This is a genomic window from Pseudomonas sp. NMS19W, from assembly GCF_051554255.1.
GTDB lineage: Bacteria > Pseudomonadota > Gammaproteobacteria > Pseudomonadales > Pseudomonadaceae > Aquipseudomonas > Aquipseudomonas kribbensis.
Genome location: NZ_CP136718.1, coordinates 1,896,402 through 2,127,087, shown reverse-complemented (window position 1 = coordinate 2,127,087; position 230,686 = coordinate 1,896,402). Strand labels below are relative to the sequence as shown.

The 230,686-nt window shown below is 61.2% G+C and carries 170 protein-coding genes, 10 tRNA genes, 1 other RNA gene and 12 pseudogenes (2 of these 193 only partly in view); 70 read left to right on the top strand and 123 right to left on the bottom strand.

What is annotated here, in order from left to right:
* From R1A29_RS09620 to R1A29_RS09525, 20 genes are all read right to left on the bottom strand, one after another.
* A protein-coding gene (locus R1A29_RS09620) for a CsgG/HfaB family protein (RefSeq protein ID WP_192553222.1) crosses the window boundary here: on the bottom strand, positions 1-663 show its 5' portion. 198 nt of this gene lie to the left of the window's left edge; the window shows 663 of its 861 coding nt (coding positions 1-663); the start codon lies at positions 661-663; the stop codon falls past the left edge of the window.
* 29 nt (positions 664-692) lie between these two features.
* Positions 693-1,124: a curli assembly protein CsgF gene (locus R1A29_RS09615; protein WP_438301274.1), complete on the bottom strand. Its 432-nt coding sequence runs from the start codon at positions 1,122-1,124 to the stop codon at positions 693-695.
* Entirely contained in the window at positions 1,121-1,513 is a 393-nt protein-coding gene (gene csgE, locus R1A29_RS09610; RefSeq protein WP_438301273.1) for a curli production assembly/transport protein CsgE, read from the bottom strand. Before csgE ends, R1A29_RS09615 begins: the two co-directional genes overlap by 4 nt.
* Positions 1,510-2,061, bottom strand: a complete 552-nt coding sequence (locus tag R1A29_RS09605) for a type II secretion system protein (RefSeq protein ID WP_438301272.1) — start codon at positions 2,059-2,061, stop codon at positions 1,510-1,512. The genes csgE and R1A29_RS09605 overlap by 4 nt, the downstream gene beginning before the upstream one ends.
* Positions 2,036-2,410: a type II secretion system protein gene (locus R1A29_RS09600; protein ID WP_085712077.1), complete on the bottom strand. Its 375-nt coding sequence runs from the start codon at positions 2,408-2,410 to the stop codon at positions 2,036-2,038. The genes R1A29_RS09605 and R1A29_RS09600 overlap by 26 nt, the downstream gene beginning before the upstream one ends.
* Positions 2,411-2,415: 5 nt before the next feature.
* Positions 2,416-2,889, bottom strand: coding sequence for a type II secretion system protein (locus tag R1A29_RS09595; RefSeq protein ID WP_119427956.1), 474 nt, complete (start codon positions 2,887-2,889; stop codon positions 2,416-2,418).
* Between the two features lie 2 nt (positions 2,890-2,891).
* Complete coding sequence (locus tag R1A29_RS09590) at positions 2,892-4,739, bottom strand: secretin N-terminal domain-containing protein (protein ID WP_438301270.1); 1,848 nt, start codon at positions 4,737-4,739, stop codon at positions 2,892-2,894.
* Positions 4,736-5,254, bottom strand: a complete 519-nt coding sequence (locus R1A29_RS09585) for a hypothetical protein (RefSeq protein ID WP_438301269.1) — start codon at positions 5,252-5,254, stop codon at positions 4,736-4,738. The genes R1A29_RS09590 and R1A29_RS09585 overlap by 4 nt, the downstream gene beginning before the upstream one ends.
* Positions 5,254-5,793, bottom strand: coding sequence for a GspMb/PilO family protein (locus R1A29_RS09580; protein WP_438302023.1), 540 nt, complete (start codon positions 5,791-5,793; stop codon positions 5,254-5,256). The genes R1A29_RS09585 and R1A29_RS09580 overlap by 1 nt, the downstream gene beginning before the upstream one ends.
* On the bottom strand, positions 5,790-6,335 hold the full coding sequence (locus R1A29_RS09575; RefSeq protein WP_085712072.1) for a PilN domain-containing protein: 546 nt from the start codon (positions 6,333-6,335) through the stop codon (positions 5,790-5,792). The genes R1A29_RS09580 and R1A29_RS09575 overlap by 4 nt, the downstream gene beginning before the upstream one ends.
* A gap of 1 nt (position 6,336) precedes the next feature.
* Positions 6,337-7,140, bottom strand: coding sequence for a hypothetical protein (locus tag R1A29_RS09570; RefSeq protein WP_438301268.1), 804 nt, complete (start codon positions 7,138-7,140; stop codon positions 6,337-6,339).
* Positions 7,121-8,827, bottom strand: coding sequence for a GspE/PulE family protein (locus R1A29_RS09565; RefSeq protein ID WP_438301267.1), 1,707 nt, complete (start codon positions 8,825-8,827; stop codon positions 7,121-7,123). Before R1A29_RS09565 ends, R1A29_RS09570 begins: the two co-directional genes overlap by 20 nt.
* Before the next feature lie 83 nt (positions 8,828-8,910).
* Complete coding sequence (locus R1A29_RS09560; RefSeq protein WP_248744534.1) at positions 8,911-9,444, bottom strand: response regulator; 534 nt, start codon at positions 9,442-9,444, stop codon at positions 8,911-8,913.
* A gap of 232 nt (positions 9,445-9,676) precedes the next feature.
* Positions 9,677-10,438 carry a SurA N-terminal domain-containing protein gene (locus tag R1A29_RS09555; RefSeq protein WP_438301266.1) on the bottom strand — a complete coding sequence of 254 codons (762 nt, stop codon included), beginning with the start codon at positions 10,436-10,438 and terminating at the stop codon, positions 9,677-9,679.
* A gap of 15 nt (positions 10,439-10,453) precedes the next feature.
* Entirely contained in the window at positions 10,454-12,004 is a 1,551-nt protein-coding gene (locus tag R1A29_RS09550) for a cytochrome c/ABC transporter substrate-binding protein (RefSeq protein WP_438301265.1), read from the bottom strand.
* Between the two features lie 9 nt (positions 12,005-12,013).
* Positions 12,014-12,634, bottom strand: a complete 621-nt coding sequence (locus R1A29_RS09545) for an SCO family protein (RefSeq protein WP_438301264.1) — start codon at positions 12,632-12,634, stop codon at positions 12,014-12,016.
* A complete protein-coding gene (locus R1A29_RS09540) occupies positions 12,631-13,281 on the bottom strand; it encodes an SCO family protein (protein WP_438301263.1) in 651 nt (216 codons plus the stop codon). The genes R1A29_RS09545 and R1A29_RS09540 overlap by 4 nt, the downstream gene beginning before the upstream one ends.
* A gap of 13 nt (positions 13,282-13,294) precedes the next feature.
* Entirely contained in the window at positions 13,295-15,202 is a 1,908-nt protein-coding gene (locus R1A29_RS09535; RefSeq protein ID WP_438301262.1) for a cytochrome D1 domain-containing protein, read from the bottom strand.
* A gap of 33 nt (positions 15,203-15,235) precedes the next feature.
* Complete coding sequence (gene mnxG / locus R1A29_RS09530; protein WP_438301261.1) at positions 15,236-21,046, bottom strand: manganese-oxidizing multicopper oxidase MnxG; 5,811 nt, start codon at positions 21,044-21,046, stop codon at positions 15,236-15,238.
* A gap of 202 nt (positions 21,047-21,248) precedes the next feature.
* A complete protein-coding gene (locus R1A29_RS09525) occupies positions 21,249-21,860 on the bottom strand; it encodes a lytic transglycosylase domain-containing protein (protein ID WP_438301259.1) in 612 nt (203 codons plus the stop codon).
* A gap of 201 nt (positions 21,861-22,061) precedes the next feature.
* Between R1A29_RS09525 and gspG the strand changes: the two genes are divergently transcribed.
* From gspG to R1A29_RS09510, 3 genes and pseudogenes are all read left to right on the top strand, one after another.
* Positions 22,062-22,490 (top strand): type II secretion system major pseudopilin GspG, encoded by a 429-nt coding sequence (gspG, locus tag R1A29_RS09520; protein WP_085712061.1) that lies wholly within the window; start codon positions 22,062-22,064, stop codon positions 22,488-22,490.
* 14 nt (positions 22,491-22,504) lie between these two features.
* Complete coding sequence (locus tag R1A29_RS09515; RefSeq protein WP_438301258.1) at positions 22,505-23,692, top strand: type II secretion system F family protein; 1,188 nt, start codon at positions 22,505-22,507, stop codon at positions 23,690-23,692.
* A gap of 77 nt (positions 23,693-23,769) precedes the next feature.
* Positions 23,770-24,295: pseudogene (locus R1A29_RS09510) on the top strand (hypothetical protein).
* Positions 24,296-24,420: 125 nt separating this feature from the next.
* Here R1A29_RS09510 and R1A29_RS09505 read toward each other — a convergent pair.
* Positions 24,421-25,320 (bottom strand): LysR family transcriptional regulator, encoded by a 900-nt coding sequence (locus R1A29_RS09505; RefSeq protein ID WP_438301257.1) that lies wholly within the window; start codon positions 25,318-25,320, stop codon positions 24,421-24,423.
* Positions 25,321-25,482: 162 nt separating this feature from the next.
* Between R1A29_RS09505 and R1A29_RS09500 the strand changes: the two genes are divergently transcribed.
* Both R1A29_RS09500 and R1A29_RS09495 read left to right on the top strand, forming a co-directional pair.
* Positions 25,483-26,499, top strand: coding sequence for an alpha/beta hydrolase (locus tag R1A29_RS09500; RefSeq protein WP_438301256.1), 1,017 nt, complete (start codon positions 25,483-25,485; stop codon positions 26,497-26,499).
* Between the two features lie 101 nt (positions 26,500-26,600).
* Positions 26,601-27,989 carry a mechanosensitive ion channel domain-containing protein gene (locus R1A29_RS09495; protein ID WP_438302022.1) on the top strand — a complete coding sequence of 463 codons (1,389 nt, stop codon included), beginning with the start codon at positions 26,601-26,603 and terminating at the stop codon, positions 27,987-27,989.
* A 58-nt stretch (positions 27,990-28,047) separates the two neighbouring features.
* Here the strand turns inward: R1A29_RS09495 and ycaC are convergent, their stop codons facing one another.
* From ycaC to R1A29_RS09470, 5 genes and pseudogenes are all read right to left on the bottom strand, one after another.
* Entirely contained in the window at positions 28,048-28,674 is a 627-nt protein-coding gene (gene ycaC, locus R1A29_RS09490; RefSeq protein WP_085712055.1) for an isochorismate family cysteine hydrolase YcaC, read from the bottom strand.
* Between the two features lie 66 nt (positions 28,675-28,740).
* Positions 28,741-30,578: pseudogene (locus R1A29_RS09485) on the bottom strand (amidohydrolase).
* Positions 30,579-30,623: 45 nt separating this feature from the next.
* The gene (locus R1A29_RS09480; RefSeq protein WP_438301255.1) at positions 30,624-31,250 is read right to left on the bottom strand and encodes an antibiotic biosynthesis monooxygenase; all 627 of its coding nucleotides are present in this window, start codon (positions 31,248-31,250) and stop codon (positions 30,624-30,626) included.
* Positions 31,243-31,659 carry a DoxX family protein gene (locus R1A29_RS09475; RefSeq protein ID WP_432219165.1) on the bottom strand — a complete coding sequence of 139 codons (417 nt, stop codon included), beginning with the start codon at positions 31,657-31,659 and terminating at the stop codon, positions 31,243-31,245. The genes R1A29_RS09480 and R1A29_RS09475 overlap by 8 nt, the downstream gene beginning before the upstream one ends.
* Positions 31,660-31,841: 182 nt before the next feature.
* A complete protein-coding gene (locus R1A29_RS09470; RefSeq protein ID WP_085712051.1) occupies positions 31,842-32,762 on the bottom strand; it encodes a LysR family transcriptional regulator in 921 nt (306 codons plus the stop codon).
* Positions 32,763-32,971: 209 nt separating this feature from the next.
* Here R1A29_RS09470 and R1A29_RS09465 point away from each other — a divergent pair, with 209 nt between their 5' ends.
* The gene (locus tag R1A29_RS09465; protein ID WP_438301254.1) at positions 32,972-33,373 is read left to right on the top strand and encodes a helix-turn-helix domain-containing protein; all 402 of its coding nucleotides are present in this window, start codon (positions 32,972-32,974) and stop codon (positions 33,371-33,373) included.
* A 7-nt stretch (positions 33,374-33,380) separates the two neighbouring features.
* On the opposite strand, the gene R1A29_RS09460 is transcribed toward R1A29_RS09465, so the two are convergent.
* Positions 33,381-33,950, bottom strand: coding sequence for a flavodoxin family protein (locus R1A29_RS09460; RefSeq protein WP_438301253.1), 570 nt, complete (start codon positions 33,948-33,950; stop codon positions 33,381-33,383).
* Positions 33,951-34,282: 332 nt separating this feature from the next.
* Between R1A29_RS09460 and R1A29_RS09455 the strand changes: the two genes are divergently transcribed.
* On the top strand, positions 34,283-37,069 hold the full coding sequence (locus R1A29_RS09455) for an ATP-binding protein (RefSeq protein ID WP_438301252.1): 2,787 nt from the start codon (positions 34,283-34,285) through the stop codon (positions 37,067-37,069).
* Here R1A29_RS09455 and R1A29_RS09450 read toward each other — a convergent pair.
* Both R1A29_RS09450 and R1A29_RS09445 read right to left on the bottom strand, forming a co-directional pair.
* Positions 37,031-38,503 carry an ATP-binding protein gene (locus tag R1A29_RS09450; RefSeq protein WP_438301251.1) on the bottom strand — a complete coding sequence of 491 codons (1,473 nt, stop codon included), beginning with the start codon at positions 38,501-38,503 and terminating at the stop codon, positions 37,031-37,033. The two genes, R1A29_RS09455 and R1A29_RS09450, sit on opposite strands and share 39 nt — an antisense overlap.
* Before the next feature lie 90 nt (positions 38,504-38,593).
* Positions 38,594-39,544 (bottom strand): GlxA family transcriptional regulator, encoded by a 951-nt coding sequence (locus tag R1A29_RS09445; protein ID WP_438301250.1) that lies wholly within the window; start codon positions 39,542-39,544, stop codon positions 38,594-38,596.
* Between the two features lie 213 nt (positions 39,545-39,757).
* On the opposite strand from R1A29_RS09445, the gene R1A29_RS09440 reads away from it, so the two are divergent.
* Positions 39,758-40,480, top strand: a complete 723-nt coding sequence (locus tag R1A29_RS09440) for a pirin family protein (RefSeq protein WP_438301249.1) — start codon at positions 39,758-39,760, stop codon at positions 40,478-40,480.
* A 53-nt stretch (positions 40,481-40,533) separates the two neighbouring features.
* Here the strand turns inward: R1A29_RS09440 and R1A29_RS09435 are convergent, their stop codons facing one another.
* Both R1A29_RS09435 and R1A29_RS09430 read right to left on the bottom strand, forming a co-directional pair.
* Positions 40,534-41,394 carry a hypothetical protein gene (locus R1A29_RS09435; protein WP_438301248.1) on the bottom strand — a complete coding sequence of 287 codons (861 nt, stop codon included), beginning with the start codon at positions 41,392-41,394 and terminating at the stop codon, positions 40,534-40,536.
* Between the two features lie 174 nt (positions 41,395-41,568).
* Positions 41,569-42,444: a LysR family transcriptional regulator gene (locus R1A29_RS09430; RefSeq protein ID WP_438301247.1), complete on the bottom strand. Its 876-nt coding sequence runs from the start codon at positions 42,442-42,444 to the stop codon at positions 41,569-41,571.
* 134 nt (positions 42,445-42,578) lie between these two features.
* Between R1A29_RS09430 and R1A29_RS09425 the strand changes: the two genes are divergently transcribed.
* From R1A29_RS09425 to R1A29_RS09415, 3 genes are all read left to right on the top strand, one after another.
* Entirely contained in the window at positions 42,579-43,577 is a 999-nt protein-coding gene (locus R1A29_RS09425) for an NAD(P)H-quinone oxidoreductase (protein ID WP_438301246.1), read from the top strand.
* Positions 43,578-43,689: 112 nt separating this feature from the next.
* Positions 43,690-44,634, top strand: coding sequence for an alpha/beta hydrolase (locus R1A29_RS09420; RefSeq protein WP_438301245.1), 945 nt, complete (start codon positions 43,690-43,692; stop codon positions 44,632-44,634).
* A gap of 151 nt (positions 44,635-44,785) precedes the next feature.
* The gene (locus R1A29_RS09415; protein WP_438301244.1) at positions 44,786-45,199 is read left to right on the top strand and encodes a VOC family protein; all 414 of its coding nucleotides are present in this window, start codon (positions 44,786-44,788) and stop codon (positions 45,197-45,199) included.
* Between the two features lie 57 nt (positions 45,200-45,256).
* On the opposite strand, the gene R1A29_RS09410 is transcribed toward R1A29_RS09415, so the two are convergent.
* From R1A29_RS09410 to R1A29_RS09390, 5 genes and pseudogenes are all read right to left on the bottom strand, one after another.
* A complete protein-coding gene (locus tag R1A29_RS09410) occupies positions 45,257-45,586 on the bottom strand; it encodes a hypothetical protein (protein WP_265811760.1) in 330 nt (109 codons plus the stop codon).
* Between the two features lie 74 nt (positions 45,587-45,660).
* Complete coding sequence (rtcA, locus tag R1A29_RS09405; RefSeq protein WP_438301243.1) at positions 45,661-46,692, bottom strand: RNA 3'-terminal phosphate cyclase; 1,032 nt, start codon at positions 46,690-46,692, stop codon at positions 45,661-45,663.
* Positions 46,693-46,700: 8 nt separating this feature from the next.
* Positions 46,701-47,489 (bottom strand): nucleotidyltransferase domain-containing protein, encoded by a 789-nt coding sequence (locus R1A29_RS09400; RefSeq protein WP_438301242.1) that lies wholly within the window; start codon positions 47,487-47,489, stop codon positions 46,701-46,703.
* Positions 47,490-47,526: 37 nt separating this feature from the next.
* Positions 47,527-48,752, bottom strand: a pseudogene (locus tag R1A29_RS09395) (RtcB family protein).
* Positions 48,753-48,979: 227 nt separating this feature from the next.
* A complete protein-coding gene (locus R1A29_RS09390; protein WP_438301241.1) occupies positions 48,980-50,527 on the bottom strand; it encodes an RNA-binding protein in 1,548 nt (515 codons plus the stop codon).
* Positions 50,528-50,732: 205 nt separating this feature from the next.
* Between R1A29_RS09390 and rtcR the strand changes: the two genes are divergently transcribed.
* A complete protein-coding gene (gene rtcR / locus R1A29_RS09385) occupies positions 50,733-52,352 on the top strand; it encodes an RNA repair transcriptional activator RtcR (RefSeq protein ID WP_438301240.1) in 1,620 nt (539 codons plus the stop codon).
* Positions 52,327-52,536, top strand: coding sequence for a hypothetical protein (locus R1A29_RS09380; protein WP_438301239.1), 210 nt, complete (start codon positions 52,327-52,329; stop codon positions 52,534-52,536). Before rtcR ends, R1A29_RS09380 begins: the two co-directional genes overlap by 26 nt.
* Before the next feature lie 111 nt (positions 52,537-52,647).
* Here the strand turns inward: R1A29_RS09380 and R1A29_RS09375 are convergent.
* The 9 genes from R1A29_RS09375 to thrS all read right to left on the bottom strand — a co-directional run bounded on the left by R1A29_RS09375 (position 52,648) and on the right by thrS (position 60,103).
* Positions 52,648-52,724, bottom strand: a tRNA-Pro gene (locus R1A29_RS09375).
* A gap of 89 nt (positions 52,725-52,813) precedes the next feature.
* Entirely contained in the window at positions 52,814-53,170 is a 357-nt protein-coding gene (locus R1A29_RS09370; RefSeq protein WP_003179985.1) for a MerR family transcriptional regulator, read from the bottom strand.
* Positions 53,151-53,453, bottom strand: coding sequence for an integration host factor subunit alpha (gene ihfA, locus R1A29_RS09365; RefSeq protein WP_002553164.1), 303 nt, complete (start codon positions 53,451-53,453; stop codon positions 53,151-53,153). The genes R1A29_RS09370 and ihfA overlap by 20 nt, the downstream gene beginning before the upstream one ends.
* Before the next feature lie 3 nt (positions 53,454-53,456).
* A complete protein-coding gene (gene pheT, locus R1A29_RS09360) occupies positions 53,457-55,835 on the bottom strand; it encodes a phenylalanine--tRNA ligase subunit beta (protein ID WP_438301237.1) in 2,379 nt (792 codons plus the stop codon).
* Positions 55,836-55,861: 26 nt separating this feature from the next.
* On the bottom strand, positions 55,862-56,878 hold the full coding sequence (gene pheS, locus R1A29_RS09355) for a phenylalanine--tRNA ligase subunit alpha (protein ID WP_438301236.1): 1,017 nt from the start codon (positions 56,876-56,878) through the stop codon (positions 55,862-55,864).
* A 109-nt stretch (positions 56,879-56,987) separates the two neighbouring features.
* Positions 56,988-57,344 carry a 50S ribosomal protein L20 gene (rplT, locus tag R1A29_RS09350; protein WP_007913489.1) on the bottom strand — a complete coding sequence of 119 codons (357 nt, stop codon included), beginning with the start codon at positions 57,342-57,344 and terminating at the stop codon, positions 56,988-56,990.
* Between the two features lie 30 nt (positions 57,345-57,374).
* Positions 57,375-57,569 (bottom strand): 50S ribosomal protein L35, encoded by a 195-nt coding sequence (rpmI, locus tag R1A29_RS09345; protein WP_002553160.1) that lies wholly within the window; start codon positions 57,567-57,569, stop codon positions 57,375-57,377.
* 60 nt (positions 57,570-57,629) lie between these two features.
* Positions 57,630-58,181, bottom strand: coding sequence for a translation initiation factor IF-3 (gene infC, locus R1A29_RS09340; protein ID WP_170929631.1), 552 nt, complete (start codon positions 58,179-58,181; stop codon positions 57,630-57,632).
* Positions 58,181-60,103: a threonine--tRNA ligase gene (gene thrS, locus R1A29_RS09335; protein WP_065261420.1), complete on the bottom strand. Its 1,923-nt coding sequence runs from the start codon at positions 60,101-60,103 to the stop codon at positions 58,181-58,183. The genes infC and thrS overlap by 1 nt, the downstream gene beginning before the upstream one ends.
* A 371-nt stretch (positions 60,104-60,474) precedes the next feature.
* On the opposite strand from thrS, the gene R1A29_RS09330 reads away from it, so the two are divergent.
* Together R1A29_RS09330 and R1A29_RS09325 are read left to right on the top strand one after the other, a co-directional pair.
* On the top strand, positions 60,475-60,774 hold the full coding sequence (locus tag R1A29_RS09330; protein ID WP_085712030.1) for a hypothetical protein: 300 nt from the start codon (positions 60,475-60,477) through the stop codon (positions 60,772-60,774).
* Between the two features lie 292 nt (positions 60,775-61,066).
* On the top strand, positions 61,067-61,279 hold the full coding sequence (locus tag R1A29_RS09325) for a cold-shock protein (protein ID WP_003179963.1): 213 nt from the start codon (positions 61,067-61,069) through the stop codon (positions 61,277-61,279).
* 72 nt (positions 61,280-61,351) lie between these two features.
* Here R1A29_RS09325 and R1A29_RS09320 read toward each other — a convergent pair whose 3' ends face one another.
* Positions 61,352-61,669 carry an I78 family peptidase inhibitor gene (locus tag R1A29_RS09320; protein ID WP_114882129.1) on the bottom strand — a complete coding sequence of 106 codons (318 nt, stop codon included), beginning with the start codon at positions 61,667-61,669 and terminating at the stop codon, positions 61,352-61,354.
* A gap of 166 nt (positions 61,670-61,835) precedes the next feature.
* Positions 61,836-62,141 carry a hypothetical protein gene (locus R1A29_RS09315; protein WP_085712028.1) on the bottom strand — a complete coding sequence of 102 codons (306 nt, stop codon included), beginning with the start codon at positions 62,139-62,141 and terminating at the stop codon, positions 61,836-61,838.
* A gap of 132 nt (positions 62,142-62,273) precedes the next feature.
* Here R1A29_RS09315 and R1A29_RS09310 point away from each other — a divergent pair, with 132 nt between their 5' ends.
* A complete protein-coding gene (locus tag R1A29_RS09310) occupies positions 62,274-62,486 on the top strand; it encodes a hypothetical protein (RefSeq protein ID WP_085712027.1) in 213 nt (70 codons plus the stop codon).
* Positions 62,487-62,522: 36 nt separating this feature from the next.
* On the opposite strand, the gene R1A29_RS09305 is transcribed toward R1A29_RS09310, so the two are convergent.
* From R1A29_RS09305 to R1A29_RS09270, 8 genes and pseudogenes are all read right to left on the bottom strand, one after another.
* Entirely contained in the window at positions 62,523-63,551 is a 1,029-nt protein-coding gene (locus tag R1A29_RS09305; protein ID WP_438301235.1) for a nucleoside hydrolase, read from the bottom strand.
* A gap of 46 nt (positions 63,552-63,597) precedes the next feature.
* The gene (rbsD, locus tag R1A29_RS09300) at positions 63,598-64,002 is read right to left on the bottom strand and encodes a D-ribose pyranase (RefSeq protein ID WP_408987043.1); all 405 of its coding nucleotides are present in this window, start codon (positions 64,000-64,002) and stop codon (positions 63,598-63,600) included.
* A complete protein-coding gene (rbsK, locus tag R1A29_RS09295) occupies positions 63,999-64,916 on the bottom strand; it encodes a ribokinase (protein ID WP_438301234.1) in 918 nt (305 codons plus the stop codon). The genes rbsD and rbsK overlap by 4 nt, the downstream gene beginning before the upstream one ends.
* A 24-nt stretch (positions 64,917-64,940) precedes the next feature.
* Positions 64,941-65,960, bottom strand: coding sequence for a LacI family DNA-binding transcriptional regulator (locus R1A29_RS09290; protein WP_438301233.1), 1,020 nt, complete (start codon positions 65,958-65,960; stop codon positions 64,941-64,943).
* A 3-nt stretch (positions 65,961-65,963) separates the two neighbouring features.
* Positions 65,964-66,941 (bottom strand): ABC transporter permease, encoded by a 978-nt coding sequence (locus R1A29_RS09285; RefSeq protein ID WP_438301232.1) that lies wholly within the window; start codon positions 66,939-66,941, stop codon positions 65,964-65,966.
* Positions 66,938-68,491 (bottom strand): sugar ABC transporter ATP-binding protein, encoded by a 1,554-nt coding sequence (locus tag R1A29_RS09280; protein WP_438301231.1) that lies wholly within the window; start codon positions 68,489-68,491, stop codon positions 66,938-66,940. Before R1A29_RS09280 ends, R1A29_RS09285 begins: the two co-directional genes overlap by 4 nt.
* A 56-nt stretch (positions 68,492-68,547) precedes the next feature.
* Positions 68,548-69,507, bottom strand: a complete 960-nt coding sequence (locus R1A29_RS09275) for a sugar ABC transporter substrate-binding protein (protein ID WP_085712021.1) — start codon at positions 69,505-69,507, stop codon at positions 68,548-68,550.
* 201 nt (positions 69,508-69,708) lie between these two features.
* Positions 69,709-70,157 (bottom strand): annotated as a pseudogene (locus R1A29_RS09270) (hypothetical protein).
* A 338-nt stretch (positions 70,158-70,495) separates the two neighbouring features.
* Between R1A29_RS09270 and R1A29_RS09265 the strand changes: the two are divergent.
* The 3 genes and pseudogenes from R1A29_RS09265 (at position 70,496) to R1A29_RS09255 (ending at position 72,746) form a co-directional block, all read left to right on the top strand.
* Positions 70,496-71,584: an asparaginase gene (locus tag R1A29_RS09265; protein ID WP_248744613.1), complete on the top strand. Its 1,089-nt coding sequence runs from the start codon at positions 70,496-70,498 to the stop codon at positions 71,582-71,584.
* 176 nt (positions 71,585-71,760) lie between these two features.
* Complete coding sequence (locus R1A29_RS09260; protein WP_119427440.1) at positions 71,761-72,051, top strand: DUF1654 domain-containing protein; 291 nt, start codon at positions 71,761-71,763, stop codon at positions 72,049-72,051.
* 4 nt (positions 72,052-72,055) lie between these two features.
* Positions 72,056-72,746 (top strand): annotated as a pseudogene (locus R1A29_RS09255) (endonuclease).
* Between the two features lie 54 nt (positions 72,747-72,800).
* Here the strand turns inward: R1A29_RS09255 and R1A29_RS09250 are convergent.
* Together R1A29_RS09250 and R1A29_RS09245 are read right to left on the bottom strand one after the other, a co-directional pair.
* Complete coding sequence (locus R1A29_RS09250; protein WP_438301230.1) at positions 72,801-73,712, bottom strand: siderophore-interacting protein; 912 nt, start codon at positions 73,710-73,712, stop codon at positions 72,801-72,803.
* A gap of 87 nt (positions 73,713-73,799) precedes the next feature.
* Positions 73,800-74,167 (bottom strand): annotated as a pseudogene (locus tag R1A29_RS09245) (SPOR domain-containing protein).
* A 250-nt stretch (positions 74,168-74,417) separates the two neighbouring features.
* Between R1A29_RS09245 and csrA the strand changes: the two are divergent.
* Positions 74,418-74,612: a carbon storage regulator CsrA gene (gene csrA, locus R1A29_RS09240; RefSeq protein ID WP_438301229.1), complete on the top strand. Its 195-nt coding sequence runs from the start codon at positions 74,418-74,420 to the stop codon at positions 74,610-74,612.
* A gap of 218 nt (positions 74,613-74,830) precedes the next feature.
* Here the strand turns inward: csrA and R1A29_RS09235 are convergent, their stop codons facing one another.
* Both R1A29_RS09235 and R1A29_RS09230 read right to left on the bottom strand, forming a co-directional pair.
* Positions 74,831-75,286, bottom strand: coding sequence for a DUF2214 family protein (locus tag R1A29_RS09235; protein WP_438301228.1), 456 nt, complete (start codon positions 75,284-75,286; stop codon positions 74,831-74,833).
* 935 nt (positions 75,287-76,221) lie between these two features.
* A tRNA-Val gene (locus tag R1A29_RS09230) sits at positions 76,222-76,298 on the bottom strand.
* A 183-nt stretch (positions 76,299-76,481) separates the two neighbouring features.
* Here R1A29_RS09230 and R1A29_RS09225 point away from each other — a divergent pair.
* Positions 76,482-77,765 (top strand): NAD(P)/FAD-dependent oxidoreductase, encoded by a 1,284-nt coding sequence (locus tag R1A29_RS09225; RefSeq protein WP_438301226.1) that lies wholly within the window; start codon positions 76,482-76,484, stop codon positions 77,763-77,765.
* A 49-nt stretch (positions 77,766-77,814) separates the two neighbouring features.
* Here R1A29_RS09225 and R1A29_RS09220 read toward each other — a convergent pair whose 3' ends face one another.
* The 23 genes from R1A29_RS09220 to leuC all read right to left on the bottom strand — a co-directional run bounded on the left by R1A29_RS09220 (position 77,815) and on the right by leuC (position 102,539).
* Positions 77,815-78,786, bottom strand: coding sequence for an XdhC family protein (locus tag R1A29_RS09220; protein WP_438301225.1), 972 nt, complete (start codon positions 78,784-78,786; stop codon positions 77,815-77,817).
* A gap of 2 nt (positions 78,787-78,788) precedes the next feature.
* Positions 78,789-80,024, bottom strand: coding sequence for a c-type cytochrome (locus tag R1A29_RS09215; protein ID WP_438301224.1), 1,236 nt, complete (start codon positions 80,022-80,024; stop codon positions 78,789-78,791).
* Between the two features lie 2 nt (positions 80,025-80,026).
* Positions 80,027-80,566 (bottom strand): (2Fe-2S)-binding protein, encoded by a 540-nt coding sequence (locus R1A29_RS09210; RefSeq protein WP_039771584.1) that lies wholly within the window; start codon positions 80,564-80,566, stop codon positions 80,027-80,029.
* Complete coding sequence (locus tag R1A29_RS09205) at positions 80,559-83,390, bottom strand: xanthine dehydrogenase family protein molybdopterin-binding subunit (RefSeq protein WP_119427449.1); 2,832 nt, start codon at positions 83,388-83,390, stop codon at positions 80,559-80,561. Before R1A29_RS09205 ends, R1A29_RS09210 begins: the two co-directional genes overlap by 8 nt.
* Before the next feature lie 410 nt (positions 83,391-83,800).
* A tRNA-Asp gene (locus R1A29_RS09200) sits at positions 83,801-83,877 on the bottom strand.
* A gap of 94 nt (positions 83,878-83,971) precedes the next feature.
* Positions 83,972-84,048: transfer RNA gene (locus R1A29_RS09195), tRNA-Asp, on the bottom strand.
* 54 nt (positions 84,049-84,102) lie between these two features.
* Positions 84,103-84,178 (bottom strand) — tRNA-Val (locus R1A29_RS09190).
* Positions 84,179-84,361: 183 nt separating this feature from the next.
* A complete protein-coding gene (locus R1A29_RS09185) occupies positions 84,362-85,138 on the bottom strand; it encodes an SDR family oxidoreductase (protein WP_438301223.1) in 777 nt (258 codons plus the stop codon).
* Entirely contained in the window at positions 85,135-86,346 is a 1,212-nt protein-coding gene (locus R1A29_RS09180) for an O-succinylhomoserine sulfhydrylase (RefSeq protein WP_085712007.1), read from the bottom strand. Before R1A29_RS09180 ends, R1A29_RS09185 begins: the two co-directional genes overlap by 4 nt.
* 80 nt (positions 86,347-86,426) lie before the next feature.
* A complete protein-coding gene (gene purF, locus R1A29_RS09175) occupies positions 86,427-87,932 on the bottom strand; it encodes an amidophosphoribosyltransferase (protein WP_007956466.1) in 1,506 nt (501 codons plus the stop codon).
* 41 nt (positions 87,933-87,973) lie between these two features.
* Positions 87,974-88,534 (bottom strand): CvpA family protein, encoded by a 561-nt coding sequence (locus R1A29_RS09170; protein ID WP_007956464.1) that lies wholly within the window; start codon positions 88,532-88,534, stop codon positions 87,974-87,976.
* Between the two features lie 98 nt (positions 88,535-88,632).
* Entirely contained in the window at positions 88,633-89,295 is a 663-nt protein-coding gene (locus R1A29_RS09165) for an SPOR domain-containing protein (RefSeq protein WP_432219136.1), read from the bottom strand.
* Entirely contained in the window at positions 89,279-90,586 is a 1,308-nt protein-coding gene (gene folC, locus R1A29_RS09160) for a bifunctional tetrahydrofolate synthase/dihydrofolate synthase (protein ID WP_438301222.1), read from the bottom strand. Before folC ends, R1A29_RS09165 begins: the two co-directional genes overlap by 17 nt.
* Positions 90,583-91,503, bottom strand: coding sequence for an acetyl-CoA carboxylase, carboxyltransferase subunit beta (gene accD, locus R1A29_RS09155; protein WP_085712004.1), 921 nt, complete (start codon positions 91,501-91,503; stop codon positions 90,583-90,585). The genes folC and accD overlap by 4 nt, the downstream gene beginning before the upstream one ends.
* Before the next feature lie 191 nt (positions 91,504-91,694).
* Positions 91,695-92,309: a phosphoribosylanthranilate isomerase gene (locus R1A29_RS09150; protein ID WP_438301221.1), complete on the bottom strand. Its 615-nt coding sequence runs from the start codon at positions 92,307-92,309 to the stop codon at positions 91,695-91,697.
* A gap of 64 nt (positions 92,310-92,373) precedes the next feature.
* Positions 92,374-93,198 (bottom strand): tRNA pseudouridine(38-40) synthase TruA, encoded by an 825-nt coding sequence (gene truA, locus R1A29_RS09145; RefSeq protein WP_085712002.1) that lies wholly within the window; start codon positions 93,196-93,198, stop codon positions 92,374-92,376.
* Positions 93,199-93,348: 150 nt separating this feature from the next.
* Positions 93,349-96,000 (bottom strand): FimV/HubP family polar landmark protein, encoded by a 2,652-nt coding sequence (locus R1A29_RS09140; protein WP_438301220.1) that lies wholly within the window; start codon positions 95,998-96,000, stop codon positions 93,349-93,351.
* A gap of 209 nt (positions 96,001-96,209) precedes the next feature.
* Complete coding sequence (locus tag R1A29_RS09135; protein ID WP_438301219.1) at positions 96,210-97,220, bottom strand: aspartate-semialdehyde dehydrogenase; 1,011 nt, start codon at positions 97,218-97,220, stop codon at positions 96,210-96,212.
* Between the two features lie 111 nt (positions 97,221-97,331).
* Positions 97,332-98,444 carry an aspartate-semialdehyde dehydrogenase gene (asd, locus tag R1A29_RS09130; RefSeq protein WP_011333354.1) on the bottom strand — a complete coding sequence of 371 codons (1,113 nt, stop codon included), beginning with the start codon at positions 98,442-98,444 and terminating at the stop codon, positions 97,332-97,334.
* A 66-nt stretch (positions 98,445-98,510) separates the two neighbouring features.
* Entirely contained in the window at positions 98,511-99,593 is a 1,083-nt protein-coding gene (gene leuB, locus R1A29_RS09125; protein ID WP_438301218.1) for a 3-isopropylmalate dehydrogenase, read from the bottom strand.
* Between the two features lie 69 nt (positions 99,594-99,662).
* Positions 99,663-100,430, bottom strand: coding sequence for a class I SAM-dependent methyltransferase (locus tag R1A29_RS09120; protein WP_134826072.1), 768 nt, complete (start codon positions 100,428-100,430; stop codon positions 99,663-99,665).
* A 35-nt stretch (positions 100,431-100,465) separates the two neighbouring features.
* Entirely contained in the window at positions 100,466-101,110 is a 645-nt protein-coding gene (gene leuD, locus R1A29_RS09115; protein ID WP_007956446.1) for a 3-isopropylmalate dehydratase small subunit, read from the bottom strand.
* Positions 101,111-101,120: 10 nt separating this feature from the next.
* Positions 101,121-102,539: a 3-isopropylmalate dehydratase large subunit gene (leuC, locus tag R1A29_RS09110; protein WP_085711997.1), complete on the bottom strand. Its 1,419-nt coding sequence runs from the start codon at positions 102,537-102,539 to the stop codon at positions 101,121-101,123.
* 140 nt (positions 102,540-102,679) lie between these two features.
* Here leuC and R1A29_RS09105 point away from each other — a divergent pair, with 140 nt between their 5' ends.
* The 3 genes from R1A29_RS09105 to R1A29_RS09095 all read left to right on the top strand — a co-directional run bounded on the left by R1A29_RS09105 (position 102,680) and on the right by R1A29_RS09095 (position 108,718).
* Positions 102,680-103,570, top strand: coding sequence for a LysR family transcriptional regulator (locus R1A29_RS09105; protein WP_438301217.1), 891 nt, complete (start codon positions 102,680-102,682; stop codon positions 103,568-103,570).
* 69 nt (positions 103,571-103,639) lie between these two features.
* On the top strand, positions 103,640-106,918 hold the full coding sequence (locus R1A29_RS09100) for a PAS domain S-box protein (RefSeq protein WP_438301216.1): 3,279 nt from the start codon (positions 103,640-103,642) through the stop codon (positions 106,916-106,918).
* Positions 106,919-107,026: 108 nt separating this feature from the next.
* Positions 107,027-108,718: an Hsp70 family protein gene (locus R1A29_RS09095; protein ID WP_438301214.1), complete on the top strand. Its 1,692-nt coding sequence runs from the start codon at positions 107,027-107,029 to the stop codon at positions 108,716-108,718.
* Here R1A29_RS09095 and R1A29_RS09090 read toward each other — a convergent pair.
* The 12 genes from R1A29_RS09090 to gltX all read right to left on the bottom strand — a co-directional run bounded on the left by R1A29_RS09090 (position 108,715) and on the right by gltX (position 118,143).
* Complete coding sequence (locus tag R1A29_RS09090) at positions 108,715-111,411, bottom strand: DUF805 domain-containing protein (protein WP_438301213.1); 2,697 nt, start codon at positions 111,409-111,411, stop codon at positions 108,715-108,717. The genes R1A29_RS09095 and R1A29_RS09090 overlap by 4 nt on opposite strands.
* On the bottom strand, positions 111,408-112,103 hold the full coding sequence (locus R1A29_RS09085; RefSeq protein WP_438301212.1) for a DUF1266 domain-containing protein: 696 nt from the start codon (positions 112,101-112,103) through the stop codon (positions 111,408-111,410). The genes R1A29_RS09090 and R1A29_RS09085 overlap by 4 nt, the downstream gene beginning before the upstream one ends.
* A gap of 186 nt (positions 112,104-112,289) precedes the next feature.
* Positions 112,290-112,736, bottom strand: coding sequence for an Hsp20 family protein (locus R1A29_RS09080; RefSeq protein WP_102621524.1), 447 nt, complete (start codon positions 112,734-112,736; stop codon positions 112,290-112,292).
* 120 nt (positions 112,737-112,856) lie between these two features.
* Positions 112,857-113,816 (bottom strand): tRNA dihydrouridine synthase, encoded by a 960-nt coding sequence (locus tag R1A29_RS09075; protein WP_085711993.1) that lies wholly within the window; start codon positions 113,814-113,816, stop codon positions 112,857-112,859.
* A gap of 35 nt (positions 113,817-113,851) precedes the next feature.
* Positions 113,852-114,313: an acyl-CoA thioesterase gene (locus R1A29_RS09070; protein ID WP_134826065.1), complete on the bottom strand. Its 462-nt coding sequence runs from the start codon at positions 114,311-114,313 to the stop codon at positions 113,852-113,854.
* Between the two features lie 47 nt (positions 114,314-114,360).
* Positions 114,361-115,194, bottom strand: a complete 834-nt coding sequence (locus R1A29_RS09065) for an alpha/beta fold hydrolase (protein WP_438301210.1) — start codon at positions 115,192-115,194, stop codon at positions 114,361-114,363.
* Between the two features lie 30 nt (positions 115,195-115,224).
* Entirely contained in the window at positions 115,225-115,764 is a 540-nt protein-coding gene (locus R1A29_RS09060) for a TetR/AcrR family transcriptional regulator (RefSeq protein WP_007956432.1), read from the bottom strand.
* Positions 115,765-115,945: 181 nt separating this feature from the next.
* Positions 115,946-116,021 (bottom strand) — tRNA-Glu (locus R1A29_RS09055).
* 78 nt (positions 116,022-116,099) lie between these two features.
* Positions 116,100-116,175 (bottom strand) — tRNA-Ala (locus R1A29_RS09050).
* A gap of 53 nt (positions 116,176-116,228) precedes the next feature.
* A tRNA-Glu gene (locus R1A29_RS09045) sits at positions 116,229-116,304 on the bottom strand.
* Between the two features lie 79 nt (positions 116,305-116,383).
* Positions 116,384-116,459, bottom strand: a tRNA-Ala gene (locus tag R1A29_RS09040).
* A 202-nt stretch (positions 116,460-116,661) separates the two neighbouring features.
* Positions 116,662-118,143, bottom strand: coding sequence for a glutamate--tRNA ligase (gene gltX, locus R1A29_RS09035; RefSeq protein WP_438301209.1), 1,482 nt, complete (start codon positions 118,141-118,143; stop codon positions 116,662-116,664).
* A 230-nt stretch (positions 118,144-118,373) separates the two neighbouring features.
* On the opposite strand from gltX, the gene R1A29_RS09030 reads away from it, so the two are divergent.
* Both R1A29_RS09030 and R1A29_RS09025 read left to right on the top strand, forming a co-directional pair.
* A complete protein-coding gene (locus R1A29_RS09030; protein WP_119427460.1) occupies positions 118,374-119,423 on the top strand; it encodes an HlyD family secretion protein in 1,050 nt (349 codons plus the stop codon).
* A 61-nt stretch (positions 119,424-119,484) separates the two neighbouring features.
* Positions 119,485-120,964, top strand: a pseudogene (locus R1A29_RS09025) (MDR family MFS transporter).
* A gap of 6 nt (positions 120,965-120,970) precedes the next feature.
* Here R1A29_RS09025 and uvrB read toward each other — a convergent pair.
* On the bottom strand, positions 120,971-122,986 hold the full coding sequence (gene uvrB, locus R1A29_RS09020; RefSeq protein WP_085711986.1) for an excinuclease ABC subunit UvrB: 2,016 nt from the start codon (positions 122,984-122,986) through the stop codon (positions 120,971-120,973).
* A gap of 336 nt (positions 122,987-123,322) precedes the next feature.
* Here uvrB and R1A29_RS09015 point away from each other — a divergent pair, with 336 nt between their 5' ends.
* The 3 genes from R1A29_RS09015 (at position 123,323) to R1A29_RS09005 (ending at position 124,979) form a co-directional block, all read left to right on the top strand.
* A complete protein-coding gene (locus R1A29_RS09015) occupies positions 123,323-124,519 on the top strand; it encodes an amino acid aminotransferase (RefSeq protein WP_085711985.1) in 1,197 nt (398 codons plus the stop codon).
* A gap of 113 nt (positions 124,520-124,632) precedes the next feature.
* Complete coding sequence (locus R1A29_RS09010) at positions 124,633-124,833, top strand: hypothetical protein (RefSeq protein WP_065257405.1); 201 nt, start codon at positions 124,633-124,635, stop codon at positions 124,831-124,833.
* A 70-nt stretch (positions 124,834-124,903) separates the two neighbouring features.
* Positions 124,904-124,979 (top strand) — tRNA-Asn (locus R1A29_RS09005).
* A 123-nt stretch (positions 124,980-125,102) separates the two neighbouring features.
* Here R1A29_RS09005 and R1A29_RS09000 read toward each other — a convergent pair.
* Positions 125,103-126,622 (bottom strand): annotated as a pseudogene (locus R1A29_RS09000) (nucleobase:cation symporter-2 family protein).
* Positions 126,623-126,876: 254 nt separating this feature from the next.
* Here R1A29_RS09000 and R1A29_RS08995 point away from each other — a divergent pair.
* Both R1A29_RS08995 and R1A29_RS08990 read left to right on the top strand, forming a co-directional pair.
* Positions 126,877-127,137: pseudogene (locus R1A29_RS08995) on the top strand (BrnT family toxin).
* Positions 127,138-127,164: 27 nt separating this feature from the next.
* Positions 127,165-127,494: a BrnA antitoxin family protein gene (locus R1A29_RS08990; RefSeq protein WP_438301208.1), complete on the top strand. Its 330-nt coding sequence runs from the start codon at positions 127,165-127,167 to the stop codon at positions 127,492-127,494.
* A gap of 3 nt (positions 127,495-127,497) precedes the next feature.
* Here the strand turns inward: R1A29_RS08990 and R1A29_RS08985 are convergent, their stop codons facing one another.
* Complete coding sequence (locus tag R1A29_RS08985) at positions 127,498-128,325, bottom strand: arylamine N-acetyltransferase family protein (protein ID WP_438301207.1); 828 nt, start codon at positions 128,323-128,325, stop codon at positions 127,498-127,500.
* A 183-nt stretch (positions 128,326-128,508) separates the two neighbouring features.
* Between R1A29_RS08985 and R1A29_RS08980 the strand changes: the two genes are divergently transcribed.
* A complete protein-coding gene (locus R1A29_RS08980) occupies positions 128,509-129,096 on the top strand; it encodes a GNAT family N-acetyltransferase (protein WP_438301206.1) in 588 nt (195 codons plus the stop codon).
* 6 nt (positions 129,097-129,102) lie between these two features.
* On the opposite strand, the gene R1A29_RS08975 is transcribed toward R1A29_RS08980, so the two are convergent.
* Both R1A29_RS08975 and R1A29_RS08970 read right to left on the bottom strand, forming a co-directional pair.
* The gene (locus R1A29_RS08975; RefSeq protein WP_119427468.1) at positions 129,103-130,545 is read right to left on the bottom strand and encodes a mechanosensitive ion channel family protein; all 1,443 of its coding nucleotides are present in this window, start codon (positions 130,543-130,545) and stop codon (positions 129,103-129,105) included.
* A gap of 147 nt (positions 130,546-130,692) precedes the next feature.
* Complete coding sequence (locus tag R1A29_RS08970; RefSeq protein ID WP_438301205.1) at positions 130,693-131,559, bottom strand: pirin family protein; 867 nt, start codon at positions 131,557-131,559, stop codon at positions 130,693-130,695.
* Between the two features lie 219 nt (positions 131,560-131,778).
* On the opposite strand from R1A29_RS08970, the gene dkgB reads away from it, so the two are divergent.
* A complete protein-coding gene (gene dkgB / locus R1A29_RS08965; protein WP_438301204.1) occupies positions 131,779-132,582 on the top strand; it encodes a 2,5-didehydrogluconate reductase DkgB in 804 nt (267 codons plus the stop codon).
* A 4-nt stretch (positions 132,583-132,586) separates the two neighbouring features.
* Here dkgB and R1A29_RS08960 read toward each other — a convergent pair whose 3' ends face one another.
* From R1A29_RS08960 to R1A29_RS08930, 7 genes are all read right to left on the bottom strand, one after another.
* Positions 132,587-135,808: an ATP-binding protein gene (locus R1A29_RS08960; RefSeq protein WP_438301203.1), complete on the bottom strand. Its 3,222-nt coding sequence runs from the start codon at positions 135,806-135,808 to the stop codon at positions 132,587-132,589.
* 11 nt (positions 135,809-135,819) lie between these two features.
* Complete coding sequence (locus tag R1A29_RS08955; RefSeq protein WP_438301202.1) at positions 135,820-136,446, bottom strand: response regulator; 627 nt, start codon at positions 136,444-136,446, stop codon at positions 135,820-135,822.
* A gap of 155 nt (positions 136,447-136,601) precedes the next feature.
* The gene (locus R1A29_RS08950) at positions 136,602-137,021 is read right to left on the bottom strand and encodes a chemotaxis protein CheY (protein WP_438301201.1); all 420 of its coding nucleotides are present in this window, start codon (positions 137,019-137,021) and stop codon (positions 136,602-136,604) included.
* Positions 137,022-137,166: 145 nt separating this feature from the next.
* Positions 137,167-137,883, bottom strand: a complete 717-nt coding sequence (locus R1A29_RS08945) for an MgtC/SapB family protein (RefSeq protein WP_438301200.1) — start codon at positions 137,881-137,883, stop codon at positions 137,167-137,169.
* A gap of 53 nt (positions 137,884-137,936) precedes the next feature.
* On the bottom strand, positions 137,937-140,636 hold the full coding sequence (gene mgtA / locus R1A29_RS08940; RefSeq protein ID WP_438301199.1) for a magnesium-translocating P-type ATPase: 2,700 nt from the start codon (positions 140,634-140,636) through the stop codon (positions 137,937-137,939).
* Positions 140,637-141,150: 514 nt separating this feature from the next.
* On the bottom strand, positions 141,151-142,488 hold the full coding sequence (locus R1A29_RS08935; RefSeq protein ID WP_248744214.1) for a lysine N(6)-hydroxylase/L-ornithine N(5)-oxygenase family protein: 1,338 nt from the start codon (positions 142,486-142,488) through the stop codon (positions 141,151-141,153).
* A 133-nt stretch (positions 142,489-142,621) separates the two neighbouring features.
* Positions 142,622-143,104, bottom strand: a complete 483-nt coding sequence (locus R1A29_RS08930) for a sigma-70 family RNA polymerase sigma factor (RefSeq protein ID WP_438301198.1) — start codon at positions 143,102-143,104, stop codon at positions 142,622-142,624.
* Positions 143,105-143,438: 334 nt separating this feature from the next.
* Between R1A29_RS08930 and R1A29_RS08925 the strand changes: the two are divergent.
* From R1A29_RS08925 to R1A29_RS08915, 3 genes and pseudogenes are all read left to right on the top strand, one after another.
* Positions 143,439-144,610 (top strand): annotated as a pseudogene (locus R1A29_RS08925) (efflux RND transporter periplasmic adaptor subunit).
* On the top strand, positions 144,611-146,584 hold the full coding sequence (locus R1A29_RS08920) for a MacB family efflux pump subunit (protein WP_438301197.1): 1,974 nt from the start codon (positions 144,611-144,613) through the stop codon (positions 146,582-146,584).
* 7 nt (positions 146,585-146,591) lie between these two features.
* Complete coding sequence (locus R1A29_RS08915) at positions 146,592-147,986, top strand: efflux transporter outer membrane subunit (RefSeq protein WP_438301196.1); 1,395 nt, start codon at positions 146,592-146,594, stop codon at positions 147,984-147,986.
* A gap of 60 nt (positions 147,987-148,046) precedes the next feature.
* Here the strand turns inward: R1A29_RS08915 and pvdP are convergent, their stop codons facing one another.
* The gene (pvdP, locus tag R1A29_RS08910) at positions 148,047-149,666 is read right to left on the bottom strand and encodes a pyoverdine maturation tyrosinase PvdP (protein WP_438301195.1); all 1,620 of its coding nucleotides are present in this window, start codon (positions 149,664-149,666) and stop codon (positions 148,047-148,049) included.
* A gap of 174 nt (positions 149,667-149,840) precedes the next feature.
* On the opposite strand from pvdP, the gene pvdM reads away from it, so the two are divergent.
* The 5 genes from pvdM to R1A29_RS08885 all read left to right on the top strand — a co-directional run bounded on the left by pvdM (position 149,841) and on the right by R1A29_RS08885 (position 157,806).
* Positions 149,841-151,211, top strand: a complete 1,371-nt coding sequence (gene pvdM, locus R1A29_RS08905) for a pyoverdine-tailoring dipeptidase-like protein PvdM (RefSeq protein WP_438301194.1) — start codon at positions 149,841-149,843, stop codon at positions 151,209-151,211.
* On the top strand, positions 151,208-152,488 hold the full coding sequence (gene pvdN, locus R1A29_RS08900) for a pyoverdine-tailoring periplasmic protein PvdN (protein WP_438301193.1): 1,281 nt from the start codon (positions 151,208-151,210) through the stop codon (positions 152,486-152,488). The genes pvdM and pvdN overlap by 4 nt, the downstream gene beginning before the upstream one ends.
* A gap of 35 nt (positions 152,489-152,523) precedes the next feature.
* Positions 152,524-153,432, top strand: coding sequence for a dihydropyoverdine dehydrogenase (gene pvdO / locus R1A29_RS08895; RefSeq protein WP_438301192.1), 909 nt, complete (start codon positions 152,524-152,526; stop codon positions 153,430-153,432).
* A gap of 147 nt (positions 153,433-153,579) precedes the next feature.
* Complete coding sequence (locus R1A29_RS08890; RefSeq protein ID WP_438301191.1) at positions 153,580-155,229, top strand: cyclic peptide export ABC transporter; 1,650 nt, start codon at positions 153,580-153,582, stop codon at positions 155,227-155,229.
* A 117-nt stretch (positions 155,230-155,346) separates the two neighbouring features.
* A complete protein-coding gene (locus R1A29_RS08885; protein WP_438301190.1) occupies positions 155,347-157,806 on the top strand; it encodes a TonB-dependent siderophore receptor in 2,460 nt (819 codons plus the stop codon).
* Between the two features lie 122 nt (positions 157,807-157,928).
* Here the strand turns inward: R1A29_RS08885 and R1A29_RS08880 are convergent, their stop codons facing one another.
* The 5 genes and pseudogenes from R1A29_RS08880 to R1A29_RS08860 form a co-directional block, all read right to left on the bottom strand.
* Positions 157,929-158,888, bottom strand: coding sequence for an alpha/beta hydrolase (locus R1A29_RS08880; RefSeq protein WP_438301189.1), 960 nt, complete (start codon positions 158,886-158,888; stop codon positions 157,929-157,931).
* Positions 158,889-158,954: 66 nt separating this feature from the next.
* A complete protein-coding gene (locus tag R1A29_RS08875; protein ID WP_438301188.1) occupies positions 158,955-174,014 on the bottom strand; it encodes a non-ribosomal peptide synthase/polyketide synthase in 15,060 nt (5,019 codons plus the stop codon).
* Positions 174,014-186,424, bottom strand: coding sequence for a non-ribosomal peptide synthase/polyketide synthase (locus R1A29_RS08870; RefSeq protein WP_438301187.1), 12,411 nt, complete (start codon positions 186,422-186,424; stop codon positions 174,014-174,016). Before R1A29_RS08870 ends, R1A29_RS08875 begins: the two co-directional genes overlap by 1 nt.
* 181 nt (positions 186,425-186,605) lie before the next feature.
* Positions 186,606-187,339, bottom strand: a pseudogene (locus R1A29_RS08865) (thioesterase II family protein).
* Between the two features lie 107 nt (positions 187,340-187,446).
* The gene (locus tag R1A29_RS08860) at positions 187,447-188,619 is read right to left on the bottom strand and encodes an MFS transporter (protein ID WP_438301186.1); all 1,173 of its coding nucleotides are present in this window, start codon (positions 188,617-188,619) and stop codon (positions 187,447-187,449) included.
* Positions 188,620-188,950: 331 nt separating this feature from the next.
* Here R1A29_RS08860 and idi point away from each other — a divergent pair, with 331 nt between their 5' ends.
* The 8 genes from idi to R1A29_RS08820 all read left to right on the top strand — a co-directional run bounded on the left by idi (position 188,951) and on the right by R1A29_RS08820 (position 198,167).
* Positions 188,951-189,520, top strand: a complete 570-nt coding sequence (gene idi / locus R1A29_RS08855; protein ID WP_438301185.1) for an isopentenyl-diphosphate Delta-isomerase — start codon at positions 188,951-188,953, stop codon at positions 189,518-189,520.
* A gap of 25 nt (positions 189,521-189,545) precedes the next feature.
* A complete protein-coding gene (locus R1A29_RS08850) occupies positions 189,546-190,001 on the top strand; it encodes a hypothetical protein (protein WP_438301184.1) in 456 nt (151 codons plus the stop codon).
* Positions 189,950-190,552, top strand: a complete 603-nt coding sequence (locus R1A29_RS08845; RefSeq protein WP_438301183.1) for a terpene synthase family protein — start codon at positions 189,950-189,952, stop codon at positions 190,550-190,552. Before R1A29_RS08850 ends, R1A29_RS08845 begins: the two co-directional genes overlap by 52 nt.
* Before the next feature lie 115 nt (positions 190,553-190,667).
* The gene (locus R1A29_RS08840) at positions 190,668-191,468 is read left to right on the top strand and encodes a glucose 1-dehydrogenase (protein ID WP_438302021.1); all 801 of its coding nucleotides are present in this window, start codon (positions 190,668-190,670) and stop codon (positions 191,466-191,468) included.
* Positions 191,461-193,287 (top strand): glycoside hydrolase family 15 protein, encoded by a 1,827-nt coding sequence (locus R1A29_RS08835; protein ID WP_438301182.1) that lies wholly within the window; start codon positions 191,461-191,463, stop codon positions 193,285-193,287. Before R1A29_RS08840 ends, R1A29_RS08835 begins: the two co-directional genes overlap by 8 nt.
* A 163-nt stretch (positions 193,288-193,450) precedes the next feature.
* Positions 193,451-196,426, top strand: coding sequence for an amino acid adenylation domain-containing protein (locus R1A29_RS08830; RefSeq protein ID WP_438301181.1), 2,976 nt, complete (start codon positions 193,451-193,453; stop codon positions 196,424-196,426).
* A gap of 441 nt (positions 196,427-196,867) precedes the next feature.
* A complete protein-coding gene (locus R1A29_RS08825) occupies positions 196,868-197,257 on the top strand; it encodes a hypothetical protein (RefSeq protein ID WP_085703523.1) in 390 nt (129 codons plus the stop codon).
* Between the two features lie 10 nt (positions 197,258-197,267).
* Positions 197,268-198,167 (top strand): alpha/beta fold hydrolase, encoded by a 900-nt coding sequence (locus R1A29_RS08820; RefSeq protein ID WP_438301180.1) that lies wholly within the window; start codon positions 197,268-197,270, stop codon positions 198,165-198,167.
* On the opposite strand, the gene R1A29_RS08815 is transcribed toward R1A29_RS08820, so the two are convergent.
* On the bottom strand, positions 198,136-199,119 hold the full coding sequence (locus R1A29_RS08815) for a GlxA family transcriptional regulator (RefSeq protein ID WP_438301179.1): 984 nt from the start codon (positions 199,117-199,119) through the stop codon (positions 198,136-198,138). The genes R1A29_RS08820 and R1A29_RS08815 overlap by 32 nt on opposite strands.
* Positions 199,120-199,208: 89 nt before the next feature.
* On the opposite strand from R1A29_RS08815, the gene inhA reads away from it, so the two are divergent.
* The 3 genes from inhA to R1A29_RS08800 all read left to right on the top strand — a co-directional run bounded on the left by inhA (position 199,209) and on the right by R1A29_RS08800 (position 202,488).
* Complete coding sequence (gene inhA / locus R1A29_RS08810) at positions 199,209-199,895, top strand: isonitrile hydratase (protein ID WP_438301178.1); 687 nt, start codon at positions 199,209-199,211, stop codon at positions 199,893-199,895.
* A gap of 133 nt (positions 199,896-200,028) precedes the next feature.
* Complete coding sequence (locus tag R1A29_RS08805; protein WP_438301177.1) at positions 200,029-200,820, top strand: CPBP family glutamic-type intramembrane protease; 792 nt, start codon at positions 200,029-200,031, stop codon at positions 200,818-200,820.
* Between the two features lie 102 nt (positions 200,821-200,922).
* A complete protein-coding gene (locus R1A29_RS08800; RefSeq protein WP_085711948.1) occupies positions 200,923-202,488 on the top strand; it encodes a methyl-accepting chemotaxis protein in 1,566 nt (521 codons plus the stop codon).
* A 561-nt stretch (positions 202,489-203,049) separates the two neighbouring features.
* Here the strand turns inward: R1A29_RS08800 and R1A29_RS08795 are convergent.
* Together R1A29_RS08795 and R1A29_RS08790 are read right to left on the bottom strand one after the other, a co-directional pair.
* Positions 203,050-203,409: a DUF6124 family protein gene (locus R1A29_RS08795; RefSeq protein ID WP_400758580.1), complete on the bottom strand. Its 360-nt coding sequence runs from the start codon at positions 203,407-203,409 to the stop codon at positions 203,050-203,052.
* Between the two features lie 1,084 nt (positions 203,410-204,493).
* A pseudogene (locus tag R1A29_RS08790) lies at positions 204,494-205,173 on the bottom strand (alpha/beta family hydrolase).
* A gap of 95 nt (positions 205,174-205,268) precedes the next feature.
* Between R1A29_RS08790 and ccoN (R1A29_RS08785) the strand changes: the two are divergent.
* The 15 genes from ccoN (R1A29_RS08785) (at position 205,269) to hemN (ending at position 219,924) form a co-directional block, all read left to right on the top strand.
* On the top strand, positions 205,269-206,693 hold the full coding sequence (ccoN, locus tag R1A29_RS08785; protein ID WP_011333291.1) for a cytochrome-c oxidase, cbb3-type subunit I: 1,425 nt from the start codon (positions 205,269-205,271) through the stop codon (positions 206,691-206,693).
* 10 nt (positions 206,694-206,703) lie between these two features.
* Entirely contained in the window at positions 206,704-207,312 is a 609-nt protein-coding gene (ccoO, locus tag R1A29_RS08780) for a cytochrome-c oxidase, cbb3-type subunit II (protein WP_085700207.1), read from the top strand.
* Positions 207,313-207,317: 5 nt separating this feature from the next.
* Positions 207,318-207,515, top strand: a complete 198-nt coding sequence (locus tag R1A29_RS08775) for a cbb3-type cytochrome oxidase subunit 3 (protein ID WP_248741074.1) — start codon at positions 207,318-207,320, stop codon at positions 207,513-207,515.
* On the top strand, positions 207,512-208,468 hold the full coding sequence (gene ccoP / locus R1A29_RS08770; RefSeq protein WP_438301176.1) for a cytochrome-c oxidase, cbb3-type subunit III: 957 nt from the start codon (positions 207,512-207,514) through the stop codon (positions 208,466-208,468). The genes R1A29_RS08775 and ccoP (R1A29_RS08770) overlap by 4 nt, the downstream gene beginning before the upstream one ends.
* A 500-nt stretch (positions 208,469-208,968) precedes the next feature.
* Complete coding sequence (ccoN, locus tag R1A29_RS08765) at positions 208,969-210,411, top strand: cytochrome-c oxidase, cbb3-type subunit I (protein WP_085711942.1); 1,443 nt, start codon at positions 208,969-208,971, stop codon at positions 210,409-210,411.
* Positions 210,411-211,019, top strand: coding sequence for a cytochrome-c oxidase, cbb3-type subunit II (gene ccoO / locus R1A29_RS08760; RefSeq protein ID WP_007905434.1), 609 nt, complete (start codon positions 210,411-210,413; stop codon positions 211,017-211,019). Before ccoN (R1A29_RS08765) ends, ccoO (R1A29_RS08760) begins: the two co-directional genes overlap by 1 nt.
* Positions 211,020-211,024: 5 nt before the next feature.
* On the top strand, positions 211,025-211,210 hold the full coding sequence (locus R1A29_RS08755) for a CcoQ/FixQ family Cbb3-type cytochrome c oxidase assembly chaperone (protein ID WP_003175465.1): 186 nt from the start codon (positions 211,025-211,027) through the stop codon (positions 211,208-211,210).
* Positions 211,207-212,190, top strand: a complete 984-nt coding sequence (gene ccoP, locus R1A29_RS08750) for a cytochrome-c oxidase, cbb3-type subunit III (RefSeq protein ID WP_085711941.1) — start codon at positions 211,207-211,209, stop codon at positions 212,188-212,190. Before R1A29_RS08755 ends, ccoP (R1A29_RS08750) begins: the two co-directional genes overlap by 4 nt.
* A 188-nt stretch (positions 212,191-212,378) precedes the next feature.
* A complete protein-coding gene (locus R1A29_RS08745) occupies positions 212,379-212,801 on the top strand; it encodes a hypothetical protein (protein WP_438301175.1) in 423 nt (140 codons plus the stop codon).
* Positions 212,794-214,209 carry a cytochrome c oxidase accessory protein CcoG gene (gene ccoG / locus R1A29_RS08740; RefSeq protein ID WP_438301174.1) on the top strand — a complete coding sequence of 472 codons (1,416 nt, stop codon included), beginning with the start codon at positions 212,794-212,796 and terminating at the stop codon, positions 214,207-214,209. The genes R1A29_RS08745 and ccoG overlap by 8 nt, the downstream gene beginning before the upstream one ends.
* Positions 214,210-214,220: 11 nt before the next feature.
* The gene (locus tag R1A29_RS08735) at positions 214,221-214,760 is read left to right on the top strand and encodes a FixH family protein (protein WP_438301172.1); all 540 of its coding nucleotides are present in this window, start codon (positions 214,221-214,223) and stop codon (positions 214,758-214,760) included.
* A gap of 335 nt (positions 214,761-215,095) precedes the next feature.
* Positions 215,096-217,546 carry a heavy metal translocating P-type ATPase gene (locus R1A29_RS08730; protein WP_438301171.1) on the top strand — a complete coding sequence of 817 codons (2,451 nt, stop codon included), beginning with the start codon at positions 215,096-215,098 and terminating at the stop codon, positions 217,544-217,546.
* 22 nt (positions 217,547-217,568) lie between these two features.
* Positions 217,569-217,781, top strand: a complete 213-nt coding sequence (gene ccoS, locus R1A29_RS08725) for a cbb3-type cytochrome oxidase assembly protein CcoS (RefSeq protein ID WP_114882055.1) — start codon at positions 217,569-217,571, stop codon at positions 217,779-217,781.
* On the top strand, positions 217,774-218,457 hold the full coding sequence (locus R1A29_RS08720) for a sulfite exporter TauE/SafE family protein (protein ID WP_039770036.1): 684 nt from the start codon (positions 217,774-217,776) through the stop codon (positions 218,455-218,457). The genes ccoS and R1A29_RS08720 overlap by 8 nt, the downstream gene beginning before the upstream one ends.
* A gap of 84 nt (positions 218,458-218,541) precedes the next feature.
* Positions 218,542-219,924: an oxygen-independent coproporphyrinogen III oxidase gene (hemN, locus tag R1A29_RS08715; RefSeq protein ID WP_085711935.1), complete on the top strand. Its 1,383-nt coding sequence runs from the start codon at positions 218,542-218,544 to the stop codon at positions 219,922-219,924.
* Here the strand turns inward: hemN and R1A29_RS08710 are convergent.
* The gene (locus R1A29_RS08710) at positions 219,921-220,403 is read right to left on the bottom strand and encodes a hypothetical protein (RefSeq protein WP_119426416.1); all 483 of its coding nucleotides are present in this window, start codon (positions 220,401-220,403) and stop codon (positions 219,921-219,923) included. The two genes, hemN and R1A29_RS08710, sit on opposite strands and share 4 nt — an antisense overlap.
* A gap of 155 nt (positions 220,404-220,558) precedes the next feature.
* On the opposite strand from R1A29_RS08710, the gene fnr reads away from it, so the two are divergent.
* Complete coding sequence (gene fnr / locus R1A29_RS08705) at positions 220,559-221,293, top strand: fumarate/nitrate reduction transcriptional regulator Fnr (protein WP_085711933.1); 735 nt, start codon at positions 220,559-220,561, stop codon at positions 221,291-221,293.
* A gap of 78 nt (positions 221,294-221,371) precedes the next feature.
* Complete coding sequence (locus tag R1A29_RS08700) at positions 221,372-221,920, top strand: adenine phosphoribosyltransferase (RefSeq protein WP_438301170.1); 549 nt, start codon at positions 221,372-221,374, stop codon at positions 221,918-221,920.
* A gap of 46 nt (positions 221,921-221,966) precedes the next feature.
* Here the strand turns inward: R1A29_RS08700 and R1A29_RS08695 are convergent, their stop codons facing one another.
* From R1A29_RS08695 to dnaX, 5 genes are all read right to left on the bottom strand, one after another.
* Positions 221,967-223,115, bottom strand: a complete 1,149-nt coding sequence (locus tag R1A29_RS08695; RefSeq protein ID WP_438301169.1) for an acyl-CoA dehydrogenase family protein — start codon at positions 223,113-223,115, stop codon at positions 221,967-221,969.
* A 71-nt stretch (positions 223,116-223,186) separates the two neighbouring features.
* Positions 223,187-223,789: a recombination mediator RecR gene (gene recR, locus R1A29_RS08690; RefSeq protein ID WP_064378769.1), complete on the bottom strand. Its 603-nt coding sequence runs from the start codon at positions 223,787-223,789 to the stop codon at positions 223,187-223,189.
* Positions 223,790-223,855: 66 nt separating this feature from the next.
* Positions 223,856-224,890: an NADP-dependent oxidoreductase gene (locus tag R1A29_RS08685; protein ID WP_408986973.1), complete on the bottom strand. Its 1,035-nt coding sequence runs from the start codon at positions 224,888-224,890 to the stop codon at positions 223,856-223,858.
* A 148-nt stretch (positions 224,891-225,038) separates the two neighbouring features.
* A complete protein-coding gene (locus R1A29_RS08680) occupies positions 225,039-225,377 on the bottom strand; it encodes a YbaB/EbfC family nucleoid-associated protein (protein ID WP_007951650.1) in 339 nt (112 codons plus the stop codon).
* A gap of 67 nt (positions 225,378-225,444) precedes the next feature.
* Positions 225,445-227,517, bottom strand: coding sequence for a DNA polymerase III subunit gamma/tau (gene dnaX / locus R1A29_RS08675; RefSeq protein WP_438301168.1), 2,073 nt, complete (start codon positions 227,515-227,517; stop codon positions 225,445-225,447).
* Between the two features lie 145 nt (positions 227,518-227,662).
* On the opposite strand from dnaX, the gene R1A29_RS08670 reads away from it, so the two are divergent.
* Complete coding sequence (locus R1A29_RS08670; protein ID WP_438301167.1) at positions 227,663-228,412, top strand: substrate-binding periplasmic protein; 750 nt, start codon at positions 227,663-227,665, stop codon at positions 228,410-228,412.
* Positions 228,413-228,429: 17 nt separating this feature from the next.
* Here the strand turns inward: R1A29_RS08670 and R1A29_RS08665 are convergent, their stop codons facing one another.
* Positions 228,430-230,388: a hypothetical protein gene (locus R1A29_RS08665; RefSeq protein WP_438301166.1), complete on the bottom strand. Its 1,959-nt coding sequence runs from the start codon at positions 230,386-230,388 to the stop codon at positions 228,430-228,432.
* 232 nt (positions 230,389-230,620) lie between these two features.
* Positions 230,621-230,686, bottom strand: an RNA gene (ffs, locus tag R1A29_RS08660) — signal recognition particle sRNA small type (it continues 31 nt past the right edge of the window).

Here is a 230,686-nt window from a genome sequence, read left to right as displayed (position 1 = left end):
CTCGAGCAACTTCTTGAACTCGATAAACTTGAACACCCCGGCACTGCGCGCCACCGAATAAATCGTCTTGCTGGTCATCACATTCGCCAGCACCTGCCCGCTACGAACATCCACCGCGCGCAAGTTCACGGTCACCTGATCCACCCGGTACTCCCGGGACAGATCGATCCCCAGATACCGCGCTCCTTCCCCGCCGCTGCGCACGTTGGTGTCGTACGCAATGATCCCGCCCTCGAGCATCATGTTCGCCGCCTGCAACGGCGGCAGCTCGGCCTGAATATTCACCGGCGTATTCGGCTTTTTCTGCGACGCACGAATGATCTTGCGTTCGGTCAGCAGGTTCTGCAGCCCTTCCCGTTCCAGCACCACAAACCAGCCGCTGGCCTGCAGGGCGTCCATCAACATCGACGCCGCGCCCTGGGTGACGCTGGTGGAAAACGAACTCGCCGGCGTCGGTTTGTACTGCCCGGTCTGGTCACGGAAGCCGTACACCACCGCCATCAGCCGGCCCTTGGGTCGCGGCATTTTCAGCAAGTCGTAGTAGGTCGAGGCCCTGGGGGTCAGGGTCGGAGTGTCGGTGTCCTGCTCGGCCGGCATCGGCTCGCGCAGACCACACCCTTGCAATGCCGCCAACATCAGCCCTAGCGCTATTATTTTTTTCATGTCCTGCACTCCCCGGAACCGTCATCCCGTCATGGGTTGAGGCCGTTCACCTGAATTTCCGAAACCTGCCCGCTCGCTCGGTCGGTCACTTCAATGGTCAGTGCCCCCGAATCGTCGACCACGTTGACGATGAAGGCATCGGTGGACAGGCTCCCCGTGTTGCCGGTGGAGATGTTGTCCAGCAACTGCCCCAGCAGCCGTGACTGCAACTGACTGGTGAAGCGTTCGAGCGCCGAAGTGCCGGCCACAGTCGAACGCTTCTTCAAATCGGGATCGTCGAAATCGTTTTGCGCCTGGGCGTTGTTGAGCAGCCAGGTGCCGTTGAGCGGGTTGCCGCCGAACGACGGGTTGACCGGCGTGTAGATCAGTTCGGTGGCCTGGACGGCGGCAGCGCCGGCGAGCCCGATCAACAACCCCGGGATCCACAATCCGCGGTGCCGTGAGAACGTTGTCGTGTTCATAGTTCGTCCTTCTCAAGGTCGGTGGTGTCCTGCAACAAGGCTTCCAGCTTGCGCCGGACGACCTCCAGTCGAACCGAGTCGGCGGCCTCGTAGGCCTCGTCCTTCAGTTCTACGGTGTTCGGCGGCAGGAAGCGCCGATACACCAGGCGTTGCTGATATTCCACAGTCACCAGGCTGCCCCAGCGCGCGTCGGGGCGCTCGCGCACCACCAGGTTGAAATCCATCGGGCTGGTGTCGCGCAGGCGTTCGCTGAACGAGTAGTAAAAGTCGTGGCCGATGTGCGAGATCGTGTCGTCGACGATGAAGCCCATCATTTCGTCTTCCTCGCCAGCGCTGGCGACAGAAGCCACGGCAGAGAGGATCAGCGCGCACCACCACTGGCGGCTCATGGCTGCAACGCCTGCGGCAGGGCCGACTGGCCTTTGACCGGGGTTCCGTTGCCAGGGCCGGTGCCATCGAGAAAGGCTTTTTCGGCGACGAACTGCCAGTCCGAATAACGCTGCATGCCTTCGAAATCCGACCATTGCGATGGGAAGTCCGCCTGCTTCAACGGCACCTCGGTGGACGGGCTGTTGATCCCGGTGATGCGCCCGTCGAAGCCCCGTTGCAGCGCCCATTCGCCGCCGCCAATCGGGTCCGGGTAGAGCTGGCGCAAGTGATGCCGGGGCTCCGGAAAACGTTCGTCCTGCAGCAGGTCGGCCAGGTCTTTCGGGTACTGCGCCAACCCCGGCGAACTGCGGTAGTAGCTGCGCAGCGCCTGGGCGTACTGGGTGCCGACCCACAGCAGTTGCTTCTCGCGGTCACGGCGCGCGACGGTCGCCCACAACTCGCCCGCACTGGCCAGCCCCATGCCCATGATCACGATCAGGAACAGCACGCCCAGGTAGGTGAACCCGCCCTGCTCCGCGCGCTTACCACTCGGAATACTGGCTGCCATCACGCGCCCTCCCGGTAGCTCCGCTCTTGATGTCGGCCACGCCACCCGCCACGCCGTCCGGCGGCGCGATCAGCACCCACTGGTCTTTGCGCTCGGTGATCGGGTCCAGCGGCGCGTTGCGCAGGTAGCGCAGCTCCACCAGTTGTTCGATGGAATCGGGATAGCGTCCGGTGTCGCCGTAGTAGTGATCCAGCGCCTCGCGCATGGCCGACAGGCTCTGGCGCAGGGTGGTTTCCTTCGACGCTTCCAGGCTGTTGAAGTAGCGCGGCAGTGCGATGGTCATCAGGGTCGCGATGATCGCCATCACCACCATCAGTTCGAGCAAGGTAAAACCCTTTTGCCGGCCCATGAGAGTCACCACTCGCGGTAAGCGATGCCGTTGAGGCCACGGCCCCTGGCGTGGGAGTAGACGTCGAACACGTCCTCGCCATCGCGCGGGTTCTGGGCCGAACTGTCGTAGGCCCGCAGGCCCCAACCGCCGTTGTCGTCACGTTTGGCCGGCACCAGCGGGTCGTGGGGTATCCGGCGCAGAAAGTAGAACTTGGCACCCTTGGCACTGCGCACGTCGCGCACGCCTTCGACCAGCACCTTGAGGTTCGGCGGGTAGCCGCTGCTGTTCAGGGATTTCTCGATGTAGCCGGCATCGAAGGCACGCTTGTAGGCATCGATGCCATCGCGAATCTGATACAGCGCGGTGCGCAGTTCCTGCTCCTTGCCACGCCGTACCAGGGTCTCGGTCAGCGGCGCGGCCATGCCGGCCAGGAGGCCGATCAGGGCCAGCGTCACCACGACTTCGATCAAGGTAAAACCGCGCTGGGAGGCGTTCATGATCAAGGCTTCTCGACAGTAACGTGAGTCGTTGCCACAGCGGCCTCACCGATGGCGCGAGGCTGCGCGGCCGGGGTTGGCATCACGTAGTTCTGCGAGCGATCCGGCGCCTGGATGTGCATGCTGGTTTCGGTGCCGGTGGGGAACTCCATGTCCGACGGGCTCTGGTACGGCAGGTTGCGCACGATCCGTGGGGTGATCGACAGCACCAGTTCCGACTTGCTGACGTCGTCGCGGTTGCTGCCGAACAAGCGGCCCAGACCGGGAATGTCACCCAGGCCAGGAATCTTGTTGCCGGTGCTGCCATGGTCGTTGCGCACCAGCCCGGCGAGGATCTGGGTTTCACCATCGTGCAGGCGCAACGTGGTCTGGGCGTTGCGGGTGTCGACCTGAACCGGAATGGTGCCCTGGCGGGTCGGTTCCAGCGATGTGGCGTTGCTGACCTCCAGCGCGACCTTGATCGCCACTTCGTTGTTCAGATGCACGGTCGGCTGCACTTCCAGCTTCAGACCGACATCGAGATAGGTCACGCTTTCAGTGATCACCGGGCCCTGGGTCGACGGCACCGAAGTGGCACTGATGATCGGCACGCGCTGACCAATGTGGATGCGCGCCTGTTCACGGTTGCTGACGCGGATCACCGGACTGGCCAGGGTATTGATGTCCTTGTCGGCAGCGTTGATCTTGGCCTGGGGTGCCGGCGAAATGGAGATACGGCTGGAGTTGATGCCCTTCAGTTGATCGAGCACTGACGCCGGCTGACCGTTGCTGTTGAGCACGCCGAAAGTGTTCGGCCACTGTAGCCCGAGGTCGAGAATGCGCTGGCGGGCGACCTCCATCACTTCCACTTCCAGCACCACTTCGGGGTTGGACTGGTCCTGGGATTGCAGGAGTTTTTCCGCCATGCGAATCGCGTCTTCGGTGTCGCGCATGGTCAGGGTGTTCAGGCGTTCGTCGACGAACACGTCGCGAGTCTTGAGCATGGTCTTGATCATGTTCAGCGCGGTGTTGGCGTCGATGCTGGTCAGGTAGAAGGTGCGCATCACCAGCTCTTGATAATCCTTGAGCTTCTGCGGCGAGTCCGGGTAGATCAGCAAGGTGTTTTCGTTCACCACTTTCTGGTGCAACTGGTTCTGTTGCAGCAGCAAGGCCACTGCGTCCTCGATACGCACGTCACGCACGAAAATCGTGGCTTTCATGTCCGGGCGCAGGTCTTTGTCGAAGATGAAATTCAGCCCGGCCACCTGGGACAGCACTTCGAAAATGGTCTTGAGGTTGGCGTCGCGAAACTCCAGGGTCACCGGACGATCGAGCCGGGTGCGCAGTTGCGGGTACTGGACCACGTTGCGGCTCTGCACCAGGCGAATGTTGCCTTGCAGCTCGGCGGCGCCTTCGTTGGTCGGGTCGAGTTCGAGGATCTGCTTGACCTGACGGTCGGCACCGTAAATGTCGCCCCGGCGCAAATCGCCTCGGGCCAGTTCCAGCTTCTCGTCCATGCTGCGCAGATACTCGAGCTGCTTGAGCGCTTCCTGGGCGCGGCGGTTGTTCGGTTCGATGGTCAGCACCCGGCTGTAGGCCAAACGTGCGTTGGCGAAATCGCGGCGAGCGCGGTCGGTGTCACCCGATGTCAGCAACGCCGTGATGGCCTTGGCCCGGCCGCTGTTGAGCAGCAGGTGCAGCTCGGTGTCCCGTGGATTTTCCCGCAGGCCTTCTTCGATCCGGGCCAGGCCCGCCTCGTACTGCCCCTGCTCGATCAAGTCGGAAGCTTCCTTGTTGGCAACCTGCGCGGAGCTGCACGCGGCCAGCCCGGCGCACAGGCCGAGGCTCATCAGCAAACGGGAACGGTTCATTGCGTACTCCCCACAGACAAGGTCTGCGACAAATGCAGAGGCAGGTAGACCAGGCTCAGTTCCGCGTCGGAAATCGCCGCGATCTTCCAGGTGTCGTCGATCACATCCCCGTTGCGCACGACGTAGATTTTTTCGCCGTCCTGCAAAAACACTTGCAGGTCGCTGCGGTCATGCAGGCGGCCGACGAACTGGAACGGCACCGGTGGCAGGCTCGGGGCTTGTACCACCGGGGTCGGGTTGACGGGTTGTTCGGTGACGCTGGCCAAGGTCGGCGCGGCCTTCCAGGATTTGGCGGCGAACAGGTCACCGGCCGGGCTCAGGTCCTTGATCGGCGCTGCACTCGCCTTGGCACTGCTGGCCGGCAAGGCGCCACGGGCGGTGGCTTTGGCCGGGGTCGAGACGGCGACGTCAGTGGCGTCCGCGTCATCGCTCGGCGAAAAATACTCCGGCAACCAGGCCAACGCCGCCGCCACACCGAAGAACGCCACCCACCCCGTTACGCGCTTGGTGTTCATCACGACCTCGACAGGTAAAGGGTCATACGGATCCGGCCGTTGAGGTCGGTGTCGGCGATCTTCTTGCGTTGAAACTCGACGTCTTCCACCACCACCGCCGGCAACTGGCCGAGCAAGGCGTGCAGGAAGCGCCGCAGTTGCGGGTAGCTACCACGCACTGGCAACAGGATCTGGTAGCGCGCCAGATGTGTCTTGGGATCGACGCCGAGGGCGTATTCGCCGCGCGCCAGGGTGATGTGTTCCTGCGCGGCCAGGGCGTAGATGCGGTCGATAGCGACGGTGGCTTGCGGCTGGGCCGGCAGCTTGTTGCGAAAGTCATCGAGTTGACGTTGCGGCACCACTGGCGGCGCGATGCTGCCATCCTCGACCTTGGCCAGGTATTCGGTGGCTTCCTGGGTCTGCTGGCTGAGCTGTTGCAGCGACTGCCAGCCCGGCAGCAAACCACCAAGCGCCCAGGCGACACTGATCAGCAGCAGCGCCGACCCGGCCAGGCCTGGAACGCCGAGGCCTTGCAGGTATTCGTGGACGATCAGTCTCAGGGATTCGCATCGCCCATCTCCCAGGTTGCCGACAGGTTGAATTGCACCGGTTGTTCCGGCGATTTGACGACGATTTCGTGGCTCAGCAGCGACACGTCCGACAGCTCGTCGCTGGCCTCCAGGCGCTTGTGGAAATCCAGCATCGCTTGCAGATCCCGCGCTTCGGCGCTGATCCGCACCTGGCCCTTGCGGGCATCCGGGGTCAGGGTCAGCAGGGCGATGTCATCGCGCGGCATGCTTTCGAGCATGGCGAACAGGCGCTCCCAGGGGCGGCGCAGTTGCTGCGAGACCTTGCGCATTTCGGCGAGGTTCTGCGCCTGCTCACGGGTTTCCGCCGGGCTCAGGCTGGTCTTGGCACCGCTGTCGCCGGTGAGCTGGCGCTGGGTGTGCTGCAAGTGACCTTGCTGCTGTTGGGCCTGATCGCCGAGGTGCTGCTGCACGCCGAAGCACACCAGCGCGAGGAATACACCGCCGCCGAGCAGGCTCCAGCCCAGCGGGCCGGAACGCGGACGGGGCTGGAAGTCGAGATTCAGGGCGCGCATCTCAGGCCACCGCCCGGGACATGACGTACAAGGCGTCACGCACGGTCATCGAGTCGTCTTCGAGAGTGCGCAGGTGCACCCCCGCTACATCCGGCTGTGCATCGAGGCGCGCCGGGGCGTGCAGATAAACGTTGAACGCGCGTTCACTGGTGGAGGCTTGCAGTTGCCGTTCGCGACCGATCAGCGCGGCCAACGCCAAATCGCTGTCGCTGCCGCCCACCGAGCGCACCGATGCCCAGCGCCCTTCCCTGGCCAGCAGCAACACGCTGCGTTGCGGCTCGGCGACCACGAACAGAAAGTCGCCGGCGTCGAGGCTTTTGTCGAAACGGTTGAAGGCGCTCATCAAGTAAGGCTGCACTGAGCGCAGACGCAGGCCGCGACCAGTGACCTGCGTGCGCAGGCGCTCCAGCAAATCCTGCGGCAAGGCACTGGCGATCCGGTCGTGACCGGACGGCTCGGCGGACAACACCAGGCTCCAGGGCTGGGTCGGTGCGCCGAACAGGTCTTCGAAACACAGTTGGGCGAAACCGCGCAGTTCCTCGGGCGTGCTGATCTGCTCGCTCCACGGCACCAGGCAGAAACGGCTGAAATGCCCGGAGATCACCACGCTCAACTCCGAACCTGCACGAGCGTGCTCGCCGAGCAGACGGTCGAGGGTGTCCAGCGCCACCGCGTAACTGTGAAAGCCTTCGTCGATGTAGCCGACGCTGCCCAGCCACAAGGTTTCGCTGCCCCGGCGCTGGCCGAGGCCGACACCGCTGGCGCCGAGCACGGCAACAAATTGATCACGCGATAAAAGTGACACGATTGATCTCCTCCAGCGTGGTCCGACCGTGCTCCACCAGTTCCAGCGCCGATTCGCGCAACAGACGCAAACCACGGGAACAGGCCAGGGCTTTGATCCGGGTGATGGGTTGGCGCTCGACGATCATCTGCCGCAGCTCGTCGTCCAGGTGCAGCAGCTCGGCAATCGCGGTGCGCCCGCGATAGCCGCTGCCCCGGCAGTGGCCGCAGCCCTTGCCGTGGACGAAGTGGTAATGGCCGACCTTTAGCGGGTCGAGGCCGGAAGCACGCAGTTCCTCGTCGCTCGGAGTGGCCGGTGCGCTGCAGTGGCTGCACACCAGACGGATCAGGCGCTGGGCGAGAATCGCGTTGAGCGCCGAGACCAGGCTGTAGGGGTCGATTTCCATTTGGGTGAAGCGGCCAATCACGTCGAACACATTGTTGGCGTGGATGGTGGTGAACACGAGGTGCCCGGTGAGCGCCGATTGCACGGCGATCTGTGCGGTGTCCGGGTCGCGGATCTCGCCGACCATGATCTTGTCCGGGTCGTGACGCAGGATCGAGCGCAGGCCACGGGCGAAGGTCAGGCCCTTTTTCTCGTTGACCGGAATTTGCAGCACGCCCGGCAACTGATATTCCACCGGGTCTTCGATGGTGATGATCTTGTCCACGCCGTGGTTGATCTCGGTGATCATCGCGTACAGCGTGGTGGTCTTGCCGCTGCCGGTGGGGCCGGTCACCAGCACCATGCCGTAGGGTTCGGCGGCCAGACGCCGCAGTTGGCGCAGGGTTTCGTCTTCAAAGCCCAGCGCCTGCAACTGCACGCCGCAGACCTTGTCGGCCAGGTCCTGTTTGTCGAGCACCCGCAGTACCGCGTCTTCGCCGAAGATGCTCGGCATGATCGACACCCGGAAGTCGATCTGCCGGCCGCTGATGCCGATCTTGAAGCGACCGTCCTGGGGCACGCGTTTTTCGCCGATGTCCAGCTCAGCCATGACCTTGACCCGGGAAATCACCTGCTCGGCGAACTCGCTGCCCTGGATCTTGCTGATGTTGTTGAGCACGCCATCGATCCGGTACTTGATCACCAGACCGTTGCCGGTGGTGCCGAGGTGGATATCGCTGGCGTGCATCTTCAACGCGTCGTAGAGGGTCGAGTTGACCAGTTTCACCACCACGCTGGAGTCTTCGCTGATGCTGGTCAGCGACAGGCTTTGCAGGGTGTCGACCTCGCTGCCGGCGTCGGCCTGGGCGTTGAGCGATTCGACGGCGTGGAAACTTTCTTCGTGGCGGGCCAGATAGGCCTTGAGATCGTCGGCATGCACCAGATACAGCGGCGCGCCGTGCAGGCATTCGTCGATCCAGGCCAGGCGTGCGGTATCGAAGGGATCGGCGAACACGCCGATGACTTCATCGTTATGCCGCAGCAGGATGAATTCACGTTTGAGGCATTGCGCGAGGGTGACCCGGTCGAATACCGGCGTCGCCTGAAACAGCGTGTCGGTGTCGAGCACCGGGTAATGCAGGGTGGCGCCGAGGCTGGCAATGAACGGCATCGGCGCCAGTTCGCAAAGGACGTTGAGTGCATTGAGCACCCGTTCCCCGCAAGTGCCGGCCCGCGCCCGGGCCTGGGCCAGTTGTTCACTGGAGAAGCGTGTCGGGGCACACGCAGGCTGCAACGCATCGACGACAACGGACAGACGTTCCATGGCTTGCTCTCCAACACCCGGGGCGTGAGGCCCTGACGGCGCGGGAGGCGGGTTCGGCGAGTGCCGGAACGTCTATCGCGCCATTACTCCCCGGTGAGCATTTGATCGTCGTCCGGTGCCATGACCTCCGACCGGTTTCGTCGGCGGTCCGCCAGCACCCAACTGCCATCGTACAACTGCAACGGGAAGCTCTCGGTCCTGCTCTGGCGTCGTTCGACGAAGCCTTCGGATGGGCTCGCACCGGGTTTCGCTTCGCGCTGGATTCCCAGAAGGTCGCAGACAGCTCGGGCCAGTTCCGCCAAGGGAAACGGTTTGAACAGGATGTGACTGACCCCCAGTTGCCGCGCCCGCTCACAGACTTCAGCGGTCGGGTGACCCGTTATCAGCACGAAATGACACGTCCTGTTCTGGCGGACCGCGTCGAGCACCTCGAACCCTTCCATATCGGGCAAGCGGTAATCGAACACCAGCACGTCGGGAGCGAAGGTCTCGGCCTGGCCGATTCCGTCTGCGCCGTCATGTGCAATCCGGACGTCCAGCCCTTGCGCCGACAGATAATCCTGAAGGTTCTGTGCAAGCAGCAGTTCGTCTTCGACAACCAGTACTTTGTTAACCAAGGTGAACTCCTTGCAGCTACAAATCCGGCCTTCACATCTACTGCCCGAACCTGCTGGAGTGCGCCTCACAAGAGGTAACGCACACTTCATGCCAGGCCGAGTGCCGGTCAATTTATGTCTTCATGTCCTTGAATTTGATGACAATGCCCGCTCGTCCCGGTACCCCGTTCCCCAGAAACGGGGAAGCACCTGAATGGGCATCGAAGCCATTCCCCACTATTGGGGGGAACCTTCAATCGTCGTCAATTCGTTCGATCCTGTTCTGCACCCGCAATTGCGCGAGCACCTGGCGACGAGCCAGGGCCTGTTGCTGTCGGGCACGCTGTACCCGGACTGTTGCAAGCCCCTGCACCTCTGGGACATCGGCTGCCTCCAAGTGGTTCGGCAAATAAATCAAATGCCAGCCGAATGGCGAGCGCACGGCATCGCTGGCGAACGTGGCGCCCTCGACCACGGAGGCGCGCATCTGCATCAAGCGTAGACGCGCCGCCGCGTCTGTGGCGGCATCGGCGTCCGGCGCCACCCGAACCAGCAGATGCCGGGCCTGCAAGGTGTTGGCGCGGATCAACGTGGCGAACATCTGCTGGGCTGCCAGTTCGCGACGGGTGTACTTGGTGAACGAGGCCTCGTCGAACCCCGCATCCTGCAAGCGCCGCAGGAAATTGTCGCGACCACCGATAGCCACGCGAATCTGCTCGACCTGTTGCTGCACCGCTTGATCGTCAATCTTCAGGCCACGTTTTTGCGCCTCCTGCCACAGCAGCTCCTTGTCGATCAGCGTGTCCAGCGCGGCCTGACGCAGCTGTTTATAGGCCTTGGGACTGCGGATGCTCGCGACGGCGCGACCCCGGTCTTCCAGGTATTCGGCGAAAAACCGTTCCAGACGAAACTCGGATATCACCTCGCCGTTGACCCGCGCCGCCACCGGTTCCGGATTGGCGAACGCCATCGGTAACAAGCACGCCAGCAGCCACAACACGCTTATGAGCTTCATGATCAAGACCTCCGTTCAGGGGCTCGCGAGAATCGGTTTGTAGGGCGCGACCAGATAGAAACGCTGATCGGGCAAATCCACGGTGACCACGTGCGCCCCGCTCAGGCCCGCTCGTCGTCCGGGGCCGAAGCTGAGGCGCGGGGTCAGGCCGGTGTCGAAGTCGTGCAGGCTTTCGAGGGCCGTCACCATTTTTTCGCGGCTGGCGTCGCGCCCGGCCTGCTTCATGGCTTCGCTGAACAACAGCATCGAGGCGTAGGCGCCGACTTGCAGCACCGCATGCTGCGCACCGAGACCCTGATGTTCGCGCAGCAGGGTCAGGGCCATGCGCCCGGCCTGGGTCCAGTCGCTGGGCACAAAGGGATAGGCCAGGAAGACGCGCCGGGAAAAGCCTTCGGGCACTTGCATCAAATCACCCGCCACCTGCCCAGACGTCGCGAACAGGTACGGCACCTGCCCCGCATGCTGCAGCCCCGCCGCGAGTTGACTGAAACCGCTGCCGCTGCCCAGGTAAAACACTGAGCGTGAGCCCAGCGGCAAGGCATCCGCCGCCGGGTCGTAGGCCTGCATTCGGACATTTTTCCAGCCGTGACCCTGCAAGTATTGCCCCAGCGCCTGTGCGGCCTGCACCTGATTCGGGTCGTCGGGATAGGCGATCAGCGTCGGTCCTTGCAGCACTTTCAGGCTGGCGGCGGCGTAATCGGCCAGGGCGATCAACTGCTCACGCAATCCCGGCAGCGGTTCGAAAATCTGCGCACTGGCCTGCACCGAACCCATCAAGGACAACGGCCCGATCAGGGGCAGACCGGCCTGTTCCAGGCGCGGCGCCAGTTCGTTGTCCAGCGCCGGGGCCAGCGGAGCAATCAGCGCAAAGACCTTTTCCTCGTCGATCAGCCGTTGCAGGGCCTGCTCGGCGCTGACGCGGTCCGGGCCGGGATCGACCACGGTCAGACGCAGTTGTCGGCCATGAATGCCGCCCGCCTGATTGATCCGCGCCACGCTGCCGTTGAGCACCGCCGCCACCGTGGCGCCCTCCTCGGCCAGCGGCCCCTGGCTCGGCAGCAAGGTGCCCAGGTGCAAGGTCTGGTCATCGAGCCCCGGATCGCGATCGTCGGCCAGGCGTTTGAGATACGCGGTGAGGTTGCGCTGATCCTTCATCGACAGCAGAAAGCGCGGCATGCTCGGGTCGAGCCGATTGTTGCCGGGGTCACGCCCCTCCTGAATTACCCGCGCCAGGCTGTTTTCGGTGTAGGCCGGGTAGCTACGGCCATTGACCTGTTGCTGACCGTGGATGCTGGTCAGCCGTGACCAGTTCAGCTCCGGCGGCCGCACTCCGCCCTCGGGCCGGCCAAGGCCGTCGGCGCCGTGGCAGTTGGCGCACGGCAGACTCGTGGCCGGCAGCAACACATCCGCCGCGCCGACCCGCGCCATGATCGCCTCGCCGCCGGCCGACAGGCCTTCGCGATAGAGGCGCTTGCCAGCACTTTCTTCATCGGTCAGCGGCAACGCAGCCGCGCCGAGGCTGACGCCAGCAAGCAGGATCAGGGCGAGGACGCGGCGCAGGTTCATGGCGCGGACTCAGCGGCCGGCCACGGGCATTGTCAGCAACTGCAAGCGCTGGGCAATGGCGGCGGCCGGGGCGTCGGGGCGGATCTTGCTCCAGCGTTTGTTGGCGACGTCGCCGACGATCAACTGGGTCGAGTGCTGCTCCGGCGTCGGCACGATCTGGCCGATGCGACCGAGCACCAGGTCCATCTGCGCCTTGTCGCCGGTAAGGAAAAGCCAGTGAGGGTCATCGGCGCCCTGCTTCAAGGTGTAAGCCTTGAGCACCGCCGGCGTGTCGCGCAGCGGATCACTGGTAAGGGAAATGAAGGTGACGCCTTCGGCCTTGTCGCCCAGCAGCTCGCGGACTTCCTTGAGCTTGCGGGTGATCAGCGGACAGGCGTCGTTGCAACTGGTGAACATGACGTTGAGCAGCACCACACGGTTTTGCAGGGCGTCACTGTAGAAGCGCTGAGTGTTGCCATGCTGATCAAGCAGGGGCGTGTCGGTGAACCAGGTCTTTGCGTCGTGGGTGCCTTTGGCTGGCGCGGCGGCAACCGTTGCCGGAGCCTCGGGCGCATGGCCTTCGTGGGCAAACGCCACGTTGCCGAGAATCAGGAAACAGATCGTCAGGGAGATCCAGTCGAGCATTCTCATGGCTGTTGCTCCATGGCAATCGCGGTGTGTCTGGCGTGGGTGCGCAGGCCGCTGAGTTTTTCCACTTCCTTGGCCAGCAGCGCCGGGTCGGTGAAACCGTAGTAGCGCATCCAGTGGCGGCTGTTGCCGTCACCGACGAGGATCAACGGCTGGTGGTTCTTGAAGTCACCGCTGAAACTGCCGAGTCCCTTGAGCGTGGCGTTGATCGACTGCGGCGAACCGGTCAGCCAGCTCCAGCCCGGCCCGCGCTGGAAAGAGCGGGCGTAATCCTGCAGGCGTTTCGGGTCGTCGCGCTGCGGATCGATGCTGATCGACACCAGTTGCACTTCGCCGCCGACCCGCGAACCCAGCTGTTTCTGCACCTTGCCCATGATCGACGAGACCACCGGGCAGACCGTGGTGCAACTGGTGTAGATGAAACTCATGACGACGATTTTGTTGTGCACCAGATCCTGTTCCAGGCGCACGGTCTTGCCGTTCTGGTCGAGCAGCGGCACGTCGACGAATTTGACCTGGGTATGTTCCTGAGTGCTGGTGGCCGGCGCCTTGTGCCCCGCGTGTTCATCCGCCGAATGTGCCCGGGCCTGATGAATGCCGGCGGCCAAAAGGCACAGGGTCAGCAGGCCGGATGATGCGAATCGGTTCATGGTGTTGTCCTCGTCACTGAGTCTGGCCGGGCAACACCCGGACACTGGCAAAGGTCTTGTCGTCGAAACCGGCGCCCAGCGATGCCGCGCGCACATGCAGGTACCAGGCGCCGCTGCGGTCGAGGGTCAGCGGGGCTTCGTACACACCGTCGGCGACTTCCAGCGCCGCCACTTCACGGGGCCGCGATGTCGGCGCGAGGAAGTAGCGCAACTGCACGTCTTTCACGCCGGTGCGCTGCGCCTTCTGTTTGCCCTCGAAGATGCGGAACCGCACCACATACGGGGCGTTGAGCGCCACGGCGGTCTTGCCCGGCAGGAACTCGACTTGCGGCGGGCCGACGTATTTTTCAGCCGCGCCGTCGGATTCCACCTGGGCGCTGAAGCAATGAATGATGTTCGGCTGATTGAGCAGGAACGCCACGTCGAAACGCCCCGCCGCCGGCAGTTTCACCCGGGCGCTGTACAGCCCCGGCGACACTTCGCGCAGGCTGCGATCGACGACCAGGGCCGCACGCGCCACCTGTCCCCGATTGAGGTAACCGGACATCGGCGCGTTCATGCCTTCGGCGTAGAAATAGGTGGTGTTGTCCACCGGGTTGACCACGAACACCGCGTTGTCGTCCCGCGAAACGGCGAGGCTCGACGCCAGCGGCAGATCCCCGGCCAGCCGTGGCGGCTGCGGCCCGGCTTCGAAGCCTTGAGTAATCGGCTGACGCCCTTCGCCGAGCGACGCCAGATTGATCATCGTGACCTTCGGCGACGCCAGCCCGCGCACGTAGGCGTAGGCCTTGGTGAACACCACTTGCCAGGGTTCGGCCGAGACGTCCAGATCATGGATCGCTGAATCGTTGGCCGCATCGATGACCGTGGCGCGATTCTCCATCGTGTTCAACACCACACCGAAGCGACCATCGGCGCTGAATCCCATCGGGCCGAGACCCTGTTGCAGCCTGATCACCCGCCGTACGTCGCGACTGTTGGCGTCGATCACCGTGACGGTGCCGTCCTTGCCATCGGCTACATACACCGCACCGGACAGCGGCGAGTACGCCACCGACAACGGGCTGGAACCGGTTTTGATCTGTTGCAGGAGGCTCAGGCTGGCGATGTCGATGACGCTCAACGTGCCGTCGTCGCGGTTGCTGACGAAGGCGGAGCGGCTGTCCTTGCTGAAGGCGATTTCGTGGTGGCCACGCCCGGTCGCCAGATGCTTCAGTGGCTTGAGGCTTTGGGCATCGATCACCGTGACACCGGACTCTCCAGCCTTCGCCGCGTTGTTGCCAACCCACAGCAGACGCTCGTCCGGTTGCAGCGCGACCCGCACCGGTTGGCTGCCGGCGGCCACCGAATCAATCACTTTGAATTGCTCACTGTCGATCACCGCCACTTCCCCTGCCGCCGGCATCGACACGAACACCCGTTTGTTGTCCCTGGGCGTGACCCAGTCCATCGGCGGTTGCTTGAGTTCGATCCGCGCCAAGGTACTGGTGATGCCGCCGACCGACACCGACGGATCGATCACCGAAACGCTGGCATCGCGGTTCATCACCAGCAGGAAATAGCTGTTGAGATCGAGCAACGGCCGCGCGCCAATATTGGATTTGAGGAACGTCCCGACCCTGGATTTGCAACTCTTGTCGCGGCCCTGGGCTTGATCGGCGGCAACGGTTTCCGGATCGATCCACGCCCCCGGCGCCACCCCGGACAGCGGCTGGCCGGAGGCGCCATCGGTGACCCGGAACTGCACGTCGGCGAACTCGCCTTCACGCAATTTGCCGTCGTGGGCCAGCGGTTGCAGGTTAAACGTGATGGACACGCCATCGCGGGTCAACGTCTGCGCCAGGGCAAGCTCGCCGAGCGTGAGCAGCGCACCTGCGATGGTCAGCAGACACACGCCAATGATGTTGATGATCCTGTTCATGTCGCTCTCCCCTGCCAATACTTCCCCGTCCGGTTACTGAGCGGGCGGTGCCGGCTCGGCCTCATTGGTCACCCGCAACAATCCCCACAACCCCGCCGTGTTGCCGAACGACGCGTTGTCGCGGAACAGGTAGTCCCCCGCTATCGCGTTGGCACCGCCGGCGCTCGGCAGCATGAAGCTGAAGTGCGCCGCCGGCAGCACGCTCTCCCGGGCGCCGATGTACATCGACATCGGGTTGTAGCCGAACTTCACCGAACCCACGCCGGGGGTGTTCATCGGGTAGCCGCCGACATCGCTCTTCTCCGACTGGAACGGGTTGACCGACCACAGATGCCCGTCGAGCTGGAAGGTCGAGCCACGGCTGCCACCGGTCGGCATCAGGATGTGGGTGCGGAACGGCTGACCCGGTCTGGCGTAGAACACCGGGGTCTGCGGATCGCCGCCGACCAGCGCGTTGCTGTAGGCCATGTGCGCGTTCGGCACGTCGCCGTAGCCGTGGCCGTCGGCGCGACCGAACGGTGCGTCCGGCGCGAGGCCGAAGCGGTACCACATCGGTTCGGCCTTGTAGTTGATGGCCATGCCGGCGTTGTCCTTCGGATCGTTCGGCACGCCCATGCCTTCGGAGGCGATGCCTTCTACTGGCCGGCCGTTGGCCCAACGCAGGTTCAGGGCGCGCTGCCAGACCATCGCAAAGTCGCGATAGGCCGTCTGCCCCGCCGCCGTCACCGTGGCGCTGACTTTGCGCACGTCATCCACCCAGGTCGCGCCGACCGGCAGGATGCTCATCGCCCCGCCCAAGCCTTTTTGCGGTTGTTTGATCACGTCCGCCGGGGTGAAGTTGAGGCCGCCGAACTCCACCGCCGTGGCGTTGATGTTGTCGACGCTGCGCCCCAGTTGGGTGACCGGTTTGCCTTCGCGCTCCAGATGCCCGGCGTAGTACTGATAGGTACGGGTCGGGTAGGCACCGGTGCTGCCGGCGCGCGGTGGCACGGTCTGGATCGGGTTGGCGCCGACGTTCACGCCATCGGACTTGGTGATGTCGTAGGCCAGCAGTTGCGCGTGCAGTCCGACATGGCTGGACGGCCGCAGCAGGTTGTTGTTGAAGGTGGTCGAGCCGTCGCCACCGTTGCGGTCACGTTTGACCAGACCTTGCAGGATTGCGGTCTGCGCGAGGTCCGGCATCACGCTCGGCAGGCGGTTTTCCAGGGTGATGTTGATGCAGTCGCCGGCAGCGGCGCGCAGCACCAGCGGCTCTACCGGAATGCCGGGTTTGAGTTTGCCGGTGGCCGGATCGAGATCCGCCTTGCGCACATACAGGATCGCGGTCGGGTCATGGATCGGCCCGCTCTGGCCGCCGATGGTGATGGTTTCGCCATCCTCGGGATCGGTCACCGTCACCTGCGGAATGCTCACCGGCCGCGAGTTGAACACCAGCGTGCCGCCGGCCGGATTCAACGGCCCGCCAACGTGCTGGCCGAGCCCGGCCGAGTCACCGATGGTCAGCCCCAGCGGGTTGCGCAGGATGTCGTTGGCCAGCGCCGCGACGATTTCATAATTGCGCTGCACGGTGGGCCGGGTGCCAATGCCGTTGGGGTTGGCGCTGATCCGTGGGCAACTGCCTTCGAACGCCACGGTGTTGCGCATGCCCGTGGGTTTCGGGTTGTTCGGCAGCGCGAACAGGTCGTTGCGTTGCGCGGTGTAGTTGCGCATCACGCCCCAGATGCCGTTCCAGTAGCCTTCGATCGAGGCGTCCATCGAGTACAGATAATCCCCGGTGGTCGCAGCCGAACTCGACAGCATCGACACCGGCGCAATGAAGCCCATCTGCTCGGAGATCCCGACCATCTGCGAAGCGCGCCAGCCGGAGTTGGAGCTGTTGCCGAACCCGGAACCGCTCTGCAGCCACTTCACGCCGTGCAGGGTGACGTTGTGCTCTTCCTCGTGGCCGCCGGCATGCACCCGCAACCGTACGTTGTCGCCGGTGTAGGTGCGAAGCATCGGCGTGAACGGATCACCCGGTTCGGCGCCGCCCTTGTTGATGTGCGGCGGGAACAGTGTGGTGCCGCCGGTAGGCCCGGTGGCCGAGCTGATCTGGTTCGGCGCCAGGTTCAGTGCCGGGATGGCGCGGTCGGTGCGGCTCTGCATGGCGTACGCCAGGTCACCGCCGAGGCCGTCGGCCTGCATGCCGCGCTTGCCGTCCGGGCCGACTTTGTTCGGGTCGAACACCCGCAGGCCCAGCGGCTCGTTGCGATAGTTGACGACGAACATGCCCGGGTCATCCACGGAAATCGCCTGCGGACATGGCCGGCTCGGGCAGCCGGGTTTGATCCCGCCGCGCGCCTCGATTACTGCTTCGAGCAGGTTGCCGGCGTTGTTGCGCACCGGCGGGTTGATCGCAAAGCGGAAGCTGTCGGCCGTGGCCGGGAACGCTTGGGCATTGGGGATGCCATTCGGGCCGGCGCCCACATACACCCCGGCTTCATAGGCGTGCTGGAAGTCGCTGTATTCGAGGAAGAACTCGCGGAAGCTGTCATTCAAACCGTCGCCGTCGAGGTCGCCGGTGTTGATCACCGCTTGCCACGACGTCGGCCCGCCGTCCTGCCGGGCGCCGCTGTACAGAGGCTCGCCGGTTTCGGCGTGGAACCAGGTGGACCCGGCCGGTTCAGCCAACACGGTGGCGTAGAGGCCGATCTGTTGGTGTGTCGATGGGCCGAGGTGGTCGTGGGTGAAGATCGTGCCCAGGCCGCGATCCACGCCTTTGCTGTTGATCACCGGGTCGACGAACCAGCGCTGCATCGCCGTGCGTGCGCCCATCCAGTCACTTCGCCCGTACTGGCCGAAGAACGGATGCGCCTTGGCTTTCGGGCAGGCCGGAGTGCCGTCGCGCGGATCGGTGCCGGCGCACTGGTTGAACTCGCGGATCGCGTGCACGCGCTCCTGCACGGCGCCGGGGGAAAGCACACCGTCCTCGTAGTTCCAGCCGTTGGAGGAACCGTCGGCCGCCGTCAGGTCCCACTTCGGCAAATGAATGTGCTGGCCGATCACGTCGGTCGGGGTGCGCACCTGATAGTCGTCCATCTCGTAGACGGCCGGCACCAGGTTGGTTTGCTGGTATTGCACGCAGTCGAAGGTGTTCATGCGCATCACCAGCGGCTCCGGCGGACGCTGCTTGGTGATCACCGGCCAGGCGTCTTCCCACAGCGCGAGGATGCGCGCTTGAGGGAAGTGATAACCGACCTTGTTGTACACCGCGTCGAACTGGATGTTGGCGGCTTTGTAGACCCGTGGCCGGTCGGCGGTGAAGGCCGAGGCGCCGACAAACGACATGCCGTCGATACGCTCGCCGCTGTTGAATTCACCGCTGCCGGCGCTGCTGGTCAGGCGTTTTTGCCGGTCGTCCATGCACGGTTCGTAGTACGGCGCGCCGGCAATCGGCAGAGCGCCGTTGGTACGGAAGGCCTTGGCCACGATTTGATTACCGGGCAACAAGGCAAAACTTGGATGATCTTTCTTCGCGTGGAAGGCCATGGCGGCCTGTTCGACTTCGGTGCCTTCCTCGGGCAGATAGATCGGTTTGGCGCGGGTGACTGCCTTGGAGAAATCCAGCGACGTGGTCACGGTGAGCGCTTCGCCGCCGGCGGATTTGCCGTCCAGTGCATGGCGTGGCAAACCACCGTCCCAGCCGCCGGATTGCAACGGATCAAGGTTGGCCCACAGTGCCTTGCCGCTGGCTTTGAGGGATTGCGCGGTGGCGGCGTCGAGCATGTCCAGCGGTGGGGTCGGCGGACGTTGTCCGACCGAACTTTCCATGCCGCCGATCCAGAACGGATAGCCGGGATTTTTCAGGCTGCCGTCGGCGTTGCGGTTGGCTTCACTGCGATCCACCAGGGCCAGCGATCCCACGGCTTGCCCGCCTGCATTGCTACCGTGGTGATCATCGTCACCCTCTTCTTCGTCATCGTAGCCGGCGACCAGGGTTTCACCGATTTTCGGCACCACGACGACTTTGCCGGGCATCGGCGCCATGGCTTTGCCCGGCAGCGGCACCACCGCCGGAATGGGCGTACCGGCGATGATTTCGCCATCGGGCAAGGCGCGGGCACCAGCGGCCGGTTTGCCGCTGCGCAGGGCATAAGGCTCGCTGTGGAAACCGTCGGCACCTTGCTCGGAAACCTCAAGTCGGGTGCCTTCTTCAAACACATCGTGCACCCGCCACATGGCCCACATGCCCTGGGCGAAGTGCGGATAAAAGTGGCAGTGGTAGATCGCATCGCCGGCCACTCGGTTGCGGTTGCCCGAGCCGCCGTTGGCGATTTCATAGGTGTAGCCGGCGCCCGGGCCGATGCCCTGGGCGTCGACATAATCGGAGTTGTCATCGTTGGGGTTGAACAGCCACTGGTGGCCGTGCAAGTGGAAGATATGGTGTTCGTACCCGTTGTGGGTGTTGCGGAATTTGACGAAGTCACCGATGTAGCTGTGGGCGACGTTCGACGGCTCCGACGGATACAGCGCCATCGTCGCTTTGACGCCGACCTGATCGGCGCGCGGGGTCTGGCCCGGGGCGATGTTCTCAAGCCCGGTGTTGGCCGGCACGTCTACCAGCATCGCCACGTCGCCGACGGTGTGCGAGCTGAGGAAGAATTCTTCGTAGGCGCAGGACAGGCAATCGTGCATCGGCCCCACGCCCAGACGGTTGGCAATCACTTCGGCGCCCATGCCGCCAGCACCGTAGTTGATCATGAAGGAATCGCGGGTCGGCTCCAGCACATGGCCCATCACCGGGTCGGCGAAGTACGCCGGGAACGCCTGGGTGACGGCAGTTTCATCCTGGAACTGCGCGGCGAAATCGCGGAACGGCTCGAGCCGGTTGGGCAGCGCCGGGTTGCGTTTGCCCACTGACTCCAGCGGATAGGTGATCGGCGGAAAGCTACCGTCGGGGTTGCTGCCCATGACGATGGCGTCGCTTTCGCTGGAGATGATTTCACTGCCGTCGACCATGCTGATGATCGGCGAGCCGGCCTTGCCTTCGCGCAGCCACGGCTCGCGCTGCGGATAGCGGGCCTGGTAATCGACGATGGGGTGTCCGGCGGGAGTACGGCCAGTGCTGGCCAGGCGCATTTCTTCTTCGGTGAGGGTGTTGCGGTAAGTGCGGCCGCCCTTGGGCACGACCACCACCTGGGCAAACAGACCGTTGGCATTGTTGCCGGCCGCGCCCTCCCCGCCGAACGTCGCGCCCCGACTGCTGACATCGAACGCCCCTTCTCGCTCGGCGTACAACAAGTAGGAACGGCTGGCACCGGGGGCGACCAGACTGTTGGCATTGCGCCCGGTAAACGAGGCGATGTCGTCGATGCTGTTCACCGCTTGCAGGCCGTTGACCTGGAAACCGACATGCCGGTCGGCAACTTGTTCGTCGGCCTTGAAGGCTTCGCCGATGTTGGCGTTTTCCGCTTCGCCCTCGGGCTCGGCGTGATGATTGGGGTTGGCCTGATACGTCAGAAGATTCTGCAGGTTGATGGTCAGGCAATCCCCCGCGGCCACGCGCAGCACCAGTGGCCGTGGACGCTTGTCCGGGCGCAGCGACACTTTGCCCGGCACCGCCGAACCGCCCAGGGCCAGTGACCGGTCATGGTCATCGACCACGTCGCGACGCAAGGCGAACATCATGCCGTTGACGTTCTGCGCGCCGAGGCGGTTGAACATCAGCGGCTGATCGAAGGCCACGACGTTGGCCACCAGATTACGTTCGCAGCGCACGGCGGCGCTGGCCAGTTCGACGCTGAGCATCGAGGCCAGCAACAGCAGCCAGTTCAACAGGGACGGTGCGTGGTGAATGCCAACCATGATCGGAAACCTCGTAGTGGGTGCTCACAGGGAATGATTCTCGACAAACCCGCTGGAGCAATCCGCATGCCACAAAAAATTTCATTACCGCTCAGTCAGTTACACAAGCCACTTGAGAATCCGGGGAAAATTCCCCACCCGATTCCCCGATTTTCCGACCCGGCGAATTTGCCCCGAAAGTGGGGAAAACCGGGTTGAAGGTTTACAACGGCGCATCCGCCGCCAGCCCCTGCAAACGCCGGTACTGACGCAGGACGCTGGGCACATAACGCTGGGTTTCGGCGAACGGCGGGATCACCCGGCCACGGCTGAGCACCGCGTCGGGGCCGGCGTTGTAGGCCGCCACGGCGAGGGCGATGTCGTTATCGAACAGGGTCATCAGGCGCTTCAGATACCGGGCCCCGCCCTGGATGTTGGCGCGGGGGTCATAGACGTCGGTCACGCCCAGTTCGCGGGCGGTGTCGGGCATCAGTTGCATCAGCCCACCGGCGCCTTTGGCCGATGTCGCGCCGGGGTTGTAGTTCGACTCGGCGTTGATCACCGCGTGCAACAGCGCTTCGGGCAAGTGATTGGCTGCAGCGGCAGCCGACACCAGCTCGGCGTAAGGCTGATTGGCGATCAACTGCGGTTGTTGATCGAGGCTGACCACGGGCATTTGCGCCTCGTGAATGACCCGTTCGTAGGTGCGTCCGGGGCGGTGAACGTTGGACAGCACGTAGCTGCCCTTGGCGTCCACGGAGACAAACACATCGGCTTCGGCGATGCCGATCAGCAGCATGCAGCCAAGCAGTCCTGCGCAGATTGGATTGAGCATTGGGCCTCCCCTGACAGGCCCGGAAAATTGGGGGAAATGCCCCACTGACCTGTCGTGAATCAGCCGTACGCAAGCACTGTGCCGACTCTCGAAAGCCCCGTACTTCAAGGGCTTCAGCCCGGGCGCAGGAATTATCGGGGGCTGAGCATGGCAATTGCATAGCCCCTTGGGCGACTCGGCTGCCACTCACCGGAGGTCATCATGAAGCTGCATGTTCGTCCGCGCGCCCAACGGGGATTCACCCTGCTCGAATTGCTCGTGGTGCTGGTGGTGCTCGGCCTGCTGGCCGGGATCGTCGCGCCGAAATATTTCGCACAGCTGGGGCGCTCCGAAGTGAAAGTCGCCAAGGCGCAGATCGAAGGCCTGAGCAAGGCGCTGGACTTGTATCGGCTGGAAGTCGGCCACTACCCGTCCACCGAACAAGGCCTGCAGGCGTTGGTGACCGCGCCGAGCGACGAGGCGAAATGGACCGGCCCGTACTTACAGAAAAAACTGCCGCAGGACCCGTGGGGCCGCAACTACACCTACCGCTACCCCGGCGAAAACGCCGAGTACGACCTGCTGTCGATGGGCAAGGACGGCCAGCCCGGCGGCGAAGGCGAAAACGCCGAAATCACCAACTGGCAATGAGCGGAGCACACGGCATGCGTTTTCATCTGAAGGCAGTGGGCAAGGCCGGCGTGGTGTCGCTGAACATCGAGGCACCCGGACACAGCGAAGCGCGACGCATCGCCGAGGATCAGGGCCTGCGCGTGGTCAGCCTGCACGCCGAGCGGCACTGGCGTTCGTTGCGCCTGAGCCAGCGTGAGACCTTCAACCTGGTGCTGTTCAGCCAGGAACTGACAACGTTGCTCAATGCAGGTCTGCCGTTGATCGATGCACTGGAAAGCCTGGCGGAAAAGGAAACCGCTCCCGCTGCCCGCAAAACCCTGAGCGAGCTGGTGCGGCTGCTGTACGAGGGCAAGTCGTTCTCCCAGGCACTGGCCCAGTTGTCGGCGGTCTTCCCGCCGCTGTACGTGGCGCTGGTACAGTCCAGCGAGAAAACCGGCGCGGTCGGCGATGCGCTGGGGCGTTATGTCAGCTATCGCCAGCGCATGGACGAGGTGCGGCAGAAGATCGTCAGCGCCTCGATCTACCCGTTGCTGTTGCTGGTGGTCGGTGGCGGCGTGGTGCTGTTTCTGATGGGCTACGTGGTGCCGCGCTTCAGTCTGGTGTTCGAAGGACTGGGCTCGAACCTGCCATGGCTGTCGCAGATGCTGATGAGCAGCGGCATGTTCCTGCACGCCCATCAGGGTGAATTTTTCGGCATTCTGGCGGCGATCATCACCGTTCTCGCCGTGTTGCAGAAACAACCGGCGTTTCGCCGTGGGCTGGATCGGCTGGTGGAGAAACTCCCCGCCGTGCACCAGCGGATCTTCATGTATGAGCTGGCGCGGTTTTACCGATCACTGGGGATTCTGCTGCAAGGCGGGATTCCGCTGGTGACCGCCATGGGCATGGTGCGCGGCCTGCTCACCGTGGCGTCCCGGGCCCGGCTCGACCAGGCCTGCGAGCGAGTGCGCGAGGGGCAATCGCTGTCCACCGCGCTGGAGCTCAATCGACTGGTGACGCCCGTGTCCCTGCGCCTGCTGCGCGCCGGCGAGCAGTCCGGCAACCTCGGGCAAATGATGGAACGCAGCGCCGACTTCTACGACGAGGAAATCAGCCGCTGGATCGAGTGGTTCGTGCGGCTGTTCGAACCGCTGCTCATGACCTTCATCGGCCTGTTGATCGGGGTCATCGTGATCCTGATGTACATCCCGATCTTCGAACTCGCATCGAGTATCCACTGACCTCGGGAACGGGTCGGATCACACGCAAACAAGGCACATCCACGTTCCCAATCAAGACAACAAAGACGGAGAACGATATGCACATTCAAAAGCTCATGCTCGCAATGGCCATCGGCGCAGTCCTGTCGGCGTCCACCGTATTGATCCCGGACAACCTGTCCGGGGTGTCCAGCGTTCAGGCCAAGGAAGGTGGAAGTGGGGGGAGGAAACGGTGGAGGCAGCGGAGGTAGTGGCGGTGGTGGAGGCGGCGGCAGCGGTGGCAATGGCGGAGGCGGCAATGGCGGTAGCCACGGTGGCAGCGGCAGTGGTGGCAACAGTGGCCACAGCGGCAGCGACCATGGTTCGGGCCACTCCGGCGACAGCGCCTCTTCGGGACGCAATGGTACCCACGCCGAAGCTGGCGACGATCATGGCGTTCATCGTGCTGGGGAGGTCGGGGACGACCATGGCGTACACCGCGCAGGTGAAGTCGGTGACGACCATGGCGTACACCGCGCAGGTGAAGTCGGTGACGACCATGGCGTACACCGCGCTGGCGAAATCGGTGATAACCGTGGCGTAAACGTTGGCGGCGAGCCAGGCGATGACAAGCGCGCCAACTAAATCACCTTGAAACGCAACACCTGTGGGAGCGAGCTTGCTCGCGAAGGCGCCAGTACGCACAACCTCTTCGCTGGCAGACAGAAAGCTTTCGCGAGCAAGCTCGCTCCCACACTGTTTTTCAGCGACTACAAAATCGCTTGTGTCTGATCCAGCCGCTCACGCAAAAACTCGATCAACGCCTGCACCGGCCGCGACGCCTGACGATGCTGCGGGTACACCGCCGACAGAATCAACGGCTCCGGGCGCAAATCATCCAGCACCGGCACCAGCCGCCCGTCCTTCAATGCCGCGCCGACAATGAATGTCGGCAGGTAAGTAATCCCCATCCCCGCCACCGCCGCATCCCGCAGCAACTCGCCGTTGTTGACCCGCATCCGCCCGGTGACATTCACCAGTTGCGGCTTGCCCTGCCCTGCATTGAACCGCCATTGAACCGAACGCCCGTGACCGTAAGGCAGGCAGTCATGGCTGAGCAGATCTTCCGGTTTGACCGGAATGCCACGCTCGGCGAGATAGGCGGGACTGGCGCAGTACACCCGCTCGATGGCCGCGATGCGTCGGGCAATCAGGGTCGAGTCTTCCAGCACACCGATGCGCAGCGCCAGGTCATAGCCTTCGCCGAGCAAGTCCACCGGACGGTCACTCAGATCGACCTCCACCGTCACCTCGCGATAACGCTGCAGGAACAGCGGCAGCAGACACCCCAAATGCGCCACCGCGAACGACAGCGGCGCGCTCACGCGAATCGTTCCGCGCGGCTCGGCGGTCTGCCCGGCGATGCCCTGCTCCACCTGTTCGACTTCGCTTAGCAGCCGCAGCGCCGATTCGTAATAGCTCTGGCCCAGCGGTGTCACGTCCAGACGCCGGGTCGAGCGGTTGAGCAAGCGCACGCCGAGGCGCTCCTCCAGTTGCATCAACCGACGGCTGACGAACTGCTTGGACAGGCCCAACTGATCGGCCGCCGCCGTGAAGCTGCCGGAGTCCATCACCTGGCAAAAAATACGCATGTCTTCGAACGGGTTCATTGTCACTCTCTGGTTGACAGTTAAACGCTTTATAGCCGCTTTTTCACTTTCCGGCACCTCATTAATCTGTGCTCACGGTGTTGCTGAGGCCTGAAGCCCAGCGCCACAGCAGCCCGATCCCAAGGCATACAAAAACTCAAACGACTAAAAAAGGAATTGCACATGAACATCAAGAAAACCCTCGCCGCTTCCCTCCTCGCCCTGTCCATCGGCAACGCATTCGCCGCCGAAGGCACTGGCGTCGAACACAACACCCAGGCCTTCCTCGATGCCCTCGCCGCCGGCGGTGGCAAACCGCTGGAGCAACTGAGCCCGAAAGACGCCCGTGCGGTGCTGACCGGCGCCCAGGCTTCGGTGAAGGTGGACCTGTCCGGCGTTGACGTCAGCGACAAGGCGATCAAGGTCGATGGCCAGACGATCAACCTGAAAGTGGTGCGCCCGGCCAAGGTCAAGGGCGAGCTGCCGGTGTTCATGTTCTTCCACGGTGGCGGCTGGGTACTGGGTGACTTCCCGACACACCAACGCCTGATTCGTGATCTGGTGGTGGGTTCTGGCGCGGTCGCGGTGTACGTCGATTACACGCCATCGCCGGAAGCGCAGTATCCGACCGCGATCAATCAGGCTTACGCTGCGACGAAGTGGGTGGCGGAGCACGGCAAGGACATCGGCGTCGACGGCAAGCGTCTGGCGGTGGCCGGCAACAGCGTCGGCGGCAACATGGCGGCGGTCGTGGCGCTGATGGCCAAGGAACAGAAAACCCCGGCCCTGCGCTTCCAGTTGCTGATGTGGCCGGTGACCAATGCCGGGTTCGATAACGGCTCGTACCAGCAGTTCGCCGAGGGCCATTTCCTGACCAAGGGCATGATGCAGTGGTTCTGGGACAACTACACCACCAATCCGGCCGAGCGTGCGCAGATCCATGCCTCGCCGCTCAACGCCAGTGCCGAACAGCTCAAGGGCCTGCCCGCCGCGCTGGTGCAGACCGCCGAGTTCGACGTGCTGCGCGACGAAGGCGAAGGCTACGCCCGCCACCTCGACGCCGCCGGTGTACCGGTGACCTCGGTGCGCTACAACGGGATGATTCACGACTTCGGACTGCTCAACCCGCTCAACGGGATTCCAGAAGTGAAAGCCGCCGTGCGCCAGGCTGCGGCGGAACTCAAGACCCATCTGAACTGAGTGCAACCCCTCGCCACACCTTCGGGTGTGGCGTTTTCTTTTGTGCCCGCCGGAGTTCATCCCATGAGCCTTTTTCTGCCCACCTGCTGTCCTGGAGTGCCCTGCTGCTGGTGCTCGACGCCCTGCTCTGGCATCTCGTGCCGTTCAAGCATCGCGCACAACGAGTCGGTGTGCGGCTGGCGCTGTTCCTGGCCTTCAGCGCGCTGATCATCAATGCCGGCGTCAGCCCGTTGCAGGCGCCAGTCTTTGCCGATGATCAGGTGGCGCAACTGGGTGCGACGGCCTTGGGGATTCTCTGGTGGCTGTACGCCGCACGGGCATTGACCGAAGTGATCGGTCTGATCCTGATGCGTCGCATCGGCCACAGCGGCCGTTTGTTGCAGGACGTGATCGGTGCGCTGGTGTTTCTGGCGGCCATCGTCGCAGCGGCCGGTTACGTGCTGGAGCTGCCGGTCAAAGGCCTGCTCGCCACCTCCGGGGTATTCGCCATCGTGGTCGGTCTGGCGCTGCAAAGCACCTTGGCCGACGTGTTCTCGGGCATCGTGCTCAACACCACCAAGCCGTATCAGGTGGACGATTTCGTGGTGATCGACGGCGTCGAAGGCAAGGTGCTCGACATCGACTGGCGCGCCACGCACCTGCTGACCAGCGCCGGCACCCTGGCCGTAGTGCCGAACTCGGTGGCGGCCAAGGCCAAGATCGTCAACCTCAGCCGCCCGAACAACCTCCATGGCGTGTCGATCAGCATCAAGGTGCCGAACCACATCCGCCCGCGCCGGGTACTCGACGCCCTCGACCGCACGCTGCAAGGCAGCAGCAGTCTGTTGCTGTCGCCTGCGCCGAAAGCGCTGCTGAAAGAGGCCGGCGAAGACATGTCGGAATACGTGGCCAGCGGATTCATCGCTGAACTGGGCAAGAAAGGCGAAGTGCGCAATCAACTGTTCGACCTCGCCCACCGCCATCTCGAAGCGGCCGGTATTTCGCGCCATCCGGACGGCGTGATCGAACCCTCGACCCGCGCTCGCGCCTTGCTCGATGAAGTGAAAATCTTCCGCTCGCTCAGCCATGAAGAACGCGATCGTCTCGCCGAATCGATGGTCGCGCAGCAGTACAGCGCCGGGCAGGTGGTGCTCGGTCTGGAGGAAGTCCCCGACAGCCTGTTCGTGATCGCCACCGGCGTGGTTAGCGCCAGCGTGCCGGACGGCAATGGTTTCACCGAGGCCGGGCGCATGGGACCGAGTGAAGTCATGGGTGAACAGAGCATTCTGGCGGATACACCGTCGCAGGCGACGTTCACGGCGCTGACGTCTTCGATCATTTATCGCCTCGACAAGAACCTGACCCGCCAGTGCATGGAACAGCGCAGTGAAGTCGGCCAGGCATTGAACAAATTGCAGGCGGTACGGCAGCAGAACAGTCGGCTGGCGTTGATGTCCAAGCCTGTGCCGGTTCGCAAGGGCGGGTTTCTGGGGTGGTTGCAAAAGCGTTGAGCCCTTTTCGGCAGACAAAAAAATGCCCGCTCCTCAGCGGGCATTTTTCTTCAACCAGTTACTTGGCAGTGAACTTGGTGTAGCTGTTGATCAGGTTGCGATAGTTAGGCAGGCGTTCCGACAGCAGATTCGCCAGGCCTTCCATATCGTTGCGCCAGTCAACCTGCAGCTCGCACGCCACAGCGAACCAGTTCAGCAGGTGTGCACCGGCGGCCGACATACGCGCCCACGCTGCCTGTTGCACGGTGGTGTTGAAAGTACCGGAAGCGTCGGTCACCACAAACACTTCAAAACCTTCAGCGATGGCCGACAGGGTCGGGAACGCCACGCAAACGTCGGTCACCACACCGGCGATGATCAGTTGCTTGCGGCCGGTGGCCTTGATCGCCTTGACGAAGTCTTCGTTGTCCCAGGCATTGATCTGGCCAGGGCGAGCAATGAACGGCGCGTCCGGGAATTGTGCTTTCAGCTCAGGCACGATCGGGCCGTTCGGGCCGCTGTCGAAGCTGGTAGTGAGGATGGTTGGCAGTTTGAAGAACTTGGCGATGTCGCCCAGGGCCAGCACGTTGTTCTTGAACTCGTTCGGCGAGAAATCCTGTACCAGCGAGATCAGACCGGTCTGGTGGTCGACCAGCAGCACCACGGCGTCGTCTTTGTTCAGGCGTTTGTAAGGAACGTTGCTCATGTGAAACTCCTCGGGGATGGGTGATGCGGCAAGCGCCGGCCACGAAGACCGGCGCCGTTTACGGGATCAGAAAGCGAAACAGGAACAACCGAACGCACCCCAGAAACCGGCGAAATCGCTGACCGGGGCATTCGACATCCGGGCTTTTTCATGGCTGTGGGTATGCACCGCGCACGGGCCGCTGCACTGGTGCACCTGGGCCTGCAATGGCGAATTCGGGCGCCAGTGGCCAGGGACCTTGACCACCGGCGACCAGTCCGGCAGTACCGGTAAGGCGCGCGGGCCGAGGTCTTCGAAGTCGCCGGCGGAGTAAACGATCTTGCCGCCGACCACGGTCAGTACCGACTCGATCCACTTGATCGCTTCTTCTTCGACATGGAAGAAGTCCGCACTCAGTGCCGCCAGATCCGCCAGTTGCCCGACCTTGATCTGGCCCTTCTTGCCCTGCTCGGACGAGAACCAGGCGCTGCCGTGGGTGAACAGCTCAAGCGCGGTGGTGCGAGGCAAGCCCTCTTCGTACAGCGCCAGACCGCCGACGGTGCGACCGCTGACCATCCAGTACAGCGAAGTCCACGGGTTGTAGCTCGATACCCGGGTGGCATCGGTGCCCGCGCCGACCGGCACGCCTTCGGCGAGCATGCGTTTGATCGGTGGCGTGGCTTCGGCGGCTTGCTTGCCGTAGCGATCGACGAAGTATTCGCCCTGGAACGCCATGCGATCCTGAATCGCGATGCCACCACCCAGCGCCCTCACCCGCTCGATGTTCTGCGGGGTGATGGTTTCAGCGTGGTCGAAGAACCATGGCAAGCCGTTGAACGGGATGTCGCGGTTGACCTTCTCGAACACATCCAGCATGCGGCTGATGGATTCGTTATAGGTAGCGTGCAGACGGAACGGCCAGCGCTGCTCGACCAGGTGGCGCACCACCGGCTCCAGTTCCTGTTCCATGGTCTGCGGCAGGTCCGGGCGCGGTTCGAGGAAGTCTTCGAAGTCCGCTGCCGAGAACACCAGCATCTCACCCGCGCCGTTGTGACGCAGGAAGTCATCGCCCTGATGCAGCTTCACGCTGCCGGTCCAGTTCTGGAAATCGGTCAGCTCTTCTTTGGGCTTCTGGGTGAACAGGTTGTAGGCGATGCGCACGGTCAACTGGTCGTCTTTGGCCAGTTGTTCGATCACCTGATAATCGTCCGGGTAGTTCTGGAAACCGCCGCCGGCATCGATGGCGCTGGTCAGGCCGAGGCGATTGAGTTCGCGCATGAACTGACGGGTCGAGTTGACCTGATATTCCAGCGGCAGCTTCGGCCCCTTGGCCAGGGTCGAGTACAGAATCATCGCATTCGGCCGCGCCACCAGCATGCCGGTCGGGTTGCCGTTGGCATCGCGCACGATCTCGCCGCCCGGCGGGTTCGGCGTGTCGCGGGTGTAACCGGCGACGCGCAATGCGGCGCGGTTGAGCAAGGCGCGGTCATACAGGTGCAGGATGAACACCGGGGTGTCTGGTGCGGCCTGGTTGATTTCTTCGAGGGTCGGCATGCGTTTTTCGGCGAACTGGAATTCGTTCCAGCCCCCACCACGCGCACCCATTGCGGGGTCGGCGTGCGGTCAGCCTGATCTTTGAGCATGCGCAGCGCATCGGCCAGGGATGGCACGCCTTCCCAACGCAGTTCGAGGTTGTAGTTCAGACCGCCACGGATCAGGTGCAGGTGCGAGTCGTTGAGGCCGGGGATCACGCAGCGGCCCTTGAGATCGACCACCTGAGTGCCGGCACCGCGCAGGGCCATGGCCTGCGTATCGTTGCCGACGACGACAAAGCGTCCGTCCTTGATCGCCACGGCGCTGGCGAGCGGTTTTTCGCGGTCTACCGTATGAAATTGGCCATTGAACAGAATCAGATCGGCGTTCATCGCAGTTCCTTCGAGATAAGTGAAACGAAGCCCATACCCGCCGGCTCAGCGCGGCGGATTGGCATTGGATTCCAGGTGTTCATGGGACTGACTGGCCGCCAGCCATGGCGCGAACAAGCGGGTGGCGGCCGGCATGCACACGTAGACCACCGACACCACGATGGTCAGGGTGATCAGGAACGTGGCGACCACATAGTTGGAGAGAAACCCGTTGAGTTTGAGCAACGGCCCCCAGATCAAGGGCACCAGCAAGGTGTGTGGCAGGATCACGAAAAGTGAGACCACCGCCTGCTTCCAGCGTGGTGGTGGCGTGGCAGCGTCGACCAGTGGTGTGAACCAGAATTCGTTGGCCGCATTGACCTCGGTCTGGTCGCCGTCGGCGAGCATCGGCGCCGCTTCTTCGATCAGCTTCTGGCGCTGTGGCGAGTCGAGCCAACGCTGCATCGCTTCGGTCGAGCAATAACGCAGCACGCAGGTGAACAGTGCGAGGCCACCCTGTTTGCTGCGCATCACGTCCACGCCCAGGTGCCCTTCTTCACGCCCCGCCACGCTGACAATGTTGCGCAGCCAGGCTTCGTAGGGCTGCTCGAAACCGGCCTTGACCCGGTGCTTGACGATCAGCGTCACGGTTTCTTCGGTTCCCGGTTTTCTCAGGGACTGGGTATCAGGCATAGCGAAGCACTCCGGGCAAACGGGCATTGAGCGCCAGCCGTCCGGGCCCGGCGATCAGAACAGTAGTGAAGAGGATCAACAGCAACCAGCCGAACTGCCCTTCGGCCACACTCCATTGCGGATGCACGAGCAGCAGCGCCACCAGCAGCACAAACAGAATAGGCAAGCACGCCAATCTCACCAGTAACCCGGCGACGATCAGCAGCGGACAGAGGACTTCGGCGAAAATCGCCAGGATCAGCGTGAGGTGGGCACCGAGGTGAAACGGGTCTTCGATCAACTGCAGCTGCGCAGTGAAGTCCAGCAGCTTGGGCAAGCCGTGGACGAACAGCAGAAACAACCCGCCGGAGACCCGCAGGAACAGCAGGCCGAGGTCTTGCGCCTGGTCATTGCGTTGTACAGCGTTCATGGGCCCATCCTTGATCAATCATTGCCGGCAATGGTGCAACGATTGATCGGGGGGAAATTGGATGGGTGTGCTCTCTTTGCAAGAACACACAGAACGCACGAACGACACAAATGATTGTGGGAGCGAGCAAGCTCGCTCCCACAGGGTTATGAGGCGATGAACCAATTGCGTTTCAGGTCGTGTCAGGCCGGAATATCCAGCGACGCCGACATGAATTGACTGATCCGCGACCGCAGCCATTTCTCCGCCGGATCGTTGTCATGCACCCCGCTCCACGCCATCGACAATTGCGCCGCATCAATCGGGAACGGTGGATCTTCAGCCCGCAACGCACAACCTTCGACCAACGCACACGCGGCGTAATCCGGCACGGTGGCAATCATCTCGGTGCCCGCGAGCAAGGCGCGCAAACCGCTGAACTGCGGCACCCCGAGCACCACCCGGCGGCTGCGGCCGACCTTGGCCAGGTCCACGTCGATGTTGCCGCTCAGGTCACCCGAGAACGACACCATCGCATGGGGCCGCTCGCAGTATTCGTCGAGGGTCAGCGGGCCTGGGCGGTTGTCGCCGCGCAGGACCTTGCAAGGGATGTCGCGCAATTTCTTGCGCTTGGCGTTGGCCGGCAGATCGGTGGTGTAACTCACGCCGACGGAGATTTCCCCGGACGCCAGCAATGTCGGCATCAATAGATAGTTGGCTCGGCGCACCACGACCACGATCCCCGGTGCCTCTTCCTGCAACTGGCGCAATAGCGGTGGAAACAGACCGAACTCGGCGTCATCCGACAGGCCGATGCGGAACACGTCGCAACTGGTGGCCGGATCGAATTCCTTGGCCCGGCTGACCGCGCCGGAAATCACGTCCATCGCCGGTTGCAGCTCCTGAAGAATCGCCAGAGCCCGCGCTGTCGGTTCCATGCCGCGACCGTTGCGCAGCAGCAGCGGATCGTCGAACAGATCGCGCAGGCGGCCCAGCGCCGCGCTCACCGCCGGTTGGCCCATGAACAGTTTTTCGGCGACGCGGGTCAGGTTCTTCTCGAACATCAGGGCTTCGAAAATCACCAGCAGGTTCATGTCGACGCGGCGCAGATCGTTTCGGTTCATGGGCGTGTTTTCCTTTTGGGCCAGGCGCAAGTGCTACGCACTTTACTTGATCGGCGACCTTTCGAAATCAGCCTTGGCGGCGGAATTAACAACGTTTAACTCGTCAGCCTTCGCCCCTCGCCAAACAATGAATCCCTCTGCGCAGCGTTGTTTTATTGACCTGAGGGAAAGCGCTGACCGTGCCTTCCCCCTCGACACGGACATTGGCCATGGCTCACTCACAGCAAACCGTCGCCCTCGCCCCTGCCAGCGAATCCCGCAAAACCAGCACCGGCGGCCTCAGCCCGCAGCGCGAGCGGCTGGTGAAACAACTCATCCTCGAGCGCCTCGGCGACAGCCTTGAAGTGACCGAACTGGCGAGCGCCTGCTCACTCTCTCGCAGTCACTTTTCCCGGGCGTTCAAGTGCAGCACCGGGCTCTCGCCACAAGACTGGATCCGCACCCAGAGGATCGCCCGGGCCAAGCTGTTGATCCAGCACACCAACCACAGCCTGACGCAGATCAGCCTGGAATGCGGCTTCTGCGATCAGGCGCACTTCTGCCACATCTTCACCCGCAGCGAAGGGATCAATCCGTTTGCGTGGCGGTGTCAGGTCATGAAAAACCGCTGAGGCGGTTTCACTCCCGAGCCATCCGCTGAGCCAGTCGCGCCACCCGCTCGCCCAGGTGCGCAGCGGTTTCCTGGTCTTCCAGCGGGGGGACCTGTTCGGGCGGTTGTTCGACCGAGGATTGGGACATGGCGCCGAGGGAGCTGCCGAGGCGATTCAACTGACCGTCAAAAACACCTTCGCGTGCACGCGCCGGCAACAGATCGAGCCCGACCCAGATCATCGAATGCTGGGCCGCAAACACCGCCATTTGCAGCAGGGTGTTGAGTTTGTCACCACACAGGCTGCCGGAATTGGTAAAACCCGCCGCGAGTTTGTCGCGCCACGGCCGGGCGAGGTAGAAGGATGCCGTGGACTCCATGAACTGCTTGAATGCCGCCGAAGCACTGCCCATATAGGTCGGCGCGCCGAAGATGATGGCGTCGGCGCGGTGCAGGTCATCCCAGCGGGTTTCCACGTCTTCCACCGCCAGCAACAGGCAAGTGCTGCCCACGTGGCGCTCCACACCTTGGGCCACAGCCTGGGCCATGACGCGGGTGTGCCCGTAGCCACTGTGATAGACCACCACTACCTTGCTCATCGCAGCGTCCTCCGGACGTATGCACTCCATTGCCTTGGAGTTTTGGCTCTAGCGCGGGCGCGGACGAGTTAATCGTTGTTAATTTTTCCCGGCTGTCGGGTGGGCCGACGCAGGTTTCAGCCTTTAAATACAGTGGTAATGGCATTGGATGCTGACCGATGCCCAAACGGCAGGACTTCACGCCCGTTGCGCTGGCATCAAATCCTGAGGAATATGCTCGGATACCGCGGATTAGACAGCTTGCGTGACCCTCAAGTCTCTATCCGCCCTGCCCGTCACAGGTTCTTCACCACGACAGCGCAGGATTACAAAAACATCGCAGGAGTGAGCGGTTGAGTCTTTCCCCGAATCAGGCCATCGGTTTCGGCCCCTATCGGATCCACCCCGGCCAGCGGCTGGTGCTTGAAGGCGACCAGCCTTTGCGCCTGGGTCGGCGTGCCATGGATATTCTGCTGATCCTGCTGGCCAACGCCGGCGAGGTCGTGAGCAAGCAGCAATTGATCGCCGGGGTCTGGCCGGACAGCGTGGTGGAAGACATCAATCTGCGGGTGCACATGGCGGCGCTGCGCAAGGCCCTCGGCGACGGTCAGGCCGGGCAGCGCTACATCGTCACGGTGGCGCAACGCGGATACAGCTTCGTCGCACCGGTCCTGCTGCAATCCATCGAACAACGCCCCGCCACCACCACTATCGGCCGGCATAACCTGCCACTGCGTCGCACGCGGATGATCGGGCGCCAGTCGGTAGTCGACAGCCTGATGACGCAACTGCCGCGCCAGCGCTGCATCACCTTGGTCGGCCCCGGCGGCATCGGAAAGACCACCGTGGCCCTGCGCGTCGCCGAACAGTTGATCGGCCGCTATCGCGACGGTATTCGTCTGCTGGATCTGGCGCCGCTCAACGATCCGGGCTCGATCTGCTCGCACCTCGCCGCCCTGCTGGATCTGTCACTGCACGACAATGAACCGATGGCCTGTCTGATCAACAGCTTGCGCGAGCGGCAGCTGCTGCTGGTGATCGATAACTGCGAGCACTTGATCGACGCCGTGGCGCTGCTCGGCGAAAGCATTCTGCGCGGCGCGCCGCAGGTACACATTCTGGCCACCAGCCGTGAAAGCCTGCGCGCCGAGGGCGAGTACGTGCAGCGTCTGGAATCCCTCGACTGCCCGCCGCCGATTGCGGTGCTCGATCGTGATCAGGCAATGGGGTTTTCTGCGCTGCAGCTGTTCGTCGAACGGGCGATGGCCGCACACGAGCATTTCGAACCGGACAACGCCGACCTGCCCTTGATCATCGAAATCTGTCGGCGGCTGGATGGCATCCCGTTGGCGCTGGAACTGGCCGCTGCGCAGGTGGCGAGCCTTGGTCTGGACGGTTTGCTGAGTCAGCTTCAGGGGCGCTTGCCGACCGGCAATCAGACTCATCTTGGTCGACATGAAACCCTGCGGGCCACGCTGGATTGGAGCTTCAACCTGCTCAACGGCTGCGAACAGACCGGCCTGCGCCGACTGGGTGTGTTTCGTGGTGCTTTCACGCTGGAGTCTGCGGCGGCGGTCATCGTGGGCCAGCATATCGAGCCGGGCGAAGTGTTCGCCTCGATCACGCAACTGGTCGCCAAGTCGCTGCTCAACGTCGAGGTCGGCGATGAGGAGGTGTTCTATCGCCTGCTCGATACCACCCGCCGCTATGCCCTGGAAAAACTCGATCAGGCCACAGAACTCGGCGAAACCCGCGAACGTCATGCCGAACGCTGCCTGGCGCTGATGCATCTGGCCCAGGCCGATTGGGAGAATACGCCGACCGCCGTTTGGATCGAGCGCTACGCCCGAGGCCTCGAAGACCTGCGGGCGGCGCTTGACTGGACGCTGAACGATGAAGGCTCGCGTTCTCTCGGCGTGCGGCTGACAGCGACGTCGGCGCCGTTGTGGCAGGAATTGTCGCTGCTCAAGGAGTACGGCGTGCATGTGCGCCGGGCACTCGCGTTGCTGGAGTCATCGGACGAGCCTTGCCCACGGCTGGAAATTGCCTTGAAACTGGCCCTCGGTAGCGCCTGCTATCACACCTGGGGCGGCACACCGGAAACCATCGAAGCCTTCGTCAGCGCCCGACGGCTGGCGCAACAGCACGACGACATGGCCGGCCAATTGCGCGCCGTGTCGGGACACATGGCGGTCAACCTCAGTTGCGGCCATTACCGGATGGCGCTGGAGCAAAGCGAACAATTCGAAAGCCTCGGCCTGCATGGCGATGCACAGTTGTCCTTGAGTACCCATCGTTTGCGGGTGCTCGCGTTGCATTACGCCGGCGATCAGCATCAGGCGCGGATCCACGCCGAACAGGTGATCCAGCGCATGGCCCACAGCGGCCACCTCAACCGTTTCACCCACGGTTTCGGCGTGCAATACGATCAGAGCGTCGCCTCGCTGACTGTCCTCGCCCGGGTGTTATGGCTGCAAGGTTTTCCCGAGCAGGCCTGGCGCACGGCACGGCAGGCACTGGACATCGCGGTGCAGATCAACCATGGCACGTCGATCTGCTACACCCTGGCCCTCGCTTCGTGTCTGATCGCCCATTACAACGGCGACGTGCAGAACGCCCGCGCGCTGCTGCAACTGTTGCTGGAACAGGCGCAGAAGCATTCGGTGCTGCTGTTCTACACGTGGGCGCGGCACTATGCGCAGGTGATCGACGCCGATAGAGCCCCCGCCATCCCGCCTGCGGATAGCGGCCTGGTCAGGGAAATCATGGTCACGCTGGATCCGGGTTTCGTTGATGACGCTTTGCTGGAGCGGGCACAGAGCGGCGCGGCCGGCTGGAGCACGGCGGAGATTTTGCGGGCCCGGGCCGAGCGATTGCTGGCCGCTGAATCGCCCTGTCATCATTCGGCCGAAAGCGCCTTGCAGCAGTCCCTTGCGATTGCGCGGACGCAAGGCGCCCTGGCCTGGGAACTGCGCAGTGCGACGTCGCTGGCCCGGTTGTGGCAACGCCAGTCGCGCTATCGTGAGGCGCTTGAATTGCTTACTCCGATCTACCAGCGCTTCACCGAAGGCTACGCCACCCCGGACTTGCGCAAAGTGCGTTTACTGCTCGACGAATTGCGCGGTCAGTCTGCCGCTTGAGGCTGGCCGGGTGCGGCCCTGGTAACGCGCGTGCCGACGCTCGACATCATTCAGTTCGCCGCCCTGTTCCAGCCGTTCGCGGGCATAGCGGCGCGTGGTGTTGAGCATTCGATAGCGCAGTGTTCCGCTGGATCGATCCGTTGTCAGCAACGATTTGGCCGCCAACTGTTCAACCACTGACACCAGCATCGAAGGTGGCAGTTGCGCGCAACTGATCACGCCGATGGCGGCATCCAGGGTGAACGCCATTTTGAACACCGACAAGCGTTGCAGCACACGCTGCTCCTGCTCGCTCAAGCGCTGATAGCTCCAGTCCAGCGCGGCACACATCGACTGATGGCGTGGCACGGCGGTCCGGCGGCCGTGACTCAAGACTTGCAGACCGTGGTCCAGTTGCGCCTGCATGCCGACCAACGCCAGTGCATCGATCTGCGCCGCTGCCAGTTCGATCGCCAGCGGCAGGCCGTCGAGCCGTCGACAGATATCACGCACGGTTTCCAGATCCTGCTCACGCAATTGGAAGCCATGCTGACGCGCACGGGCACGACTGACAAACAGCTGCACCGCCGAGTAACCCATGACCTCGTCGACGCTGTTGAGTGCCGAGGTTTTAGGAGTGGTGAGAGGCGGCAGTGGCTGCAGGACTTCCAGACCGAGACGCAACGGCTCGCGGCTGGTGGCCAGGATCGAAAGACGGGGCGCGGCATCGAGCAGTGTTTGCAGCAGGCTCCGGCAGGCTTCGTGCAGGTGTTCGCAGTTGTCCAGCACCAGCAAGGCGTGGCGCGCTGCCAGTGTGGCGAAATTAATGTCGAGGGTTTTCAGCAGGTGATCGAGAAGCGGAATGTCTTTGTCGATCAGCGACAGATCCACCTGCCACACGCCGTCACGAAAATGTTGCAGCAGCAGTTCCGCTGCGCGCAGTGCCACGGTGCTTTTGCCGACGCCGGCAGGCCCCGTCACCGTTATCAGTCGGGACAGCGGCAGTTGCCGCACCAGACCGCCGACCAGCGAATCACGACCCGTAACAGGGGTCAGCCGTGCGGGCAGATTATGCTGTGGCACTTGCAGGCTTTCGAACACCACTTGCGCGACGCTGTCACCCTGCACCGGCGCAACGAAGCTGTACCCGCATTGCGGCACGTTGACGATGTAGCGCTGCCCGCTCTCGCCATCGCCGAGGGCCCGGCGCAACGCCGCGATGTGCACCCGCAGATTGATTTCTTCTACCACCGAGTTCGGCCACACCAGCGCGATCAATTGCTCTTTGCTGACTACCCGCCCGGCGCGTTCGACCAGCACTTGCAGAATGTCCAGCGCACGGCCGCCCATGCGCAGTTGCCGATCCCCTTCGAGGATCAACCGTTGGCGCAAGTGGAACGCGTACGGCCCGAAACGCAGGACCGACGCCGAGCTCAATTCGTCGAGGCTGTTCATGTCCGTTATCTTGGCAGGCCACGATGACGGTACAACCACCACACGGGGCCCGGCACGGACATCCGCATGCCCATAACGGACAAAACCGCTCTAGCTGAACTGTTCGCGGTACTGGGCCGGGGTCAGCCCGAGTTTTTCGCCGAACAGAAAACGCATATGCCGCACGCTGCCGAAACCGCTTTTGTAGGCGACGGTCTTCAACGGCAGATCGCTGGTTTCCAGCAGATTGCGCGCGCAATCGATGCGCGCACTTTGCAGGAATTCCATGGGCGTCATGTTGACCTCCCGGGCGAACACCCGGGCGAAATGGCGAGCGCTCATGTTCGCAAGGCTTGCCATGCGTTCGATAGTGAAGCTTTCTTCAAGGTGTTCCAGAACGTGATTCTGTACCCGGGTGATGGGGGTTTCCTGGGGCGAAACCGCCGCCATCAACGGACTGAATTGCGCCTGCCCGCCCTGACGCTTCATCACTACCAGCAGCACTTTGGCCACGTCCTGAGCGAGCTTCTTGCCATGATCGCGGGCTACCACTGCCAGCGCCAGATCGATGCCGGCGGTGACGCCACCAGAGGTGATCAGGTTGCGGTCCTCGACAAAGATCTGGTCGGTGGCGACATCCGCCTTCGGAAAGCCCTTGATCAAGCGTTCGGTGTAATTCCAGTGGGTGGTCACGCGGTAGCCGTCGAGCAATCCGGCGTAACCCAGTACAAAAGCCCCCGTGCAAATCGAGCCGTAGCGCTCGGCACGACCCACCGCGCCTTGCAGCCAGGCCAGCAGCGGCGGACATTTTTCGTTGTAGGCCCCGGGACCACCCGGCACCAGCAGCAGGTCATAGCGATCGCCGGCTTCGTCGATATGCCGGTCGGTATGCACCAGCACGCCGTTGGAAGCACGCAGCGGCCCGCGTTCAGTCCCCAGGAGCGTCAGTTGATAGTGGTCTTCCGGCTTCAGGTATCGGTTGGCAACCGAAAACACTTCCAGCGGTCCGGCCATATCGAGCAGTAGAAACTCGGGAAACAACACCATTGCCACGGTTTTCATGAGCAGACATCACTGAAATCAATGAACGGTTATAAGTTGCCGCATTATGGCCAAGTACAACGCAAACGTTGAAAAAGAATGCGTGAACTGACGCACATTACTGTCAACCCTGAGGGGACAGTATTTCAATTTTCACCTACTTATTGCACACCCGAGTAACCAGTAACCTTCTCCTCACTCGGACGAATCAACGTCCTGAAAGGAGATTTCATCATGCTGACCCTTCGCAAAGCTTCCGACCGTGGTCTGGCCAATCATGGCTGGTTGAAGTCGTTCCACACCTTTTCTTTCGCCAGCTATCGCGACCCGCGTGAGCAGGGTTTCTCCGACCTGCTGGTGATCAACGATGACCGTGTCGCAGCCGGCAAAGGCTTCGGCCAGCACCCGCACCGCGACATGGAGATTTTCTCCTATGTGCTCGAAGGCGCGCTGGAACACAAGGACACCCTCGGCACCGGTTCGGTCATCCGCCCTGGAGACGTGCAACTGATGAGCGCCGGCAGTGGCGTGGCTCACAGTGAGTTCAACCATTCGGCGACCAAGCCTGTGCATTTCCTGCAGATCTGGATCGTGCCGGACGTGAGCGGCGCAAAACCGCGTTATCAACAGGAGCACTTCAGCGAACAGAAAAAACGCGGTCGCCTGCAACTGATCATCTCGCCCGAAGGCAACCACGGCTCACTCAAAGTTCGCCAGGATGCACGGGTGTATGCCGGACTGTTTGATGGCCAGGAAAGCGCCACACTCGAACTGCCTGCAAACCGCTACGCCTATGTGCACGTTGCTCGCGGCAGTGTTGAACTGAACGGCGTTCAGTTGAAGGAAGGTGACGGTGTTCGGGTTCGCGAAGAACAGGCGCTGACCCTGAGCAATGGCCAGGATGCCGAAGTACTGGTGTTTGATCTGCGGCCACAGGAGTTACCGGAAATGCCATAAAGCAGTCTGGTTTTCATCGAGCACAAAAAACGGCCTTCGTTGAAGGCCGTTTTTCATTCTGCGGACAAGGTCGTCGAAACTGCCGGTACGGGATTTCCAGCCTCCTTCACCGACTGGACCATTGCCAGGGTGGTCTGCATCGTCACAAGCACATTTGACTGATTCGCGTAGTAGGAGCCTACAAGAATGGCAACCATCCCCAGAAAATGAACGGTCGTCGCCGCCCAGTAGTTCGCCTTGATTGTCGAGACCATTCTCATTGACTCGTCCAATCGCTCCATAGCCCGATCCGAGCGAGCCGCCATGGACGCATAACGCGCATCACGCTCAAGGTGAGCCTTTTCTTGCTCCAGACGGAGTTTCTCCTGTGACTTCTCGCGCTCCTGCCAGGCCTTTCTGGATTCTTCTTCTCTTTCCAGTCGAGCTTTTTCCCTCTCCTGTCGAATCTCCTCCAGATGCCGCTCCCTGGCCAGACGCACTTTTTCCTGAGCCTTGTCTCGCTTCAGCCAATCGTCCTGCCGAACCTTCTCTTCCTTCAGCCAATCGTCTTGTCGAGCCTTCTCGTCCTTCCGCCAATCCTCTTGCCGAGCCTTCTCGTCCTTCCGCCAATCCTCTTGCCGAGCCTTCTCGTGCTTCCGCCAATCCTCTTGCCGAGCCTTTTCTCGCTCCAGCCGCACATTTTCCTGGATGCACTCCTGCTCCAGCCGTGCCCTGTCTCGCTCGGCCTGCTCGATGAGAAACCCATCGATTTTCGCGGACATCGATTCGATCCGTGCATCGATTCTGGTCTCGATGATCTCGATTCTGGCGCTGAATTCGTCTCGCGTTATGTAGTTCATAGATTCCGCACTGTCCGTTTGCCCGACCATGCCACCTGTTTGAAATTGGCTGAATTCCCTTGCAATCAACTCCACACCTCTGACGTTTATCAATACTTCCCTGATTGATGACCCTGGAGTGCTTTGCCTGCTCGCCCAAGGTTTGAGAAACGATAGAACTCGGGCAAAAAACTCACAAGACAGCGAATTCTGGCTCGGATGTAGGCAATGTCGCCGGGTTATGTAGCCGTCCTACACGGCTCGAATGAGCTATTCATTTTCCAGCGCAAACGCCTCGACAATCTGTTCGATCACCGCCCTCACCCGCGCTGTGTGGCGCAAATCTGCATGGGTCACCAGCCACACCTCATAGGGAAGCGGGCGCGTGCGCTCCGGCCAGAGCCTGACGAGGCCGTCGCGCTCCCCCATGCAAACCGGGATTTCTCCTACACCCAGACCGGCCGCAATCGAGCGTCGTATCAACAGGCTGGAGTTCAGACTTGCGACAATACGCCCGCGATTCACCGGGTCGCCTGCCAGGGTGATCTCCCTGTTGCCTTGCAGGTAGGGTTGGTACACCACCAGATCGTGGCCCTCGAACGCGGTGCCTGGCGTTGGCACGCCATGGACATCCACATAGGCCCGGGATGCGAACAACCCCACCGGCCAGCGCGCCAGGCGTCGGGCGATCAGGTCAGGGTTTTCCGGTCGGGCGTTGCGTACGGCAATGTCAGCCTCGCGCTTGGCCAGGTTGAGCATCTGCGTGGAGGCGTCCAGTTGCACACGCACGTCAGGGTGTTGCCCATGCAAGCGCGCGATGGCCGGGATCAGGAAGTCGATGGCCAGAGAATCGGTGGTGCTGACCCTCACGTTTCCGGTCAGGCGATCATCCAGGCCCTGGATCTGCCGCTCCAGCTCCAGCGCCGAATGCTCCATTTTCTCGACTGCCTTGAGGGCGGCTTCGCCCATTGCAGTCAGTGCATATCCCTCTGAAGTCCGCAGGAACAACGTGGCGTTCAGCGACTTTTCCAGTGCCGCAATACGCCGTCCGACCGTGGCCTGGTCTACCCTCAATACTCGCGCGGCACCGCGTAATGTCGACTCGCGGCAGACCGCCAGAAACACCCGTGCATCATCCCAGTTCATGCTGTCCTCTCACGATGCAGAATCGCATCACCAGCAAGCAAAATCGCTGCATTTATGCAGCCACGATAGCCGATATGCTGGATGTCATGAACCTTTCACGGGGCCAAACGCCCCAAAGCACGACAGGAACCGACATGACTTTGCCCACCGAAATGACCCGAATCGAAATAACCGAACCTGGTGCTCCCGACGTTCTGCAACCACGTCGTGTACCGCTGCCGGTCGTCGCGCAGGGCGAGTTGCTGATCCGCGTGCACGCTGCCGGCATCAATCGGCCGGACGCCTTGCAACGCGCGGGCAAGTACCCGATGAGACCCGGCATGAACCCGATTCCCGGCCTGGAAGTGGCCGGTGAAGTGGTGGCGCTGGGTGCTGGTGTCAGCACTTTTGCCGTGGGCGACAGGGTTTGTGCGCTGACCAATGGCGGTGGTTATGCCGAATACTGCACGGTTCCGGCGGGCCAGACCCTACCGATCCCCGACGGAATGGATTGGGTCAAGGCCGCGGCGATCCCAGAAACCTTTTTCACGGTATGGGCCAACCTGTTCGGTCTCGGTGGTGCCAGCCGTGGCCAGCGTGTGTTGATTCACGGTGGCACCAGTGGCATCGGCACCACCGCTCTGATGCTGTGCCGCGAGTTCGGTATCGAAGCCTTCGCCACCGCCGGCAGCGCCGACAAATGTGAGGCTATCCGTGCATTGGGCGCTGAGCCGATCAACTATCGCGAGCAGGACTTCGCGGCCGTGATTGCCGAGAAAACCAACGGCCAGGGCGTCAATGTGATCCTCGACATCATGGGCGGCTCGTATCTGAACGCCAACCTCGGCGCCCTGGCAATGGATGGCCGTGTGGTGATGTTGGGTTTCCTTGGCGGTGCCCGTGCCAACGATGTCGACCTGCTGACCATTCTCGGCAAACGGGCCGTGGTCACCGGTTCCTTGTTGCGCGCTCGCACTTCCGCGGAAAAGGCTGCCATCGCCGATCAATTACGCGAGCATGTCTGGCCGGTATTGGCCGCCGGGCGTTGCCTGCCGATCATCGATAAGGTTTACCCGCTCACCGACGCGGCCCGAGCCCACGCGCACATGGAGGCAGGCGATCACATCGGCAAGATTGTGCTCAACGTGGCATGAGTCACAGCATCGTTTTGTAAAGATTGCTGGCGGACGGCGGTCGAAATTGTCACGCGGGAATCAAGGCATCTGGTAAAAAGCCTTCTTTGTCCGTGCTGTGGTGAAACCGTCCATGTTCCTTGCCTTCATGACCCGACTCCGACGCCGTCGACTGGCGTTCGCTTGCATGGCCGCCCTGATCATCGGCCTGCCGGCGACTTGCGCCGTACTGGAGCACACCGAACGCAAGCTGCTGTTTCGCATCGAACCGGGCACAGCCGGCTGGTATCACGGATTGCCCGGCAGCGTTCAGGAACTGGACCTGAAACCCAAAAGCTTCAAGGCCGGGCAGAACATTCATGCCTGGTGGTGGCCGGCGGAACGGGCCAATGCCCCGGCCATCCTTTACCTGCATGGCGTGCGCTGGAACCTGACCGGGCAACTGTTCCGCATCGAACAGCTGCGCGCGGCGGGTTATTCGGTACTGGCCATCGACTACCGTGGCTTTGGCCAAAGTCATGGTGACTTGCCGTCAGAAAGCACCGTTTATGAGGATGCACGGGTAGCCTGGGAACGCTTCCAGCAACTTCAACCCGACCCCGGCAAACGCCTGATCTATGGTCATTCCCTCGGTGGTGCGGTCGCCATCGACCTCGCCGCCGAACTGGGCCGGGATGCGGCCAGAAACCATACACCGCTGCCGGTCCGGGGCCTGGTCATCGAGTCCACCTTCACGTCATTGGCCGACGTCGCTGCGGCGGTGGCCAACACGTCCCTGCCCGTTCGCTGGTTGCTGTCGCAGAAGTTCGACTCCATCGACAAGATTGCCGACATCCATATGCCGTTGCTGGTGGTGCACGGTCTGGCCGATGCGTTTGTGCCGTCACGCTTCAGCGAGCAACTGTTCGCGGCTGCCAGCCAACCCAAGCGATTGCTGTTGGTGCCCGGCGGGACGCACAACAACAGCATGGCATTGGGCGGACAAAACTATCGCAAGGCGATAGATGCCTTGATGCAAACCAAACCTGCCGCACGCGTCGCAGGCGCAACGTTGTTGCAAGGCGCGCGCGACTCCTGAAAACAGAGACCATTGGTCATCCCGACGTAAATAATTGCCACACTGACTGGCATTCCTTCGATCCAAGGCTTTGCTGGATTGAGTCAATCCATGACGCAGCCTCGGCACACCCGGCCGCGCTGCGTTTCACTGCCTGTTCGGGAGCACCACCATGAAAATCAACCCGTACCTGATCTTCAACGGCGACTGCCGTGCCGCCTTCACGTTTTACGAACAATGCCTGCAAGGCAAGCTCGAGGCGATGATGACGTTCGGCGAGACGCCTGCCGCTGAGCACGTGCCAAAGGAGCACCACAACCTGATCATTCATACCTGCCTGAAGGTGGGTGACCAGATGATCATGGCTTCGGACACCACGCCCGACCGCCCGACCCAAGGCATGAGCGGTTGCTCGATTTCCCTTAACGTCGACACCGTCGCCGAGGCTGAAAGAGTATTCAACGCCCTGGCCAAGGACGGTCGGGTGGACATGCCACTGGAGGCCACGTTCTGGGCCGCGCGTTTCGGCATGCTGGTGGATCGTTTTGGCGTGTCGTGGATGGTCAATTGCGAAAGCGACAACTGAAGCAGCCATTGCACCAGACATGAAAAAGCCCGACCTCTTCAGGTCGGGCTTTTTTGTTTATCGCTGAGCCAGTTCATGCCTCACGCACTGTTCGTAATAGGTCTGCTTGACGGCTGCGGGCTTGAGACGCGAGGTACTGTTGTAGGTTTGCTCCGTGATGCCCATCGCGGTCATGCGCATCCACGGCTGCTGAAACTTGCGCACCTGCAAGCGCTTGCGGGCGCCATAAAGGGAAATCCCCGACAGCTTCGATTGCTGCGCGCCGGCCGCGATGTCCGAACCCCAGGTACAAGCAAAGCGATGACTCTTGCTCAGCTCCCTCGCTTGGGCCCCCAGCGCGAAAAGAGCCAGGGAAAGCGTTGCAACGGTGATGACAGTCGTCCGCATAGGGCCAGCCTAACCTTTTGAAAAAAGGTGAGTTTGCCGGTGCCGGAGAGATTCGGGGGCCAGCAGTTTGCCGCCTATTGGCCCCGGGGGCTGACTTCGATCCTCAACCGATCCACGCCTTCTTCCCGACACTCGATGGAGACTGGCAAAAAACGCTCGATCACGGCGATGTTACTGTGCAAATGCTCGGTCATCCCGGGGGTCGTAAACGAGCCCGATCCGGCCAGCGCCATCGGCAACAACAGTTGATCGGCCAGATGCTCGGCCACCGCGGCGCCACTGCGCAGCCAAGCGTCTGCTTGATTGATCGCGACGTCTGCAACGGCCTCTGCGCGCAGTGAAGCCTGGCCAAACGCGCTGAATACTTCCGTGACGTGCTCAAACGCATACTCCAGCAACAACACGTTACCCGGCCCGCAATCCGGATCAAGGCTGATGGCATTCATCGCCGCTGGCGGCATATTCAAACGCCGGGCCACACGGTCAAGCTCACGTCTGGCGATGTCCGATGCGAGCCCTGCCGTCAGCGCAAACGCCTTTTGCGAAAGCGGCAAGCCGCGATCGCACACGTGCAACGCTGACAGTTTCGACGGCTGCACCGTGGCCTCGATTTCGCCGCCACCCGCAGGAACGAATCCATGACGCAGCAGCTTCAGATCGACCTCGGCGCCCATGCGGCGCATCAACGGCAACCAGCTGCGGGTGAGGAAATCGGCCGGCGGCGCCAACGGATTGTGGGTGCCACCGCTGATCCGTACCCGACTGGCTTGCGGTGCCCGTAACAATGCGGGCAGCAAGGTCTGCAATACCAGTGTGCAACTGCCGGCAGTCCCAATGGCAAAGCGGTATTCTCCACCACGAATCGGCCCAGGCTCGAAGCTCAGTGTCTGTGAACCCAACTCTGCGCCTTGAGTCCTTGCACCACAGACCTGCGCCGCCGCCATCACGGCGGTCAGGTGCTGGCGCAACAACCCTGGACGACTGCGCTTGGCACGAATCCGCTCGATGCAAAATGCCCGGCCCGTCACCATCGACAGGCTCAAGGCACTGCGCAACACCTGGCCACCGCCGATAGCGCCGTCCAGTTCAATCACGTCCTGTTTCATTTTCTTCCTTATGCGTACAACCCGACGGTTTCTCTGAGGTATTGATCGAGCTGACTGGAGTCCTCCCGGGTTCTGGCCAATGTCGGTACTTCGCGCTCGAGTTCCCCGGCGATGAAGTCATGCAACGCCGGACGACGAGGACCGTAGGCGCTCTCATCGGCATTGCGTTTGAGCGCCAGCAGCTCGTCGACCTCTTCGAGCAACGCCCGGTTATCGACAGTGCTCAGCAGGTCTGCGAACGTCATCGGTGGCCGGCCACGTCCTTGATCGATCCAGCGCACGGCCAGCAGAGGCCGCAATACGTAGAAGTATTTCTTGAACCTCACGCTGTCGCCCTGCAAATAGCCACGGAAGTTTTTCTTCGCCATCGACAGGTAGTGATTGCGCGCGGCCGGCGGGCTGTAGAACGCCTCGGCAAGCGCCCGAAGTCGAGAGACTGCTGCAGTTTCGCTGCGGTACACCAGCGGCGAGTCGAGCCACTCCAACAAAGTCGGATTGGACTTTCGCAACAGTCCGAGGGTTTTGCGCAGTTCCCAGCCACTCACGTCGAGTTCATCATCCAGCGGTCGCTCGATCACGTCCCGTGGTGCATCGACCTGGACGAACCACTCGGGTTTCTCCACATAAACGAAGCGCACATCGTAATCACTGTCGGTCGAGGCAAAACCCCAGGCCCGACTGCCCGATTCACAGGCATACAACACCGTGACATTACGCTCGCGCTCTATGCGCGCCAGCTCTTTCAGCACCCGGGCGCGCATGGCGCTGCACAGCGGGTGACGTTCTTCAAATTTCATGTCCTTCAGTCCTTGTTCCAGCGTGCCGCAGCACGCGCTATCCCTTGACGCACACCACCTGGCGCAAGGTATGCAGCACTTCCACCAGCTCACGCTGGGCGTGCATGACTTTGTCGATGTCCTTGTAGGCCATCGGAATTTCATCGATCACCGCAGCGTCCTTTCGGCATTCAACGTGCGCGGTGGCACGGATCTGATCCTCGATCGTGAAGGTGTTTTTCGCTCGGGTACGGCTCATGGTCCGACCGGCACCGTGGCTGCAGGAGCAGAACGAATCCTCGTTGCCCAAGCCGCGCACAATGAAGCTCTTGGCCCCCATCGAGCCGGGAATGATCCCCAACTCACCCTTCTTCGCCGACACCGCGCCTTTGCGGGTGACCAGGATGTCCTCGCCGAAATGCCGCTCTTTCTGCACGTAGTTGTGGTGGCAGTTCACCGCCTCCAGCGCGACTTCGAATGGCTTGCGGATGATCTGCCGCGTGGCTTGAATCACCGCTTGCATCATCAGCGCCCGGTTCTGCTTGGCAAAATCCTGAGCCCAGCCCACCGCTTCCACGTAATCGTCAAAGTGCCGACTGCCTTCTTCGAAGTACGCCAGATCACGATCCGGCAGGTTGGCGATGTGCTGACGCATATCCGCCTGGGCCATCTGGATGAACAGATTGCCAATGGCGTTGCCGACACCGCGCGAGCCGCTGTGCAACATGAACCAGACCCGGTTGGCTTCATCCAGGCACACTTCGATGAAATGGTTACCGCTGCCCAGTGTTCCCAAGTGTCCGCGGTTGTTGGTGTTGGCCAGTTTCGGGTATTTGTCGGTGATTGCCTTGAACCGTGGATGCAGCGCCGCCCACGCCTGATCGGCCTCCTTCGGAATCTCCCCCAGGCGCCCTTGTCCCGCTGCGAGCGGGTCGAACTTCGGCCATGAGGCACCGCCTGTTCGATGGCACTGCGCAGACCGTGAAGGTTGTCCGGCAGATCGGACGCGGTCAGAGAAGTCCGCGCGGCAATCATGCCGCAGCCGATATCGACCCCGACCGCCGCCGGAATGATCGCGCCCACCGTGGGAATCACGCTGCCGATGGTCGAGCCCTTGCCCAAGTGAACATCTGGCATCACGGCGAGATGCTTGAAGATGAATGGCATCTTTGCCGTGTTCATCAGCTGCTCGCGCGCTTCGTTTTCCACCGGGACGCCTTCGGTCCAGAGCTTGATCGGTTTGCCGTTGGCGACTTCCAGCAGTTGGTAAGTGTGTTCTTTCATCATCTCGATTCTTCAGGTAGTTCCACCGGCATTCGCCGGCAGATTCAAAAAAGGTGGCACGACAAAGGTTGAAGACTGTTGCGCGTCGCCGCGCACCGGGGTTAGCCGGCCTCAGATGTACAGCCATCGGCATTCGTGCCGTCACGTGCACTGACAAGGGTTTGATGAGACGTCTTGGATGTAGTCCCACCGGCATTCAGTGCCCGTGACAGATCAATTGTTCAGCTTCATTTCATACGTTCGATCGCTTCGACCCAGTGCTGCGGGCCGTACCGGCCGGCGGTGAATTGTTCGATCACATCAAACACCGCGTCACTGAAACCGCCGACATTCAGGATGTCGCCGCGATCCGCCGCTGGTGTCGCCCAACCCGGCTGCAGGTCGATGCAGATCAGGCGCGCCTGCGGGTTGAGCCGCTTTATCCGCTCCCATTGCAGCATCGTTTCGCTCGCGCCTCGACGTCGCGCATCGATCCAGGATTCGTTGTCCGAGACCATGATCAGCGTATCGACCTTGGCCTTGCTGTCCGCCAGCTTCTTCAGCGGTGCCGAGCAGCAGGTTCCGCCACCGAAAATGCCTGCAAGCTTTTCGGCATTGCTGATTACACTGTCCCGCGGGTTGAGCGTGATATCCACCACGTCGACCTCGAACGGCATCACCCGCGCGGCCGGCTGTTTGCGCAACACCGCAGCCGCGATCAACGCCGCCACATCGATGCAGCGAACTGCTGTGGTCGCACCCTGTCGGTAACCGGTCAGCGGGCTGCCCATCGACCCGGAGACGTCCGGGCAGACCACCACCGCGCCTTCAAGCTTCGGCACATTGGCCAACGACAACTCAAGTGCATCTTGCAGCGCCTCACGTATCGGAGCCGGAACGTCCTCACCCACCATTCGGTATGCCGTCAGCAACTGGTACGGATACACCCGCGCCTTGGCGACCGACTCTGGATCCGCCAACCGTCCGGCCACGTATTCAGTGCAACCCGGCACTTCAAAAGCACCATGGCGCGCCAGGGTGTTGAGGTTGATGCGAAGCCCCTGCCAGCCCATGTTTTGCGCTTGAGCGGCCCACTGTTCCTTGCTCAGGGTTTCGTTGCCGAGCAATTGAAAAGGCACCTCAGGTACTCGATCACTTGCACCGCTGCGAAACGCCAGCAGATCACGAGTCAGTTCCGGCAGCGTTTGTACGTCCACCGGTTTGCCGATCAGCCAGGCGAAGAACGCTTCGCGCCAGGCTTCGGACGGTTTGGGGTGAACCATTTTCACCACATCCGCCAACGAGGGCTGATTGCCGATCGACGCTTGCAGCAGTTGCCGCTCGGTCGCGCTGTTCAGCCAGTTCTGCACCAGTCGCTTGGGCTGCGAGCCGAGGGATTTGCGCCCGGTGGCACCACTGCGCAGGATCTGTACGAAGTTGCGCAGCATCTTGCCACTGTCCACGATCTCCCCGAACACCTCTGGTACCAGCACCGAACGCTGGGCGGTCAGTGCCGCCAGCAACAACGCCGGCATGTCTTTCATATGGCCTTTTTGGCGGGCGTATATCGCAGCGCTGGCCACAAAGCGGCTGTCCAGTTCGGCCACCAGCTTCAACACCTGATCCAGCTGGTTTTGCGCCGTTGCGTAAAAGGTCTGGTTCAGACAACCGGTCACTGCCAACTGGGCCAGTTGATGCTTGGGCGTATAGGCATAAGCCGCGGCTCCCGAAGCATTCACGGTATCGCACGCCGGCAGGTTGTTCGATTGTGTGTTGAAGAGGTTCAAATTGGCCATCGTGGCGTCTCGCTATGTTGTCCTGTTCGTTGCGAGAAATATTGCAGCCGCCGTGCCAGTTTTTAAAAATTCATCCATTAATTTTTTAAATAATTGATTTATATAGTTTTTTATTTATTACGAGGAGATCTCTGAACATTAGGCACGACAACACGATTCGCCGAACACTATCATTGGATATCGTCGTTTATCTTTTGAGATAGCCATGCAAAACAAGCGCACTGTTGCCATCGGCTTCATCGGAGCAACCCTCGATCGCGTAGGCAAAGGCGCCAATCGCTGGAACCATTGGCGCCCGAGCGTGGGCCTGTGCCAGCAGCCGGATGTGCTGATCCATCGACTGGAATTGATTCACGGTACTGACGCCCGAGACATCAGCCTTGCCGAGCGGATTCGCGAAGACATTCGTCAGGTATCGCCTGAAACCGAGGTCTGCCTGCACCCGATGGCGCTGCGCAACCCGTGGGATTTCGAGGAGGTCTACGGCGCGCTGCACGACTTCACCACCGAATACACCTTCGATACCGAGCGCGAGGACTATCTGGTCCACATCACCACCGGCACCCACGTTGCGCAGATCTGCTGGTTCCTGCTGACCGAGGCGCGCTACCTGCCGGCACGGCTGATCCAGACCTCCCCCGCCCGACGCAAGAGCGAAGATGAGCCGGCCACTGGTACTCACGCGCTGATCGATCTGGATTTGTCGCGCTACGATCGCATTGCCACTCGCTTCACCAACAAACGCCTGGAAGGCCTGGAGTTTCTTAAATCCGGCATCGCCACACGCAACGCCGCGTTCAACCGCTCCATCGAACAGATTGAACGCGTCGCTGTGCGCTCGAAAGCGCCGATGCTGCTGATCGGCCCGACCGGGGCCGGCAAATCCTTCCTCGCCCGGCGGATCTATGAGCTCAAACGCGGCCGCCACCAGATGCAGGGACGCTTCGTTGAAGTGAACTGCGCCACCCTGCGCGGCGACGGCGCGATGTCCGCGCTGTTCGGCCACGTCAAAGGCGCCTTCACCGGCGCGCAAAATGCCCGCGACGGCCTGTTGCGCGCCGCCGACGGTGGCATGTTGTTTCTCGATGAAATCGGCGAACTGGGTGCAGACGAACAAGCCATGCTGCTCAAGGCCATTGAGGAGAAGCGCTTCTTCCCGCTCGGCTCGGACAAGGAAGTCGACAGCGACTTTCTGATTATCGCCGGCACCCACCGCGATCTGCGCAGCCGTGTCGCTGAAGGCTTGTTTCGGGAGGATCTCTACGCACGAATCAACCTCTGGACGTTCGACCTGCCGGGCCTGGCGGGTCGGCGCGAGGACATCGAGCCGAACATCGACTTCGAACTTGAACGCCACGCGCGCGAACACGGCCAACTGGTACGCTTCAACCTGGAAGCGCGCAGGCGCTATCTGGCTTTTGCCAGCTCACGCGAAGCGGCATGGCTTGGCAACTTTCGCGAACTTTCAGCCTCGATAACACGCATGGCGACACTGGCCGACAGCGGGCGAATTGATGAAGCCCAGGTGCAGGAAGAGATTGATCGACTTCGTTATGCCTGGGGACTGCAGCAATCGGCAGGAGTGATGGACGATTTACCGGGAGACGCCGAAGGCATGGACCTGTTTGACCGATTGCAATTGAAGGCCGTACTGGCAGTGTGCAGAGAGTCAGGTAGCTTGTCGGATGCCGGCAGACGCTTGTTCGGCGTATCGCGCCAGGCGAAGGCACAACCCAATGATGCGGACCGATTGAGGAAATATCTGGGACGGTTTGGAATTGAATGGAGCCAGGTGACCGATGCCAAAGAATCAGCCGCAAAGTAAAACGGCAGCAACCGCTGCCGAAATAGAACGTTCGATCCAGGCCCTGAACAACATGGCGGAACGTCTTTGGGGCGATGGACGCGAGTCCGAGGCCAAGGCACTCCTGGACGCTCTGGATGCGCTAAATCGAGCACTCGACAGGATCAGGATTGGACAAAGCCGAAGGGCTGCGACGCTCCATTAAGATCACAGGCCGGCCGACAGCTTGAATCAGCCAAAGCAGAATTCCCCTGCAAAAGTCACCGGACATGAAAAAGCCCAACTCGTTAAAGTTGGGCTAAGTCATTGAATTATATGGTCGGGACGGAGTGATTCGAACACTCGACCCCTAGCACCCCATGCTAGTGCGCTACCGGACTGCGCTACGCCCCGACTGGGCTTGAAACTCGTTCCCCTTCTCGAAGAACGCTCAAGAATATATCGCAAGCTTTTGAAAACTGGAAGTATTTAAAAGCAGGAAATTATTTCTTGAGAACCACCAGAACATCTTCGAGCTCGGCAATCATCTGGCGGATCATTTGCTTGTATTGGGTTGTATCGTCTTTGGCTTCATCACCGGACAGGCGCAGACGCGCACCGCCGATGGTGAACCCTTGATCGTAAAGGAGCGCGCGGATCTGCCGGATCATCAGCACGTCCTGGCGCTGATAATACCGGCGGTTTCCGCGGCGTTTGACGGGGTTGAGCTGAGGAAACTCCTGCTCCCAGTAGCGCAGCACGTGCGGCTTTACCGCACACAGCTCGCTGACTTCACCAATGGTGAAGTAGCGTTTGCCCGGGATGACGGGTAGTTCGTCGTTATGACTTGGTTCCAGCATAAGCCTCAACTCGGGCCTTCAACTTCTGCCCTGGACGAAAGGTGACCACACGGCGAGCCGTGATCGGGATTTCTTCCCCCGTTTTCGGGTTGCGGCCAGGCCGCTGGCGTTTGTCCCGAAGGTCGAAATTGCCGAAACCCGACAATTTGACCTGCTCGTTGTCTTCAAGAGCGTGCCTGATTTCCTCGAAAAACAGTTCGACCAATTCCTTGGCTTCCCGCTTGTTCAGGCCCAGCTCTTCATACAGACGTTCCGCCATCTCAGCTTTCGTCAAAGCCCCCATACGTCACTTCCTTAACGTGGCGTTCAACCTTTGTTCGAGCGAGGTGAGGATATTTTGCGTCGTCGAATTCACCTCATCGTCATTAAGAGTGCGCGATGGATGCTGCCAGGTCAAGCCGACTGCAAGGCTTTTTCTATCAGGATCAATACCTTTACCCTGATACACGTCAAATAGCCTGAGGTCTGTCAGCCATTCGCCTGCATTTTCACGGATTACATCCAGTACGGCCGAGGCCGCAACGTCCTTGTGCGCAATCAGTGCAAGGTCACGACGCACTTCAGGAAAGCGCGACAACTCGTGGAATTTAGGCATTTTGCCCAACGCCACTTCAGCCAGAACCAGCTCGAAGACGAAGACCGGACGGTCGAGACCGAGGGATTTCGACAGCTCAGGGTGAATCGCACCGATAAAGCCGACTTCACGCCCTTCACGCTCGATGCGCGCGGTTTGACCCGGGTGCAGCGCCGGGTGTTTGCCCGGAGTGAAAGTGAACGAATCCAGCGCACCGGCAAAACCCAGCACCGCTTCCACGTCAGCCTTGACGTCGAAGAAGTCCACGGTATCGCGACCTTGCGCCCAGCCTTCCGGCAGACGGCTACCGCAGACAACACCGGCCAGCATCGGCTCTTGCTTCAGGCCTTCCAGCTGACCGACGAAGCGCAGACCACTCTCGAACAGACGGACGCGATCCTGCTGACGATTCAGGTTGTGCTGCAGCGCCTTGACCAGACCCGGCCACAGCGACGAACGCATAGCAGCCATGTCATTGGAGATCGGGTTCGCCAACAGCAGCGGCTCGACACCTGGATTGAACAGCTCGAATTGCTTTGGATCGATGAAGCTATAGGTGATCGCTTCCTGATAACCACGAGCGACCAACAGACGACGCAGCTCCGGCAGATCGCTGCGCGCTTCAGCCTTGGCTTGCGGCGCCAGACGAGCTTGCGGGTAACGAACCGGCAGACGGTTGTAACCGTACAGACGCGCCAGTTCTTCGATCAGATCGACTTCCAGGCTGATATCGAAGCGATGGCTTGGCACTTCTACGCGCCACTGCCCTGCTCCGTCGGCGGAAACCTTCAGGCCCAAAGCGTTGAGCAGACGCTCGACTTCGGCCGAATCCATTTCCATGCCCAGCATCTGGGTGATGCGCTGAGCGCGCAGAGTGATCGGCGCGATCGACGGCAGGTGCTGCTCGCTGACGGTTTCGATGATCGGGCCGGCTTCGCCACCGGTGATTTCCAGCAGCAGGCCAGTGGCGCGCTCCATGGCTTCACGGGCCAGTTGCCAGTCCACGCCACGCTCGTAGCGGTGCGAAGCATCAGTGTGCAGACCATAAGAACGAGCCTTGCCCGCCACCGCGATCTGGTCGAAGAAGGCACTCTCAAGGAACACGTCGCGAGTGGTCGCGGATACACCGCTGTGCTCGCCACCCATCACGCCGGCAATGGCCAGAGCGCGAGTGTGGTCGGCGATCACCAGCGTATCGCTACGCAGGCTGACTTCCTGACCGTCGAGCAGAACGAGCTTCTCGCCCTCTTCCGCCATGCGTACACGAATGCCGCCATTGATTTCCGCGAGGTCGAAAGCGTGCAGCGGCTGACCCAGTTCGAGCATCACGTAGTTGGTGATATCGACCGCGGCGTCGATGCTGCGGACTTCGGCGCGACGCAGGCGCTCGACCATCCACAGCGGCGTCGGCTTGGACAGATCAACATTACGGATGACACGCCCCAGGTAACGCGGGCATGCAGCAGGCGCCAGGACTTCCACCGAACGCACTTCGTCGTGCACGGCCGGAACAGTCATCACCACCGGACGAGTGACTGGAGTGTCGTACAACGCACCCACTTCACGCGCCAGCCCCGCCAGGGACAGGCAGTCGCCGCGGTTCGGAGTCAGATCGACTTCGATGCTGGCGTCTTCCAGATCCAGGTAAACACGGAAATCTTCGCCTACCGGCGCATCGGCCGGCAGCTCCATCAGACCGTCATTGCCTTCACCGACCTGAAGCTCGGATTGCGAGCACAGCATGCCGTTGGACTCGACGCCACGCAGCTTGGCTTTCTTGATCTTGAAGTCGCCCGGCAGCTCGGCACCGATCATGGCGAACGGAATCTTCAGGCCCGGACGCACATTTGGCGCACCGCACACGACCTGAAAGGTTTCCGCACCATTGCTCACCTGGCACACACGCAACTTGTCGGCGTCAGGGTGTTGCTCGGTACTCAGAACCTCGCCCACCACTACACCACTGAATGCACCGGCGGCCGGCGTAACACTATCGACCTCAAGACCGGCCATCGACAGACGAGCAACCAGCTCGTCGCGATTTACCTGCGGGCTGACCCAGCCACGCAGCCATTGTTCACTGAATTTCATCCTGCTCTCCTAAGAATTCGTTACGACTAGCGAAATTGCGCAAGGAACCGCAAGTCGTTGTCGAAGAACAGACGCAAGTCGTTCACGCCGTAACGCAGCATGGCCAGACGCTCGACGCCCATGCCGAAGGCAAAGCCCGAGAACTCTTCCGGGTCGATCCCCGACATGCGCAGCACATTCGGGTGAACCATGCCGCAGCCCATCACTTCCAGCCAGCCGGTCTGCTTGCAGACACGGCAACCTTTACCGCTGCACATCACGCATTCCATGTCGACTTCAGCGGATGGCTCGGTGAACGGGAAGTAGGAAGGACGGAAACGTACCGCCAGTTCTTTTTCGAAGAACACCCGCAGGAACTCTTCGATAGTGCCTTTCAGGTCGGCAAAATTGATGTCGCGATCGACCAGCAGGCCTTCAACCTGGTGGAACATCGGCGAGTGGGTGATATCGGAGTCGCTGCGATACACACGGCCTGGGCAGACGATGCGGATCGGCGGCTGCTGCGATTCCATGGTGCGGACCTGTACCGGTGAGGTATGGGTGCGTAACAGCATGTTCGCATTGAAATAGAAGGTGTCGTGCATCGACCGGGCCGGGTGATGGCCTGGGATGTTGAGCGCCTCGAAGTTGTGATAATCGTCTTCGACCTCAGGGCCTTCGGCAATGCCGTAGCCGATGCGGGTGAAGAACTGTTCGATACGTTCCAGAGTCCGGGTTACCGGATGCAGACCACCGGAGGTCTGACCACGGCCCGGCAGGGTTACGTCAATGGATTCGGCGGACAGTTTGGCAGCCAGTTCGGCCTCTTCAAACAGCGCCATGCGCGCATTGAGAACGCCTGTGACACGCTCCTTGGCAACGTTGATCAGGGCGCCGACCTGCGGACGCTCCTCTGCCGGCAAATTCCCCAGGGTCTTCATCACCTGAGTCAATTCACCCTTTTTGCCAAGGTATTGAACCCGGATTTGCTCCAGGGCATTGATATCATCAGCGCTTTGCACAGCCTCTAGTGCTTGAGAGACCAGCGCATCCAGGTTTTCCATGTACAGACTCCAGATACAAAATAGGGGAAGAGCTTGAAGGCTCTTCCCCTATTTATGACGTTTACCACCTGACCCCACAGAGGTGAGGCCGGGTGACTGTCGGGGGTACTTAAGCCAAGGTGGCTTTAGCTTTCTCGACAATCGCGGCAAACACCGCTTTTTCGTTCACTGCCAGATCAGCCAGAACCTTACGGTCGATCTCGATGGACGCTTTTTTCAGGCCAGCGATGAAACGGCTGTAGGACAGACCGTTAACACGAGCACCAGCGTTGATACGAGCGATCCACAGAGCGCGGAACTGACGTTTTTTCTGACGACGGTCACGGTAGGCGTATTGGCCTGCCTTGATTACCGCTTGCTTGGCAACACGGAATACGCGCGAGCGAGCGCCGTAGTAGCCTTTAGCAAGTTTCAGAATTTTTTTGTGACGTTTACGGGCAATGACGCCACGCTTTACACGAGCCATGAGTTACTTCCTCTATTCTTGATCCAAAAATTAACGAAGGCGCAGCATGCGCTCGACTTTTGCCACGTCAGACGGATGCAGCAAGCTGCTACCGCGCAGTTGACGCTTACGCTTGGTCGACATTTTGGTCAGGATGTGGCTCTTGAAAGCGTGCTTGTGCTTGATACCGTTAGCAGTTTTCAGAAACCGCTTAGCAGCACCACTTTTGGTTTTCATCTTTGGCATGTTCGGATACTCCGCATTCAGTTGATAAACATAATCAGAAGGCCTGCCGTGCCCTGTTGATTACTTCTTCTTTTTCGGGGCGATGACCATGATCAGCTGGCGTCCTTCCATCTTAGGATGCTGTTCGACCGAACCGTACTCGAGCAGGTCTTGTTCAACCCGCTTGAGGAGTTCCATCCCCAGCTCCTGGTGGGCCATCTCACGGCCGCGGAATCGCAAGGATACCTTGGCCCTGTCCCCGTCACTCAGGAAACGTACCAGGTTGCGCAGTTTTACCTGGTAATCCCCTTCCTCCGTCCCTGGACGAAACTTGATTTCTTTTACCTGAATCTGCTTCTGGTTCTTCTTCGCCGCAGCAATCTGCTTCTTCTTTTCGAAGATCGATTTGCCGTAGTCCATCACACGGCAAACCGGTGGGACTGCGTCTGCAGAGATTTCTACCAGATCAAGCTTTGCTTCTTCAGCGATACGAAGCGCTTCATCAATCGAGACGATGCCAATCTGCTCGCCGTCAGCGCCAATTAACCGAACCTCGCGTGCCGAGATATTCTCGTTGATCGGGGCTTTCGGTGCAGTTCGTTTATCTTGTCTCATTTCACGCTTAATAATAATTACTCCGAATCTGGGCGACCACGCCGGGAAACCGCTTGCGCGAGAAACTCAGCGAACTGGGCGACGGGCATCGAGCCCAGGTCAGCACCTTCACGAGTACGCACAGCGACAGTCTGCATCTCGACTTCCTTATCCCCAATAACCAAGAGATATGGAACCTTGAGCAAAGTATGCTCGCGGATTTTAAAGCCGATCTTTTCATTTCTCAAGTCAGACTTGGCACGAAACCCGCTTTCGTTGAGAGTTTTTTCGACCTGAGCAACAAAATCTGCCTGTTTATCAGTGATATTCATGATCACTGCCTGGGTTGGCGCCAGCCACGCAGGGAATGCACCTTCGTAGTGCTCGATCAGAATCCCGACGAAACGCTCGAACGAACCGAGGATCGCACGGTGCAACATGACCGGATGCTTGCGGCTGTTGTCTTCGGAGACGTATTCGGCACCAAGACGCACTGGCAGGTTGAAATCGAGCTGCAAAGTACCACATTGCCACACGCGACCGAGGCAATCTTTCAGCGAGAATTCAATCTTCGGACCATAGAAAGCGCCCTCACCCGGCTGCAGATCATACGGAAGGCCCGCGCTATCAAGGGCCGCGGCCAAGGCTGCTTCGGCGCGATCCCACAGTTCGTCGGAACCAACGCGTTTTTCCGGACGAGTGGACAGTTTCATTTCGACGTCGGTGAAGCCGAAGTCGCGGTAAACATCCATGGTCAGCTTGATGAACGCAGCGGACTCGGCCTGCATCTGCTCTTCGGTGCAGAAAATGTGGGCGTCGTCCTGAGTGAATGCACGCACGCGCATGATGCCGTGCAGCGCACCCGACGGCTCGTTACGGTGGCAGGCACCGAACTCGGCCAGACGCATCGGCAGCTCGCGGTAGCTCTTCAGACCCTGGTTGAACACTTGCACGTGGCAAGGGCAGTTCATCGGCTTGATCGCGTAGTCGCGGCTTTCCGACTCGGTTGTGAACATGTTGTCGGCGTAGTTGGCCCAGTGCCCGGACTTTTCCCACAGGCTACGGTCAACGACTTGCGGCGTCTTGATCTCGAGATAGCCGTTGTCACGCTGCACCTTGCGCATGTACTGCTCGAGCACCTGGTACAGAGTCCAGCCATTCGGGTGCCAGAACACCATGCCCGGCGCTTCTTCCTGGGTGTGGAACAGGCCCAGGCGCTTGCCGATCTTGCGGTGATCGCGCTTTTCAGCTTCTTCGATTCGCTGGATATACGCTGCCAACTGTTTCTTGTCAGCCCATGCGGTGCCGTAAACGCGCTGCAATTGCTCGTTCTTGGCATCACCGCGCCAGTAAGCGCCGGACAGCTTGGTCAACTTGAAGGATTTCAGGAAGCGAGTGTTCGGCACGTGCGGACCGCGGCACATGTCGACGTATTCTTCGTGATAGTACAGGCCCATGGCCTGCTCGTTCGGCATGTCCTCGACCAGGCGCAGCTTGTAGTCTTCGCCACGAGCCTTGAACACTTCGATCACTTCGGCGCGCGGAGTGACTTTCTTGATGACGTCGTATTCGGTATCGATCAGCTGTTGCATGCGCTGTTCGATGGCGGCCATATCTTCCGGAGTGAAAGGACGCTCGAAGGCGATGTCGTAATAGAAGCCTTCGTCAATGACCGGACCGATGACCATTTTGGCCGTTGGGTACAGCTGCTTGACCGCGTGGCCAACCAGGTGGGCGCAAGAGTGGCGAATGATCTCCAGCCCCTCTTCATCCTTTGGCGTGATGATTTGCAGCGTTGCGTCGCTGTCGATGATGTCACTGGCGTCGACCAGCTTGCCGTTCACCTTGCCGGCCAGGGTGGCCTTGGCCAGGCCTGCACCGATGGATGCGGCGACCTCGGCTACGGAAACCGGGTGATCGAATGAACGTTGACTGCCGTCGGGAAGAGTAATAGTTGGCATGGCGCCTCCTCTCCTAGTGGTGACCCCTACCAAAGGTCACGTGGGTTGGGATGAGCCAGTACAAGATCCGATCCAGGCCATTCAATGACGAACGCCTGCCTTACAGCGGCAGGAGCCTTGCGGCCAACCGGAAAACCGAACCAGAGTGACTGGGATTCAAATCAGAGTATTCGCACGTTGCCGCTGCCGGGACTGAAGGTCAACCGGAGCCTGCGAACGCCCGAGTCGGCCATGCTAGCACAGATGAACGGTCACACACGCACTCTGGTTTTACCGGCAGGCAAATCGTCAGTTTTATGCCAGAGTGATGAACTTGATCGGCCACTCAGCCATCAGATAACAAGACATCGACCCACAAGGAGCATCCTCGCATGCGTCTGAACACCCTATTCGCCGCAGTCGTCCCTTTAGTTCTGCTGTTGCCGCTGAGCGCGCAGGCTGCCTGGCCGAAAGGCGTCAAAGAGCAATACATGAACGACTGCACCAAAGCGGCCAGTCAAAGCGTCAACCCGACCGTAGCCAAACAACACTGCACCTGTGGCGCTGATGTCCTGGAGAAGAAATTCACCACCCAGGAAATCTCTCAGCTGATGGACAAGAACACCCCGCCGAGCGGTGAGCTGGGTCAGCGCGCGCTGAAGGAAATCTCGGTTTGCCGAGTGCAGAAATAGACCCTGGCGAGCGGATTTACGGGCATTCAGCGAGCAAAAAACGGCCGGAATGCCCCTGAATCCGATATTTTATGCAGGTTTTATAGCTTTTTTTACACCCCGCCGAATTGGCTGAAAGCCTCTGAAACCGGGGGTTACAGACATTCAAACTGTCGAAGCGTCTGCAATATGAAAGCAAACAGCACGTCCGGGGGGCTACCAAAGCGAACATTTCGACTATGATACCCCGGTGTGCCCAGTTGGCCTGAGCAGCACAGTACTACTGAAAATATATGTTTCTTGGAGATACACCATGTCTAATCGCCAAACCGGCACCGTTAAATGGTTCAACGATGAAAAAGGCTTCGGCTTCATCACTCCTCAAGGTGGCGGTGACGACCTGTTCGTACACTTCAAAGCTATCGAATCCGACGGTTTCAAAAGCCTGAAAGAAGGCCAGACCGTTTCCTTCGTGGCTGAGAAAGGCCAAAAGGGTATGCAAGCTGCACAAGTTCGCCCAGAGTAATTTCCCGGCGCACTAAAAAAACCCCGTCCATGTGACGGGGTTTTTTATGCGCGTGACAAAAGTCTGTACAACTCAGCCACAACTGGCCCGAGTGATCACCAGATTGTTGTCGGTATTGAGGTTCAGCCGATCAGACCGGTACTCAAGGGTGATCATGTCGTCAGGCTTGAGGAATCGGGCATTCTGCGCGCCGGCCTTTTTGCGCGCCTGCTCCAGCAATTCCGGCGAAGCCTTTTTGCCGACGGCGAACTCTGCAGCGGTTGCCTCGCAACGACTGTGACCGGTTTCGGTTGCCACGGGATCCTTCTGCGACTCGCTGGACGTGGTAGTGCAGCCAGCCAGCATGGCAACTGCCATCAGAGTACCCAGTGACGCGAGCTTCCAAGGCATGAAGCCTCCTTTTTTCAATAGTTGAGCGAACATCGTGCGACCGCCAATACAGCGTTTGGTTTCATGACCTGCGCCACTCCCCTGCCCCACGATCAGAAAAACGGCGAGTTTGCCTCAGCAACGCCCGATCCTTCTTCATACAATCGTCACTGAATATGACCAGTGCTCAGTAGACATCAATGTAGTCAAAGGGCGGATTCGGCCAGTTGTCCTTGAGCGCATTGAAGATCTGCATCACCCAGACCTCGTCGCTGGCCGCAACGTTGCCCACATAACCCGAGCCCTTGGCCCAGGTCTCCAGGCGAAACGACAAGCCATCGATAGCCTGGCCACCCGTGACGCCCGAAGAGATATATGCAATGCCGCCCTTGGTCACGCGTAACTGGGTGTGCTCATCGTCGCTGGCCGAAGCCAGCATCAGACGCACGGCGTCCAGCGTCAGGCCGCCCGGGGAATTCAAATCGATTTGCACAACTCAGGCCCTTGGTTAATTCGAAGACGACCAAGTGTCGCATAGCCCTGCGCTCATGCCTAAGTCGCAGTGCCAAACATCAGACAAAGTGGTTAACTCAAGACTCCAGTCCCGTAACCTTCCGAGCCCATCATGACGACCGTAAGCATCTCAGCCGACATCAAGGCCCACTGGCCACAAGGCCATAGTTCTTACAGTCCGGGCAGTCCGGAGGAGTTGGCATTGATCAGCATCGACCTGCTGGTCAAGACGCTGGGAACACAAGCCGCGCAATCATTTATTGCCCAGCTGTTCGAGAAGTATCCGGATGACTTCAAAGGCACATCGGACATCGAGAAAGAATAATAAAGGCCCGCAGGCTGGCACCTGCGGGCCTGTTGCTTACTTCAGACGCTTCAGGCGTTCGGTCAACAGATCGAAGAAGCCCTGAGCATCACCGTTTTCCACCCAGAAGGCATTTTTCGGGGCTTTCAGGCCGTCATACCAGTCGACGATGGTCTGCCCGAAGGTCGGACCTTCACGGCTATCAACCACCACGTTCACCGAACGGCCGGTGAACAGTTCTGGTTTGAGCAGGTAAGCCACGACCGTGGCGTCATGCACCGGACCACCCGGAATACCGTAGTGTTCCATATCGCCCTTGATGTACTCGTTGAGGATATCGCCGACAATCTTGCTCGCGTTGTTGTTCAGCGCCGCGATCTGCTTCAGGCGTGCATCGCTGGTGAGAATCTTGTGGGTGACATCCAGCGGCAGGTAAGTCAGTTTCACGCCGCTCTTGAGCACGACCTCAGCCGCTTGCGGATCGGCGTACAGGTTGAATTCGGCCACTGGTGTGATGTTGCCACCATTGAAGTGCGCGCCACCCATGATGACCACTTCCTTGATGCCCTGAACGATCTCCGGCTCCTGGATCAGTGCCAGTGCCAGGTTGGTTTGCGGCCCAAGCATGGCAATGGTGATGCTGTGCGGCTTGGCTTTTTTCAGGGTGTCGATCAGATAGTTGACCGCATTGCCTTCAGCCAGGCCTTTTTTCGGCTCATGCACGGTGACACCCGACAGGCCTTCCTTGCCATGGATGTTCTCGGCGTAGATCGGTGTGCGCATCAACGGCTTCGGTGCGCCGGCATAAACCGGCACTTCTTCACGCCCGGCCCACTCGCGGGCCAGTCGCGCATTGCGTGATGTCTTGTCGAGACGCACGTTGCCAGCCACGGTGGTCAGCGCGCGAATGTTCAGTTCATCCGGCGATGCCAGAGCAAACAACAGGGCCACCACATCATCGGCACCCGGATCGGTATCGATGATCAGATCGATTTTTTCCGCCGCCTGGGCGCCGGTCGCGGTTATCACGGACAAAAGCAGCAGGCTCCGGATCAGTTGGTGAATTTTTTGAGCATAGCGGTGCATGGCGCATTCCTTGTGCATTTGAAATCAGAAAAGGGACTGAGCCCCGTTAAAACGTTACCCCGGCCACCAGCACGATGTTGCAGTACGGCTGACATTCGCCTGTACGAACAATCGCTCGCGCCTGTCGGCTGAGAGCCTTGAATTGCTCATGACTGAGCAGATCGCGCCGCCCCAGTGCACCTTCTTCATTCAATGCATCCAGCGAAGCCAGCGCAGTGGGTTGCTTGTCGAAGATTTCCTGGGCAAGCACATGACTTTCCACCTGCATTTCGCTGAGCACGATCTTCAGGGTGCTGACGAAATCCGGAACACCGTGGGTCAGCGCGAGATCGATCAACTCGACACCCGGTGGCACAGGCAAGCCGGCATCACCGATCACGACGATGTCGCCATGACCCAGGGAGGCAATCAGCCGAGACAGCGCGATATTGAGCAATGGAGTCTTTTTCATGCGGGTTTGAACGCCTGTACGTCGGATGATGTGGGAATGGACGGCTGAGCCCCCGCACGAGTAACAGACAGCGCTGCGGCTATCTGGCCAAAACGAATGGCCTCGACTTCGGTTTTGCCGACGGCCAGCGCTGCCGCGAAACCGCCGACGAAGGTGTCCCCGGCAGCCGTGGTATCGACCGCCTTCACTTTGGGCGCAGGAAAATGCTGGTAACCCGAGCCGCTGGCGAACAACGCACCCTGAGCCCCCAGCGTGACGATCACGTTGCCGGCACCCATGGAAATTAGTTGTGCAGCTGCTTTTTCAGCGCTTTCCAGCGAGTCCACCGGCAAACCGCTGAGGGCTGCCGCTTCGCTTTCATTGGGAATCAGGTAGTCGATGGTAGAAAACCAGTCCGCAGGCAATGGACGGCTGGCCGGGGCCGGATTCAGGATGACCGTCTTGCCCAGTTCACGACCGCGTTTGAGCGCATGACCGACGGTGGCATCGGGAATTTCCAGCTGACAAATGATCACATCCGCCGCCTGCAATACCGCGTCGAACTGGTCGATCACCGCAGGCGTCATCGAACCGTTGGCCCCGGCAACAATGACGATTGCGTTCTGACTGTTGTCATCGACCACGATCAATGCCACGCCACTGGAATCCTCGACCACGCTGACCGCCTGGCAATCGATCTGCTCGGCCAGCAATGCCTCGCGCAATTGCACGCCATAGTCGTCATTGCCGACACAGCCGACCATCGACACCTGAGCGCCCAGCCGGGCGGCGGCCACCGCCTGGTTGGCACCCTTGCCACCTGGCACAGTCGCGAACGAATGTCCGATCAGTGTCTCGCCACCCCGGGGCAAACGAGGTGCCCGAGTGACCAGGTCCATGTTCAGACTGCCTATTACCACTACATTTGCAGGCATACATCACTACTCATCATTTCGGTTTCAGCGATATTCGGTAAACACGCCAGCCAGCGGCGCGGTCGACTCTCGCAAGACAATACTCGGGGTCACGATCCGCTGATCCGTAGCCAGATCCGGGGTAGCAATTCTTCGCAGCAACACTTCCGCCGCCATCTCGCCCAACTGCAGGATCGACTGCCCCACAGTGGTCAGCGCCGGGTACACGTAACGGCTCATCTGGATATCGTCGAAACCGATCACCGACAACTGCGCAGGTACGCGCACATTGCGCTCGGCGGCGGCGCGCAGCACACCGATGCCGATCATGTCGTTGCCGGCAAAGATTGCACTGGGGGGATTGCCCTCAAGCAAAACCGCAGCCGCGTTGTAACCGCCAGTGCTGGTGAAATCGCTTTCCAGCATCCGCGACGATGGCACTTCAATACCTGCCTCTTTCAAGGCGCGGCAAAATCCTGCCTGACGCATTTGCGCAACACTGGTGCTCGCCGGACCGCCAATCGTGGCGATATCGTGATGGCCGAGCTCGATCAGATGCCTCGTTGCCAGATAGGCGCCATATTCATGGTCGATGCGCACAAGATCAGCGTCCACACCTTCCAGCCCCCGGTCAACGATCACCATCGGCGTCTTGACCCCGGCCAGACCTTGCACCAGACCACTGTCACCTCCAGCGGAGGCGACGATCAAGCCATCGATGCGTTTTTCCAGCAAGACCCGCAAATAGCTGCGCTGCTTTTCCGGATTGTCGTCGGAGTTGCAGAGGATTACGCAGTAGCCGTTACGCTCACAATAATCCTCGATCCCTCGCGCCAGTTCGGCAAAGTAAGGGTTGAGACTGTTGGGCACCAGCAAGCCAATAGTGGCAGTGGTCTTGGCCTTCAGCGATCGGGCGACGGCGCTCGGCACGTAGTCGAGGCTCTTGATCGCCGCCTCGACTTTCAGCCGAACTTCCTGGCTCACCGGCCGGGTGTTGTTCACAACATGGGAGACGGTCGTGTAGGAAATCCCCGCAAGCGCCGCCACATCCTTGATTGTCGCCATGTCTCAGCCCCGCCGACTTGCGCGGTGGCTGCGATACGTATCGAGCACTACCGCGATGACGATCACTGCACCAGTGATAATGCGCTTGGTCGGCTCGGTTGCGCCGATCTGCGCCAGACCGGCCGCCAGGACAGAGATGATCAATACCCCGAAGAACGTACTGATGACCGAACCACGGCCGCCCATCAGGCTGGTGCCGCCGATCACCACCGCAGCGATCACTTGCAGCTCAAGGCCTGAACCGGCATTCGGGTCGGCCGCTTCCAGGCGGGAAATCTGGAACAGCGCCGCGATACCGGCCAGCAGCCCCATCAGACTGAACACCAGAATCTTGTAGGGCTTGGGATTGATGCCCGCCAGCCGCACTGCTTCCTCGTTGGTACCGATGCCGATCAGGTAGCGACCAAACACGGTCCGGGTCAACACCGCTTGAGCAATGAAAATCACCAGCAGGGCAATGATGAACGACGGCGAAATACCAAAGGCGATCGGGTTCGACAGCCACGCAAATGAATCACCGATGTAAGCGGTACGCGAACCGGTCATCTGATACGCCAGGCCCCGGGCCATCTCCAGCACACCAAGCGAAACGATGAATGACGGAATTCTCCAGGCAACCGTGATCGAGCCAGTGACCGTACCGGCCAGTGCTGCCACTGCCATGCCAAGCAGCGCAGCCGGCAGGACACTCCAGCCCCAGCCTAGGATCGCCACGCTGACGGTCGATGCCGCGAGCGCCAGTACCGAACCCACCGACAGGTCGATCCCGCCGATGATCAGCACGAAGGTCATGCCCACCGCCAACACCATCAGATCAGGAATCTGATTGGCCAAGGTGCTGAAAGTGTTGTACGAGAGGAAGTGGCTGCTCATGACCGAGAACAGCGCAACCATCGCCAGCAGGGCACCGGCCAGGCCCAGGTAAGTGCCCAGACCGTAGAAGTTGCCACTACGTTTACCGGCAGAAGATGCAGTTTTCATGGGAGATCCCCAGGCGCTGCCTCGTTGAGCAACGCATCACGTTTTTGGTAGCCGGCGAACGCGGCGGCAAGCAAGTCATCCTGGGTCCAGCTGTCGCGCTCGAACGTGTCGATCAGACGCCCCGCCGACAGCACCCCGATGCGGTCGCAGATCAGCATCAGCTCGCGCAGGTCGCTGGAGACCACCACCAGCGCCTTTCCCTGTCGGGTCAGTTCACCGAGCAGGTTATAAATGTCGAACTTGGCACCGACGTCGATACCGCGAGTAGGCTCATCGAACAGCAACACCGAACAGTCGCGCTCCAGCCAGCGGCCGATCACGACTTTTTGCTGGTTGCCACCGGACAGTTCGGACACCAATTGTGTCGGGCTCGAACTGCGGATGCGCATGGCATCGATCTGCCGCTTGGCCAGGGAGATTTCGTCGCTATTGTTGACGAAACCACCGCTGGAAATCTCCGGCATATTGCCCAGGGCAATGTTGGCGCTGATCGACTGGCTCAGCAGCAGGCCCTCACCCTTTCGGTCTTCAGTGATCAGGGCGATGCCGTTACGCACAGCATCGACCGGCGAGCGGATACTCACCTCCTGTGCCGGTGATCCAAGGGCAACGCTTCCGCTGTCAGCAGGATCAGCGCCGAAAATCAGGCGCAGAAGCTCCGTACGCCCAGCCCCGATCAGTCCGGAAATACCGAAAATTTCGCCGGCCCGCACTTCGAAGGACACATCCCGCACTTTGTCGGAACGAGTGAGGCCTTTCACCGTCAGCGCAGGCGCACCGATATTGCGCGGCCCCATGTCCATGTGTTCGCCCAGCTCGCGCCCGACCATCAGAGTGACCAATTGCTCGCTGTTGTAGTTGGCCATGGGCTCGACACACACCAGATTGCCATCACGCAGCACAGCAATGCGCTGTGCGACTCGGGCCAGCTCTTCGAGACGATGGGAGATGTAAATGATCGCAACGCCGCGTGCCTGCAACCGTGTGATCTGCTCGAAGAGCATTTCAACTTCGCGAGCAGTGAGCATCGCAGTGGGCTCGTCGAGGATCAGCACATGGCAGTCGCCGATCAGGTTGCGCGCAATCTCGACCATTTGCTGGTGACCGATGCCCAGCTCGCCAACCAGCGTGTCGGGGTCGATGGCATCCAGGCCGACCTGGGCCATGGCCTCGATGGCAGCCTTGCGCAGCTGTTTGCGACTGATCCAGCCACCGTTGCTTGGCAGGTTGTCGAGAAACAGGTTTTCCGCCACCGAAAGGGTCGGCAACAGATTGAGTTCTTGCATGACCATACGCACGCCAAGCTCTTCGGCCTGGGTACGGCTGCCAGGGCGGTATTCCTTGCCCTGGAACTGCATCTGTCCGGTGGTCGGGGTCACCAGACCACCGATAATTTTCGACAGGGTACTTTTACCGGCACCGTTCTCGCCGGTCAGTGCCAGCACTTCACCGCGCATCAGCGTCAAGTCGATGCCGGTGAGCACCGGCTGCGCATAGGTCTTACCGATACCGCTGACCGAGAGGACAGCGTTCGGGGCGGAAACTGACATAAAAAACTCTCCATGCGCTCGCCCGGACGGACGAGCGCCGTTGTGTCGCCGAAGGACTACTTTTTGGTGACCAGCTCGACCGGGGTTTCGATGACGCCGTTGGCGCCACTGTCGACTTTCTCGCCCTTGATGATTTTCAGCGCGGTCTCGATACCGAACACCGCCTGTTTGGCAGCGAACTGGTCAGCCGTTGCGAGTACGCGACCATCCTGCAGCATCGGCTTGATGGCATTGATGTTGTCGTAACCGACAACCTGTACCTGCCCGGCCTTGCCGGCCGCACGTACAGCAGAAACAGCACCGACCGCCATGCTGTCGTTTCCGGCCAGCAACGCCTTGACGTCCGGGTACTCGCTGAGAATCGACGCGGCTACCTTGTTGCCCTTGTCGATTTCCCAGTCGCCGGACTGCAGGGAAACCACCTTGATCTGCGCGGCCTCCATCGCATCTTTGAAGCCAGCGGTACGCTGCTGGGCGTTAGTCGTTGTGGAAACGCCCTCGATGATGCCGACTTCGTCACCGGCCTTCAGCTGCTTGGCCAGGTACTCGCCAACCAGACGTGCGCCCTTGCGGTTGTCCGGGCCTACGAACGGTACGGAGATATTCTTGCTTTTGATGACGGCGGGATCGAGCTGGTTGTCGATGTTGATCACAGTGATGCCGGCGTCGACGGCCTTCTTGATCACCGGCACCATGGCCTTGGAGTCAGAAGGCGCGATGACCAGTGCATTGACCTTCGCCAGAATCATCTGCTCGACGATGCGGGTCTGGCCTGCCGTGTCGGTTTCGTCCTTGATCCCGTTGGAGATCAGGTCGAAATCGGCGGAGTGTTCTTTCTGGTAAGCCTTGGCGCCGTCTTCCATGGTGAGGAAGAATTCGTTGGCCAAAGATTTCATGACCAGCGCGACCTTGGGTTTTTCGGGGGACTCGGCGAAAGCCGAAGAGACAGGCAGTGCGGCGGATGCGGCAGCCAGCATGGCGACAGCGAGAAGACGTCCAGCGAATGGCAGCTTCATGGGTTCACTCCGATCTTATGATTATTGTGAGCAACGCTTGCGCTGGCGTAAGCTTCGTCGGCATCTTCCAGACAACAGGGTCTCTGGAAAGCCGCGCAAACGTTTGCGTAGACCGAACTATGCGAATCCTGCCCACGTTTGTCAACAATCAGAAATCGGTATTGATTGTAGGGCGAATCTGCAGATTCGCCCCTTGAGTGCTCAAGCCGTGGTGTTGACCACGTTACCGGCGGAAGAACCTTTCGACATTTCCTTGACCAGCGCGGCCGAGACTTCCAGCAGCGCACCGCTGGTTTCGGCGATCTCGCCCTGAACGGCCATGACCGCCTGCGACTTAGCTTCCGGAGTCGGATAGCTCGCAGCTTGTGCCGCAGCCAGTCGTTGCTGCTGCTCTTGCAATTGCTTCTGTAATTCCTGCATCCGCTTCAGCAGCATCTTGACGGTGACACTCAGGTTATCGCCCCCCCTTCGGTCTTGCTGTCTTCTTGCGCCGGACCGCCGGTCCTGACCTGATTGCTCTCTGGTTTTTCTGCGCCCAGCGCCTCGGTAGAAGCGTCCGCTTGCGCATCACTCATCGCATTGATCGTAGCTGCGGTTTTGCCGCCGATGGTGACAGCTCCGGGGTTGGAAAAACCGATCGTCAGTGACATGTGAACCCCCTCAATTCCAGTTTCCTTCAAAATCCATCGGCCTGCGGGAAGCTTTCTTTAGCAGAGAATCCAAAACCTGCAATTTGATTCGTTCGACAACAGCAGTAGTCCCTTTCGGAGAGCCGAACACGAAAGAGGCCACCGTTCGGAATACCGGATAGGCGATTTTCGCCATTCAAAAAATTATTGATATAAATCATAAGGTTAAACATTCCCCTAGAGCACAGTACGGCTGGTACAGATCCTGCTCCTTCCCTGCACCCCAGGCATTCAGATCGGCCCGGGGCGCATCTAGATGAACCTGCATCAGCACCGTCTCACTACTAGAGAGAAAAATAATGAAATCTGCTTTCAAGACATTGGTTCCGGGCGCTTTGGCCCTAATGCTGCTCCTGCCTTCCGCCCTTCAGGCAAAAGAAGTCGAAACCCAGGCCAAACTGGCCAACGTGGTGGTCCTTGCTACGGGCGGCACCATTGCCGGCGCCGGCGCCAGTGCGGCCAACAGCGCTACCTATCAGGCCGCCAAGGTCGGTATCGAGCAATTGATCGCCGGCATTCCCGAGCTGAGCAAACTGGCGAACGTGCGTGGCGAGCAAGTCATGCAGATCGCGTCGGAAAGCATCACCAATGAAAACCTGCTGCAGCTGGGTCGCCGCGTATCCGAGTTGGCCGACAGCAAAGACGTCGATGGCATCGTCATCACCCACGGCACCGACACCCTGGAAGAAACCGCTTACTTCCTGAACCTGGTGGAAAAAACCGACAAGCCGATCATCGTTGTCGGCTCGATGCGCCCAGGTACCGCCATGTCGGCGGACGGCATGCTCAATCTGTACAACGCCGTCGCCGTCGCCAGTAGCAAAGAGGCCCACGGCAAAGGTGTGCTGGTGACCATGAATGATGAAATTCAGTCCGGCCGCGATGTCAGCAAAATGATCAACATCAAGACCGAAGCGTTCAAGAGCCCATGGGGCCCGCTGGGCATGGTGGTCGAAGGCAAGTCCTACTGGTTCCGCTTGCCAGCCAAGCGCCACACCATGGATTCGGAATTTGATATCAAAAACATCAAGAGCCTTCCTGACGTAGAAATCGCCTATTCCTACGGTAATGTCGGCGACACCGCCTACAAAGCCCTGGCCCAGTCCGGCGCCAAAGCCATCATCCACGCCGGCACCGGCAACGGCTCGGTGTCCTCCCGGGTCGTCCCGGCTCTGCAGGCCCTGCGCAAGGATGGCGTTCAGATCATTCGTTCTTCCCACGTCAATGCCGGCGGCTTCGTTCTGCGCAACGCCGAACAGCCTGATGACAAGTACGACTGGGTCGTGGCTCACGACCTGAACCCGCAAAAGGCCCGCATCCTGGCAATGGTCGCCCTGACCAAAACCAACGACAGCAAAGAGCTGCAACGGATGTTCTGGGAGTACTGATTCGCCCTCGCCCGGCCGGATCTCGGCCGGGCACTTGCCTCACCACTCGCCGCCCTGGTGGATGGTGCAATTACCTACCCCCCTGCTTCTTTCCTGCACAAAAAATTCGGATGAGCCACATCAAAACCGGAAAACCGCTGTCAGAGGATTTTCTTGATTTTTAAGCAGTTGCGAAAATGCCTACAGTTAAATACTGTATGCACGTACAGCTTAATAAGGATAACCTCGTGGCCACTTCCTCTGATGCTCCCGATGCTTACGAACGCATGGGCATGCGCGTTCAAAAGATCATCAACTCCCCCACCGCACAAAAAGCCAAAGCCGCTCTGATCTTCCGTCTTCCGGATGAACCGATCGATGAGTGGGAGCGCCTGCTGGAAGAGATCGACGAGAACGACAACGTCACCCTCGCCTATCGAGACGATGGTGGCGTGCAGATTTTCTGGGTTGTACCGAAGGAAGATTGACTCAATGATTGTCCGTTTTTTTGCTTTGCTTTTACTGCTCATTTCCCTGGGTGCCCAGGCTGGCGCACCCCGCACATTCACCGAGGCCAAGAAGGTCGCCTGGAAGCTGTACGCCCCACAATCCACCGAGTTTTATTGCGGGTGCAAATACACGGGAAACAAGGTCGACCTGGCCGCTTGCGGTTATGTGCCGCGTAAAAATGCCAAGCGCGCCGCCCGCATTGAATGGGAACATATTGTTCCGGCCTGGGAATTCGGTCATCAGCGCCAGTGTTGGCAGGAAGGCGGACGCAAGAATTGCACGCGCTATGACCCGAGCTACCAGAAAGCCGAAGCAGACCTGCACAACCTGGTACCGAGCATCGGCGAGGTCAACGGTGATCGCAGCAACTTCAGCTATGGCTGGCTACCGGTCGAAAAGGGTCAATATGGCTCCTGCCTGACGCAGGTCGACTTCAAGGCAAAAAAAGGTCATGCCCCGCCCTTCGATTCGCGGCATGATCGCCCGCACTTACTTCTACATGAGCAAGCAATATGGCTTGCGTCTGTCGAAGCAGGATCGCCAACTGTATGAGGCGTGGGACAAGACATACCCGGTGCAGGACTGGGAACGTCAGCGCAATCAGAGTGTGGCGTGCGTGATGGGGCGCGGCAATGAGTTTGTCGGGCCGGTGAACATGAAGGCCTGCAGCTGATCGACCACATAAAAGAAAAGGCCTCGCGCTTCAAGCTCGAGGCCTTTTTTGTGGTCAGCTGCCGGGCTTGTTGTAACGCCAGTAGCCCATCAGATTGAGTGCTTCTCGCGGGATACCGCGCTCCTTGATCAGGTATCGGCGCAAATTCATGACCGCCGCTGACTCACCGGCAATCCAGCCATAGAAACCATCAGTAGCGGTTTCGGCGATTTCCCAGAGGATCTCCTGATCGATATCGACGTCAGCCAGTTCTACCGCTTGATTGACCGTCGATGCGTCGACAGGTAGCGCAGCCTTTCGCACCGCCTCTACCATCAGCGTACCGGCAACCGCCGCTCCCACCTGCTCTCGAATCAACCACTGTACGGACAGGCCGGGCCAGTCCGGGACTGCGAGTATGTCCTGCGCACTGTCGACCTCGAAGAACGCCTGGGTCCGGGGTGGCTCTACCAGTGCGGCCAGTTCATCGAGTATCCCCATCGCAGCGGGCAAAGCCGTTGAGTCGGCGACTAACAAGAGTTGTTGAAGGGTTTGCGGTGGCTTCCATTCAAAACCACCCGCCTCCTCGGCCGAAAACCGGTTATCGGGCGCCAGAATCTGCATCGACTCACCCGGCCGCGCTCGAAGAGCCCAGCGAGAAGCCGGCCCGGTTTCGCCATGCAGTACAAAGTCGATGTCGACTTCGCCCCGATCGGCACGCAAGTGGCGAATGGTGTAGGTGCGCATCGCCGGGCGTCGATCCGCCAGCATCGAGCGAAAACGAGCGTACCAACCCTCACCCTGAGAGAGCCGGGCTGGCGAACCGTCCGCGGCCGGGAAAAACAGTTTGACGCGCTGATCAGGCGCCCAGGTCGCCATTTCGGCAACAGCCTCGCTGGCGAGGGTAATCCGCATGAGGTGCGGACTCAGTTGATGCTTGTGTCGTAAAACAACGTCGAACAATTTGTAGGGACTGGCGGAGGCCATGCGGAGCTCCTTCTGAGAATCTTCGGTGACTCCTGTAAAAACGAATCACACCGGACACCCTTTAGTCAGCTCCGCTGAAAGGAATGATTACTGTGCTGCGGTACGTTCGATCACCAGCGTCTCGATGTTCTGTTTTTTCGCCTTGATCAGCGCCGCATTCACATCCGCCTGTTTCGCTTCGGCTTCGGCCTTGAATTGAATGGCCCCAGCAGGATCCGGGTCTTTCCGCTGGCACCCTTGATGACATTGGCGATAAACGCGTGCTCGATCAACCAGCCGCTCAGATCACTGACGGCTTGAGGCGTTTCGCCCCGCACTTCCAGATCCCATTGCGGACCTGACACGGTTGCCGGCGCTGCCACCGCTACCGATTTTGACTTTTGAGCGTCCACACTCTTGCCTTCACCACATCCCGCCAATGCCAGTGCTGCGACCAACCAGACCAATTTGCGCACAACGCTTCCCTCTGAATTCTCGAAAGGGGGATCTTAACATTCGCGAATACTTTCAGAGCCCAGCAAAATGGGCACAAAACTACGAGATTGATGATTGCCGCACCTGTATAGTTACGCGCTGGGAATTAATGCCGCATCTGCGCGTCAGAAAGAGGCACCCAAACCGTGAGACTTCGCACTAATCTATACGTACCACCGACCTCTGCACTGTCTGAATCAGGTGCCCTACAAAGCAATCAAGGAGAAGACCATGCTGATACTCACCCGCAAAGTCGGTGAAAGCATAAACATTGGTGATGAAATTACGATCACCATCCTCGGTGTAAGCGGCCAACAGGTTCGCATCGGCATCAACGCTCCAAAGAACGTTGCCGTACACCGTGAAGAGATTTACCAGCGCATTCAGGCTGGCCTGACCGCACCGGCCAAGCCACAAACCCCCTGAGTCCTGTCGCAGTCAGTAGCCAGTCTGTTCACCCTCGCGTTATGACTGGCTAAAGATCCGAGCGCCGTATTGCCATCCCCCCACCACCTCATTGGTGACGGCGCAGGCTATTTTCCCTCCTGCTGCAACTCCCTCCCCTTCCTCGCCACCGATACTAACCATCATTTCAATGGCTGGCTGTCGGACGTTTCCGAATCAAAGCCGAGAATTGCGCCCGCCTAGCCGAACGCCACCCCACGCGCCATCCCGGTGGCCGCTATCACCATCAGAACCAGCAACAACGCCTCAGCATGACTGATTCGTGCAAACATCTTTGCTCGCCCTGTCTCGAGGGGATTTCCCCGCGCCAGGGCAATACGCCATTTGATCAACGTAATCATCGGCGCAAGCTCCAGCAGCAGAATCAGCACAAACAGCGTCATCTTCAAATGGAACAGCGGCTGATGCAGATAGTAATCGGTGCCCTTTTCGTAACCGCCAAAAGCCCGCATGCCACCCGTGACCAGCAGCACCAGAGCGGATACGCCCCATAGATTGTCAGCGAGCAAAACCCGCCGAACCTCGCCCGCCCCGGCCGCCAGGCGGCTGAAAGCCGTTCCGCGCGTCAGCACGGCCCAGAAACCCAGGGCAAATGCCAGCAAGTGAACTGCAGCCAGAAACCAATGAACCAGCATTGATGAACTCCCGTCAGACTGAGATGAAAATCGGCCAGACAGTAGTAGTCGAAAAAATAAGGACTTGCCCGATGCCGATCTGAAAGGCAGCGCTGGTTGAGAAAGGCGACAGGACAAATGCGTGAGGAGGGGTAAATCGCAGGCAAAAAAATCCCAAGCAGCTGATGGAAGCTTGGGATTTAAAAATGCATAAACCGTGGTGGTGAACGCGGGGCGGATATTACTGATTTTCTCAGTGTGTAACAACGTATTTTTGATAACCGGCCAGTTAAAAAAAACCGTAACCCCTTAAATATCCACACTTTTTAAATGGGCGCCAAGGTTTTCGGCGACGAACGGCGGCACGCATTTAACTCAAGAACTTCACGAAAACGAGCTCAGGATCGCCCGGATCCAGATTCTCCACCCTTCCGCTGTGTTGATAACCAAGCCCCTCCAAAAGCCGTCGCATCGGCAAGTTGGACACATTGGTCGAGGTAAAGATCTTTTCTGCTGAGGAGTGGCGCTCCATATAGCTCACGATTTGCCGGCCTGCGCCGGAACGCCTGATTTCACTGGAGATGACCACGAGAGGAATAAACCACTCCCCAAAAAACTTCGATCCAGGCAACCGTAGCCGATAGGAGCACCAGGATCGTTCTTCTCGTAGACAACCCAACACTCCCCCGCCCGGACAGCCCTCGCAATGTATTTTCGGCGGCCGTCATCTCTTCCAGCGACAGGATCAATCTGCAACAGGCTTTCGATATCACCCAGGATGGCTTGTCTGACTTGGCGATTCACGCACGCCCTCGCTCACAGCTAAAGTTCGCCGGAGTGTAGCCGTCATGAACCGAGTTGACACCTCAAGGCCGGGCTTTACAAATCGCAGACAACAAAAAAGGGCCCACCTTTCGGTGAGCCCTTTCAGACCGCCCAGCAGAGCGGATTTTGTTTGGTAGGCGCGATTGGACTCGAACCAACGACCCCCACCATGTCAAGGTGGTGCTCTAACCAACTGAGCTACGTGCCTGCTGTGAGGCGGCATTCTACGGAATTCCGGAGGGGTGTCAACACCTTTTTTCACCTAACCCTATGAATATGCAAAATATTTAATTTCAGCCCTCCGCAAGAAGATTTCCCGGTGGCTGGCGGAGGTTTTTCAACTCGGGTAGGATCGTCGCACTCGTAAAATATATTAAACAGAGGCTGCAGGATGGCGAACACCCTTTACCCAGAGTCTTATTACGCTGCGTCGGCCAACGCCGTACCACCACGCCCTGCCCTGCAGGATGACGTGGAGACGGATGTCTGTGTGATCGGCGCTGGTTATACGGGACTTTCCTCGGCTTTGTTCCTGCTGGAAAACGGCTTTCGTGTGACCGTGCTGGAAGCCGCCAAAGTCGGCTTCGGCGCTTCGGGACGCAATGGCGGGCAAATCGTCAACAGCTACAGCCGTGACATCGACGTGATCGAACGCAGTGTCGGCCCCAAGCAGGCTCAGTTGCTCGGGCAGATGGCGTTCGAGGGCGGCCGGATCATTCGTGAGCGAGTCGCCAAATATGATATCCAGTGCGATTTGAAGGACGGCGGCGTATTCGCGGCCCTGTCGACCAAGCAGATGGGCCACCTGGAATCTCAGAAGCGCCTGTGGGAGCGTTTCGGACACACCCAGCTCGAGCTGCTGGATCAGCCCCGTATCCGCGAAGTGGTAGCCTGCGATCAATACGTCGGCGGCATGCTCGACATGAGCGGCGGCCACATCCACCCGCTTAACCTGGCGCTCGGCGAAGCTGCTGCCGTGGAATCCCTGGGCGGCACTATCTATGAACAGTCGCCGGCCGTGCGCATTGAGCGCGGCGCCAACCCGGTCGTGCATACACCAAAGGGCAAGGTCAGGGCCAAATTCATTATCGTTGCCGGCAATGCCTACCTCGGCAATCTGGTGCCGGAACTGGCGGCCAAATCGATGCCGTGCGGCACTCAGGTCATCACCACCGAACCACTCGGCGATGAGCTAGCGAAATCCCTGCTGCCGCAGGACTACTGCGTCGAAGACTGCAACTACTTGCTCGACTACTACCGCCTCACCGGCGACAAGCGCCTGATCTTCGGCGGCGGCGTAGTTTACGGCGCGCGAGATCCGGCGAACATCGAAGCGATCATCCGCCCGAAAATGCTCAAGGCTTTCCCGCAGCTCAAGGACGTGAAGATCGACTATGCCTGGACCGGCAATTTCCTGCTGACCCTGTCGCGCCTGCCTCAGGTCGGGCGCCTGGGCGACAACATCTATTATTCCCAGGGCTGCAGCGGCCACGGCGTGACCTACACGCACCTGGCCGGCAAGGTGCTGGCCGAGGCACTGCGCGGCCAGGCCGAGCGCTTCGATGCGTTTGCCGACCTGCCGCACTACCCGTTCCCCGGCGGGCAACTGCTGCGCACACCGTTTGCCGCGCTGGGCGCGTGGTATTACGGACTGCGCGACAAGCTCGGTTTCTGACACAAAAAAAGGGCCGCTGAAAAGCGACCCTTTTTACATTCAGCATCAATCACAGCTGATCCCGCGCAATCCCGCTGCGAATCCGCAGGATATCCGCGAGCACGGCCAAAGCGATTTCCGACGGCGTCTTGCTGCCAAGGTTAAGGCCGATCGGCGCATGAATCCGCGCCAGCTCGCCCTCCCCCAGACCGCCAATCCGTCGCAATCGCTCGAAGCGCTTCTGTGATGTCTGCAGCGAACCCATCACGCCGATGTAGAAGGCCTCGGTGCGCACTGCTTCCATCATCGCCAAATCGTCGATGCGCGGATCGTGGGTCAACGCCACCACCGCCGTATCACGGTGACAGCCACCCTCCGCGATGAACACTGACGGCAGTTGCCGGCGAATCTCCACGCCATTGAGCACCACGCCTTCCAGCACTTCATCACGCGGATCGCAGAGAATCACTTCGAAGCCGAGACCGACCGCGAACTCTGCACAGGCCTGAGCCACACTGGAATAGCCGGCCAGCAGCAAACGCTGGGCGGCACCAATGCGAATCCGCACGCGATCGATTTCACGCTCGATCCGCGCACCCTGCTCACGATCCGCAAACAGGCTGCGCGCGCCCGTGGCCAGATCGACCTCGCGAATCAACCGGCGCTGCCCCTGCAATGCCGATTCGAGTTCGCGCAGGTGCGCCTGCACATCGCAACCGGCGTCAAATTTCTCTACCAGCACATCGAGAATGCCGCCACAGGGCAGGCTGACCCGCGAGCGCGGATCGTCACCTTCGCCATAACGCACGACGTTGATTGCATCGAGAAATGCACCTTCGGCGACGCGTTCGAGAAAATCTTCCTCGACACAACCACCGGACAGCGACCCGATCCACTGCCCGTCATCGTTCACCGCCAACAGCGAGCCCGGCGCACGAGGCGCCGAACCGTAGGTGGTCAGCACGGTGCAAAGCCAGATGCGCTGCCCCGCCGTCGACCATTCCAGCGCCCGACGCACAACCTGCAGATCGAGATGCTGCATGATCAGTGCGCCTTGTGCTCGATGGACGGGGCTTCAGCCTGCAGCTTCTGCACGTCGCCCACCGCCAGTTCAGCAGATTGACCGCCCCAACCCTGACGCAGGTAGTTCAGCAGATCGGTCAGTTGTTCGGCACTGAGCTTGTCGGCAAAACCCGGCATCGGCTGCATGTGCTCGAATCCGGCGAATTTCTGCTCGCCGATACCGTCCTCGATCACTCGAACCAGATTGCGCGGATCCTCCAGGCGCAGCGTGGTATTGCCGCGCATGGCCACCGCAATGTGCGGTTTGCCTTCGCCACCGGCCGCGTGACAACCGGCGCAGACGTTCAAGTATTCCTGACGGCCGCGTTGAGCGCTGGCACTGAGTTTTTCCACTGGAACGTCGGTCAGTTCTTTCGCCGCCGGCGGCTTGTCGCCGAGCAGGAAGGTTGCCATCGCTGCCAGATCCGGATCATTCAGGCCCTGGGTGCTGTTGTGGAACACCGGGAACATTTCGTTGAACATCGTGCCCTGGGCACTCATGCCGTGCTTGAGGAACGTGCTCAGGTCCTGTTGATTCCAGCCGCGGGCCGCCAGATCCGTTGCCAGCAGACTTGGTGCCAGGTAGCCGTTGAGGATGCCGCCGGTCAGGCGTTTGTCCAGTTGCATCGCGCCCGGCAAGCCGCGTGGCGTGTGGCATTCGCCGCAGTGACCCAGCACTTCGACCATGTACTGGCCGCGCTTCCAGGCGTCACTTTTGCCTTCGGCCGGCTCCAGCTTCAAGGCTTTGCCGTACATCATGTTCCAGCCAATCAGGCCCGGACGCACGTTGAACGGAAAGCTCAGGCTCGTCACCGGCGCGGCGCGCTCGATCGGCTCGATGGTTTTCAGATACGCGTGAATCGCATCCGAATCCGCACGCGGCATCAGGTGATACGAGGTGTATGGCATCGCCGGGTAAAGATTGGCGCCGTCACGACGCTTGCCCTCGGTGAGCGCAGCGAAGAATTCGTCATCGCTGTACAGGCCGATGCCGTGCTCTTTGCTCGGGGTGATGTTGGTGCCGTAGATCGTGCCGAATGGCGACACGATCGGCAGGCCACCGGCAAACGGCGCGCCGCCCGGCGCTGTGTGGCAAGCCATGCAGTCGGCGGCGCGGGCGAGGTATTCGCCGCGCTTGACCTGATCATCCGCATGAGCCGCCAGAACAGGCACGGCAAACCCGACCGCCAGGGTCAGGTGGGTCAATAAACGCTTCATGCTTAACCCTCCTTGACCAGGCCGAGATCGGTCAGCACGTTGCGGGTGGCGTTGTAGTAACGCACGTACCCGGTGCAACGGCAGATGTGATGGCCGAGGCTGTCCTCGATGACTTGTTCCAGTTTGCTTTTGACGATCGGCTGGCGTTGCAGCTTTTCCACCAGTACGGTCGCGGCGTTGACGAAGCCCGGTGCGCAGTAGCTGCACTGGAAGGCAAACTCGTCGACGAAACGCTGCTGGATCGGGTTCAGCTCGGTGACCTGACCTTGCTCGTCGCGTTTGGCGTGGCCTTCGATGGTGCGGACTTTCTTGCCCTCGAAGTAATGCGCGCCGGTGATGCAGGTGCGCACTTCTTCGCTGGTGCCGTCCGGGTTGTCGACGATCACCACACAGGCGTGGCAGATGCCCTGGCCGCAGCCCAGACGCGAGCCAGTGAGGTTCTTGTATTCGTGCAGATAATCGATCATCGGCAGGTCATCAGGGATGTCCACCGGGCCGACGGATTGACCGTTGAGGGTCAGTTGAAGCGGACGGTTAGCCATTGAGGGCCTCCTTGATGCGCGCAGCAGTGATTGGAAGATCGCGGACACGTTTGCCAATGGCGTGGGCCACGGCGTTACCGATGGCGCCAACCACCGGGATCATCACCACTTCGGCGATGCCTTTGGACGGGTCGCTTGGCGACAGCGGCGGCAGGATTTCCGACGTCTGCTTCCACACCGCCACATGGCGCGCCATCGGCAGGCGATAACGGTTGAAGTTCCAGTCACCCTCCCCCGGCCCGCCTTCGTACAGCGGCATTTCTTCCATCAAGGCGTGACCGATGCCCATGGCGATCCCGCCTTCGAGCTGGCCACGAACCAGTTCTTCGACCAGCACCCGACCACATTCCAGCCACGAGTGATGGTTGAGCACTTCGACTTCTGCCGAACCTTTGTTGACCTTCAACTCGACCAGCGTCGCTACCGGGCTGTAGTAGGTCACAGCAGCGTTGTTCAGTTGAACCACCGGATAGGCGATGTTCTGCCGATCCAGCAGGTGGAAACCGTCGCTGGTCATCTGCGCTTTTTTGGCTTTAGGAGCGCCGTCACCGTATTTCACGGCCAGACCATCAAGCGGCAGACGCTCACGCACGCCGTCGATGCTGTATTCGGCTTCCGCCCAGCTCCAGCGGTTGAAACCGTGAACCGTGGCAGCCGTGACCAGACCGCGCTCGTGAGCACGCTTGGCCAGCTCTTCGAAACTCAGCGGCTGCATGCCGTTGGCAGTCAGTTTGCCGTCGACCCAATGCGCATCTTCGCGACGCACGACGTAAGGGTTGGCCTGGCCACCGTATGGGCCCTGACGCCAGATCTCCAGCGCTGCCGGCCACAGACCATGATTGAACAGCACGCGCGCCGCTTCACGGGTGGCGTGGCTGAAATAGTAGGCGGAGTTGGTCGCGGACGAGGCCGACGCCAGCTTGCCAACCCAGCGCGGGTTGCGCAGGAAGTTGTCCTGCTCGGCCTGGCTCATGATGTAAGGGTTGCCGGCGGTGACCAGCTGCATTTCCTTCCATTCGGTTTCGCCGGTCTTCACGTCGTGCGCCGGACTGCCGAGGAAATCGGCGACCACCAGGGCTTGCGAAGTGGACATGCCAGTGCCGATCTCGATGCCGATGTGACGCAGGGAAATGCGCCCTTCAGCGGTGAATTCGATGCTGGCCATCGGCGCTTCGGAACCGGTGCCAAAGTCCTTCTGGCAAATGGCGAAACCGACGCCGTACCAGTTGTCCGGGTCCGCCGCTTCACGCTGCTTCTTGATCGCGTCGCGGTTTTTCCAGACTTCGTGCAGCGAAGCCTTGTCGAGAATCTCGTGCAGGCGCAGTGCACCGGCCGGGATCGCGCCCTGGGTGTTTTTCATCCCCGAACGCAGCGCATTTTTGCGGCGCAGATCGATGGCGTCGACACCGAGGCGGTCGGCAATTTCGTCGACCATCATTTCGGTGGAAGCCATGCTTTGCAGCGTGCCGTAGCCACGCATCGAACCCGCCTCAACCCCACGGGAGTGGTAAGCGGTAACCTGCAAGTCGTTCTGCGGCATGTAGTAGATCGATTGAGCCGCCGTTGCGCCAACCGCAGCCACCGACGGGCTGTAGTTGATCCGACCGCCGCCATCGACGCTCATTTCGGCGCGGAAAATCTTGAAGCTGTGATCGGTCTTGTCCACCGCCAGCTGGTAGCGGATGTCGAACGGGTGGCGCTTGATGCCGCTCTGGAACTGCTCGTAACGGTCGTTGGCCAGGCGAATCGGTACACCTGCGCCGTACAACGCTGCCAGGGCCGCGTAGTAGACGAAAATGTTGTGGTCTTTGGAGCCGTAACCGACGGTGTAACCCGGGTGCATGTTCAGGTTGGCCAGGCCGAAGCGCGACGGCGAGATCATCTTCGCGGTCTCGGTTGCAGCCTCCAGCGGGCACTGGGTGGCGACGACGAAATGCAGGGTCTTGGTGGCCGGGTCGTACCAGCCATTGCCGTTGTCCGGCTCCATCGCGGCCGGTTCGATCGACGGGGTCTTGTAACGCTCGTCGAACACCAGCCAGTTGTCCGGCGGGGTGTCGATCTCTTTCTTCATGCGGTCGGCGTAGAACAGGCCGCGCTCGGTCAGGTTGCCATGCAGGTTCGGCTGGGAATTCCACACCGGGCGACGATTCTTCAGCATCGGGAACAGGATCGAGTCCTTGAGGCTGGCGAACTCGTCTTCGTCCGCCGACGTCGGACCACCGACGCGCACGTAGCGGAAACTGCCATAGGGGTCGCCTTCGTAGAACGGCACTTTTGCACCGTAACGAATCGCTTTGTCATTGAATTTGAGTTTGTTCTTGGCCTGACGGAAACGCTCGAAATCGTTCCAGATCAGGATAGCCACCGGGTGACCGATGAACATCGGCACCTTGCCTTCCGGCAGCAATGGATCCGGCGCGTGCTCTTCCGGGAACACGATGCCGTCCTTGTCCAGGTCGGCCGCGGTGACGATGCGATCAGGCTGCAAATCGGCGCCGAGCCACGACAGGTCATAGCCGTCGTAGATGCGGTCGGCCTTGATGGTTTTCAGCAACATGGCATGGCCTTGCTGCTGGGGCCAGCCCGGCATGTCCTTGGAACGGATGTCGCGGGCAAACACTTTGCTGCCGCAGACCTTGGACAAGGCATCGTTACGCTGGCGCGCCTTGCCGTTATTGCCGAGCCACTGCTCGGACGGCACGGTTACGCTGTTTTCCATCAAGGCAGCCAGCGCCTGACTGCTGAGCGGCGTGAGCGTAACGCTCACACCCGCCACCAGCCCGCCCTGAAGGAACGAGCGCCGGGATATTTCACGGTTGGACATGGATCATCCTCTGGGCGGTTATGGATCCGCCCTTCTGGTTATCTACTGGGAATCTCGAGTCTTGCAGAAGCCCTTTTTGGCTAAACAAAGGGCGTGATGACAGTGCAAAGCTGACCGAAAGGTTAACTTTAAAGGTTTCTGCGCTCGCAGCAAACAACCAGTTACAAAAATCTGACTAAAGAATCAAAAATCAATGTGGCAATGCATCGCAGCGACCCGATGACGCAGAGGATATTGCCGCGCGGACTGCTTGCATTCGTCGCGAGGCAACAGAGGAGGAATTTGGGGAAAGGTCAAATTTCAGACACAAAAAACCCCGGTCTTTCGACCAGGGTCTTTGCTATCGATTCCGAAACAACCAACGGTTGCTTTCGGTGTTTCAAGGCGTTCAGTGGTCCTTGAAACAGATATGGCGCAGCGGACGGGACTCGAACCCGCGACCCCCGGCGTGACAGGCCGGTATTCTAACCGACTGAACTACCGCTGCGTATCGCTTTGAGCTGATGCTCAAGTAACTCGTTTGACTGAAAAGCTTCGGTGCTTTTCAATCGCGAACCAGACAATGTCTGACTCGTTGAATATGGCGCAGCGGACGGGACTCGAACCCGCGACCCCCGGCGTGACAGGCCGGTATTCTAACCGACTGAACTACCGCTGCGCGTCGGTGGAGGCACTTTCAGCCTACCTCTTGCTTTCGCAAGTCTCTCGGGAGTGGTGGGTGATGACGGGATCGAACCGCCGACATTCTGCTTGTAAGGCAGACGCTCTCCCAGCTGAGCTAATCACCCGTTTGCATCTCCGAGGCCGCGAAATTTACGCAGGTAGCGAACCTAAGTCAATAGCAGGATTGAAGTTTTTTTCAAAAACAGTTTTTAGCGGCAAGCCTTGAGCTGCAAGCAAAAGCATAAACATCAAAAGCAGATACACCGCGATCTCGCTTCATCCTGCAGCTCGACGCTTGCAGCTGCTTCTCACTGCTCGTAAATCATCTTCTTGGTCATACCGCCGTCGACCACGAATTCCTGCCCCGTCACAAACCCGGCATTCTTCGACAGCAGCCATGCCACCATCGCCGCCACGTCCTCGACCGTCCCTACCCTGCCCGCCGGATGCTGGGCATGATCGGTATCGGTCAGCGGCTCGGCACGCCGTGCGGAGGGATCCCGCGCGTCGATCCAGCCCGGACTGACCGCATTGACCCGAATCTCCGGCCCGAGGCTGATTGCCAGCGCATGAGTCAGCGCCAACAAGCCGCCCTTGCTCGCCGCATAAGCTTCGGTATCGGGTTCTGACTGCGCCGCACGGGTCGAGGCCAGATTGACGATCGCCCCGTTGTGCGCCCGCAGATACGGCGCACAATGCTTGGCCAGCAACATCGGCCCGCTGAGATTCACCGCCAGCACTCGGTTCCAGTAGGCCAGATCCAGGCTTTCCAGAGTGATGTTGTGCGGATCGGCCACCGCCGCGTTACACACCAACGCATCCAGACGACCGAACTGCCCCAGCACTTCCGCAACGCCAAGCGCCACCTGGCTTTCATCCGCCACGTCCATGGCGATGAACCAGGCATTTTCGCCGAGTACTTTTGCTACCTTGGAACCACGCGCCCGGTCCAGATCCGTCAGCACCACTTGCCAGCCTTCACTGATCAGCCACGCCGCGATCCCCAGACCGATGCCGCGAGCGGCACCCGTGACCAGCGCAACGCGGCCATGAGTGCCCGTATTTGGCGTGGACAACTCGATCACAACGCCGCCAGACCGCGCGCCAGGTCGGCTTGCAGGTCAGCGACATCTTCCAGACCGACCGCGATGCGGATCAGGCTGTCACGAATCCCCGCCGCTTCACGCTCCTGCGGCGCCAGACGGCCGTGGGACGTGGTGCTCGGGTGAGTGATGGTGGTTTTGCTGTCACCCAGGTTGGCAGTGATCGAAATCAAACGGGTCGCATCGATAAAGCGCCAGGCGCCCTCTTTGCCACCCTTCACCTCGAAGCTGACGACCGCGCCAAAGCCCTTCTGCTGACGCTGGGCCAGCTCGTGCTGCGGATGGCTCTTCAGACCGGCGTAATGCACTTTCTCGATGCCATCCTGCTGCTCCAGCCATTCCGCCAGTTGCTGGGCGTTGGCACAGTGCGCCTTCATCCGCAGATTCAGGGTTTCCAGGCCTTTGAGGAAGATCCAGGCGTTGAACGGGCTCAGTGTCGGGCCGGCAGTGCGCAGGAAGCCGACGATTTCTTTCATCTGCTCGCCCCGACCGGCCACCACACCACCCATGCAACGGCCCTGACCATCAATGAACTTGGTGGCCGAGTGCACAACGATGTCTGCACCGAGCTTCAACGGCTGCTGCAAGGCAGGCGTGCAGAAGCAGTTGTCGACTACCAGCATCGCGCCCTTGGCGTGTGCGATTTCCGACAGCGCGGTGATATCCACCAGTTCGGCCAGCGGATTGGACGGAGACTCGACGAACAGCAACTTGGTGTTGGACTTGATCGCCGCATCCCAGGCCGACAGATCGGCCAGCGGCACGTAGTCGACTTCCACCCCAAAGCGCTTGAAGTACTTCTCGAACAAACTGATAGTCGAACCGAACACACTACGCGACACCAGCACATGATCGCCGGCGCTGCACAGGCTCATCACCACCGCCATGATCGCCGCCATGCCGGTTGCCGTGGCAACTGCTTGCTCGGCGCCTTCCAGCGCAGCAATGCGCTCTTCGAACGAGCGAACGGTCGGGTTGGTGTAGCGCGAGTAAACGTTGCCCGGCACTTCCCCGGCAAACCGCGCAGCGGCGTCAGCGGCGGTACGGAACACGTAGCTGGAAGTGAAGAACATCGGATCACCGTGCTCGCCTTCCGGCGTACGGTGCTGACCGGCACGTACGGCCAGGGTATCGAACGCTACGCCTTCGAGGTCGCTGTCCAGCCGACCGGCATCCCATTCCTGACTCATGCTGTCACTCCTTGCCCTGTTCTCGATAAATAAAAGTCTTTTGCCAGATACAAAACCGGCCCCTAAGGGCCGGTTGAAACTCAGTTGTTGTACAGATCGATGATCGCACTGACCGCCTGGGTCTTGACCTTCGAGGCATCATTGCGTGCCTGTTCGATCTTGTTCAGGTAAGCCTCGTCGACGTCGCCGGTGACGTACTTGCCGTCGAACACCGCGCAGTCGAAGTTTTCGATCTTGATCTTGCCGCCGCCGACCGCTTCGATCAAGTCAGGCAGGTCCTGATAGATCAGCCAGTCAGCGCCGATCAGGTCAGCGACATCCTGAGTCGAACGATTGTGCGCGATCAGCTCGTGAGCGCTCGGCATGTCGATGCCGTACACGTTCGGGAAGCGTACAGCTGGAGCGGCCGAGCAGAAGTAGACGTTTTTCGCGCCGGCTTCGCGGGCCATCTGGATGATCTGCTTGCAGGTGGTGCCGCGAACGATCGAGTCGTCCACCAGCATCACGTTCTTGCCGCGGAATTCCAGCTCGATGGCGTTGAGCTTCTGGCGTACCGATTTCTTGCGCGCGGCCTGGCCGGGCATGATGAAGGTACGGCCGATGTAACGGTTCTTGACGAAGCCTTCGCGGAATTTCACGCCCAGATGGTTCGCCAGCTCCAGCGCAGCAGTGCGGCTGGTGTCCGGAATCGGGATGACCACGTCGATGTCGTGTTCTGGACGCTCGCGCAGGATCTTCTCGGCCAGTTTCTCCCCCATGCGCAGACGGGCCTTGTAGACCGACACGCCATCGATGATCGAATCCGGACGCGCCAGGTAGACGTGTTCGAAGATGCACGGGGTCAGGGACGGGTTGGTCGCGCACTGACGGGTGTGCAGCTTGCCGTCTTCAGTGATGTAGACCGCCTCGCCCGGCGCCAGGTCGCGAATCAGGGTGAAGCCGAGCACGTCCAGCGAAACGCTTTCGGACGCGATCATGTACTCGACGCCTTCGTCGGTGTGACGCTGGCCGAACACGATCGGACGGATGCCGTGCGGGTCACGGAAACCGACGATGCCGTAACCGGTCACCATCGCCACGACGGCGTAACCACCGACACAACGGTTGTGCACGTCGGTCACGGCGGCAAACACGTCTTCTTCGGTCGGTTGCAGCTTGCCGCGCTGGGCCAGCTCGTGGGCGAACACGTTCAGCAGCACTTCCGAGTCGGAACTGGTGTTGACGTGACGCAGATCGGATTCGTAGATCTCTTTGGCCAACTGTTCAACGTTGGTCAGGTTGCCGTTGTGCGCCAGGGTGATGCCGTACGGCGAGTTGACGTAGAACGGCTGGGCCTCGGCCGAGGTCGAGCTGCCGGCAGTCGGGTAACGGACGTGGCCGATACCCATGTGGCCGACCAGACGCTGCATGTGACGCTGCTGGAACACGTCACGCACCAGGCCATTGTCCTTGCGCAAGAACAACCGGCCATCATGGCTGGTCACGATACCGGCAGCGTCCTGGCCGCGGTGCTGGAGCACGGTTAGCGCGTCATACAGCGCCTGATTGACGTTCGACTTACCGACGATACCGACGATGCCACACATGCGACGCAACCCCTACTTAATGGATCTGAACTGAACAACACTCACTGAGGCGTTTTGGCCGACGGCAAGAGTTGCTCCTTGAACGGAATATCAGCGGGTACGCTGATTCCGCTGGCAAGCCACTGACTGCTCCACCCGAGAATCAGGTTCTTGGACCAGTCGGCGACCAATAGAAACTTTGGCACGAGCTGTGATTCTTTCCACCACCCGTCCTGCTGTACCGGCCCCAGGCTCAACAGCCCGACCGCCACGACCACCAGCAACACGCCACGCGCAGCGCCGAAGGCCATGCCGAGGAATCGATCGGTCCCGGACAACCCGGTGACGCGAACCAACTCGCCGATAAGATAATTGATCATTGCGCCCACGATCAGTGTGGCGACAAACATGATGGCACAGCCCGTGATGACACGAGCCGACGGTGTTTGAATGTATCCGGCGAGATACTCGGACAGTGAGCCACCGAACATCCAGGCAACCGCTCCTGCGATGATCCAGGTCACCAGCGATAGTGCTTCCTTGACGAAGCCGCGGCTCAAACTGATCAAAGCGGAGATGGCGATGATTGCAACGATCGCCCAGTCAACCCAGGTAAATGGCACAGTGCAGCCTACAGACGGATAAGGCGGCGCATTTTAGCAGAGCGCATGGCTGTCGGTAAGCTGCGATTGTCAGTGCATTTCAATCGAGGTGATAGTTTTCAGCCACGCTCGGGCTGGAAGCGCACCACAAACCCCTTGAGGTTCTGCTGGCGGCTCAACAGATCGCGCAAACGATCGGCTTCGGCGCGCTCGATCAGCGGACCGACAAACACCCGATTCTTGCCATCGGCGGAGCGAATGTAAGCGTTGTAACCCTGACTGCGCAGGGTTTTCTGCAGGCTTTCGGCGCTGGCACGGCTCGACAGACTGGCCAGTTGCACCGACCAGCTCACCGACAGGCCATTGGCATCGACGCGGCTCTGGGTGGTGTCCGGCTTGGCAGACAGTGCGGCGATCGGCTGGGCCGGGGCTGCAGCAGGCTTGGTCACGGGTGCAGGTGCCGGAGCAACTGCGACTGGCTTGGCTACCGGCGCAGGAGCTGGAGCTGCTGGCGCAATAGGTGCCGCTGGCGCCGCTTGCTCGGCCACTTCGTAATCGCTCGGTACTGGCTCCTGAGGCAGAACCTGTGGCTCAGGCACGGCCACTGTCTCCATCTGGATCTGAGCTACGGCAGGCGCCTGCGGAGCAGCCGGCGCCTCGACGGTCACCTGACGCTGTTCGTCCTGACGGGAAAACAGCATCGGCAGAAAAATCACCGCCAGCGCCACCAGCACCAGGGCACCGACCATGCGCTGCTTGTACGCTTTATCCAGCAAAGCCATTTGCCGCTTCCTCCGTGGAGCGCCGGGCCAGCCATTCAAGGGCCTCGGCGACACAATAAAATGATCCGAACAGCAAGATCTCGTCGTCGCTGGTGGCCACTGCACACTGCCCTTCCAGAGCGGCCGCCACGCTGTCATAAGACGTGACCGACGCGCCAAGGTTCTGCAATGCAACATTCAATTCAGCCACCGGACGCGCTCGCGGCGAATCCAGTGGCGCCACCGCCCAATGCTGGACGCTGGCATTCAACTCACCGACCACACCGTCCAGGTCCTTGTCCGCCAACAGGCCGAACACCGCCAGGCGCTTGCCGACCGGCGGACGGGCCGCCAGGCGCCGGGCCAGATACTCCGCCGCGTGCGGGTTATGCCCGACATCCAGCAACAGGTTCAGGCGCTTGCCGTTCCATTCGAACGAGCGACGATCCAGACGACCGACCACGCGAGTCGCCTGCAAGGCCGCAACAATCTGTTGAGCACCCCAAGGCAGACCCAGCAGCAGATAAGCCTGCAACGCCAGCGCGGCGTTTTCCATCGGCAGATCGAGCAGCGGCAAATCCCGCAACTCGACGACCTGACCATCGGCATCGGTGCCGCGCCACTGCCAGAATTTATCAGTGATGCCGAGATCGAAATCGCGCCCACGCAGGAAGAACGGGCAAGCAAGCTCGCGCGCCTTGTCCAGCAAAGGTTGTGGAGGATTCAGATCGCCGCACAGCGCAGGTTTGCCCTGACGGAAAATCCCGGCCTTCTCAAAGGCCACGGATTCGCGGGTGTTGCCCAGGTAATCGGCATGATCGACACCAATGCTGGTGACCAGCGCGATGTCGGCATCGACCACGTTGACCGTGTCCAGACGCCCGCCCAACCCGACTTCCAGCACCACCGCATCAAGCCCGGCCTGCTGAAATAGCCAGAACGCCGCCAGGGTGCCCATTTCGAAGTAAGTCAGGGACGTTTCGCCACGCCCGGCCTCGACCGCCGCGAAGGCTTCGCACAGCTGTGCATCAGTGGCTTCGACGCCATTGAGCTGCACCCGCTCGTTGTAACGCAGCAGGTGCGGGGAATTGTAGACACCAACGCTCAGGCCCTGCGCCCGCAGCAGCGAAGCCACGAAAGCGCAGGTCGAACCCTTGCCGTTGGTGCCGGTGACCGTAATCACCCGAGGCGCCGGCTGGCCCAGCCCCATGCGGGACGCTACCTGTTGCGAACGCTCCAGCCCCATGTCGATGGCCGAGAGATGCAACTGCTCAAGGTAGGCGAGCCACTCGCCAAGGGTGCGCTCGGTCATACGTTGGCAGGCACCGGCGGAACGACGATCGGCTCGATCGGCGCAGCAACGAAGGTCGGGGTTGGCTTGCCGGTCAGTTGCGCCAGCAGGTTGCCCAGGCGTGGACGCAGCTCGCGGCGGTCGATGATCAGGTCGATTGCGCCGTGTTCCAACAGGAACTCGCTGCGCTGGAAACCTTCCGGCAGTTTTTCACGAACGGTCTGCTCGATCACACGCGGACCGGCGAAGCCGATCAGCGCTTTCGGCTCGCCGACGATCACGTCGCCCAGCATCGCCAGACTGGCGGAAACGCCGCCATAGACCGGGTCGGTCAACACGGAGATGAACGGAATGCCTTCTTCACGCAGGCGTGCCAGCACCGCCGAGGTCTTGGCCATCTGCATCAGCGAGATCAGGGCTTCCTGCATGCGCGCACCACCGGAGGCGGAGAAGCAGACCATCGGGCAACGGTTTTCCAGGGCGTAGTTGGCGGCGCGCACGAAGCGCTCACCGACGATGGCGCCCATGGAGCCGCCCATGAAGCTGAATTCAAACGCCGAAACCACGACAGGCATGCCCAGCAGGGTGCCACTCATGGAAACCAGTGCGTCTTTCTCGCCGGTCTGCTTCTGGGCAGCCACCAGGCGATCCTTGTACTTCTTGCCGTCGCGGAATTTCAGACGGTCAACCGGCTCCAGGTCGGCGCCCAGCTCAACACGGCCTTCGGCATCCAGGAAGATGTCGATGCGCGCACGTGCGCCGATACGCATGTGATGGTTGCATTTAGGGCAAACGTCCAGGGTCTTTTCCAGCTCCGGACGATACAGCACGGCCTCGCAGGACGGGCATTTGTGCCACAGGCCTTCAGGCACCGAGCTCTTCTTGACCTCCGAACGCATGATCGAAGGGATCAGCTTGTCTACCAACCAGTTGCTCATGCTTTCTTTCTCCAGTACCGGCGGCCCGAACGCTCTGGTTCGCGGCCCCGCGTATGCCCTTCAGCTAAATTCATGTGTGGCGATGATCGATGGATTGCCGGGTCAGCGGAACTGACCTGCGTACAACCCGAAAAGACCCTCAGCCTCTTTTCTACAGAGCTGTGGACGGCGGCAGTCTGCCAGCCGTCACATCAACGTACGGCGTTGATGAACGCCCGAATCTTTGCGTGATCCTTGATGCCCTTGCTCGCCTCTACCCCACCACTGACGTCCACGGCGTATGGCCGCACTCGGGCAATGGCGTCAGCGACGTTCTCCGGGGTCAGGCCGCCGGCCAGAATCAGCGGCTTGCTCAAGCCTTGCGGTATCAATGACCAGTCGAACGCCTCGCCGGTTCCACCGGGTACACCTTCGACATAGGTATCAAGCAAAACGCCACTGGCGCTCGGGTAGGCATTGCAGGCGGCGGCGATGTCATCGCCCGCCTTGACCCGCAGGGCCTTGATATATGGCCGGTGCCAGCCTTCGCACTCGGCAGCGGTCTCGTCGCCGTGAAATTGCAGCAGATCCAGCGGCACGGCATCGAGGATTTCCCCGAGCTCGCAACGGCTGGCATTGACGAACAGCCCTACCGTGGTCACGAATGGCGGCAATGCGGCGATGATCGCCCGCGCCTGCTGCACTGTCACCGCACGTGGGCTTTTAGCGTAGAACACGAACCCGATGGCATCGGCCCCGGCCTCGACGGCTGCCAACGCATCTTCTATGCGGGTAATCCCGCAAATCTTGCTGCGAACGGCCGACATGTCGATAAAAACCTCAGGGCAAATCCGGGAAAGTCCCGGATGGTAACAAATGCATTCGAGGGCGTCAGCCGTCAAGTTCCGAGAAACCCGTAAGGAAATGTGGCCCGATGAAACGCTCGGGTAACGGGAACTCGTCGTGGTACTCGACCTGCACCAGATACAGCCCGAACGGATGCGCCGTGACCCCGCCGGAGCGACGTTCGCGGCTTTCCAGCACTTCTTTCATCCACTCCGGCGGCCGCTCGCCGGCACCGATCGTCATCAGCACCCCGGCGATATTGCGCACCATGTGGTGCAGGAAGGCGTTGGCGCGGATGTCCAGCACGATCATCTTGCCGTGACGGGTCACGCGCAGATGATGCATCTGTTTGATCGGCGACTTGGCCTGACACTGACCGGCACGGAAGGCGCTGAAATCATGGGTACCAATCAGGTACTGCGCGGCCTCGGCCATGCGTTCCACGTCCAGTGGACGGTGATTCCAGGTGATTTCTTCATTGAGATGCGCCGGACGGATCTGATCGTTGTAGATCACGTAGCGATAACGCCGGGCAATGGCCTTGAACCGCGCATGGAAGTGCGCAGGCATGACCTTCGCCCAACTGACACTGATGTCGTGGGGCAGATTGATGTTGGCACCCATGACCCAGGCTTTCAGCGAGCGGTCGACCTGGGTGTCGAAATGTACGACCTGCCCGCAGGCATGCACGCCGGCGTCGGTGCGCCCGGCGCATTGCAGCGAGATCGGCGAATTGGCGACCTTCGACAAGGCTTTTTCCAGGGTTTCCTGCACGGTGAGCACACCCGTGGACTGGCGCTGCCAGCCGCTGTAGCGCGAACCCTTGTACTCAACGCCCAGGGCGACGCGAAAAAAGCCTTCGGGGGCCATTTCGGCGGCCGGGTTATCTATGTTTGCCAAGTCGGTACAGCCTGCTGATCTACAAAGGCGGGCATTATAAGGCGGCGCACCGGGGATACCAGACCCAAACAAAAACGGCAGCCTCGATGGGCTGCCGTTTGTTTACTGCCGAACGCTGACTCAGGCCAGGTGCGAAAGCATTTCCTTCGCTTCGCTCTTCTGCTTGTCATCACCCTCACTGAGCACTTCGTTGAGGATGTCGCGCGCGCCGTCGTTGTCGCCCATGTCGATGTAGGCCTGGGCCAGATCGAGTTTGGTGGCGGCTTCGTCGGTACCGGCGAGGAAGTCGAAGTCCTCGTCGTTCAGATCACCACCCAACGCTGCGTCGGCTTCGGTGAAGCTCGGCTCGTTGATGCTGCTCGACAGGCGATCCAGCTCGGCATTGACGTCGTCCAATTCGGCGGTGAAGGCATCCGGCTCAGCCGGGGTCGCATCCATCTCGTCGGCCAGGGACAGATCGAAATCGGCTGGCAGCTCCAGATCGTCCAGAGGGGCTTCAGCCACCACTGGCGGCTCGACCGGCGGCAGATCTTTCACGCTCTCGTCGAGATCCAGCAGGAAATCGTCGTCAGCCAGTTCAACCGGCACAGGCGCAGGATCAGCCCCGAGATCCAGGTCCAGATCGAAGTCGGACAGGTCGTCGAGGTTTTCCTTGATTTCGGTCTGTTGCTGCAGCACCGACTCGAAGCTCAGGTCGTCATCGGCCGGGAATTCGTCCAGCTCGACCGGCGCTTCAGGTTCGACAGCAGCCACAGGAGCGACAGGTTCCACCGGCTTGATGTTGTCGAGATCATCCAGGCTCAGGTCAAAAGCGCTGTCCAGATCGTCGTCCGCCTCGGCGGCAGGCGCTTCTGGCTCATCAAGCAGCAGTTCCTTGACGTAATCCTCGTCCAGCTCGGCCGCAATGGCCGCTGCCGCCAGACCGGCAGCCGCAACGACCGCCATGGCCGGGAAGCGTTTTTTCAGCTCTTCGACCTTGGCGAAGTTGTCGCCATTGGCAACCAGTTGGCGCTCCTGACCGACGAAGGCATCACGATCACCCTGGCGACCGTAGACTTCCATCAATTTCAGACGCAGGTCACTGCGCTGCGGCTCCTGGCTGACGCCCTCCTCCAGCAACGCCGCAGCCTGATTCAGACGACCGCCATCGATGTGCGACTGTGCTTTGTCCAGCACGTCATCGGAACGCTCGGCTGCCGGGGCTACCAGTGGCGCGGCGATCGGCTCGGCCATCACCACCGGAGCCACCACAGGGGCAGGCGCCGGGGCTGGAGCCGGTGCAGGCGTGAGCTTGACGCTTGCCGCCGGCACTTCCAGACCTTCGAAGCTGTCTTCCGGCAGATCGAGCTCAGGCGAGAACGACTGTTCTTCCAGGGCGCGGGCCATGCGCAGATGTTTCTCGGCTTCCTGTTGCGCCTTGCGACGACGGGCCAGCAGCAACAGCAGAAGCAGGAACACCACCGCACCACCACCGACCAGACCCAGCAGGATCGGGTTGGTCAGCAGTTCGTTGAAGGTCTTGTCTTCGTCGGCAGCAGGCTTCGGCTCGACCACTGGCTCAACCGGTGCCGGAGCGGCGGCTTCGGGCGCAGGTGCGGCAGGTGCCGCCTCGGCCGGAGTCGCCGGTGGAGTCGCAGCCAGTTCCGCAGTAATGGCCGGAACCGGCGCAACGGCTGGCGCAGCCGCGTCAGCTGCCGGCGCCGGAGCAGTGCCCGGGCCTTCAGCCTGCATTTTCGCCAGTTGATTGTTCTTCAGTTCGATCAGGCGTTGCAGTTTGTCCAGCTGGCTTTGCAGATCAGCCATGCGGCTTTTCAGCTCTGCATTGTCACGACGGGTGGTGTCGAGGCTTTCCTGAGTTACTGCCAGTTTGTTGCTCAGGGCCTTGGCATCACCGGCCGGGCCCTTGCCACGAGCCTTGCCGCTTTCGGCGGAAACGAGGCTCAGGTTGTCCTTGGCATTCTGCGCAGCACCGGCATTGGCGCGGCCACGCTTGGTGGCATCGAGCTGTTGCTGACCAGTGCCTGGCTTGGCCACGTAACGACGCCCCTGACGCCAGGCCTCGTTCTGCGCGGCCACTTCGGCAATCGCCTTGGACTGCGGCAGCGCAGTGCTTTGCACCTGATCCGGCAGACGCAGCACCTGGCCGGTTTTCAGGCGGTTGATGTTGCCGTCGATGAATGCGTCAGGGTTCAGAGCCTGAATCGCCAGCATGGTTTGCTGGATCGAACCGCCAGTGCGCGCCTTGGCTGCGATTTCCCACAGGGTATCGCGCGGCGTGGTAGTGTGGCTCGGATGCGTGGCGCCGGTAGTGGGTGCGGTGATCGTCTGCGACGGCGCCGGTTGCGCAGCGGCATCAGCGGTCTGCGGCGAGAACTTCGACGGATCCAGCAGCACGCTGTAATCGCGCAGCAGGCGGCCGTTCGGCCACATCACCTGTACGAGGAATTTCACCATCGGTTCCGACAGCGGCTTGCTCGAGGTTACGCGCAGCACGCTTTTGCCGCTGGCGTTGAGCACCGGGGTGAAGGTCAGATCATTGAGGAAGGCCTGGCGATCAACGCCGGCCTTGGCGAAATCTTCCGGCGAGGCCAGGCTCGGAACCACTTCGGCAGCCGTGAGATCCTTGACATCGAGCAGCTCGATTTCCGCCACCAGCGGCTGGTTCAGGGTCGACTTCAGGGTCAGCTCCCCGAGCCCGAGGGCATGCGCCATACCGGAGGACAGCGCCGAGGCGGCCGCTATTGCTAACACCAGTTTGCGAACTTGAACCATAGCCTCTTCCTTTGTTTGAACGTTCCTCGGCCAGCGAGAAGATGTTGATTGTCGCTGCCGTAAGGCATTGCGCGCGACGACGACAGCATGCCGCGCGCGATCATTTCTTTGATGCCCCGGAAAGTCCCGGAGGGTATTACGTCATCAAGCGATCTGGCCAAGCATAGCGCCCGGCTAGAATCAGTCGACAAATTGTTGCCAAGTATCTTTTACAGCAGGTCTTTTATCAACAACTCGGCCACTTGCACCGCGTTGAGCGCCGCGCCTTTGCGTACGTTATCTGACGTCAGCCACAGATTAAGTTCCGACGGCTCGTCGACACCGCTACGCACCCGCCCGACATAGACCACGTCCTGCCCCACCGCGTCACCGACAGCGGTCGGGTAATCGCCGGCCTCGACCAGCTCGATCCCCTCGGCGTCTTCAAGCGCGGCATTGACCTTTTCCAGGTCGACCGCGCTCGCTGACTGCAAGGTCACGCTAAAGCTATCGCCAAAAAACACCGGGGCTTGAACGCAACTTGCGGAAATCTTTAATGAAGGTTTGGCCAGCACCTGGCGCAGCTCGCGCACCAGACGTTTTTCCAGCAGCGTGTGGCCGTGCGCGTCCGGCGTGCCGACCTGAGCCAACAGGTTGAACGCCATCTGCCGATCGAAGAATGTCGGCTCCAGCGGGCGCATGTTCAGCAGCTCCGTCGTCTGACGGGCCAGCTCGGCAACCGCCTCACGGCCCTGGGCAGAAACGGCCAGATTGGCGGTGACATGCACATATTGCAGATCGACCAGATCGAGCAACGGCGCCAGCACCACGGCCAGAGTAGTAGCCGACGGGCTCGGGCTGCTGACCTGGAACGGCACTTTCAAACCGGCCAGTACATCGGCATTGGCCTCCGCCACTACTTGCGGCGCCTGATCCGCCGGCAAGGCGCCAGACAGATCCACCAGCGAGCAACCCGCCGCATGGGCGCGAGCCGCGTAGCTCAGGGTGATCGCCGGGCCGGCGGCAAAGAACGCCAGTCTGACCTTGCTGAAATCGAACTCGTCGACTTCGCGCACGCGCACGTTCTTGTTGCGAAACAGCACCGAGCTGCCGGCGGATTCGCTGCTGGCCAGCAGGTGCAGGTTGCCGACCGGAAAGTCGCGCTCCTCGAGAATCTGCACAAGGGTTTCGCCGACAATACCGGTGGCGCCGATCACGGCAATATCAATGGGCTGACTCATGGTGCGACCTCTGGTGGAACGGGGGAGCGGCACTTTACCGGGTGGCTGCCAGACAGGCAAAAAAAACCCGCGCCTCTTGCAAGGCACGGGTTCGTTCATTGCTTCAAGCGATCAACGCTCCAGCAGGATCCGCAGCATGCGGCGCAGCGGCTCGGCCGCACCCCACAGCAACTGGTCGCCGACGGTGAACGCGCCAACGAACTGCGAACCCATGTTCAGCTTGCGCAGACGACCGACCGGTACGTTCAGGGTGCCGGTGACTTTCGTCGGGCTCAGCTCCTGCATGCTGATTTCACGGTTGTTCGGCACCAGCTTGACCCATGGGTTGTGCTGGCTGATCAGCCCTTCGATGTCGGCGATCGGCACGTCTTTGTTCAGCTTGATGGTCAGCGCCTGGCTGTGGCAGCGCATGGCGCCGATGCGCACGCAGATGCCGTCGACCGGGATCGGGCTCTTGAAGCGGCCGAGGATCTTGTTGGTCTCGGCCTGGGCCTTCCACTCTTCGCGGCTCTGGCCGTTCGGCAGTTCCTTGTCGATCCACGGGATCAGGCTGCCTGCCAGCGGTACACCGAAGTTTTCGGTCGGGTACGCGTCGCTGCGCATGGCTTCGGCCACACGACGGTCGATGTCGAGGATCGCGCTGGCAGGATCGGCCAGTTGATCGGCGACAGCGGCGTGGGTCGCGCCCATCTGCTTGATCAGTTCACGCATGTTCTGCGCGCCGGCACCGGAGGCCGCCTGATAGGTCATGGCGCTCATCCACTCCACCAGACCGGCCTCGAACAGACCGCCCAGGCCCATCAGCATCAGGCTGACGGTGCAGTTGCCGCCGATGTAGTTCTTGGTGCCCGCATCGAGCTGCTGGTCGATGACCTTGCGGTTGACCGGATCGAGGATGATGACGGCGTCGTCGTTCATCCGCAGGCTCGAGGCCGCGTCGATCCAGTAACCCTGCCAGCCGGCTTCGCGCAGCTTCGGGAACACTTCGCTGGTGTAGTCGCCGCCCTGGCAGGTCAGGATCACGTCGAGGGTCTTCAGCTCTTCAATGCTGTAAGCGTCCTTGAGCGGAGCAATGTCCTTGCCCACGGACGGGCCTTGGCCACCGACATTGGAAGTGGTGAAAAACACCGGCTCAATAAGATCGAAATCCTGCTCTTCCAGCATCCGCTGCATGAGCACGGAACCGACCATACCGCGCCAACCGATCAGACCTACACGTTTCATCGCAACTACACCTTCTTGAAAAGTGGGCCGCTGCTTTGTATTGAATTTCGCAGCGGGCCCGAGAGATTACAGATTCCGCAGCGCGGCGACTACTGCGTCACCCATTTCCTGCGTACCGACTTTAGTGCAACCGGTCGAAAAGATGTCGCCGGTGCGCAGGCCTTGATTCAGCACCACGCTGACCGCTTTCTCGATGGCATCCGCCGCTTCGTGCAGATTGAAGCTGTAACGCAGCATCATCGACACCGACAGAATGGTCGCCAGCGGGTTGGCGATGCCTTTGCCAGCGATGTCCGGTGCCGAACCGTGGCAAGGCTCGTACATGCCCTTGTTGTTGGCATCCAGCGAAGCCGACGGCAGCATGCCGATGGAGCCGGTGAGCATCGACGCTTCGTCGGACAGGATGTCGCCGAACATGTTGTCGGTGACGATCACGTCGAACTGCTTCGGTGCGCGCACCAGTTGCATGGCGGCGTTGTCGACGTACATGTGGCTCAGTTCGACCTCAGGGTAATCCTTGGCCACCTGCTCGACCACTTCACGCCACAACTGGCTGGACGCCAATACGTTGGCCTTGTCCACCGAGCACAGCTTCTTGCCACGGACCATGGCCATGTCGAAACCGACACGGGCGATACGGCGGATTTCGCTTTCGCTGTACGGCAGCGTGTCGTAGGACTGACGCTCGCCGTTTTCCAGGGTACGGGTGCCACGCGGCGCGCCGAAATAGATGCCACCGGTCAGCTCACGGACGATCAGGATGTCCAGGCCGGAAACGATTTCCGGCTTCAGGCTCGAGGCATCGGCCAGTTGCGGGTACAGGATCGCCGGACGCAGGTTGCCGAACAGGCCCAGTTGCGCACGGATTTTCAGCAGACCGCGCTCAGGGCGGATGTCACGTTCGATGGCGTCCCATTTCGGGCCGCCCACGGCGCCCAGCAGCACAGCGTCGGCAGCGCGGGCACGGTCGAGGGTTTCATCGGCCAGCGGCACGCCGTGCTTGTCGATGGCGGCGCCACCGATCACGTCATGGCTCAGCTCGAAGCCCAGGCTGTACTTGTCATTGGCCAGCTCCAGCACCTTGACCGCTTCGGCCATGATTTCCGGACCAATACCGTCGCCTGGGAGAATCAGAATCTGCTTGCTCATGCTTTCCTCGTGTCTTCAGTCGGTGCGCCAGCGACTGGCGCGCCCGGAAAAATACTTATTGTTCCAAGATTACTTTTCAGCCCAGAGCACCAGTACATCTGTACTGAACGAACCATCGGCCTCAATCTCAAAATATTCGCGCACTTCGTTGCCCATCGATTGCTGCAACTGGCGGATTGCGGCGCGCATCACTTCGGGCGTGCGCATGCGCTCGACCCAGCTGTTGTACTCCAGACGCAGGCGCTGACGCGTGGTGCTGCGGGTGTGCAGACCGGCCTCGCTGACCTGGCGCAGCCACTCACCGGCAGAATAATCGCGCACATGGCTGGTGTCGCGCAGCACTTCGACGCTCTGCAAATAGGTGTCGAACAGCGGACTGCCCGGCGACAGCACATCAATGAACGCCGCCACGCCACCCGGCTTCAGCACCCGACGCACTTCGCGCAGGGCCACGCCGAGGTCGCTCCAATGGTGCGCCGAATAGCGGCTGAACACGAAGTCGAACTCGCCATCGGCGAACGGCAGGCGCTCGGCCGCACCGTTGACTGTGGAAACGTTGTTCAAACCGCGATCAACCGCAGCAGCGGCCACCACATCGAGCATCTGCTGCGACAGGTCGTAGGCCACCACTTCCTTCACCAGTGGGGCGACGTGAAAACTCACGTGCCCGGCGCCGCACCCCAGGTCCAGCACCCGAGCCTCGCCCTGCCCCGCCAGCTCAGCCTGCAGCAGCGCAAATTCAGTGCCTTGAGCGTGAACGGCGCTGCTCAGGTAGGCGGCGGCCTGTTCACCGAATTGCTTCTGTACAACCTGACTGTGCTGGGCGGTGCTGGTCATGGGGACTTCCTTTGTTGGGGTTCAACCTTTCAAATTCAGGCGTCGCGGAACAACCACGGCTGGCTCGCACGATGTTTGGCTTCAAACGCCGCAATCGCATCGCCGTCCTGCAAGGTCAGGCCGATGTCGTCCAGACCGTTGAGCAGGCAGTGTTTGCGGAACGCGTCGATCTCGAAGCGGTACACCTTGCCGTTCGGGCTGGTCACGGTCTGCTCGTGCAGATCGATCTGCAACTGATAACCCGGCGCGGCCTCGACCTGCTTGAACAGTTCATCGACTTCGGCATCGCTCAAGATGATCGGCAACAAGCCGTTCTTGAAGCTGTTGTTGAAGAAGATGTCGGCGTAGCTTGGCGCGATGATGCTGCGGAAACCGTATTCTTCCAGCGCCCAAGGCGCGTGCTCACGGCTGGAGCCGCAACCGAAGTTTTCGCGGGCCAGCAACACGCTGGCGCCTTGATAACGCTCGGCGTTGAGCACGAATTCCTTGTTCAACGGGCGCTTGGAGTTGTCCTGATACGGCTGGCCGACATCCAGGTAACGCCATTCGTCGAACAGGTTCGGGCCGAAACCGGTGCGCTTGATCGACTTCAGAAACTGTTTCGGGATGATCTGGTCGGTGTCGACGTTGGCACGATCCAGAGGTGCGACAAGGCCAGTGTGCTGGGTAAAAGCTTTCATGCTGCGCTCCTCAGATCAATTCACGAACGTCGATGAAACGACCGTTCACCGCCGCCGCAGCGGCCATGGCCGGGCTGACGAGGTGGGTACGGCCACCGGCGCCCTGACGGCCTTCGAAGTTACGGTTGGACGTCGAGGCGCAATGCTCGCCGGACTCCAAACGGTCCGGGTTCATCGCCAGACACATCGAGCAACCCGGCTCACGCCATTCGAAACCGGCTTCGAGGAAGATCTTGTCCAGACCTTCGGCCTCGGCCTGCGCCTTCACCAGACCCGAGCCCGGCACCACGATGGCCTGCTTGATGGTCGATGCGACCTTGCGGCCCTTGGCGATCACCGCTGCAGCGCGCAGGTCTTCGATGCGCGAGTTGGTGCAGGAACCGATGAATACGCGGTCGAGCTGGATGTCGGTGATCGCCTGATTGGCGGTCAGACCCATGTATTTCAAGGCGCGGACGATCGAGTCGCGCTTGACCAGATCCATTTCTTTGGCCGGGTCCGGCACGTTCTGATCAACGGCCAATACCATTTCCGGCGAAGTGCCCCAGCTGACTTGCGGCTTGATCTGTGCGGCGTCGAGTTCGACCACGGTGTCGAAATGCGCGTCGGCGTCAGACACCAGGTCTTTCCAGGATTCAACCGCCAGATCCCACTCGGCGCCTTTCGGTGCAAACGGGCGACCCTTGACGTAATCCACAGTCTTCTGGTCCGCCGCCACCAGGCCCACCCGGGCGCCGGCTTCGATGGACATATTGCAGATGGTCATGCGGCCTTCGATGGACAAATCACGGATCGCGCTGCCGGCGAATTCGATGGCATGGCCGTTACCGCCGGCGGTGCCGATCTTACCGATCACGGCAAGGACGATGTCCTTGGCGGTCACGCCGAACGGCAACTGGCCTTCGACGCGCACCAGCATGTTCTTCATTTTCTTGGCGACCAGGCACTGGGTGGCGAGCACGTGCTCGACCTCGGAAGTGCCAATACCGTGGGCCAATGCGCCGAACGCACCGTGGGTCGAGGTGTGCGAGTCGCCGCAGACCACGGTCATGCCCGGCAAGGTCGCGCCCTGCTCCGGGCTGATCACGTGGACGATGCCCTGGCGCACGTCGTTCATCTTGAATTCGACGATGCCGTATTCATCGCAGTTGTCGTCGAGGGTCTGAACCTGTAAACGCGAGACCTGGTCGGCAATGGCGCTGATGCCGCCCTTGCGCTCCGGAGTGGTCGGTACGTTGTGGTCCGGGGTCGCGATGTTGGCATCGATGCGCCACGGCTTGCGCCCGGCCAGACGCAGGCCTTCGAAGGCTTGCGGCGAGGTCACTTCGTGGATGATGTGACGATCGATATAGATCAGCGCCGAACCATCGTCGCGCTGCTTGACCAAATGCGAATCCCAGAGCTTGTCGTAGAGCGTTTTGCCGGCCATCAGACGTTTCCTCATCAGCTTGTTTCTATGCCCTGGGCTTATCAATAACCCTTTGGCTTGTGAGGCCGATCCTATGGGGTTAGATTGAATAACTCAAATTCATATTTTTTATGCTTTGGATAACCAACTGGAATACGAACATGGATCTGGCCAACCTCAATGCTTTTATCGCCATCGCCGAGTCCGGGAGCTTCTCCGGCGCCGGTGAACGTCTGCACCTGACGCAACCGGCGATCAGCAAACGCATCGCCGGGCTTGAGCAGCAATTGAACGTGCGGCTGTTCGACCGGCTGGGTCGTGAAGTGGGCCTGACCGAGGCCGGCCGGGCACTTCTGCCGCGGGCTTATCAGATTCTCAACGTGCTCGATGACACCCGCCGCGCCCTGACCAACCTCACCGGCGAAGTCACCGGCCGCCTGACCCTGGCCACCAGTCACCACATCGGCCTGCACCGTTTGCCGCCCCTGTTGAGGGAATACACCCGCCGTTACCCACAGGTGGCGCTGGATATTCAGTTCCTCGATTCGGAAGTGGCCTACGAGGAAATTCTCCATGGCCGCGCAGAGCTGGCGGTCATCACCCTGGCGCCGGAGCCGCACACACTGGTCAAGGCCACGCCGGTCTGGGATGACCCGCTGGACTTCGTGGTCGCCCCGGAACACACATTGATCAGCAACGGCGCTGTCACATTGGCGGACATTGCCGGTCATCCGGCGGTTTTCCCCGGCGGCAACACCTTTACCCACCATATTGTCCAACGCCTGTTCGAGGCTCAGGGCCTGACGCCGAACATCGCCATGAGCACTAACTACCTGGAAACCATCAAGATGATGGTCTCAATCGGCCTGGCCTGGAGCGTTTTGCCGCGCACCATGCTCGATGAACAGGTGGCGCGCATACCTTTGCCGGGCATACAGCTCAGTCGCCAGCTAGGCTATATCCTGCACACCGAACGGACGCTGTCGAATGCTGCACGGGCGTTTATGGCCCTGCTGGACGCGCAAATCGATCTGCCAGGGACTCACGGCTGACTTGTGCTAATCCTATAGAGCTGCCGTCCCCTGTGCCTAACGCCCAAATCAGCTCAAGGCCCCTTAACAATGCCGAAATCTGTTGACCGTATTCCGCCGATGCCGCGTATTCAGGCCATTGATCCACGGCGTTCCGAACAGAGCTGGGAGAGCGCGCCGCAATTGCTCGCGGCGCTCAACGGCGCCCGCCTCGGCGCCTGGTATTGGGATATCGAGCGCGGGCAGATCAGTTGGTCGCGGGGCACTCAGGCCCTGTTCGGCTTCGATCCACGGCAGCCGCTGCCCGAAGACCTGGAATACCTCGACCTGCTGCCGCCGGAAGACCGGGCGAAAACCATTCGTGCCTTCCACGCGGTGATTGCCGGCGCGCCGCTGGAACAGGCGATGCACCACCGCATTCGCTGGCCCGACGGCAGCCTGCACTGGCTGGAGATCAATGGCAGCCTGCTACCGGACAAACATGGCCGCCCCCGAATGATCGGGGTGATCCGTGAAATCACCCACCAGCGGCAACGGGAACAGGCCCTCAGCAGCTCGGAGAAACGTTTCGCCACACTGTTTCACCTGTGCCCGAACATGGTGTTGCTGACCCGCCAGGAAGACGGCCTGATCAGCGAGGCCAACCAGTATTTCGAAAGTCTGTTCGGCTGGCCGGTGCAGAGCGCCATCGGGCGCACCACCCTGGAGCTGGGCTTGTGGGTGCATCCCGAGCAGCGAGCCGAGCTAGTCAAGAAAACCAAGGCCAAGGGCGAGCTGATCAGCATGGAGGTGCAGTTCCGCGCCAGTAACGGCCAGGTTCACGACGGGATTCTCAGCGCACAAAAGGTCGAACTCGAGGGCCAGCCTTACCTGTTGAGCACTTTTCTCGACACCACCGAGCGCAAAGCCGCCGAACATGCGCTCAAGGACAGTCAGGAACGCCTCGATCTGGCACTGGACTCGGCGCAGCTCGGCACCTGGGACTGGCACATTCCCAGCGGCATGCTCTACGGCTCGGCCCGGGCCGCGCAACTGCACGGGCTGGAGCCGATTCCGTTCCACGAATCTTTTGACGAATTCTTCGAAGGCGTGCCCGGCGAGGAACGCGACAGCATGCGCGATGCCTACCGCAGCCTGCGCGAAGGACCGGCAGGTAATTATCAGCTGACGTATCGCGTGCAACTGCCGGACGGCAGTTCGCGCTATCTGGAAAGCCGCGCCCGCCTCTATCGCGACGAAAACGGCGCGCCGCTGCGCATGGCCGGCACCCTGCTCGATATCACCGATCAAGTCGAACGCGAGCAGCGCCTCGTGGCTTCCGAAGAGAAATTCGCCACCCTGTTCCAGGTCAGCCCCGACCCGATCTGCGTGACCCGCCAGGAAACCGGGGAGTTCATCGAGATCAACTCCAGCTTCACCCAGACTTTCGGCTGGAGCGCCACCGATGTCATCGGCCACACCGCCGAAGAAATCGGCCTGTGGGACGCCTCGGCGAAAAGCCTGCAACGCATCGAACGGGTGATCCGCGAACAGGGCCTGAGCAACGTCGCGATCATCGTCCAGCACAAGGACGGCCAATCGCTGACCTGTGTGATTTCCAGCCGCCAGATCAGCGTCGGCAACCAGCCGTGCATCGTCACCACGCTGCGCGACATCACCCAGCAACAGCGCTCGGAAGCGGCGCTCAAGGCCAGTGAAGAGAAGTTCGCCAAGGCGTTTCACTCCAGCCCCGACGCCATCACCATCACCGAACGCGACACCGGGCGTTATCTGGAAGTCAACGACGGTTTCTGTCGCCTGACCGGCTACCGTGCCGACGAAGTGGTGGGCAAAACCGTGTATCAGGTCGGCATCTGGGCCGAGGAAAAACAACGCTCGGGATTGCTCGCCGAGCTACAGATCAAGGGCCGTGTGCATCATCAGGAAATGCTCGGGCGCAACAAGCGCGGGGAATTGCTGACGGTGGAGGTTTCGGTCGAGCCGATCACCCTCAACGAAATCGCCTGCCTGCTGATGACCGCCCGGGACGTCAGCCTGCTGAAGAACGCCGAAGCGCAGATCCGCCATCTGGCCTATCACGATCCGCTGACCAACCTGCCCAACCGCGCATTGCTGATGGATCGCTTGAGCCAGCAGATCGCCCTGCTCAAGCGCCACAATTTGCGCGGCGCGCTGCTGTTTCTCGATCTCGATCACTTCAAACACATCAACGACTCGCTCGGCCATCCGGTCGGCGATACCGTGCTGAAGATCATCACCGCGCGCCTCGAAGCCAGTGTGCGCATGGAAGACACCGTGGCGCGGCTTGGTGGCGATGAATTCGTGGTGTTGCTCAGCGGCCTGGAAGGCACGCGCAATGAGGTCAGCGTTCAGGTGCGGGAGTTGGCCGACACCATTCGCGAACTGCTTTCGGAGCCGATGTTCCTCGACGGCCAGCGCCTGCAAGTGACGCCGAGCATCGGCGTAGCGCTGATTCCCGATCACGGCTCGACCCCGACCGACCTGCTCAAACGCGCGGACATCGCGCTGTACCGGGCCAAGGACTCCGGGCGCAACACCACGCAGATGTACCACAACACCATGCAGAAAGCCGCCAGCGAACGGCTGCGCATGGAAACCGATTTGCGACTGGCACTGTCCCGTGGCGAATTCAACGTACATTTCCAGCCGCAAGTGGACGCCCGGGACAACCGCATCATCGGCGCCGAAGCGCTGGTGCGCTGGAATCACCCGGAACTCGGCGCACAATCGCCGACCGAATTCATCAAGGTCCTGGAAGACAGCGGGCTGATCCTTGAGGTCGGCACCTGGATCCTCGATGAGGCCTGCGATGCCTTCAAGCAATTGATCGCCGACGGCCTGATCGATCCGCTGGCGTTCAGTCTGTGCGTGAACATCAGCCCCCGGCAGTTCCGCCAGAACGACTTCGTTGAACGTATCGAACACAGCATGACCAGCCATGGCCTGCCCTGCTCGTTGCTGAAACTGGAAATCACCGAAGGCATCGTGATCCAGAACCTGGAAGACACCATCAGCAAGATGCGCCGTCTGAAAAAGCTCGGCGTGAGCTTCGCCATGGACGATTTCGGTACCGGTTATTCATCGCTGACCTACCTCAAGCGCCTGCCGGTGGACACCCTGAAGATCGATCAGTCCTTCATCCGCGACGCCACCAGCGACCCCAACGACGCGGAGATCATTCGCGCCATCGTCGCCATGGCCCGCAGCCTGGAACTGGAGGTGATCGCCGAAGGCGTGGAAACACCTGAGCAGCTGGAGTTTCTGCAAGGGCTGGGCTGCCATTTGTATCAGGGGTATCTGCACAGTCGGCCGGTGGCGCTGGAGGTGTTGAAAGGCTTGCTGGAGTGAGCTGGCACCTGCGGTTGCGTTCCGCCGGTGTTGCCGCCAGACCGGGAATTGCCAGGGTTGGCGGCAACCTGTAGGGTCGCGTTTTTTCGCGCCGTTTCGAGATCGATCATGCAGGATGCAACCCTCCCCCGCCCGGCCCTGCTGGGTATTGACCTTGGCACCACCAACAGTTTGATCGCCGTCTGGCAGGACGGCCAGGCCCGACTGATCCCCAACGCCCTCGGCGACGTGCTCACACCTTCCGTCGTCAGTCTCGATGAAGACGACAGCATTCTGGTAGGCAAAGCGGCACGCGCCCGGCTGACCACTCACCCGGAGCGCACAGCGGCGGCGTTCAAGCGCTTCATGGGCAGTGACAAGCGTCTGGAACTGGGCGAGCGCTCATTCAGCCCGGAAGAACTCTCGGCACTGGTGCTCGGCTCACTCAAGCAGGACGCCGAAGCCTTTCTCGGCCACCCGGTATCTGAAGCGGTGATTTCCGTGCCGGCGTATTTCAGTGACGAGCAACGCAAACGCACGCTGTTCGCCGCCGAGCTTGCGGGCCTGAAAGTTTCCCGACTGATCAACGAACCGACCGCTGCCGCCATGGCCTACGGGCTGCACGAACAGAAATTCGAACGCACACTGATCTTCGATCTGGGCGGCGGGACCTTCGATGTCACGGTACTGGAATATGCACTGCCGCTGATCGAGGTCCATGCGTCCACCGGTGACAACTTTCTGGGTGGCGAAGACTTTACCGCCGCACTGTTGAACGCCTGTCTGAAAAACTGGCAACTGACCCCGTCGATGATTGATGCGCAAAGCATGGCCAGCCTGGGCGATGCCCTGGAACAACTCAAATGCAAACTCGGCGAAGGCAATCAATCGTTGAGCTGGCGCCATGTCGACAAACTGTATGAATGGTCGCTGGACGAAGCCGCTGCCGTGAAGATCTGGGAACCCTTGCTGGCACGATTGCGCGCACCGATCGAACAAGCTCTGCGCGACGCGCGCCTGAAACCACGGGATCTCGACAGTCTGGTGCTGGTGGGCGGCGCGACGCGGATGCCTGCGGTGCAACAGTTGGTCGCTACACTGTTCGGACGCCTGCCTTACCGGCATCTTGATCCGGACACGATTGTCGCACTGGGTGCAGCGACGCAAGCGGCGTGCAAGGCGCGTGATGGTGCGATTGAGGAACTGATCCTGACCGATGTCTGCCCGTATACGCTGGGCATCGAGACCATGCGTGGCAAAGGCATCGACGGGGCTTTTTCGCCAATCATCGAACGCAATACCATCATTCCAACGTCACGGGTGGAGCGCTACCACACAACTTATCCCCGGCAGGAGCTGCTGCGCATTGCCGTTTACCAGGGTGAACGGCCATGGGTACGTGACAACATCCTCATTGACGCTTTCGATGTCACCTTGACGCCGAACGATAACATCCAGGAGCTGGACGTACGCTTCAGTTACGACATCAACGGTTTGCTCGAAGTCGACGTCACGTTGCTCGAGACTGGCGAACGGCACAGCCACAGCATCGATCGCAGTCCCACCGGACTGGATGAACAAGCGCGCAGAGACAGCCATAACCGGCTGTCAACGCTGAAAGTCCATCCGCGTGATGCATTGCCCAACCGCACACTGCTGGCCCGACTGGAGCGGGCATGGATGCAGAGTCTGGGCACGCAGCGAGAACACATTGCCGAGTGGCTGCACCACTTCACCACTGTACTCGGCGGGCAGCAGCCGGCAGAGATCACCAGCCACCGCTCGGAAATCAACAAGGCGCTGGACCAACTGCGCCTCTAACCGTTGAGTCGCCGCAGCGCAGCCTGCAGGCCACCGGACAGCATTTCGTCACCGCCGCTGTCCGGCGGCACGCCGTATCGGTTGGGCAGTTTGTCGCCGGGAAAACCGAACAACAGCAATGGCAGGAACGGCAAGACCGGTGACAGCGCCATGAATATCAGCAACGTGGGCAGACCTCGCCCCATGTCGTGCAATCGGCGCAGAGTGGCGCCGAATAACAACAGAACACTGAGCAACAGGATCAGAATCCCAAAGAGCGTGGTACCACTGATAAGACCTGCGACCGGCGCAATCACCACACACCCCAGGACCTGCGCGATAAAAGCCTTGCGCCCCAATCGCGACCCCAGGCGCCAGATCGCACCCGCCGGTACCGGTTGAATATCACTTTTGGCCAGCATCAAACGCTCCGACCAGGACAGCAACGCACACAGCGCCAGACGCAAACCGATACTGTTCTGCATGTCATCCTTGCCCTGCTGCAATTGGCGCAACACCCGGGTTTTCAGGACACCGGCAGCGCCATGGCGAACCATGCCCTTGAGCGCATCCAGCGCCTCGTACGCCAACAGTTTGTCGACACCAAAATCCGTCAACACCTTGCGCGGTGGCCACACCGGTTCACCCTTGATCAAGGCGTCGCGAAAACCCTCGAACCAGTCGTCTTCGCAACTGACCGCCGCGATCGATTGCAGCAAGACACGATGCTGCTCGGCGCTCAGGCTCGGGTCGTGATAAAGCACGCCCCAGAACATCAACAAACCCAGAAGATCGTCGCCACATGCAGCGCGGTCGCTTTCGATACAGGTGTAAAGCAGGGTATTGGATGGCAATCGGGCGCTGTCGAGTGCCTGTTGCACACTGAACAATTGCTGCACCAACAAGCCGTGCACCGGGTCATCGCCTTGCAGCCAGCCCAGCAGTCCGTCGCAATTACCTTGCTCACGTTGCAAACGCCGCAACAGTGGCTGCAATCGACTCAAAGGATGAGCCGGATTGAACGGCAGACTCTCCAGGCATTGTCCATCGATCAATTGCAGCCAGCGCTCCGGCTGATCGAGCAACGCCAGTAAAAACAATGTCTGTGCATGCCACTCCCAGGCAGCATCGCCCAGCCCGACCGGCGGCAACCCTGTCCCGCGGCGACTCAACTGAAGAAGCAGATCGAGCTCGGACAAGTCACAGTCGTCTTTGACGGCACCCAACCTGAATGCTTCGGCGATTCGCTCCAGCGCGGCATCACTGTAGGGCCGCAAGCGACGCAACCACAGTCGACAGACCTTGTGCAGCTCACCTTTTGTCAGTTCCTGCGGCAATTGTCGCGGTGTTGAATCCGCTTCGCTGAAGGCACTCATCGCCTGCGCAATCGGCGCATCACTCAACCAGCGCAGGTGCTGCCCGGCCTGAGCCTTGAACCCGCTCAACACCAGGCATTCGAGCGCATCGACCGGCAGCGGCTGGTCCAGAATCTGCTGCAGCAAGACCGCATCCCCTCGATGCAACGCCCAGGCATGTCGGTACAGATGAAGCAGTCGGCTGTCGGCATTTTCACCCAGCAACTGCGCCAGCAACGGAAGTTCATCGCCCGTCATGCGCCACCCGACAAAACTCTGCGCCAGGTTATCAAGCTTCAACCGCCCGACACCCAACCAACGGTTCAGCGTCTCGGGACGTTGTGAGGGACTGCCATACACCTGGGCGTCATCCCCAAGATCCGCAGGCCAGTCAGAAAAATTGCCCAGACAATCGAACGCCTGAATCAGCAGAGGCAGAAAAGTCGGTTGCCGCTTGGTACACAGTTCCAGCAGACGACTTTCGGCCATCGGATGGCGATGCTCATCCCACAACCGGATCCAGTACGGCAATGCCTGATCGTCATTCCCCAACAGACTGCTCTGACAGGCCACCAGGTACAGCCAGTCCACATCATCGGGTGATTCAAGTTGCTGTTCGACACAGCACTGCAAGAGTGTCGGCGCACCGATGCCCGCCTGCGTGAATTGCACCAGCAAACGCTTGATGAACGCTGCATCATGCGGCAACGGCAGGCAGGTGTGCTGGTTGGCGAAATCGGCGAACTCATGGAGCGGACGCTGGGTGAAGATGAAATCGAGGCTACGGGCGTACCAGAGTGATTCGGTCTGCGCGGCTTCTGACCAGGTGCTCATCAGATTGGTATCAAACGGATCGGGCGTTTCGATTCGCCGCAGAAAGGCTTCCACCCGTTGAGCGTCGTTGAACTCCAGATCCAGCAGTTGCTGGTCCCAGGCCATACGCCTGGCCAACAGATTCGCGCAACGATAGGACAGCGGACCGGCGTCGGCCATCCGGTGGTAGAGCCCCCAACTGAGTTCATCAAGGTGTTCCAGTGACAGCTCATCCAGCGCCCGGACAAATGCCTGCCACGCCTCGAAATTGAACCGTAGCGCGGGATCATCAAGCAACTCGCAGAAATCCATGAACGCCTGCGGGACCTCGACAAGCTCCTGCTCTGACTCTTCAATGCCTTCTTCTGGCCCGTCTTCCTCGTCTTCACGCGCCAAGCGTAAGGCGTTTTCGTAGGCCATGCGCAGAGCCTGAAACCCTTCAGGATCGGTTTCCGGATGATGCGACGGCAGACGTGCGCGGTAGGCATCGCGAATCAGGGTTTCGTCGGAAGTGGGCTCGATGCCCAGGCGAATCCAGCAACTCATGACCAGTCGAACTCCTTGAGCGATGCCGGACGGGGTAACGAATCAATCTCCATGTGCCAAGGCAAATCCGCCAGAAAGTGCGGGATGTTCTGGGCGAGGCCACGGACGATTCGCAGGTTATGAGCACTGTCCCCTTGCCGCTCCAGCTCGCAGGCCAGTTCGTCGTCGCTTTTGCTCAAGCAGCACCAAAAGGTGCGCCCCACAACAAATCCATTGAAGTAGGACATCCAGCTACCGTAGTGAAATTGTGCCCTGACGGCCAAACGACTGTGCAGCCAGTTGCTTTCGATCAGATCAATCCATTGGTTGCGCACCGCACAACGCAAGAGGAAACCCATCCGCCCATAGTCCCAGGACAAAATCCCTCCAGGACCGCAACTGCCGAAAGTGCGACTGGCAAACTCGTGCAAAACACGCTCACGGGGACTCAGATCTTCAAGCAAGGCGTGCCATTGACTCGGCAAACAACGCTGCCACGCCAGATAGGCTCCACTCAGGTTTTTGGCATGACCGTCGTCCGTCATCCATTGGAGCATGTCGAACAACTGCCGCCGGTCATCGATGCCCCAGCTGTCTTTCAGATCGATGTAATGGTCATCGCAGAACGCGGGGTCGTCATACCCGGCGCCGGTGTTGAGCGCTGCCATAGGCGCAGAGAGGGCGCACAGCCAGCGCTGTTGAATATCGTCCATGAGAAAAGGCTCCAGGCCGACCGGTAAGGATGGGGGTCGGCAAAACTGCGGCGGATTGTAGAGAAACCGCCGCTTCCGGCAAAGCAGAACCGCAGTATTCCTGCGCCCACAAAAAAGGCCCCGACGTATCGGGGCCTTCATTCAGCGGCTTATCGCCCGTTCAGACGATTTGTTTCTGCAAGTGAATCAGTGTTGCAGCGCCGGCTTCTGCGTCCCGTTGATCGGGATGCGTTTGGCTTTCGCTTCTTCCGGGATCACACGCAGCAGATCGATGCTCAGCAGGCCGTTGCTCAGGCCGGCGGCCTTGATCTCGATGTGATCGGCCAGGCGGAAGGACAGCTTGAATGCACGCTGGGCGATGCCCTGGTGCAGGAAAGTGACGCCTTCGTTCGCGTCACGCTTGCCGCCACTGATGGTCAGCACGCCCTTCTCGACTTGCAGTTCCAGGTCTTCTTCCTGGAAACCGGCCGCCGCCACGACGATGCGGTATTGATCGTCACCGTGTTTTTCGACGTTGTAAGGCGGATAGCTGCTGCCTGGCTCGTTGCGCAGGGCGGTTTCGAACAGGTCGTTGAAACGGTCGAAACCTACCGAGGAACGGAACAGTGGAGCGAGGGAAAATGCAGTACTCATGGTTCAAATCTCCTGAAAACAATCAGCAAGGTTTTTTGTCTCCGCGACCCGAATTCGGCATCGCGTAACCCTTAGATAGGGACCTGCGTTTTGTTTTCAAGAGATTATTCGAAGATTTTTTCAGGCGGCTTCGGCGACCGGCAAGCCCAGCAAACGCGAGACCTGGTCCGGCTCGGTCTCACGCCGAAGCACGGTAAACAGCTCGGTGGCCTCGGGATAATTTCGGGTCAGCATCGCCAGCCATTGCTTCAAACGGCCCGGCGATTGACGCGCTGTCATCTGCGCTTTGGCTTGCAGCCAGAAGTCCTGGATCAGTGGCATCAGTTCGGCCCAGGTCATCTCGACGACTTCCTCGCCGGCACGGGCGGCAGCGATCTGCTTGGCCAGATCGGGGCGCGAAACCAGACCACGACCGAGCATGATGTCCTCGACGCCGCTGATTTCCCGGCAGCGACGCCAGTCTTCGACGCTCCAGATGTCGCCGTTGGCGAACACCGGCACCTTGACCACATCCTGCACACGCGGAATCCACTCCCAATGGGCCGGCGGCTTGTAGCCGTCCATCTTGGTCCGGGCATGAACCACGATATGCTCGGCGCCGCCCTCGGCCAGCGCCGTGGCGCACACCAGCGAGCCGTCCGGGCTGTCGAAACCGAGGCGCATCTTGGCGGTGACCGGGATGTGCGCCGGTACGGCACGTCGCACGTGTTCGACGATCTGGTTGAGCAGCTCCGGCTCCTTGAGCAGCACCGCACCGCCACGGGACTTGTTGACGGTTTTCGCCGGGCAGCCGAAGTTCAGATCGATCACTTCGGAACCCAATTCGCAGGCCAGCGCAGCGTTTTCCGCCAGGCACACCGGGTCGGAACCCAGCAATTGCACGCGCAGCGGTACGCCGGAAGCAGTACGAGCACCGTTGAGCAATTCAGGGCCGAACTTGTGGAAATAGGCCGGGGTCAGCAACTGATCGTTGACCCGGATGAACTCGGTCACGCACCAGTCAATACCGCCGACACGGGTCAGGACATCGCGCAGGATGTCGTCGACCAACCCTTCCATCGGCGCCAGAGCAATTTGCATGGGAAACACACACTCAAGGAAAAACGTGCGGCAGTTTACTGGGTTTCGCGGGTTAAACCCATGTCCGCTGTCTGGATGGCCGGGCCGTAACCTTCAATGAACTCGGCGGGCATGCGCTTCGGCTTGCCGGTGGACAGCTCGATGCAGACAAAGGTGGTCTGGGCGCGCAGCAGCGTGGTGTTGTCGCTGGGGCGAATCAGCTGGAAGTGACGGGTCATTTTCAGGCGCTGATCCCAATCGACAATCCAGGTCGCCAATTGCAGTTCGTCACCTTCGTAGGCGGCGGCCAGATAATCGATTTCATGTCGCACTACCGCCATCGCCCGATCCAGACGACGATACTCGACCAGATCCAGACCCAGCCGCTGCGAGTGACGCCAGGCGCAGCGTTCGAGCCAGGACACATAAACCGCGTTGTTCGCGTGCCCCAGCCCGTCGATGTCCTCGGCGCCCACTTGCAGATCAATGGTAAACGGCGTTGCCCGATCCCAGCCCATGCCCTACTCCCGGTCAAATGATTCAACCGGGGCAGTGTAACGGATGACTAGGCCGATTGCCGCGCCTGAAGGCTGCGACCGGCGAGCAGTGATAACACGCCATCAATCACCCGAGGGTCGGCCAGCACGCGCTGATGACCGCCGGCTTCCAGGCGCAGCAGTCGGCTGTCGAACCAGGATTCGTGGATCAGTTGGGATTCCTTGACCGAGACGAACGTGTCGTCTTCGGCGTGCACGATCAGGCCTGGCATATCCAGTTGATAGTGGGCGACATCGAGGGTCGCGGCGCGCATGCCGACGTCCTGTTCAACCTGGCGGATGAAGGCAGAACGAGCTTTGGGCGGCATGCCGACGTAGCGGGCAAACCCGCGCAATACGCCCAGAATACGGGCAGGCGCGGCAATGCTGACCAGGGTTTCAGTGCGCAGACCCAGTTGCACGGCGAGCATCGCGCTGGCGCCGCCCATGGAGTGGCCGATGACGGCTTGCAGCGGTGGCAATTCAGCAGCGGCTTCGAGCATGGCGCGGGCGAACAATACAACGTTGGCTTCGCGTCCCGGTGATCTCCCGTGGGCCGGACCGTCGAGAGCGACCACGGTGTAACCGGATTCGACCAGCGCCGTGATCAGCGCAGCAAACTGGGTCGGCCGCCCTTCCCAACCGTGCATCAGCAGAACCGTCGGGCCTTGCCCCCAGCGCAATGCAGAGAGGCCGAAGCGCAAAGTGATCCGCTCGGATTTCGCCAGCAGCGGCAATTCCCAATCCCGTGGTGAATTTGCGCGGGGCGTCATGAATGCCAGCCGCATTTTGCTTGCTACCAGTTTCGGTGCAAACCAGCCCAAGGTGCCATTAACGCCGCGAACCCACTTCAACGTGCTCATCGCTCTCTCCTCAGGCTCGCTGCCTTCAGGTCAACGCACCGCCGATTTGGCAGCGCGCAGCAATCGATCGGACAAATCACCAGGCCCCAACGCTCTTGAGAGCGCCAGACCACCTACCATCAAGGCCACGTCGGCCAACGCTTTATCGATGTCTTCCGGGCTTGAAGCCAACTGCGCGATCATCAGTTCCAGGTGCTCGTTCAGCGCTATGCGAAATTCTTCCGGCAGCCGCCCGAGCTCGCCGATGGAAGCCGGAATCGGGCAGGCCGAGTCACTGGAATCACGGTGCTTGCGCGACAGGTAGAACGCAGCCACCAGGGCGCGACGCTCTTCGCCGGTCAATTCGGAGTCCATGTCGGCAATCAGGTCGCGGCGGCGACCCAGCAACTGCTTGAACGCCTCAAGCATCATGGCGTCCTTGCTTTCGAAGTGCGCATAGAAGCCACCGACAGTCAGGCCGGCGGCGCCCATCACTTCACCCACGCTCGGCTCGGCCGGGCCACGCTGGATCAGAGCGGCGCTGGCAGCCTTGAGGATGCGTTCGCGGGTTTGAGCTTTTTTGTCGTTCATCGTTGCCTCCGAATATTACGATTAGAATATTATTCTCATAATAATATTCTGCAAGTCGAAAATATGACCGCTGGTCTGAAGCACAGTTTAAGGAAAAAGGAGATTTGGCCAAACGCCAGACAAACAAAAGGGCCATTCAATAATTGAATGACCCTTATAAATCCCGCAAGGCGGGTAATCGTGGCGTCCCCTAGGGGACTCGAACCCCTGTTACCGCCGTGAAAGGGCGGTGTCCTAGGCCACTAGACGAAGGGGACACAAACCTTCTATACAACTGATCAGTGCTGAGATCTGATCGATTCAAGGCCGGTGTGGCCAGACCTTGAACTGTAAATTGGTGGAGCTAAGCGGGATCGAACCGCTGACCTCCTGCATGCCATGCAGGCGCTCTCCCAGCTGAGCTATAGCCCCGGATTTTTCGCCTCGCGGCGGAGCGACTACTTGTAACATCGCTTCTGTAAAACTGGCGTCCCCTAGGGGACTCGAACCCCTGTTACCGCCGTGAAAGGGCGGTGTCCTAGGCCACTAGACGAAGGGGACGCAAACCCTTCTATACAACTGATCAACGCTGAGTGTTGATCGCTTCGAAGCCGGTGTGGCCAGGCTTCGAAGTGTAAATTGGTGGAGCTAGACGGGATCGAACCGTCGACCTCTTGCATGCCATGCAAGCGCTCTCCCAGCTGAGCTATAGCCCCTCATCGTTGATGTCATCGCTGAGGACGGGGCGAATCTTAAGGGCGTATCGAAAGCCTGTCAAACTTATTTTTGAAAAATTTCAAAATTTTTTGTCGGCATAACAATCACTTACCGCCCTCCCCCCGTAAATTCGGGGGAAAGCGCCGAAGGACGGGATCAAAAGATCCTGGCCTGCGGCGCGTCCTGCAGAGTCAAACGCAATCAGGCGATAGCGCCCAACAGCTTTTCCCACTCTTTGTTTTCCTTCTTCGACACGCCGCCCAGCAGGTCAATCGCCTGGCGCAGACGGAAACGCGTCAGGTCCGGCCCGAGGATTTCCATCGCATCGAGCACCGACACCGAGCTCGCCTGACCGGTAATCGCCGCAAACATCAACGGCATCGCATCACGCAGTTTCAGCTCGAGAGATTCGACCACCGCCTGAATCGTCGCGGTGATGCTGTCCTTCTCCCACTGACGCAGGCTTTCCAGCTTCCACAGGATCAACTGCATCAGTTGACGAACCTGATCGCCAGACAGCTTTTTCGATTCGAACAGTTTGGCGTCCGGATTAACGCCACCGGCGAAGAAGAAGCCGGCCAGCGGTGCGACCTGGCTGAAGGTTTCGACGCGGCCCTGAACGTGCGGCGCGATCTTCATCATGTATTCGGAGTTGAACGCCCACTTCTGTACGCGAGCGGCGAACTCTTCCACCGGCAGGTCACGCAACCACTGGCCGTTGAGCCACGACAGTTTCTCGATGTCGAAAATCGGCCCGCCCAGCGACACGCGCTTGAGGTCGAAGTTGTCGACCATCTCCTGCAGCGAGAACTTCTCGCGCTCGTCCGGCATCGACCAGCCCATGCGGCCCAGGTAGTTGAGCATCGCTTCCGGCATGAAGCCCATGCGCTCGTAGAACGTCACCGAGGTCGGGTTCTTGCGCTTAGACAGCTTGCTCTTGTCCGGGTTACGCAGCAGCGGCATGTAGCACAGCTCCGGTTGTTCCCAACCGAAGTATTCGTAAAGCAGGATCAGTTTCGGTGCCGACGGCAGCCATTCTTCACCACGCAGAACGTGGGTGATGCCCATCAGGTGATCGTCGACCACGTTGGCCAGGAAGTACGTCGGCAGGCCGTCGGTCTTCATCAGCACTTGCATGTCCATGCGATCCCACGGGATCTCGACATCTCCCCGCAGCATGTCCGGCACCACGCAGACGCCTTCGGTCGGCACTTTCATGCGGATCACGTGCGGCTCGCCGGCAGCCAGGCGGCGCGCGACTTCTTCCTTGGACAGCAACAGCGCACGACCGTCGTAGCGCGGGGTTTCGCCGCGCGCCATTTGCTCGGCGCGCATCTGGTCCAGCTCTTCCGCGGTGCAGAAGCACGGGAAAGCGTGGCCCATGTCGACCAGTTGCTGGCAGTACGTCTGATAGATGTCGCCGCGTTCGCTCTGGCGATAAGGACCGTGCGGGCCGCCGACGTCCGGGCCTTCGCTCCAGTCGATGCCGAGCCAGCGCAGAGCGTCGAAAATCTGCTGTTCGGACTCGCGGGTCGAACGCAGTTGATCGGTGTCTTCAATGCGCAGGATGAACTCACCGCCGTGCTGCTTGGCAAAGCAGTAGTTGAACAATGCGATGTAAGCGGTACCTACGTGGGGATCCCCGGTAGGCGATGGCGCGATGCGAGTGCGGACGGTGGTCATGGCATGTCTCGAAAAGAATGAAAAGCAAAGAACAATCAAGCGGCGAATGGTAACAGGCGACACCCGCCCCGCTCCAGCGGGCAGGGCATTTAAGCCAATTTTGCGTCTGTAACGCCCGTAGGCCGTGGTGAATGGCTGAATATCAGCAGACGGCATTTACCGTTCATCGGCTGTATGCCAGATTCGCCTGCTGATAACTTTCCTTACAATTCCTCGACTACAGTTTGCCCATGCCTGCCCAACTCAAGCGTCGCCTGTTCATTTTCCTGCTGCTCGTCCTGCTGATTGCCGGGGGCTTTTTCGCTCATTGGTTTTTCAAGGGCCGCTTTTATGAAAGCACCGACAACGCCTATGTCCAGGGTGAAATCACCCGCGTGTCGAGCCAGTTGAGCGCGCGCATCGACGAAGTCCTGGTGCAGGACAATCAGCACGTGGAAAAAGGCCAGTTGCTGGTGCGTCTCGAAGGCGACGACTTCCGCCTCGCCGTCGATCGCGCCAATGCCGCCCTCGCCACCCGTGAAGCCGAGCGCCTGCAGGCCCAGAGCAAGCTGACTCAACAATCCAGCCTGATCGCCGCCAGCGAAGCACAAGTGGCAACCACGCAAGCGACACTGGGCCGCTCGCAGATTGACCTGTCCCGTGCAGAAGCCCTGCGCAAACCCGGTTTCGTTTCCGAGGAGCGTGTCACCACCCTCTCCGCCGACAACCATATCGCCCGCTCGCAAGTGGCCAAGGCCCAGGCCGATGCACAGAGCCAACGCCAGCAGGTCAGCGCACTGAATGCCGAGATCAAGCGCCTCGATGCGCAGATCGCCAACGCCCGCGCCGACCTTGCCCAGGCCGAGCTGAACCTGACCCGTAGCGAAATCCACGCGCCGATCAGTGGCCTCGTCGGCCAGCGCGCCGCACGCAATGGCCAGATTGTTCAGGCCGGCGCGTACCTGCTGTCGATCGTTCCGGACGAAGACATCTGGGTGCAGGCCAACTTCAAGGAAACCCAGATCGGCCACATGCAGCCTGGCCAGAAGGCCGAGCTGGTCTTCGACGCTTATGGCGATACGCCGATCGAAGCCCGGGTCGACAGCCTGTTCGCGGCTTCCGGCGCGCAGTTCAGCCTGTTGCCGCCGGACAATGCCACCGGCAACTTCACCAAAGTCGTACAGCGGATTCCGGTCAAACTGACTTTCAAAGCCGATAACCCGCTGCACGGCAAGATCCGTCCGGGCATGTCGGTCACCGCCACCGTGAATATCAAAGACGCCCCAGACAATGGCCGGTGATCAACTGATCCGTCCGGTCGGCGAACCGACCCGGCGGGACTGGATCGCGGTGATGAGTGTCATGCTCGGCGCCTTCATGGCGGTGCTCGATATCCAGATCACCAACTCGTCGCTCAAGGACATTCAGGGCGCCCTGTCGGCGACCCTGGAAGAAGGCTCGTGGATTTCCACCTCGTACCTGGTGGCGGAAATCATCATGATCCCGCTGACCGCGTGGCTGGTGCAGTTGCTATCGGCGCGAAGGCTGGCGGTGTGGGTCTCGCTGGGGTTTCTGATTTCGTCCTTGCTGTGTTCGATGGCCTGGAGCCTGAGACAGCATGATCGTGTTTCGCGCCATGCAGGGTTTCACCGGTGGCGCGCTGATCCCGCTGGCCTTCACCCTGACCCTGATCAAACTCCCCGAGCACCACCGTGCCAAAGGCATGGCGATGTTTGCCATGACCGCCACTTTCGCCCCGTCCATCGGCCCGACCCTCGGCGGCTGGCTCACGGAAAACTGGGGCTGGGAGTACATCTTCTATATCAACGTGCCGCCGGGGCTGATCATGATCGCCGGTCTGATGTACGGCCTGGAGAAGAAAGAAGCGCACTGGGAACTGCTGAAAAGCACCGATTACACCGGCATTCTCACACTGGGCATCGGCCTTGGTTGCCTGCAGGTGTTTCTTGAAGAAGGTCATCGCAAGGACTGGCTGGAATCGAGCCTGATCGTGACACTGGGCAGCATTGCCCTGCTAAGCCTGATCACCTTCGTGATCGTGCAGATTTCAAAGCCCAACCCGCTGATCAACCTCGGCATCCTGCGCAATCGCAACTTTGGGCTGTCGAGCATTTCCAGCCTGGGCATGGGCGTCGGGCTGTACGGCTCGATCTATCTGCTGCCGCTGTATCTGGCGCAGATCCAGAATTACAACGCCCTGCAGATCGGCGAAGTGATCATGTGGATGGGCGTGCCACAGCTGTTCCTGATTCCGCTGGTGCCGAAGCTGATGAAATTCGTGTCGCCGAAATGGCTGTGTACCTTGGGGTTCGGTCTGTTCGGGCTGGCGAGTTTTTCATCCGGCGTGCTCAACCCGGACTTTGCCGGGCCGCAGTTCAACCAGATCCAGATCATCCGCGCCCTCGGCCAGCCGTTGATCATGGTGACCATTTCGCTGATCGCCACGGCTTATATCCTGCCGCAGGATGCGGGGTCGGCGTCGAGCCTGTTCAACATCCTGCGCAACCTCGGCGGCGCCATCGGCATCGCCCTGCTCGCGACGTTGCTGGATGCTCGCACCAAGACTTACTTCGATTATTTGCGCGAAGCGGTGGTGCCGACCAATCCGCAGGTGGCCGAACGCCTGGCGTCGATGACCGATCGCTTTGGCAGTGACACGGCGGCGCTGGGGAAATTGAGTGACATCGTCCATCAGCAGGCGCTGATCATGGCCTACAACGATGCCTTTCATTTTGTCGGGATTGCGCTGGGGATCAGCATGCTGGCGATCTTGCTGACCAAGAAGCTGCCCGCCGGCCTGAAGGCCGGCGAGGCACACTGACTCGAATCAGACTGCCAAAAGCCGCTCGCGCATTTTCGCAATCTCGTCGCGCATCTGCGCCGCCGCTTCGAATTCCAGGTCGCGGGCCAACTGGTACATCTTCTCTTCCAGTTGGCGGATGCGTTTGGTGATCTCGCTTGGCGAACGCAATTCCGCTTCGTACTTGGCGTTTTCTTCGGCGGCCTTGGCCATGCCTTTGCGCTTCTTGCTGCGTGAACCGGGCACGGTGGCGCCTTCCATGATGTCGGCGACGTCCTTGAACACGCCCTTCGGCGTGATGCCGTTGGCCAGGTTGAAGGCGATCTGTTTGTCACGACGGCGCTCGGTTTCGCCAATCGCCCGCTCCATCGAGCCGGTAATGCGGTCTGCGTAGAGAATCGCCCGGCCATTGAGGTTACGTGCCGCACGGCCGATGGTCTGGATCAACGAACGCTCGGAACGCAGAAAGCCTTCCTTGTCCGCATCGAGAATCGCCACCAGCGACACTTCAGGCATGTCCAGACCTTCACGCAGCAGGTTGATCCCCACCAATACATCGAAAGTGCCGAGGCGCAGGTCGCGGATGATTTCCACCCGTTCGACGGTGTCAATGTCCGAGTGCAGATAACGCACGCGCACGCCGTGATCGGCCAGGTAATCGGTCAGGTCCTCGGCCATGCGCTTGGTCAGCGTGGTGACCAGCACCCGCTCTTCCAACGCCACGCGCTTGGTGATTTCCGAGAGCAGATCGTCGACCTGAGTCAGCGCCGGGCGCACTTCCACTTGCGGATCGACCAGACCGGTCGGGCGCACAACCTGTTCGATCACTCGTCCGGCGTGTTCGGCTTCGTAGTTGCCGGGTGTGGCCGAGACGAAAATCGTCTGCGGGCTCACCCCTTCCCACTCGTCGAAGCGCATTGGCCGGTTGTCCAGCGCCGATGGCAGGCGGAAGCCGTATTCCACCAGCGTTTCTTTACGCGAACGGTCGCCCTTATACATCGCGCCGACCTGCGGCACGCTGACGTGGGATTCGTCGATTACCAGCAAGGCGTCGGCCGGCAGGTAGTCGTAGAGGGTTGGCGGCGCCGCACCGGCCGGACGCCCGGACAGGTAGCGCGAGTAGTTTTCGATGCCGTTGCAGTAACCGAGCTCGAGGATCATCTCCAGGTCGAACCGGGTACGTTGCTCCAGACGCTGGGCTTCGACCAGTTTGTTGTTGTTGCGCAGGTATTCCAGACGTTCCTGCAACTCGACCTTGATCCCCTCGATGGCATCGAGCAGGGTTTCCCGGGGCGTCACGTAGTGGCTCTTCGGATAGAACGTGAAGCGCGGCAGCTTGCGGATGACCTCGCCGGTCAACGGGTCAAATGCGGAAATGCTTTCGACTTCATCATCGAACAACTCGATGCGGATCGCTTCGAGGTCGGATTCGGCCGGATAGATGTCGATCACGTCGCCGCGCACCCGGAACGTCGCACGGGCGAAATCCATGTCGTTTCGGGTGTATTGCAGGTCGGCCAGACGCCGTACCAGCGCGCGCTGATCGAGCTTGTCGCCGCGATCGACGTGCAAGACCATTTTCAAATAGGTTTCCGGGCTGCCCAGACCGTAGATGCACGACACCGTGGTGACGATGATCGCATCCTTGCGCTCGAGCAATGCCTTGGTCGCGGACAGACGCATCTGCTCGATGTGGTCGTTGATCGACGCATCCTTCTCGATGAAGGTGTCGGACGACGGCACATAGGCTTCGGGCTGGTAGTAGTCGTAGTAGGAAACGAAGTACTCGACGGCGTTGTTCGGGAAGAACGACTTGAACTCGCCGTAAAGCTGCGCGGCCAGGGTCTTGTTCGGCGCCAGCACCAGGGTCGGACGCTGCACCTGGGCAATCACGTTGGCGATGCTGAAGGTCTTGCCCGAACCGGTCACACCGAGCAGGGTCTGGTGCGCCAGCCCGGCTTCAATGCCCTCGACCATCTGGCGAATGGCTTCAGGCTGATCGCCGGCAGGGTCGAATCGGGTGACGAGCTGGAATTCAGACATAAACACCTCTGGAATCGCGACGCCGGCGGCAAACCGCAGCACCACGAGAAAGACCGCAAACGACCGATGTCGCGCAAGGAAAAACGAAGATTGTGCTGAATGTGGAGCCGATTGCCTCGCCTTTCAAGGCAAACGTCCTACATCCGGTAAAGTCTCCGACAAGTCCATTCGACTAACGGTCGAGAAATAATCGGAAAAACTTACCTGAAAACCCGATTCGCCTGTCGCCATTGATCGATGATGGCCTCTATACTAGCTCCCCGTTTGTGCACCGCTCTAGTGCATTCGGCTGGAGCGCCACACGTCCCTCCACTCTCCATTAGAGCTGCCGTAAAAATGAGCCTGTTCTCCGCTGTCGAAATGGCACCCCGCGATCCAATCCTGGGCCTCAACGAAGCATTCAACGCCGATACCCGGACCAATAAGGTCAACCTCGGGGTGGGTGTGTACTGCAACGAAGAGGGGCGAATTCCACTCCTGCGCGCCGTTATCGAAGCCGAAACCATTCGCGCTGCTCAGCACGCCTCCCGTGGCTACCTGCCAATCGACGGCATTGCTGCCTACGACCAGGCCGTGCAAAAGCTGCTGTTCGGCAATGATTCGCCACTGCTGGCCGCTGGCCGCGTGGTCACCACTCAGGCCGTCGGCGGGACCGGCGCACTGAAAATCGGTGCCGACTTCCTCAAGCAACTGCTGCCGAATGCCGTTGTGGCAATCAGCGACCCGAGCTGGGAAAACCACCGCGCGCTGTTCGAAACCGCCGGTTTCCCGGTGCAGAACTACCGTTACTACGACGCCGCCACCCACGACGTAAACCGTGCCGGCCTGCTCGAAGACCTCAACGCCCTGCCGAACGGCTCGATCATCGTGCTGCACGCTTGCTGCCACAACCCGACCGGCGTCGACCTGAGCCCGGCGGACTGGAACAACGTGCTGGAAGCGGTCAAGGCCAAAGGTCACGTGCCGTTCCTCGACATGGCTTACCAGGGTTTCGGTGACGGCATCGCCGAAGACGCCGCTGCCGTGCGTCTGTTCGCCGAGTCCGGCCTGACCTTCTTCGTGTCGAGTTCCTTCTCCAAGTCGTTCTCGCTGTACGGCGAGCGCGTCGGCGCGCTGTCGATCGTCAGCGAATCGAAAGAAGAAAGCGCCCGCGTTCTGTCTCAGGTCAAGCGCGTGATCCGCACCAACTACTCCAACCCGCCGACTCACGGTGCAAGCGTTGTCGCCGCTGTGTTGAACAGCCCGGAACTGCGCGCCCAGTGGGAAGCCGAACTGGCTGAAATGCGCCTGCGCATTCGCGGCATGCGCGAGCAGATGGTTGCTCTGCTGGCGAAGAAAGCCCCGCAGCGTGACTTCAGCTTCGTCGGTCGTCAGCGTGGCATGTTCTCCTACTCCGGCCTGACCACCGAGCAGGTTCACCGCCTGCGCAACGAGTTCGGCATCTACGCCCTGGACACCGGCCGCATCTGCGTCGCCGCGCTGAACCAGAGCAACATCGAAGTCGTGACGGACGCCATCGTTCAGGTCATCTGATCCGGCGCAGCACTGAAAACGGGAAGCTTTCGGGCTTCCCGTTTTTTTATTTGTCTGAAGAAAAGCCGCAACACCCTCTAGACTGCACACAGACGATATTTCAGAGAGCCGACATGAAAAACGATGACCTGCGCGCCGACCGCGATGAGCTGGACTACTATCCGCCTCGCACCTCGGGCAAACGCGAAAAGAGCCTGGTACTGCAAGTGGCGGCCGGCGTGTTTCTCGGGGGACTGGCCCTTTGGCTGGTGCAACTGGCGGCCACAGCGTTGTACGCCAAACTGCTGATGGGCACCTTTACATTCGGCGGCTGAAAACCGTTCAGCAAAAAAATATCCGGCAAAGCTTGACTAGTCTTTTTAAATCAGTAACATACGCACCAATTCCGCAATAGCTCAGTTGGTAGAGCAAGTGACTGTTAATCACTGGGTCCCTGGTTCGAGTCCAGGTTGTGGAGCCAAATACAGAGCCCCTGAATCGCAAGATTCAGGGGCTTTTTTGTGGGCGTTGAAAAAGTGCGTGCCATAAAAAAGGGCCGATCAGTTTCTCAACTGATCGGCCCTTTTTTGTTTCAAAGCAGCGGTCAGACGTGCTCGCTGCTCTTGGCATGCACTTTCGGTGCGCCATGACCGTGATCCGAATCCGGATCGATCACCGGCACTTCATTGCCGTCGCAGTCATGCAGCTTGCCGTCGCTGAAGTAATCACCTTCACGCAGCGCCGCCAGATCCCGATAACGCAGGGTCCGCTCTTCTGCCGCCGCGAACACCGACTGCTGATCCGAGTTGCCCGCCGTGAAGTGGTTGAACGCCAGGTTCAGCAGGATCGCCATGATCGCCGACGAACTGATACCCGAATGGAAAATGGTCGCGAACCAGCTCGGGAAGTGATCGTAGAAGTTCGGCGCGGCAATCGGGATCATGCCGAAACCGATCGAGGTCGCAACGATGATCAGGTTGACGTTGTTGCGGTAATCGACCTTGGACAGCGTGCGGATGCCACTCGCCGCCACGGTGCCGAACAGCACGATACCGGCGCCGCCCAGTACCGAAGTCGGCACTGCTGCGATGACCCGGCCCATGAACGGCAGCAGACCAAGGATCACCAGGAAGATACCGCCGGTCGCCACCACATAACGGCTCTTGATCCCGGTCACCGCCACCAGCCCGACGTTCTGGGCGAAGGCGCTCTGGGTGAACGAGCCGAAGATCGGTGCAAACATGCTCGACAGCATGTCTGCCCGCAGGCCGTTGCCCAGACGCTTGGAGTCGACCTTGGTGCCGATGATTTCACCGACCGCCAGGATGTCCGCCGAAGTTTCCACCAGGGTCACCATGACCACGATGCACATCGACAGAATCGCAGCAAAGTGGAAGGTCGGCATGCCGAAATGGAACGGTGCCGGGAAGCCGAACATCGGGCCCTGGGTGACGCTGGAGAAGTCCGCCATGCCGAGAAACACCGCCAGCACCGTGCCGATCACCATGGCCAACAGGATCGACAGACGCGAGATGGTGGAGCTGCCGACCTTGCTCAGCAGCAGCACCAGCACCAGCGTGACCGCCGCCAGTCCGATGTTCTGCATGCTGCCGAAGTCCGGAGCGTGGCTGTTGCCACCCATTGCCCAGCGTGCGGCCACCGGCATCAGCGTCAGGCCGATGGTGGTAATCACGATGCCGGTAACCAGCGGTGGAAAGAACTTGGTGATGCGCGAGAACACCGGCGTGATCAGCAAGCCGATCAACGACGCGGCAATCACCGCCCCGAGCACCGACTGAAAGCCGCCCTCCCCGCCACTGCTGACAATCGCCACCATCGTGGCAACACCGGAGAACGACACGCCCTGCACCAGCGGCAACTGACATCCGAAAAACGGTAGACCCAGGGTTTGCAGCAACGTGGCCAGCCCCCCGCAAACAATGAAGCAGCAATCAACAGACCAATGTCCGCCGGCGACAACCCGGCGGCCTGACCGATGATCAGCGGCACCGCGACGATACCGCCATACATGGTCAGAACATGTTGCAGGCCGTAAGCCATATTCGCGCCGACCCCGAGGTTTTCGTCCTCGGGCCGTTGGTGTGAAACATGGGGCGTTTTCATGGTGGGGGGTTCCCTGGTTTTTGTTATGCGCACACTGTATTCAATACTCGTGACAAATGTCCATAGAGTTGTATACAACTTATCAGTCACATTATGGATAGGTAGCCACCCAACCTTCTATCCCGCCGCTTCCATCCCCCACAAATCCGGCAACACATCGTTAACTGACCCCACGTTTTATCGACCTAGGCTGAAGTGTTCATGGCGACCGACGGTGCGGCCGCGCTCTTTTTTATACATATAAAGTATGCATAATGAAGTCATTCAAGATTCAGTTCGACAAAAGCAAGAATGCTGCCAACAAACTCAAGCACAGAGGAATCAGCCTCGCCGAGGCCGAACCGGTCTTCTACGACGAATGAGCACTGACGATTGAAGACAACGACCATGACGAACAACGCTGGATCACACTCGGCACCGACGCCAAGGGACGTTTGCTGGTCGTTGTTTACAGCTATCGGGAGCCGAATATTGTTCGAATCATTTCCGCGCGCAGCGCAACACCCAGCGAGTGACGCCAATACTTTCCGGAGACTTGATCAATGAAGGATGAGTACGATTTCAGCCAAGGTAAACGCGGCGCTGTTGCCTCCAACAAGGGCAAGTCCCGCATCACCATCATGCTCGATGACGCGGTCATCGAGGCCGCGCGCGGGGTCGCTGAAAGCGAGGGGTATGGCTATCAGACGGTAATCAACAACACCCTGCGCCATGCGCTGCTCGACGGCCGTGCCACAGCCGATGAACTCGAGCATTCCATCGGTCAATTCAAGAAAGGCATCACCGCCACCGACCTCAAGAGCCTTGAGAAAAAACTGTCGGCGGCCGTGAACGAAATCCGGCGAGTACTGGAGCCGGATGTAAAACCATAGGTTTCAGTTCGGCTGAATCAAGCGCGCCAGCGCCACACGCGCACCAGGCTGGTGCGGCAAGCGCAGGCCGAACTCCCGCTCCAGCAATTCGATCAGTTCATCGACATCTGTCACCTCGCGCCGCTCGCTCTCGGCACCAATGCGGTGGATCGCGAAACTGCCGTTGTTCAACGTGCGCCGCCAGCCGTCGCCCGTACGCGCGACCATCAGGCGCTGGGCGAACGGTGAGTCCGGGTGCGTCGAGACGTACCAGTTGCCAAGGGTGTAATCGATGTCTTCCTGCCGTTGCAGGTCGAACAGATACATCGGCCGCCATTCGCCGGCGACTCTGGCCCGCAGCATGTAGCCATCGGCTTGCACTTCGATGCGATAGGGTTCGTGCGGCGTGGATTGCTCGGCTTCGGTATCCAGAATCAGCGGTGCGGTCGGCACCATGCCGCCGAAGCCGACATCGGTGATGTATCGCACGCCGTCGAGGGTCACCAGACTCAGGCGGTGAGTACGCGCCGTCCAGCTGCCTTCGGGCTGATTCATGACCACTCGGCCGCTGATGCCCCGCGCATCGAACCCCAGCTCCAGCAGCAAGGCCAGAAACAGATTATTGAGCTCGTAGCAGTAACCGCCACGGGCATCGTCCAGAACCTTGCGCTGGATTGACGGCAGATCAATCAATACAGGTTCGCCGCTGAGCGTCGACAGATTCTCGAAGGGAAAGGCGCCGGTATGACGCAACTGCAACAGACGCAGGGTCTCAAGGGTCGGAGCCGGCGGCGTGTCGAACCCCAACCGTTGCAGATACTGTTTCAGATTCGTCAGGCGTGGCTCGCTCATTGCTCGGTCCTTATGCATGGAGACGCGGATCGTTCCGCCGATGGTCGCCATGTATACGGGATCAGGGCATTGAATCGACAATTGATTTCACCAATCGGCCTTGCCGCCAGAACCCACGGTTGCAACGACGCCGCCCGATGCGGCGTAATAAGCCCTCGCCCGAACTGCCGAGAGCCACGCACCATGCACATCACACTGGAAGGCCAGGGCATCCTCCTGCGCCCTCTCCAATACACCGATGCCGACGCCCTGCTCCACGCCGCTGCCGACGGCGAGTTATGGAACCTCACCGTCACCGTGGTGCCGTCGGCGACCACCGTAAACAGCTATCTGAAAAAGGCCCTCGACGGGCGTGAGGCAGGCACGGTCATGCCGTTTGCGATCGTATTGAAGGAAACCGGCGAGGTGATCGGCTCGACCCGTTTCTGGAAGATAGATCCGCTCAATCGCAAGCTGGAGATCGGCAGCAGCTGGATCTCGGCGCGCTTCCAGAAAACCTTCGTCAACACCGAAGCCAAGTACCTGATGCTACGCCACGCCTTCGAGGTACTTGATTGCGTGCGCGTGCAATTCACCACCGACGAAAACAACCAGAAATCACGCCATGCAATCCTGCGTCTGGGCGCGCAGCAGGAAGGCATCGTGCGACACGAACGGATCATGCCTGACGGCCGCAAGCGCAACTCGGTGCGCTTCAGCATCATTGATGACGAATGGCCGCAGGTGCGCTTGAACCTCGAACAGAAACTCGCCGGATACGAACGCCGCTGATTCGGCTCAGGCGCGATGGCGCAGCCACTGCAGGAAGCCTCTTTTCGGCACGGCTACCGGCGTTTCCTGAGTCAGCGCCTGCGCCTTGAGCAGGCGGAAATCCAGCAGCGCCTTCATTGCATCGTTGATGTCATGACGGGCATCCAGGCAAGGCTTGAGATACGACTTCTCGATGCGGTACAGGGCGCAGAACGTCTTGGCGGAAAAGTCGGCCGGCAACGAGGTATCGGAAAGGATCCCGGCCTCGCCGATCACTTCCCCAGGCCCCATGCGTCCTGATTCGAACGGTACGCCGTGCCGGTTCAAGGTAACCGAAACCACACCGGACTCAATGATGAACAAATGATCGCTGACCTCCCCGCCCGCCAGAATGATCTCGCCGGCACGGAAGGTTTGCAGAGCCATGTTCTGGCTGAAGGTCTCTTTTTCTTCCTGACGCAGGGTGGAGAAGATCGGCGAGCTATCGAGCAGCGCCCGAGGCCGTGAGAGATGGGCCGGGGCGGCGGGTTCATCGCTCGACAGCAGATTGACTCCGGACGCTTGCAGATGCCGGAAAGCCAGATCGAACAACTGATTGCGCACTGCGCGCTTCTCGCTCATCGACGCCACGAAACCACTGATTTCATATTCCGCACCGGCACTGCTGGAACTCTTCAGCGCGACGCTTGGCGCCGGGTTGTCCAGCAATGGGCGACAGCCCTGCATCGCCCTCTCCAGGGCGTCGATCACTGAGTTCGGCCGCGCATGGGGGCTGACCTGCACACTCACGGCAACACCGAACATATTGCTCGGGCGGCTGAAGTTGATGATCTTGGCCTTGGCCGCCAGCGAGTTGGGAATCACCGCCATGCTGCCCTGTGAGGTTTGCAGGCGCGTGGCGCGCCAGTCGATGTCGGTGACCCGCCCTTCCGTGCCGTCGATGGAAATCCAGTCATCGAGTTGATAGGGCTTGGTGGTGTTCAGGACGATCCCGGAGAACACATCGCTCAGGGTGCTCTGCAACGCCAGACCGACGATGATCGCCAGTGCTCCGGACGTGGCCAGCACGCCCTTGACCGGCAGGTCCAGCACATAGGCCAGCGCCGCAATGATGGCGATCAGGAAAATCACCGCGCCGAGTAGATCCTGCAACAGCCGCCCGGTGTGGCCGACCCGCTGCATCATCACCGCACCGATCAACACCGTCAGCGTGCGCGCGCCAAACAGCCACCAGCCGATCTGCAACCCGGTTGCCGCCAGATGCAGCGGCACGTTGTCGGCCCACGGCGCCGGCTCCATCGGATTGAGGCCTTCGTTGAACAGCAGCACGCTGAACAGGCTGAAAATCAGTACCCGCACCAGCAGCTTCCATTCGCTGCCGTGGGAACTGATCAGGCGCCACAAACCCAGGTCGAGCAGGATCAGGATCAACGCGCAGAACAACGGATGTTCAGTCAGCAGTGACAGCATCAAACAACTCCGACAGAGGTCAATCGCGAGAAGATCGCACAGATTGGGCTTAGTGTAGGAGCAATTGATTTGGCGGGATAAGGGCTATTGAAGACGCTTCTGAAATAAAGCTGTGGGAGCCAGCAAACTGGCTCCCACAATATCGATCTACGCGGGCATCCGTCCGAACCGGCCAGACTGGAAATCAACGAACGCCTGGTGAATTTCCTGCTCGGTATTCATCACGAACGGGCCGTGACCGACGATCGGCTCATCGATCGGTTCGCCACTGAGCAGCAACACCATCGCGTCCTCGCTGGCCTCAAGCGTCAGGCGGTCACCCTCACGCTCGAACAACGCCAGTTGCCCTACGCCCGCCGACTCCTCGCCGTTGATCCGGACCGAGCCACGCAGCACCACCAGCGCAGTGTTGCGGCCTTCGTGCAGCTCCAGCGTCAACAACTTGCCGGCATTCAGGCGCAGGTCCCAGACGTCGATGGGCGTAAAGGTCCGGGAAGGCCCCTTGTGACCGTCGAATTCACCCGCGATCAGACGCAGGTTGCCGGCACCGTCCCGGAGGGCGACGTTCGGGATATCGCTGTCGAGAATCGTCTGGTAACCCGGGTCGGCCATTTTGTCTTTGGCCGGCAGGTTGACCCACAACTGCACCATTTCCAGCGTCCCACCTGTCCGGGCGAAATCTGTCGAATGAAACTCCTCGTGCAGGATTCCGGAAGCAGCGGTCATCCACTGCACATCGCCGGGGCCGATCTTGCCACCGCTGCCCGTGGAATCGCGATGCTCCACTTCGCCGTCATAAACGATGGTGACGGTTTCGAAACCACGGTGCGGGTGCTGACCCACCCCACGTCGTTCACTGGTCGGGGTGAAATGCGCAGGACCTGCATGGTCAAGCAGCAGGAACGGGCTGATGTACTTGCCCAGGTTGTCGTAGGAAAACAGTGTGCGAACCGGAAACCCATCGCCGACCCAGTGGCCGCGAGGGCTGGTATAGATACCGATGAGGTTTTTCATGGTGGGCTCCGAATTGAGGTTGATCATGGAGTGATCATAAATTCGCCACGTATTTAGCACTAGTCAGCCAAAACCGTCCTCATCGTTCTATTGATGGAACGATCCCCATCGCAGCGATTCGTGACTTTCAGTCAACAGTACTTTGCCCCGACAGCGGTTTTTCTCAAGGAAGCAGCAGCGGATACTCCGTCCATTCCCACTGCAACCCTGGAGTCATGCATGTCTGTTCCCGCTTTTGGTCTTGGTACGTTTCGCCTGCAAGGTCAGGTGGTCATTGATTCGGTGAGCACCGCCCTCGAGCTGGGTTACCGGGTCATCGACACCGCCCAGATCTACGAGAACGAAGCCGAAGTCGGCCAGGCCATCGCTGCCAGCGGCATCGCCCGCGAAGAACTGTTCATCACCAGCAAGATCTGGATCGCCAACTTTGCCGGGGATCGCTTGATCGAGAGCCTCAAGGAAAGCCTGCAAAAGCTGCAGACCGACTACCTCGACCTGACGCTGATCCATTGGCCGTCGCCGGAAGATCAGGTGCCGGTGGAAGAGTTCATGGGCGCTCTGCTGGAAGCCAAACGCCTGGGCCTGACCCGCCAGATCGGTGTATCCAACTTCACCATCGACCTGATGAAACAAGCCATCGCAGCAGTGGGTGCAGACAACATCGCTACCAACCAGATCGAGCTGCACCCGTACCTGCAAAACCGCAAGGTCGTGGAATTTGCACAGAGCCAGGGTATCCAGATCACCTCGTACATGACCCTGGCCTATGGCGAAGTGCTGAAAGATCCACTGGTTGTCGAAATCGCCAAGCGTCTGCAAGCCACTCCGGCGCAGGTCACTCTGGCGTGGGCGATGCAATCGGGTTACGCGGTGATTCCGTCTTCGACCAAGCGCGCCAACCTGCAAAGTAACCTCGGCGCCACCGCGCTGACGCTGAGCGACGCTGATATGGCGTTGATCGACTCACTGGAGCGTGGCCAGCGCCTGACCAGCCCCCAAGGCATCGCGCCGCAGTGGGATTGACCGCTCAGGCCTGAAGTTGCTGCGCGAGGTCGTGCATGGCCACGCGCAGCAATTCGATAGCAACATTCAATGCGGCTTCGGGCTCACCGTCCCCGCAGGCCTGTTCAAGTATCCGACACGCCGAAACCACGCGCTCGGCACCGATCACATGCGCCCCGCCTGTGATGTGATGTGCCAGATCCTTCAGACCTGCACGATCACCTTCCCGCCCTGATTCCTCCAGACGCTCCAGGTCGATACGCAGACTGCTCAGCACCTCCTCGCGCAACTGCCCGATAAGCGGGTTGTCCGCTCCCGCCAGTTGCAATAGCGAATCCAGATCGAACCCGGGCAATACCTGCTCCTTCACTCCTTCGACCTGCATTTTGTCGGGCTCTGCGGTCATCAGCGCCAGGCTCAGTTCCCGCAGCAGAACCGGTTTGAACAGGCAATCATCCATTCCGGCAGCCAGACATCGCTGCTTTTCCTCCAGCTGTGCATTGGCGGTATACCCCAGAATCAGACAAGGCGCCCTGCCCGCCGCCTTCTCTTCTTCGCGAATCGCTCGCGCCAGGTCGTAACCGTTGAGCCCGGGCAAGTTGATGTCGGTGATCAGTGCATCGAAAGATTGACCACGCCACAGATCCAGCGCCTGTTCACTACTCCCGATATCGACAAAGCGATGCCCGAGCTCGCTCAACTGCCGACACAGCAGCAGACGATTCACCGGATGGTCGTCCACCACCAATACGTCCAGCGCCTTTGCCGCCGTCACTGTCGGCGTCGTAACGTCCTCCTGACCCTGCGACTCCAGCACGGGCAGTACCAGACGCAGCATGACTTGTGTGCCTCGTCCGGGTTCGCTGGTCATCCACAAGTCGCCGCCCATCATCCGGCACAGGCTGCGGCTGATCACCAGCCCCAGACCGGAACCGCTGCGGGCCGACATTGGCTGACTGCCAACCTGCACGAACGGGCTGAACAAGCGTTGCTGATCCTCGGCGCTGATGCCCCGGCCGCTGTCCTCAATGACTACACCTATTTCCAGTAACCCGTCCCGCTCGGCGAACACTCGCAATCGCAGGCTCACGTCGCCTTCATCGGTAAACTTGATCGCGTTGCTCAACAGATTCGACAACACCTGCTTGAAACGCAGGGCGTCGAGCATCACCTCGACATTGCTGCGCTCATCCAGCTCGACATGCCACGACAACTGCTTTTGGTGCGCCACTCCTTCGAAAATCCGGCACACCGACAACACCGTCTCACGCAGATGGGTGCGTTCGGGAGCCAGCGACAGATGACCGGATTCGATGCGGGCGATATCGAGAATATCGCCGATCAATGCCAGCAGTTGCTGCCCCGCCGTGGACGCCACCTGGATGGCCCCACGGTCGGTCACGCCCTCATTGGCATGCTTGAGCGCCAGTTCCAGCATGCCCAGCAGGGCATTCATGGGCGTACGGATTTCGTGGCTCATGACTGCCAGAAAGGTGCTCTTGGCCGGGTTGGCGTCATCCGCCGCGTCCTTGGCCTCCTGCAGTTGAAGCAGCCATTGCTGGCGCTGGCGAATCTGCCGACGCTGAAAGGCGATCCAGCCCAACGCCAGCAGCAACAGCCCGGACGCACCGGCGAATCCAAGCAGGATCTCCCGTCGATGGCGCTGCCAGTAACTGTCATCGGCAACCGCGTCACGGCCCCAGCGCTCGACCAGATCGTCGAGTTCCTTCGGGGCAATGCTCAGCAGCGCCTTGTTCAGAATCGAATGCAACACCACGGCATCCGGTGCGGTGGCCAACGCAATCCGCGCGGGCTGGTCCCCCACCGTACCGACTATCCGGGTACGCCCCCGGTACTGACGGGAGATCAGATAACGCGCCACCATCAACGAGCTCAGTGTGGCATCGGCCTGTCCGCTGACAATCGCTTCCATCCCGGCTGCCGGGCTTGGTACTTCGACCAATCTGAGCTGCGGTACTCGCTCCAGCAGATAATCGCGCAACGGGTGACCGCGATAGATCGCAAGCCGTTTGCCGGCCATGTCGTCCAGGGTTCTAACACCCGACGCCGATACCCCGCTGACCAGGACGAACGGATTGTTCAGATAGGCTCGGGAAAAACGCATTTCGAGTTCACGCTCGCTGCTGGGTGTCACCACCGGCAGCAGATCAAGTTCCCCGGCCTTCAATTGTTCGATCTGTCGGTCCAGTGACTGCCCCCGTACGATCTCGAACTTCAGGCCGCTGCGCTGACTGATCAGGCTCAACAACTGCGCCGCAAGCCCCTGCACTTTTCCCTCGGCATCAAAGAACGTCAACGGGGCGAAATCCTCGATCGCACCGACACGTACGCTCGGATGCCGGTCGAGCCACGCCTGTTCACTGCTGCTCAGACTTACCCGCGCCTGTCCCGTCATGTCCGCACGCCCGGCACTCCAGCGCAGTTCCATGGCCAGGCGTTGCTCCATGGGAATGGCCAGCAGGGCCTTGTCGACCAGTCGTTTCAAGCGTGTGTTGCTGCGAGTCAGGGCAAAGGCGAACGGGTTGGCGTCAAGGCCCGAAGGGCCGGCCAGCTGCAGGTCGTTGTGGAAGTTGATGTTGATCAGGTAACTGGCACTGATGAAATCGCCGAGGTACAGGTCATCCCGTCCGAATGCCACGGCGCCGAGGGCATCGAGAATCGAGCGATAGCGCTGCAAGGTGGCTTGCGGGTAAGCCTTCTGGATGGTCGAAACCGGCAGGTAATCATCCACCATGGCGATGCGCTTGCCTGCCAGATCATCGGGCAACGGATCGTCGAGCCGGGTCACCCACATCGGCTGATCTTCGGCATAGGCGCGAGACAGCATCAGCTCGGGATCGGCAATCTCATAGTTGTTCGAGGTGCCCAGCAAGTCCAGTTCGCCGGCCTTGAGCGCGGCCATGGCACTTTCGCGGTCTGGGTAGCACCAGACCTCGATCCGGACATTCAGCACTTGTGCGATCGCGTCGGCGTACTCGGCCGTGAGACCTTCCAGTTCATGCCGGTTGCGGGTCAATTCAAAGGGAGGATAGTCCGGCCCGGAGGCGCCGATGCGCAATACCGGGTGTGCCCTGAGCCACTGGCGATCCTGCTCGTCGAGGCGTACCTGCACGCCCTCCAGCCGGGTGCGAGAGATGATTTCCAGTTTTTGCGCAGCACCGGATGCCTGCACCGCGTTTGCCAAAAGGAAGATCATCAGAAGAATGCATCGCAGCGGCCTCATCATCGGGCAGCCTCTCAGAGCAGATGGTTGCGTCTGGCGAACTCGCGCAACACCACCAGTGAGCTGACCCCGAGCTTGAGCATCAGGCGAGTCTTGTAGGTACTGATGGTTTTGTGACTCAGGTTCATCTCCTGGGCGATGTCCTTGTTGGGCTTCCCATGCGCCAATTGCACGAGAATGTGTAACTCGCGATTGGACAATCCTTCGATCTGCTGTCGCTCGTCACTGTGCACATCAGGTTGCCCTGCGTTGATATCCGGCAATTCCTGAAAATAGCTGTAACCGGACCGGACAGCCTTGATCGCACTCTGCAACTGCTGCAACTCGGCAGACTTGGCCACAAAGGCCATTGCACCTGCACGTCGGCAACGCACCAGGTAGTTGTTCGGGTCGGCCGATGAAAAAATCACGATTTTGCAGATCATCCCGAGGGCGTTGATCCGGTCCAGCACTTCAAGCCCTCCCATGCCCTTGAGCTTCAGATCGAGCACGATCAATGTCGGCGTGTGGGCACGGATCATCGGCACCACGTCGACGCCACTCGAAGCGACATGAATCGGTTTATAGCCCAGTGACTCCAGAACCATTCTGACGGCACCGACAACCACCGGGTGATCGTCGACGATCAATGCTGAATCCATGACCACTCCCGGGCGAATACATGACGATGACGTCACCGATCCTGTAGGAACGGGACGACGGGTAGCTGCGCTACAACTGTTGCACGGGACGCATGGCGAAACACCTGTCAGACCTGACAGTTGCGCCATCGGGCGATCTGTGATTTGGCGCGCCATCACGCAAGGGATTTTGCCGGGCACACAGGCGATGAACGCACCCGGGAAGCCTCCACCGACGCCATCAACTGTGTGATGGCGCTCATTGAGGGCAGCGCGGCGTCGCAGGTGGTGATCTTTGGCCGAAAGTATCCGGGAACCTCCGATGAGTTCAGCGCTTCGCCATAGACCAGTGCATGCCGGACCTGCGCCAGATCGAACAGGAATCCGTGCAGATCCGGCATTCCGCCTGCCAGTTGAGAGTCGGTCACCAGCACATCGAACGGCTCGCAGCCGTAATCGATCAGTGTCAGCAGTTCGGTGAAGTTCTGCACCGGTGCGATGCGGTAGTAATCGAGGGCATTGAACATCCGCTCGATCTTCATCCGGTGAAAGTGCCGGGTGTCGGCGATCAAAATGCGCAAGGTTTTGTCGGCCATCGTGGAAGTCCCGCCAGTCGCTTCAAGTGGCGGCAAGACTACCCAAGCATCGAGGCATGCTCTGTAGGACTATTCCGAAAATAACCGTCACTCATCCGGATTGACGGCTACCCATGCCATTGCCCGACGACGGGAATTCGAAACTTTATTCCGTGGTACTCGGGCTCCAGAACGCCTGTACCACCAGGTTCGACGTTGAAATCCGCTTCACCAGCGCGTCCAGTTCATCACCGTCCACCGAGGTCGTTGCGAGCGTGGCTTCGATCTCGATTTCGTCGGCACCAAAGGCGTGTACATCGACGTCACTGGCCGGGTAGTTGCTGCGTTCGAGCTCGGCCTCAAGCAAGGCGAACACTGCGGTCTGCTGCGAGCGCCGGGCGATCACGTAGACGATGTTGGTAACTTCCGCCGAAACCACATCCAGCGGCTGGCGGTTGATGTTGTTGACGATCGGTCGCAGCAAGGTATTGGCGGCGAGCACGAACAAAGTGCCGAGCACGGCTTCGGCCAGCAGGTCGGCGCCGGCACAGGCGCCGACCGCTGCCGAGGTCCAGAGTGTGGCGGCGGTGTTGAGGCCGCGCACATTGCCCTCTTCGCGCATGATCACACCGGCGCCAAGAAAGCCGATCCCGGACACCACGTAGGCGACCACCCGCACTGCACCTTCAGCCCCGCCGAGACGATTGGCCATATCGACGAAAATCGCCGCGCCGACCGCCACCAGCACGTTGGTGCGCAGGCCTGCCGTGCGTTGCCGGTACTGGCGCTCGAAACCGATCAGGCCGCCAAGAATGAACGCCGCGCTGAGGCTGACCAGGGTGTCGAGCAGCGAAGTGAGGTTGATGTTGTTGATGGCTTGCATGTTGAACTCCTTGAAACCGCCCCCCTTGCTCCCACAAGGGGGAATCATTCCTGTTACTGCCAGCCGAACCGACGGATGTAGAAGCCTTTAACGGCCTGAGTCAGTGCCATATACGCCAGCAGGATCACCGGCAGGAACACGAAGTACATCGACGGCAGCGCCTGCAGTTTGAAGTAGTGCGCCAGCGGCCCCATCGGCAGGAAGATACCCACGGCCATGATGATTCCGGTCATCACCAGCAGCGGCATGGCCGCGCGGCTCTGCAGGAACGGAATCTTCGGCGTGCGGATCATGTGCACGATCAGCGTCTGGGTCAGCAGCCCCACCACGAACCAGCCGGACTGGAACAGGGTCTGGTGATCCGGGGTATTGGCATCAAACACGTACCACATCAAGGCGAACGTTGTGATGTCGAAGATCGAACTGATCGGGCCGAAGAACAGCATGAAGCGCCCCACATCCCCTGGCTGCCAGCGTTGCGGCTGTTTCAGCATTTCGTCGTCGACGTTGTCGAACGGGATCGCGATCTGCGAAATGTCATACAGCAGGTTCTGCACCAGCAGGTGCATCGGCAGCATCGGCAGGAACGGAATGAACGCACTGGCCACCAGCACCGAGAACACGTTGCCGAAGTTCGAGCTGGCGGTCATCTTGATGTACTTCAGCATGTTGGCGAAGGTACGGCGCCCTTCCAGCACGCCCTCCTCCAGCACCATCAGGCTCTTTTCCAGCAGGATGATGTCGGCCGCTTCCTTGGCGATGTCCACCGCACTGTCCACGGAAATACCGATGTCCGCGGTGCGCAATGCCGGTGCGTCGTTGATGCCGTCACCCATGAATCCGACCACGTGGCCGTTGCCCTTGAGGATGCGCACGATGCGCTCCTTGTGGGTTGGCGTCAGTTTGGCGAACACGTTGGTGGTTTCAACGGCCACCGCCAGTTGCGCGTCGCTCATGCGTTCGATGTCGTTGCCCATCAACAGGCCTTGCTGCGCCAGGCCCACTTCGCGGCAGATCTTGGCAGTCACCAGCTCGTTGTCACCGGTCAGCACTTTCACGGCCACGCCGTGCTCGGCCAGCGCCTTGAGTGCCGGCGCGGTGCTTTCCTTCGGTGGATCGAGGAATGCCACATAACCGATCAGCGTCAGTTCCTGCTCGTCGCCCAGGCTGTAAGTATCGCGACCTTCCGGCATCGACCGTGCCGCCACCGCGACCACGCGCAAGCCTTCAGCGTTGAATGCTGCTGTGACCTGACGAATTCTCGCCAGCAATTCATCGCTCAAGGCTTCGTCGACTTCACCGTGACGAACCCGGGTGCACACCGACAACACTTCCTCCACCGCGCCTTTGCAGATCAACTGATGCGGTTGGCCGTGGCCTTCGACCACCACCGACATGCGCCGGCGATTGAAGTCGAACGGGATCTCGTCGACCTTGCGATATGCCGTGCCGACCTTCAGTTCACGGTGGACCTCCACGTGTTCCAGTACCGCCACGTCGAGCAGGTTTTTCAGGCCGGTCTGGTAGTAGCTGTTCAGATAGGCCATTTCCAGCACGTCGTCGGAGTCTTCGCCCCAGACGTCGACATTGCGCGCCAGGAAGATCTTGTCCTGGGTCAACGTGCCGGTCTTGTCGGTGCACAGCACGTCCATGGCGCCGAAGTTCTGGATCGCATCCAGGCGTTTGACGATGACTTTCTTGCGCGACAGGAACACCGCGCCCTTGGCCAGGGTCGAGGTGACGATCATCGGCAGCATTTCCGGGGTCAGGCCCACGGCGATCGACAGTGCGAACAACAGCGCTTCGGTCCAGTCGCCCTTGGTGAAACCGTTGATGAACAGCACCAGCGGCGCCATGACGAACATGAAGCGGATCAACAGCCAGCTGACTTTGTTCACCCCTTGCTGGAACGAAGTCACCGCCCGATCGGTTGCCCCGACCCGCAGCGCCAGCGCGCCGAAATAGGTGCTGTTGCCGGTAGTGAGAATCACCGCCACCGCCGTGCCGGACACCACGTTGGTGCCCATGAACAGGATGTTGTCCAGCTCCAGCGGGTTGCGCGTGTCGCGGTCCGCCTGACGAGGAAACTTCTCTACCGGCATCGATTCGCCGGTCATCGCGGCCTGGCTGACGAACAGATCCTTGGCACTGAGCACCCGGCAATCGGCGGGAATCATGTCGCCGGCCGAGAGCACGATCAGATCGCCCGGCACCAGTTGCTTGATCGGCAGTTCGATACGCGGCTCGTCCCGGCGCATCACCGTGGCGGTGTTGCTCACCATGGCCTTGAGCGCATCGGCGGCCTGATTGGATTTGCTTTCCTGCCAGAAGCGCAGCAGGGTCGAGAGCACCACCATGGAGAAGATCACGGTGGCGGCTTTCAGGTCGTCGGTCACCCACGAGATCACCGCCAACAAGGTCAGCAAGAGATTGAACGGGTTTTTGTAGCAGTGCCACAAGTGGGTCCACCACGGCAGCGGTTGCTCGTGCTCGACTTCGTTGAGGCCGTGCTGCGCCCGAAGTGCGTCGACTTCAAAGTCCGTGAGACCGTCGGTGTGCGTGCCCAGATTCGACAGGAGCACGCCGCTGTCGCAATGGGCAGCGTCCACCAGCGTATTGGCCAGAGTGGGCGGCACCTCACGGCTGACCGTGGTGTCTTTGAGGGTTTCCAGCAACGCCAGGCGACGGAAGTGCCGGGCGATGTGGCGTGTACGCAGGAAGCCTGCGAAAAATTCCTTGAGCGTAAGTTTCATGGCTGTTGCCCCTATGGTCAGCCGGGAAACCGTCAAGCAGGTACGTCCAGCCCTCTTGCACCGAAAATTCGGCACGGCAAGGGTTGGCGCGCCGGTCAAAAAAGACAGGCGTGTCGATAGGGCTGCGATTGCGACAATGAAGTCGAAACCACGCTCTTTTCAGCGTCGATGAGAAGGACGTCGGGACATGGTCTCAGCTGACCATGATCGGGATGCCGCTGCTCGCTGTTCGGCGAGACAACGGCACAAAGGAATGCGCGTTATCTTGCCGAGAATCTGCCGGTTACAAGGACCGGCCGACAACTGTCACTCGAACAAGTACCCACTGTGGGTCTCCGCTATTGATGAAAACGCGCGAAGCTTACGCCCCGATGCCTGGAGAGTAAACCCGCAAAAGAAAGTGAGTCGGGCAAATGCAGGGCCATTCAGGAAGGGTTCAGGATTGGCCCGGAAACGACTCCCGCGCTCGGCGCGGGAGTCATCAGGAAGTCATCAGGAAGTCATCAGGAAGTCATCAGCTGGCAGTCGCCAGCAACAAATCCATCACCGAACGGCTGTGCCCGCGGTTCTTGCCATGCTCATACAGCGAGCCGGCAATTTCGTCCGCGCGGATCGGCAGGATCGACAGCAGCGTATCGCTCAGGCCGTGGCTGGCCTGGCAGAAGCCCTGCATGTACAGACCGGCCTTGCAGCGCTCGTCAGTGATCAGTTTGTAGTTGCGATCGACCTCGAAGTCGCCCAGGTACTCTTCCAGCGGCGCCAGCAGTTTGCGGTGCATCTGACGCTCGTAACCGGTGGCCAGCACCACGGCGTCGTAGACGCGGACGGTAACTTCACCCGTGGCGTTGTTGCGCACCGCCAGTTCGATGCCGCGTTCGGTAGCGGTGGCTTTCTCGACAGTGGTCAGGGTGCGGAACGCGTGACGGGCAACGCCGGAGACTTTCTGGCGGTAGAAGATGCCGTAGATGCGCTCGATCAGGTCGATGTCCACCACCGAGTAGTTGGTGTTGTGGTACTCGTTGACCAGACGCTCACGCTCGCTGCTCTTCTGCTGGAAGATCAGGTCGGTGAATTCCGGCGAGAACACTTCGTTGACGAACGGGCTGTCGTCCGCCGGCTTCAGCGCCGAGCCGCGCAGGATCATGTCGACCTGCACCGACGGGAACGAATCGTTCAGATCGATGAAGGCTTCCGCCGCGCTCTGGCCGCCGCCGATGATTGCGATGCTCATCGGCTGGTTGTTGACGCACGGTTGCTTGGCCATCTCGGCCAGGTATTGCGAGTGGTGGAATACCCGGGCATCGCCCTTGAGCGCCTTGAAGGATTCAGGAATACGCGGCGTACCACCGGCGCTGACCACCACCGAGCGGGCGGTGCGCACGAATTGCTGGCCGTCGGTGCCACGGGAAATCACCCGCAGCGCTTCAACCTGATGGTTGTGCAGCACCGGCTCGATGGTCAGCACTTCTTCGCCGTAGCGGCTCTGCTCGGTGAACTGCGCGGCGACCCAGCGCAGGTAGTCGTTGTACTCCATGCGGCACGGGTAGAAGGTGCCGAGGTTGATGAAGTCCACCAGACGGCCGTGGTGCTTGAGGTAATTAACGAACGAGTACGGGCTGGTCGGATTGCGCAGGGTCACCAGATCCTTGAGGAACGAAATCTGCAGCTCGCTCTGGGTCGACAGCGTATTGCCGTGCCAGCTGTAGGTCGGTTGCTTGTCGAGAAACAGCACATCCAGCTCGCCCAGGGTCGGGGCTCGCTCCTGCAGAGCGATGGCCAACGCCAGGTTCGAAGGGCCGAAACCGACGCCGATCAGGTCGTGAACGATGGGCGATGCAATTGCCTGTGTCATTTCCAGTGTCCTCTGGATGAACCCCCGAACAGCGCGGAGGAAGAGCTTGGGTGACCGGCCGGCCCTGAGCAGGACAGCAGGTCGTCTGTTGAGTAGGAACGAGGACAGTGAAATAAAATTTAACGACGACGGCTCAATGGGCATCCCATTGCTTGATTCGCAGGCGGCAATGCTTCATGGCGTTGACGATGTGCTTTTCTACCAGAGCCTTTGAAATACCAAGGCGTTCAGCGATCTCGGGATGCGACAGGCCCTCGATCTTGCGCAGCAGAAAACTTTCGCGACACAGCGGCGCAAGCTCGGCCAGTGCTCGCTGCAACATGTCGAGGCGCTGACCATGGTCGAGGGTGCAGTGAGGGGACGGGGTGAAATAACGCTCTTCGCTGTCGAGCACTTCCAGGGATTCGACCTGACGCAGCGCGTTGCGCCGATGGTCGTCGATCACCAGATTCAGCGCGGTGCGATAAAGGAAGGCCCGGGGTTGTTCGATCGGCGTATCGCTGGAGCGCTCCAGGACCCGCACATAGGCGTCATGCACCACATCTTCGGCCACCTGTCGGTTGCCGAGCTTGGCGTTCAGGAAACACACCAGCTCTCGATAGTAGTTTTCCAACATGACTCCCGGCCGCTTGAGTGCGGGTTCTGTCCTTGAGCACACCGTTCTGCTGAGCCGCACAAGGCAGTAGCAGGATAGTGGCAACTTGAGGCGCGTAATTTATAGTAATTCTCATATAGATTTAAAGTGGTGTTTGTCGTTGCCCGAAAAATAGTGATCGGCTATACCTCCAGATTGCTGTAACAACCTGTGTCACCGCTTAAATTCCCTTCCGCTTTCATCGTTAACAGGACAGCTCCCCGTGTCTGCCGCGCCCTGTGGCAGCGTTCTACGGTGCCCGATCCTGTGCATGCGTGCTGAACGACGGGCCGATTACCACTGGCCGGAACCCTGCATGAAACGTCCCCGCCCCGCCCGACGCGCCTTGCTCGCAGTCCTTTGTCTGATCCCCGTTGCCGCCTACGCCGCCTGGCAGATCCTGCCTCCGGGGAGGACAAGTTCGCCACGGTGCAAGTGACCCGTGGCGATATCGAAAGCAGCGTCACCGCGCTGGGCACCCTGCAACCACGGCGTTATGTGGACGTCGGCGCCCAGGCGTCGGGGCAGATCCAGAAGATCCATGTGGAAGTTGGCGACGTGGTCAAGGAAGGCCAACTACTGGTGGAGATCGACCCTTCGACCCAGAAAGCCAAACTCGACGCCGGGCGCTTCTCCATCGAAAACCTCAAGGCCCAGTTGCAGGAGCAAAAAGCTCAACACGAACTGGCGCAGCAGAAATACCAGCGTCAGCAGCATCTGGCCGCCGGCGGCGCCACCCGTGAAGAAGACGTGCAGACCGCCCGTGCCGAACTGAAAGCTACCAAGGCGCGCATCGACATGTTCCAGGCGCAGATCCGCCAGGCCGAAGCCAGCCTGCGCAGCGATCAGGCCGAACTCGGCTACACCCGCATTTATGCACCGATGGCCGGCACCGTGGTCGCCCTCGATGCCCGCGAAGGCCAGACCCTCAACGCGCAACAACAAACCCCATTGATCCTGCGCATCGCCAAACTGTCGCCGATGACCGTTTGGGCGGAGGTTTCCGAAGCCGACATCGGCCATGTCAAACCGGGCATGACCGCCTACTTCACCACCCTGAGCGGCGGCCACCGTCGCTGGAGCAGCACCGTGCGGCAAATCCTGCCGGTGCCGCCCAAACCGCTGGACCAGACCAGCCAGGGCGGCGGCAGTCCTGCCAGCTCCAGCAAAAGCGGCAGCGCCCGCGTGGTGCTCTACACCGTGCTGCTGGATGTCGATAACGCCGACAATGCCTTGATGGCGGAAATGACCACCCAGGTGTTCTTCGTCGCCAATCAGGCAAAAGACGTCCTCACCGCGCCGGTTGCCGCGCTGCAAGGCACCGCCACCGCGAACCGGCAGACCGCCCAAGTGATTGCCGCCAATGGCGACGTCCAGTCCCGCGAAGTGCACACCGGCATCAGCGATCGCTTGAAAGTCCAGGTACTGGAAGGTTTGAGCGAAGGCGATCACCTGTTGATCGGCCCGGCCGACGGCAGCGGAGGCTGAATGCAAACGCCTCTGATCGACCTTCAGGACATTCGCAAATCCTACGGCGGCGGCGACGCCCCTGAAGTGCATGTGCTACGCGGGATCGACCTGTCGATCCACGCCGGCGAATTCGTGGCGATTGTCGGCGCGTCCGGTTCCGGCAAATCGACGCTGATGAACATCCTCGGCTGTCTCGACCGACCGACCTCCGGCAAATACCGTTTCGCCGGGGAAAACGTCGCCGGCCTCGACACCGATGAATTGGCCTGGCTGCGCCGCGAAGCCTTCGGTTTCGTGTTCCAGGGTTACCACCTGATTCCGTCCGGCTCGGCCCAGGAAAACGTCGAGATGCCGGCAATATATGCCGGTACCCCCGCCGCCGAACGCCACGCCCGTGCCGCCGCCCTGCTCGATCGCCTCGGTCTGGCCTCGCGCACCGGCAACCGCCCACATCAACTGTCCGGTGGTCAGCAGCAACGGGTGTCGATTGCCCGGGCGCTGATGAATGGCGGTCACATCATCCTGGCCGACGAACCCACCGGCGCCCTTGACAGCCACAGCGGCAAAGAAGTCATGGCACTGCTCGACGAACTCGCGAGCCAGGGTCACGTAGTCATCCTGATTACCCACGACCGCGAAGTGGCAGCCCGGGCCAAGCGCATCATCGAGATCCGCGACGGCCTGATCATCAGCGACAGCGCCCGGGACGACCCCGAAGCCCAGACGTCGGCCAACCCCGGCGCCCTTCAAGCCGTCGACCTGCGCAAGCGCCTGACCGAGGGTGCGCAAGCCTCTGGCGCCTGGAAAGGCGAACTGGTGGATGCCCTGCATGCTGCCTGGCGAGTGATGTGGATCAACCGCTTTCGCACGGCGCTGACTCTGCTCGGAATCATCATCGGCGTGGCTTCGGTGGTGGTGATGCTGGCGGTCGGCGAAGGCAGCAAGCGTCAGGTCATGGCGCAGATGGGCGCGTTCGGTTCCAACATCATTTACCTCAGCGGCTCGGCGCCCAATCCGCGCACGCCGCCAGGCATCGTCACCCTCGATGACGTGGCGGCGCTGGCCAGCCTGCCCCAGGTCAAGCGGATCATGCCGGTCAACGGCGCCGAGGCCGGGGTGCGATTCGGCAACGCCGACCATATGAGCTACGTCGGCGGCAACGACACCAACTTCCCGGCGATCTTCAACTGGCCGGTGGTCGAAGGCAGCTATTTCACCGACGCCGACGAGCGCAACGCCAGCGCCGTGGCGGTGATCGGCAAGAAGGTACGGGACAAACTGCTCAAGGATGTCGCCAACCCCATCGGCCAGTACATCCTGATCGAAAACGTGCCGTTCCAGGTGGTCGGTGTGCTTCAGGAAAAAGGCGCGAGCTCCGGCGATCAGGACAGCGACGACCGCATCGCCATCCCCTACTCCGCCGCCAGCGTCCGACTGTTCGGCACGCGCAATCCGGAATACGTGGCCATCGCCGCGGCAGATGCACGCAAGGTTAAAGAGGCGGAACACGCCATCGAGCAACTGATGCTGCGTCTGCACAACGGCAAAAAGGATTTCGAGCTGACCAACAACGCCGCGATGATCCAGGCCGAGGCGCGCACGCAAAACACCCTGTCACTGATGCTCGGTTCGATTGCCGCGATTTCGCTGCTGGTAGGCGGAATCGGCGTGATGAACATCATGCTCATGACCGTGCGCGAACGCACCCGCGAGATCGGCATTCGCATGGCCACCGGCGCCCGGCAACGGGACATCCTGCGCCAGTTCCTCACCGAAGCGGTGATGCTGTCGGTGGTCGGCGGCATCGCCGGGATCGCCCTGGCGCTGATCGTCGGCGGCGTGCTGATCCTCAGCGAAGTCGCCGTGGCGTTTTCCTTGATGGCGGTGTTCGGCGCCTTTGGCTGCGCCCTCGTGACCGGTGTCGTCTTCGGCTTCATGCCCGCCCGCAAAGCCGCCCGGCTCGACCCGGTGACGGCCCTTACCAGTGAATGATCGCTCTATGAAACCGCGTCTCAGCCTGTTGACCGTGTGCCTGTTGCTCAGCGCCTGCGGCAGTCCCGCCCAGCGTCCCGACAGCGGCTTGCAACCGCCCGCCGCGTGGCAGTCCCCTCACACTGCCAGCATCGCTCGCATCGATCCGCACTGGTGGAAGCAGTTCGGCAGCCCCGAGCTCGACCGTTTGATCGAACAGGCGCGCATGGGGAGCTTCGACCTCGCGGCCGCTGTCGCCCGGGTGCGTCAGGCCCAGGCCGGAACGGTGATCGCCGGCGGTTCGCAGCTACCGGAAATCAAGGCCGGGGCCAATGCCAACCGACAGAAACTGCTGCGCGGTAACGGTTACAACCAACTCGACGCCGACAGCAGCAATCGGGCGGTGGATTACTTCGACGCCAACCTGAGCGCGTCCTACGAAATCGACTTCTGGGGCGGCAAACGCGCCTCCCGCGACAGTGCGCAGTTTGCTCTGCAAGCCACTGAGTTCGACCGGGCCACCGTCGAACTGACTCTGTTCAGCGGCGTGGCCAGCACCTATGCGCAAGCCCTGTCGCTGCACGAGCAAAGTCGCATCGCCGAGCTGAACCTGACCAACGCGCAGAACGTACTGAACCTGGTGCAGACCCGCTTCGATTCAGGCTCGGCCACCGCACTGGAACTGGCCCAGCAGAAAAGCCTGGTGGCCGCGCAACAACGGCAACTGCCGCTGGTGCAGCAGCAAGCCCGGGACGCCTTGATCAGCCTCGCTGCCCTGCTCGGTCGACCGGTGCAAGAGCTGCAAACCGGCGTGGAACCGTTCGACCGACTGCAATGGCCGACCATCGATGTCGGCGTGCCCAGCGACCTGCTCAGCCGTCGCCCGGACATCGCCCGCGCCGAAGCGCAACTGGCCGCGGCCGAGGCCGATGTCAAAGTCGCCCGCGCCGCCATGCTGCCGACCGTGACCCTGACCGCCCAACTCGGCTCCGGCGCCAACCAGTTCGACGACATCATCCGCAGCCCCTTCTACAACCTCACCGCCGGACTGGTAGCGCCGATCTTCAACAACGGCCGCCTGAGCGCCGAGCGGGACAAAGCCACGGCTCGCCAGGAAGAACTGCTGGAAACCTATCGCGGGGCGATCATCAACGGCTTCGCCGACGTCGAAAAAGCCCTCAACGGCATACGCGGGCTCGACGAACAGCGGCAATGGCAAAGTGAAGAATTGAATCAGGCGCAGACTGCGTTCGATATCGCCCAGAGCCGCTATCAGGCGGGCGCCGAGGATTTGCTGACAGTGCTGGAAACCCAGCGCACGCTGTATGCGGCGCAGGATCTGAATGTGCAGCTGCGATTGTCGCGGTTGCAGGCGAGCATAGCGTTGTACAAGGCACTGGGTGGAGGCTGGCAGACGCTCTGACGGCGTCGCCTTTCGGATTGCATTCGCGGGCGAGCCCGCGAATGAGCAACAACACGGCCCTCAGACCGGACTGTTCTTCGCCGTCAGATGACGCGCATACCACGGTCGCTTCGGCACTCGCCGGAACAGACTCTCGAGCTTTTTCTCGTCCTCGCCAAACGTGATACGCAGCGCCAGCTTCATGGTTTCCGGGTCCATCTCCACCGACTTGCCGACCTGCAATCCCGGCACCGTGCTGCAACCGTGAGTGGTCGGACCAAGCCACGGATCCGCCACTTCGACCCAACGGCCCGGGGCAAACCATTTCACACCGTTGACCTCAAGCCGCGTGACCTGACCCGGATGGAAACGCTCGTGAGCGCGGAACCAGTCCTCCACGCGGTCGTCGATCCAGCCATGGAACGCCCAGAACACCGGGTTAACGTGAGATGAAAACGGGTCGCCGAGAAAGTCGTTTTCCGGGGCGAACCAGCGTGCGGCGAAGTCATCCAGATCCCGGGCCAATGGCACCGGCTGACCGTTGGAGGGATCCCGTGGCACCGACGCCCAGCGCATGTGCAGCCAGTCGTGCAGACCCAGCTCCACCTCGGAGCCGAACTGCCCCAGAGTCAGCTTCGACAGATACTGCGGATCGCGGTACTGCGATTCCCAGACTTCGAAGTTGCTCTGATAGGTTTCGGCGGTCTTGATGTCGCTGACCCATTGCGCGTACTCGTCATCGCCTTCGGCCAGCCAGGTCGGCGGCAGCGAGGTGCCGTCGTGATTGTCGAAGTAACGGGCGAAACCGACACGGTCGCGAACCAGTTCAGGCTGCGGCAACGGGAAGAACTGCCACGACGGCAGATCCTGCATGGAGCGCGCGGTGCCAAGCATGTGCCGGTGCATGAAGAAGAAATCGATACCCGAACCATTGCGATCCTTGCGCGGGCCACGGGCGTCACGCTCCAGGTCGCGCGGGCCGGGCTGCCAACCGAGACCGCGCAAGGCGTTACGCTTGTCTTCGGACAGGGTGTGCCACTTGTCCCGCGTCGCATGCCAGACCTGGTGGAACAACCGATGTTCGGGCGACACCAGCCACGCCAGCAGCGTCGGGTTCAACGGTGTGCGCTGTCGCGCTTCCGGGAACAGGCACTTGACCGCAATGAAGCGGTGATCCTGGGCCGGCAAGGCCAGCGAACGGTCGAGACGCTGCACCGTACCGCTCAGACTGCCACTGCCGGCGTTGCCGAAGTCGGCCCAGACCTCGTCAAGGATCATGTTCAGTTCGTAGTCGACACTGCCGTCGGCACCCAGCAGCCGCCAACTGAGTTTTGATGCCTCGGCCCCGGCGAGATCGCCGAGTATTCGGTAACGCGGTGTTTCGGCAGAGCGCAAACGCTCCGGCGTGTCGAGAAAGCCGCATACGCCCCGGCCCTTCTGGCCAATGTCGATGAACACTTCCAGGCCCTGGGCCGGCAGTCCGTCGAGGCCAGCGTCGCGGCCCGTGAAGCGGATCTTCCAGACCCCGCGCAGCGCGTTCGCCAGGCGTTGCCCGGCCACGTCGGCGACATCGAACGACGCCTCGCCAGGAGTGATTGTCGGGTCGGGCTTCGTCCATTCACGATGCCCGAAATAAGCTGCAGGTACGGCAGCGCCGGTCAACGCCAGGCCTGCCATGAACCATCGTCGAGAAATCCTCATTGCCCTACCTGTGTTCAGCCCTGAAGCAGGCTTTATCCAAGCTAGAACGTTTGCTGTGCGGACAAATTTAAGCGCCGGCGACCCCGACTAATTTTTCCCCGCGCCCGCTCGTTCCTCCCAGATAGCAAAGGCCTCTGCGCCTGTACCTCGACGGCGAACCTGACTGAGATGGCAATGACAAAACCACGTTCGAAAAAGGCTCTATTCATCGGCCTGCCACTGGCCCTGGCGATCAGCGCCGGTGCCGGTTTCGCGGTCTGGGATATCTGGTTCAAGGACAACCCCGGCTACCCGGTCAAAGTCATGCAGCAGGCCGAAGAACTGCACGAGCACATGCTCTCGTTCGACAGCCACATCACCATCACCCAGAACTTCGGCACCACCGGCAACGAGATCGACAAGGACGGCAGCGAGCAGTTCGACCTGGTCAAGGCCAATCGCGGACGGCTGTCCGGCGCGGCGCTGACGATTTTCGGCTGGCCGGAAATCTGGAACGGCCCGAACGCCCCGCACAAACCCACCGCCGGTTTTGTCGAAGAGGCGCGCAACCAGCAGGAAATCCGCTACAAGATCCTGTCCGGCATGGTCCGCGACTTCCCCAATCAGGTCGGCATCGCCTATACCGCCAACGACTTCCGGCGTCTGCACGGCGAAGGCAAGTTCGCGATCTTCATCAGCATGCTCAACGCCTATCCGCTGGGCCATGACCTGGGCCAGCTGGACCTGTGGGCGGCACGCGGCATGCGCATGTTCGGCTTCAGCTACATCGGCAACAACGACTGGGCCGACTCGTCGCGCCCGCTGCCGTTTTTCAATGACTCGCCGGACGCCCTCGACGGTCTTTCCGATATCGGCAAGCAAGCGGTCAAGCGCCTGAACGATCTGGGTGTGATCATCGACGTGTCGCAGATGTCGACCAAGGCCCTGGAGCAAGTCGCCCAATTGAGCCGCACGCCGCTGGTGGCTTCGCACTCGGCGCCACGGGCCATGGTCGATATCCCGCGCAACCTCAGCGACAAGGAAATGCAGCTGATCAAGAACAGCGGCGGCGTGGTGCAGATCGTCGGTTTCTCGCAGTACCTGCGACCGCTGACCCAAGAGACCCAGGACAAACTCAACGAGTTGCGCAAGCGCTTCGACCTGCCACCCCTGCCGAATCTGGCGGTGGCCCTGATGCCGGGTGATCCGATCATTTCCGCATGGTCCGAGCAGAAATTCGGCGAATACGCCAGCCAGCTCTACGCCATCCTCGACACCGAACCGAAGGCCAGCCTCAAGGATCTGGGCGACGCAATCGACTACACGGTGCGCAAGATCGGCATCGATCACGTCGGCATCAGCTCGGACTTCAACGAAGGCGGCGGTGTCAAAGGCTGGGAAAACGTCGGTGAAATCCGCAACGTCACCGCTGAACTGCTCTCGCGGGGCTATTCGGAAGCGGACATCGCCAAATTGTGGGGCGGCAATTTCCTGCGGGTCTGGGACCAGGTCGAGAAGTCAGCCAGGCCGGCAATCGCTTCGAGCCGGGAAGTCGCCAAGCCATGAGCAACCGTCGTGACTTTCTGAAACAAGCCGGGATTCTTGCCGCCGCATTGCCGCTGGGCGCGAGCCTGCCGAACGTCGCCAGCGCTTCGACCGCTGCGCCGCTGCCGCGCAACAAGTGGGCGCAATTGCAGCAGCTGTTCGATCAGGATCCGGCGTGGCTGCACTTCTCCAATTTTCTGGTTACCAGCCACCCGCGCCCGGTGCGCGAAGCGATCGAGATGCACCGCGCCGCCCTCGACAAAAATCCGGGGCTGGCGATGGACTGGGACCACGGCGTCACCGAAAAGCGTGAAGAAGACGTGCGAGTCTGGGCCGGCAAGTATGTGCAGGCCGATGCCCGGCAAATCGCCCTGACCGGCAGCACCACCGAAGGGCTGGCGATGATTTACGGCGGCGTGCAGGTGCGCGCCGATCAGGAAATCCTCACCACCGAACACGAGCATTACGCGACCCACACCATCCTCGAACTGCGCACCCAGCGCGACGGGACCAAGGTGCGCAAGATCCGTCTGTTCAAGGATCCGTACCGGATCAGCAAGGATGAACTGCTGGCCAGTATCGACCGCAGCATTCGCCCGGAAACCCGCGTGCTCGGCATGTGCTGGGTGCATTCGGGCAGCGGCGTGAAACTGCCGCTCGCCGATATCGGCGCACTGGTCGATAAACACAACCGTGGCCGCAGCGAAGCCGATCGCATCGTCTATGTCGTCGACGGTGTGCATGGTTTCGGCGTGGAAGATGTGGACTTCCCGGCGATGAACTGCGACTTCTTCATCGCCGGCACCCACAAATGGATGTTCGGCCCGCGCGGCACCGGGATCGTGGTCAGCCGCACGACCGACGTGAAATACGTCACGCCGATCATCCCGACCTTTTCCGAGGCCGAGCATTTCTCGACCACCATGACGCCCGGTGGCTACCACTCGTTCGAACATCGCTGGGCGCTGACCGAGGCGTTCAAGCTGCACCTGCAACTGGGCAAGGACGACGTGCAGGCGCGGATTCACGAACTCAACAGCTACCTGAAAAAACGCCTGCTGCAACGCTCGCAGATTGAACTGGTCACGCCGTTGAGTCCGGAGTTTTCCGCCGGTTTCACCTTCTTCCGGGTCAAGGGCAAGGACAGCGACAAGATCGCCGCGCACCTGATGGCCAACAAGGTGGTGGCCGACGCGGTGGAGCGCGATGTCGGGCCGGTGATCCGCACCGCGCCGGGCCTGCTCAACGACGAAGCGCAGATTGACCGCCTGCTGGCGGTGCTCGACCGGGCGCTGTGAGCGCCAACGATTTCCTTCCTTTGACGAGACTTGAAATGAACAGTGAACTGCCTCGTTCTGCCCTGAAAACCCTGCCGGCACTGATGCTCGCCGCCCTCGCCGCCAGCCTGCTGCCAACGGCGGCACAAGCCGCCACCCCGCCGGCACCGGGCAAAGTCTTCAAGGACTGCAAGGACTGCCCGGAAATGGTCGTGCTGCCGACGGGCACCTTCACCATGGGCACCCCGGAAGATGAAGTCGGCCGCGAGCCCGACGAAGGCCCGATGCACCCGGTGACCTTTGCCAAACCTCTGGCCATCAGCCGCTTCCAGGTGCTCAAGGGCGAGTGGTTCGCCTACCTCAAGGACACCGGCTACCGAATGCCCGACGGCGACGACCGCCCGGGCCGCGCTTGCAAGGCCGGGGTTCCGGACTACGCGGGCAGCGACCCGCGCAAGCAGTACACCGACAAGCATCCAGCGGTGTGCATGAATTTCGCCGAAGCCAATGACTACGTGGCATGGCTGTCGAAAAAGACCGGCCAGCAATATCGACTGGTCAGCGAATCCCTGCGCGAATACGCGGCCCGGGGCGGCACGACCGGCCCGTTTCCCTTCCCGTTCGATGAAGGCAAGGAATACAGCATCGCCAAGCACGCCAACACCTATGGCGCGGCCGACGGCTACAACTTCACCGCACCGGCCGGAAGCTTCGCACCGAACGCTTTCGGCGTGTACGACATGCACGGCAACGTCTACGAATGGACCGCCGACTGCTACAACGACAACTACGAAGGCGCCCCGAGCGACGGCAGCGCCTGGCAGACCGGCAAGTGCGAATTCAAGCGCATCCGCGGCAACGACTGGGGCGAAGCACCGGTGTTCTCGCGCTCCGGCAACCGCAATGCGCTGGCGCCCGACGAGCGCGGCGACTGGATCGGTTTCCGGGTCGCCCGGGATCTGTAACCCGGTACCGCCACGCTAAATTAACCCTCCCGCCAGTCGTTCTACAGATGGCGCGATCCATTGCGACGCGCCACTGCCCTCTACGTCACCCAGGCGACGCCCGCAGCCGATGCCGGCCTTCGCCGCTCTTTCACGCAGGGAACCTCCATGAGCAAACCAACACGCGGGGTGATCAATGAATTGTTCGCCCTGCTCAAACCCTTTCGGCTGATCGTTGCCGGTTCGATCCTGCTCGGCATGGTCGGCGGCCTGAGCGTCACGGCGCTGCTGGCGACGATCAACAACGCGCTGCATTCCGAAGCCGGCCTGACCAGCACCGTGGTCGCCGTATTCGCCGGCCTGTGCCTGCTGGCCCTGGCCAGCTCGATCTTTTCCGATATCGGCACCAACTTCGTCGGCCAGCACATCATCGCCAGGCTGCGCAAAGAGCTGGGCGAAAAAGTGCTGTCGGCGCCCATCGAGCAGATCGAACGCTACCGCAGCCATCGGCTGATCCCGGTGCTGACCCACGACGTCGACACCATCAGCGACTTTGCTTTCGCCTTTTCGCCGCTGGCGATTTCCATGACCGTCACCCTCGGCTGCATGGGTTACCTGGCGATGCTGTCGTGGCCGATGTTCCTGATGATGGCGGTGGCGGTCCTGATCGGCACCATCATCCAGTACATCGCCCAGGGCCGTGGCATGCAGGGTTTCATGAAAGCCCGCGACCACGAAGACGAGCTGCAAAAGCACTACAACGCGATTGCCGAGGGTGCCAAGGAGCTGCGCATCCACCGTCCACGTCGCCACCGCATGTTCGTTTCGGGCATCCAGACCACCGCCGACCAGATCTGCGAGACTCAGGTGCGCTCGGTGAACATCTATGTAGTCGCCAAGACCCTCGGCTCAATGTTGTTCTTCGTGGTGATCGGCCTGGCGCTGGCCCTGCAATCGTTGTGGCCGAGCGCCGACAAAGCGGTGATGAGCGGCTTCGTGCTGGTGCTGCTGTACATGAAAGGCCCGCTGGAACACGTCATGGCGGCTTTGCCGATCGTGGGCCGTGCGCAGATCGCGTTCCGACGGATCGCCGAGTTGTCCGAGCAGTTCTCGTCGCCCGAACCGCACTTGCTACTCAGCGATCAAGGCAACCAGAAAACCCCGGTGCACAGCCTGGAACTGACCGACGTCTCGTACAGCTTCCCGACCGTGGAAGGGGCTGCGCCGTTCCGCCTGGGGCCGGTGAACTTGAAGATCGATCAGGGCGACATCATCTTCATCGTCGGTGAAAACGGCTGTGGCAAGACTACCCTGATCAAACTGCTGCTGGGCCTGTATGCGCCACAGCAGGGTGAAATCCGCCTCAACGATCAGGTCGTCACCGCCCTCACCCGCGATGATTACCGCCAGTTGTTCACCACGATCTTCGCCGACTATTACCTGTTCGACGACGTGGTGCAGGGCGACACGCATATTCCGGAAGACGCCAACAAATACCTGGAGCGTCTGGAGATCGCGCACAAGGTCAGCGTACGCGACGGTGCGTTCACCACCACCGATCTGTCGACCGGCCAGCGCAAGCGTCTGGCGTTGATCAACGCATGGCTGGAAGAGCGTCCGGTGCTGGTGTTCGACGAGTGGGCCGCCGACCAGGACCCGACGTTCCGGCGGATTTTCTACACCGAACTGCTGCCGGACCTGAAGCGTCTGGGCAAGACCATCATCGTCATTTCCCACGACGATCGTTACTTCGACGTTGCCGACCAACTGGTGCGCATGAGCGCCGGCAAAGTGGTCACCGAGCTGCAACCCGCCTGATTGTGAAAAATCTGTAAAAAAAGTGCGTTGAGCCTTTCCGGTTTTCGGAGGGCTCAACGTCTTACTAACAGTTAATAGAAATAGTTCTCAGTCAACACTTTGAAGAGTAGAAGAACAATGCCCGCACCGCACGGACTCCACCCGCTCGCCAAGGCTCTGCTGATCCGCCGCTCCTTCCGCACCACCCTTCCAGCCCTTTGCGCCCTGGCGTTGACCCTGCCGGTGATCGGCCAGGCGCAGGCCGCAGCGGTGGCGATCAATATTCCTGCACAGTCGCTGGGGAGCGCGCTGCAGGAATTCGGCCGCCAGACCAATCTGCAAGTGTTGTACAGCCCGGTCGAAGTCAGTGGCCTGCGCAGCACCGCTGTCAGTGGCAACCTTGAGCCGACCGCCGCCATCGCGCAATTGCTTCAGGGCACCGACATCGCCTACAGCGTGCAGGGCAACAACGTTTCGTTGCGTGCCCGCAGCAACGGCGCAGCCCTTGACCTGGCACCGACCAGCATCACCGCCGCCCAGGAGTCGGCGTGGGGTCCGGTTGACGGGATCGTCGCCAAACGCAGCGCCACCGGTTCCAAGACCGATACCGCGCTGAAGGAAATCCCGCAGACCATCAACGTCGTCACGCAAGACGAAATCAAGATGCGCGGCTCGCAGTCGGTCACCGAAGCCCTGCGCTACACCGCGGGCATGACCGGCGGCGGCTTCTCCGACCGGGTGAAGATCTTCGACGAACCGACTTCCCGCGGCTTTTCGCCAACCCCGCTGTACCTCGACGGGCTGCACCTGCCCTACGGCGGCGGCAGCACCGGCGGTTCGCTGCAGATCGATCCGTACAGCCTGGAGCGCATCGAAGTGCTCAAGGGCCCGGCGTCGGTGCTTTACGGCCAGAATCAGCCAGGCGGCATCGTCAACATGGTCGGCAAGCGTCCGACGGCCACACCGCTGCACGAGGTAATCATTGGCGGCGGCAGCTATGACCGCAAATACGGCGCCTTCGACCTCGGCGGCCCGCTCGACGATCAGGGCGAATTTCTCTATCGCCTGACCGGTGTGGTCAACGACAGCAACTCGCAAATCGACTACGCCGACCAGAAACGCATGATGCTCGCGCCCAGCCTGACCTGGCTGCCGAACGACCGCACCAGCATCACCCTGTACGGCCAGTACCAGAAAGACCACGACACCCCGGAAGCCCAGGGCCTGCCGGCCAACGGCACCGTGTATCGCACCGCCAACGGTCGCATCAGCCGCAGCCTGTTCCTTGGCGAGCCGAATGTGAACAAGTATGACCGCGAGCAGTTCGTACTCGGCTACGAGATCTCCCACGAACTCAACGATGTCTGGACCCTCAAGCAGAACGCCCGTTACGCGCAGCTCAACGACCGTTACATCGCGCCGCTGCACGGTTACTCCTTCGAACCGAATCCGGTCACCGGGGCCGACGACGAAAGCCGTCAAACCCGCTTTGGCGTGGACTGGGCCCAGGACAACAAGGTCTTCGGAGTCGATAACATCGCCCAGGCCAAGTTCAAGACCGGCGAGCTGGATCACACCTTGCTGCTGGGCGTCGACTACTACCACTTCAACTCCAAGTTCCTCGGCCGTTATGACCGCCAGGGCCCGGCCATCGACCTGTACAACCCGGTCTATGGCAGCGAGTTCAATTTCCGCCAGCCGTACCGTTGGGACAACACGGTCAAGCAGACCGGCCTGTACACCCAGGACCAGATGCGCTGGAACCAGTGGTTCCTGACCGTCGGCGGTCGCTACGACTTCGCCGAGACCATCAACAAGGAACCGCTGGGCGGCAATCACTCAAGCATCAAGGACGAGAAATTCACCGGTCGTGCAGGCTTGGGTTACGAGTTCGAAAACGGCCTGACCCCATACGTCAGCTACGCCGAATCGTTCCTGCCACAGACTGGCGCCGACATGAACGGCCGTCCGTTCGAACCGACCGAGGGCAAGCAGTACGAAGTCGGCATCAAGTACGAGCCATCGTTCGTCGACGGCTTCATCCAACTGTCGGCTTACCAGATCGATCAGAGCAACATGCTGACCAACGACCTGAACAACCCGGGTTTCAGCAGCCAAAGCGGCTCGGTACGCTCGCGTGGCGTGGAACTGGAAGGCAAGGTCAACGTCACCCAGAACCTGCGTGTCCTGGCCTCGGTGTCGCGTAATCAGATCAAGTGGCGCAGCGTCAACGATGGTCGCGAAGGTCGCACCCTGGCCATGAGCCCGCCGCTGACCGCATCGGCGTGGATCGATTACAACTTCGACCAGTCCACTTCGCTGGCCGGTCTGGGTATGGGCCTGGGCACCCGTTACGTGCGCAGCAGCTACGGCTCGGACTACGAGGAAGACTCCTTCCAGATCCCGTCCTATACCGTGTATGACGCCATGATTTCCTACGACCTGGAAAAATCACCACTGCATGTCAAAGGCGTGAAAGTGAAGATGAACCTGGAAAACCTTGCCGACAAAAAGTACGTCGCCAGCTGCAACAGCACCCTGGACTGCTACTACGGCGAAGGCCGGACCATGACCGCCGACGTGACCTACAACTGGTAACACACTTAGCATCAGACAAAACGCCGGCATCTGCCGGCGTTTTGCTGTCTGCCCGAAAGCCTTTCCCGGGCAAAAGAAAAGGGCCGCAATCAGCGGCCCTTTCAGTCCCTCAAAAACTTCTGTCACCGCGCTACAAACACCTCCACCAAGCGCTCGGCAATGTGTTGCTGCGCCTCTTCGGCCTCATCGATGATCGCCCCCATGCGCATGAAGTCATGGGTCATGCCTTCATATACTTTCAGCTCGACCTCGACTCCCGCCGCCTGCAAATGCCGGGCATACGCCACGCCTTCGTCGTGCAGCGGATCGCACTCGGCCAACACCAGCAGCACTGGCGCCACACCGGTTGAGACTTTACCCAGCAACGGCGAGAAACGTGGATCGAGACGGTCGGCCGCCTCACGCTGATAGTGGATGTAGAACCAATTCAGCGACTCCTTCTCCAGCAGATAACCCTCGGCATAACGCTCGATGCTGGGCGTGCTGCGGCTGGCATCGGTGACCGGGTAGATCAGCACCTGCAAACGCGGCTGCACCGGGGCGCCCACCAATTGTGCGGCGAGCACCGTGGCCAGGCTGCCGCCGACGCTGTCACCGGCAATCGCCAGGCGCGCACTGTCCAGGCCCAGATCCTGAGCACTTGCCACCAGCCAGTTCCAGGCGTCCTGTGCATCGTTCGCGGCGGTCGGAAAACGGAATTCCGGCGCCAGTCGATAGGCCACCGACAGCACCACGCAATCGGCCATCGACGCCAGCGCCCGGCACAGCGAGTCATGGGAATCGAGGCTGCCGACCACATAACCGCCACCATGGAAATACAACAGCGCCGGACGCCCGGCCCCGGCTTTAAAGGGCTGATTGCTGTAGATCCGCGCCTCCAGCAGCGAACCGTCACGCACCGGCAGTTGCAGCTCATCGACCACCGCAAGGTCTTCGCCGCCAGCGTCCATCAGCAACGATGACTGATCGAACTGCTCACGGGCCTGTTCCGGGCTCAGCTCATGCATGCCCACACGTTTGCCGCTGGCCCGGCCGTTGCCGACCAATTGCAGAAATGCGGCGATATCAGGATTCAACGACATTCAATTTCTCCAGACCACTCGGGCGCCTTAGGCGCCCGAGTGGTGTTTGCAGTTACGAAGCAGGCTTCAGGACATGACTACTGATTCAACGAACTCGCCGAGCATTTCTTCAGCCTCGGACAGGAAAGTTTCATCCCGCGGGATCTGGAAATGCCCGCAGTCCAGCCATTCGCCGCCCATGCCCGGCTGTTCGAGTTGCGCTGCCAGTTCGACCGCTTCCTCTTCGCGGCCGAGCGTCCACCAGCAGATCGGCTGCACCGCCAGCGGCGGGCAGCGGTCGAGCTGCAGCGACAATTGCTTGAGCCGGCGCGCCACGCTGAACACATGGGCCAGTTCATCGGCCCCCAGCGCTACGTAGGTCGAAGCCCCACGCTCGACGCCCATGGCAGCGTTGAACACCGCGCGCAGGTTCTGCGCGGTTTCCTCGCCATCGATGGTCACATCCGAGGCGTCCGGCAAAGTGACCCGCAGGAAGTCCCGCAGATCGGCTTGCCAGTCATCCACGGCCCCGGCATTGATCGCCGCCGAAGCCACGAAGCTGTCCACCAGACCGACGAATGTCACTGGCTGCCCTTCCCGCTCAAGCTGCGCCGCCATCAGCATCGCCAGCGTACCGCCCAGCGACCAGCCCAACAGGTGATACGGCCCCTGCGGCTGTTTCTCGCGGATTTGCGCCACGTAGTCACTCGCCATCGTTTCCAGCGACGTATCGCTGAAGGCCGGGTCGAGCAACATCCGCGACTGGATCGCCAACACCTGGCGCTGACCGCTCAGACGACGGGCCAACGGCTCGTAGTCGAACACCGTGCCGAAACCGGCGTGGATGCAGAACAATGGCGCCCGGCCCTTGACCTCGGCGTTCATCGCCAGCAGCCCGGAGGCCTTCTGGGCAGAGCCCTGAACGCTGGCCACCAGTTCGGCGATGCTCGGTTTCTGCATCAGGTCGCGCAGTTTCAGGCTCACGCCCTGGGACTTGAGCACGCGACTGCGAGCGATGACTTGCAGGCTGAGGATCGAATCGCCGCCCAGTTCGAAGAAGTTGTCGGTGAGGCCGACGCGTTCGATCTTCAACACCTCCTGCCAGATCTTCGCCAGGGCTTTTTCCAGCTCGGTGCGCGGCGCCGCATATTCCTGACGCTGTTCGGCGTCCGGATCCGGCAAGGCCTTGCGGTCGAGTTTGCCGTTCGGCGTCAGCGGCATGCGTTCGAGCAACATCAGGTGCGCAGGCACCATGTAGTCCGGCAGGCTGGCCTTGAGCTGTTCGCGCAGCCGTTCGCACAGCCCCTCCACCGGCGCATCGGCACTGGCCAGTACGTAACCGAGCAGTTGTTTGCCGCTGACACCTTCGCGAGCGACCACCGCCGCGTCGCGCACGCCGGGTTGTTGCTTGAGGCGTGCTTCGACTTCACCCAGCTCGATACGGAAACCACGGATTTTCACCTGATGGTCGATCCGGCCCAGGTAGTCAACCGTGCCGTCGGCACGCTGGCGCACCAGGTCGCCGGTGCGATACAGACGGCTGCCATCGGCGCTGAACGGGTTGGCCACGAAGCGCTCGGCAGTGCCGCCGGCGCGTCCCAGATAACCACGGGCCAATGCGCCACCGAGGTACAGCTCGCCGGCAATACCGACCGGCAGACGGTTGAGATCGCTGTCGAGCACGTAACCGCTGCGCTCACCCACCACGCTGCCGATCGGTGCGTAGGCGGCGCCGCATTCATCCTCGGCTCCGGCCTTCCAGATCAGCGGCGTGACCACGGTTTCGGTCGGGCCGTAGCCGTTGATGATGTACTGCGGCTTGAGCGCACGCTTGGCCAGTTCGAAACTCGCCACCGGCACCGCATCACCACCGAAGCAGTAGATCCGCACCGGCGGTGGATTGCCGTGTTGCTCGGCATGTTCGGCCAGTTGTTGCAGGTACACCGGCGGGAACGCCGCGACGGTCACGCCGTGTTGATGCATGGCGTTGTAAGTCTGCTCGGCGGTCCACAGGCTGTCGTCACGGATCAGCAGGCGTGCGCCGTGAGTCAGGGTGGTCAGCCAGCGCTCGTGGGCGCCGTCGAACGCGAACGACATGAAGTGCAGTTCGCAATCGGCTTCGCTCATTTCATAACGCTCACCGATCGCCTCGCAGTGCATCGCCAACGGCCCGTGAGCCACGCCGACGCCTTTGGGCAGGCCGGTGGAGCCGGAGGTGTAGATCACGTAAGCGAGGTTGCCCGGTTCGACCGAGACCTGTGGCGCAGTATTCGGCTGCGCGCTCAGGTCCAGTTGATCCAGCTCCAGCACATGCAGGTTGTCCTGGGTCGGCATCACCTGACGCAGGCTCGAATCGCTGAGCAGCAAAGCGATACCGGAGTCACGCATCAGATAACTCAAACGCTCACGAGGATAGGCTGCATCCAGCGGCACATAGGCACCGCCAGCCTTGAGCACCGCCAACAGCGCGACGATCATGTTTTCGCTGCGCGGCAGTGCCACGCCGACCCGTACTTCCGGGCCGACCCCTTCGGCGATCAGCGCGTGGGCCAGACGATTGGCCCGCGCCTCGATCTGGCCGTAGCTGAACGCCTGATCATTGAAGACCACCGCCGTTTGCTCGCTGCGTTGCGCAGCCCATTGACCGATGCGCTGATGCACCACCAGCGCTGGCGGCTGCACCGCAACCACCGTCGAGTCCGCCACCTGCGCAGTCGGCAGGCCGATACGGCCCAGCGGTTGCTCAGCGTTTTGCGTAAGCGCAACCAGCAGCCCTTCGAGGTTGCTGCGGATACCTTCCACCGTCGCCCGGTCGAAGTGCTCGCGCAGGAACATGTACTCGATCACCAGCCCTTCTTCGAGCGTGACCATCAGGTCCATCGGGAAGTTGGTCAGGCCGGCGCTGGCGCTCTCGCCGAACTTGAGCGAGTCGTCGCGCCACTCGCGCAGCGCCTGATCGATCGGGTGGTTCTCGAACACGATGATGCTGTCGAACAGCGATTGCCCGGTGCGCCCGGCCCAGCGCTGAACGTCGGACAGCGGCGTGTATTCGCGCTCGCGCATTTCCAGGTTGAAGTCCTGCAAGTCGCGCAGCCAGTCACCGACCGCCTGTTCGGCCGGCACATCCTTGATCACCGGCAAGGTGTTGATGAACAGACCGAGAATCGACTCCGACGCCGGCAAACTCGCCGGACGCCCGGCCACCGTAGCGCCGAACGCCACAGAGCGCTGGCCACTGTAACGGCTCAGCAGCATCAGCCACGCCCCCTGCACCAGCGTGTTGAGGGTGATCTGCTGGGACTGGGCGAAGGCTTTGAGCTGCTCGGTGCGGGTTTCGCCCAGACGGCTGTACAGCGCTTCATGACCGCGACCTTCGCCGGTGCGCGCCACGGCGTCGGCAAGATAAGTCGGCTCGTCGAGCAGGCTCAGGTGCTCACGCCAGAAACCTTCGCTGGCGTTGGCATCCTGCTGTTGCAGCCAGTTGATGTAGCGGCGGTACGGCACCGCTTCGGCGAGCGGCTGGCCGGAGTACTGGCTCAGCACTTCACCGATCAACTGCGAACTGCTCCAGCCGTCAATCAGGATGTGGTGATAGGTCCAGATCAGCTGATAGCTGCCCTCGCCCACCTGCACCAGCGTCAGGCGTTGCAGCGGCGGACGGTCGAGGTCGAAACCCTTGGCCCGTTCGCTGGCGGCCAGCGCCTGCAAGGCGTGTTCCGAGTGATCCTGATCGCGCCAGTCGAGCAAGCTCACCGGGAGTTGCGGATCGGCGAGTACGAATTGCAGCGGCTCGGCCATGTCCTGCCAGAGGAAACCGGTGCGCAGAATGTCGTGGCGACGGCTTACCGCTTCCCACGCCGCCTTGAAGCGCGCCGGCTCCAGGCCCTGCACCGGAATGCTCACCTGGTTGATGTAGAGGTCGCCGTCCGGCGAATTCAGACCGAGGAACAGCATGCCCTGCTGCATCGGCGACAAGCGGTACAGCCCGTCCAGTTGCCCTTCCGGCAGTGGCAGCTCGGCAATCTGCGCCTCGCTCAAGCCGTGCAGCGGCAGATCGACCAGCGCGACCACCGGTGCCTGCGTACCTTCGATAGCCTGGGCACGCACGGCCAGTTGCTGGATGGTCGGCTGCTGGAACAGGTCTTTCGGGCTCAGTTCGATGCCTTGTTGACGGGCGCGGCTGACCACCTGGATCGAGATGATCGAATCGCCACCCAACGCGAAGAAACTGTCGGTGGTGCTGATCCGCTCAAGGCCCAGCACTTCTTTCCAGATCTGCACCAAGGCTTGCTCGATCGGGTTGACCGGTTCGACATGTTGCTGCGACGCCGAGAACTCCAGCGCCGGCAGACGCTTGCGGTCAAGCTTGCCGTTGGGGCTCAGCGGCATCTGCGCCAGCCACATCCGGTGCGCCGGCACCATGTAATCCGGCAGGCTCGCACCCAGCCAGGTCGACAGGCTGTCGTGCAGTTCATTGCACACGGCGTCGGGAGCATCAATGGTCGCCGGATCGCTTGGCACCAGGTAAGCCACCAGTTGCTGGCTGCCCAGCACATCACGGGCCACGACCACCGCTTCGCGTACGGCAGCGTGTTCCATCAGGCGCGCTTCGATTTCGCCCAGCTCGATCCGCAGACCGCGCAGCTTGACCTGATGGTCGATGCGCCCGACGTACTCGATCACACCGTCGGCGCGGTAGCGCGCCAGGTCACCGGTGCGGTACATGCGCTCGCCGGCCGCGAACGGGTTGGCGACGAACCGCTCGGCGCTCAATCCCGAACGACGGTGATAACCACGCGCCAGACCGATGCCGCCGAGGTACAGCTCGCCAGCCACACCCACCGGCAGCGGATTGAGACCGCTGTCGAGAATGAAGGTCGACAGGTTGGCAATCGGCTGACCGATCGGCACGCCGTCGCGCCCTTCGTCGCGGCAGGTCCAGTGGGTCACGTCGATGGCCGCTTCGGTCGGGCCGTACAAGTTGAACAGACCGGCCTGCGGCAACTTGGCGAACACCTGCACCTGCGCATCCACCGGCAGCGCTTCACCGCTGCAGACGATGCGGGTCAAACCGGTGCAGCTCGACACGTTGGCATCCTGCAGGAAGGCCTGCAGCATCGAGGGTACAAAGTGCAGCGTGGTAACACGCTCGGCGTTGATCAGCGCGATCAGTTTCGCCGGATCGCGATGATCGCCCGGTGCCGCGACCACCAGTCGGGCGCCGGTCATCAGCGGCCAGAAGAACTCCCACACCGACACATCGAAGCTGAACGGGGTTTTCTGCAACACGGTGTCGCTGGCGTCCAGAGCATAGGCCTGCTGCATCCACATCAGGCGGTTGGTCAGGGCGCGATGGGCGTTGCCCGCGCCTTTCGGCATGCCGGTGGAACCGGAGGTGTAGATCACGTAGGCCAGGTTGCTGGCGTCGTATTCAACCTGCGGATTGTGCGTCGGCAACTCGGCGAAGTCCGCACCGGACGGTTCCAGGCACAGGGTCTGTACGCCGTCGGGAATCGGCAGGCTGGCCAGTAGGTGCGGCTGGGTCAGCAACTGGTCGATACCGCTGTCGGCGATCATGTAGCTCAGGCGATCACGCGGGTATTCCGGGTCCAGCGGCACGTAGGCGCCACCGGCCTTGAGGATCGCCAGCAGGCCGATGACCATTTCCAGGCTGCGCTCGACTGCAATGCCCACCAGCATATCCGGGCCGACCCCACGGGCGATCAAGCCATGGGCCAACTGGTTGGCGCGGGCATTGAGCTGCGCGTAGCTCAGGGTCTGACCGGCGAATACCAGCGCCGGCGCATCCGGAGTGCGCAGGGCCTGGGCTTCGATCAGCGTGTGCACACCCTGCTCCAGCGGATAGTCGATGCCGGTGGCGTTCCACTGCTCGACCATCAAACGGCGGTCGGCGGTATCGAGCAAATCCAGCGCGCCGAGCATGGCATCGCCCGACTGCACCATCTGCTGCAACAGGTTGTGCAGTTGCGCGCTCAATTGCTCGATCACCGAATCGGTGAAATGCCCGCGCTGGTAGCTGTAGTGCAGCGACAGCTCATCGCTGACGTTCACCGCCAGGGTCAGCGGGTAGTTGGTCTGCTCGTGGTTGTTGATCCCGCCGAAGCGCAGCTCCTGCGGAGCGCCCTGCTCCAGGGCCTGGGACACCGGGTAGTTCTCGAACACCAGAATGTTGTCGAACAGCGCTTCACCGCTCTGCCCGGCCCAGCGCTGGATGTCGAACAACGGCGTGTGTTCGTGTTCGCGCAGGCCGATGTTCTGCGCCTGCACGGTCTGCAACCACTGGCTGACGCTGGAGTCCGAACGCGGGCTGGCGATCACCGGCAAGGTGTTGATGAACAGGCCGATCTGCTGCTCGACGCCTTTTAGCTCGGTCGGACGACCGGCCACGGTGGCGCCGAACGCTACGCTGTCCTGCCCGGTCAGGCGCTGCAACAGCAGCAGCCATGCGGCCTGGATCAAGGTGTTGAGCGTAACTTTCTGCTGACGGGCGAACTCGCCCAGGCGTCGGGTCTGTTCGGCGTCGATGAACACGTAGCGCTCGCCATGACCGTCACGCGCCTCGTCGCTGCGCTGGGCCTGAATCGCCTGGGCCAGACGGGTCGGCTCTTGCAGGTTGGCCAGTTGCGCGGTCCAGTAGTGTTCGCTGACTTTGGCGTCCTGGCGTTGCAGCCATTCGATGTAGTCGCGATAACGCCCGGCCAGCGCCGGCAGGGTCTCCCCGGCATAACGCTGGAGGACTTCGCCGAGCAGCTGCGAGTTGCTCCAGCCGTCCATCAGGATGTGGTGGTTGGTGTAAATCAGGTGGCAACGCTGATCGTCCAGACGCACCACGACCATACGCAGCAGCGGGCCGTGGCTCAGGTCGAAACCTTGTGCCTGCTCGCTGGCCGCCAACTGATCCAATGCTGCCGGATCGGCACTGCGCTCACGCCAGTCGAGCACGCTGAACGGCATTTCCAGCTGTTTGTGCACCACTTGCACCGGACGCGCCACCTGGCCTTGCCAGACGAAACTGGTGCGCAAGATGTCGTGGTTGTCCACCGCCGCTTGCCAGGCTTGCCGGAAACGTTGCGCGTCGAGGCCTTCGACGTCCAGGCGAACCTGGTTGATGTAATCGCCGGTCGCCTGCTCGTACAGGCTGTGGAACAGCATGCCCTGCTGCATCGCCGACAGCGGATAGATATCGGCGATCTGCGGAGTCGGCAGCGGCAGGCTGTCGAGTTGTGCCTGGCTCAGGCCGGCCAGCGGGAAGTCCGACGGGGTCAGGCCTTCCACGCCCGGTGTCAGGCAGTGAGCGATCAGCGCGGCGAGTTCGTCGGCGTAGTCGCGGGCCAGTGCTTCAATGGTGGCGCTGTCGAAGCGTTCCTCGCTGAAGGTCCAGCCGACGCTCAATTCGCCGCCATACACCTGACCGTTGAGGGTCAGCCAGTTGCCCAGCGGCGCATCCGGGCTTTGCTCGAGGCCGGCATTGTCCGGAGCCGGTGCGAACAGCGCGCCGTCATCGGCTTCGAAGCTGCCGTCGAACTGACCGAGGTAGTTGAAGGTGATGCGCGGGATCGGCAACGCCTTCAGGCTGCTTTGCGCCTCGGCATCACCGAGGTGACGCAACGCGCCGAAACCGATGCCCTTGTTCGGGATCGAGCGCAGTTGTTCCTTGATCTGCTTGATCGAATCCCCCGCCCCTTCGGCCGGGGTCAGGCGCACCGGGAACAGGCTGGTGAACCAACCCACCGTTCGAGTCAGGTCGACGCCGTCGAACAGCTCTTCGCGTCCGTGACCTTCCAGTTGAATCAGTGTCGATGACTGCCCGCTCCAGCGCCCGATCACCCGGGCCAGTGCGGTCAGCAGCAGGTCGTTGACCTGGGTGCGATAGGCCGCCGGGGCTTCTTGCAGCAGTTGTCGGGTCAGCTCCGCGTCGAGGCGGGTCTGCACGGTTTGCGCCAGTCGGTTCTGTTGACCGGCGTCGACACGTTTGCACGGCAAGTCGGTGCTGACGTCGCTCAGGCAGGCCTGCCAGTACGCCAGTTCTTCCTGCAACGCCGGGCTGTTGGCGTAGCGCTGCAAGTGTTCGCTCCAGTCCTTGAAGGCACTGGTCTTGGCCGGCAGACTCAGGGCCTGACCGTTGCTGGCTTGCTGATACGCGGTTTGCAGGTCTTCCAGCAGAATCCGCCACGACACGCCGTCCACCGCCAGGTGATGGATCACCAGCAACAGGCGTTGACTGCCATCGGCCAGATTCGCCAGCACCGCCCGCAGCAACGGGCCGTTTTGCAGGTCGAGGCTGCGCTGGGCACGGTTGCCCAAGGCTTCAAGATCGGCGATGTCGGCAATGGTTTCCTGCCAGAGCAGGTCTTGCGGCAAGGCATCGACCGACAGGTGTCCGGCCTGCCAGACACTGCCGTGCTGACGGAAACTCAGGCGCAAGGCATCGTGATGGATGACCAGCGCACGCAACGCTTGCTCGACCGTTTCGGCCGCCAGCGGCTGACGTGGCTTGAGCAGCACCGATTGGTTCCAGTGGTGACGCTCGGGGATTTCGTCCTCGAAAAACTGCTGCTGGATCGGCAGCAGCAACGCCGGGCCGGTGACCGGCTGCTGATCGATGGTCGATTCGCTGTCGCCGGTCTGTGCGACCAGCGCCAGACGCTGCACGGTCTGGTGCTGGAACAGGTCTTTGGGGCTCAGGCGAATGCCGGCCTGACGGGCGCGGCTGACCACTTGAATCGAGATGATCGAATCGCCGCCCAGCTCGAAGAAGTTGTCGTTCAGACCGACCTGCGGCAGTTTCAGCACGTCCTGCCAGATCTCGGCCAGGCGCTGTTCCAGTTCGCTTTGCGGTGCTTGATAAGTCTGTTGCGCCTGACTCGCATCCGGGGACGGCAAGGCACTGCGGTTGAGTTTGCCGTTGGCGGTCAGCGGCAGTTGCTCGAGCAGCAACAGGTGCGCCGGAATCATGTGATCCGGCAGGTTTTCCTTGAGCGCGGCCCGCACGCTGTCACGCCACTGGCCCTGTTCAGCAGCGTCGGCATCAAGCAATGCAGCATCGCTCGGCACCAGGTACGCCACCAGTTGCTGACCGCTGAGGCCCGGCTGCGCCAGCACCACGGCCTGACGCACGGCGTTTTGTTCGAGCAGTTGCGCTTCGATCTCGCCGAGTTCGATGCGGAAGCCGCGAATCTTCACCTGATGGTCGATCCGGCCGATGTATTCGATCACGCCGTCGGCGCGATAGCGCGCCAGGTCACCGGTGCGGTACAGACGCCCGCCATCGGCGGCAAACGGATCGGGAATGAAGCGCAGCGTGGTCAGGTCCGGACGGTTCAGATACCCCCGGGCCAGACCGGCGCGACCGACGTACAGCTCACCGATGCAACCCTTGGCGACCGGGTTCAGGTCACCGTCGAGCAAGTACCAGGACAAGTCCGGAATCGGCTCGCCGATCGGGCTGCTGGCATCGCGTTGCAGGTCCGCCAGGGAGATAGGCCGATACGTCACGTGGACCGTGGTTTCGGTGATGCCATACATATTGATCAGTTGCGGAGCCTGATCGCCGAAGCGCTCGAACCATGGGCGCAAGCTCTTGACCTCCAGCGCCTCGCCGCCGAACACCACGTAGCGCAGGGACGGCTGCGCTGCCGCGTGTTCCGGGGCGCACGCCACTTGCATCAGTTGCTTGAACGCCGACGGCGTCTGGTTGAGCACGGTGATGCCTTCACGGCACAGCAAGCCGTAGAAATCGTCCGGCGAACGGCTGGTCTCGTAAGGCACAACGACCAGTTTGCCGCCGTACAGCAGCGCACCAAAGATCTCCCAGACCGAGAAGTCGAACGCGTAGGAATGGAACAGGCTCCAGACATCCTGCGGGCCGAAATCGAACCAGGCATCGGTGGCCTTGAACAGGCGCAGCACGTTGTGATGGGCGAGCAAGGTGCCTTTCGGCTGGCCGGTGGAACCGGAGGTGTAGATCACGTAAGCCAGGTTGTCCGGGCTCATGGACACCTGCGGGTTGCTGTCGCTGTAGCCTTCGAGACCGTCGCGCTCCTGATCGAGCATCAGGCTGCGCACCGAATCCGGCACCGGCAGACGGCCAAGCAGATGACTCTGGGTCAGCAGCAGGCCGATGCCGCTGTCGCCGATCATGTAGGCCAGACGATCTTCCGGATACGTCGGGTCCAGCGGTACATAGCCGCCGCCGGCCTTGAGAATCGCCAGCAGCCCGACGAGCATTTCCAGGCTGCGCTCCACTGCCAGACCGACACGCACGTCCGGCCCGACACCGCTGGCAATCAGCTTGTGGGCCAATTGGTTGGCACGGCTGTTGAGCTCGCCATAGCTCAAGGTCTGTTCGCCGTAAGTCACGGCAACCGCTTGCGGCGCACGCGCGGCCTGCGCTTCGATCAGTTGATGCAGGCACGCCTCGCTCGGGAAATCGGCCACGGCCGGGTTCCATTGCAACAACGTGGCATCACGTTCGGCCGCGTCATGCAACGGCAACTCGGCGATGCGCTGAGCGCAATCGGCGACGATGCCGTGCAGCAGATTCGTCCAGTGCTGCGCCAGACGCTCCATGGTCACCGCGTCGAACAGGTCGGTGGCGTAGGTCAGTTCGGCCCAGACGTTATCCGCTGATTCGAAGGTGTCGAGGGTCAGGTCGAACTGTGCGGTGTGCGACACCCAGCTCAGGCCTTCGATCTCGATCTTCGACAGACGCGTCGCGCCTTCGGCCTGACGGGCCTGGCTCTGGTGGTTGTGCAGCACCTGGAACAGCGGGCTGTGGCTCAGGCTGCGTTCCGGCTGCAGTGCGTCGACCAGTTGCTCGAACGGCAGGTCCTGATGGGCCTGGGCGCCGAGCACGGTGTTCTTCACTTGTTGCAGCAGGCTGCGGAAGCTCTGCTGGCTGTCGAACTCAGCCTTCAGCACTTGAGTGTTGACGAAGAAGCCGATCAGGCCTTCGGTCTCGACCCGGTTGCGGTTGGCCACCGGCACGCCGACACGAATGTCGGCCTGGCCGCTGTAGCGATGCAGCAGGGTCTGGAACGACGCCAGCAGCAGCGCAAACAGGGTGACGTTTTCCCGCTGTGCGACCTGCTTGAGGCCGGCGGCCAGTTCGGCGCTCAGCGGGATGTCCTGACGCGCGCCCCGGTAGCTTTGCTCCGGTGGACGCGGACGGTCGGTGGGCAGCTCCAGCAACGGATGGTCGCCATCGCCCAGTTGCGCAGTCCAGTAACTCAGTTGACGCTCGCGCTCACCAGCGTCCATCCACTGGCGCTGCCACACCGCATAGTCGGCGTACTGCACCGGCAATGCCGGCAACTGCACGGTCTTGCCTTCGCTGTGCGCGGCATACAACGCCACCAGTTCGTTGACCATGATGCCCATCGACCAGCCGTCGGAGACGATGTGGTGCAGGGTGATGATCAGTACGTGGTCATCGGCGGCCAGGCGCAGCAGCTTGACCCGCAGCAGCGGGCCTTTCTGCAAGTCGAACAGGTGCAGGGTTTCGGCAGCGACCAGGGCTTGCAGCGCGGATTCGTCCAGTTCGCTGTCGATGCTTTCGACGGCGATGTTCAGCGCTGTTTGAGCCTGGATCACTTGCAGAGTCTGGCCCTGCTCCTCGACAAAGCAGGTGCGCAGGGATTCGTGGCGGGCGATCAGCGCATCGAAGCTGCGCTGCAACGCCGGCAGGTCCAGTTCGCCACGCAGGCGCAAAGCGGCCGGCACGTGGTAAGCGGTGCTGGTCGGCTCCAGTTGCCAGAGGAACCACTGACGTTCCTGAGCGTAGGACAGCGTCAGCGGTTGCAGACGCGGCAGCGCAACAATCGGTGGCTCCTGCTGCGCCTGCTCAACGCCGAGGGCGGCGACGAAATCCACCAGCGTGCTGTGTTCGAACAACGTGCGCAGCGGCACCTGCACGTTGAGCGCCTGACGCACTCGCGAAACGACCTGGGTCACCAGCAACGAATGGCCGCCGAGTTCAAAGAAATTGTCGCCAAGGCCCACCTGCTCCAGTTTCAGCACCGCTTGCCAGATCTCGGCGACGGTGTGCTGGGCGGCGGTCTGCGGCGCGATGTAGGTCGATTGCAACTGGCTGGCGTCGGGGGCCGGCAAGGCCTTGCGGTCGACCTTGCCGTTGGGGGTCAACGGCAGTTGCGCGAGGAACAGCAAATGCGCCGGCACCATGTACTCCGGCAATTCAGCCTTGAGGCTGGCCTTGAGTGCAGCGCGCAACGCGGCTTCACCGTCAGCGTCCAGCGCCTCGCCGGACGCCGGCACCACATAGCCCACCAGTTGCGGGCCGGTCGGGCCGTCCTGGGCAACGACCACGGTTTCGCGCACGCTGTCGAGCGCCAGCAGGCGTGCTTCGATTTCGCCCAGCTCGATGCGGAAACCACGGATTTTCACCTGATGGTCAATCCGCCCGATGTATTCGATCACGCCTTCGGCGCGGTAACGGGTCAGGTCCCCGGTGCGATACAGACGCTCGCCGGTGGTCGAGAACGGGTCCGGCACAAAGCGTTCGGCGGTCAGCGCAGGACGCTGGAAATAACCCCGCGCCAGGCCATCGCCACCGATCAGCAGCTCGCCCGGTGCGCCGAGCGGGTTGAGTTCCAGATCACTGCCGAGGATGTACAGCGCCGTGTTGTCGATCGGTTTGCCGAGAAACGGACGGCTGTTGTCCACGCTCAGCGGATGCAGCGCTGACCAGATCGTGGTTTCGGTCGGGCCGTAGAGGTTCCAGACCTTCGACGAGCGCGCCAGCATGCGTTGCGCCAGTTCCTGGGGCAGCGCTTCACCGCCACACAGGAAGGTGCGGCCATCGAGAATCGCGGCGTGTTCGTTATCCAGCAGCATGCGCCAGGTCGAAGGCGTGGCTTGCAGCATGGTCACGCCGTGACGGTCGATCAGTTCGAGCACCGCTTGCGGATCCTGATGCACGTCCTTGCCGGTCAGCACCACGGCGGCGCCGGCCAGCAGCGGGCCGTAGATTTCCAGGCCGAAGATGTCGAACGAGAACGTGGTCAGCGACAGCATGCGATCCGCCGCAGCGATGCCCGGTTGCGCGACCATGCTCGCGACGAAGTTGCTCAGGGCTGCGTGGCGGACCATCACGCCTTTAGGCTTGCCGGTGGAACCCGAGGTGTAAATCGTGTAGGCCAGATGCTCGCCGTTCACTGCCACTTCAGGCGCAGTGGTCGGGTACGACGCCAGCCAGTCCTGCGGCTGATCCAGCAACACCGTGGCGAGACCGGCCGGGATCGGCAACAGCGTCTGCAGGTGCGCCTGGGTCAGCAGCAACTCGATGCCGCTGTCCTCGATCATGTAGGCCAGACGATCTTCCGGGTACGCCGGGTCCAGCGGCACGTAGGCGCCGCCGGCCTTGAGGATCGCCAGCAGGCCGACGATCATTTCCACACTGCGCTCGACGGCGATGCCGACCAGTCGATCCGGGCCGACACCCTGCTCGATCAGCTTGTGCGCGAGCTGGTTGGCGCGAGCGTTCAACTCACCATAAGTCAGCTGGTCTTCGCCGATGATCAGCGCGGTGGCGTCAGGCGTCTGCGCGGCTTGCAAGGCGATGCGTTGCTGCACGCACGGCGTCGGTGCGGCGTGATCGACCACGCGTTTCCAGTCCTGCAACAGCACTTGATGTTCGGTGGTTTCCAGCAGCGGCAGTTCGCCGACACGCTGGTTCGGCGCGGCGACGATGCCGTGCAGCAGGTTCAGCCAGTGGCGCGCCAGGCGCTCGATGGTTTCCGGCTTGAACAGGTCGGTGGCGTAAGTCAGTTCCGCCGCCACGCCTTCGCTGGATTCGTAAGTGCCGAGGGTCAGGTCGAACTGGGCGGTGCGGCCCTCCCAGACAATGTCCTCGACGCTCAGTTGCGGCAGTTGCACCTGGCTCTGACGCTGGGTCTGGTCGTTGACCGCCTGGTGGTTGTACATCACCTGGAATACCGGGCTGTGGCTCAGGCTGCGCTCCGGTTGCAGGGCTTCGATCAGTTGCTCGAACGGCAGGTCCTGATGGGCCTGGGCGGCCATCGCCGATTGCTTGACCTGGGCCAGCAATTGATTGAACCGCAGTTGCCCGTGAACGTCCGCGCTCAGCACCTGAGTGTTGACGAAGAAGCCGATCAGGCCTTCGGTTTCCACCCGGTTGCGGTTGGCGGTCGGCACGCCGACGCGGATCTGCGACTGACCGCTGTAGCGGTGCAGCAACGCCTGGAACGACGCCAGCAACACCATGAACAGACTCGCGCCTTCGCGCTGGGACAGTTGCTTGAGGGCATCGCCCAGCGCCGTCGGCAGATTCAGGTCCAGCCGCGCACCACGGAAGCTTTGCACCGCCGGGCGCGGATGATCGATCGGCAACTCCAGCACCGGCTGTTCGCCGCCGAGGGTGTCGATCCAGTATTTCAGCTGCCGCTCACGCTCGCCGGCCTCCAGCCAGTGGCGCTGCCAGATCGCGTAGTCGGCGTACTGCACGTCCAGCGGCGGCAGGCTCAGGGACTGGCCGCCGGTGTCGGCGGCGTAATGCTGGATCAGCTCGCCGACCAGCACTTGCATCGACCAGCCATCGGAGATGATGTGGTGCTGGATCAGCGCCAGCACATGATCGTCTTCGCCGACCTTGAGCAACGACACCCGCAGCAACGGGCCTTGTTGCAGGTTGAACGGACGCGCGGTTTCGTTCTCGACAAAAGCCTTGATCGCAGCGTCGGCGTCCTGGCCGGGCGCCAGCGTCTCGACCGTGATGCTCAGCGGCATCTGCTCGTGAACCTTCTGGCAGAAGCTTTCACCCTGCTCGACGAACGTGGTGCGCAGGCTTTCGTGGCGGGCGACCACCGCGTTGAAACTGCGCTCCAGCGCCGCAACATCCAGCCGCCCCTTCAAGCGTAGGGCGCTGGGAATGTGATACGCGGTGCTGTGCGGGTCCATCTGCCACAGGAACAACTGGCGTTCCTGGGCGTAGGACAGCGGGATCGCCTTGAAGCTTGAGCGAGTTTCCGGAATCGGCAGGTTGGCCGGCGAGACACCCTCTTCGAGCATCTTTTCCAGGTAGAGCTTACGTTTGTCCAGCGGCAGAGTGATAAAGCGCTTGGCAATCCTCAAAGCAACACTCGTGTCCATCAGAACTCCTCCATATCGTCAAGCAGGGCTTCCAGCTTGTTCAGTTTCTGTTCGTTGATTGCCCCGCCTCCTGTATTGAGGTGAGCGACAAAGTCGCTCAGGACGGGGTGCTGGAATAACAGTTGCGGTGTCAGCGTCAGCCCCAGTTCCAGGGCGATGCGCGACACGACATTGACCGCCAGCAGCGAGTGCCCGCCGAGTTCGAAGAAGTGATCGTTCAGACCGATGCGTTCCACGGTGAGCACTTGCTGCCAGATTGCCGCGACCTGTTGCTCAAGCTCCGATTGCGGCGCGACATACGCGGCCTGCATCTGGCTGGCATCCACCGCCGGCAGCGCCTTGCGGTCGAGCTTGCCGTTGGGGGTCAGGGGCAACTGCTCAAGGAACAGCAGGTGCGCGGGAATCATGTAGTCAGGTAACGAAGACTTGAGGCCAGTCTTTAGTCCGTCGCGCAGTTGTCGCTGCGCTTCACCGTCGTACACGTCCAGTTGCTGCGCGACCACGTAGGCCACCAGTTGTGCGCCTCCCTCGGCGTCGACAGCCAGCACGGCCGCCTCGCTGATGCCCGGCTGGGCCAGCAGCCGCGCCTCGATTTCGCCCAGTTCGATACGGAAACCACGGATTTTCACCTGATGGTCGATCCGCCCCATGTACTCCAGCTCGCCGTCTTCGCGCTGACGAATCAGGTCGCCGGTACGGTAAAGACGCTCGCCGTTGCGTGCGAACGGGTTGGGCACGAACTTCTCGGCGGTCATCGCCGCTTTGCCCAGATACCCACGCGTGACACCGGCACCGGACAGGTACAGCTCGGCCGACACGCCGTGCGGCACCGTTTGCAGATCGGCATCGAGCAAGTGGCTGGCGGAGTGATCCAGTGCACGGCCGATCCGCGCCTGACCACCGGCGCTGCGGCGGGTCCAGGTCGAATAAGTGGTGTCTTCCGACGGGCCGTACAGGTCGTAGACATGCTCGATGTTCGGCTGCTGATAGAGCGCGTCCACCAGCCCTTGCTTGAGCGGCTCGCCCGCCAGGTTGATGATCCGCACGCCCGACGGAATCTGCCCGGCGCGCTGCAACGCATTGATCGCCGACGGCACGGTGTTGATCAGGCGCACCTGATCCCGGGCCGGCAGTTGCGGCAGTTCCAGCGCGTTGCGGGCGATGATCAGCGACCCGCCGTTGGCCAGAGTCACAAACAGCTCCCACACCGACAGGTCGAAACACACCGAGGTCGAGGCCAGCACGCCTTGAATGTCGTCCTGGCTGTAGACCTTCGCCGACCAGTCGATCAGCGCCATGACGTTGCGATGGGCAATCGCCACGCCTTTCGGCTTGCCGGTGGAGCCGGAGGTGTAGATCACGTAGGCGAGGTTGTCCGGGGTCACTGCGGTTTGCGATGCCTGAGCCGGATAGCCATCCAACGCGATTTGATCCAGCAACAACACTTGAGCCTCGGACGGCACGGTCAGCGTGACAGCCAGTTCCTGTTCAGTCAGAAGCACTCGCGCGCGGCTGTCTTCGAGCATGTAGGCGACGCGGTCGGCCGGGTAATCCGGATCAAGCGGCACGTAGGCGCCGCCGGCCTTGAGCACCGCCAACAGCGCAATCAGCAACTGCTCGGAACGCGGCAACGCCACGCCCACCCGGACTTCCGGGCCGACGCCGAGCTCGATCAATTTGTGCGCCAGACGATTGGCCCGAGCGTCCAGTTCGGCGTAAGTGAGTTTCGTCTCGGCGAAGGTTACGGCCAGTGCATCCGGGGTCGCGGCGACCTGACGGGCGATGCGCTGGTGGATGCACAGGTCAGTGACGAAATCGGTGGAAACCGGCGCCGTCTCGATCAGGCGCAATTCGCTGAGCGCACGCTCGCCCGCCTCGGTCATCTGCTCAAGCAAACGCTGCAAGTGCGCGCCCAGTTGCGCCACGCTGACGTCGGCAAAACGGTCGCGCTGGTAGCTGAAGTGCACCGACAGCTCGGTGCCCAGATGCACCAGCAGGGTCAACGGATAGTTGGTCTGCTCGTGGTTCTCCACCGGACCGAATCGCAAGCCCTGTGGCGCGCCTTGCTCCAGCGCTTCGGCAATCGGGTAGTTCTCGAACACCATCAGGCTGTCGAACAGCGCATCACCGCCCTGCCCGGCCCAGCGCTGGATCTGCGCCAGCGGCGTGTGTTCGAACTCGCGCAGTGCCAGGTTCTGCGCCTGCACGCCTTGCAACCAACTGGCCAGGCTCTGCTGCGCTTGTGGCGCGGCGATCACCGGCAAGGTGTTGATGAACAGACCGACCTGCTGCTCTGCCCCCGGCAGATCCGCCGGGCGCCCGGCGACGGTGGCGCCGAACGCCACGCAATCCTTGCCGGTGTAGCGCTGCAACAGCAGCAGCCATGCGGCTTGCACCAGGGTGTTGACGGTGACTTTCGAGGCCCGGGCAAACTCGCCCAGACGCTGAGTCAGACCGGCATCGAGCACCTGGAAATGATCGCCATAACCGACGCTCGGCAGACCGGCATTCGGCCGCGCGATGGCATCGGCCAGACGCGTCGGCTCTTGCAGATTTCCCAGTGCCGCCAGCCACCAGGCTTCGGCGGTCGCGGCGTCCTGACGCTGCAGCCAGGCGATGTAATCGCGGTAACGCCCAATCGGACGCGGTACCGCTTCGCCGCTGTAATGCTGCAGCACTTCGCCGAGCAACTGCGCGCTGCTCCAGCCGTCCATCAGGATGTGATGGTTGGTGTAGATCAGGTGATGACGGTTTTCAGCGATGCGTACCAGCACCAGCCGCAGCAACGGTGCACGGGTCAGGTCGAGGCCTTGGGCACGTTCTTCGTCGGCGAGCTTTTTCAGTGCTGCATCGAGGTCAGTCTGACCATTCCAGTCGAGTACGCGGAACGGCACTTCGAGCTGACGCTGCACCACTTGCACCGGCTGCTCCAGATCGCCCTGCCAGACGAAACCGGTGCGCAGGATGTCATGGACATCCACCACCGCTTGCCACGCGGCGCGGAAACGCTGCGGATCGACGCCATCGACGTCCAGACGCATCTGGTTGATGTAGTCGCCGTTGCCGTGCTCGAGCAAGGTGTGGAACAGCATGCCCTGCTGCATCGGCGACAGCGGGTAGATGTCGTCGATGGTCTGAGGCTGCGGCACTAGCACGTCGAGCTGGGCCTGGGTCAGGGTCGCCAGCGGGAAGTCCGACGGGGTCACGCCACGGTTGGCGCTGTCGCAGCAATGGGCGATCAGTGCGGTCAGTTCTTGCAAGTAATCGTCAGCCAGACGCTGGATGGTCGCCGGTTCGAACATCTCGCGACTGAAAGTCCAGCTCAGGTCCAGTTCACCGTTGAACACCTTGCCGTCGAGGGCCAGCGGACTGCCCAGCGGGCCTTGCATATTCACTTCTTCGCCGCCGGATTCGCTGGTTGGCACAAACAACGCTGCATCATCGGCATCGAAACTGCTGTCGAACTGGCCCAGATAGTTGAAGGTCAGGCGCGGCTTCGGTAGCGCTTGCAGAACGGTCCGGGCATGGTCGTCGCCCAGGTGCGCCAGGGCACCGAAACCGATGCCTTTGTTCGGGATCGCCCGCAGTTGTTCCTTGATCTGTTTCAGCGAGGCGCCGAGGTCAGCGGTCGGGGTCAGTTTTGCCGGGAACAGGCTGGTGAACCAGCCCACGGTGCGGGTCAGGTCGACGTGATCGAACAGATCTTCACGACCGTGCCCTTCCAGTTGCACCAGCACATTGTCTTCGCCGGTCCAGCGCACCATCACCCGCGCCAGCGCGGTCAGCAACAGGTCATTGACCTGGGTGCGATAGGCCGCCGGGGCTTCTTGCAACAGTTGGCGGGTCAGGGTCTTGTCCAGCGGCGTGCGGATCGCCATGGCCTGGCAATGTTGCTGGCCGCCCTGCGGGTTATCGCACGGCAATGCGTTCGACGCGCCTTGCAGCTGTTGCTGCCAGAAGCCCAGCTCGGCTTGCAGCGGAGCACTGGTGGCGTAGTCCTGCAACGCTTGGGTCCAGGCTTTCACGGCGCTGGTCTTGGCCGGCAGTTGCACGGCCGCGCCCGACTGGATCTGCCGGTAAGCGCTTTGCAGGTCTTCGAACAGAATCCGCCACGACACACCATCCACCACCAGGTGATGGATCACCAGCAACAGACGCTGGCTGCCATCGGCCAGGTTCGCCAGCACCGCACGGATCAGCGAACCGCCGCTCAGTTGCAGGCTGCGCTGGGCCTTGTTGCCAAGCACTTCAAGCGCCGCCAGATCAGCGACCTCGACTTGCCACAGCACGGTTTCGCCGGCCTGGGTTTCGACGTCGCGGTACTGCGCCGTCCAGCCCTGCGTTTGCTCGGCAAAGTCCAGGCGCAGGCTGTCGTGATGCACGACCAGCGCATCCAGCGCCTGCTCAAGCACAACCGCGTCCAACGGCTGAGCCGTCTTGAGCATCACCGACTGGTTCCAGTGATGACGGTCGGGAATCGGCTGGGCGAAGAACCATTGATGAATCGGCAGCAGCGCGGTTTCGCCGGTCACCGGTCGCTGATCGATCTGCTGCACCGGCTCGCCGGTCTGCACCACGTTGGCCAGGGCCTGAATGGTCTGATGCCGGAACAGGTCTTTTGGGGTGAAGCGCAGGCCGGCCTGACGGGCGCGGCTGACCACCTGGATCGAGATGATCGAATCACCGCCCAGCTCGAAGAAGTTGTCGGTCAGCCCCACGCGTTCCAGCTTCAGCACGTCCTGCCAGATCGTTGCCAGTTGCTGCTCCAGCGCGCTTTGCGGCGCCACGTAGGCTTGCTGCAATTGGCTGACATCAGGCTTGGGCAGGTTCTTGCGGTCTAGCTTGCCGTTCGGCGTCAGCGGCATGCGCTCGAGGGTCAGCACGTAGGACGGGACCATGTGCGCCGGCAAGGTGGCCTTAAGTTGCGCCCGCAGTTGCTCGGCGAAATCCACCTGTTGCGAGTCACCGACCACGTACGCCACCAGCCGTTTGCTGCCGGCGCTTTCCTGGGCCACGACCACCGCTTCACGCACGCCGTCGAGGGCCTGAAGGCTGGCTTCGATTTCGCCCAGTTCGATGCGGAAACCACGGATCTTCACCTGGTTGTCGATGCGCTCCAGGTAATCAAAAGTGCCGTCGGCACGCTGGCGCACCAGGTCGCCGGTGCGGTACAGCACGCCCCCAGTCGTGCTGAACGGGTCCGCGACAAAGCGCTCGGCGGTCATCGCCGGACGATTCAGGTAACCACGGGCTACGCCGCTGCCACCGAGGTACAGCTCGCCGGCCATGCCTTGCGGCAACAGGTTCAGATCGGCATCGAGCACGTAGGCGCTGCGGTCGCCGATGCGGCTGCCGATCGGCGCATACGCGGCGCCGCACGGCACTTCGCGACCGGCCTTCCAGATCAGCGGCGTGACCACGGTTTCGGTCGGGCCGTAGCCGTTGATGATGTACTCCGGGTTCAGCGCACGCTTGACCCGTTCGAAGCTCGCATTCGGCACCGCATCGCCACCGAAGCAGTAGATGCGCACCGGCGGCGGATTGCCCACACGTTCGGCGTGTTCGGCCAGTTGTTGCAGGTACACCGGCGGGAACGCGACCACGGTCACGCCGTGCTCGATCATCGCGTTGTAGGTCTGCTCCGGTGTCCACAGGCTGTCGTCGCGGATCAGCAGCGAGCCGCCGTGGGTCAGGCTGGTCAGCCAGCGCTCATGGGCACCGTCGAAGGCGAACGACATGAAGTGGAATTCGCAATCGCTGTCGCGCATTTCATAGCGCTCACCGATGGCCAGGCAGTGCATCGCCAGCGGCCCGTGGGTGACGCCGACGCCTTTCGGATTGCCGGTGGAACCGGAGGTGTAGATCACGTAGGCCAGATTGTCCGGATCCAGCGTCACCACCGGCGCCTGCGCCGAATGGCCACTGAGGTCGAGGCGATCCAGTTCCAGCACGCTCATGGCGTCGTTGATAGGCAGTTGTGCCGACACACGGGAATCGGTCAGCAGCAGCGCCAGACCGGAATCCTGCATCAGGTACGCCAGACGCTCGCGCGGGTAGCTGGTATCGAGCGGCACATAGGCGCCGCCGGCCTTGAGCACCGCCAGCAGGGCAACGATCAGCCCTTCGCCGCGCGGCATCGCCACGCCGACCCGCACTTCGGCGCGCACGCCGCGGGCCACCAGTTCATGGGCCAGACGGTTGGCCCGGGCATCCAGTTCGCCGTAGCTGTAATGCTTGCCATCGAAAATGACCGCCGTGCGATCCGGTTGCTGCGCCGCCAGTCGGGCGTAACGCTGGTGCGCGGCGATATCGGTCGGATACGCCTGCGGATGGTTTTGCGCCTGTTGCCGCGCATGTTCGTCGGCCGTGGCCAGGGCGATTTCACCAAGACGACGTTCGGCGGATTCGGCGAACTGCTCCAGCAAGTGCAGCAACTGCGCGCTCAGGCGCTCGACCGTGGCGACGCTGAAATGCGCCTGGTCGAAGCTCATGTGCAGCGCCAGGGTTTCGCCCAGCGTCACGCCGAGGGTCAGCGGATAGTGGGTCTGATCCTGGTTGGCGACTTCACCGAACACCACGCCCTGAGCGGTGCCGTGTTGCAGCGCCTCGGAGATCGGGAAGTTCTCGAACACCAGCAGCGTGTCGAACAGCGACTCGCCGCCCTGCCCGGCCCAGCGCTGAATGCTCGCCAGCGGCGTGTGTTCGAACTCGCGCAGCGACAGGTTCTGCGCCTGCACCGCCGCCAGCCACGCGGCCACGGTCTGGTCCGGACGACTGCCGGCGATCACCGGCAAGGTGTTGATGAACAGACCGACCTGCTGCTCGATCCCCACCAGTTCCGCCGGACGCCCGGCCACGGTGGTGCCGAACGCCACGCAGGCGCTGCCGGTGTAGCGCTGCAACAGTAACAGCCACGCGGCTTGCACCAGCGTGTTGACGGTGACTTTCTGCTCACGGGCAAACGCGTTCAAGCGACGGGTGCGCGAAGCATCGAGGTCGTAATGTTTGAGCAGGTGACCGATTTCGCTGCGCACCTCGCCACCGCCGGCAGCGGCTTGCGCCAGCACCGTCGGCTCGTGGAAGTCCGCCAGTTGTTGCAGCCAGAACGCTTCGCTGACCGCCGCGTCCTGACGTTGCAGCCACTGGATGTAATCCGAGTAACGGCTGACCGGTCGCGGTGGTTGCTGGCCGGCATAACGCTGCAGGACTTCGCCGAGCATCTGCGCGCTGCTCCAGCCGTCCATCAGGATGTGGTGGTTGGTGAAGATCAGGTGATGACGCTGGTCGCTGATGCGGATCAGGGTCACGCGCAACAGCCCGGCCCGGGTCAGGTCGAACCCTTCGGCCAGATCGGCGGCAGTGAAATCCTTGAGGGCCTGGGCGATGTCGCTGCGTTCACGCCAGTCGAGCAGCGTGTACGGCAGCGCCAGTTGGCGATGGATGATTTGCAGTTGTTCCTGCAATTCGCCCTGCCAGATGAACCCGCTGCGCAGGATGTCATGGGCGTCCATGGTCGCTTGCCACGCCGCGCGGAAACGCTCGGGATCGAGGCCGTCGACATCGACGCACAACTGGTTGATGTAAGTGCCGGTGCCCTGTTCGTACAAGGTGTGGAACAGCATGCCCTGCTGCATCGGCGACAGCGGATAGATGTCTTCGATGCCGGCGGCCGGCACGGGGATCGCGTCCAGTTGCGCCTGATCGATGTGCGCCAGCGGGAAGTCCGACGGCGTCACGCCCATCGAATCCGCGTCGCAACAATGGCTGATCAACGCTTGCAGTTCACGTTCGTAATCTTCGGCCAGACGAGCGATGGTCGCCTCGTTGAATTGCTCGCGGCTGAAGGTCCAACGCAAGTCGAGTTCGCCGTCGTAGACCTGGCCTTCGACGCCCAGCCAGTTGTCCAGCGGCGCATCGAGACTTTGCTCCAGGCCGGCGCTTTCGCCGGCCGGGCTGAACAGCGCACCGTCCTCGGCATCGAAGCTGCCGTCGAACTGGCCGAGGTAGTTGAAGGTGATGCGCGGCATTGCCAGCGCCTTGAGACTGGCCTGGGTGGACGCGTCGCCGAGATGGCGCAGCACACCGAAACCGATGCCTTTGTTCGGAATGGCGCGCAACTGCTCCTTGATCTGTTTGATTGCCGCCGCGACGGAATCCGCCGGGGTCAGGCGCACCGGGAACAGGCTGGTGAACCAGCCGACGGTGCGGGTCAGGTCGACGTCGTCGAACAGGTCTTCGCGACCGTGGCCTTCCAGCTGAATCAAGGTGTCGGCGTGGCCGGTCCAGCGGCTGATGACTCGGGCCAGTGCGGTCAGTAGCAGGTCGTTGACCTGTGTGCGGTAAGCGGCCGGGGCCTGTTGCAGCAACTGCCGGGTGAAGGTTTTGTCGAGGCGGCTGTGCAGCACCAGTGCGTGACGGCTTTGCAGACTCCCCTGCGGATTGTCGCAGGGCAGATCCAGTGCCGCGCCGTCGAGTTGTTGCTTCCAGAATCCGAGTTCAGCCTGCAGCGCTTCGGTCGTGGCCCAGGCTTGCAGATGTTCGCCCCAGACCTTGTAGGCGCTGGTTTTCGCCGGCAGTTTGATCGCAGTTTTTTGTGCGGCCTGTTGATAAGCCAGTTGCAGGTCTTCCAGCAGAATCCGCCACGAAACACCGTCGACCACCAGGTGATGCACTGCCAGCAGCAGACGCTGACTGCCATCGGCGACGGTCGCCAGCACCGCGCGCAGCAGTGGGCCGTTTTGCAGGTTCAGGCTTTGCTGGGCCTTGGCGTAAAGCGCTTGCAGTTCGCTGTCGGCCAGCGTGTCGGCGGTCCACAACAGTTCCGGATCGTGCGCAATTGGCGCGACTTCGGCACGCCAGCCTTCGGCGCTTTCGACAAAGCGCGAACGCAGGCCGTCGTGATGCGCGAACAACGCGTTCAGCGCTTGCAGCAATGCTTCGGCGTTCAGGGTTTGATGACTGCGCAGCAGCACCGCCTGGTTCCAATGGTGACGCTGGGGAATCGGGTCTTCGAAGAACACTTGCTGGATCGGCAACAACGGCAGTTCGCCGGTCACCGGTCCCTGATCAATGCTCACGCCGCCGCTGCCCTGCTGCGCCACGCTGGCCAGGCCTTGCACGGTCTGGTGCTGGAACAGATCGCGGGGGCTGAAATGAATCCCGGCCTGACGCGAGCGGCTCACCACTTGAATCGAGATGATCGAGTCGCCGCCCAGCTCGAAGAAGTTGTCGGTGAGGCCGACCTGTTCAAGCTTGAGCACGTCCTGCCAGATGCCGGCAATCTTCTGCTCCAGTTCGCTGCGTGGCGCGACGAACGCCTGCTGCATCTGGCTGGCGTCCGGCGCCGGCAGGGCCTTGCGGTCCAGTTTGCCGTTGGGGCTCAGGGGCAGTTCGGCGAGGAACAGCATCTGCGTCGGCACCATGTAGTCCGGCAGGCTGTCCTTGAGCTGCGCCTTGATCGCTTCCCGCGCCGCGCCTTGTTCATCGACGTTCGCCGCGACCACCGATGCCTGCTTCGGCACCACGTAGGCCACCAGTTGCAGGCTGCTGCCGCCCTGCACCGCCAGCACCACGGCCTCGCTGACATCGTTCAGTTCCAGCAGGCGCGCTTCGACTTCACCCAGCTCGATACGGAAACCACGGATCTTCACTTGATGGTCAACGCGGCCGACGTATTCGATCTGGCCGAGGGCGTTGTAACGCGCCAGGTCGCCGGTGCGATACAGGCGCGCCCCAGTGCTGGAAAACGGATCGGGAATGAAGCGTTCTGCAGTCAGATCGGCGCGCTGGAAATAACCACGTGCGAGTAGCTCGCCACCGATCAGCAGCTCACCGACCACACCGACCGGGGTCGGCTGACCATCGGCGTCCAGCAGATAGGTGTGACGGCCCGGCAACGGTTGACCGATCGGCAGGGTCAGCGGCAGCGGCTGGCGACCGAACACGTAGTCGCTGCAATCGAGGGTGGTCGCAGTGACGGTGGCTTCGGTCGGGCCGTAGGTGTTGAGCAGTTTGACGTGCTCGAGCCCGGCCTGACGCCAGGCCTGCACGCCTTCCGGCGGCATCGCTTCACCGCCGCTGTGCACCTGACGCAGCGCCGCGTAATCACGCGGGCCGGCGACGGCGAATTCCTTGGCAATCATGTTCCAGTAAGCGGTGGTCAGGTCCATGACCGTGATGCCGTGTTCAACAATGTTCCGGTACAGGGTTTCGCTGTCCCACACTTCGTTGCCGCGCAGCACCACCGAGGCGCCGCAGGTCAGCGGCCCGAACAGTTGCTCGCCGAACGCATCGAAGTTGAAGGTCGCGAATTGCAGCGCGCAATCGGCGGCGCTCAGGTCGTAGTAATACTGCGAGGCGAAGGCGTGCTTGCTCAGGGCACCGTGGCTGATGCCGACGCCTTTCGGGCGACCGGTAGAGCCGGAGGTGAACATCACGTAGGCGAGGTTGTCGGCCCACACAATGCGTTGCGGATTGCTTTCATCGGTCTGGGCCCAGATTTCGGCCTGATCCAGACACAGGCTCCGGACGTCCTGCGGCACCGGCAAACGCTCGAGCAAATGGCTTTGGGTCAGCAGCAAGCGGCTGCCGCTGTCTTCGATCATGCATAGCAGGCGATCACGCGGGTATTGCGGATCCAGCGGCACATAAGCGCCACCGGCCTTGAGCACGGCGAGAATCGCGACGATCAGTTCCAGACCGCGATCCACCGCCACGCCCACCAGCACGTCCGGGCCGACGCCCTGTGCCAGCAGCGTGCGCGCCAGGCGATTGGCCCTGGCGTTGAGCTGGGCGTAGGTCAGTCGCTGGCCTTCAAAAATCAGCGCAACGGCATGAGGCGTAAGTTCGGCCTGTGCCTCAAACAGCTGATGCACCGGGCGCTCGCTCGGCCATTGGGTGTCGTGGCGACCCCACTTCTGAGTCAGTTGTTCCAGCTCGGCCGTTTCCAGCAACACGATGTCACCGACGCGCTGCTGCGGATCGCTGACGATGCTGCGCAGCAGGTGCGTCCAGTGACGCGCCATGCGCTCGATGGTTGCGGGTTCGAACAGATCCGTGGCGTAGGTGAACGCCGCGTGCAGTTGCCCGCCCTTCTCGTAGGTGTCCAGGCTCAGGTCGAACTGGGTGCTGCGGCTTTCCCACTCGATGACGCCCAGTTCTAGACCGCTGCCGACCTTGAGCGTGGTGACATCGGCGACTTCCGGCTGGTGGTTGTACATCACCTGGAACAGCGGGTTGTAACTCAGGCTGCGCTCCAGTTTCAGCGCCTCGACCAGACGCTCGAACGGCAAGTCTTGATGGGCCTGGGCGCCGAGGGCGGTTTCCTTGAGGTCACGCAGCAGATCGGCGATGGAGGTCTGGCCGTCCAGTTCGACGCGCAGCACCTGGGTGTTGACGAAGAAGCCGATCAGCCCTTCGATCTCCCGTCGGTTGCGGTTGGCGATCGGCACGCCGACGCGCAGGTCGGTCTGGCCGGTGTAACGGTGCAGCAGAATATTGAAGGTGCCGAGCAACAGCATGAACAGCGTCACGCCGTGCTGACGGGCGATACCGCGCAATTGCTCGACCAGCGCGGCGTCCACCACACTGTCCAGACGCTGGCCCTGATTGCTCGGCAGCACCGGACGCGGGTGATCCACCGGCAACTCCAGCACCGGATGCTCGTCACCCATCTGCGCCAGCCAGTAATCGAGTTGACGCTGTTGCTCGCCCGCCTCCAGCCAGCGGCGCTGCCACAGGGCGTAGTCGCTGTATTGCACCGCCAACGCCGGCAGTTCGGCGGCAATGCCTTGATCGTGGGCGTCATAGAAGCGGCAGAACTCGTCGATCAACACATTCATCGACCAGCCATCGGAAACGATGTGGTGCAGGGTCAGCAGCAACACATGTTCCTGCTCGGCCAGTTGCAACAGGCGCACCCGCAGCAGCGGGCCGTTGGCCAGGTCGAACGGCAGCAGCGATTGCTCCTGCGCGGCGGCGGCCACACGGGTTTCACGTTCGGCGGCGGGCAAATCGCTGAGGTCGATGCGCTGGATGTCCAGCGGTTGTCGCAGCGGCACTTGCAGCAGGCTGTCGTCAGGCTGCTGCTGGAACACCGTGCGCAGGGTTTCGTGGCGTTCGATCAGGCTGGCGAAGGCTTGCTCCAGCGCTGACTGGTTCAGGCGACCGGTCAGGCGTACCGCCGCCGGCAGGTTGTAGGCGCCGCTTTGCGGGTCCAGATGCCATAGAAACCACATGCGTTGCTGGGCATAAGACAGCGCCTGCCGGTCCTCGGCCTCGACGCCAGCGGGAATCGGGAACCGGGAAAAATCCACCCCTTCTTTCGCCAGGGCCGCCAGGAACATCTGGCGCTTTTCCAGGGGCAACCCGATAAACCGGCGAGCGAGTTTCAGGGAGTCTTCTGCATTCATTTCTTGGCATCCGGATCAGTAGGCACAGGCAGCACAAAGGCACGTCGTCCCTATAAAACGAATGCAGACCGGAAAAATTAGCGATTGAGAGGAACTATCAGAAAGGTAGCCGCAAGCTCAAAGTTGCGAGCGGCAAGAAGGAGCAACTGCGGACAGAGAGCACGCAGTTGCCGGTTGATATTCAGGCGCTCACGGCCAGCGCATGGCGCCGGTGATGAACCTCAAGTTGATCCTTGATCACCTTGAGCACCTTGGCTTCGTGCTCATGGATGAAGAAGTGTCCGCCGGCGAGCATGTCCACGGAAAAGCTGCCGGTGGTTTCCTTGCTCCAGCCGATCAACTGTTCGGTACTGGCCTTGTCGGCCTTGCCGCCCACCACATGCACCGGGCATTTGAGCAGCGGGCGCTGCAACGGCTGGAATTTTCCGCAGAGCAGGAAATCCGCACGCAGGATCGGCAACGTCAGACTCATCAACTCTTCGTTGGCCAGCACTTCTTCGCTGGTGCCGTTGAGCGTGCGCAACTGCTCGATCAGTTCGGCGTCGGTCTTGGGGTCGGCGAAACCTCGGTCGTACTCGGCGCGCATGGTCGGCGCGGCGGTGCCCGAGGCGAACAGCGCCACCGGTTCCGGGCAGCCCAGCGCCCTCAGCGCATGGGCGATTTCGCAGGCCATCAACGCACCCAGGCTGTGGCCGAACAAAGCATACGGGGTCTTGAGTGTCGGGCGCAGTTCCTGGCCAACTGCATGGCCAGCACGCGCATGTCGGTGTGCAGCGGTTCGTCGAACCGTGCGCCCCGCCCCGGCAGTTCCACCGGCTGCAGTTGCAGCCACTGCGGCAGCTTGGGCCGCCAGCGGCTGTAGACCATGGCACTGGCGCCGGAATACGGCAGGCACAGCAGGGTCAGCTTGGTCACCACGTTTCCCTCGAAAAAAGTCTCTTCAAGGGGTACGGATCAGCGTCGTGGCAAATTAGTCGACGGGCGTTAAATTTCCCCGTCGGCGCCACTGACATGGGCAAAAGTCATTTCAGGTGACGGAAGCTCTGCACCGCCGAACACAACACCACCGCCCCGGCAGCAATCGCCAACCAAAAACCGCTGCGGGCGCCGAAAGCATCCACCAGCGCGCCGGAACCTGCAGCGCCGATGGCCACACCGATGCTCAGGCCGGTCACCAGCCAGGTCAGGCCTTCGGTGAGCTTGGCCGGCGGCACAATGCGTTCGATCAACGCCATCGCCACGATCAGGGTCGGCGAGAAGAACAGCCCGGCGATGAATACCGCCAGGGCCAGGCCGAAGATGTTGGTCGCCAGCAACAGCGGCAGCGTGGTCACTGCGGTCGCCAGGCCGCCGTAAAGGAACAGGCGCGGCAACGGCAGCTTCGAGCGCATCGCCCCGAACGCGATGCCCGCCAGGCAGGAACCGATGGCATACACCGACAACACGATGCTTGCCGCTGCCGGTTGCCCCTGCTGCTGGGCGAACGCGACGCTGACCACATCGACCACGCCGACGATCATGCCCATGGCGACCATCAACAGCAGCAGCCATTGCACGTCGGTGGAACGAATGATCGAGCCCTGATGATGGGATTCATGCGGATGCACCGGCGGCTCGGTGCTGCGCTGGGCGACGAATGCCGTCACGCCGATGGCCAGCATGATCAGCGCTGCCAGTGGCCCGGCTTCGGGAAACACGCTGACGCACAGCCCCACCGACAGCGGCGGCCCGACAATGAAGCAGACTTCGTCGAGCACCGACTCCAGCGCATAAGCGGTCTGCAATTGCGGCTGGCCGCGATAGATTTCCGTCCAGCGCGCCCGCACCATCGCCGACATGCTCGGCATGCAACCGGCCAGCGCGGCACAGACGAACAGCGTCCAGTTCGGCGCCTGCAAACGGGTGCACAGCAACAACATCAGCAACGCCCCGCCACCGATCAGCGCCGACACCGGCAGAATCCGCCCCTGACCGTAACGGTCCACCAGCCGCGACACCTGCGGCGCGCAGAATGCGGTGGCCAAGGCGAAAGTTGCCGCCACGCCACCGGCCAGCGCATAGCCGCCGGTCAACTGCGAAAGCATGGTGATCACGCCGATGCCGGTCATGGAGATCGGCATGCGCGCGATCATCCCGGCCATCACAAAGGCCCGGGCGCCGGGGGCGTTGAACAGTTCGCGGTAAGGGTTTGCCATCGGTTGTTGCCTCATCAGGGGCGGCCAACTTGCCACAAAGCCTGACGGGCGGGAAAGCGAGGAATTGTTGGTGGAATGTGAAGACGCTGGCTTTGCAGGTTGAACAGTCGAGATCCCGGTTTGGCAATAGCCGGATCGATGACAGATCCGATACAGAACAGATGGTCAGATGCTTTTAAAACAGGATCAGTTGCTGCTTAAACGGTCTAAAAACACGATTGCAGGCCACGTTCTCGCGCACTAGATTCGAATCAGATCACACGTCTGAATTTCCCTACGTTGTCTGGTTGGCAGTAACACCAAAGTAGCGAAGACACACCGGAGTCTGGCTATGGAAGAGTTGCTGATACTCGTCAACGCACATGACCGAAAACTGGGCTGCTCACCGAAACTGCAGGCTCATCGCCAAGGCTTGCTGCATAGAGCCTTCTCGATCTTCATCTTCGACACCCACGATCGCGTCCTCCTGCAACAACGCGCACTTGGCAAATATCACTCTCAGGGACTGTGGACCAATGCATGTTGCGGTCATCCGCGCAATGGCGAGCGCACCCTGGCGGCAGCCAGACGCCGTCTGCAGGAAGAAATGGGCCTCACTTGTCCACTGAGGAAAGTCTCCACGCTGCTCTATCGCGAACCGGTAACAAATCAACTGATCGAGCATGAGTTCGATCACATATTCGCCGGCATCAGTCATGTCGACCCTGTCGCCAATCCCGCAGAGGCTCACGCCTGGCAATGGTTGAGCATTGCCCGGGTTCACCAGTCTGTCTCAGCGGAGCCTGACAAGTTCAGCATCTGGTTTCGTCGGCTCTGTGAACACAACGGGCCGGCCGACTTGAGGCGATGGCAAAACCTCGCGATGCATCGCGAACGCAGATTCAACGATCCCTCAGGGTGAGCATCCCTTTCAAGGAGATATCGTCATGACCCCATCATCTGCAGTCACACAACCTCGCAGCGCAGTGGCTCCCTTTGTCGTGCGAAGGTTGCGTTGCCCCGCACCGACCCGCATTGATGAACCACTGGGCCAGGTCGTCAACGAGCGCTTGATGGACTGGCTGCCAGCCATTGGCATTTTCGAGGGCCGACTGCAAAAGATCCGCTCCTCCGACTTCGGGCGCTACGCGATGCTGTGCCACGCGGACACCGATGACCCGGACAGGTTGCTGTTGGCGGCCCAGTGTTTTGCAGCCCTGTTCGCCGTGGATGACTACTATTGCGACGACCGGACATTGGGCGGCAACCCCGAGAAAGTGGCAGAGCGACTTTCGTTCGCCATGACCGGCCTCGACCCGGTTTACTTGCCTCCCCGTTCGACGACGAGTTATTGCAGCAGCAAACGCGCGACCCGGTCATTCGTGGCCTTCTCGCTTACATGAGCCGGGTCGCTCGATTCTGCACGCCATCCCAGGTGGCGCGGGTCCGGCAGATTACCATTGCGATGTTCGTGACCATGGCTGCCGAAGGGCCCTGGCGCCTGTATGGAACTCAACCCACCGTTGCCGAGTATCTTGCCAGCAGGCAGGTCAACAGCTTCTGGCCATGCCTGGTATTGATCGATCCGATCGGCGGCTATGAAGTCCCGGCCAACACGTACTCCGATCCAGAGATTCACCACATCACCGCACTCGCCTCGCTGGCGACCACGCTGGTCAACGATCTGTATTCCGCCTACAAGGAGCACTTGAACGAAACCGGAGACTTCAAGCTGCCTTACCTGCTGGCAGCCAGGCACAACTGTTCGCTACAAGAGGCAATCGACCTGACGGCCGATATCCACGACGCGGTAATGGAAGAATACGAACGCCTGCACGGTACGTTGATGAAAGGCACGCGCTCGCCGGTATTGCGGCGCTACCTCACAGGCTTGAAGACATGGATTGGCGGCAATCTGGAGTGGCATAAACACAGCGCGCGTTACCACGTCTGATTCTGTGCACTCCTGCGGGTCTGGACCTGTTTGCCTGGTCTGCCGCACTCGGTCTGAACTCTGACTCAAGGATATCGGTCAGTTGATCAGATCCCCGTACAAGGTGCGACTGTTCATGCAGATTTCCCTCGCCCGCCAGGTAGCACTCGTCACCGGCGCCAGTTCCGGCATCGGTCATGGCGCCGCCAAAGCCCTGGCCGCCGCCGGTGCCGCCGTGGTCATCAACTACAACCGCCAGGCCGAACCCGCCGAAGCGCTGGCCCGGCAGATCGTCGCCGACGGTGGTCAGGCCATCGCCATCGGCGCCGATGTTTCGAAGGAAGAGGACGTGGAGCGGCTGTTTCAGCAGACCCTCGACGCCTTCGGCACGCTGGACATTCTGGTGGCCAATTCCGGCCTGCAAAAAGACGCGGCGGCTGTGGATATGTCGCTGGCGGACTGGAACACGGTGATCGGCGTCAACCTCACCGGACAGTTCCTCTGCGCCCGCGCCGCGCTGCGGATCTTCAATCGCCAGGGCGTGCGCGAAGGCGTGTCCCGGGCCGCCGGCAAGATCATTCACATGAGTTCGGTGCACCAGCGCATTCCCTGGGCCGGGCATGTGAACTACGCGGCGTCCAAGGGTGGCGTCGATCAATTGATGCAGACCCTGGCCCAGGAAGTCAGCCACCAGCGCATCCGCATCAACGGCATCGCGCCGGGGGCGATTCGCACGGCGATCAATAAGGACGCCACCGAAGGCGACGCCGGCCAGGCTTTGCTCAAACTCATTCCTTACGGGCGCATCGGCGATGTCGAGGACGTGGCCAACGCGGTGGTGTTCCTAGCCTCCGATGCCTCTGACTACATCGTCGGCACCACCCTGTTCATCGACGGCGGCATGAGCCTCTATCCGGAGTTCCGTGGCAATGGCTGAGCATCCTTCCGAACGACAAAGCCCCATCGACGCCCACGGCATCATTGGCGACATGCGCAGCGCGGCGCTGGTCAACGACAAGGGCAGCGTGGATTTTTTCTGCTGGCCGGAGTTCGACAGCCCGTCGATCTTCTGCTCGCTGCTGGACACGCCCGATGCGGGGATTTTCCAGTTGGCCCCGGACCTGCCCGATGCCCGGCGCGAGCAGATTTATTTGCCGGATACCAACGTCCTGCAGACCCGCTGGCTCAGTGACCATGCCGTGGTGGAAATCACCGATCTGCTGCCCATTGGCGACAACGATGAGGCGTTACCGGTTTTGATCCGCCGGGTTCGGGTGGTCAGCGGGCAGGCAACGTTTCATCTGCGCTGCGCCGTTCGGCATGACTACGCTCGCGCTGAAACGCGCGCGGTCGTCGATAAAAAGGATGTGCTGTTCAGCGCCAGCGGGCAGCCGACATTGCGGCTGGCCTCGGATCAAGCCTTGAGCGTCGATCACGATGCGGCAGTCGGGCAATTCACCCTCAAGCAAGATGAAACGGCAGCGTTCATGCTCGGCGCCAGCGACGATCCGCGTTTTGCCGAAGGCGCCGCCAAGCTGTGCATCGAACGCACGCTGAAGTTCTGGCGCGACTGGATCGGCCAGTCCAACTATCGCGGTCGCTGGCGGGAAATGGTCAACCGCTCGGCCCTCGCCCTGAAGCTGCTGACCTCGCGCCAGCACGGCGCAATCCTCGCCGCCGCCACCTTCGGCTTGCCGGAAACACCCGGCGGCGAGCGTAACTGGGACTATCGCTACACCTGGATCCGCGACGCCTCCTTCACCGTCTACGCCTTCATGCGCCTGGGCTTTGTCGACGAAGCCAACGGCTACATGCGCTGGCTGCGCGGGCGGGTCAGTGATTGCAGCGGTCAGCCGATGAAACTCAACATCCTCTACGCCATCGACGGCCGCCAGGAACTGCCGGAAACCGAACTCACGCATTTGTCCGGGCATGGCGGCGCGAAGCCGGTGCGGATCGGCAATGGCGCCTACGACCAGATTCAACTGGATATCTTCGGCGAACTGATGGACGCCGTTTATCTGGTCAACAAATACGGCGATGCGATTTCCCACGAAGGCTGGAAACACGTGATGGAAGTGGTCGATCAGGTCTGTGAGACCTGGCAGACCAAGGATGTAGGCATCTGGGAAATGCGCGGTGAGCAACATCACTTCCTGCACTCACGACTAATGTGCTGGGTGGCGCTGGACCGGGCGATCCGCCTGGCCTCGAAACGCTCGCTGCCGGCGCCTTTTGCGCGCTGGGACCAGACCCGCCAGGCGATCCACGCCGACATCTGGGACAACTTCTGGAACCCGGAGCACGGGCATTTTGTGCAGTACCAGGGCGGCACCGCGCTGGATGGTTCGATGTTGCTGATGCCGCTGGTGCGTTTCGTCAGCGCCAAGGACCCGCGCTGGCTCGCGACACTGGAAGCCATCGAAAAACATCTGGTGCGTGACGGCATGGTTTACCGCTATCGCAATGATGATTCGGGGATCGACGGCTTGTCAGGCACCGAGGGCGCCTTCGCTGCGTGCTCGTTCTGGTATGTGGAATGTCTGGCCCGCGCCGGGCAACTGGAAAAGGCCCATCTGGAATTCGAGCAATTGCTGCGTTATGCCAATCCGCTGGGGTTGTACGCGGAAGAGTTCGATAACCGTGGCAGGCATCTGGGCAACACGCCCCAGGCGTTGACCCATCTGGCGTTGATCAGTGCGGCGAGTTTTCTTGATCGCAAGTTGAGTGGGGAGAAGAATTACTGGCAGCCTTGATTGGAGGCTTCCTTATATTTCCCATGGAAATATCCATAGAAAAACACACTCTAGGAACAAAGGATTTGGGGCAGAAGCATTTTCTAAAATGAGAACTGCCCCACAATTTTTGGCTACACAGAACAAAATGCGGTTTGGACGGGGCACTGACCGGAGCGTCATCATGCAACCTCAAACTGTCCTGGAGCTTTTCAAACAAAACGTTAAGCAGTTTCCCCTTCACATTGCCCTCCACAGCCTTGAACGGCAGCTCACTTACGCTGAACTCGATAGCGAAAGTGACAAAGTCGCCGGTTTTCTGATTCAGAACAACATCACGCAGGGCCAGCGGGTGCCCATCATCGGGCATCGCTCCATCGAGCTGATCGTCGCCCAGCTTGGGGTCATCAAGTCCACGGCCTGTCATGTCCCGATCGATGCCCGCCTGCCGGATAACCGCAAGCGCAACATCATTGATCAATGCGCGGCTGAAATCGTGCTGGTTACAGACAGTGACGATGCTACGGATTGCGCAGTCCCCAAGCGTTCCATCAAGGCAATTCTGGAGTCCTCCTTATCCGCTGCGCTATTGAAAACGCCCAAGGCCGAGGATGTCGTGTACGTGATTTTCACGTCCGGCACGACCGGCCAGCCCAAAGGGGTCGAGATTGAACATCACTCGTTGCTGAATCTGATCGAATGGCACAACGAGCACTTTGCAATGACAAGCGACTGCCGCTCGACGCTAATAGTCGGTGTTGGTTTTGACGTATCGCAATGGGAGATCTGGGCGCCATTGTGCGCTGGCGCCACCCTTTACATCCTGCCGGACGAAATACGCAGCAGTGTTCCGGAGCTCCACGATTTCTACTGCGAACACTTGATCACTCATGCCTATGTGCCGACGGTGCTGGTCAGTGAATTGATCCGGCATCCCCACACCTCGAATCTGGTTTTGCAGTATCTGTTTACCGCCGGTGAAAAACTGCCGTCCATCGAGACACAAGACCTGAACTACAGATTGGTGGATTACTACGGCCCCACGGAAGCAACGATCTATACAACGTGTCGGGTTTTCGATCAGTCCGGCGATCACGGCGTGTCCTCGATAGGGTTTCCGGTCGCTGACACGCGAGTGTTCATTCTGGATGAGAAATTCGAATCCGTTTCGGCGGGCAGTATTGGCGAGCTGTACATCAGTGGCCAATGCCTGGCGCGCGGCTACCTGTCCAGCCCGGAGCTGACTGCACAGCGCTTCATCACATTGCCATCCCTCAACCTGCAGGCGTATCGCACCGGCGACCTCGCACGCTTCTTGCCCGACGGCAGCGTTCAGTACCTGGGGCGCAACGACGACCAGTTGAAAATTCGCGGTTACCGGATCGAACCGGGAGATGTGGAGGCAGCCCTTTTGCGCCAGCCCGGTGTGAAGACGGCAGTCGTCTGGGTGGACGCGAACGAAGGACCTGCCGGCAAACGCCTGATTGCGTTCGTGGTGCCAACGGCTGATGCAAAGACAGGCGACCTGATCGGAGCCTTGAAAATCGGCATGAAAAAAGAAGTGCCGGACTACATGTTGCCGGCCCGCTACTTACTGCTGAAAAACATCCCCTGCACCCTCAATGGCAAAACGGACAAACAGGCACTTCAGGCACACTTCGCCGCCGCATCAAATGATGCGCCGAAAATCGATATCGCCAATGACACTGAGGCGCGTATCGCCGCCATCTGGCAGCAGCATCTGGGCCACGCCGACTTCACAACTCGCGATAATTTTTTTGAGATCGGAGGCCACTCATTGATGGCGGCGGCTGTCCTGCGAGACATTTCGGAACGACTTCAGGTCCCTGCGTACATCCGGGATCTTTACGAGTTCTGCTCCATCAAAGCCTTGGCCGCAGAACTGAGTCGAAGGAAGAACGCCGCTGCCCCGATACCGCAAAGCGAACCGGTGCGCGCGCTGGAGGACGATATAAACCTGCCGCCGACTTTCGCTCCCGCCGACCGTTTCAGCGAGCAGCAACTGACAGCGCCGCAACACATCATGCTCACCGGAGCCACGGGCTTCATTGGTGTTCACTTGCTTGAAACACTTCTGAGGACTACCGACGCGAAGATCCATTGCCCAGTGAGGGCCGCCAACCCTCTTTTGGCCCGGCAACGAGTGACCGCCACGCTTGAACGCTACAAAATCCGCCTCGAATCGAATGATGTGATGCGCATCGACACCTTCCCGGCCGACCTCTCCGAACCGCAACTTGGCCTTGAGCAAACGCTGTATGCACGGCTGTGCGACCTGATTGACGTCGTTTATCACTCCGCCAGCGCCGTCAATTTCATTCAGCCTTATTCCCACATGAAGAAGGACAATGTTGAGGGGCTTAAACAGGTCATCGACTTTGCCGTCCGCAGCCGACTCAAACCGCTGATTCTGCTGTCGACCATCTCGGTCTATAGCTGGGGGCATCTGCACACCGGTAAAACCACGATGTATGAGCATGACGACATCGATCAGAACCTGCCCGCCGTCGTGACCGACCTGGGTTATGTGCGCAGCAAATGGGTCATGGAAAAAATCGCCGATCTGGCCGCGAAAAAAGGCCTGCCACTGATGACCTTCCGCCTGGGTTACGCCACTTGCGACAGCCGTACCGGTGAATTCGCCGGCTATCAATGGTGGAGCCGGCTGATCCAGACCTGTCTGGCGTTCAAGGCCATACCCGCGCTGACCAACCTGCGCGAAGGCCTGACGACCGTCGACTACATGTGCGAAGCGATCGGCTGTATTTCCCGCAACACGCTGGCCCTTGGCAAAAAATTCAATCTCATCCCCTCGCCCGAGAAGAATCTGACCCTCGAAGATTTTTTCGCCCGGCTGGAAACCCATTGCGGTCTGAATTTCGCCCGCCTGCCGTTCAACGACTGGGTCGATCTCTGGAAAACCAACCCACGGGCCCCGCTTTATCCACTGTCGAGCCTGTTTCGGGACAAGATCGTCGACAATCAGTCCACCGTGGAGCTTTACCAGAACACCTATCTTTGGGGTTGTTCCAACGTCCAGCGTTTTCTTGAAGGCAGTGGCATACGGGAGCCGGAGTTCGACGCAAAACTGCTGATCCCGTACCTGAAAAAGATCCAGGAATCCCCTTTCGTAGCGTGATCAAACTGCAATTTTGCGACTGGACATGACCGATTCGCGCTGCGACTTCGTCATGTCTGGTCGTTTCCCGTCATCCATTTACTGATCTTCCCAACTGAAAAAGCACCAGACACAGTCAGAAAAATGCTCTTTCTCTCCAACATTTGTAGGAAAAGACTGACTCAATGGGTTTTCTCCCACACGTCAACATCCTGATACCCGCTTCAGTCATCAAACGCTGAATCCTGTTGCACCTTGGCTATGCGGGTTATCAACAGCAATCTGGTTGCAGCCACGTGCGTTTAAGAGTCGATAAACACTTGTCAGCCTCCCAGCAAGCCTTCCCCATCCTTCGCACTTACACCCCGAAATACCTTGTTGCCAGCGGTTACATCCCCCCTACCATCCACCGCAACGGGCACAGCGGAGCTGTCCAATAAAAACCCGATTCAAGGAACCAGAATGAGCCAACGCATCCACCGCCCCATCGATTCCCCTCTGCGCACGGGCCTGACCCGCGACGAACTGTGGGAAGCCGCCGACAAGGGCCTGATCAAATGCTGGGAAATCGGCCGCCAGCGCGCCGCCCGCTTCCCCGACCTCGCTCAACGCTGCAGCGCCGATGAACTGCCGGTACTGGGCTGGAAAGGTGGCGTGAGTCGCAGCCTGAAGAAGAATGAAAAGTACGGATCGCTGAAATATCTGGCTCAGTGGCAAGGATTGCGTGGGGAAGATCTGGATATTGATCTGGGTTCCGAGCGGGTCATGACCTGTTCGCGGACGAAAATGGTGGTGACGTTTACGCCGGATCGCAGCAAGTATTTCAATCAGGTGGCGGAAGCCGAAACTTGAGGAATCCCGTATGACCCAAGCCGTGATGCAGTTTTGCAAGACTGAAAGTCTGACCATCGCCTATGAGCGTCACGGCCCGGAAAACGGCACGCCGGTCATCCTGCTTCACGGCTTCCCCTACTCCCCCCGCGCCTACGAAGAAATCGCCCCGCCCCTCGCCGCCAAAGGCTACCGGGTGATCGTGCCGTACCTGCGCGGTTACGGGCCGACCCGTTTCAACAGCCCGGACACGTTGCGTTCCGGCCAGCAAGCGGCGCTGGCTCAGGATCTGCTGGATCTGATGGACGCACTGGGTATCAAGCAAGCGACGCTGTGCGGTTATGACTGGGGTGGTCGGGCGGCGTGCATTGTGGCGGCGCTGTTCCCGGAGCGGGTGCGCGGGTTGGTGACGGGCGACGGCTACAACCTGCAAGACATTGCGCATTCGATCCAGCCGCTGGATCCCGAGACCGAGCATCGCTTCTGGTATCAGTATTACTTCCACACGCCCCGTGGCGTTGAAGGGCTGACGCAGAATCGCCGGGCGCTGTGCGAGTTGCTGTGGCAGTTGTGGTCACCGACCTGGGCGCGGAACGCCGAGCGTTATCCGCTGAGCGCGCCGGCCTTCGATAACCCGGACTTCGTCGAAGTGGTGATTCACTCTTATCGCCATCGCTTCATGTATGCGCCGGGCGATCCGGCGCTGGAGTGGATGGAGCAGGTGCTGGAGAAACAACCGGCGATCAGCGTTCCGACGATTTCGCTGTGCGGTGCCGATGATGGTGTTGGCCCGGCGCCGGAAGACGATGAAGACGCGCAGCACTTTACCGGGGTTTACGAGCGGCGGGTGCTGGCCGGTGTCGGGCATAACATTCCCGAGGAAGCGCCGAACGAGACGATCAAGGCATTACTGGATCTGCTCCAGCGCTGACCGAAAACCGCTCCCGATACGCCTGCGGTGTCACACCCATGGCCCGCAGGAAACTGCGTCTCAAGGTTTCTTCACTGCCAAATCCACAATTGGCCGCGACCCGTTTGACCGGCAACCCGGTATCACTCAACAACCGGCGCGCGGTTTCGACGCGGATCAGTTCGATGGCGCGGGCCGGGGTCTGGCCGGTGTCGGCGCGGTAGTGGCGCACGAAGCTGCGTTCGCTCATGCCGGCCTGTTCGGCGAGGGTCGGGATGCCCAGGTCGCAGGTCAGGTGTTCGGCGATCCACGCATGTAGGTCGTCGAAGCGGTTGCCCTGTTTTTGCAGTGACAGCGTCACGCTGAATTGCGACTGCCCGCCCGGGCGCTGGAGGAACACCACCAGTTGCCGGGCGACGTCCAGGGCCATGTCGCGACCGAGGTCGTCTTCGACCATGGCCAGCGCCAGGTCGATGCCGGCGGTGACGCCCGCCGAGGTCCAGACCGGGCCGTCGTTGATGAAGATCGGATTGGGCTCGACCTGCAAGCGTGGGTGTTGCAGTGCCAGTTGCTCGCAGCGGGTCCAGTGGGTGACGACCCGGCGACCGTCGAGCCAGCCGCTGGCGGCCAGCAGAAATGCGCCGGTGCAGACCGAGGCCACGCGTCGGCAGCCACTGGCATGTTCGCGCACCCAACTCACCAACTCGACATCTTCGGAGGCCGCATACACGCCCCAGCCGCCGGCGATGATCAGCGTATCGCTGGGCTGTTTAGGCAACGGCTCGGCCAAAATCGCCAACCCGGCCGAAGAGTTCACCGCCCCACCGCCGCTGGCGATGACAGTTGGTGCATACGGCGCAGGCAAACCCTGCTGGCGAGCGATGTCGTTGGCCGAGGCGAAGACCTGCAACGGCCCGGTGACATCAAGCAACTGCACATTGGCGAACGCGAGTACGTGGATGGTTTTCGGCATTTGGCGTAATTCGAGGGCTGATTGGCGTATGCGCCAAAACCTACGCGCCTACAGTGAAGCCGTCTACCCCCTTTTCACGGAGTTGAATCATGGCGTTGCAGATCGGTTTTCTATTGTTTCCCCAGGTGCAGCAACTCGACCTGACCGGCCCGTATGACGTGCTGGCCTCGTTGCCGGACGTGCAGGTGCATCTGGTCTGGAAGGATCTGGTGCCGGTGACTTCCAGCACCGGGCTGCTGCTGAAACCGACCACTACGTTCGAGGACTGCCCGGTTTTGGACGTGATCTGCGTTCCCGGCGGTGCCGGGGTCGGACCGTTGATGGAGGATGAGCAGACGCTGGCGTTTATCAAGTCGCAAGCGGCACAGGCTCGGTACGTTACGTCGGTTTGCACCGGTTCGCTGGTGCTTGGCGCGGCGGGTCTGTTGCAGGGCAAACGGGCGACTACGCACTGGGCTTATCACGATCTGCTGCCAACACTGGGCGCGATTCCGGTTAAGGATCGGGTGGTGCGTGACGGCAATCTTTTTACCGGGGGTGGCATCACCGCCGGGATCGATTTTGCCCTGACCCTGGCGCAGGAACTGGTCGGTGCCGACACCGCGCAACTGGTGCAGTTGCAGCTGGAATATGCGCCGGCGCCGCCGTTTGATTCGGGCAGCCCGGACACTGCGCCGAGCGGGATTGTCGATGAGGCGCGCAAGCGTGCGGCGCCTTCGCTGAAACTGCGCCGGGAAATCACCGAGCGCGCGGCGGCGAAGCTCAATCTGCGCTGATTCGTGCGCAGCACAGGCCCTGTGGGGACCAACCCACAGGGCCTGCGTCCCGGTTTTCCCCTGCACCTTCACTTGTCCGCTCGCCCCCACCCGTGTAGAAAGCCTGTCCACAAATCGTGCACAAGGACTTTCCATGACAGCTCTGCCATGGCTCTATCTCGGGCTTCTCAGCCTTGGTTACGGATTGGCGCTGAGTTTCGGCCAGCTCGGCTGGCTGGCGCTGATCTCCATTGCACTGCTGGTTTTTGCCGGTTACGCCGTACGCCAGCAAACCGTGCCGGTCGGGCGTTTTCTCGGCCATGGCCTGTTTATCGTGCTGGCCGTGGCGCTGGCCATGCACTGGCTGCCGGGCTTCTACAATGGCCGGGCCATCCCGGCGCAGCGCTTCACCGACAACGCCGTGCCATTCTCGATGTTCGTGAATCTGGACAAACCGCTGATTGGCTTCTGGCTGTTGCTGGTCTGCCCATGGATCGTCGCGCGGCGCTCGTTGCGCCTGACCGTTTATGCCACCGCGCTGGCACTGACGTTAAGCGTGATTCTGGCGCTGGGCGGCGCGGTGTTGCTGGGCATGATCACCTGGGCGCCGAAATGGCCGGATCAGGCGTGGCTGTGGGTACTGAACAATCTGCTGCTGGTGACGCTGGTCGAAGAAGCGCTGTTTCGCGGCTATATACAGGGCGGCCTGAGCCGGCATTTCAAACACCTGCCCTACGGCGAAAACCTCGCGCTGTTGCTCGCATCCCTGCTGTTTGGTCTGGTGCATGTGGGCGCCGGCTGGCAATGGGTGTTGCTGGCGGGCCTGGCGGGTGTCGGCTATGGTCTGGCCTACCGTTTTGGCGGGCTCGGTGCGGCGATCATGACGCACTTTGGTCTGAACCTGCTGCACTTCGGCCTGTTCACCTATCCGATGCTCGCCGGCTGAGGCAAGCCCCGTTTTGCGACGCCGTACTTATAAATGAAAAAAAACTTCAACAAATCGCCGACCCCGCCGACAACCTTTCAAAGCCTTGCGGATTGAAAAACCATGCGTAATAACCAGCCCATTACACAACGCGAACGGACTTTCCCGGCTCAGCAACGGTTGATTTCCACAACCGACGCCAAAGGCGTGATCACCTACTGCAACGACGCTTTCGTCGAAATCAGCGGGTTTTCGCGTGAGGAACTGATCCGTGCGCCGCACAACCTGGTTCGTCACCCCGACGTCCCGGCTGCGGTGTTTTCGCACATGTGGGGCACACTGAAACAAGGCTTGCCATGGATGGGCATTGTCAAGAATCGCTGCAAGACCGGTGATCATTACTGGGTGAACGCCTATGTAACGCCGGTGTTCGATGGCAGTCAGGTGGTCGGTTACGAGTCGGTACGGGTCAAGCCGTCCGCCGAACAGATCCGCCGTGCCGAAGCGCTCTACCAACGCATCAACCAGGGCAAGTCGGCGATTCCTTCGAGCGACAAATGGCTGCCGATCGTGCAGGACTGGCTGCCGTTCATTCTGGTCAGCCAGTTGAGCTTCATGATCGGCGCCACCCTGAACTCGCAGTGGGGCTTCGCCCTCGCCGCCGGCCTGTCGGTGCCGCTGGGCCTGCTGGGCCTGCAATGGCAACAACGCGGGCTCAAGCGCCTGCTGCGTCTGGCCGAGCAGACCACGTCCGACCCGCTGATCGCGCAGATGTACACCGACAGCCGTGGCGCCCAGGCGCGTCTGGAGATGTCGATCCTCAGTCAGGAAGCGCGCCTGAAAACCTGCCTGACCCGTCTGCAGGACACCGCCGAGCACCTGACCGATCAGGCCAAACAGTCCGACGCCCTGGCGCACAACAGCTCCAGCGGTCTGGAACGTCAGCGCGTGGAAACCGAACAGGTCGCCACCGCCGTCAACCAGATGGCCGCCACTACGCAAGAAGTGGCGAGCCACGTACAACGCACCGCCGACGCCACCCAGGAAGCCAACCGCCTGACCGGTCGCGGCCGCGACATCGCCGGCGAAACCCGCGAAGCCATCCAGCGCCTGTCGGTCGTCGTCGGTGAAACCGGCCTGACCGTCACCCAACTGGCCAAGGACAGCGACGAAATCGGTGGCGTGGTCGACGTGATCAAAGGCATCGCCGACCAGACCAACCTGCTCGCGCTCAACGCTGCGATTGAAGCCGCGCGTGCCGGCGAAATGGGCCGTGGTTTTGCGGTGGTCGCTGACGAAGTCCGCCAACTGGCACAACGCACCAGCGAATCCACCGGCCAGATCCACGCCCTGATCGCCAAGCTGCAACAGACTGCCTCCAGCGCCGTACAAACCATGGAAGCCGGCCATCGCCAGGCGGAAGAAGGTGTTGCGCGGGTTCTGGAAGCAGACCAGGCATTGGTCGGCATCAGCGAAGCGGTGGCCAACATCACCGACATGACCACCCAGATCGCCGCCGCGACCGAAGAGCAAAGTGCCGTGGCTGAAGAAATCAGCCGCAACATCAGCAACATCTCGGAACTGGCGGACCAGACCTCGGAACAGGCGCATAACTCGGCGTTGCTGAGTGAAGAGCTGACCAAGACTGCCAACACGCAGTATTCGTTGGTGGAGCGGTTTAACCGCTGATTGTTCTGGCAATAAAGAAACCCCGGACAGCGAAAGCTTCCGGGGTTTTTTATTGCCTGTCTGAAATGGATGTGGCCAGCACCGCCCTCTTCGTGGGCAAGCCCACTTCCACAGGGTTGCGCATTGGCCACAAAATCTCGTCACACCACCATCATTGTGGGAGCGGGCTTGCCCGCGAAGAGGCCCGGCCTGCCGGCGAAAATCTCATTCGAAAAGCGCGGACAGTGCCTACAACTGAATCAGACCCAACTGACTGGCAGGCGATGAAGCCTAGCTCTACTTTGTCGCTCAAACTTACTCACACGGGCTAGCCAGCATGAATACATCAACTACGCAGAATCCGATGGGCACGACGGACAAACCTGTGAGAAAGGAAGTCCGGGGTGAACTGACATTCCTTGATGTGCGGCGAGCGGCACGTGATGGGCAGAAAGCGTTCGATAAATTTGTGATCTCTGACCGACTGCCTCCCGATTGTTGAGGAGGATCAATCTCGTAATGTTGAAAGCCCGGAACGTGTAAGCATCCGGGCTTTTAGTTACCTGGCTGTCAGAGCTGGCGTTACTGCGGCAAGCGCAACCTGTCCAGCAGCCGATTTACCAGCAACTCGTTCAACATGATTAGCTGTTGCAGCGCCAGCAGCGGTTTGCGCTCCGGGCCTTTCACCGAGTTGGCGATATTGCCGGCCATGGCGTTGGCTGACGACAGCGATTCACAGGCTTCGACGAGCAGTGTTTCGTCATCGAGTGTGGGATCGACCATGTAGATGGGACGGGCCTTGGGTGGGAAGTACTTAGGAATTTCAGGGCCGAGGTAAAAGTCGAGTGCGCGGTCGGCGGCTTCTTTTGTCTTTTGGGATTCGAGCGCGGGGTCGTTGGAGGTTGGATCAGTTTCTGGTGGGTTGGGTGTGGCTTTGAACATAGATTTAACTCCAGTTTCGAATATTTAGGAGCCATCACCCTCGCTACCAAACGAAGGGTGGTGGCCATACGCGGGTTGGTAGACCGGTCGAAACGGGAAACCCGGCGCTCACAAAGGAGCCCCGCGCATGCCCACCATAAAAATCTGAGCCCCAAATAAGGGACTGCATATGGTGACGCCATACGACGGTTTCGAAGCGGGCTACCAAACCCGATCACTGTTTTTCAGTGACAGGGAAACGATATAGCCCTTTCCGAACCGCGTAAGCCGGCGGATTCTGGCGTACGCGTAGGCAACGACGCAAGGTGTTGTAGCCCTTATGGCGTAACGGTTCGTGTACTTTAAACGTGGTCACGCGATCTTGTTTATGTGCTGGAAATGCTGGGCTGGGGGAGCTTTCAGTTTTGGTGGCGTGTCAGTGAAACCTTCCCCCTCACCCTAGCCCTCTCCCCGAGGGAGAGGGGACTGACCGAGGTGTTTGGGCGAGGTACGCCGACGTGGGATACCGAGGTGAACTCAGGTTTTGAAAGCACCTCAATCTGCCTCTCATCTAAGGGAGAGGGACTGACCGAGGTGTTTGGGCGAGGTACGCCGACGTGGGATACCGAGGTGAACTCTGGTCTTAAAGAGCAAACATTCCGCTTCTCACCACTCAAAACGATGAGCGTTAGCTCGAGTACCGCTTTTGATCTTGATCCACGGGCGACGTCGGAAGGCTGAGTGGAGGGGTTTATCCGGGGGGGAGCGCAGCGACCGTTTGGCGAAGCCAAACACATCGAGAGGAGGTGCAGCGAAGCAAACCGTAGGCGATGCCCCCCGGATGAATCCCGAGCGAAGGAACCCCGAGCCTCAGCGAGCGGGCCGGACGTAGGAGCAAGCGTTTTTTTGCTTACTTTTTTTAGGCGTTTGTAAAAAAAGTGAGTCGCCGTAAGGGCGAAACCCTAAGTGGCCGTTGCCGCAGCAACGGATATGCACACAGATCGAAAAGTGTGTCGCGCTCAAGATCTACCCCCTCACCCCAGCCCTCTCCCCCAGGGGGGCGAGGGGGAAAGGGAGCTGATCTTCATGCGGTTCAGAATCTCGATCAGTGCTTGAGAAACGCAGCCACTTTCTGCGCGGCGCTAGCCAAATGCTGCTCATGCGTAAACCCGGAAACCTTGAGCGGCTTCAAATCATGATCCCCAGAGGCCCACCAAAACACCTCAATACTCGGCGATAGATCGTAAGCCTCGACAGCGTCCCGATTCCCCAACGCATCCCGCTCGCCTTGCACAACCAGCGTCCGAGTCTTCAACCCAGCGAGATGTTCGACCCGCGGTTTCTCAGGTTTCCCAACCGCATAAAACGGATACCCCAGACACACCAGCGCATCCGCACCCAACTCGTCGGCCAAGAGACTGGCCATCCGCCCCCCATCGACTTCCCGCCAACCGCCAAAACCCCAGCGACATGAAGTCGCACCAAGCCATAAACCTCACGCCAACATTCGAGCAACTTCGGCGCCGGATTCGGCGGCCGTTTACTGCCATCAACCCGCCGCTGCGCCATATAAGGAAACTCAAACCGCAACACATTCACCCCAAGCCCAGCAAGGCGCCCAGCCATATCGTTCATCCAGTCGCTATCCATCGGCGCCCCCGCCCCATGGGCAAGAATGAGCGTCGCCGAAGCCTCCCCAACAGCCGCATCCCAAAGCCACCCGTGATCCCGCAGGCACTGCGCCCATTGATCCCCGTCAATACTGGCCTTGTGCTGTTTGTCCATGCTTGCCTCGCTTTTAGTCTGCCTATAACTCCAGGCGAAGGATTCGCGGCGTTTTCTGCGCGCGCTCACTTCGGCTGAACCGTGGATGGGGAACCATGAACACTTCTATCAGTACCGCCTACAACTACAAGGTGGTCCGCCAATTCGCCATTATGACGGTGGTGTGGGGCATCGTCGGCATGGGGCTCGGGGTTTTTCTCGCGGCTCAATTGGTCTGGCCCGAACTCAACTTCAACCTGCCGTGGACCAGCTTCGGACGCCTGCGCCCGCTGCACACCAACGCGGTGATCTTCGCGTTCGGCGGCTGTGCCTTGTTCGCCAGTTCGTTCTACTCGGTGCAGCGCACCTGCCAGACGCAATTGTTTGCGCCGAAAATCGCCGCGTTCTGCTTCTGGGGCTGGCAGCTTGTGATCCTGCTGGCGGCCATCAGCCTGCCACTGGGTTACACCAGTTCCAAAGAGTACGCTGAGCTGGAATGGCCGATCGACATCCTGATCACCATCGTCTGGGTCGCCTACGCCATCGTGTTCTTCGGCACGATCATGCAGCGCAAGACCAAGCACATTTATGTGGGCAACTGGTTCTTCGGCGCGTTCATCATCACCGTGGCGATCCTGCACATCGTCAACAACCTCGAGTTGCCGGTGAGCTTCACCAAATCCTACTCGGTGTACGCCGGTGCAACCGATGCGATGGTGCAATGGTGGTACGGCCACAACGCCGTAGGCTTTTTCCTCACCGCCGGTTTCCTCGGGATGATGTACTACTTCGTGCCAAAACAGGCCGAACGTCCGGTGTATTCGTATCGCCTGTCGATCGTGCACTTCTGGGCGCTGATCACCCTGTACATCTGGGCCGGCCCGCACCACTTGCACTACACCGCGCTGCCGGACTGGGCGCAGTCGCTGGGCATGGTGATGTCGCTGGTTCTGCTGGCACCGAGCTGGGGCGGCATGATCAACGGCATGATGACCCTCTCGGGCGCCTGGCATAAGTTGCGCAGCGACCCGATCCTGCGCTTCCTCGTGGTGTCACTGGCGTTCTATGGCATGTCGACCTTCGAAGGTCCGATGATGGCGATCAAGACAGTGAACGCCCTCTCCCACTACACCGACTGGACCATCGGCCACGTACACGCCGGCGCGCTCGGCTGGGTGGCGATGATTTCCATCGGCGCGCTGTACCACATGATCCCGAAAGTCTTCGGCAAAGAGCAGATGCACAGCATCGGTCTGATCAACGCGCACTTCTGGCTCGCGACCATCGGCACCGTTTTGTACATCGCCTCGATGTGGGTCAACGGCATCGCCCAGGGCCTGATGTGGCGCGCAGTGAACGAGGACGGCACGCTGACCTACTCCTTCGTCGAAACCCTGGTGGCCAGCCACCCAGGCTTCGTCGTGCGGCTGATTGGCGGGGCGATCTTCCTCAGCGGCATGTTCCTGATGGCTTACAACACCTGGCGCACCGTGCGGGCCTCGCAGCCTGCTGACGTCGTTGCTGCCGCGCAGATGGCCTGAGGAGTCCGCCATGAAACACGAAACGATTGAAAAGAACGTCGGCCTGCTGATGCTGCTGATGGTGTTCGCCGTGAGCATCGGCGGCCTGACCCAGATCGTCCCGCTGTTCTTCCAGGACGTGACCAACAAACCGGTGGAAGGCATGAAGCCCTACACCGCGCTGCAACTGGAAGGCCGCGACATCTACATCCGCGAAGGCTGCGTCGGTTGCCACTCGCAGATGATCCGTCCGTTCCGCGCCGAGACCGAACGCTACGGCCACTACTCGGTGGCCGGCGAGAGCGTGTGGGATCACCCGTTCCTGTGGGGCTCGAAACGTACCGGTCCGGACCTGGCCCGGGTCGGTTCGCGTTACTCGGATGACTGGCACCGTGCGCACTTGTACAACCCGCGCAACGTCGTACCGGAATCGAAAATGCCGGCCTACCCATGGCTGGTCACTCAACCGGTCGACAGCAGCCACACCGAAACCAAGCTCAAGGTCATGCGCACCCTCGGCGTGCCGTACACCGACGACGACATCAGCGGCGCGGTGGCCAGCCTGAAAGGCAAGACCGAAATGGACGCCCTCGTCTCCTACCTGCAAGTGCTCGGCACTGCGATCAAGAGCAAGAGGTGATCGAGATGGCCTTAGAAATGAGCGCGGGGCTGATTCGCGGCCTCGGCACGGTCGTGGTGTTCGTGGCCTTCGTCGGCCTGACCCTGTGGGTGTTCAACCGCAAGCGCACACCGGAATTCGCCGAAGCGCGCCTGCTGCCGTTTGCCGACGAGCCGCAACCCGACCCAACCCCTGCAACTGAAACAAGGAGTACCCGGCCATGACCACCTTCTGGAGTACGTGGATCTGCGTACTGACCATCGGCAGCCTGATCGGCCTGACCTGGCTGCTGGTCGGCACCCGTCGGGGCGAGACCAAGGGCAGCGTCGACCAGACCATGGGCCACAGCTTCGACGGCATCGAGGAGTACGACAACCCGCTGCCGCAGTGGTGGTTCATGCTGTTCGCCGGCACGCTGGTGTTTTCCGTGGGCTATCTGATCCTGTATCCGGGCCTGGGCAACTGGAAAGGCATCCTGCCCGGCTACGAGGACGGCTGGACCGGCGTCCACGAGTGGGAAAAGGAAATGAGCAAGGCCGACGCCAAATTCGGGCCGATCTTCGCCAAATTCGCCGCGATGCCGGTGGAAGAAGTGGCGAAGGATCCGCAGGCGCTGAAAATGGGTGGCCGTCTGTTCGCCTCCAACTGCTCGGTGTGCCACGGTTCGGACGCCAAGGGCGCCTTCGGCTTCCCCAACCTCGCCGACCAGGACTGGCGCTGGGGCGGCAGTGCCGAGACGATCAAGACCACCATCATGGGTGGCCGGATCGCCGCGATGCCGGCCTGGGGCGAGTCACTGGGTGAGGTGGGCGTGAAAAACGTCGCCGCTTACGTGCGTCACGAACTGGCCGGGCTGCCATTGCCGGCGGATAACAAGGCCGACCTGCAAGCCGGACAGCAGACGTTCAGCACCATGTGCGTAGCCTGTCATGGGGCAACCGGCCAGGGCACTGAAGCCATGGGTGCGCCGAATCTGACGCACCCGGCCGGATTTATCTATGGCACCAGCCTGACCCAGCTTGAGCAGACCATTCGCCATGGTCGTCAGGGCCACATGCCGGCTCAGAACGAGCTGTTGGGCAACGATAAAGTGCAACTGCTCGCCGCTTATGTATACAGTCTGTCAAAAAATACTGAGCAGTTGAGCGACAAGCTTCAAGCTGAAAACTCCAAGTAAAATCACAAGCAATGTATACAATCCTGCAGGCGACATGATTCGTCTTGTCGCTTGCAGCTTGCAGCTCGTAGCTGCTTCCTTTTGTCGCACCCCTTCTTGCCCTCTCCTTTCGGTTCCCCGGATTCGGGTCTACGCTTGCTCGATGCGGACTGGCCCGTGCCGGTTCCAGGTCGACCCCGAGCGAGGCGTTGAACGAATCGGCTGACTGACATGGCCGCAAAGGCCGGTAGATACCGGCTGTCGTGCCGATTACCGTCCGTCACCCGAACCGAGCGTTCGAACACACCCCGTTACATCCGACCGGAACCCCTCGCTTTTTTCGTCCGCTGCGACATTTTGCCCGAGGGCAATTTTGTCCTTACGCGGCGCATGGAAAGGCCGCAGAATCAGCGTTGGAAAGCATTGACCCAGGTCATGGCGCGTTGCATTGACCCCCTGCTTTCTACATACTTGCGGCCGATTTTAATCCTAATAAAACACCCAAACCGTGGAACCTTAGAATGAGCACAGCAATCAGTCCGACTGCTTATAACTATAAGGTAGTCCGCCAGTTCGCCATCATGACGGTGGTCTGGGGGATCCTTGGCATGGGGCTCGGTGTCTTCATTGCCTCGCAACTGGTCTGGCCGGAGTTGAACTTCGGTCTGCCGTGGACGAGCTTTGGACGCCTGCGCCCGTTGCACACAAACCTGGTGATTTTCGCCTTCGGTGGTTGTGCACTGTTTGCCACTTCCTACTATGTCGTGCAGCGAACCTGCCAGACGCGACTGATTTCCGACAGCCTCGCGGCCTTCACCTTCTGGGGATGGCAAGCGGTGATCGTCGGCGCGATCATTACCTTGCCGCTGGGTTACACCACCACCAAGGAATACGCGGAACTGGAATGGCCCCTCGCCATTTTGCTGGCCATTGTCTGGGTCACCTACGGTCTGGTGTTCTTCGGCACCATCACCAAGCGCAAGACCAAACACATCTACGTCGGTAACTGGTTCTACGGCGCGTTCATCGTCGTGACCGCGATGCTGCACATCGTCAACCACGCCTCGCTGCCGGTCAGTTTCTTCAAGTCCTACTCGGCCTACGCCGGTGCGACCGACGCGATGATTCAGTGGTGGTACGGCCACAACGCCGTGGGTTTCTTCCTGACCACCGGCTTCCTGGGGATGATGTACTACTTCGTGCCGAAACAGGCCGAACGTCCGATCTACTCCTATCGCCTGTCGATCGTGCACTTCTGGGCACTGATCACCCTGTACATCTGGGCCGGCCCGCACCACCTGCACTACACCGCACTGCCGGATTGGGCACAATCTCTGGGCATGGCGATGTCGATCATCCTGCTGGCACCGAGCTGGGGCGGCATGATCAACGGCATGATGACCCTGTCGGGCGCCTGGCATAAGCTGCGCACCGACCCGATCCTGCGCTTCCTCGTGGTATCGCTGGCGTTCTACGGCATGTCGACCTTCGAAGGTCCGATGATGGCGATCAAGACCGTCAACTCGCTCTCGCACTACACCGACTGGACCATCGGCCACGTACACGCCGGCGCGCTCGGCTGGGTGGCGATGATCTCGATCGGCGCGATCTACCACATGATCCCGAAACTGTTCGGCCGTGCGCAGATGCACAGCGTGGGTCTGATCAACGCGCACTTCTGGCTCGCGACCATCGGTACGGTTCTGTACATCGCTTCGATGTGGGTCAACGGCATCACCCAAGGCCTGATGTGGCGTGCAATCAACGACGACGGCACCCTCACCTACTCGTTCGTCGAAGCCCTGCAGGCCAGCCACCCTGGCTACATCGTTCGTGCCCTGGGCGGTGCGTTCTTCGCCAGCGGCATGTTCCTGATGGCCTACAACGTGTGGCGCACCGTTCGCGCCTCGGACCCGGCTGAAGCTGAAGCCGCCGCCAAGATCGCCGTAGTTGGAGCTCACTGATGAAGCATGAAGCTGTCGAGAAGAATATTGGCCTGCTGGCCTTCTTCATGGTCATCGCCGTCAGCGTCGGTGGCCTGACCCAAATCGTTCCGCTGTTCTTCCAGGACGTCACCAACAAGCCGGTCGAGGGCATGAAGCCGCGCACCGCCCTTGAACTGGAAGGCCGCGACGTTTACATCGCCAACGGCTGTGTCGGCTGCCACTCGCAGATGATCCGTCCGTTCCGTGCCGAAACCGAACGCTACGGCCACTACTCGGTTGCCGGTGAAAGCGTCTGGGATCACCCGTTCCTGTGGGGTTCCAAGCGTACTGGTCCAGACCTGGCCCGTGTCGGCGGCCGTTACTCCGATGACTGGCAACGTGCGCACTTGTACAACCCGCGCAACGTCGTGCCCGAGTCGAAAATGCCGGCTTACCCGTTCCTCGTGGAAAACAAGCTCGACGGCAAAGACACAGCCAAGAAAATGGAAGTGTTGCGCACGCTCGGCGTCCCTTACACCGACGAAGACATTGCCGGTGCAAAAGACGCTGTAAAGGGTAAAACCGAAATGGACGCGCTGGTGGCCTATCTGCAAGGCCTGGGCACCATCATCAAAAGCAAACGGTGATCTAGATGGATATCGGGATGATTCGAGGCCTGGGCACCGTTGTCGTGATGGTTGCCTTCATCGGCCTGGCGTTGTGGGTGTTCAGCCCCAAGCGCAAGTCGGAGTTTGAAGACGCGACCTTGCTGCCCTTCGCGGATGATCCCGAAGCCATCAAGCACGTCGAGCAAGCTTCTAGGAGTAACAAAGAATGACTACATTCTGGAGTCTGTACGTCACAGTCCTCAGTCTCGGTACGATCTTTTCCCTGACCTGGCTGTTGCTGTCGACCCGCAAGGGCCAGCGCACCGAGCAGACCGACGAGACGGTCGGCCACTCCTTCGACGGGATCGAGGAGTACGACAACCCGCTGCCGAAATGGTGGTTCATGCTGTTCGTGGGCACCATCGTGTTCGCCCTGGGTTATCTGGTGCTGTACCCGGGCCTGGGCAGCTGGAAAGGTCTGCTGCCGGGCTACAACTACCTCGATAACGAAAAGCAGACCCCGTTCGCCAACGGCCAGACCGGCTGGACCGGCGTTCACGAGTGGGAAAAGGAAATGGCTCGCTCGGACGCCAAGTTCGGTCCGATCTTCGCCAAGTTCGCGGCGATGCCGATTGAGGAAGTCGCGAAGGATCCGCAAGCCCTGAAGATGGGTGGACGTCTGTTCGCCTCCAACTGCTCGGTCTGCCACGGTTCCGACGCCAAGGGCGCTTATGGCTTCCCTAACCTGACCGACGCCGACTGGCGCTGGGGCGGCGAGCCGGAAACCATCAAGACCACCATCATGGGCGGTCGTCACGCGGTGATGCCGGCCTGGGCTGAAGTGATCGGTGAGCAAGGCGTGGCCGACGTGGCGGCCTTCGTGCTGACCAACCTCGATGGCCGCAAGCTGCCGGAAGGCACCAAGGCGGATCCGGCCAACGGCCAGAAACTGTTCGCTGCCAACTGCGTGGCGTGCCACGGTCCGGAAGGCAAAGGTACGCCAGCAATGGGCGCCCCTAACCTGACCCACCCGGCCGCGTTCATCTACGGTTCGAGCTTCGCGCAACTGCAGCAGACCATCCGTTACGGCCGTCAGGGCCAGATGCCTGCTCAGGAACAACTGCAAGGCAACGACAAGGTTCACCTGCTGGCTGCGTATGTTTACAGCCTGTCCCATGGTGAAAAAGCACCGGAAGCCGAGGCCCAGTAAGGCCAACGCTTGAAGCAAAAAAAGGCCCCGCCAGTGAGAACCGGCGGGGCCTTTTGCATTCCGGCACCTTCATGATTTGCGACGAATGCTCGATAGACGATTGATGATGTGCCCTGTAGTTTGCTGTTCTGCCTGACGGAAGACCTCAGGAACATCGTTCGACGCACTCAATTCAAGGAAGAAAACCGATGCGAGAATCCGATCACGACTGCGTGCAACCCCGTGATGATTTCATTTACACCTATCCGGATATTGAAGACTCAAGCAGAAGATCCCGGCAACGACAACAGGAAAACCGTCGAGCGAACCGGGAAGGAAAAAAACAGCGGGCTGGACAGCCTCGGAGGCGGAAAACTGGTTTGATGTCGCGCGATCCGGGGAAGCCGTTCGCCAAAGCAGGATCAGGGATCGTCTATAGTCAATTGATCTGCATCATGCTTTGTTACATTCGCTACACCATTCAGGTTTTTTTCCCCAACGCGACCAAAGGTCGCACCCGTTCGTCGGCATCACAGGCGTATCATTGCGCCACCGCAACACCCTTTCTGACCCCGGCCGGCACGTATCGACCGAGGCATTTTTCCACTGCCGTGGGATGCAATGATGAGTAATCAGATTCCGGTACACGACGTCACGCCCCCCAACAAGAACGCGAACAACAGCGTCGACCTTTACGCCTCTCGAGAAAAAATCTACACCCGTGCTTTCACCGGCCTGTTCCGCAATCTGCGGATGATGGGCGGCACGGCGCTGTTCCTGCTGTATTTCGGTACGGTGTGGCTGAACTGGGGTGGCCACCAGGCCGTGTGGTGGAACCTGCCGGAACGCAAGTTCTTCATCTTCGGTGCCACCTTCTGGCCCCAGGATTTCATCCTGCTTTCGGGCCTGCTGATCATTGCCGCGTTCGGCCTGTTCTTCATCACGGTGTACGCCGGCCGGGTCTGGTGTGGCTACACCTGTCCGCAAAGCGTGTGGACGTGGATTTTCATGTGGTGCGAGAAGGTCACCGAAGGCGACCGCAACCAGCGCATCAAGCTCGACAAGGCGCCGATGAGCGCCAACAAGTTCCTGCGCAAGTTCGCCAAGCACGCCATGTGGCTGCTGATCGGCTTCGTCACCGGCATGACCTTCGTCGGCTACTTCTCGCCGATCCGCGAACTGGTGTTCGACTTCTTCACAGGCCAGGCCGATGGCTGGTCGTATTTCTGGGTCGGCTTCTTCACCCTCGCCACCTACGGCAACGCCGGCTGGCTGCGTGAGCAGGTGTGCATCTACATGTGCCCGTATGCGCGCTTCCAGAGCGTGATGTTCGATAAGGACACGCTGATCGTTTCCTATGATCCGCGTCGCGGCGAAAGCCGTGGCCCGCGCAAGAAAGGCGTCGATTACAAGGCTCAGGGCCTGGGCGACTGTATCGATTGCACCATGTGCGTACAGGTCTGCCCGACCGGCATCGACATCCGCGACGGCCTGCAGATCGAGTGCATCGGCTGCGCCGCGTGCATCGATGCCTGCGACAGCATCATGGACAAGATGGACTACCCGCGCGGGCTGATCAGCTACACCACCGAACACAACCTGTCCGGGCAGAAAACCCATAAACTGCGTCCGCGCCTGATCGGTTATGCCGTGGTGCTGCTGGCAATGATCAGCCTGTTGGTGACGGCATTTTTCATGCGTTCGCTGGTGGGTTTCGACGTCAGCAAGGACCGCGTGCTGTACCGCGAGAACGCCGAAGGCCGGGTCGAAAACGTCTACAGCCTGAAGATCATGAACAAGGATCAGCGCGACCACACCTACGTGCTGGAAGCCGCCGGATTGCCGGATCTGCGCCTGCAAGGCAGACGCGAGATCAAGGTGCCGGCCGGGGAAATCTTCAGCATGCCGGTCGAGCTGTCGAGCGCCCCCGAACAACTGCCGTCGAGCACCAACGAGGTGAAATTCATCCTCAAGGATGCCGATGACGACAGCGTCCACGTAGAAGCCAAGAGCCGGTTCATCGGCCCACAAAATCGTTGAGAGAACTGAACATGCCCGCAGCAAACGCCGCAAGCCCCTGGTACAAGCATCTCTGGCCGTGGATCATCATCGGGATCCTCGCGTGCTCGGTGACCCTGACGCTGTCCATGGTGACCATCGCGGTGAACAACCCGGACAACCTGGTCAACGACAACTACTACGAGGCGGGCAAGGGCATCAACCGTTCGCTGGACCGTGAAATGCTCGCGCAAAACCTGAAGATGCGCGCCAACGTTCATCTGGACGACGTGACCGGCGAAGTCGACCTGCGCCTTAGCGGCGACAGCCAGCCGAAAACTCTGGAACTGAACCTGATCTCGCCGACCCAGCCGGACAAGGATCGCAAGATTGTTCTGACCCGCAGCGAAACCGAGCAGGGTCGTTACATTGGCCAGGTGAACGACAAGGTTGAAGGTCGCCGTTTTGTTGAGCTGCTGGGGTCGCAGGACGATCACGTGTGGCGGATGTTCGAGGAAGAAGTGGTCAGCCATGACAAGGATCTGCTTCTCGGTGACGAACCGCTGCAAGGCGCGGAAGACCTGAAGAAGTGAATCAAGATCAAAAGCCCCTCACCCTAGCCCTCCCGAAACGTCGGACCGCCCGGAGGGAGAGGGAACTGATCTCGGGTGTTTGCAGACCTGATGTACGCCAGTGACGACAGCGCTGACTGAACCTGATAATCCGGCCGCCACCGATCGGCTCCCTCTTCCCTAGGAAAGAGGACTGATCTCGGGTGTTTGCATAATCGATGTACGCCAGTGACGACAGCGCTGACTGAACCCATTAATCCGGCCTCCACCGATCGGCTCTCTCTCCCTCCGGGAGAGGGCTGGGGTGAGGGCAAGCGGACCACTCGATTCCAAGGGTTTATCCCCTCGACAATGCCATGACCACTCCACTCCCCTGCTACCACTGCGCCCTGCCCGTTCCGTCCGGCAGCCGCTTCACCGCCATCGTGCTCGGGGAGTCCCGCGAGTTCTGCTGCCCCGGCTGTCAGGCCGTGGCCGAAGCCATCGTCGCCGGCGGGCTGGAAAGTTATTACCAGCACCGCAGCGAAGCCTCGGCCAACCCCGAAGCCCTGCCGGTGCAACTGGTGGACGAGCTGGCGCTGTATGACCGCGCCGACGTGCAGCAACCTTTCGTCCGCCACGAAGGTGAACTGGCCGAAACCACGCTGTTGATGGAAGGCATCAGTTGCGCCGCGTGCGGCTGGCTGATCGAGAAACACCTGCGCACGCTGCCCGCCGTGGCCGAGGCGCGGCTGAACTTGTCCAACCATCGCCTGCACGTGCGCTGGGCCGACGCCCAACTGCCGCTGAGCCAGATCCTCGGCGAACTGCGCCACATCGGCTACGCCGCGCACCCGTATCAGGCCGACCGCGCCAGCGAACAACTGGCCAGCGAAAACCGCCTCGCCTTGCGCCAACTCGGCGTCGCCGGGCTGCTTTGGTTCCAGGCGATGATGGCGACCATGGCCACCTGGCCGGAATTCAACATAGACCTCAGCCCCGAGTTGCACACCATCCTGCGCTGGGTCGCGCTGTTCCTTACCACGCCGATTGTGTTCTACAGCTGCGCGCCGTTTTTCAAAGGCGCCATGCGCGACTTGCGCACTCGCCACCTGACCATGGACGTCTCGGTGTCGCTGGCGATCGGCGCGGCGTATGTCGCCGGGATCTGGACGTCGATCACCGGGGTCGGCGAGCTGTATTTCGACGCGGTGGGCATGTTCGCCCTGTTTCTGCTCGCCGGACGCTACCTCGAACGCCGTGCCCGGGAACGCACCGCCGCTGCCACCGCGCAACTGGTCAATCTGCTGCCGGCCTCGTGCCTGCGACTCGACGACACCGGCCAAAGCGAGCGCATCCTGCTCAGCGAACTGCGCCTTGGCGACCGGGTGCTGGTGCAGCCCGGCTCGGTGCTGCCGGCGGACGGCAAGATCCTCGACGGCCAGTCGAGTATCGATGAGTCGCTGCTGACCGGCGAATACCTGCCGCAACCGCGCACACTGGGCGACGCCGTCACCGCCGGCACGCTGAATGTGGAAGGTGCGCTGACCGTCGAGGTGCAGGCGCTGGGTCAGGACACGCGGCTGTCGGCCATCGTTCGCCTGCTGGATCGCGCCCAGGCGGAAAAACCCCGCCTGGCGGAAATCGCCGACCTTGCCGCGCAATGGTTTCTGCTGCTGTCGCTGATCGCGGCGGCCGCCATCGGCCTGCTGTGGTGGGAACTGGATTCGTCGCGAGCGTTCTGGATCGTCCTTGCCATGTTGGTCGCCACTTGCCCTTGTGCGTTGTCACTGGCAACGCCGACAGCCCTCACCGCCGCCACCGGCACCCTGCACAAACTCGGCCTGCTGCTGACCCGCGGCCATGTGCTGGAAGGCCTGAACCAGATCGACACGGTGATTTTCGACAAGACCGGCACCCTTACCGAAGGACGACTGGTGCTGCGTTCGATCCGCCCCCTCGGCGCCCTCGACAGCGATCAGTGCCTGAGCCTGGCCGCCGCGCTGGAAAACCGTTCGGAACACCCGATTGCCCGCGCCTTTGGCCGGGCGCCGCTGGCCGCCGAAGAGGTTCACAGCACGCCGGGACTGGGGCTTGAAGGCCTGGTTGGCGAACAGCGTTTACGCATCGGCCAGGCGGACTTTGTCTGTGATCTCAGCAGTGTGCCCGTCCCGAAGATGCCCGACGAACCGGGCCAGTGGTTGTTGCTCGGCGACAGCAATGGACCGCTGGCCTGGTTCGCCCTCGACGACCGTCTGCGCGACGACGCTCCGGCCCTGCTCGCCGCGTGCAAGGCGCGCGGCTGGCACACGCTGCTGCTGTCGGGCGACAGTTCGCCGATGGTCGCCAGTGTTGCCGCCGAACTGGGTATCGACGAGGCCCGGGGCGGTCTGCGCCCGGACGACAAGCTGCAAGTGCTGCAAAAACTGCACAAGGACGGCCGCAAGGTGTTGATGCTCGGTGACGGGGTCAACGACGTGCCGGTGCTGGCCGCTGCGGACATCAGCGTGGCCATGGGCTCGGCCACGGATCTGGCGAAAACCAGTGCCGATGCGGTACTGCTGTCCAACCGTCTCGATGCGCTGGTGCAAGCCTTCACGCTGGCCCGCCGCACGCGCCGGGTGATCATCGAGAACCTGTTGTGGGCCGCGCTGTACAATGGCCTCATGTTGCCGTTCGCCGCCCTCGGCTGGATCACTCCGGTATGGGCCGCCGTCGGCATGTCGATCAGTTCCCTGACCGTGGTGCTCAACGCCCTGCGCCTGACTCGCCTGCCGAGTGCGCCGGCCGTCAACGCCTCGTCAGAAACCCGCCCGCTGCCGGCCTGAGCCGCGCGGGCATGGAGTACAGATGCCAGCTCTCTACGTGATGATTCCGGCCGCGCTACTGATCGTGGCCATCGCCGTCTACATCTTCTTCTGGGCGGTGGACAGCGGCCAGTACGACGACCTCGACGGCCCGGCCCACAGCATCCTGTTCGACGACCAGGACCCGAAGCACACCGCCGCCGTGGACGAAGCCAACCCGACAAAACCGGACGACAAGGCGCCGCCCCATGCTTGAACTGGCGCCGCTGCTGGTGTCTGCGCTGATTCTCGGCCTGCTCGGCGGCGGGCATTGCCTGGGCATGTGCGGCGGCTTGATGGGCGCGCTGACCCTGGCAATCCCCAAAGAACAACGCAGCCGACGCTTTCGACTGCTGCTGGCGTACAACCTCGGGCGAATCCTCAGCTATGCCACGGCCGGATTGCTGATCGGGCTGGCGGGATGGGCAGTGGCCAACAGTCCCGCGGCGTTGTTCATGCGGGTTCTGGCCGGGTTGCTGCTGATCGCCATGGGCTTGTACCTGGCTGGCTGGTGGAGCGGCCTGACCCGCATTGAAAGCCTCGGTCGTGGACTGTGGCGCTACATTCAGCCTGTCGCCAATCGCCTGCTGCCGGTGTCGAGTCTGCCCCGGGCGCTGCTGCTCGGCGCGCTGTGGGGCTGGCTGCCGTGCGGGCTGGTTTACAGCACGCTGCTGTGGTCGGCCAGTCAGGGCAATGCGCTGGACAGTGCCTTGCTGATGCTCGCCTTCGGGCTCGGCACCTGGCCGGTGTTACTGGCGACCGGACTCGCGGCGGAACGAGTGACGGCGCTGTTGCGCAAACGCAGCGTGCGCATGGCCGGCGGTCTGCTGGTGATCCTGTTCGGTATCTGGACCCTGCCGGGGCCGCACCAGCACTGGCTGATGGGCCACTGACCCAGGCTTGATGCAAATCAAGATGCCCCGCCGCGCCCTCCCTAGACTCGCTCACACTGCCAGCCTATCCGGGGGAATGCCCGCATGCTCGACGCCATTCGTTGGGACACCGATTTGATCCGCCGCTACGACCTGGCGGGGCCGCGCTACACCTCGTACCCGACGGCCGTGCAATTCAACAGTCAGGTCGGCACCTTCGACCTGTTCCACGCCCTGCGTGACAGCCGCAAGGCTCTGCGCCCGCTGTCGCTGTACGTGCATGTGCCGTTCTGCGCGAACATTTGCTACTACTGCGCCTGCAACAAGGTCATCACCAAGGATCGCGGCCGCGCCCTGCCGTACCTGCAACGGCTCGAGCAGGAGATCCAGTTGATCGCCTGCCACCTCGACCCGGCGCAGAAAGTCGAGCAACTGCACTTCGGCGGCGGCACCCCGACCTTTCTCAGCCATGACGAGTTGCGGCAGTTGATGGCGCACCTGCGCAAGCATTTCAATCTGCTGGATGACGACTCAGGCGATTACGGCATCGAAATCGACCCGCGCGAAGCCGACTGGTCGACCATGGGCCTGCTGCGGGAGCTGGGCTTCAACCGGGTCAGCATCGGCCTGCAGGATCTCGACCCGGCGGTGCAACGCGCAGTCAATCGCCTGCAAAGCCTGGAAGAAACCCGCGCGGTGATCGACGCGGCGCGGACCCTGCAATTTCGCTCGATCAACATCGACCTGATCTACGGCCTGCCCAAACAGACCCCGGACAACTTTGCCCGCACCGTCGAAGAAGTCATCAGCCTGCAACCGGACCGGCTCTCGGTGTTCAACTATGCGCACCTGCCGGAACGCTTCATGCCGCAGCGACGGATCAACGGCAATGAATTGCCGAGCCCGACGCAAAAGCTGGAAATGCTGCAACGCACCATCGAACAACTGACCGCCGCCGGCTACCGTTACATCGGCATGGACCACTTCGCCCTGCCCGACGATGAACTGGCGATTGCCCAGGAAGAATCGACCCTGCAACGCAACTTCCAGGGCTACACCACCCACGGTCATTGCGACCTGATCGGTCTGGGCGTGTCGGCCATCAGCCAGATCGGCGACCTGTACTGCCAGAACAGCAGCGACCTCAATCACTACCAGAACACTTTGGCCGGCGCGCAACTGGCCACGAGCCGTGGCCTGGTGTGCAACGCTGACGACCGCTTGCGTCGCGCGGTGATTCAGCAATTGATCTGCAACTTCAGCCTGGATTTCGCCGAGATCGAGCGCAGTTTCAACATCGACTTTCAGGGCTACTTCGGCGCGCTCTGGCCGCAATTGCAGGGCATGGCAAAGGACGGCCTGATCGAACTGGATCGCGAACGAATCAATGTGTTGCCGGCCGGGCGTCTGCTGGTGCGCTCGGTGTGCATGGTGTTCGATGCGTATCTGGAACAGCAGAACCGCCAGCGTTTCTCGCGGGTGATCTAGCTCTTCATCAGCAAGGTATTGGTTTTCAGGTTCTGGTCCGCAGTCAGGCCCGATTGGTCAATGACCTTGGCCAGGGACAGGTTGGCGGTAATCAGACCGTTGTTGAGGGCGGAAATGGCGCCTTTGAGGGCAGCGATCTTGGCGAATCGCTCTTCGTTGGAGAGAGTCTTGTTAGCCATCAGCGCGTTGATCTGGGCGTTTTTTTCGGCGATCTGCTGGCGCAACTTGCGAATCATCTTCAGCAATTGCTGGACGTTTTCCGGCAAGCCGCTTTCATCGATATCGCTGTTTTTCCCGCCGACACCGGCGGATTTTGCAATGGCGGCACCGGACAGCGACACTTTGACGCCCTCGACCAAGGTCGGGGTTCCCAACGATGCCGCGTCTGTGCCGGACTCATCGTCAACGGAGGTTTCAGCACTTTCCAGCAATGACGCAACGCCACTGTTACCGGGGGTCAGCGTGCCAATAGCAGTCATCGAAGCGGTTCCTTGCATGCCGTCAGATACCTGTTTATCGGCCGTCATCCCTGCGGCTTTATGCCGTGGAGGCAATCTCGCCACAGGCTGGCCTGAATGTCCTCCCCTGGGTTACCCTTACGCCTTATGTGTGTTTTCCCACAAGGATTTAAGAAATGTCCGAGCCAGTTAAACTGCGCGCTCATAACCAGGCTAATTGCAAGGATTGCAGCCTGGCCCCTCTCTGCCTGCCACTTTCGCTGAATCTGGAAGACATGGATGCGCTGGACGAAATCGTTAAACGTGGCCGCCCGTTGAAAAAGGGTGAGTTCCTGTTCCGCCAGGGTGACACTTTCGATTCCGTTTATGCAGTACGCTCCGGCGCTCTGAAGACCTTCAGCCTGAGTGATGCCGGCGAAGAACAACTGACCGGTTTCCACCTGCCGAGTGAACTGGTCGGGCTGTCCGGCATGGACACCGAGAAGCACCCGGTTTCCGCCCAGGCCCTGGAAACCACTTCGGTTTGCGAGATTCCGTTCGAACGCCTTGACGAACTGGCCCTGCAACTGCCGCAACTGCGCCGCCAGTTGATGCGCGTGATGAGCCGGGAAATCCGCGACGACCAGCAAATGATGCTGCTGCTGTCGAAGAAGACTGCCGACGAGCGCATCGCCACGTTCCTGGTCAACCTGTCGGCACGCTTCCGCGCTCGCGGCTTCTCGGCCAACCAGTTCCGCCTGAGCATGTCGCGTAATGAAATCGGCAACTATCTGGGGCTGGCGGTGGAAACCGTGTCCCGGGTCTTCACGCGCTTCCAGCAGAACGAACTGATCGCCGCCGAGGGCAAGGAAATCCATATCCTCGACCCGATCCAGCTCTGCGCCCTGGCTGGCGGCTCGCTCGAAGTCTGATCTCGACCCGCGGCCGAGCGTATCGTTTCAGCCGCGGGTATACTGCGCCGTTTGCAGCCCTGCCAGGACACCTCGACGATGGTCTTCGACTCCTTCGACATCAAATCCCTGATCCGCCCTGTGATCGACTTCCCGAAACCGGGTGTGATCTTTCGCGACATCACCCCGCTGTTCCAGTCGCCCAAGGCCCTGCGCCTGGTGATGGACAGCTTCGCCCACCGCTATGTGGAAGCCGACTTCACCCACATCGGCGCGATGGATGCGCGTGGCTTCCTGATCGGTTCGGTGCTGGCCTATCAGCTGAACAAGCCGCTGGTGCTGTTCCGCAAGCAAGGCAAACTGCCGGCGGACGTGCTGGCTGAAGGCTACGCGACCGAGTACGGCGAAGCGTTCCTCGAAGTGCACGCCGACAGCCTGTGCGAAGGCGATTCGGTGGTGATGTTCGATGACCTGATCGCCACCGGCGGCACGCTGATCGCAGCGGCCAACCTGATCCGCCGCATGGGCGCCCGCGTTCATGAAGCGGCGGCGATCATCGATCTGCCGGAGCTGGGTGGTTCGCAGCGTCTGGAAGACATGGGGGTTCCGACGTTCTGCCTGACGCAGTTTGCGTTGACTGATAAGTAAGCAACACCGCGACGCCGATCGTTCCCACTCGTGTGGGAGCGATCATTCAGAGCCCCATCTGCTTGCTGATGATCTCGTTCATCACTTCCCGAGTCCCGCCGCCAATCGACAGGATGCGGTTATCCCGATACAGCCGCTCCACCCGGCTTTCGCGCATGTAACCCAGCCCGCCGAGTATCTGCACCGCTTCGGTGGTGATGCGGTCCGAGGTGTCCGTGGCGAAGTTTTTGGCCATGGAGATTTCCTTGATCACGCTCTGCCCCGCCGCCATCTTCGCCGCCTGCCGGTAGGTGAACTCCCGGGAGACTTCCAGCGCCGTGGCCATTTCCGCGAGGCGATGCTTGATCACCTGAAACTTGCCGATGGGTTTGCCGAACGCTTCACGCTCCTTCGCCCACTTCAGGCTCTCTTCCAGCGCCAGTTGCGCGGTCATGTTGGCCATCAATGCCAACGCCAGACGTTCGCTCTGGAAGTTGCCCATGATGCAGGCGAACCCCATGTTCTCCGCACCGATCAGGTTTCCCACAGGCACCCGGCAATCGTCGAAGAACAATTCAGCCGTGTCTGACGCCCACCAGCCCATTTTCTTCAGTTGCCGGCCGACGGTGAAACCCGGCGTGCCCTTCTCGATCAACAACAGGCTGATACCACCAAAACCGGGCGCACCGGTGCGCACTGCGACGGTGTAGTAATCGGCGCGCACGCCACTGGTGATAAAGGTTTTGCTGCCGCTGACCCGGTAATGATCGCCATCGCGTACAGCGCGGGTCTGCAGGCTGGCGACGTCGGAGCCACCGCCCGGCTCGGTCACCGCCAGCGCGCTGATTTTCTCGCCGCTGAGTACCAGAGGCACAACGCGATCCCGCACTTCGGGCCTGGCCCATTTGACGATCGGCGGCAGACCGATGTCGAGCGAGCCGAGCCCGGCCACCAGGCCGCCAGAGCCACAACGCATCAGTTCTTCGCTGGCAGCGATCTTGGCGAACAGATCACCTTCGTGACTGCCGCCCAGCGCTTCGGGATAACCGATGCCGAGGATGCCGGCCGCACCGGCCTTGAGATACAGCTCACGGGGGAAGTTTTCGGCTTCTTCCCACGCATCGATGTCCGGCAGGATCTCGCGCTCGACGAAACGTCTGACGCTGTCGCGGACCATTTGGTGGCTGGGGTCGAAGTATTCCTGGAAAGCGGGCATCGGCGAACTCCATGGAAGGGTTCGCCGAACTTAACCGAGCGCTTGCTTGGTTTTCAACAGGATTGTGTGGCTCAGAGGGAAATCGGCTTGCGCCCGGCAAACGAGTGCGCCAGCGTGCCGCCGTCCACCAGCTCAAGTTCGCCGCCCAACGGCACGCCGTGAGCGATACGTGAGGCGATCAGGCCTTTGTTCTGCAGCAACTGGGCGATGTAATGCGCGGTCGCTTCACCTTCCACGGTCGGGTTGGTGGCGAGGATGACTTCGGTAAAAGTACCCGCCTCTTCGATCCGCGCCATCAGTTGCGGAATACCGATGGCCTCCGGGCCGAGCCCGTCCAGCGGCGATAAATGCCCCTTGAGCACGAAGTAACGGCCACGGAACCCGGTCTGCTCGACCGCGTACACATCCATCGGCCCTTCCACCACGCACAGCAACGTGTCGTCACGGCGCGTATCGGCACATTGCGGGCACAGGTCGTCTTCGGTCAGCGTGCGGCACTGGCGGCAGTGTCCGACCCCTTCCATGGCCTGGCTCAAGGCCTGGGCCAGGCGCGTGCCGCCGCTGCGGTCACGTTCGAGCAACTGCAACGCCATACGCTGGGCAGTTTTCTGACCCACGCCCGGCAGAATTCGCAGGGCGTCGATCAGTTGGCGAATCAAAGGGCTGAAGCTCATGGGGAAAAAGTCCGACAAAACAACGAGACGCGGTTTATACCCGCGCCTCCGGCCAGCGTCAAATCCTCAGTCCTGGGCGACCCGCACCACCAGTTTGCCGAAGTTGCGCCCCTCCAGCAGCCCGATAAACGCTTGCGGCGCCTGCTCCAGGCCATCGACCACGTCTTCGCGGAATTTCACCTTGCCCTCGCGCACCCACGGCACCATGGCGCTGATGAATTCCGGCTGACGGTCGCCGTAGTCGTCGAACACGATAAAGCCCTGAATGCGTACACGCTTGGTCAGCAGGGTGCGTTGCAAGGCAGGCAAGCGATCCGGGCCTTTCGGCGCTTCCGTGGCGTTGTAGCCGGCGATCAGGCCGCACAACGGGATCCGTGCCTTGGGATTGAGCAGCGGGACGACCGCATCGAAGACATGGCCGCCGACGTTTTCGTAATAGATGTCGATGCCTTTCGGACAGGCCTTGGCCAGTTGTTCGGCGAAGTCCGGCGCCTTGTGATCGATACAGGCGTCGAAACCCAGTTCCTCGACCACGTATTTGCATTTCTCGGCACCACCGGCCACGCCGACGGCGCGCAGGCCTTTGATCTTGGCGACCTGACCGACCACCGAACCTACCGCACCCGACGCCGCAGCGACCACCAGGGTCTCCCCTGCTTTCGGCTGGCCAATATCCATCAGCCCCATGTAAGCGGTCATGCCCGGCATGCCCAGCACACCAAGGGCCATCGACGGACTCGGCAGCCCCGAAGGGATCGGGATGATGTTGCGCCCGTCGCTGAGGCTGTGGCTTTGCCAGCCCGTGACACCGACCACCAGATCGCCGACCTGGAATTTCGGATGACGCGATTGCTCGACCCGGCTGACAGCCCCGCCGGTCATCACCTCGCCGATTTGTACCGGCGCCGCGTAGGACGGCGCGTCGCTCATGCGTCCGCGCATGTAGGGATCGAGCGACAGGTAAAGGGTCTTGAGCAGCAACTGGCCGTCTTCAAGATCCGGCAGTGCCTCGCGCTCCAGACGGAAATTCTCGGGCGTCGGCGCGCCCACCGGCCGCGAGGCCAGCACGAAGCGTTGGTTGAGAGTCAGAGGGTCGGACATGTCAGCGTCTCCTGTGAATAGTGAATTCGTCGGTATAGGGAGCAGACCGTTGCAGCTATTGCGCGTTCGATGTTTCGTCAGCCGGAAACAAAAATGCCAGGCGCGATGCCTGGCATTTTTTGTAGCTCATCCAACCCGCCAAGGCGAATCAGAACGGCAGTTTCATACCGGCCGGCAGGTTCATGCCAGCGGTCATGCTGCCCATTTTCGCCTGGCTGTTGGCTTCGATCTGACGCACGGCGGCGTTGACGGCAGCGGCCACCAGATCCTCGACCACTTCACGGTCGTCTTCGTCCAGACCCGGCAGCACGCTTGGGTCGATACTGACTTTTTTCACGTCGTGACGACCGGTCATCACCACGGTGACCAGATCGCCGCCGGCCTTGCCGGTGACTTCTGCGTTGGCCAGCTCTTCCTGCATCTTGGCCATTTTTTCCTGCATCTGCTGCGCCTGCTTCATCAGGCCGGCCATGCCACCTTTCATCATGGTAATCACCTCAAAAGTACTTGGATCAATACAGCGCCCGGCGACTTGCGCCGAACGCCTTCAGTTATTAGCCCTGACTGACCAGGGCATCGACAGGTTCAATAGTATCGTGTCGCACGACCGCGCCGAACTGCTGCACCATCTGCTGGATGAACGGATCGCCGTGGATCGACTCCTCCGCCTCGCGCTGACGGTTGGCACGGCGCCGGGATGCGGCCTGAGCCGGAGTTTCCTGCTCGGGCTTGATCAGCTCCATGCTCAGGTTCAGCGTGCGGCCGTGGTACTGGTTCAAGGCATCATTCAGACGGCGCTGCTGAGTGGCGTTGAACAAGGCGCTATGGGCCGGGTCCAGGTGCATCAGCCAGTTGTCACCATCGACCGCGATCAGCGTGCAGTTGGCGGCGATGCTGCCGGTCATGCCGGAAATCGGCAGTTTCGGAAACAGTTCCAGCCATTGCAGGGCCAGACCGGTGGCAGGCGCGGCGGCGGGTTCCGGCTCGGATTCGGGGGCCGGTTCTGCGGCGTGCTCGCTGGCCAGATCATCGAGGTAACTGTAGGCCGAATCCATGTCCGGCTCTATGTAGTCTTCATCGAGCGGTGGCTCGTCGTCCATGTCCATGCCTGGCGTAAAGGCATCGACTTCGGCCACGGACGGCTCGGGGATCGGCGCAGCGGCCCATTCAGGCGCATCCGGCACGACGCTGTCCGGGGTCGGCAGCGGCATTGGCGGCAACTCTGGCTGCTCGGCGGCCGTTTCCAGCACCGGCTCTACCGCTGGCTGCTGCACAGGAGCGGGCTCTACCGGATCATTCCACGGCAGATCGACGACTTCTTCGACAGCGACCGGTTCGGGTTCCGGCTCAGGCACGGGTTCAGGTGCAATCACCGGGGCAACCGGCGCGGGCTCAGGTGCAGGTGCAACCACCGGAGCCGGCGCAACAGCCGCAGCAACTACCGGCGCAGGTTTCGGCGCGGCAGCCACTGAGTTTGCGGAATCAACTGTGGCCTGGCTGATCCCCACTGGCTTTAGCGGTTGCCTCGGGGCGTCCGCCGTGTCCGCCGGCCGGAAGGCCAGCATCCGCAGCAGAACCATTTCGAAACCGCCTCGCGGGTCCGGCGCCAGCGGCAAGTCGCGGCGACCGATCAGGCCCATCTGGTAATAGAACTGCACATCTTCGGCCGGCAAGGCCTGGGCCAGTGCCAGCACCCGGTCACGGTCGCCGTGGCCGTTGTCGACACCTTCCGGCAAGGCCTGGGCGATGGCGACGCGGTGCAGCACGTTGAGAATTTCCGAGAGTACGCCGTTCCAGTCCGGGCCCTGTTCAGCCAGGTGGCGTACGGCTTCGAGCAACGCCTTGGCGTCGCCTTCGATCAGGGAATGCAGGACGTCATAGACCTGACCGTGGTCCAGCGTGCCGAGCATCGCCCGTACGTCGGTGGCCAGAACCTTGCCTTCACCGAAGGCGATGGCCTGGTCGGTCAGGCTCATGGCGTCGCGCATCGAACCGTCGGCCGCGCGGCCGAGCAGCCACAGGGCGTCGTCTTCGAACGGTACGTTTTCGGCGGTCAGGACGTGGGTCAGATGCTCGACCACACGCTCGGGCGTCATGTTCTTCAGGGAGAACTGCAGGCATCGCGACAAAATCGTTGCCGGAAGTTTCTGCGGGTCGGTGGTCGCCAGGATGAACTTGACGTAGGGCGGCGGCTCTTCGAGGGTTTTCAGCAGCGCATTGAAGGAATGGCTGGAGAGCATGTGCACTTCGTCGATCAGGTAGACCTTGAAGCGCCCACGGCTCGGGGCGTACTGCACGTTGTCGAGCAGCTCGCGGGTGTCCTCGACCTTGGTCCGGCTCGCGGCGTCGATCTCGATCAGGTCGACGAAGCGGCCTTCATCGATCTCGCGGCACACCGAACACTCGCCGCAGGGGCTTGAAGTGATACCTGTTTCACAGTTCAGACATTTGGCGATGATTCGCGCAATCGTCGTCTTGCCGACGCCCCGCGTCCCGGTGAACAGGTAGGCGTGGTGCAGGCGCTGGCTGTCCAAGGCATTGATCAGAGCCTTGAGCACATGGGTCTGGCCGACCATTTCGCGGAACGAGCGCGGACGCCATTTACGTGCAAGAACCTGATAACTCATCGAAAACCGTCGCGGCAAAGGAAGCAGAAGCGGCTAATGCTAGCGGAGCAAGGGCAAAATTGCATCCGGTGCGCTCTTCTATTCTGGCTAAGCTGCATGGGCGAGGGCTTTTGTCGGCTCGGGATCGGGAATTACCGGAGCGTTTATGCGGTGGGCCGTGGGGGCATTACTGGGAATCAGCCTGAACGTGATGGCCGCGCAGCCGCCTCTGCGTTTTGCCATGGCCGACAGCTGGGCGATGCCGCTGGTGCAATACGAACGTGGCCGCCCGACCCAGGGCATTCTTTACGACATGATGCTTAGCCTCGCGACCCAGGTCGGCGTGCCGGCGGAGTTTCACGTCCTGCCCCGCACCCGGGTGCAGAGCGCCATGGAACACGGTGAGGTCGACGTGCGCTGTTATGCCGCGCAATCCTGGCTGCCGAACCAGTCCGGCGATTACATCTGGAGCATTCCACTGTTCTTTCAGCGTGATCTGCTGATCAGCCGCCAGGATCAACCCTCCAGCGTCGATCCGGCCCACCTGCCCCGCCAGTCGATCGGCACCGTGCTTGGCTACAGCTACCCCACCCTGCAACCACTGTTCGACGCCGACCGCCTATGGCGCGAAGACGCGCGCAATCAGGAACAAGTGCTGGAGAAACTCCTGGCCGGTCGCTACCACTACGCCGTGAGCAATCAATGGACCCTGGACTGGTTCAACCAGCGCCTGCTGCCGGGGCAACAACTGCAAGGGGTGGCGGTATTGCAGGAGCAGCAGGTCGGCTGTTACGTGCGCAACGATCCGGATGTTCCCGTGCAGCGAATATTGAGGACGTTGCTGCGGATGAAAATGTCGGGGGAGATTGATGACATTATCCGGTTGTATACCGGTACCCCCGAAAACGCCCCATGAGCCTTTGAATCGCTCGATCAATGCCCCGCCGTATCGCGGAATCTCTGGTATTCGTGATACTCGACCCACGCCACCACATCGTATGGCACGTAAAGCTTCAGCCTGGCGCGGGAGATGGCGATGTACACGGCGCAGATCCGTTGATCGAACGCGTAGGCATCCTTGAATTTTTCGTTGGTCAGCAGCCCCGGCGTCAGCAGCACCTTGTCAAACTCCATGCCGCCCGCCTCTTCCGCCAGCATCAGCATGCAGCCGTTGCCAGTGTTGTCGATCATTCGGTTCAGGCGCGTCAGGTCGGCAATCATGAAGCCGTTTTCCAGCTTGGCCTTGACCCGCAGGAACGACTCGTCGAACCGGTTGGCGTCGCACACCGCTTGCCAGTCAGGCAGGTCGCTGAAGTACGGATGCACGCCGTTTTCGCTGAATTCCGAGCGGTAGAAGTCCGGTTTGAACAGTTCGATGGCGGTGGCCATGAAATGCTTGAGATCATCCTGGGTGCGCTTGTCCGGGAATCTGAATTTGCAGTTGGAATCGTGCAGGTGGATGGCCCAGATCATGCTGTCCCACGGCGAGGCCGTCAGCACCACGCAACCTTCGGAAGGCACGAAACCTTCCGGGTACTCCTTGATGACGACGTCGGCGTCACTGGCGCCTTCGAACGGAATCTTGCCCTTCTGCGAGTGCCGGGCGATCAACGGATTGACCAGCCGCTCGACGTTACGGCCCGAGCGCACGGAATAGCTGATATCGCTTTGGCGAACCTCACGCTGCCGTTTGACCGATACGCCGCTGGCCTGCTGGTACTCGTCGCCGAGGGTGATCAGCACCTGGCGGCCACGCTCGATGATCTGCAACAGCGAGCCGGGAATGTCCTGACTTTCGTCGATCAGTACGTGCGTGTAGCGCGCCGGCACCACGCAACCGGCGATACAGGCGCGCTTGATCATCAGCAGCGCTTCGAAACCGGTCTGGCTGCCCCACGCCGGATTGAGCTCGAGGTAGCCCCACAGCCGGCTCGAATACTCCAGCAACACTTGCGCGTCCACGCTGGAGAGCGGCTGGTTGAAATGCGGCAGATGCTTCGCCGAAAAAGTGTGATCGCGGAAACGGCAGTAGCGCTCGATCACTTTGAGGCAGAGTTCAAGGGTCGCCTGCCCGTCGTGGTGGCGAAAACCGTAGATGTTCAGTTCCTGCGCCAGCGCCTGTCGACTCGGGATTCGAGCAGCCCCTTCCGGCTGAGGCCTGCGACCGAGCATCAGCGACTGGGCAAACGCCAGGAAGGTCTTGCCGGCCTTCTTCTCGCTCGGCCCCACCATGCGCTGGCGAAGGACTTCAAGCTTGGCCGGGGTGCGCGCCAGCAACAGGGTCTTTTCCGGCCGCAAATGCTCCAGCAACGCCACCAGCAGATGGCTTTTGCCAATCCCTGCGTAGCCTTGAACGTGCAGGTCTTCGTCCAGATTGGCGCGGAAGGTTCTGACCAGTTTGTCTTGTGCCGGGCTCAGCCAGCGTTCGCGCTGCCGGGGCGTCACGATCTGCTGACTGAACGGGTCATGGCTGCGATGGCGCCGGACTTTGTATTCGAAATCCCACTGACCATCGGGCAACAAGTAGTCGCGTGCGGACACTTCTTCGGCCAGCAGAAATCGCAGGTTCAGCGGTTGGAGGACCTTCAGGCCGAAATACAATTTGCGCGGATCGAACAGTCGCTGGGCTTCGGACAGCAGGCCCGCCGTTGTTGACTGCCGCTTTTCGACAGCCCAGGACAAGAGCTTGGCCAGAATCTTTTCTGCCGCCACGGCACCGAGATCCTGCTCTGTCGTCTGTACCAGATTCTGGATGACCAGCACTGCCGCCAACTCTGGGTCGGTCAGGGCTTCGAGGGCTTTGGTGCCACTCGCCTGCAACAGGTTCGCGCAGGTTTCATCCGTGACAGGCAAGAACACGGGGCTGGATAGATCGGAATGTTCCGGGAGCATAAAACCTCGCGGCCAGGGCCCAGACCTTGCTAGGTCGATCCTGGCCAGACTCTTCATTTATTTCAGTTGTGGCGAGTATGCGGGATCGCAAGGGAAATGATTACCCCGCGTCGACGCCGTTGCTAGCAGAGGGTTTGGGGACGAACCACCAAATCGCAGGCATAAAAAAACCGCATTGGGCGAAACCCATGCAGTTCGGCGTTGATTCGTTCGATGTTCGTTAAGGTGGTAACCCTACCAGCCACACCCCGGCACACAATGTTCCCGCTGTGGCTGCTGCCTTCCGGCTCTGACCAGA

Excerpts from the sequence above, each read along its gene's own strand:
- R1A29_RS09615 (WP_438301274.1), bottom strand. The coding sequence starts at position 1,124 with ATGAACACGACAACGTTCTCACGGCACCGCGGATTGTGGATCCCGGGG.
- csgE (WP_438301273.1), bottom strand. The coding sequence starts at position 1,513 with ATGAGCCGCCAGTGGTGGTGCGCGCTGATCCTCTCTGCCGTGGCTTCT.
- R1A29_RS09605 (WP_438301272.1), bottom strand. The coding sequence starts at position 2,061 with ATGGCAGCCAGTATTCCGAGTGGTAAGCGCGCGGAGCAGGGCGGGTTC.
- R1A29_RS09600 (WP_085712077.1), bottom strand. The coding sequence starts at position 2,410 with ATGGGCCGGCAAAAGGGTTTTACCTTGCTCGAACTGATGGTGGTGATG.
- R1A29_RS09595 (WP_119427956.1), bottom strand. The coding sequence starts at position 2,889 with ATGAACGCCTCCCAGCGCGGTTTTACCTTGATCGAAGTCGTGGTGACG.
- R1A29_RS09590 (WP_438301270.1), bottom strand. The coding sequence starts at position 4,739 with ATGAACCGTTCCCGTTTGCTGATGAGCCTCGGCCTGTGCGCCGGGCTG.
- R1A29_RS09585 (WP_438301269.1), bottom strand. The coding sequence starts at position 5,254 with ATGAACACCAAGCGCGTAACGGGGTGGGTGGCGTTCTTCGGTGTGGCG.
- R1A29_RS09575 (WP_085712072.1), bottom strand. The coding sequence starts at position 6,335 with ATGCGCGCCCTGAATCTCGACTTCCAGCCCCGTCCGCGTTCCGGCCCG.
- R1A29_RS09565 (WP_438301267.1), bottom strand. The coding sequence starts at position 8,827 with ATGGAACGTCTGTCCGTTGTCGTCGATGCGTTGCAGCCTGCGTGTGCC.
- R1A29_RS09555 (WP_438301266.1), bottom strand. The coding sequence starts at position 10,438 with ATGAAGCTCATAAGCGTGTTGTGGCTGCTGGCGTGCTTGTTACCGATG.
- R1A29_RS09550 (WP_438301265.1), bottom strand. The coding sequence starts at position 12,004 with ATGAACCTGCGCCGCGTCCTCGCCCTGATCCTGCTTGCTGGCGTCAGC.
- R1A29_RS09545 (WP_438301264.1), bottom strand. The coding sequence starts at position 12,634 with ATGAGAATGCTCGACTGGATCTCCCTGACGATCTGTTTCCTGATTCTC.
- R1A29_RS09540 (WP_438301263.1), bottom strand. The coding sequence starts at position 13,281 with ATGAACCGATTCGCATCATCCGGCCTGCTGACCCTGTGCCTTTTGGCC.
- R1A29_RS09535 (WP_438301262.1), bottom strand. The coding sequence starts at position 15,202 with ATGAACAGGATCATCAACATCATTGGCGTGTGTCTGCTGACCATCGCA.
- mnxG (WP_438301261.1), bottom strand. The coding sequence starts at position 21,046 with ATGGTTGGCATTCACCACGCACCGTCCCTGTTGAACTGGCTGCTGTTG.
- R1A29_RS09525 (WP_438301259.1), bottom strand. The coding sequence starts at position 21,860 with ATGCTCAATCCAATCTGCGCAGGACTGCTTGGCTGCATGCTGCTGATC.
- gspG (WP_085712061.1), top strand. The coding sequence starts at position 22,062 with ATGAAGCTGCATGTTCGTCCGCGCGCCCAACGGGGATTCACCCTGCTC.
- R1A29_RS09515 (WP_438301258.1), top strand. The coding sequence starts at position 22,505 with ATGCGTTTTCATCTGAAGGCAGTGGGCAAGGCCGGCGTGGTGTCGCTG.
- R1A29_RS09505 (WP_438301257.1), bottom strand. The coding sequence starts at position 25,320 with ATGAACCCGTTCGAAGACATGCGTATTTTTTGCCAGGTGATGGACTCC.
- R1A29_RS09500 (WP_438301256.1), top strand. The coding sequence starts at position 25,483 with ATGAACATCAAGAAAACCCTCGCCGCTTCCCTCCTCGCCCTGTCCATC.
- ycaC (WP_085712055.1), bottom strand. The coding sequence starts at position 28,674 with ATGAGCAACGTTCCTTACAAACGCCTGAACAAAGACGACGCCGTGGTG.
- R1A29_RS09480 (WP_438301255.1), bottom strand. The coding sequence starts at position 31,250 with ATGCCTGATACCCAGTCCCTGAGAAAACCGGGAACCGAAGAAACCGTG.
- R1A29_RS09475 (WP_432219165.1), bottom strand. The coding sequence starts at position 31,659 with ATGAACGCTGTACAACGCAATGACCAGGCGCAAGACCTCGGCCTGCTG.
- R1A29_RS09470 (WP_085712051.1), bottom strand. The coding sequence starts at position 32,762 with ATGAACCGAAACGATCTGCGCCGCGTCGACATGAACCTGCTGGTGATT.
- R1A29_RS09465 (WP_438301254.1), top strand. The coding sequence starts at position 32,972 with ATGGCTCACTCACAGCAAACCGTCGCCCTCGCCCCTGCCAGCGAATCC.
- R1A29_RS09460 (WP_438301253.1), bottom strand. The coding sequence starts at position 33,950 with ATGAGCAAGGTAGTGGTGGTCTATCACAGTGGCTACGGGCACACCCGC.
- R1A29_RS09450 (WP_438301251.1), bottom strand. The coding sequence starts at position 38,503 with ATGAACAGCCTCGACGAATTGAGCTCGGCGTCGGTCCTGCGTTTCGGG.
- R1A29_RS09445 (WP_438301250.1), bottom strand. The coding sequence starts at position 39,544 with ATGAAAACCGTGGCAATGGTGTTGTTTCCCGAGTTTCTACTGCTCGAT.
- R1A29_RS09440 (WP_438301249.1), top strand. The coding sequence starts at position 39,758 with ATGCTGACCCTTCGCAAAGCTTCCGACCGTGGTCTGGCCAATCATGGC.
- R1A29_RS09430 (WP_438301247.1), bottom strand. The coding sequence starts at position 42,444 with ATGAACTGGGATGATGCACGGGTGTTTCTGGCGGTCTGCCGCGAGTCG.
- R1A29_RS09425 (WP_438301246.1), top strand. The coding sequence starts at position 42,579 with ATGACTTTGCCCACCGAAATGACCCGAATCGAAATAACCGAACCTGGT.
- R1A29_RS09420 (WP_438301245.1), top strand. The coding sequence starts at position 43,690 with ATGTTCCTTGCCTTCATGACCCGACTCCGACGCCGTCGACTGGCGTTC.
- R1A29_RS09415 (WP_438301244.1), top strand. The coding sequence starts at position 44,786 with ATGAAAATCAACCCGTACCTGATCTTCAACGGCGACTGCCGTGCCGCC.
- R1A29_RS09410 (WP_265811760.1), bottom strand. The coding sequence starts at position 45,586 with ATGCGGACGACTGTCATCACCGTTGCAACGCTTTCCCTGGCTCTTTTC.
- rtcA (WP_438301243.1), bottom strand. The coding sequence starts at position 46,692 with ATGAAACAGGACGTGATTGAACTGGACGGCGCTATCGGCGGTGGCCAG.
- R1A29_RS09400 (WP_438301242.1), bottom strand. The coding sequence starts at position 47,489 with ATGAAATTTGAAGAACGTCACCCGCTGTGCAGCGCCATGCGCGCCCGG.
- R1A29_RS09390 (WP_438301241.1), bottom strand. The coding sequence starts at position 50,527 with ATGGCCAATTTGAACCTCTTCAACACACAATCGAACAACCTGCCGGCG.
- rtcR (WP_438301240.1), top strand. The coding sequence starts at position 50,733 with ATGCAAAACAAGCGCACTGTTGCCATCGGCTTCATCGGAGCAACCCTC.
- R1A29_RS09380 (WP_438301239.1), top strand. The coding sequence starts at position 52,327 with ATGCCAAAGAATCAGCCGCAAAGTAAAACGGCAGCAACCGCTGCCGAA.
- R1A29_RS09370 (WP_003179985.1), bottom strand. The coding sequence starts at position 53,170 with ATGCTGGAACCAAGTCATAACGACGAACTACCCGTCATCCCGGGCAAA.
- ihfA (WP_002553164.1), bottom strand. The coding sequence starts at position 53,453 with ATGGGGGCTTTGACGAAAGCTGAGATGGCGGAACGTCTGTATGAAGAG.
- pheT (WP_438301237.1), bottom strand. The coding sequence starts at position 55,835 with ATGAAATTCAGTGAACAATGGCTGCGTGGCTGGGTCAGCCCGCAGGTA.
- pheS (WP_438301236.1), bottom strand. The coding sequence starts at position 56,878 with ATGGAAAACCTGGATGCGCTGGTCTCTCAAGCACTAGAGGCTGTGCAA.
- rplT (WP_007913489.1), bottom strand. The coding sequence starts at position 57,344 with ATGGCTCGTGTAAAGCGTGGCGTCATTGCCCGTAAACGTCACAAAAAA.
- rpmI (WP_002553160.1), bottom strand. The coding sequence starts at position 57,569 with ATGCCAAAGATGAAAACCAAAAGTGGTGCTGCTAAGCGGTTTCTGAAA.
- thrS (WP_065261420.1), bottom strand. The coding sequence starts at position 60,103 with ATGCCAACTATTACTCTTCCCGACGGCAGTCAACGTTCATTCGATCAC.
- R1A29_RS09330 (WP_085712030.1), top strand. The coding sequence starts at position 60,475 with ATGCGTCTGAACACCCTATTCGCCGCAGTCGTCCCTTTAGTTCTGCTG.
- R1A29_RS09325 (WP_003179963.1), top strand. The coding sequence starts at position 61,067 with ATGTCTAATCGCCAAACCGGCACCGTTAAATGGTTCAACGATGAAAAA.
- R1A29_RS09320 (WP_114882129.1), bottom strand. The coding sequence starts at position 61,669 with ATGCCTTGGAAGCTCGCGTCACTGGGTACTCTGATGGCAGTTGCCATG.
- R1A29_RS09310 (WP_085712027.1), top strand. The coding sequence starts at position 62,274 with ATGACGACCGTAAGCATCTCAGCCGACATCAAGGCCCACTGGCCACAA.
- R1A29_RS09305 (WP_438301235.1), bottom strand. The coding sequence starts at position 63,551 with ATGCACCGCTATGCTCAAAAAATTCACCAACTGATCCGGAGCCTGCTG.
- rbsD (WP_408987043.1), bottom strand. The coding sequence starts at position 64,002 with ATGAAAAAGACTCCATTGCTCAATATCGCGCTGTCTCGGCTGATTGCC.
- rbsK (WP_438301234.1), bottom strand. The coding sequence starts at position 64,916 with ATGCCTGCAAATGTAGTGGTAATAGGCAGTCTGAACATGGACCTGGTC.
- R1A29_RS09290 (WP_438301233.1), bottom strand. The coding sequence starts at position 65,960 with ATGGCGACAATCAAGGATGTGGCGGCGCTTGCGGGGATTTCCTACACG.
- R1A29_RS09285 (WP_438301232.1), bottom strand. The coding sequence starts at position 66,941 with ATGAAAACTGCATCTTCTGCCGGTAAACGTAGTGGCAACTTCTACGGT.
- R1A29_RS09280 (WP_438301231.1), bottom strand. The coding sequence starts at position 68,491 with ATGTCAGTTTCCGCCCCGAACGCTGTCCTCTCGGTCAGCGGTATCGGT.
- R1A29_RS09275 (WP_085712021.1), bottom strand. The coding sequence starts at position 69,507 with ATGAAGCTGCCATTCGCTGGACGTCTTCTCGCTGTCGCCATGCTGGCT.
- R1A29_RS09265 (WP_248744613.1), top strand. The coding sequence starts at position 70,496 with ATGAAATCTGCTTTCAAGACATTGGTTCCGGGCGCTTTGGCCCTAATG.
- R1A29_RS09260 (WP_119427440.1), top strand. The coding sequence starts at position 71,761 with ATGCCTACAGTTAAATACTGTATGCACGTACAGCTTAATAAGGATAAC.
- R1A29_RS09250 (WP_438301230.1), bottom strand. The coding sequence starts at position 73,712 with ATGGCCTCCGCCAGTCCCTACAAATTGTTCGACGTTGTTTTACGACAC.
- csrA (WP_438301229.1), top strand. The coding sequence starts at position 74,418 with ATGCTGATACTCACCCGCAAAGTCGGTGAAAGCATAAACATTGGTGAT.
- R1A29_RS09235 (WP_438301228.1), bottom strand. The coding sequence starts at position 75,286 with ATGCTGGTTCATTGGTTTCTGGCTGCAGTTCACTTGCTGGCATTTGCC.
- R1A29_RS09225 (WP_438301226.1), top strand. The coding sequence starts at position 76,482 with ATGGCGAACACCCTTTACCCAGAGTCTTATTACGCTGCGTCGGCCAAC.
- R1A29_RS09220 (WP_438301225.1), bottom strand. The coding sequence starts at position 78,786 with ATGCAGCATCTCGATCTGCAGGTTGTGCGTCGGGCGCTGGAATGGTCG.
- R1A29_RS09215 (WP_438301224.1), bottom strand. The coding sequence starts at position 80,024 with ATGAAGCGTTTATTGACCCACCTGACCCTGGCGGTCGGGTTTGCCGTG.
- R1A29_RS09210 (WP_039771584.1), bottom strand. The coding sequence starts at position 80,566 with ATGGCTAACCGTCCGCTTCAACTGACCCTCAACGGTCAATCCGTCGGC.
- R1A29_RS09205 (WP_119427449.1), bottom strand. The coding sequence starts at position 83,390 with ATGTCCAACCGTGAAATATCCCGGCGCTCGTTCCTTCAGGGCGGGCTG.
- R1A29_RS09180 (WP_085712007.1), bottom strand. The coding sequence starts at position 86,346 with ATGAGTCAGGAATGGGATGCCGGTCGGCTGGACAGCGACCTCGAAGGC.
- purF (WP_007956466.1), bottom strand. The coding sequence starts at position 87,932 with ATGTGTGGCATCGTCGGTATCGTCGGTAAGTCGAACGTCAATCAGGCG.
- R1A29_RS09165 (WP_432219136.1), bottom strand. The coding sequence starts at position 89,295 with ATGGCTTTGCTGGATAAAGCGTACAAGCAGCGCATGGTCGGTGCCCTG.
- folC (WP_438301222.1), bottom strand. The coding sequence starts at position 90,586 with ATGACCGAGCGCACCCTTGGCGAGTGGCTCGCCTACCTTGAGCAGTTG.
- accD (WP_085712004.1), bottom strand. The coding sequence starts at position 91,503 with ATGAGCAACTGGTTGGTAGACAAGCTGATCCCTTCGATCATGCGTTCG.
- R1A29_RS09150 (WP_438301221.1), bottom strand. The coding sequence starts at position 92,309 with ATGTCGGCCGTTCGCAGCAAGATTTGCGGGATTACCCGCATAGAAGAT.
- truA (WP_085712002.1), bottom strand. The coding sequence starts at position 93,198 with ATGGCCCCCGAAGGCTTTTTTCGCGTCGCCCTGGGCGTTGAGTACAAG.
- R1A29_RS09140 (WP_438301220.1), bottom strand. The coding sequence starts at position 96,000 with ATGGTTCAAGTTCGCAAACTGGTGTTAGCAATAGCGGCCGCCTCGGCG.
- R1A29_RS09135 (WP_438301219.1), bottom strand. The coding sequence starts at position 97,220 with ATGAGTCAGCCCATTGATATTGCCGTGATCGGCGCCACCGGTATTGTC.
- asd (WP_011333354.1), bottom strand. The coding sequence starts at position 98,444 with ATGAAACGTGTAGGTCTGATCGGTTGGCGCGGTATGGTCGGTTCCGTG.
- leuB (WP_438301218.1), bottom strand. The coding sequence starts at position 99,593 with ATGAGCAAGCAGATTCTGATTCTCCCAGGCGACGGTATTGGTCCGGAA.
- R1A29_RS09120 (WP_134826072.1), bottom strand. The coding sequence starts at position 100,430 with ATGACCAGCACCGCCCAGCACAGTCAGGTTGTACAGAAGCAATTCGGT.
- leuD (WP_007956446.1), bottom strand. The coding sequence starts at position 101,110 with ATGAAAGCTTTTACCCAGCACACTGGCCTTGTCGCACCTCTGGATCGT.
- leuC (WP_085711997.1), bottom strand. The coding sequence starts at position 102,539 with ATGGCCGGCAAAACGCTCTACGACAAGCTCTGGGATTCGCATTTGGTC.
- R1A29_RS09105 (WP_438301217.1), top strand. The coding sequence starts at position 102,680 with ATGGATCTGGCCAACCTCAATGCTTTTATCGCCATCGCCGAGTCCGGG.
- R1A29_RS09100 (WP_438301216.1), top strand. The coding sequence starts at position 103,640 with ATGCCGAAATCTGTTGACCGTATTCCGCCGATGCCGCGTATTCAGGCC.
- R1A29_RS09095 (WP_438301214.1), top strand. The coding sequence starts at position 107,027 with ATGCAGGATGCAACCCTCCCCCGCCCGGCCCTGCTGGGTATTGACCTT.
- R1A29_RS09090 (WP_438301213.1), bottom strand. The coding sequence starts at position 111,411 with ATGAGTTGCTGGATTCGCCTGGGCATCGAGCCCACTTCCGACGAAACC.
- R1A29_RS09085 (WP_438301212.1), bottom strand. The coding sequence starts at position 112,103 with ATGGACGATATTCAACAGCGCTGGCTGTGCGCCCTCTCTGCGCCTATG.
- R1A29_RS09080 (WP_102621524.1), bottom strand. The coding sequence starts at position 112,736 with ATGAGTACTGCATTTTCCCTCGCTCCACTGTTCCGTTCCTCGGTAGGT.
- R1A29_RS09075 (WP_085711993.1), bottom strand. The coding sequence starts at position 113,816 with ATGCAAATTGCTCTGGCGCCGATGGAAGGGTTGGTCGACGACATCCTG.
- R1A29_RS09070 (WP_134826065.1), bottom strand. The coding sequence starts at position 114,313 with ATGGGCTGGGATCGGGCAACGCCGTTTACCATTGATCTGCAAGTGGGC.
- R1A29_RS09065 (WP_438301210.1), bottom strand. The coding sequence starts at position 115,194 with ATGAGCACGTTGAAGTGGGTTCGCGGCGTTAATGGCACCTTGGGCTGG.
- R1A29_RS09060 (WP_007956432.1), bottom strand. The coding sequence starts at position 115,764 with ATGAACGACAAAAAAGCTCAAACCCGCGAACGCATCCTCAAGGCTGCC.
- gltX (WP_438301209.1), bottom strand. The coding sequence starts at position 118,143 with ATGACCACCGTCCGCACTCGCATCGCGCCATCGCCTACCGGGGATCCC.
- R1A29_RS09030 (WP_119427460.1), top strand. The coding sequence starts at position 118,374 with ATGCCTGCCCAACTCAAGCGTCGCCTGTTCATTTTCCTGCTGCTCGTC.
- uvrB (WP_085711986.1), bottom strand. The coding sequence starts at position 122,986 with ATGTCTGAATTCCAGCTCGTCACCCGATTCGACCCTGCCGGCGATCAG.
- R1A29_RS09015 (WP_085711985.1), top strand. The coding sequence starts at position 123,323 with ATGAGCCTGTTCTCCGCTGTCGAAATGGCACCCCGCGATCCAATCCTG.
- R1A29_RS09010 (WP_065257405.1), top strand. The coding sequence starts at position 124,633 with ATGAAAAACGATGACCTGCGCGCCGACCGCGATGAGCTGGACTACTAT.
- R1A29_RS08990 (WP_438301208.1), top strand. The coding sequence starts at position 127,165 with ATGAAGGATGAGTACGATTTCAGCCAAGGTAAACGCGGCGCTGTTGCC.
- R1A29_RS08985 (WP_438301207.1), bottom strand. The coding sequence starts at position 128,325 with ATGAGCGAGCCACGCCTGACGAATCTGAAACAGTATCTGCAACGGTTG.
- R1A29_RS08980 (WP_438301206.1), top strand. The coding sequence starts at position 128,509 with ATGCACATCACACTGGAAGGCCAGGGCATCCTCCTGCGCCCTCTCCAA.
- R1A29_RS08975 (WP_119427468.1), bottom strand. The coding sequence starts at position 130,545 with ATGCTGTCACTGCTGACTGAACATCCGTTGTTCTGCGCGTTGATCCTG.
- R1A29_RS08970 (WP_438301205.1), bottom strand. The coding sequence starts at position 131,559 with ATGAAAAACCTCATCGGTATCTATACCAGCCCTCGCGGCCACTGGGTC.
- dkgB (WP_438301204.1), top strand. The coding sequence starts at position 131,779 with ATGTCTGTTCCCGCTTTTGGTCTTGGTACGTTTCGCCTGCAAGGTCAG.
- R1A29_RS08960 (WP_438301203.1), bottom strand. The coding sequence starts at position 135,808 with ATGATGAGGCCGCTGCGATGCATTCTTCTGATGATCTTCCTTTTGGCA.
- R1A29_RS08955 (WP_438301202.1), bottom strand. The coding sequence starts at position 136,446 with ATGGATTCAGCATTGATCGTCGACGATCACCCGGTGGTTGTCGGTGCC.
- R1A29_RS08950 (WP_438301201.1), bottom strand. The coding sequence starts at position 137,021 with ATGGCCGACAAAACCTTGCGCATTTTGATCGCCGACACCCGGCACTTT.
- R1A29_RS08945 (WP_438301200.1), bottom strand. The coding sequence starts at position 137,883 with ATGCAAGCCATCAACAACATCAACCTCACTTCGCTGCTCGACACCCTG.
- mgtA (WP_438301199.1), bottom strand. The coding sequence starts at position 140,636 with ATGAAACTTACGCTCAAGGAATTTTTCGCAGGCTTCCTGCGTACACGC.
- R1A29_RS08935 (WP_248744214.1), bottom strand. The coding sequence starts at position 142,488 with ATGACACAGGCAATTGCATCGCCCATCGTTCACGACCTGATCGGCGTC.
- R1A29_RS08930 (WP_438301198.1), bottom strand. The coding sequence starts at position 143,104 with ATGTTGGAAAACTACTATCGAGAGCTGGTGTGTTTCCTGAACGCCAAG.
- R1A29_RS08920 (WP_438301197.1), top strand. The coding sequence starts at position 144,611 with ATGCAAACGCCTCTGATCGACCTTCAGGACATTCGCAAATCCTACGGC.
- R1A29_RS08915 (WP_438301196.1), top strand. The coding sequence starts at position 146,592 with ATGAAACCGCGTCTCAGCCTGTTGACCGTGTGCCTGTTGCTCAGCGCC.
- pvdP (WP_438301195.1), bottom strand. The coding sequence starts at position 149,666 with ATGAGGATTTCTCGACGATGGTTCATGGCAGGCCTGGCGTTGACCGGC.
- pvdM (WP_438301194.1), top strand. The coding sequence starts at position 149,841 with ATGACAAAACCACGTTCGAAAAAGGCTCTATTCATCGGCCTGCCACTG.
- pvdN (WP_438301193.1), top strand. The coding sequence starts at position 151,208 with ATGAGCAACCGTCGTGACTTTCTGAAACAAGCCGGGATTCTTGCCGCC.
- pvdO (WP_438301192.1), top strand. The coding sequence starts at position 152,524 with ATGAACAGTGAACTGCCTCGTTCTGCCCTGAAAACCCTGCCGGCACTG.
- R1A29_RS08890 (WP_438301191.1), top strand. The coding sequence starts at position 153,580 with ATGAGCAAACCAACACGCGGGGTGATCAATGAATTGTTCGCCCTGCTC.
- R1A29_RS08885 (WP_438301190.1), top strand. The coding sequence starts at position 155,347 with ATGCCCGCACCGCACGGACTCCACCCGCTCGCCAAGGCTCTGCTGATC.
- R1A29_RS08880 (WP_438301189.1), bottom strand. The coding sequence starts at position 158,888 with ATGTCGTTGAATCCTGATATCGCCGCATTTCTGCAATTGGTCGGCAAC.
- R1A29_RS08875 (WP_438301188.1), bottom strand. The coding sequence starts at position 174,014 with ATGGACACGAGTGTTGCTTTGAGGATTGCCAAGCGCTTTATCACTCTG.
- R1A29_RS08870 (WP_438301187.1), bottom strand. The coding sequence starts at position 186,424 with ATGAATGCAGAAGACTCCCTGAAACTCGCTCGCCGGTTTATCGGGTTG.
- R1A29_RS08860 (WP_438301186.1), bottom strand. The coding sequence starts at position 188,619 with ATGGCAAACCCTTACCGCGAACTGTTCAACGCCCCCGGCGCCCGGGCC.
- idi (WP_438301185.1), top strand. The coding sequence starts at position 188,951 with ATGGAAGAGTTGCTGATACTCGTCAACGCACATGACCGAAAACTGGGC.
- R1A29_RS08850 (WP_438301184.1), top strand. The coding sequence starts at position 189,546 with ATGACCCCATCATCTGCAGTCACACAACCTCGCAGCGCAGTGGCTCCC.
- R1A29_RS08840 (WP_438302021.1), top strand. The coding sequence starts at position 190,668 with ATGCAGATTTCCCTCGCCCGCCAGGTAGCACTCGTCACCGGCGCCAGT.
- R1A29_RS08835 (WP_438301182.1), top strand. The coding sequence starts at position 191,461 with ATGGCTGAGCATCCTTCCGAACGACAAAGCCCCATCGACGCCCACGGC.
- R1A29_RS08830 (WP_438301181.1), top strand. The coding sequence starts at position 193,451 with ATGCAACCTCAAACTGTCCTGGAGCTTTTCAAACAAAACGTTAAGCAG.
- R1A29_RS08825 (WP_085703523.1), top strand. The coding sequence starts at position 196,868 with ATGAGCCAACGCATCCACCGCCCCATCGATTCCCCTCTGCGCACGGGC.
- R1A29_RS08820 (WP_438301180.1), top strand. The coding sequence starts at position 197,268 with ATGACCCAAGCCGTGATGCAGTTTTGCAAGACTGAAAGTCTGACCATC.
- R1A29_RS08815 (WP_438301179.1), bottom strand. The coding sequence starts at position 199,119 with ATGCCGAAAACCATCCACGTACTCGCGTTCGCCAATGTGCAGTTGCTT.
- inhA (WP_438301178.1), top strand. The coding sequence starts at position 199,209 with ATGGCGTTGCAGATCGGTTTTCTATTGTTTCCCCAGGTGCAGCAACTC.
- R1A29_RS08805 (WP_438301177.1), top strand. The coding sequence starts at position 200,029 with ATGACAGCTCTGCCATGGCTCTATCTCGGGCTTCTCAGCCTTGGTTAC.
- R1A29_RS08800 (WP_085711948.1), top strand. The coding sequence starts at position 200,923 with ATGCGTAATAACCAGCCCATTACACAACGCGAACGGACTTTCCCGGCT.
- R1A29_RS08795 (WP_400758580.1), bottom strand. The coding sequence starts at position 203,409 with ATGTTCAAAGCCACACCCAACCCACCAGAAACTGATCCAACCTCCAAC.
- ccoN (WP_011333291.1), top strand. The coding sequence starts at position 205,269 with ATGAACACTTCTATCAGTACCGCCTACAACTACAAGGTGGTCCGCCAA.
- ccoO (WP_085700207.1), top strand. The coding sequence starts at position 206,704 with ATGAAACACGAAACGATTGAAAAGAACGTCGGCCTGCTGATGCTGCTG.
- R1A29_RS08775 (WP_248741074.1), top strand. The coding sequence starts at position 207,318 with ATGGCCTTAGAAATGAGCGCGGGGCTGATTCGCGGCCTCGGCACGGTC.
- ccoP (WP_438301176.1), top strand. The coding sequence starts at position 207,512 with ATGACCACCTTCTGGAGTACGTGGATCTGCGTACTGACCATCGGCAGC.
- ccoN (WP_085711942.1), top strand. The coding sequence starts at position 208,969 with ATGAGCACAGCAATCAGTCCGACTGCTTATAACTATAAGGTAGTCCGC.
- ccoO (WP_007905434.1), top strand. The coding sequence starts at position 210,411 with ATGAAGCATGAAGCTGTCGAGAAGAATATTGGCCTGCTGGCCTTCTTC.
- R1A29_RS08755 (WP_003175465.1), top strand. The coding sequence starts at position 211,025 with ATGGATATCGGGATGATTCGAGGCCTGGGCACCGTTGTCGTGATGGTT.
- ccoP (WP_085711941.1), top strand. The coding sequence starts at position 211,207 with ATGACTACATTCTGGAGTCTGTACGTCACAGTCCTCAGTCTCGGTACG.
- R1A29_RS08745 (WP_438301175.1), top strand. The coding sequence starts at position 212,379 with ATGCGAGAATCCGATCACGACTGCGTGCAACCCCGTGATGATTTCATT.
- ccoG (WP_438301174.1), top strand. The coding sequence starts at position 212,794 with ATGAGTAATCAGATTCCGGTACACGACGTCACGCCCCCCAACAAGAAC.
- R1A29_RS08735 (WP_438301172.1), top strand. The coding sequence starts at position 214,221 with ATGCCCGCAGCAAACGCCGCAAGCCCCTGGTACAAGCATCTCTGGCCG.
- R1A29_RS08730 (WP_438301171.1), top strand. The coding sequence starts at position 215,096 with ATGACCACTCCACTCCCCTGCTACCACTGCGCCCTGCCCGTTCCGTCC.
- ccoS (WP_114882055.1), top strand. The coding sequence starts at position 217,569 with ATGCCAGCTCTCTACGTGATGATTCCGGCCGCGCTACTGATCGTGGCC.
- R1A29_RS08720 (WP_039770036.1), top strand. The coding sequence starts at position 217,774 with ATGCTTGAACTGGCGCCGCTGCTGGTGTCTGCGCTGATTCTCGGCCTG.
- hemN (WP_085711935.1), top strand. The coding sequence starts at position 218,542 with ATGCTCGACGCCATTCGTTGGGACACCGATTTGATCCGCCGCTACGAC.
- R1A29_RS08710 (WP_119426416.1), bottom strand. The coding sequence starts at position 220,403 with ATGACTGCTATTGGCACGCTGACCCCCGGTAACAGTGGCGTTGCGTCA.
- fnr (WP_085711933.1), top strand. The coding sequence starts at position 220,559 with ATGTCCGAGCCAGTTAAACTGCGCGCTCATAACCAGGCTAATTGCAAG.
- R1A29_RS08700 (WP_438301170.1), top strand. The coding sequence starts at position 221,372 with ATGGTCTTCGACTCCTTCGACATCAAATCCCTGATCCGCCCTGTGATC.
- R1A29_RS08695 (WP_438301169.1), bottom strand. The coding sequence starts at position 223,115 with ATGCCCGCTTTCCAGGAATACTTCGACCCCAGCCACCAAATGGTCCGC.
- recR (WP_064378769.1), bottom strand. The coding sequence starts at position 223,789 with ATGAGCTTCAGCCCTTTGATTCGCCAACTGATCGACGCCCTGCGAATT.
- R1A29_RS08685 (WP_408986973.1), bottom strand. The coding sequence starts at position 224,890 with ATGTCCGACCCTCTGACTCTCAACCAACGCTTCGTGCTGGCCTCGCGG.
- R1A29_RS08680 (WP_007951650.1), bottom strand. The coding sequence starts at position 225,377 with ATGATGAAAGGTGGCATGGCCGGCCTGATGAAGCAGGCGCAGCAGATG.
- dnaX (WP_438301168.1), bottom strand. The coding sequence starts at position 227,517 with ATGAGTTATCAGGTTCTTGCACGTAAATGGCGTCCGCGCTCGTTCCGC.
- R1A29_RS08670 (WP_438301167.1), top strand. The coding sequence starts at position 227,663 with ATGCGGTGGGCCGTGGGGGCATTACTGGGAATCAGCCTGAACGTGATG.
- R1A29_RS08665 (WP_438301166.1), bottom strand. The coding sequence starts at position 230,388 with ATGCTCCCGGAACATTCCGATCTATCCAGCCCCGTGTTCTTGCCTGTC.